The 225416-nt window shown below is 71.9% G+C and carries 211 protein-coding genes, 3 rRNA genes, 7 pseudogenes and 2 riboswitches (2 of these 223 cut by a window edge); of the genes and pseudogenes, 67 read left to right on the plus strand and 154 right to left on the minus strand.

Translation table 11 applies throughout. The features are described 5' to 3' along the window. The 4 genes from AB5J54_RS06710 to AB5J54_RS06725 form a co-directional block, all read right to left on the minus strand. Positions 1-342 carry the 5' portion of an SDR family oxidoreductase gene (locus tag AB5J54_RS06710; RefSeq protein WP_369142977.1) on the minus strand. It extends 426 nt beyond the left edge of the window, so the window shows 342 of its 768 coding nt (coding positions 1-342); its start codon is at positions 340-342; its stop codon lies off the left edge, out of view. A 28-nt stretch (positions 343-370) separates the two neighbouring features. Next, positions 371-1132, minus strand: a complete 762-nt coding sequence (gene fabG / locus AB5J54_RS06715) for a 3-oxoacyl-ACP reductase FabG (RefSeq protein ID WP_369142978.1) — start codon at positions 1130-1132, stop codon at positions 371-373. Positions 1133-1301: 169 nt separating this feature from the next. After that, the gene (locus tag AB5J54_RS06720) at positions 1302-1685 is read right to left on the minus strand and encodes a DUF3037 domain-containing protein (protein ID WP_369142979.1); all 384 of its coding nucleotides are present in this window, start codon (positions 1683-1685) and stop codon (positions 1302-1304) included. Then, on the minus strand, positions 1682-2527 hold the full coding sequence (locus AB5J54_RS06725; protein WP_369142980.1) for a HipA family kinase: 846 nt from the start codon (positions 2525-2527) through the stop codon (positions 1682-1684). Before AB5J54_RS06725 ends, AB5J54_RS06720 begins: the two co-directional genes overlap by 4 nt. Positions 2528-2923: 396 nt before the next feature. On the opposite strand from AB5J54_RS06725, the pseudogene AB5J54_RS06730 reads away from it, so the two are divergent. Further along, positions 2924-3354, plus strand: a pseudogene (locus AB5J54_RS06730) (IS5/IS1182 family transposase); the annotation flags it as partial. Here AB5J54_RS06730 and AB5J54_RS06735 read toward each other — a convergent pair. The 10 genes from AB5J54_RS06735 to AB5J54_RS06780 form a co-directional block, all read right to left on the minus strand. Continuing rightward, positions 3355-4005, minus strand: coding sequence for a class I SAM-dependent methyltransferase (locus AB5J54_RS06735; RefSeq protein WP_369142981.1), 651 nt, complete (start codon positions 4003-4005; stop codon positions 3355-3357). A 344-nt stretch (positions 4006-4349) separates the two neighbouring features. After that, on the minus strand, positions 4350-5087 hold the full coding sequence (locus AB5J54_RS06740; protein ID WP_369149240.1) for a VOC family protein: 738 nt from the start codon (positions 5085-5087) through the stop codon (positions 4350-4352). A gap of 230 nt (positions 5088-5317) precedes the next feature. Beyond that, a complete protein-coding gene (locus AB5J54_RS06745) occupies positions 5318-5737 on the minus strand; it encodes a gas vesicle protein K (RefSeq protein ID WP_369142982.1) in 420 nt (139 codons plus the stop codon). Further along, complete coding sequence (locus tag AB5J54_RS06750) at positions 5734-5949, minus strand: gas vesicle protein (protein ID WP_369142983.1); 216 nt, start codon at positions 5947-5949, stop codon at positions 5734-5736. Before AB5J54_RS06750 ends, AB5J54_RS06745 begins: the two co-directional genes overlap by 4 nt. Continuing rightward, the gene (locus AB5J54_RS06755) at positions 5946-6851 is read right to left on the minus strand and encodes a GvpL/GvpF family gas vesicle protein (protein WP_369142984.1); all 906 of its coding nucleotides are present in this window, start codon (positions 6849-6851) and stop codon (positions 5946-5948) included. The genes AB5J54_RS06750 and AB5J54_RS06755 overlap by 4 nt, the downstream gene beginning before the upstream one ends. Next, complete coding sequence (gvpJ, locus tag AB5J54_RS06760; protein ID WP_369142985.1) at positions 6848-7354, minus strand: gas vesicle protein GvpJ; 507 nt, start codon at positions 7352-7354, stop codon at positions 6848-6850. The genes AB5J54_RS06755 and gvpJ overlap by 4 nt, the downstream gene beginning before the upstream one ends. Positions 7355-7374: 20 nt before the next feature. Further along, positions 7375-7623, minus strand: coding sequence for a gas vesicle protein GvpG (locus AB5J54_RS06765; protein WP_369142986.1), 249 nt, complete (start codon positions 7621-7623; stop codon positions 7375-7377). A 30-nt stretch (positions 7624-7653) separates the two neighbouring features. After that, entirely contained in the window at positions 7654-8370 is a 717-nt protein-coding gene (locus AB5J54_RS06770) for a GvpL/GvpF family gas vesicle protein (RefSeq protein WP_369142987.1), read from the minus strand. Positions 8371-8373: 3 nt separating this feature from the next. Further along, positions 8374-8838, minus strand: coding sequence for a gas vesicle structural protein GvpA (locus AB5J54_RS06775; RefSeq protein ID WP_369142988.1), 465 nt, complete (start codon positions 8836-8838; stop codon positions 8374-8376). Positions 8839-8866: 28 nt separating this feature from the next. Continuing rightward, positions 8867-9232, minus strand: a complete 366-nt coding sequence (locus AB5J54_RS06780; protein WP_369142989.1) for a gas vesicle protein — start codon at positions 9230-9232, stop codon at positions 8867-8869. A 200-nt stretch (positions 9233-9432) separates the two neighbouring features. On the opposite strand from AB5J54_RS06780, the gene AB5J54_RS06785 reads away from it, so the two are divergent. Both AB5J54_RS06785 and AB5J54_RS06790 read left to right on the plus strand, forming a co-directional pair. Next, positions 9433-10452 carry a histone protein gene (locus tag AB5J54_RS06785; RefSeq protein WP_369142990.1) on the plus strand — a complete coding sequence of 340 codons (1020 nt, stop codon included), beginning with the start codon at positions 9433-9435 and terminating at the stop codon, positions 10450-10452. 3 nt (positions 10453-10455) lie between these two features. Then, on the plus strand, positions 10456-11550 hold the full coding sequence (locus AB5J54_RS06790) for an SRPBCC family protein (protein ID WP_369142991.1): 1095 nt from the start codon (positions 10456-10458) through the stop codon (positions 11548-11550). A 117-nt stretch (positions 11551-11667) separates the two neighbouring features. On the opposite strand, the gene AB5J54_RS06795 is transcribed toward AB5J54_RS06790, so the two are convergent. Both AB5J54_RS06795 and AB5J54_RS06800 read right to left on the minus strand, forming a co-directional pair. Beyond that, complete coding sequence (locus tag AB5J54_RS06795) at positions 11668-11841, minus strand: CsbD family protein (RefSeq protein WP_369142992.1); 174 nt, start codon at positions 11839-11841, stop codon at positions 11668-11670. An 87-nt stretch (positions 11842-11928) separates the two neighbouring features. Further along, positions 11929-12102: a hypothetical protein gene (locus tag AB5J54_RS06800; RefSeq protein ID WP_369142993.1), complete on the minus strand. Its 174-nt coding sequence runs from the start codon at positions 12100-12102 to the stop codon at positions 11929-11931. A 173-nt stretch (positions 12103-12275) separates the two neighbouring features. Between AB5J54_RS06800 and AB5J54_RS06805 the strand changes: the two are divergent. Then, positions 12276-12506, plus strand: a pseudogene (locus tag AB5J54_RS06805) (isochorismatase family protein); the annotation flags it as partial. A gap of 85 nt (positions 12507-12591) precedes the next feature. Here AB5J54_RS06805 and AB5J54_RS06810 read toward each other — a convergent pair. Then, positions 12592-12939, minus strand: a pseudogene (locus AB5J54_RS06810) (transposase); the annotation flags it as partial. Between AB5J54_RS06810 and AB5J54_RS06815 the strand changes: the two are divergent. Then, positions 12895-13449, plus strand: a complete 555-nt coding sequence (locus AB5J54_RS06815; RefSeq protein WP_369149627.1) for a phytoene desaturase family protein — start codon at positions 12895-12897, stop codon at positions 13447-13449. The pseudogene AB5J54_RS06810 and the gene AB5J54_RS06815 overlap by 45 nt on opposite strands. Positions 13450-13562: 113 nt before the next feature. Here AB5J54_RS06815 and AB5J54_RS06820 read toward each other — a convergent pair. After that, positions 13563-13784: pseudogene (locus tag AB5J54_RS06820) on the minus strand (NADPH-dependent oxidoreductase); the annotation flags it as partial. Positions 13785-14235: 451 nt separating this feature from the next. Between AB5J54_RS06820 and AB5J54_RS06825 the strand changes: the two are divergent. From AB5J54_RS06825 to AB5J54_RS06870, 10 genes and pseudogenes are all read left to right on the plus strand, one after another. Beyond that, complete coding sequence (locus tag AB5J54_RS06825; protein ID WP_369142994.1) at positions 14236-14427, plus strand: hypothetical protein; 192 nt, start codon at positions 14236-14238, stop codon at positions 14425-14427. A 36-nt stretch (positions 14428-14463) separates the two neighbouring features. Next, positions 14464-14634, plus strand: coding sequence for a hypothetical protein (locus tag AB5J54_RS06830; protein ID WP_369142995.1), 171 nt, complete (start codon positions 14464-14466; stop codon positions 14632-14634). 72 nt (positions 14635-14706) lie between these two features. Continuing rightward, positions 14707-14967 carry a GlsB/YeaQ/YmgE family stress response membrane protein gene (locus AB5J54_RS06835; RefSeq protein ID WP_369142996.1) on the plus strand — a complete coding sequence of 87 codons (261 nt, stop codon included), beginning with the start codon at positions 14707-14709 and terminating at the stop codon, positions 14965-14967. Between the two features lie 228 nt (positions 14968-15195). Beyond that, positions 15196-15780, plus strand: a pseudogene (locus AB5J54_RS06840) (transposase family protein); the annotation flags it as partial. Positions 15781-16045: 265 nt separating this feature from the next. Further along, positions 16046-16897, plus strand: coding sequence for an MBL fold metallo-hydrolase (locus AB5J54_RS06845; RefSeq protein ID WP_369142997.1), 852 nt, complete (start codon positions 16046-16048; stop codon positions 16895-16897). 124 nt (positions 16898-17021) lie between these two features. Continuing rightward, positions 17022-17369: an IS5 family transposase gene (locus AB5J54_RS06850; protein WP_369142998.1), complete on the plus strand. Its 348-nt coding sequence runs from the start codon at positions 17022-17024 to the stop codon at positions 17367-17369. A 48-nt stretch (positions 17370-17417) separates the two neighbouring features. After that, on the plus strand, positions 17418-17699 hold the full coding sequence (locus tag AB5J54_RS06855) for a transposase (protein ID WP_369149241.1): 282 nt from the start codon (positions 17418-17420) through the stop codon (positions 17697-17699). 20 nt (positions 17700-17719) lie between these two features. Next, positions 17720-18106 (plus strand): hypothetical protein, encoded by a 387-nt coding sequence (locus AB5J54_RS06860; protein WP_369149242.1) that lies wholly within the window; start codon positions 17720-17722, stop codon positions 18104-18106. A 454-nt stretch (positions 18107-18560) separates the two neighbouring features. Beyond that, a complete protein-coding gene (locus tag AB5J54_RS06865) occupies positions 18561-18845 on the plus strand; it encodes a hypothetical protein (RefSeq protein ID WP_369142999.1) in 285 nt (94 codons plus the stop codon). Continuing rightward, positions 18842-19240, plus strand: coding sequence for a PIN domain-containing protein (locus AB5J54_RS06870; RefSeq protein ID WP_369143000.1), 399 nt, complete (start codon positions 18842-18844; stop codon positions 19238-19240). Before AB5J54_RS06865 ends, AB5J54_RS06870 begins: the two co-directional genes overlap by 4 nt. 84 nt (positions 19241-19324) lie before the next feature. On the opposite strand, the gene AB5J54_RS06875 is transcribed toward AB5J54_RS06870, so the two are convergent. Genes AB5J54_RS06875 through AB5J54_RS06895 form a run of 5 tightly spaced genes read right to left on the minus strand, consistent with a single transcriptional unit; the run spans position 19325 to position 25378 of the window. Beyond that, positions 19325-19678, minus strand: a complete 354-nt coding sequence (locus tag AB5J54_RS06875) for a DoxX family protein (protein ID WP_369143001.1) — start codon at positions 19676-19678, stop codon at positions 19325-19327. Then, positions 19675-21642: an acetoacetate--CoA ligase gene (locus tag AB5J54_RS06880; protein WP_369143002.1), complete on the minus strand. Its 1968-nt coding sequence runs from the start codon at positions 21640-21642 to the stop codon at positions 19675-19677. The genes AB5J54_RS06875 and AB5J54_RS06880 overlap by 4 nt, the downstream gene beginning before the upstream one ends. Further along, on the minus strand, positions 21639-23216 hold the full coding sequence (locus AB5J54_RS06885) for a bifunctional 3-(3-hydroxy-phenyl)propionate/3-hydroxycinnamic acid hydroxylase (protein ID WP_369143003.1): 1578 nt from the start codon (positions 23214-23216) through the stop codon (positions 21639-21641). The genes AB5J54_RS06880 and AB5J54_RS06885 overlap by 4 nt, the downstream gene beginning before the upstream one ends. Before the next feature lie 9 nt (positions 23217-23225). Further along, positions 23226-24203 carry a fumarylacetoacetate hydrolase family protein gene (locus AB5J54_RS06890; RefSeq protein WP_369143004.1) on the minus strand — a complete coding sequence of 326 codons (978 nt, stop codon included), beginning with the start codon at positions 24201-24203 and terminating at the stop codon, positions 23226-23228. A 29-nt stretch (positions 24204-24232) separates the two neighbouring features. Next, on the minus strand, positions 24233-25378 hold the full coding sequence (locus tag AB5J54_RS06895) for a VOC family protein (RefSeq protein ID WP_369143005.1): 1146 nt from the start codon (positions 25376-25378) through the stop codon (positions 24233-24235). Positions 25379-25513: 135 nt separating this feature from the next. Between AB5J54_RS06895 and AB5J54_RS06900 the strand changes: the two genes are divergently transcribed. Beyond that, on the plus strand, positions 25514-26149 hold the full coding sequence (locus tag AB5J54_RS06900; protein ID WP_369143006.1) for a TetR/AcrR family transcriptional regulator: 636 nt from the start codon (positions 25514-25516) through the stop codon (positions 26147-26149). 11 nt (positions 26150-26160) lie between these two features. Here AB5J54_RS06900 and AB5J54_RS06905 read toward each other — a convergent pair whose 3' ends face one another. From AB5J54_RS06905 to AB5J54_RS06950, 10 genes are all read right to left on the minus strand, one after another. Beyond that, the gene (locus tag AB5J54_RS06905; protein ID WP_369143007.1) at positions 26161-27138 is read right to left on the minus strand and encodes a DUF2993 domain-containing protein; all 978 of its coding nucleotides are present in this window, start codon (positions 27136-27138) and stop codon (positions 26161-26163) included. Between the two features lie 130 nt (positions 27139-27268). After that, complete coding sequence (locus AB5J54_RS06910; protein ID WP_369143008.1) at positions 27269-28450, minus strand: HTTM domain-containing protein; 1182 nt, start codon at positions 28448-28450, stop codon at positions 27269-27271. A 1-nt stretch (position 28451) separates the two neighbouring features. Further along, complete coding sequence (locus tag AB5J54_RS06915) at positions 28452-29096, minus strand: DUF5819 family protein (protein ID WP_369143009.1); 645 nt, start codon at positions 29094-29096, stop codon at positions 28452-28454. A gap of 120 nt (positions 29097-29216) precedes the next feature. Beyond that, positions 29217-29939 carry a hypothetical protein gene (locus AB5J54_RS06920; protein WP_369143010.1) on the minus strand — a complete coding sequence of 241 codons (723 nt, stop codon included), beginning with the start codon at positions 29937-29939 and terminating at the stop codon, positions 29217-29219. A 206-nt stretch (positions 29940-30145) separates the two neighbouring features. Beyond that, positions 30146-30958: a DUF6230 family protein gene (locus AB5J54_RS06925; RefSeq protein WP_369143011.1), complete on the minus strand. Its 813-nt coding sequence runs from the start codon at positions 30956-30958 to the stop codon at positions 30146-30148. Next, on the minus strand, positions 30955-31566 hold the full coding sequence (locus AB5J54_RS06930) for a hypothetical protein (protein ID WP_369143013.1): 612 nt from the start codon (positions 31564-31566) through the stop codon (positions 30955-30957). The genes AB5J54_RS06925 and AB5J54_RS06930 overlap by 4 nt, the downstream gene beginning before the upstream one ends. 8 nt (positions 31567-31574) lie before the next feature. Further along, a complete protein-coding gene (locus AB5J54_RS06935; RefSeq protein WP_369143014.1) occupies positions 31575-31961 on the minus strand; it encodes a DUF6114 domain-containing protein in 387 nt (128 codons plus the stop codon). After that, positions 31955-32698: a DUF6230 family protein gene (locus tag AB5J54_RS06940; RefSeq protein WP_369143015.1), complete on the minus strand. Its 744-nt coding sequence runs from the start codon at positions 32696-32698 to the stop codon at positions 31955-31957. The genes AB5J54_RS06935 and AB5J54_RS06940 overlap by 7 nt, the downstream gene beginning before the upstream one ends. Further along, positions 32695-33171, minus strand: a complete 477-nt coding sequence (locus tag AB5J54_RS06945) for a DUF6114 domain-containing protein (RefSeq protein ID WP_369143016.1) — start codon at positions 33169-33171, stop codon at positions 32695-32697. The genes AB5J54_RS06940 and AB5J54_RS06945 overlap by 4 nt, the downstream gene beginning before the upstream one ends. Before the next feature lie 86 nt (positions 33172-33257). Beyond that, positions 33258-33944 carry a cholesterol esterase gene (locus AB5J54_RS06950; protein WP_369143017.1) on the minus strand — a complete coding sequence of 229 codons (687 nt, stop codon included), beginning with the start codon at positions 33942-33944 and terminating at the stop codon, positions 33258-33260. 135 nt (positions 33945-34079) lie between these two features. Between AB5J54_RS06950 and AB5J54_RS06955 the strand changes: the two genes are divergently transcribed. Continuing rightward, positions 34080-34682 carry a TetR family transcriptional regulator gene (locus AB5J54_RS06955; RefSeq protein WP_369143018.1) on the plus strand — a complete coding sequence of 201 codons (603 nt, stop codon included), beginning with the start codon at positions 34080-34082 and terminating at the stop codon, positions 34680-34682. Between the two features lie 3 nt (positions 34683-34685). Here AB5J54_RS06955 and lepB read toward each other — a convergent pair whose 3' ends face one another. Both lepB and AB5J54_RS06965 read right to left on the minus strand, forming a co-directional pair. Next, a complete protein-coding gene (lepB, locus tag AB5J54_RS06960; protein ID WP_369143019.1) occupies positions 34686-35294 on the minus strand; it encodes a signal peptidase I in 609 nt (202 codons plus the stop codon). Positions 35295-35397: 103 nt separating this feature from the next. Next, positions 35398-36432 carry an AraC family transcriptional regulator gene (locus AB5J54_RS06965; RefSeq protein ID WP_369143020.1) on the minus strand — a complete coding sequence of 345 codons (1035 nt, stop codon included), beginning with the start codon at positions 36430-36432 and terminating at the stop codon, positions 35398-35400. A gap of 152 nt (positions 36433-36584) precedes the next feature. Here AB5J54_RS06965 and AB5J54_RS06970 point away from each other — a divergent pair, with 152 nt between their 5' ends. Then, positions 36585-36983: a Rieske (2Fe-2S) protein gene (locus tag AB5J54_RS06970; protein WP_369143021.1), complete on the plus strand. Its 399-nt coding sequence runs from the start codon at positions 36585-36587 to the stop codon at positions 36981-36983. On the opposite strand, the gene AB5J54_RS06975 is transcribed toward AB5J54_RS06970, so the two are convergent. After that, on the minus strand, positions 36970-37677 hold the full coding sequence (locus AB5J54_RS06975; protein ID WP_369143022.1) for a cysteine hydrolase: 708 nt from the start codon (positions 37675-37677) through the stop codon (positions 36970-36972). The two genes, AB5J54_RS06970 and AB5J54_RS06975, sit on opposite strands and share 14 nt — an antisense overlap. A gap of 76 nt (positions 37678-37753) precedes the next feature. On the opposite strand from AB5J54_RS06975, the gene AB5J54_RS06980 reads away from it, so the two are divergent. Next, on the plus strand, positions 37754-38221 hold the full coding sequence (locus tag AB5J54_RS06980; protein ID WP_369143023.1) for a pyridoxamine 5'-phosphate oxidase family protein: 468 nt from the start codon (positions 37754-37756) through the stop codon (positions 38219-38221). A gap of 9 nt (positions 38222-38230) precedes the next feature. On the opposite strand, the gene AB5J54_RS06985 is transcribed toward AB5J54_RS06980, so the two are convergent. Beyond that, positions 38231-39133: a LysR family transcriptional regulator gene (locus AB5J54_RS06985; RefSeq protein WP_369143024.1), complete on the minus strand. Its 903-nt coding sequence runs from the start codon at positions 39131-39133 to the stop codon at positions 38231-38233. A gap of 113 nt (positions 39134-39246) precedes the next feature. Between AB5J54_RS06985 and AB5J54_RS06990 the strand changes: the two genes are divergently transcribed. Both AB5J54_RS06990 and AB5J54_RS06995 read left to right on the plus strand, forming a co-directional pair. After that, the gene (locus AB5J54_RS06990) at positions 39247-40263 is read left to right on the plus strand and encodes a DMT family transporter (protein ID WP_369143026.1); all 1017 of its coding nucleotides are present in this window, start codon (positions 39247-39249) and stop codon (positions 40261-40263) included. After that, positions 40260-40448 (plus strand): hypothetical protein, encoded by a 189-nt coding sequence (locus tag AB5J54_RS06995; protein ID WP_369143027.1) that lies wholly within the window; start codon positions 40260-40262, stop codon positions 40446-40448. The genes AB5J54_RS06990 and AB5J54_RS06995 overlap by 4 nt, the downstream gene beginning before the upstream one ends. Positions 40449-40524: 76 nt before the next feature. Here AB5J54_RS06995 and AB5J54_RS07000 read toward each other — a convergent pair whose 3' ends face one another. The 3 genes from AB5J54_RS07000 to AB5J54_RS07010 all read right to left on the minus strand — a co-directional run bounded on the left by AB5J54_RS07000 (position 40525) and on the right by AB5J54_RS07010 (position 43208). After that, entirely contained in the window at positions 40525-40809 is a 285-nt protein-coding gene (locus AB5J54_RS07000; RefSeq protein ID WP_369143028.1) for a hypothetical protein, read from the minus strand. Continuing rightward, positions 40806-41669 (minus strand): oxaloacetate decarboxylase, encoded by an 864-nt coding sequence (locus AB5J54_RS07005; RefSeq protein ID WP_369143029.1) that lies wholly within the window; start codon positions 41667-41669, stop codon positions 40806-40808. Before AB5J54_RS07005 ends, AB5J54_RS07000 begins: the two co-directional genes overlap by 4 nt. A 204-nt stretch (positions 41670-41873) precedes the next feature. Beyond that, positions 41874-43208 (minus strand): aminotransferase class I/II-fold pyridoxal phosphate-dependent enzyme, encoded by a 1335-nt coding sequence (locus AB5J54_RS07010; RefSeq protein ID WP_369143030.1) that lies wholly within the window; start codon positions 43206-43208, stop codon positions 41874-41876. A gap of 35 nt (positions 43209-43243) precedes the next feature. Here AB5J54_RS07010 and AB5J54_RS07015 point away from each other — a divergent pair, with 35 nt between their 5' ends. Then, positions 43244-43951, plus strand: coding sequence for a pyridoxamine 5'-phosphate oxidase family protein (locus AB5J54_RS07015; protein WP_369143031.1), 708 nt, complete (start codon positions 43244-43246; stop codon positions 43949-43951). Between the two features lie 33 nt (positions 43952-43984). After that, complete coding sequence (locus AB5J54_RS07020; protein WP_369143032.1) at positions 43985-44629, plus strand: FMN-binding negative transcriptional regulator; 645 nt, start codon at positions 43985-43987, stop codon at positions 44627-44629. 48 nt (positions 44630-44677) lie between these two features. Here the strand turns inward: AB5J54_RS07020 and AB5J54_RS07025 are convergent, their stop codons facing one another. The 3 genes from AB5J54_RS07025 to AB5J54_RS07035 form a co-directional block, all read right to left on the minus strand. Further along, entirely contained in the window at positions 44678-45643 is a 966-nt protein-coding gene (locus AB5J54_RS07025; protein ID WP_369143033.1) for a DMT family transporter, read from the minus strand. Positions 45644-45818: 175 nt separating this feature from the next. Then, positions 45819-46826: a DMT family transporter gene (locus AB5J54_RS07030; RefSeq protein WP_369143034.1), complete on the minus strand. Its 1008-nt coding sequence runs from the start codon at positions 46824-46826 to the stop codon at positions 45819-45821. A 41-nt stretch (positions 46827-46867) separates the two neighbouring features. Next, positions 46868-47452 (minus strand): Clp protease N-terminal domain-containing protein, encoded by a 585-nt coding sequence (locus AB5J54_RS07035; protein ID WP_369143035.1) that lies wholly within the window; start codon positions 47450-47452, stop codon positions 46868-46870. Between the two features lie 196 nt (positions 47453-47648). Between AB5J54_RS07035 and AB5J54_RS07040 the strand changes: the two genes are divergently transcribed. Then, positions 47649-47873 carry a hypothetical protein gene (locus AB5J54_RS07040; protein ID WP_369143036.1) on the plus strand — a complete coding sequence of 75 codons (225 nt, stop codon included), beginning with the start codon at positions 47649-47651 and terminating at the stop codon, positions 47871-47873. A 69-nt stretch (positions 47874-47942) separates the two neighbouring features. Continuing rightward, on the plus strand, positions 47943-48371 hold the full coding sequence (locus tag AB5J54_RS07045) for an SRPBCC family protein (RefSeq protein ID WP_369143037.1): 429 nt from the start codon (positions 47943-47945) through the stop codon (positions 48369-48371). A 63-nt stretch (positions 48372-48434) separates the two neighbouring features. Here the strand turns inward: AB5J54_RS07045 and AB5J54_RS07050 are convergent, their stop codons facing one another. Continuing rightward, complete coding sequence (locus AB5J54_RS07050) at positions 48435-49058, minus strand: PadR family transcriptional regulator (RefSeq protein WP_369143038.1); 624 nt, start codon at positions 49056-49058, stop codon at positions 48435-48437. A 109-nt stretch (positions 49059-49167) separates the two neighbouring features. Continuing rightward, positions 49168-50373: an erythromycin esterase family protein gene (locus AB5J54_RS07055; protein ID WP_369143039.1), complete on the minus strand. Its 1206-nt coding sequence runs from the start codon at positions 50371-50373 to the stop codon at positions 49168-49170. A gap of 69 nt (positions 50374-50442) precedes the next feature. Between AB5J54_RS07055 and AB5J54_RS07060 the strand changes: the two genes are divergently transcribed. From AB5J54_RS07060 to AB5J54_RS07070, 3 genes are all read left to right on the plus strand, one after another. After that, the gene (locus AB5J54_RS07060) at positions 50443-51177 is read left to right on the plus strand and encodes a TioE family transcriptional regulator (protein ID WP_369143040.1); all 735 of its coding nucleotides are present in this window, start codon (positions 50443-50445) and stop codon (positions 51175-51177) included. Positions 51178-51190: 13 nt separating this feature from the next. Beyond that, positions 51191-51910, plus strand: coding sequence for a GNAT family N-acetyltransferase (locus AB5J54_RS07065; RefSeq protein ID WP_369143042.1), 720 nt, complete (start codon positions 51191-51193; stop codon positions 51908-51910). Positions 51911-52001: 91 nt separating this feature from the next. Further along, positions 52002-52496 carry an N-acetyltransferase family protein gene (locus tag AB5J54_RS07070; RefSeq protein ID WP_369149243.1) on the plus strand — a complete coding sequence of 165 codons (495 nt, stop codon included), beginning with the start codon at positions 52002-52004 and terminating at the stop codon, positions 52494-52496. On the opposite strand, the gene AB5J54_RS07075 is transcribed toward AB5J54_RS07070, so the two are convergent. Then, positions 52474-52830 carry a hypothetical protein gene (locus AB5J54_RS07075; protein WP_369143043.1) on the minus strand — a complete coding sequence of 119 codons (357 nt, stop codon included), beginning with the start codon at positions 52828-52830 and terminating at the stop codon, positions 52474-52476. The genes AB5J54_RS07070 and AB5J54_RS07075 overlap by 23 nt on opposite strands. 120 nt (positions 52831-52950) lie before the next feature. Between AB5J54_RS07075 and AB5J54_RS07080 the strand changes: the two genes are divergently transcribed. Further along, positions 52951-53760, plus strand: a complete 810-nt coding sequence (locus AB5J54_RS07080) for a PhzF family phenazine biosynthesis protein (protein WP_369143044.1) — start codon at positions 52951-52953, stop codon at positions 53758-53760. A gap of 88 nt (positions 53761-53848) precedes the next feature. Here AB5J54_RS07080 and AB5J54_RS07085 read toward each other — a convergent pair whose 3' ends face one another. Beyond that, on the minus strand, positions 53849-54640 hold the full coding sequence (locus tag AB5J54_RS07085; RefSeq protein WP_369149244.1) for a CPBP family intramembrane glutamic endopeptidase: 792 nt from the start codon (positions 54638-54640) through the stop codon (positions 53849-53851). Between the two features lie 118 nt (positions 54641-54758). Continuing rightward, a complete protein-coding gene (locus tag AB5J54_RS07090; protein ID WP_369143045.1) occupies positions 54759-56258 on the minus strand; it encodes a glutamate--cysteine ligase in 1500 nt (499 codons plus the stop codon). Between the two features lie 480 nt (positions 56259-56738). On the opposite strand from AB5J54_RS07090, the gene AB5J54_RS07095 reads away from it, so the two are divergent. Together AB5J54_RS07095 and AB5J54_RS07100 are read left to right on the plus strand one after the other, a co-directional pair. After that, positions 56739-57329 carry a hypothetical protein gene (locus AB5J54_RS07095; RefSeq protein WP_369143046.1) on the plus strand — a complete coding sequence of 197 codons (591 nt, stop codon included), beginning with the start codon at positions 56739-56741 and terminating at the stop codon, positions 57327-57329. Between the two features lie 331 nt (positions 57330-57660). Next, the gene (locus tag AB5J54_RS07100; RefSeq protein ID WP_017238438.1) at positions 57661-57867 is read left to right on the plus strand and encodes a DUF5999 family protein; all 207 of its coding nucleotides are present in this window, start codon (positions 57661-57663) and stop codon (positions 57865-57867) included. A gap of 82 nt (positions 57868-57949) precedes the next feature. On the opposite strand, the gene gcvP is transcribed toward AB5J54_RS07100, so the two are convergent. Then, the gene (gcvP, locus tag AB5J54_RS07105; RefSeq protein ID WP_369143047.1) at positions 57950-60835 is read right to left on the minus strand and encodes an aminomethyl-transferring glycine dehydrogenase; all 2886 of its coding nucleotides are present in this window, start codon (positions 60833-60835) and stop codon (positions 57950-57952) included. A 180-nt stretch (positions 60836-61015) separates the two neighbouring features. Continuing rightward, positions 61016-61115: riboswitch (glycine riboswitch) on the minus strand. Positions 61116-61228: 113 nt separating this feature from the next. Here gcvP and AB5J54_RS07110 point away from each other — a divergent pair. Further along, complete coding sequence (locus AB5J54_RS07110; protein WP_369143048.1) at positions 61229-61603, plus strand: PRC-barrel domain-containing protein; 375 nt, start codon at positions 61229-61231, stop codon at positions 61601-61603. A 55-nt stretch (positions 61604-61658) separates the two neighbouring features. Here AB5J54_RS07110 and AB5J54_RS07115 read toward each other — a convergent pair whose 3' ends face one another. From AB5J54_RS07115 to AB5J54_RS07175, 13 genes are all read right to left on the minus strand, one after another. Then, positions 61659-63017, minus strand: coding sequence for a DNA polymerase IV (locus AB5J54_RS07115; protein ID WP_369143049.1), 1359 nt, complete (start codon positions 63015-63017; stop codon positions 61659-61661). 94 nt (positions 63018-63111) lie between these two features. After that, the gene (locus AB5J54_RS07120; protein ID WP_369143050.1) at positions 63112-63729 is read right to left on the minus strand and encodes a MerR family transcriptional regulator; all 618 of its coding nucleotides are present in this window, start codon (positions 63727-63729) and stop codon (positions 63112-63114) included. Between the two features lie 192 nt (positions 63730-63921). Continuing rightward, positions 63922-64395 (minus strand): bifunctional nuclease family protein, encoded by a 474-nt coding sequence (locus AB5J54_RS07125; protein WP_030686418.1) that lies wholly within the window; start codon positions 64393-64395, stop codon positions 63922-63924. 125 nt (positions 64396-64520) lie between these two features. Then, on the minus strand, positions 64521-65264 hold the full coding sequence (locus AB5J54_RS07130) for a MerR family transcriptional regulator (protein WP_369143051.1): 744 nt from the start codon (positions 65262-65264) through the stop codon (positions 64521-64523). A gap of 31 nt (positions 65265-65295) precedes the next feature. After that, complete coding sequence (locus AB5J54_RS07135) at positions 65296-66237, minus strand: FHA domain-containing protein (protein WP_369149245.1); 942 nt, start codon at positions 66235-66237, stop codon at positions 65296-65298. A gap of 81 nt (positions 66238-66318) precedes the next feature. Further along, positions 66319-67308: a DUF881 domain-containing protein gene (locus AB5J54_RS07140; protein WP_369143052.1), complete on the minus strand. Its 990-nt coding sequence runs from the start codon at positions 67306-67308 to the stop codon at positions 66319-66321. Continuing rightward, positions 67305-67637 (minus strand): small basic family protein, encoded by a 333-nt coding sequence (locus AB5J54_RS07145; RefSeq protein WP_015032176.1) that lies wholly within the window; start codon positions 67635-67637, stop codon positions 67305-67307. Before AB5J54_RS07145 ends, AB5J54_RS07140 begins: the two co-directional genes overlap by 4 nt. Continuing rightward, positions 67634-68563 (minus strand): DUF881 domain-containing protein, encoded by a 930-nt coding sequence (locus AB5J54_RS07150; protein WP_369143053.1) that lies wholly within the window; start codon positions 68561-68563, stop codon positions 67634-67636. The genes AB5J54_RS07145 and AB5J54_RS07150 overlap by 4 nt, the downstream gene beginning before the upstream one ends. Before the next feature lie 100 nt (positions 68564-68663). After that, a complete protein-coding gene (locus tag AB5J54_RS07155; RefSeq protein WP_369143054.1) occupies positions 68664-71159 on the minus strand; it encodes a sugar phosphate nucleotidyltransferase in 2496 nt (831 codons plus the stop codon). A gap of 116 nt (positions 71160-71275) precedes the next feature. Beyond that, complete coding sequence (locus AB5J54_RS07160; RefSeq protein ID WP_116162104.1) at positions 71276-71884, minus strand: CDP-alcohol phosphatidyltransferase family protein; 609 nt, start codon at positions 71882-71884, stop codon at positions 71276-71278. Positions 71885-72033: 149 nt separating this feature from the next. Beyond that, positions 72034-72150 (minus strand): 5S ribosomal RNA (gene rrf, locus AB5J54_RS07165). Between the two features lie 82 nt (positions 72151-72232). Continuing rightward, positions 72233-75351 (minus strand): 23S ribosomal RNA (locus AB5J54_RS07170). Between the two features lie 284 nt (positions 75352-75635). After that, positions 75636-77161 (minus strand): 16S ribosomal RNA (locus AB5J54_RS07175). Together the 16S, 23S and 5S rRNA genes form the textbook arrangement of a ribosomal RNA operon. A gap of 662 nt (positions 77162-77823) precedes the next feature. Between AB5J54_RS07175 and AB5J54_RS07180 the strand changes: the two genes are divergently transcribed. Both AB5J54_RS07180 and ptsP read left to right on the plus strand, forming a co-directional pair. Beyond that, positions 77824-78273, plus strand: coding sequence for a PTS glucose transporter subunit IIA (locus tag AB5J54_RS07180; protein WP_369143055.1), 450 nt, complete (start codon positions 77824-77826; stop codon positions 78271-78273). Between the two features lie 81 nt (positions 78274-78354). Continuing rightward, positions 78355-80025, plus strand: a complete 1671-nt coding sequence (ptsP, locus tag AB5J54_RS07185; RefSeq protein ID WP_369143057.1) for a phosphoenolpyruvate--protein phosphotransferase — start codon at positions 78355-78357, stop codon at positions 80023-80025. Positions 80026-80095: 70 nt separating this feature from the next. Here the strand turns inward: ptsP and AB5J54_RS07190 are convergent, their stop codons facing one another. Together AB5J54_RS07190 and AB5J54_RS07195 are read right to left on the minus strand one after the other, a co-directional pair. Continuing rightward, positions 80096-80986, minus strand: coding sequence for a hypothetical protein (locus AB5J54_RS07190; RefSeq protein WP_369143058.1), 891 nt, complete (start codon positions 80984-80986; stop codon positions 80096-80098). A gap of 23 nt (positions 80987-81009) precedes the next feature. Then, positions 81010-82296 carry an MFS transporter gene (locus AB5J54_RS07195; RefSeq protein ID WP_369143059.1) on the minus strand — a complete coding sequence of 429 codons (1287 nt, stop codon included), beginning with the start codon at positions 82294-82296 and terminating at the stop codon, positions 81010-81012. A 45-nt stretch (positions 82297-82341) separates the two neighbouring features. Between AB5J54_RS07195 and AB5J54_RS07200 the strand changes: the two genes are divergently transcribed. Further along, positions 82342-83661, plus strand: a complete 1320-nt coding sequence (locus AB5J54_RS07200) for an aminotransferase class I/II-fold pyridoxal phosphate-dependent enzyme (RefSeq protein ID WP_369143060.1) — start codon at positions 82342-82344, stop codon at positions 83659-83661. A 153-nt stretch (positions 83662-83814) separates the two neighbouring features. On the opposite strand, the gene AB5J54_RS07205 is transcribed toward AB5J54_RS07200, so the two are convergent. Further along, the gene (locus AB5J54_RS07205) at positions 83815-85455 is read right to left on the minus strand and encodes a serine protease (RefSeq protein WP_369143061.1); all 1641 of its coding nucleotides are present in this window, start codon (positions 85453-85455) and stop codon (positions 83815-83817) included. 123 nt (positions 85456-85578) lie between these two features. Here AB5J54_RS07205 and AB5J54_RS07210 point away from each other — a divergent pair, with 123 nt between their 5' ends. Together AB5J54_RS07210 and AB5J54_RS07215 are read left to right on the plus strand one after the other, a co-directional pair. Continuing rightward, complete coding sequence (locus tag AB5J54_RS07210; RefSeq protein WP_369143062.1) at positions 85579-86397, plus strand: RNA polymerase sigma factor; 819 nt, start codon at positions 85579-85581, stop codon at positions 86395-86397. Further along, the gene (locus AB5J54_RS07215) at positions 86394-87461 is read left to right on the plus strand and encodes a CU044_5270 family protein (RefSeq protein WP_369143063.1); all 1068 of its coding nucleotides are present in this window, start codon (positions 86394-86396) and stop codon (positions 87459-87461) included. The genes AB5J54_RS07210 and AB5J54_RS07215 overlap by 4 nt, the downstream gene beginning before the upstream one ends. 74 nt (positions 87462-87535) lie before the next feature. Here AB5J54_RS07215 and AB5J54_RS07220 read toward each other — a convergent pair whose 3' ends face one another. Next, the gene (locus AB5J54_RS07220; protein WP_369143064.1) at positions 87536-89509 is read right to left on the minus strand and encodes an acetoacetate--CoA ligase; all 1974 of its coding nucleotides are present in this window, start codon (positions 89507-89509) and stop codon (positions 87536-87538) included. A 215-nt stretch (positions 89510-89724) separates the two neighbouring features. On the opposite strand from AB5J54_RS07220, the gene AB5J54_RS07225 reads away from it, so the two are divergent. Then, positions 89725-92109, plus strand: a complete 2385-nt coding sequence (locus tag AB5J54_RS07225; protein WP_369143065.1) for a glycoside hydrolase family 31 protein — start codon at positions 89725-89727, stop codon at positions 92107-92109. A gap of 18 nt (positions 92110-92127) precedes the next feature. Here AB5J54_RS07225 and AB5J54_RS07230 read toward each other — a convergent pair whose 3' ends face one another. Continuing rightward, complete coding sequence (locus AB5J54_RS07230) at positions 92128-92628, minus strand: NUDIX domain-containing protein (protein WP_369143066.1); 501 nt, start codon at positions 92626-92628, stop codon at positions 92128-92130. A gap of 58 nt (positions 92629-92686) precedes the next feature. Here AB5J54_RS07230 and AB5J54_RS07235 point away from each other — a divergent pair, with 58 nt between their 5' ends. The 3 genes from AB5J54_RS07235 to AB5J54_RS07245 all read left to right on the plus strand — a co-directional run bounded on the left by AB5J54_RS07235 (position 92687) and on the right by AB5J54_RS07245 (position 95237). After that, entirely contained in the window at positions 92687-93508 is an 822-nt protein-coding gene (locus AB5J54_RS07235) for a M15 family metallopeptidase (protein WP_369143067.1), read from the plus strand. A 68-nt stretch (positions 93509-93576) separates the two neighbouring features. Further along, positions 93577-94053, plus strand: coding sequence for a Zn-ribbon domain-containing OB-fold protein (locus AB5J54_RS07240; protein WP_369143068.1), 477 nt, complete (start codon positions 93577-93579; stop codon positions 94051-94053). 26 nt (positions 94054-94079) lie between these two features. Beyond that, a complete protein-coding gene (locus AB5J54_RS07245; protein ID WP_369149246.1) occupies positions 94080-95237 on the plus strand; it encodes a lipid-transfer protein in 1158 nt (385 codons plus the stop codon). A gap of 12 nt (positions 95238-95249) precedes the next feature. Here AB5J54_RS07245 and AB5J54_RS07250 read toward each other — a convergent pair whose 3' ends face one another. From AB5J54_RS07250 to AB5J54_RS07265, 4 genes are read right to left on the minus strand one after another with little or no spacing between them, the layout of a single operon-like run. Further along, a complete protein-coding gene (locus AB5J54_RS07250; RefSeq protein WP_369143069.1) occupies positions 95250-95849 on the minus strand; it encodes an ATP/GTP-binding protein in 600 nt (199 codons plus the stop codon). Beyond that, positions 95830-96255: a DUF742 domain-containing protein gene (locus tag AB5J54_RS07255; RefSeq protein ID WP_369143070.1), complete on the minus strand. Its 426-nt coding sequence runs from the start codon at positions 96253-96255 to the stop codon at positions 95830-95832. Before AB5J54_RS07255 ends, AB5J54_RS07250 begins: the two co-directional genes overlap by 20 nt. 10 nt (positions 96256-96265) lie before the next feature. Next, entirely contained in the window at positions 96266-96712 is a 447-nt protein-coding gene (locus AB5J54_RS07260; protein WP_369143071.1) for a roadblock/LC7 domain-containing protein, read from the minus strand. Further along, complete coding sequence (locus AB5J54_RS07265) at positions 96709-99504, minus strand: nitrate- and nitrite sensing domain-containing protein (RefSeq protein WP_369149247.1); 2796 nt, start codon at positions 99502-99504, stop codon at positions 96709-96711. Before AB5J54_RS07265 ends, AB5J54_RS07260 begins: the two co-directional genes overlap by 4 nt. A gap of 435 nt (positions 99505-99939) precedes the next feature. Between AB5J54_RS07265 and AB5J54_RS07270 the strand changes: the two genes are divergently transcribed. Beyond that, entirely contained in the window at positions 99940-100308 is a 369-nt protein-coding gene (locus AB5J54_RS07270) for a hypothetical protein (protein WP_369143072.1), read from the plus strand. Positions 100309-100393: 85 nt separating this feature from the next. Here AB5J54_RS07270 and AB5J54_RS07275 read toward each other — a convergent pair whose 3' ends face one another. The 5 genes from AB5J54_RS07275 to AB5J54_RS07295 all read right to left on the minus strand — a co-directional run bounded on the left by AB5J54_RS07275 (position 100394) and on the right by AB5J54_RS07295 (position 109074). Next, positions 100394-105061, minus strand: a complete 4668-nt coding sequence (locus AB5J54_RS07275; protein WP_369143073.1) for a hypothetical protein — start codon at positions 105059-105061, stop codon at positions 100394-100396. A 39-nt stretch (positions 105062-105100) separates the two neighbouring features. Beyond that, positions 105101-106003 carry a hypothetical protein gene (locus tag AB5J54_RS07280; RefSeq protein WP_369143074.1) on the minus strand — a complete coding sequence of 301 codons (903 nt, stop codon included), beginning with the start codon at positions 106001-106003 and terminating at the stop codon, positions 105101-105103. Beyond that, a complete protein-coding gene (locus AB5J54_RS07285) occupies positions 106000-106734 on the minus strand; it encodes a hypothetical protein (protein ID WP_369143075.1) in 735 nt (244 codons plus the stop codon). Before AB5J54_RS07285 ends, AB5J54_RS07280 begins: the two co-directional genes overlap by 4 nt. After that, positions 106731-108275 carry a hypothetical protein gene (locus AB5J54_RS07290; RefSeq protein WP_369143076.1) on the minus strand — a complete coding sequence of 515 codons (1545 nt, stop codon included), beginning with the start codon at positions 108273-108275 and terminating at the stop codon, positions 106731-106733. Before AB5J54_RS07290 ends, AB5J54_RS07285 begins: the two co-directional genes overlap by 4 nt. Before the next feature lie 88 nt (positions 108276-108363). Then, positions 108364-109074, minus strand: coding sequence for a GntR family transcriptional regulator (locus AB5J54_RS07295; protein ID WP_369143077.1), 711 nt, complete (start codon positions 109072-109074; stop codon positions 108364-108366). Positions 109075-109235: 161 nt separating this feature from the next. Here AB5J54_RS07295 and AB5J54_RS07300 point away from each other — a divergent pair, with 161 nt between their 5' ends. From AB5J54_RS07300 to AB5J54_RS07320, 5 genes and pseudogenes are all read left to right on the plus strand, one after another. After that, positions 109236-110516 carry an MFS transporter gene (locus AB5J54_RS07300; protein WP_369143078.1) on the plus strand — a complete coding sequence of 427 codons (1281 nt, stop codon included), beginning with the start codon at positions 109236-109238 and terminating at the stop codon, positions 110514-110516. Continuing rightward, positions 110513-110785: pseudogene (locus AB5J54_RS07305) on the plus strand (hypothetical protein); the annotation flags it as partial. The gene AB5J54_RS07300 and the pseudogene AB5J54_RS07305, both read left to right, overlap by 4 nt. Before the next feature lie 138 nt (positions 110786-110923). Beyond that, positions 110924-111688 (plus strand): LamB/YcsF family protein, encoded by a 765-nt coding sequence (locus AB5J54_RS07310; protein WP_369143079.1) that lies wholly within the window; start codon positions 110924-110926, stop codon positions 111686-111688. Next, positions 111685-112305, plus strand: coding sequence for an allophanate hydrolase subunit 1 (locus AB5J54_RS07315; RefSeq protein WP_369143080.1), 621 nt, complete (start codon positions 111685-111687; stop codon positions 112303-112305). Before AB5J54_RS07310 ends, AB5J54_RS07315 begins: the two co-directional genes overlap by 4 nt. Continuing rightward, positions 112302-113165 carry a biotin-dependent carboxyltransferase family protein gene (locus AB5J54_RS07320; RefSeq protein ID WP_369143081.1) on the plus strand — a complete coding sequence of 288 codons (864 nt, stop codon included), beginning with the start codon at positions 112302-112304 and terminating at the stop codon, positions 113163-113165. The genes AB5J54_RS07315 and AB5J54_RS07320 overlap by 4 nt, the downstream gene beginning before the upstream one ends. Positions 113166-113193: 28 nt before the next feature. Here AB5J54_RS07320 and AB5J54_RS07325 read toward each other — a convergent pair whose 3' ends face one another. The 6 genes from AB5J54_RS07325 to AB5J54_RS07350 form a co-directional block, all read right to left on the minus strand. Then, the gene (locus tag AB5J54_RS07325; protein WP_369143082.1) at positions 113194-116787 is read right to left on the minus strand and encodes a hydantoinase B/oxoprolinase family protein; all 3594 of its coding nucleotides are present in this window, start codon (positions 116785-116787) and stop codon (positions 113194-113196) included. Further along, positions 116784-117749, minus strand: a complete 966-nt coding sequence (locus AB5J54_RS07330) for an SGNH/GDSL hydrolase family protein (protein WP_369149248.1) — start codon at positions 117747-117749, stop codon at positions 116784-116786. Before AB5J54_RS07330 ends, AB5J54_RS07325 begins: the two co-directional genes overlap by 4 nt. Positions 117750-117946: 197 nt before the next feature. After that, entirely contained in the window at positions 117947-119176 is a 1230-nt protein-coding gene (locus AB5J54_RS07335; RefSeq protein WP_369143083.1) for a glycosyltransferase, read from the minus strand. Further along, a complete protein-coding gene (locus AB5J54_RS07340) occupies positions 119173-120294 on the minus strand; it encodes a glycosyltransferase family 4 protein (protein WP_369143084.1) in 1122 nt (373 codons plus the stop codon). Before AB5J54_RS07340 ends, AB5J54_RS07335 begins: the two co-directional genes overlap by 4 nt. 246 nt (positions 120295-120540) lie before the next feature. Then, on the minus strand, positions 120541-121956 hold the full coding sequence (locus tag AB5J54_RS07345) for a HEAT repeat domain-containing protein (protein WP_369143085.1): 1416 nt from the start codon (positions 121954-121956) through the stop codon (positions 120541-120543). 259 nt (positions 121957-122215) lie between these two features. Further along, positions 122216-122608, minus strand: coding sequence for an ankyrin repeat domain-containing protein (locus AB5J54_RS07350; protein ID WP_369143086.1), 393 nt, complete (start codon positions 122606-122608; stop codon positions 122216-122218). A gap of 307 nt (positions 122609-122915) precedes the next feature. Between AB5J54_RS07350 and AB5J54_RS07355 the strand changes: the two genes are divergently transcribed. Further along, on the plus strand, positions 122916-123110 hold the full coding sequence (locus AB5J54_RS07355) for a hypothetical protein (protein ID WP_030691317.1): 195 nt from the start codon (positions 122916-122918) through the stop codon (positions 123108-123110). Positions 123111-123147: 37 nt separating this feature from the next. Further along, positions 123148-124881 (plus strand): hypothetical protein, encoded by a 1734-nt coding sequence (locus tag AB5J54_RS07360; protein WP_369143088.1) that lies wholly within the window; start codon positions 123148-123150, stop codon positions 124879-124881. A gap of 72 nt (positions 124882-124953) precedes the next feature. Here AB5J54_RS07360 and AB5J54_RS07365 read toward each other — a convergent pair whose 3' ends face one another. Beyond that, positions 124954-126453: a PLP-dependent aminotransferase family protein gene (locus AB5J54_RS07365; RefSeq protein ID WP_369143089.1), complete on the minus strand. Its 1500-nt coding sequence runs from the start codon at positions 126451-126453 to the stop codon at positions 124954-124956. A gap of 103 nt (positions 126454-126556) precedes the next feature. Between AB5J54_RS07365 and AB5J54_RS07370 the strand changes: the two genes are divergently transcribed. The 4 genes from AB5J54_RS07370 to AB5J54_RS07385 all read left to right on the plus strand — a co-directional run bounded on the left by AB5J54_RS07370 (position 126557) and on the right by AB5J54_RS07385 (position 130060). Next, positions 126557-127258, plus strand: a complete 702-nt coding sequence (locus AB5J54_RS07370; protein WP_369143090.1) for a YitT family protein — start codon at positions 126557-126559, stop codon at positions 127256-127258. Next, the gene (locus tag AB5J54_RS07375) at positions 127255-128019 is read left to right on the plus strand and encodes a glycerophosphodiester phosphodiesterase (RefSeq protein ID WP_369143091.1); all 765 of its coding nucleotides are present in this window, start codon (positions 127255-127257) and stop codon (positions 128017-128019) included. The genes AB5J54_RS07370 and AB5J54_RS07375 overlap by 4 nt, the downstream gene beginning before the upstream one ends. Before the next feature lie 40 nt (positions 128020-128059). After that, a complete protein-coding gene (locus tag AB5J54_RS07380) occupies positions 128060-129430 on the plus strand; it encodes an MFS transporter (protein WP_369143092.1) in 1371 nt (456 codons plus the stop codon). A 255-nt stretch (positions 129431-129685) separates the two neighbouring features. After that, positions 129686-130060 (plus strand): RNA polymerase-binding protein RbpA, encoded by a 375-nt coding sequence (locus AB5J54_RS07385; RefSeq protein WP_015032218.1) that lies wholly within the window; start codon positions 129686-129688, stop codon positions 130058-130060. 132 nt (positions 130061-130192) lie between these two features. Here AB5J54_RS07385 and fxsA read toward each other — a convergent pair whose 3' ends face one another. The 4 genes from fxsA to AB5J54_RS07405 form a co-directional block, all read right to left on the minus strand. Next, complete coding sequence (fxsA, locus tag AB5J54_RS07390; RefSeq protein WP_369143093.1) at positions 130193-130786, minus strand: FxsA family membrane protein; 594 nt, start codon at positions 130784-130786, stop codon at positions 130193-130195. Positions 130787-130859: 73 nt separating this feature from the next. Further along, the gene (locus AB5J54_RS07395) at positions 130860-131636 is read right to left on the minus strand and encodes a polyprenol monophosphomannose synthase (RefSeq protein WP_369143094.1); all 777 of its coding nucleotides are present in this window, start codon (positions 131634-131636) and stop codon (positions 130860-130862) included. A gap of 468 nt (positions 131637-132104) precedes the next feature. Next, positions 132105-133742: an amidohydrolase gene (locus AB5J54_RS07400; protein WP_369143095.1), complete on the minus strand. Its 1638-nt coding sequence runs from the start codon at positions 133740-133742 to the stop codon at positions 132105-132107. A 234-nt stretch (positions 133743-133976) separates the two neighbouring features. Further along, positions 133977-134417: an Lrp/AsnC family transcriptional regulator gene (locus AB5J54_RS07405; RefSeq protein WP_369143096.1), complete on the minus strand. Its 441-nt coding sequence runs from the start codon at positions 134415-134417 to the stop codon at positions 133977-133979. Between the two features lie 225 nt (positions 134418-134642). Between AB5J54_RS07405 and AB5J54_RS07410 the strand changes: the two genes are divergently transcribed. Then, a complete protein-coding gene (locus tag AB5J54_RS07410; RefSeq protein WP_369143097.1) occupies positions 134643-135011 on the plus strand; it encodes a hypothetical protein in 369 nt (122 codons plus the stop codon). A gap of 9 nt (positions 135012-135020) precedes the next feature. Here the strand turns inward: AB5J54_RS07410 and AB5J54_RS07415 are convergent, their stop codons facing one another. Both AB5J54_RS07415 and AB5J54_RS07420 read right to left on the minus strand, forming a co-directional pair. Then, positions 135021-136112, minus strand: coding sequence for a phosphotransferase family protein (locus AB5J54_RS07415; protein WP_369143098.1), 1092 nt, complete (start codon positions 136110-136112; stop codon positions 135021-135023). Between the two features lie 10 nt (positions 136113-136122). Continuing rightward, positions 136123-137184: a hypothetical protein gene (locus tag AB5J54_RS07420; protein WP_369149249.1), complete on the minus strand. Its 1062-nt coding sequence runs from the start codon at positions 137182-137184 to the stop codon at positions 136123-136125. Positions 137185-137583: 399 nt separating this feature from the next. Between AB5J54_RS07420 and AB5J54_RS07425 the strand changes: the two genes are divergently transcribed. Next, entirely contained in the window at positions 137584-137871 is a 288-nt protein-coding gene (locus tag AB5J54_RS07425) for a hypothetical protein (protein WP_369143099.1), read from the plus strand. On the opposite strand, the gene AB5J54_RS07430 is transcribed toward AB5J54_RS07425, so the two are convergent. The 14 genes and pseudogenes from AB5J54_RS07430 to AB5J54_RS07495 all read right to left on the minus strand — a co-directional run bounded on the left by AB5J54_RS07430 (position 137834) and on the right by AB5J54_RS07495 (position 157472). Continuing rightward, on the minus strand, positions 137834-139006 hold the full coding sequence (locus AB5J54_RS07430; protein ID WP_369143100.1) for an acyl-CoA dehydrogenase family protein: 1173 nt from the start codon (positions 139004-139006) through the stop codon (positions 137834-137836). The genes AB5J54_RS07425 and AB5J54_RS07430 overlap by 38 nt on opposite strands. A gap of 123 nt (positions 139007-139129) precedes the next feature. Next, a complete protein-coding gene (locus AB5J54_RS07435; RefSeq protein WP_369143101.1) occupies positions 139130-139276 on the minus strand; it encodes an SCO1431 family membrane protein in 147 nt (48 codons plus the stop codon). Positions 139277-139537: 261 nt separating this feature from the next. Further along, complete coding sequence (locus tag AB5J54_RS07440; protein WP_369143102.1) at positions 139538-142702, minus strand: DEAD/DEAH box helicase; 3165 nt, start codon at positions 142700-142702, stop codon at positions 139538-139540. A 109-nt stretch (positions 142703-142811) separates the two neighbouring features. Continuing rightward, positions 142812-143474 (minus strand): methionine ABC transporter permease, encoded by a 663-nt coding sequence (locus tag AB5J54_RS07445; RefSeq protein ID WP_369143103.1) that lies wholly within the window; start codon positions 143472-143474, stop codon positions 142812-142814. Continuing rightward, positions 143471-144493, minus strand: a complete 1023-nt coding sequence (locus AB5J54_RS07450; RefSeq protein ID WP_369143104.1) for a methionine ABC transporter ATP-binding protein — start codon at positions 144491-144493, stop codon at positions 143471-143473. Before AB5J54_RS07450 ends, AB5J54_RS07445 begins: the two co-directional genes overlap by 4 nt. Positions 144494-144568: 75 nt before the next feature. Further along, positions 144569-145537 (minus strand): MetQ/NlpA family ABC transporter substrate-binding protein, encoded by a 969-nt coding sequence (locus AB5J54_RS07455; RefSeq protein WP_369143105.1) that lies wholly within the window; start codon positions 145535-145537, stop codon positions 144569-144571. Between the two features lie 122 nt (positions 145538-145659). Further along, complete coding sequence (locus tag AB5J54_RS07460) at positions 145660-147501, minus strand: dipeptide ABC transporter ATP-binding protein (RefSeq protein ID WP_369143106.1); 1842 nt, start codon at positions 147499-147501, stop codon at positions 145660-145662. Then, positions 147498-148490, minus strand: coding sequence for an ABC transporter permease (locus AB5J54_RS07465; RefSeq protein ID WP_369143107.1), 993 nt, complete (start codon positions 148488-148490; stop codon positions 147498-147500). The genes AB5J54_RS07460 and AB5J54_RS07465 overlap by 4 nt, the downstream gene beginning before the upstream one ends. A 35-nt stretch (positions 148491-148525) precedes the next feature. Beyond that, the gene (locus AB5J54_RS07470; protein ID WP_369143108.1) at positions 148526-150322 is read right to left on the minus strand and encodes an ABC transporter substrate-binding protein; all 1797 of its coding nucleotides are present in this window, start codon (positions 150320-150322) and stop codon (positions 148526-148528) included. A 60-nt stretch (positions 150323-150382) separates the two neighbouring features. Further along, positions 150383-151309: an ABC transporter permease gene (locus AB5J54_RS07475; protein ID WP_369143109.1), complete on the minus strand. Its 927-nt coding sequence runs from the start codon at positions 151307-151309 to the stop codon at positions 150383-150385. Positions 151310-151554: 245 nt separating this feature from the next. Continuing rightward, positions 151555-151695, minus strand: a pseudogene (locus AB5J54_RS07480) (peptidase C39 family protein); the annotation flags it as partial. A gap of 211 nt (positions 151696-151906) precedes the next feature. Then, positions 151907-152329 (minus strand): hypothetical protein, encoded by a 423-nt coding sequence (locus tag AB5J54_RS07485; protein ID WP_369143110.1) that lies wholly within the window; start codon positions 152327-152329, stop codon positions 151907-151909. Continuing rightward, the gene (locus tag AB5J54_RS07490) at positions 152322-156881 is read right to left on the minus strand and encodes a ricin-type beta-trefoil lectin domain protein (RefSeq protein WP_369143111.1); all 4560 of its coding nucleotides are present in this window, start codon (positions 156879-156881) and stop codon (positions 152322-152324) included. Before AB5J54_RS07490 ends, AB5J54_RS07485 begins: the two co-directional genes overlap by 8 nt. A gap of 411 nt (positions 156882-157292) precedes the next feature. Continuing rightward, the gene (locus AB5J54_RS07495; RefSeq protein ID WP_369143112.1) at positions 157293-157472 is read right to left on the minus strand and encodes a hypothetical protein; all 180 of its coding nucleotides are present in this window, start codon (positions 157470-157472) and stop codon (positions 157293-157295) included. Positions 157473-157525: 53 nt separating this feature from the next. Between AB5J54_RS07495 and AB5J54_RS07500 the strand changes: the two genes are divergently transcribed. Continuing rightward, on the plus strand, positions 157526-157714 hold the full coding sequence (locus AB5J54_RS07500) for a hypothetical protein (protein ID WP_369149250.1): 189 nt from the start codon (positions 157526-157528) through the stop codon (positions 157712-157714). Here the strand turns inward: AB5J54_RS07500 and AB5J54_RS07505 are convergent. Next, positions 157662-159065, minus strand: coding sequence for a peptidase C39 family protein (locus AB5J54_RS07505; RefSeq protein WP_369143113.1), 1404 nt, complete (start codon positions 159063-159065; stop codon positions 157662-157664). The genes AB5J54_RS07500 and AB5J54_RS07505 overlap by 53 nt on opposite strands. Positions 159066-159267: 202 nt before the next feature. Here AB5J54_RS07505 and AB5J54_RS07510 point away from each other — a divergent pair, with 202 nt between their 5' ends. Beyond that, positions 159268-159897, plus strand: coding sequence for a uridine kinase (locus AB5J54_RS07510; RefSeq protein ID WP_369143114.1), 630 nt, complete (start codon positions 159268-159270; stop codon positions 159895-159897). A 331-nt stretch (positions 159898-160228) separates the two neighbouring features. Then, the gene (locus AB5J54_RS07515; RefSeq protein WP_369143115.1) at positions 160229-162148 is read left to right on the plus strand and encodes an AAA family ATPase; all 1920 of its coding nucleotides are present in this window, start codon (positions 160229-160231) and stop codon (positions 162146-162148) included. 133 nt (positions 162149-162281) lie between these two features. On the opposite strand, the gene AB5J54_RS07520 is transcribed toward AB5J54_RS07515, so the two are convergent. The 11 genes from AB5J54_RS07520 to ribD all read right to left on the minus strand — a co-directional run bounded on the left by AB5J54_RS07520 (position 162282) and on the right by ribD (position 172196). Next, on the minus strand, positions 162282-163424 hold the full coding sequence (locus tag AB5J54_RS07520) for a CapA family protein (protein ID WP_369143116.1): 1143 nt from the start codon (positions 163422-163424) through the stop codon (positions 162282-162284). A gap of 87 nt (positions 163425-163511) precedes the next feature. Next, positions 163512-164576 carry a hemolysin family protein gene (locus AB5J54_RS07525; protein ID WP_369143117.1) on the minus strand — a complete coding sequence of 355 codons (1065 nt, stop codon included), beginning with the start codon at positions 164574-164576 and terminating at the stop codon, positions 163512-163514. Continuing rightward, entirely contained in the window at positions 164573-166045 is a 1473-nt protein-coding gene (locus AB5J54_RS07530; protein WP_369143118.1) for a hemolysin family protein, read from the minus strand. Before AB5J54_RS07530 ends, AB5J54_RS07525 begins: the two co-directional genes overlap by 4 nt. A gap of 274 nt (positions 166046-166319) precedes the next feature. Beyond that, positions 166320-166772 carry a PH domain-containing protein gene (locus AB5J54_RS07535; RefSeq protein ID WP_369143119.1) on the minus strand — a complete coding sequence of 151 codons (453 nt, stop codon included), beginning with the start codon at positions 166770-166772 and terminating at the stop codon, positions 166320-166322. Between the two features lie 75 nt (positions 166773-166847). Beyond that, complete coding sequence (gene hisG / locus AB5J54_RS07540) at positions 166848-167696, minus strand: ATP phosphoribosyltransferase (protein ID WP_369143120.1); 849 nt, start codon at positions 167694-167696, stop codon at positions 166848-166850. A 60-nt stretch (positions 167697-167756) separates the two neighbouring features. Next, a complete protein-coding gene (locus AB5J54_RS07545) occupies positions 167757-168029 on the minus strand; it encodes a phosphoribosyl-ATP diphosphatase (protein ID WP_369143121.1) in 273 nt (90 codons plus the stop codon). 35 nt (positions 168030-168064) lie between these two features. Beyond that, positions 168065-168550, minus strand: coding sequence for a 6,7-dimethyl-8-ribityllumazine synthase (gene ribH, locus AB5J54_RS07550; RefSeq protein WP_024760819.1), 486 nt, complete (start codon positions 168548-168550; stop codon positions 168065-168067). 46 nt (positions 168551-168596) lie between these two features. Further along, positions 168597-169877: a bifunctional 3,4-dihydroxy-2-butanone-4-phosphate synthase/GTP cyclohydrolase II gene (locus AB5J54_RS07555; RefSeq protein WP_369143122.1), complete on the minus strand. Its 1281-nt coding sequence runs from the start codon at positions 169875-169877 to the stop codon at positions 168597-168599. Beyond that, positions 169874-170467, minus strand: coding sequence for a nicotinamide riboside transporter PnuC (locus AB5J54_RS07560; RefSeq protein ID WP_369149251.1), 594 nt, complete (start codon positions 170465-170467; stop codon positions 169874-169876). Before AB5J54_RS07560 ends, AB5J54_RS07555 begins: the two co-directional genes overlap by 4 nt. Before the next feature lie 44 nt (positions 170468-170511). Further along, entirely contained in the window at positions 170512-171120 is a 609-nt protein-coding gene (locus AB5J54_RS07565) for a riboflavin synthase (protein ID WP_369143123.1), read from the minus strand. Positions 171121-171122: 2 nt separating this feature from the next. Beyond that, entirely contained in the window at positions 171123-172196 is a 1074-nt protein-coding gene (gene ribD / locus AB5J54_RS07570) for a bifunctional diaminohydroxyphosphoribosylaminopyrimidine deaminase/5-amino-6-(5-phosphoribosylamino)uracil reductase RibD (RefSeq protein WP_369143124.1), read from the minus strand. A 176-nt stretch (positions 172197-172372) separates the two neighbouring features. Further along, positions 172373-172503, minus strand: a riboswitch (FMN riboswitch). A gap of 243 nt (positions 172504-172746) precedes the next feature. Between ribD and AB5J54_RS07575 the strand changes: the two genes are divergently transcribed. Together AB5J54_RS07575 and AB5J54_RS07580 are read left to right on the plus strand one after the other, a co-directional pair. After that, entirely contained in the window at positions 172747-175116 is a 2370-nt protein-coding gene (locus tag AB5J54_RS07575; RefSeq protein WP_369143125.1) for a chitinase C-terminal domain-containing protein, read from the plus strand. A 25-nt stretch (positions 175117-175141) separates the two neighbouring features. Then, positions 175142-175438 (plus strand): DUF6193 family natural product biosynthesis protein, encoded by a 297-nt coding sequence (locus tag AB5J54_RS07580; protein WP_369149252.1) that lies wholly within the window; start codon positions 175142-175144, stop codon positions 175436-175438. Between the two features lie 54 nt (positions 175439-175492). Here the strand turns inward: AB5J54_RS07580 and AB5J54_RS07585 are convergent, their stop codons facing one another. After that, positions 175493-176617, minus strand: coding sequence for an ROK family transcriptional regulator (locus tag AB5J54_RS07585; RefSeq protein ID WP_369143126.1), 1125 nt, complete (start codon positions 176615-176617; stop codon positions 175493-175495). 178 nt (positions 176618-176795) lie between these two features. Here AB5J54_RS07585 and AB5J54_RS07590 point away from each other — a divergent pair, with 178 nt between their 5' ends. The 3 genes from AB5J54_RS07590 to AB5J54_RS07600 all read left to right on the plus strand — a co-directional run bounded on the left by AB5J54_RS07590 (position 176796) and on the right by AB5J54_RS07600 (position 180299). Further along, positions 176796-178010: an MFS transporter gene (locus tag AB5J54_RS07590; protein ID WP_369143127.1), complete on the plus strand. Its 1215-nt coding sequence runs from the start codon at positions 176796-176798 to the stop codon at positions 178008-178010. Between the two features lie 113 nt (positions 178011-178123). Next, entirely contained in the window at positions 178124-179518 is a 1395-nt protein-coding gene (locus AB5J54_RS07595; RefSeq protein ID WP_369143128.1) for a uracil-xanthine permease family protein, read from the plus strand. 73 nt (positions 179519-179591) lie between these two features. Next, a complete protein-coding gene (locus AB5J54_RS07600) occupies positions 179592-180299 on the plus strand; it encodes a DUF5995 family protein (protein ID WP_369143129.1) in 708 nt (235 codons plus the stop codon). Positions 180300-180305: 6 nt separating this feature from the next. Here AB5J54_RS07600 and AB5J54_RS07605 read toward each other — a convergent pair whose 3' ends face one another. Together AB5J54_RS07605 and AB5J54_RS07610 are read right to left on the minus strand one after the other, a co-directional pair. Further along, on the minus strand, positions 180306-182003 hold the full coding sequence (locus AB5J54_RS07605; protein ID WP_369143130.1) for a flavin monoamine oxidase family protein: 1698 nt from the start codon (positions 182001-182003) through the stop codon (positions 180306-180308). Between the two features lie 56 nt (positions 182004-182059). After that, positions 182060-182866: a carbon-nitrogen hydrolase family protein gene (locus AB5J54_RS07610; RefSeq protein ID WP_369143131.1), complete on the minus strand. Its 807-nt coding sequence runs from the start codon at positions 182864-182866 to the stop codon at positions 182060-182062. 287 nt (positions 182867-183153) lie between these two features. On the opposite strand from AB5J54_RS07610, the gene AB5J54_RS07615 reads away from it, so the two are divergent. Then, the gene (locus tag AB5J54_RS07615; RefSeq protein WP_369143132.1) at positions 183154-183708 is read left to right on the plus strand and encodes a Repetin; all 555 of its coding nucleotides are present in this window, start codon (positions 183154-183156) and stop codon (positions 183706-183708) included. Positions 183709-183771: 63 nt separating this feature from the next. Here the strand turns inward: AB5J54_RS07615 and AB5J54_RS07620 are convergent, their stop codons facing one another. After that, on the minus strand, positions 183772-184227 hold the full coding sequence (locus AB5J54_RS07620) for an Lrp/AsnC family transcriptional regulator (protein WP_015032260.1): 456 nt from the start codon (positions 184225-184227) through the stop codon (positions 183772-183774). A 10-nt stretch (positions 184228-184237) separates the two neighbouring features. After that, the gene (locus AB5J54_RS07625) at positions 184238-185701 is read right to left on the minus strand and encodes an amino acid permease (RefSeq protein ID WP_369143133.1); all 1464 of its coding nucleotides are present in this window, start codon (positions 185699-185701) and stop codon (positions 184238-184240) included. Positions 185702-186053: 352 nt separating this feature from the next. Between AB5J54_RS07625 and AB5J54_RS07630 the strand changes: the two genes are divergently transcribed. Next, complete coding sequence (locus tag AB5J54_RS07630; RefSeq protein WP_369149253.1) at positions 186054-187046, plus strand: GDSL-type esterase/lipase family protein; 993 nt, start codon at positions 186054-186056, stop codon at positions 187044-187046. 276 nt (positions 187047-187322) lie between these two features. On the opposite strand, the gene AB5J54_RS07635 is transcribed toward AB5J54_RS07630, so the two are convergent. From AB5J54_RS07635 to fmt, 7 genes are all read right to left on the minus strand, one after another. Beyond that, entirely contained in the window at positions 187323-188765 is a 1443-nt protein-coding gene (locus AB5J54_RS07635) for a GuaB1 family IMP dehydrogenase-related protein (RefSeq protein WP_369143134.1), read from the minus strand. A gap of 101 nt (positions 188766-188866) precedes the next feature. Then, positions 188867-189202: a barstar family protein gene (locus AB5J54_RS07640; protein ID WP_369143135.1), complete on the minus strand. Its 336-nt coding sequence runs from the start codon at positions 189200-189202 to the stop codon at positions 188867-188869. After that, positions 189192-189626, minus strand: coding sequence for a ribonuclease domain-containing protein (locus tag AB5J54_RS07645; RefSeq protein ID WP_369143136.1), 435 nt, complete (start codon positions 189624-189626; stop codon positions 189192-189194). Before AB5J54_RS07645 ends, AB5J54_RS07640 begins: the two co-directional genes overlap by 11 nt. 52 nt (positions 189627-189678) lie before the next feature. After that, on the minus strand, positions 189679-190728 hold the full coding sequence (locus AB5J54_RS07650) for a sugar-binding transcriptional regulator (RefSeq protein ID WP_369143137.1): 1050 nt from the start codon (positions 190726-190728) through the stop codon (positions 189679-189681). Positions 190729-190848: 120 nt separating this feature from the next. Next, complete coding sequence (rpe, locus tag AB5J54_RS07655; RefSeq protein WP_086830314.1) at positions 190849-191532, minus strand: ribulose-phosphate 3-epimerase; 684 nt, start codon at positions 191530-191532, stop codon at positions 190849-190851. 149 nt (positions 191533-191681) lie between these two features. Continuing rightward, positions 191682-193103, minus strand: coding sequence for an RsmB/NOP family class I SAM-dependent RNA methyltransferase (locus tag AB5J54_RS07660; RefSeq protein WP_369143138.1), 1422 nt, complete (start codon positions 193101-193103; stop codon positions 191682-191684). Between the two features lie 185 nt (positions 193104-193288). After that, on the minus strand, positions 193289-194221 hold the full coding sequence (gene fmt / locus AB5J54_RS07665) for a methionyl-tRNA formyltransferase (protein ID WP_369143139.1): 933 nt from the start codon (positions 194219-194221) through the stop codon (positions 193289-193291). Between the two features lie 260 nt (positions 194222-194481). Between fmt and AB5J54_RS07670 the strand changes: the two genes are divergently transcribed. Beyond that, positions 194482-195000 carry a hypothetical protein gene (locus AB5J54_RS07670; protein WP_369143140.1) on the plus strand — a complete coding sequence of 173 codons (519 nt, stop codon included), beginning with the start codon at positions 194482-194484 and terminating at the stop codon, positions 194998-195000. 55 nt (positions 195001-195055) lie between these two features. Here the strand turns inward: AB5J54_RS07670 and AB5J54_RS07675 are convergent, their stop codons facing one another. From AB5J54_RS07675 to pyrR, 14 genes are all read right to left on the minus strand, one after another. Next, entirely contained in the window at positions 195056-197185 is a 2130-nt protein-coding gene (locus AB5J54_RS07675; protein WP_369143141.1) for a primosomal protein N', read from the minus strand. Positions 197186-197278: 93 nt separating this feature from the next. Beyond that, positions 197279-198487: a methionine adenosyltransferase gene (metK, locus tag AB5J54_RS07680; protein WP_369143142.1), complete on the minus strand. Its 1209-nt coding sequence runs from the start codon at positions 198485-198487 to the stop codon at positions 197279-197281. Between the two features lie 277 nt (positions 198488-198764). Then, positions 198765-199976: a bifunctional phosphopantothenoylcysteine decarboxylase/phosphopantothenate--cysteine ligase CoaBC gene (coaBC, locus tag AB5J54_RS07685; RefSeq protein ID WP_369143143.1), complete on the minus strand. Its 1212-nt coding sequence runs from the start codon at positions 199974-199976 to the stop codon at positions 198765-198767. A gap of 111 nt (positions 199977-200087) precedes the next feature. Then, positions 200088-200360, minus strand: coding sequence for a DNA-directed RNA polymerase subunit omega (gene rpoZ / locus AB5J54_RS07690; RefSeq protein WP_046907460.1), 273 nt, complete (start codon positions 200358-200360; stop codon positions 200088-200090). Positions 200361-200388: 28 nt separating this feature from the next. Further along, entirely contained in the window at positions 200389-200952 is a 564-nt protein-coding gene (gmk, locus tag AB5J54_RS07695) for a guanylate kinase (RefSeq protein WP_369143144.1), read from the minus strand. A gap of 73 nt (positions 200953-201025) precedes the next feature. After that, complete coding sequence (locus AB5J54_RS07700; RefSeq protein ID WP_030204477.1) at positions 201026-201349, minus strand: integration host factor; 324 nt, start codon at positions 201347-201349, stop codon at positions 201026-201028. 297 nt (positions 201350-201646) lie between these two features. Next, positions 201647-202483 carry an orotidine-5'-phosphate decarboxylase gene (gene pyrF / locus AB5J54_RS07705; RefSeq protein ID WP_369143145.1) on the minus strand — a complete coding sequence of 279 codons (837 nt, stop codon included), beginning with the start codon at positions 202481-202483 and terminating at the stop codon, positions 201647-201649. Beyond that, positions 202480-203592: a quinone-dependent dihydroorotate dehydrogenase gene (locus AB5J54_RS07710; protein ID WP_369143146.1), complete on the minus strand. Its 1113-nt coding sequence runs from the start codon at positions 203590-203592 to the stop codon at positions 202480-202482. Before AB5J54_RS07710 ends, pyrF begins: the two co-directional genes overlap by 4 nt. A 76-nt stretch (positions 203593-203668) precedes the next feature. Beyond that, the gene (gene carB, locus AB5J54_RS07715; RefSeq protein ID WP_369143147.1) at positions 203669-206977 is read right to left on the minus strand and encodes a carbamoyl-phosphate synthase large subunit; all 3309 of its coding nucleotides are present in this window, start codon (positions 206975-206977) and stop codon (positions 203669-203671) included. Then, positions 206970-208112: a glutamine-hydrolyzing carbamoyl-phosphate synthase small subunit gene (gene carA / locus AB5J54_RS07720; RefSeq protein WP_369143149.1), complete on the minus strand. Its 1143-nt coding sequence runs from the start codon at positions 208110-208112 to the stop codon at positions 206970-206972. The genes carB and carA overlap by 8 nt, the downstream gene beginning before the upstream one ends. Next, the gene (locus AB5J54_RS07725; protein ID WP_369143150.1) at positions 208109-208690 is read right to left on the minus strand and encodes a hypothetical protein; all 582 of its coding nucleotides are present in this window, start codon (positions 208688-208690) and stop codon (positions 208109-208111) included. The genes carA and AB5J54_RS07725 overlap by 4 nt, the downstream gene beginning before the upstream one ends. Then, positions 208687-209973 carry a dihydroorotase gene (locus AB5J54_RS07730; RefSeq protein ID WP_369143151.1) on the minus strand — a complete coding sequence of 429 codons (1287 nt, stop codon included), beginning with the start codon at positions 209971-209973 and terminating at the stop codon, positions 208687-208689. Before AB5J54_RS07730 ends, AB5J54_RS07725 begins: the two co-directional genes overlap by 4 nt. Before the next feature lie 2 nt (positions 209974-209975). Then, positions 209976-210956 (minus strand): aspartate carbamoyltransferase catalytic subunit, encoded by a 981-nt coding sequence (locus tag AB5J54_RS07735; RefSeq protein WP_369143152.1) that lies wholly within the window; start codon positions 210954-210956, stop codon positions 209976-209978. A gap of 85 nt (positions 210957-211041) precedes the next feature. Continuing rightward, on the minus strand, positions 211042-211608 hold the full coding sequence (gene pyrR, locus AB5J54_RS07740) for a bifunctional pyr operon transcriptional regulator/uracil phosphoribosyltransferase PyrR (RefSeq protein ID WP_369143153.1): 567 nt from the start codon (positions 211606-211608) through the stop codon (positions 211042-211044). Between the two features lie 245 nt (positions 211609-211853). Here pyrR and bldD point away from each other — a divergent pair, with 245 nt between their 5' ends. Beyond that, complete coding sequence (gene bldD, locus AB5J54_RS07745; RefSeq protein ID WP_017242229.1) at positions 211854-212354, plus strand: transcriptional regulator BldD; 501 nt, start codon at positions 211854-211856, stop codon at positions 212352-212354. A 202-nt stretch (positions 212355-212556) separates the two neighbouring features. Here bldD and nusB read toward each other — a convergent pair whose 3' ends face one another. The 13 genes from nusB to alaS all read right to left on the minus strand — a co-directional run. Continuing rightward, complete coding sequence (nusB, locus tag AB5J54_RS07750; protein WP_116162016.1) at positions 212557-212994, minus strand: transcription antitermination factor NusB; 438 nt, start codon at positions 212992-212994, stop codon at positions 212557-212559. A 2-nt stretch (positions 212995-212996) separates the two neighbouring features. Next, on the minus strand, positions 212997-213563 hold the full coding sequence (gene efp / locus AB5J54_RS07755) for an elongation factor P (RefSeq protein WP_369143154.1): 567 nt from the start codon (positions 213561-213563) through the stop codon (positions 212997-212999). A gap of 48 nt (positions 213564-213611) precedes the next feature. Further along, entirely contained in the window at positions 213612-214724 is a 1113-nt protein-coding gene (locus AB5J54_RS07760; RefSeq protein WP_369143155.1) for an aminopeptidase P family protein, read from the minus strand. A 60-nt stretch (positions 214725-214784) separates the two neighbouring features. Continuing rightward, entirely contained in the window at positions 214785-215600 is an 816-nt protein-coding gene (locus AB5J54_RS07765) for an AAA family ATPase (RefSeq protein ID WP_369149254.1), read from the minus strand. A 383-nt stretch (positions 215601-215983) separates the two neighbouring features. Continuing rightward, the gene (gene aroQ, locus AB5J54_RS07770; RefSeq protein WP_369143156.1) at positions 215984-216430 is read right to left on the minus strand and encodes a type II 3-dehydroquinate dehydratase; all 447 of its coding nucleotides are present in this window, start codon (positions 216428-216430) and stop codon (positions 215984-215986) included. Then, a complete protein-coding gene (gene aroB / locus AB5J54_RS07775; protein WP_369143157.1) occupies positions 216427-217524 on the minus strand; it encodes a 3-dehydroquinate synthase in 1098 nt (365 codons plus the stop codon). Before aroB ends, aroQ begins: the two co-directional genes overlap by 4 nt. Next, positions 217521-218039: a shikimate kinase gene (locus tag AB5J54_RS07780; protein ID WP_369143158.1), complete on the minus strand. Its 519-nt coding sequence runs from the start codon at positions 218037-218039 to the stop codon at positions 217521-217523. Before AB5J54_RS07780 ends, aroB begins: the two co-directional genes overlap by 4 nt. Next, positions 218036-219220, minus strand: coding sequence for a chorismate synthase (gene aroC, locus AB5J54_RS07785; RefSeq protein WP_369143159.1), 1185 nt, complete (start codon positions 219218-219220; stop codon positions 218036-218038). Before aroC ends, AB5J54_RS07780 begins: the two co-directional genes overlap by 4 nt. Positions 219221-219333: 113 nt before the next feature. Continuing rightward, a complete protein-coding gene (locus tag AB5J54_RS07790) occupies positions 219334-219546 on the minus strand; it encodes a hypothetical protein (RefSeq protein ID WP_369143160.1) in 213 nt (70 codons plus the stop codon). 79 nt (positions 219547-219625) lie between these two features. After that, positions 219626-220453, minus strand: a complete 828-nt coding sequence (locus AB5J54_RS07795) for a shikimate dehydrogenase (protein WP_369143161.1) — start codon at positions 220451-220453, stop codon at positions 219626-219628. Further along, positions 220453-222216: an endolytic transglycosylase MltG gene (mltG, locus tag AB5J54_RS07800; RefSeq protein WP_369143162.1), complete on the minus strand. Its 1764-nt coding sequence runs from the start codon at positions 222214-222216 to the stop codon at positions 220453-220455. Before mltG ends, AB5J54_RS07795 begins: the two co-directional genes overlap by 1 nt. A 102-nt stretch (positions 222217-222318) precedes the next feature. Further along, entirely contained in the window at positions 222319-222783 is a 465-nt protein-coding gene (gene ruvX / locus AB5J54_RS07805; protein WP_369149255.1) for a Holliday junction resolvase RuvX, read from the minus strand. Positions 222784-222785: 2 nt separating this feature from the next. Further along, positions 222786-225416, minus strand: the 3' portion of a protein-coding gene (alaS, locus tag AB5J54_RS07810) for an alanine--tRNA ligase (RefSeq protein ID WP_369143163.1). Its footprint extends 39 nt past the window's final position; 2631 of the gene's 2670 nt are visible here — the last part of the coding sequence; its start codon lies off the right edge, out of view — the gene reads right to left on this strand; the stop codon is at positions 222786-222788.

Genomic DNA, 225416 nt, shown 5'->3' on the forward strand with positions numbered 1-225416 from the left:
GACCTTGCGGGCCACCCCGAGGTCCAGGTCCGCGATGGGCCCGAAGACGGGGTTCGTGCCGGCGTTGTTGATCAGGAAGTCCAGACGGCCGAAGCCGTCCATCGCCGCCTCGACCGCGGCGGCCTGGTGGACCTCGTCGTGCGCCTTGCCGGGGACGGCGATGACGCGGTCGGCCCCGAGCCGCTCGACGGCCTCCTTGAGGGCCTCCTCACCGCGCCCGGTGATGACGACCCGGTCGCCGCGGGCGACCAGGGCCTCGGCGATGCCGTAGCCGATGCCCCGGCTGGCGCCGGTGACGAGGGCGACCTTGCCGGACGGCTCCGGCCGTTCCTGAGCGCTCATGCGCGCCTCCTCCTCTCGCTGCCGGTCGTCAGTTGAGCGGGCCGCCGGCCACGTACATGACCTGGCCGGAGACAAAGCCGGCGTCGTCGCCCGTGAAGAAGGCGATCGCGTTGGCGACGTCCTCGGGGCGGCCGACCCGCTGCACGGGGATCATGGAGGCGGCGGCCGCCTGGAAGTCCTCGAAGCCCATGCCGACGCGCTCGGCGGTCTGCGCGGTCATCTCGGTGACGATGAAGCCGGGGGCGACGGCGTTGGCGGTGATGCCGAACTTGCCGAGCTCCTTGGCCAGGGTCTTGGTGAAGCCCTGCAGACCCGCCTTGACGGCCGAGTAGTTGGCCTGGCCTCGGTTGCCGAGCGCCGAGGAGGAGGAGAGCGAGACGATCCGGCCGAAGCCCGCGTCCACCATGTGCTTCTGGACGGCCTTCGCCATCAGGAAGGCGCCCTTGAGGTGGACGTTCATGACGAGGTCCCAGTCGGCCTCGGACATCTTGAAGAGCAGGTTGTCGCGGAGCACGCCCGCGTTGTTGACGAGGATCGTCGGCGCGCCGAGCTCGGCGGCGACCCGCGCGACGGCGGCCTCCACCTGAGCGCTGTCCGAGACGTCGCAGCCGACGGCGAGAGCGGTGCCGCCCGCGGCGGTGATCTTCTCGACGGTGTCCTTGCAGGCCGCCTCGTCGAGGTCGAGTACGGCGACGGCGCGGCCCTCGGCCGCCAGGCGGAGCGCGGTGGCCGCGCCGATGCCCCGTGCGGCACCCGTGACGACGGCTACGCGCTGCTCGGTGGTGGACATGCTTGGTTCTCCTCGCCCTTGGATCGTCCCTGGTCGCGGTCGAACCGGTGGCGCGCTCCTGCGTCCCGCACATGAGCGACCGCTTAGTATCGTCCGCAGACGAGACGCTAGAAGCCCTGGCACCCGGTGTCAACGGCCCACCGGGTGCACCAGGTCACTCCTCGGTCACCTACCGCACGAGAAGGTCGAGCAGCCGTTCCACCTCGGCCTCGGGGTCGGCGGTCAGACCCGTGTGGACGGGCCCCGGCTGCACGACCGTGGAGCGCGGCGCGATCAGCCAGCGGAAGCGGCGCCCGGCGTCGTCGCGTGCGGCCTGACCGGCCGCGTCGCCGCCCAGGCAGACCCCCTCGACGGCACGCAGCGCGGCCCGTACGCCGGTCACGTCGGCCGCCGGGTCGAGTGCGGTCAGCTTGGCCTCGTCCAGATGCGTACGGGCGGCCACGAAGGACCGGGCGCGGCAGTAGACGACCACTCCCGCGTTGAAGCACTCGCCGCGCTCCACCCGCGGGACGACGCGCAGCAGCGCGTACTCGAAGACATCGCGGTCGGTCACGTCGTGCTGTCCTTCTGGGTGGGGTGCGTCCGGGGCGCGAGGCGCTCGGCGAGCCAGCCGGGCGGCTGCTGCGGCCTGCTCTCGGTGCGGGGCCCGAGCGTGATCCGCTCGTGGATGGTGGCGGCACGGGGCAGCAGCGCCGCGACGTAGGCGGCGCGCACCTCGTCGGTGCTGTCGAAGCCGGGCTCGTCGACGAGCCACTCGTCGGGGACGTCGGCGGCGACCTCCTCCAGGAGCTCGCGGGTGACCAGCGGGGCGAGCTCGGCGGCCGCGGCGGCGACGTCCGGGCCGAAGGGGGCGAGCGCGTGGTCGGAGGCGTCGTACGGCTTCGCGGCGGAGGCCTGGGCGCCCGGCCAGTTGTGGTGCCAGATCATAGTGGCGCCGTGGTCGATGAGCCACAGGTCGCCGTGCCAGACGAGCATGTTCGGGTTGCGCCAGGACCGGTCGACATTGTTGATCACCGCGTCGAACCAGACGACCTTCCCGGCCTCGCGGGGGTCGACCTCGTACGCGAGCGGGTCGAAGCCCAGCGAGCCGGGCAGGAAGTCCATGCCCAGGTTGAGCCCGCCGCTGGCCTTGAGCAGCTCCTGCACCTCCTGGTCGGGCTCGGAGAGCCCGATGACCGGGTCGAGCTGGATGGTGACGAGCTCCGGCACCCGCAGCCCGAGCCTGCGGGCGAGCTGCCCGCAGATGACCTCGGCGACCAGGGTCTTGCGCCCCTGGCCGGCGCCGGTGAATTTCATGACATACGTGCCGAGGTCGTCGGCCTCGACGATCCCGGGGAGCGAGCCGCCCTCACGCAGGGGCGTGACATAGCGGGTCGCTACGACCTCTTCCAACACTTTCCCAGGCCACCCATCTCTTCAGCCTTACAATCCACGGACGACTTCTCCGGGGCGTAGAGGCAGGAATCAGCGGTCAACGACGCTGGGGAGAATCTGGGGAGTTTCGGCCAGCGGGCCGGTCTCCCCGCTCCCCAAGCAGACCGTCGATGGTGCCGCGCCCCTTGCTGCCAGCTTCCGGCATGAAGTGAGCATAGTAACCGAGGGTGATCGCCGGCGAGGAATGCCCGAGCCACCGCGCGGATCTTCTTCCCCTTCGGAAGGGCGAAGTACAGCCTCCCCTGGATGGCCTGCACTTGGCGCCGAACATGAAGCAGGCCGCGTTCATGGTCGATCTCCTCCGGGCTCAGCCCGAACACCTCGCCCTGGCGGTTCACCGAGCCCGACGACCACGGGCTCGGACGCTCACGCGGAGGACTGACCACCAAGATCCACCTGGCGGTCGAGCAGGCCCAGAAGCCGATGGCCGGGCAGCGCGGGGACTCCCCGCAGTTCCAGGTCGTCCCGGACCGCATCCGCGTGCCCAGGCTCGGCCCGGGACGCCCCCGCACCCGGCCGGACAAAGTCCGCGCGCACAAGGCGTGCGCCGACGCGATATCCGCTGCACCATCCCGGAGAAGCGCGACCAGATCGCCAACCGCAAGAAGCGCGGCTCCCACGGGGGCCGGCCGCCGAAGTTCGACAAGGACGACTACAAGGAGGGCCACGCGGTGGAGTGCGGGATCAACCGCCTGAAGCGGCACCGCGCGGTGGCCACGAGGTACGACAAACTCGCCGTCCGCTACGAGGCCACCGTGCTGATCGCGGCCATCAATGAGTGGCTGTGATCAGTACAGCTTGCGGGCCAGCAACTGCACCGCCTGCGACCGATGGCCGTTCATCGTGGCAACCTCGATCCGGCTCTCGTCCACCAGGTCGAAGCCCGACAGCAGAGCACGCAGCTCCGCGATGTCGTGATGCCGACACACCGCACCGTCGTCTGTAGCGAACACCCCGTACGGTGTGCCGAATTGCTGGGCATAGGCCGCGTAGCGGCTGTGGTTTCGTTCGTCGTCCTGCAGGACCACGTCGCTGACGTAGAGCAGCCCGCCGGGCACCAGGACGCGGTTCAGCTCGTCGACCAGTGCCCGCTGAGCATTGCCGTCGGGGACACACGTCAACACTGCGAACAACAGGACGACATCGAAGCTCGCCGACGTGTGAGTCAGGTCCGGCGGGGACTCCAGGACGGCGAAGCGCAGGTCAGGCCGCGACTGACGGCCCCGCTCGATCAGCGCGGGAGACAGGTCTACACCGGACACGTCAGAGAAGCCGTGCTCGCTCAACTCGGCCATCACCCGGCCGTATCCACACCCGTAATCCAGGACCCGAGCGCTCCGGCTCACCCCCGCCAGCCAGCTGAGATTCACCGGATGGGTGAACGTCTTCGTTGCGCCGACGCTGTCCCAGTATGCGATCTGACTACCAAGATCCACCATGCGAGTGCAGCATAGGGCCATCACCGACTCCGCACGTCACCGCTTGATCCACCTCTGAAACAGACCCTAGCCCGAAGGCGCACGAGGAGAAGCGAGGCGAGAGCGATGCCTGACACGGACATCTGGGGGGTACGCACAGGAAGTCGGACACCATCCGCCGCATCGACACCGCGGAGGGGTGGGTCTACGTTGACCGGACCAAGGACGAGATCAAGGACGCGCCCGAGTAGGACGACGCCCGACACGCGGGCGAGCCCACCTACCTCGAACGGTTCGCCCGCTGTTACGGCACGCCCCCTATGTAGTGCCCTGGCAAGACCGGGGAGATACCGGCGGAAACAGCTTCAGGACAAGGTGGCCTGAGGTGCGACCACGGTGAAGATCGCCCCGTCGGCGTCGGCAAGGTCGATCCACCTGCTCGTGGTGGACGTGTGCACGGGCGGAGAGGACGTGCCGCCCAAACTCGTCGTGGCCGCGATCGCCTCTTCCAGGTCCGGTACAGGGAAGTGGACGTGCCAGCGCGGGCGGATCCCGGGGTCCGGTGCCTCGTCGGTCGCACGACCGCTGATGCGCGCGACGGCGGCGTGGCCGTGCCGCAGGACGACGTCGTCGTGCTCGTAGGACGCGACACAGCATCCGGCCCGCTCCCCCGCCCAGCCGAGCACCTCCCCGTAGAAGATCGCGGCCTCGAAGGCATGGCGTGTGTGCAGCTCCAGCCAGGCCGGGGCGCCGCCACGACCCACTGACCAGTCCGGGACGACCGCTCCCTCCCAGAACCCGAAGACCGCTCCGGCGGGGTCGGCCGCCAGCCCCGCCCTGCCGGTACCGAAGGCGAGGGGCCCCACCGCCATGGTCGCTCCGCGCTCGGAGATTCTGGCGGCGGTGACATCGGCGTCGGAGACGGCGAAGTAAGGCGTCCACGCCACCGGCAGGTCGAGTCGTTCGGCCGGTGCACCGATACCCGCGACGGGCATGCCCTCCTGGAGAGCGACCGAGAAACTGTCCCCGAGGCCGCTGGAACGGAACTCCCAGCCGAGGACACCGGCATAGAAGCTCTGCGCGGCAACCAGGTCCCAGGACATCAGACTGACCCAGCACGGGGCGCCCGCGATCTCGTGGCTCGAAGTGGACACGGCCGTCACCCTCGCATCACCCAGGCGGGAAGGGACACCTTCAACCGTAGACCCGCCAAAGGCATCGGGCCGCGAGCGGGCCCCGTCCGACAGGGAGCGCCTCCATCCGGAGGGGGAGACCGGACGGCGGCGCCCGTTCGCGCATGCCCTCGGCGCGCCGCTTCATGCGCACGAAGGCGTCACTCCCCACGCGGCAACAGCGGGCCCAGCGGTCCGAGGTCCAGGTTCAGGTCGTCCAGCGTGTAGCCGTGCTCGACGCAGAGATCGGACAGCGCGTCGTGCAGTGCCATCAGGGTCGCGCCCAGCTCCTCTTCCTGGTCGTCTGTGAGGTCGCCGGCGTCGACGCGTCGCAGGGCCTGCCTCTCGATGAGCTGGCGCACGAGTTCCACGATCGTGAGGACGAGCTTGAGGAGGTCCTCCTCCACGGTCTCGCGGCCTGTCCGGATCCGGCGAGCGGGAGGCAGGGACTCTTCGGCGGGGGTGGACGGCGCCTGGAGGAGACGGAACGTGTCGCCCAGGTTGGCCGCGACATCGCGCAGGGCGGGCGAGGGGGCCGGGGAGCTCTTCCGTTCCCCGGGCGTCGGACCGGTCCCACTCACGTCGGCCCCCGGTCGGCCGGTGCCAGCGGGTCCGCCTCGGTACCGACGGACACGATCAGGGCGCGGAGCGAGATGCGCACGAGGTCGATGTCGGCGATCGACAACACGATGTCGCCGGACAGGACCACGCCCCCGCTGAGCAGCCTGTCGAGCAGGTCGACCAGGGCGACCTGGCGTCCGGGCAGTGCTTCGACGGGCCTGGCGCCGGTCACGGCACTCGCCCGTCCCGGTCTTCGTCCGGCGGGAGCGACGGAGGCGGCGGCGGCATGGCGAAGGAGTAGGGGGCCCAGGGGCCTGTGACGTCGATGCGTATGCCATCGATGTCCTCCGCCGCCGCGGTGACCGCCTCGCGGAACGCGTCGGCCTGATAGTCCGGGACCAGGTAGGCGTCGTTGAGGACGTTCTCGTCAGGCCCGGCCAGGGTCCCGCGCTGGGCGGGGTGGCGCACGCAGTGCGGGGTGAAGCGGGAGGCGAGGGCCTCGATCCGTTCGGCGGCCTGCTGGGCGTGCAGGTAGCGGCTCTCCTGGGCGCTGTGCTGTGCGCGGCGCCGGCGCAGGTATGCCTTGCCGGGGCTGAGTGCGGCGGTGTCCCCTGAGTCGGCGGCTGTGTCGTCGTGCGTCTCCTCCGAAGGCACTGCGGCGGTGACGTAGAGCTTGACCCCGAACTCGCTCTGGCCACGGAGCAGGTCGATCCGCTCGGCGAAGGCGTGCCGCTGGGCGACGAGCGCCCGGCGAGCCCGGTCGTCGTTCTGGTAGACGGTGGCCAGGCGCAGGGGCAGGACAGTGTCGTGGCGGGCGATCGTCTGGACGACCTCGTTGTGGGCCCTTGCGACGCCCTCCAGCCACTCCAGGTCCTCGAAGCGCTGCTTCAGTGCACGTTCGTCGAATTCGTGGGGTGCGACGCGGCTGATGACGAACGCGACGGCGTCCTCCGTGCCGCTCGTACGGAGGGTGCTGCCCGGCACGTCCTCGCTCTGGCTCTCGCTCTCCCCCGTAACGCCGAGGAGGGAGACGGGTGCCCCCGACACGCCGCGGACGCCGAGGAGCTCCGTCCGCAGCCGCCTTGTGTCGGGAGCCGCGGCGTAGACGTAGGTCAGTCCGTCGTGACCGTTCATGCTCTGCGCCTTCGGGGTGGTCGCTCAGCGGCGTCGTCCGACTCCTCGGCGGTACCCGGATCCGACTCCTCGGCGGTACCCGGCATCGTGGCCGCCTCACCGGACGCGTCCGTCTCGCGTCCCTGCGACCGGGATGTGGGCCTTCGCCGGGCGTCCCCAGGGGTCACGGCCTCGCGCCGCAGCTCTTCCAGTTCCGCGCGCAGCCGGCGGTTCTCCTCCGCCAGCGGATCACCGCTGTGTCTCGACGAGAGCGAGGGGTCGTGCTCCCACCAGTCGATGCCCATCTCCTTGGCCTTGTCCACGGAGGCGATCAGGATCCGCAGTTTGATGGTCAACAGCTCGATGTCGAGCAGGTTGATGCGGATGTCCCCGGCGATGACGATGCCCTTGTCCAGGACACGTTCGAGGATGTCCGCAAGGTTCGCGGAGGAACTCGGGCCGTACGGTATCGGCGCCGCTCGGGAAGGGACGTGCCCGAAGCGCTCGGGCAGGGGATCAGACACGACGCTGGCCTCGTCTCCGGTTATGGCGTCTGCTGCCGATGGGCCGTGATCTCGTCCAGCCGGTCGAGCAGCTCGTCCTCACGTTCGTCGAAGGTCTCCTGATCGATCTCACCTCGTACGAGCCGGCCCTCCAGGTCCGCGAGCTCCCGCCAGACGGGAGCGGGGTCGTAGTACTCCTCCTCCGCCTTCTCGGTCACCCTCTCGGCGACCCAGACGACGCCGCGCAGCGGGGCGAGCGGCAGCGTGAGCAGGTACGTCACCAGGCCCATCTTCGTGCCCTCCTTCCCGGGGGCGTTCAGTCACTGCACGAAGCTGTACGGCGGAAGCGGGCCGCTGAGCCGCAGCTCGACGTCGTCCTCGATCTCCTGGGCGAGGTTCGCCTGCGACGCGAGGAATTCCTGCTTCCGGTCCTCGGGGACCAACAACGAGAAGTTGAGGAAGTCATCGCCCGACGCCTCCCGGATGCTGTGTTCCCGGGAGAACGGCACCATCGCCTCGACGAGCCCGGACGCCAGGGCCTCCTGCCGTTCGCGCACCTGCGCGGCCACCAGCTGACCGAGGGCGAGCGGCAGCTGCGGATCCTCCTCCCCGGAGCGGATCCGCTCGTTCAGCTCCTGGGCCTCGGGCGTCTCCCGCAGGATCTGGCGCAGGAGCTGCTCCTCGTCCTGGGACGCGCGCACGTGGTACTCGGCGCAGCCGTCGAGCCGCTCCAGGTTGGCGAGGTAGCTGTCGGCGTCCCTGCGGAGCACCTCCTCGACCGTCGCCTCGTCGGGGGCGGTGTAGCCGAACTGCAGGGGCAGGACGGGGCCGCCCTGCATGAGACGTTCCTGCACTTCCTGGTGGATCAGCAGATCACGCCGCTTGGGCCGGATCTCCTCGGAGATGTCGCTGACCACGGCACGAAGCGGCCCGGAAGCGAGGACGCGTACGGGCGCCGATTCCGAGCCGACTCCGGACATCTCTTCGACGGAGGCGGGATGGTTCTCCGCGACGATCGCGTAGACGTAGAGGGCCATGGGTCACTCCCTCTCCCGGCGCGCCGTACGTCGGGCCGCGGGTCGCCGGCGCCGAGGAGCGGGCTCCTCCTCCGCTTCCTCCTCCTCGTCCGGTTCCTCGTCGTCGCGGGACTTTCCGGTCAGGGACTCCGTCACCGCTTCGACCGCCCCGCTGAGCGCCCCCTTGGACTTGCCGTGGGCCCCGTCCTCCACCATGTTCCCCACGACCTCGGGAAGCTGTGCCGGGGCCTTGCGGCCCGCCTCGAGATCGAGCCTGTTGCAGGCTTCGGCGAAGCGGAGGTACGTGTCCACGCTGGCCACGACGATCCGCGCGTCGATCTTGAGGATCTCTATGCCGACCAGGGAGACGCGGACGAAGACATCGATCACCAGTCCCCGGTCCAGTATCAGCTCCAGGACGTCGTAGAGACTGCCCGTGGAGCCGCCACCCCTGCTGACAGCACTGCCGCTCTGCGGCACCATGGTCATGGCGCCTCCTTTCACGGCCGACCCGACGTCAGAACGGCCGATCGATCATTCCGCGGTTGTAGCGGCGGGTTCGTTCGAACGAGATCAACGCCCCCTCCTCGTCGAGCTTCACCTTGTAGCTGGCCAGAACACTGGTCGTGTCGGGAATACGCTCCAGCTCCAGGACCTCCACCTGCGCCTCCCACCCCTCGTCGGTGGGCTTCAGCGAGGACACGGACTCCGGTGGTCTGCCCAGCAGTGTGGCGAGTTGGGCGGCAGCTGCTCGCATCGCTGAAGCCGCGTCGACGGATTTCGTCCGTCGTGACGCGGGCTTCCGCCGCTGGCGCTCCTGTCGTTTGTCGTCGTCGGCGTGCGCAGCTGCCCGGCGAGGGCGGTCCGGGTCCGATGAGGCCATATGGCGCTCCAAGAGGACGTACAGCCAACAAAGGCTAGAATTCCATGATATAGGGGCAAATGCCATGCCGGGAGAGCAGGCTCGTTCCTCACCGCCCGAACGGGGCGTCCTTTACGGGGGTAGGTGGCGCGCATCCCCACGCGAAAGTCCCGTACCGGGCGGCGGCACGGCCGCTGGCGCCCGGTGAAGGGACAGGGGTCATGGATGACACGACCAAGATCACCCTGGCGGCCGCGCTGGCCGGAGGCTACATCCTGGGACGCACGAAGAAGGCTCGCCTCGCGTTCACCCTGGCGACCTATATCGCGGGCCGGCGCTTCGGCCTGGAGCCGCGACAGCTCGTGACCCAGGGTCTGACCAAGCTCAAGGAGATTCCTCAGGTCGCCGACATAGGCGAGCAGCTCAGAGGCGAGGCTCTGGACGCCGGCCGCCAGGCACTGACTGCGGCAACCAACCGCAAGCTTGCCGAGCTCGCGGACTCGCTCCATGAACGGACGCTGGCGATCGGCAGCGGAGAGGGGAAGGGAGAGGAGGAGGACGAGGAAGGCCGCTACGACGACGAGGACGAGCCGTACGAGGACGAGGACGAGGACGAGAAGGAGGACGAGGGCTACGAGGAAGACGAGTTGGAGGCCGGGGAGGAACCTGAGGAGGAGGACGAGGACGAGGAGGAGGAGGAAGCCGAGGAGGAGACACCGGAGAGGCCACGCTCAAAGCGGTCCTCACCTCCGTCGTCCCGTACACGGGAGAGGGGAACGACCGAGTCTCGTCCACGTAGAGCCTCTGAGAGTCGAGCTACGACCTCGACTGGCAGGAAATCCGCCGCGCCGGCCAAGAGCACGGCCACCAAGCGGCCCCCGTCGAAGACCGCCGCGAAGAAGACCACGCCTCGGAGGCGGTCGACGTCCGAACGGGCGCCCGCGAAGAAGGCCGCGCCGGCGAAGCGAGCCGCCCCGGCGAAGAAGACCACCAGCGCCCGGCCGGCGAAGAAGACGACAGCGCGTAAGACGGCGGCGGAGAAGCCGGCGGCCGGGAAGGCCCCCGCAAAGAAGGCGCCCGCGAAAAAGGCCCCAGCCAAGAAGGCCCCCGCAAAGAAGGCGCCGGCGAAGAAGGCGCCCGCCAAGAAGACCGCAGCGAAGAAGACCGCGGCGCGCACGAGCCCGTCCCGCAAGCCGGCGGCGAAGAAGACGGCGGCGCGCAAGCCGTCGACGCGGAGGTAGGTCATGGCAACCGAAGACCGCAGAGACGACAAGAAGTCCGAATCCGGACTGGACCGGTTGCTTGGTGAGCTGGGTGGGTTCCTCACCGCCCAGGCCGGAGAATTGGCGGAGAAGGCCACGGACAAGCTCGGAGACGTCACCGACCAGCTGTACGACGTGGCCGAAAACGGCGGCAAGCTCACGGATATCGGCGGACGCATCTTCCAGGGCGACTCCCCTGTGAAAGCCATGGTGGGGAGTTCACTCGGCGGCCTCAAGGACAAAGTCACCGATGCCGCGTCGAACCTGTTCGGCGGAGGCAAAGGCAAGCGCAAGAGCGGAACCCAGAAGATCACCAGCATGGTCGAGACGGTCGACGTGGGCGCTCCCTTGCGCAGGGTCTACAACCATTGGACCCAGTACGAGGATTTCAGCGGATTCACCAAGGGCGTCCGCAACGTCTCGCAGGGCGACGAGACGAGCACCGACTGGAAGGTCAAGGTCGGCCCCTCGACCCGCAGTTGGAAGGCCACGGTCCAGGAGCAGGTGCCCGACGACCACATCATCTGGACCTCCGACGGTGCCAAGGGGTCGACTCGGGGCTGTGTGAGCTTCCATGAGCTCGCCCCGTCCCTCACCCGGATCCTGCTCACCGTCGAGTACTACCCCTCCGGCCTCTTCGAGAAGACGGGCAACCTGTGGCGCGCCCAGGGCCGTCGGCTCCGGCTCGACCTCAAGCACTTCCGCCGCCATGTCACCCTCACGGACGACGAGCCGGAGGGCTGGCGCGGCGAGATCCGCGACGGCGAAGTGGTCCGCTCTCACGAGGAAGCCCTCGAGGAGGAGGAACAGGAGAACGGCGAGACCGGCGAGGAAGAGGACGAGGAAGAGGACCAGGAAGGGCAAGAGCCCGAGGAGGAGTACGAGGACGACGAGGAGTACGAGGACGAGGAGGGGGACGGCGAGGAGTACGAGGACGCCGAGCCCGACGAGGACGACGAGGAGTACGCGGAGGCTGACGAGGAAGGCTACGCGGAGGGCGACAGGGACGAAGAGGCGGATGAGGACGAGGAAGACGACGAGTATGAGACCGCCGGTCGCCGACGGCGCAGACGGTGATCCCTGCGTCGGCCATCCGCCAGGACAGCAGGAGGAGCGGCCGTCCTGGCCGCTCCTCCTTCAGGTCGGGTAGCGTGCTCATCGGCCTCCGGGACCGGCCGGACCGTCGGTCATCGGTCAGTGCTTCAGCGTGTCCTTGGCTTTCCGCGCGGTCTGCTTGGCATCACCCGCGACCTGCTCGGCGCGGCCCTTCATCTCAAGGCTCGTGTTGCCGGTGGCCTTGCCCGTGGTCTCCTTCACCTTGCCCTTGGCAGTCTGGGCCATGTTCTTGGCCTTCTTCCCTCCGGCCATGACAGTCACCTTCCCGCACAGTTCTGGCCCCGCCCTCGTGGCCGGGTCATCGCGGCGACTACCCCAGATGCTCGCTCGCATGCGCGATCAGCGCTTGAAGACGTCCTTGCCCTTCTCCTTGGTCTGCCGGGCTCTGCCCCGAGCCTGCAGCGCGGCACCCTTGGCCGCCGTCGTGTCGTCGCCCGTCGCATGGGCGGTTCGCCTGACGGCCTTGCCCGTGATCTGCTCGATCTTGGCCTTGGCCTTCTCCTTGGCACTCATGTCGGTCGGTCCTTTCTCGGACAATCACGGAAGCGCCTACCCGCCACTCCGCCCCATACCCGCTCGCTTACCCTCGGTCCGCCGGCGACGACCCATTCGTGTGCGGGGCCGACGCGCGTCGTATGGCCGTGTCCACCCGGGCGCTTTGCTGCGGATCTGGAAGTTCGTCCGTCATGACGAAGAGCGCTCTTGTCATCATCGACATGCTCAACACGTACGACCACCAGGATGCCGAGCTGCTCGTCCCATCCGTCGAACGCGTGCTGCCGGCTGTGGTGGGCCTGCTGAGGCATGCCCGTGAGCTCGGACTTCCGGTCATCTACGCAAACGACAACTTCGGCAGATGGCGCTCGCACCACGGGGAGATCGTGGACGCGGCGCTCGCCGGCCGGTACGCAGGGCTAAGGGTTGTCCCGTAAGCAATCTCCGGGTCGCCTCGGGCACGGTTGATCATGGTGAGGCTCGTTGGTTGATCCGGTGAGAGCGAGGGTTGTGCATCCGGGCGATGCCGAGCATGGCGTGGTGGACGCCGTCGCCTTTGAGGCGGCAGTCGCGGAGGATCTTCCAGGTCTTCATCCGGGCGAAGACGTGCTCGACCCGTGCCCGCACCTGCTTGTGGGACCTGTTGTGATCCTCTTTCCAGGCTGGGAGTTCGGTCTGGCCACGCTGCCGGCGGTGCGGGATGACAAGTCCGGTGCCCGGGTAGCCGCCGTAGGCGATCGTGAGGGCCCTGCCGACGGCGGCCTTGGCGCCGGACTCCTCCCACGCCTTGCAGTCGTTGCGGTTCCCGGCGTGCGGCCGACCGACCACCACGATCAGGCGGGTGTCGGCATCAATGCCATGGGCCAGGTCACCGCCGAACCATTCGCCCGCCTCGCGCAGATGACGACGGCGGAACCCAGTCGCTCCCCGGCCGGCACCGAATCGGCATGGGCCCACACCCACGTGCCCCAGCGCATCACCTCCGACGCGGACCCCGACCACATCACAAGCCGGTGGGACGCCCGTGAGCAGGAAGCAATGGCCGACTGGATCGAAGCACAAGTGGAACAGTTCGCGCCCGGCTTCCGGGCTCTGATCGGCGCCCGCCGCATCCTGGCGCCCACCACCCTCCAGGCCATGGACGAGAACCTCCACAACGGCACCACCGCCCTCCATCGGCTGGCGATCTTCCGCCCCACCCCGGGCACCGGCCGCCCCGAGACCCCGGTGAAGGGGCTCTACCTCGCCTCCGCGGCCGCCCACCCGGGCGGAGGAGTCCACGGAGCACCCGGCGCCAACGCCGCGCGGGCAGCGCTCCGATCCCGCGGGCTGCAGAGCCTCCTCCACCGAGCCCAGCCCGTCTGACCCGGCGCCACGCACTCCGAACTCATCGCCTCGATCGCGTCCGGCGCCGTCACATTCAGCCCGGTCGGAAGCGTTCTTTCCCTCGCCTCCGACATGGCAGCCCCTCGCGACGGTCAGGAGGAGGGCGGGTAGGGGGCGGACTTGAGGCGGCGGGCGAGGTGGGCGGTGTTGGCGGCGAGCGTCGTGGTGGTGGCTGCGGTCTTCTCGGGGGTCATGTCGAGGTCCTGGTAATCGGTGCCCTGCATCGCTTCGCCGACCCAGTAGGTGACGGCGTTGGGGGCGAGGGAGAAGCCGACGTCGTTGAGGCCCTGGAAGAGGTCGGCGCTGACCTTGTGTACACCGCAAAAGTTGAGCCGGAGCCCTCTTCCGCGTGAACAGAGCTGCGCTGCCCGATAGTTCGATGTCGAATGCGGGACGCGCCAGCGCCATGGTCCGCTGCGGTGCTGCACCGCTTCGTTTCGGCGCGGGGGCGCCCGCGCCGGCGCTTCATCGGGGCGCGAACGGAGTCATCTGACGGGCGAGGGCCATTCGACCCTGCGTCCGGCCGCCGCCCTGGGCCGCTTGGTGATCTTTCACTCGACCGTCCCCTCCGTCTCCCTGCCCCCTGTGGGTGAACGCCTCGGCCCGCATCCACTGGAGCAGTCAGGTTGTGTCACATCGCATCGGTGCTGGCATGTTTAAAACCGAACTGACGGTGCACTCGCAGGTCAAGAAGACGAAGCCGGCAGCCGCTTCCGAGGTTTCTCGGGACAGCTGTCTGGCTCAGCGGAGCGTCAGGAGGGCCGAGTGCAACACCGAGTGGGCCACCACCACGGCAGACACCGCACGCTCTCCCGATGGAGACCACGCGCCGTCCTCCGCCGGAGCCTGGTGCGCATCACCAAGTGGGAGCTCCACCTCATGGCATGGAGCGTGCGGATGACGTTCCGGCGGGCCCTGCACGCCGTGGCGCCCTCGGCGGTCCGGCACAAATGGTAGCCCGAGGCGTGTACCGAGCCTGCGGAAGGACAAGAAATGAGCACCTGGGAGAAAACCAAGGGGCAGATGGAAGAGGTGGCCGGCAGCGCCATCAGGAGGACCGCCCACGCCATGGGAAACGAGAAGCTCGCGGCTAAGGGCGGCGCGCTGCAGATGCGCGGCAAGGCCCGGCGCCTGAAAGAGAAGGGGAAAGACACGCTTCCCTGAGGTCGGGGGTACGCGCAGACATGCCTACCGCCGCAGTACACCGGGACGTCACATCAGGAGACAGAACAAATCATGGGAATACTTGCTTGGATCCTGCTCGGGCTTCTCGCTGGCATCATCGCCAAGGTGCTGATGCCGGGAAAGGACCCGGGTGGCATCATCGTCACTACACTCATCGGCGTCGCGGGCGCCCTGCTCGGCGGCTGGCTGGGCAAGGTCATCTTCCACGTCGATTCCGTCGACGGCTTCTTCGAGGCCTCCACCTGGATCGCCGCCATCGTCGGCTCGCTCATCCTGCTCGCGGTGTTCCGCCTGTTCGCGCGGCGCAGATGACGCCGGAGCGGTGCCTGTCGGTGTACACGTGACGTCCCCACCTGCGTACGGATGAAAAGGGACAGTTCTTGATGCGTTGAGACCTGCTGCTCGGCACTCTGCTGCTTGTCGGTGAGAGGCGGCGGAAGGCGGTCGACGGTGGTCCTGGATCCGCATCACCGGGCTGGACCGAAAGACGGTCCGTAAATATCTGTCGGCACCGGGTCCGGCGACCCCGCCGCGCCGGTCAACCTCACCATGCGGCAGCTCGCGCCGCTGTTCGGCTGCTCGCCCGCGACGGTGTGCCGGGTGATCAAGCGGCTGCGGCCGCTGCTGGCGATCGAGCCGGCCACTCGCCCGGGCGACGCGATGGACCGGTCGTGGATCGTGGACGGCACGCTGATCCCGGTCCGTGACCGGAAGACCGGCGCGTCCTCGCGTAACTACAGGTTCTCGGCGAACGTGCAGGTCATCATCGATGCCGACACCAAGCTGGTGGTCGCCGCGGCCCGGCCGGTGCCGGGCAACACCGCTGACGCGAGGGCATGGCGGGACTCCGGCCTGGCCCAGAGCTGCGAAGGCATCACCGTGCTTGCCGACGGCGCCTACATCAACACCGGGCTCGTCCCGCACCGCCAACGCCCCGGACGAGCCCTCCTACCCGGTGAGGAAGAGGACAACGCCGAACACCGCCGAGTCCGGGCCCCCGTCGAGCACGCCTTCGCCCGGATGAAGCACTTCAAGATCCTCCGCGACTGCCGGCAGCGCGGCAACGGCCTCCACCACGCGGTCCAAGCGGTCGCCCACATGCACAACCTCGCCATGGCCGCGTGAGCAGGCCAGCCCCGAAACCCGCCCTGACCTGCCCGGACACACCCTCTGCAACCCCCTTTAGGGAGTATTTTGAAAGTTCCCGCACAGCATCCACGGGCGTCAACGCCAGCCGCCCAAGCAGTGAAGCGCGCCAGCGAAACCAGCCGTGCACCCCTCATCGCTCACCGTAGCCGACCGTCACGAGTTCCGCGTTTGACGACAGCCTGGCACGGGGTTGCACTGGATTCATGGACGCTGCGGTGACTCCGCCCTAGGGAGAGCAGCGATGACAACCATGGAAAGTTTCACCCTTCTGCAGCCGTACAAGATCGCCGAGGAGACGTTCGTCATCCCATGGGCCCTTGAGGCGCCGCCGGTCGGCCACTTTCCGATGAACTCGATGGTGATCCGGGGAGCAGAACCGATCCTCGTGGACACGGGGGCGCCCGCGGTGCGCGCCCAGTGGCTGGAGGCGGCCTGGTCCGTCGTGGATCCCCTGGACGTACGGTGGATCTTCCTCACCCACGACGACCGCGACCACGCCGGCAACCTCCTGGCGGTCCTCGCCGAATGCCCGAACGCGACCCTGCTGACGACATGGTTCTCCATCGGCCGCATGGCCGAGGAGTGGGAGACCCCCATCAACCGGTGCCGCTTCATGACCGACGGCGACACGATCGACGCGGGCGACCGCACCCTGGTCGCCAAGCGACCGCCTCTGTACGACAACCCCACAACCCGCGCTCTCTTCGACCCCAAGACCAAGGTCCTGTGGGCCGTCGACACCTTCGCCACGAACGTGGCGACCCCCATGCCCGAAACAGCAGCGATGTCGCCAGACGAATTCCGCGACGGCCAGTTCTTCGGCGGGCGCCTGGTCTCCCCCTGGGTCGCCCTGCTGGACGCCCAAAAGTTCGGGACGGTCGTCACCGACTTCCAACACCTGAACGCCGAGGTCATCGCCGGCTGCCATTGCCCAGTCCTCCGCGGCCCCCAGATCCCCGAGGCCTACGACCTCCTCCGCCAGCTCCCCGACATCCCACCGTGGACAGAGTTCACCCAGGCCGACCTGGACCAGTGGATGGCGGCTGCCGAGAGCTCGGTTCCGCCGGAGCAGCCGCGGCCGTCTGGGACGTGAGTGGTGCTGACCACGGCGTTCGGATCTGTTGCACTCCGGCGCCTACGACCAGGACCCGCCGCTCGGCTGGGTCGTGTTCTGGATCGGGGTTCCCTTCCACGCCTGACGCCGTGATGATCATGGTGTGGGGCGTGGGGATCTTTCTGATGAGCAGTGGTCGGTGCTGGAAGCGTTGTTGCCTGCGGTGGGTGTGAGTCGCAGGTCCGGGAACCGGCGGCGGCTGGTCGATGGTGTGCGTTGGCGGGTGCGGACCGATGTTCGGTGGCGCGATCTGCCGCGCGAGTACGGACCCTGGCAGACCGTCTATGGGCTGTTCCGGCGCTGGCAGCGCGAGGGCATATGGGCCCGGCTGCTGACCTTGTTGCAGGGGCGGGCGGATGCGGCCGGGCTGATCACGTGGGAGGTGAACGTCGACTCCACGGTCTGCCGGGCGCATCAGCATGCGGCTGGTGCCCGCCGGGACGGCCCCTGACAGAAGGAGCCGCCCGGTGGGCTCGGGGTCGAACCGGAGGATCACGGGCTGGGCCGGTCGCGGGGCGGGTTCACGACGAAGATTCATCTGGCCTGCGAGCAGGGCCACAAGCCGTTGTGGTTGCTGGTCACGGCGGGTCAGCGGGGTGACAGCCCGCAGTTCGAGCCGGTCCTGGAAGCGATCCGGGTGCCCAAGCCGGGTTGTGGTCGTCCCAGGAGCAAGCCGCTGCGGGTGCGTGGTGACAAGGCGTACTCCTCGCGCGCCAACCGTGCTTACCTGCGCAGACGGGGGATCCGGTGCACCATTGCGGAGCCGGCGACCCACCAGTGACTGTGAACCAGCGCCCGCCCATGCGGCCGTGCCATGCTGGCACCGGCGTCGGGCAGCACGCACATGGGGAGGATTCAGCGGCCGCCAGACACTACTGCACCGACAGTGAGAACGGCGGCCACGTCGACGACCCGTCCGAGGACGCGCTGTTCATGCTGATCAGCGACCTCAACGACTCCGACAACACCTTCCTCGTCATTCAGCCCGACCAGGACGACCCCACGTGGTTCGCCTCAGTCGCCGTTCTGGACGAGGGCGGATGCGAGATCGTCCGCCGCGATACCACCCGCAGGGAACACGACGTCTTCGTCGAGACCAGCACCGACCGCATCGCGGGCGACCTCACCAAATGGCTGGCCGCCCGCGCTTCCCAACCGTCCAGGTCGTCCGCATCGCGCAAGCGGTAGATGAGCGTGATCAGGCCGAGGGCTGGCACGGCCATGAGTCACGCGACCAGTGGGCGGTCATCCGCCGCCAGGCGGACTGCCAGCCAGCCGAAGGCGGCGCCGGACAGAGCGACGACGCCCACGACGACGGCTAGCTCGTGACCTGCCATCCCGCTGTCTCGGATGACCAGGCCCGTCCAGAAGACCAGGACCGCAAGTGCGACTCCGCCCGCGAGCCACGCTGGTCCTGGTCGGCCGTCGACGGCGAAGACGACCGCGAGCCAGGCCGGTCAAGAACAGGTTAAAGAAAACCGCAGGTCAGCAGCGCGTGATACACAAAACGGACGCGAGATCAATGTGCGTTACGTGCACGATGGGCGCTACGTGCGATCTCCGATGCATACCGCAGCGAGATCCTGGCCCTCCATGGGAGCAGGATCTCGCCGTATGGCATTTGAAATGCCATACTCGTGCCATGGCTGACGACGACACCGACTTTCCTCCCGGCGACGGCCCCACCAGCGGCATCTCCGTCTCCCTCACGGCTGGCACACTGCAAGCGATCCGTGAGCGGGTCGGCAAGCGGGGTGTGTCCGCGTTCCTGGAGAAGGCCGCGCAGCGGCAGATCGAGCGCGACAACCTGGACGAGCTGATCGCCGACTTCGACAAGACCCACGGCCCCGCCGATCCGGAGGCAGTGGCCGCCAAGCGCGCGAAGCTCACCGGTGGCACCTCCTCCGATGCCGGTGCGGCCGCGTGAGCGGCGCCCTGGTCCTGGACAGCGAGGGCCTGGCCAAAGCCGTGCGACGCGACCGCGAGGTCCACGAGTGGCTCACCGCCGCCCGCGACGCCGACCTTCCCGTGATCACCTCAGCCGCGGTCCTTGTCGAGGTGATCCACCCGCGGATCAACGACGCCGCCCTCAAATGGACGCTGTCCCGCTTGCGGGTCGAGCCGGTCACCCAGGCCCTCGCGCAGACCGCCGCCACCCTGCTGCGCGCGGCCGGACTGCACGGCCACAAGTACGCCATCGACGCCATGCTCTGCGCCACCGCCCTCACCCAGCCCGGCCGCGTCACGATCCTGACCTCCGACGTCGAGTACATCACCATGCTCACCGTCGATCACCCCCGCGTGACCGCCGAGAAAGTCTGATCCGCGCCGGTTCGCCGAGCGCGGCGTGACGCGTGCCCTCCGGATCGACCACCTCATGCGTCGCGACGGCGCACATTTCGGACGTCAGCCGGCTGCGACCGTCGCCCCGGCGTACGCCACCGCCGTCAGGGCAAGCACGGCAGCCGGTAGGGCCCGCACGGGCGGGTCGCCGTGGCGCAGGTGGACAACCGCGGCCGCGGCCATCAGAAGCGCGAGCCCGATGCCGGCGGCCACCCCGAGCGGGGCGGAGGCCGGTCCGAGCAGCAGTCCGACGGCTCCGGCCACCTCAAGTGCGCCGACGACGCGGTAGAGGCCCGGTGACATGCCGAGGTGCGCTGCCGCCCGCCGCATGAAGGGCACCGCGGCGATCTTCCCCAGCCCCAGCGGGAGGAAGACGAGGGACAGTGCGGCCGCGAGGGTGATCTCTGCGGTGGTCACGCCGGCCGCCTCCGGCGTTCGGTGCTCAGGCGGGCGAAGTGGTCGATGAGGTCGGGGGCGTCCACGGCTGCCGGGTTGACGACCTGCTCGGCGGGGGCGCCCTGGAGGAGGCGTTTGACGGGGACTTCGAGTTTCTTGCCGGTGCGGGTGTGCGGGATGCCCGGCACCTCGATGATCTCGTCGGGGACGTGGCGGGGTGAGGCGCCGGTACGGATCGCTTCCTTGATCTTCTCTCGGAGGGCGTCATCCAGGGTCACCCCGGCGGCGAGGACCACGAACAGGGGCATCCAGTAGCCGCCGTCGGGTTCCTCCGCTCCGATGACGAGGGCCTCGGTGATCTCGGGCAGGCGTTCGACGACGTCGTGGATGTCGGCGCTGCCCAGGCGTACGCCGTTGCGGTTCAGGGTGCTGTCGGAGCGCCCGTGGACGATCACCGAGCCGTGACCGGTGACCGTGATCCAGTCACCGTGCCGCCAGACGCCGGGGTAGGAGGAGAAGTAGGCGTCGCGATAGCGGGTGCCGTCGGGGTCGTTCCAGAAGTACAGCGGCATCGACGGCATCGGGCGGGTGACGACCAGCTCGCCCACCTGGTCCACCACCGGGAAGCCCTCGCCGTCGTACGCGGCCAGCGCCACCCCGAGATGAGGTGCGGACAGCTCCCCGGCCCAGACGGGAGTGTTGGGCGCGCTGCCCGCGAAGCCGGACACCACGTCCGTGCCGCCACTGATGGACGCGAGCAGGACGTGGTCGCCGACGTGGTCGCGGACCCAGGGGTAGGCGGAGGCCGGCAGGGCGGAGCCGGTGCAGCCGACCACACGGATCGACGACAGGTCGTGCCCGGACGGGTCGATGCCGTACTTGGCCATGCCCAGCAGGTACTGGGGGCTGGTGCCGAAGACGGTCACCCGGTGGCGTGCGACGAGCTCCCACAGGACGTCGAGCTGGGCGAAAGGTGCGGGGCTGCCGTCGTACGTGCAGGTCGTGGCGCCGGTCAGCAGGGTGGAAGCGACCAGGTTCCACATCATCCAGTGGGTCGTGGTGTACCAGAGCAGACGGTCGCCGGGTCCGAGGTCGGAGTGCAGGCCGAGGGTCTTCAGGTGCTCCAGCAGGACGCCGCCGTGACCGTGGACGATGCCCTTGGGCAGACCGGTGGTGCCGGAGGAGAACACGACCCACAGAGGGTGGTCGAACGGCACCGGCGTACACGTGAGTTCCTCGGCGCGAGTGGACGCGTCCTGCCACGGCACCACCAGCGACGGGAACGCTCGCGAAGGCCACGGCAGGCCCACGTGGTCCACCAGCAGCGTCGCCTTCAACGTCGGGAGGTGCGCGGCCAGCTCACCGGCGGCCTCGCGGCGGTCGTGGGTGGTGCCGTTGAAGAGGTAGCCGTCGGCGGCGATCAGGACGGCGGGTTCGAGCTGGGCGAAGCGGTCGGCGGCCGCCTTGGGGGCGTAGTCCTGCCCGCAGACCGACCACACGGCGCCGATACTCGAGGCGGCGAGGAACGCGACGATCGCGTGCGGGGTGTTGGGCAGATAGCCGACGACCCGGTCGCCCTGGCCCACACCCAGCTCGCGCAGGGTCGCGGCCACCGAGGCGACCTGGGCGCGCAGGCGGCCCCCGGTCACCTCGTAGCAGGAGCCGGTCTCGTCGAGGGCGATGATGGCCACGTCCTCGTCGGCCAGTTCGCGCAGGGCGTGGTGGGCGTAGTTGAGGGTCGATCCGGTGAACCAGCGGGCATCGGGCATCCGCTCCTCGGCCAGCACCTGCTCGTACGGGGTGTCGGAGTCGATGTCGAAGTACTCCCACACCGCGCCCCAGAAGCCTTCCAGGTCGGTGACCGACCAGCGGTGCAGGGCGGTGTAGTCGGTGCCGTCCCTTCCGGTGTGGCGGGCGAAGTCCATGATGCGGCTGTTCGCGACGGCCTTGGGGTCAGGGGTCGTGAAGGGGTCCGGCCCGGTCATCGTGTGACGCTCCTCAGCAGGCTTTTCTCGGCGGTCTGTTGAAGGGGGAGGGTGCTGCGCGTGGTGTGCAGGAGAGTCGCCCAGATGGCGGTGTCGGTGAAGTCGCTTCCCCCTGTCGGGACGACGTCCGCGACGACGCGGTCGGGGCGCAGCAGTACGGCATCCGCCCGGCCACCGCGCAGCCAGGCAGCGAGGGTGCCGTCGTCGCCGAGGCCGGTGACAGGGATAGTCCGGGCGCCGAGCGCATGGGCGAGGGCGTTCAGTGCGGGCCAGGGTTCGGTGGCGGTCAGGATGGTGAAGGAGTCGCCGAGCAGCTCGTCGAGGCGGGTCCGCCGTCCGCCGGTGGTCATCCATGGTTGCGGGCAGTGGGTGCCCGCGAGGCCCCTGCGGATGCGGCGTCGGACGAGGGGTCCGGCGGTCAGGGGCGGGCTGAGGTCGCGGCCGGCCAGCTCCGTCAGGCCGGGTATGCGGCAGGCCGCGGCCAGGAATCTGCGGCGCAGCGCGGCGGCGCCGTCCTGGCCGCCGGTCATGGCCCAGCCCATCGCGACCGCGAGCCGTATGACGTGGCGGGCGTGCGGCTTGCGTTCACTCTCGTACGTCTCCAGGAGCCGCTCGTCGCCGCCCTGCCCCAGGACGCGGGCGAGCTTCCAGGTGAGGTTGTAGGCGTCCCGCAGTCCCGCGCACAGCCCCTGTCCGATGAACGGAGGGGTGAGGTGGGCGGCGTCGCCGAGGAGGAAGACCCGTCCGCTGCGCCACCGGTCGGCGATGCGCGCCCGGAAGGTGTACTGGGTCTCGCGGACGACCTCGAAGTCCCCGTCGTAGGAGGGCGGCAGCCATGGGGCGACCAGCTCGCGGACCGGCTCGTCGCCGCCCTCGAGCCGGAACTCCCAGCGATAGCGGTCCTCGCCGACGCGCATGAAGGTTGCCGGACGGTGTGGGTCGCAGACCTGGTCGACGCCTTCCCAGCAGCGGACGTCGGCGTTCGTGCGGACGTCGACGACGGTCCAGCGTTCCTCGAAGCGCAGGTCCTCCCATACGGCGCCGATGGCGTCGCGGGTGAGGCTGTTCGCCCCGTCGCAGCCGAGGACCGCCTCGGCCCACAGTTCGTGCTCTCCGTCGTCGTCGCGGTAGGTCACGCGCACGGGGCCGGCGGTGTCCGGGGCGACACCGGTGACCTCCACGCCGCCGCGCAGTTCGCACTGCGGGTTCCGGGCGAGGGCGTCGCGTAGCAGTCGTTCCAGCTCGGGCTGGTCGAACATGCTGGTCTGCGGGTAACCGTGACGGCCGTGCTCGGTACGGCGGAACTCGGCCATCACCCGGTGCCGCGCGTCAAGGAGCCGCAGCCCGTTCGCCGGGCGGGCGATCGCGGCGAACTCCTCCCCCACGCCCGCGGCCTGGAGGATCCTGCGGACCTCGTCGTCGGTGGCGACGGCGCGCGGGAGCGGGTAGACGTCCCGGTGGCGTTCCAGGACGACGGTGCGCACTCCGCGCCGGGCGAGGAGGAGGGCGGCGGTCACGCCCACGGGTCCCGCGCCGATGATCACCACGGGTACCTGCTGTTCGGTGCGGCTCACCTCAGGTCCCTACTTCGCGTCCGTGACGGAGGTTCGCTGCTCGCCGAGGTCGATCCGGCCGTCCGGGGTCGCGATCGTCGCTGTGATCACGTCTCCCGCGTGCAGGTAGTGCGGGTTCTTCGCCTGGGACTTGAAGAACGCCTTCCACTTCATGGCGGGCGGCAGCAGCGCGCCGATCTTCTCGACCGGCTTCGGCGGGGCCTTGAGGGCCGTGCCGCCGGGCGTGCCGGTCAGCAGCAGGTCGCCAGGGTCGAGGGTCTGGAAACGGGCCAGCAGGGTGAGGGCCTGCGCCGGGCGGACGATCATGTCGGCGAGGGTGCGGTCCTGGCGCAGCTCACCGTTGACGGACAGCTTCAGCCTGAGGTCGAGGAGATGGGCGAAGTCCTCCGGCTCCAGCAGGGCGAGGTACGGGCCGGTCGGTGTGAAGGTCGGGTAGGACTTGCTCTCGTAGAACTGCGTCCTGGTCAGCTGGACGTCGCGCGCGCTGACGTCGTTGGTGACGACGAGCCCGGCGACGTACGACGGCAGGTCCCGCTCGTCGACCGTGGCGCCGATGGGCAGGGTGGCGCCCATGACGAGCCCGAGTTCGACCTCGTAGTCGAGGAACTTCACATGCGAGGGCCGTACGACGGTGTCGCCGGGTCCGCTGACCGAGCCGGACGCCTTGCGGAAGAAGGCGGGCGGGATGTCGCCCGTGAAGCCCGAATCGCGGGCGTGGCTCCGGTAGTTGACCATCTGGGCGACCACCCGGCAGGGGGTGGTGACCGGCGAGAGGGCGACCAGGTCGGCAACGGGCGTGCCCGCCTCGGTCGAGCGTGCCGCCTCTCGTACGGCGTCACGGTCGGCGATCAGCTCGGCGGTGGTGGTGGCCTTGGTGTCGACAGGGATGGCCCGGTGGATTGGGGTCTCCCCTGCTCGAGCGGAGTCGAGAGCTTGGGGACGGACGACCCACCATCCGTCGGCGGTGCGCAGGACGTTGGTGCTCATGTCAGTACCTTCGTGAGGGGATTGAGGGTTCAGGACTTGGCGGCTCTGAGCAGGCCCAGCAGGCGCGCCGGGTCCATCTCGTTGTCGCCGCGCAGGGCCTGGATGACGTCGCGGACCCGCTGCGGGGAGGGACTCGCGCCGAGGAAGTCACGCGTGGCCGGTGGACCCCACTGGGCAAGACCGCTGGTCGACATGGGCGCCCACCCGGGCTCGACGTCGCGGGAGAACAGGTCGCCGTCGGCGAAGTGCTCCAGCATGAAGCGGTCGGGGTCACGCCAGTAGTCGAAGAGCTGGCTGCCCTGGATGTGCCGGCCGACGCCCCAGCTGCGCTGGTATCCGCGCTCCTTGAGGTATTCGCCGCCGACGGCGATCGAGTCCAGGTCGGTGACCTGATAGGCGGAGTGGACATAGCCGGTCCCCGGCCCCAGGTGCATGGCCAGCGTGTGATGGTCGGCCGGCACGCTGCCGAGGTCGCAGCGGATGAACGCCATGGTCGGGCCGCGGTCGCGCTGCCCGTCCAGGAAGAGGAAGTCGGACACGATCATTCCCAGCGTGTCCAGGTACCAGTCCAGGGCCCGGCCGAACACACGGGTCTCCAGGACGACATGGCCCAGCCGCTGGATCCGGGACGGCTCGCGCGGCGGGCGCTGCGTGGCGTTGGTACGACGGTGATCCGTGCCGAAGTTGAGCAGCAGCGGCCGCTGCTCGGGCAGGGCCGGCAGCTGCTCGCCGCAGTGCACCACCCGCACCGGGAAGCCGGACGGATCGAGCAGGTCGACCGCCTTTCCGCCGCCGGGCACGTCCACGTCACGCACGTCGGACCCGGTGGCCCGCGCCAGCCGGTCCAGATCGGGCCGCTCCGCCGCACGGAACGCCGGGCCGATGAAGCGGGACGTACGCCCGCGCCGGATCACCATGCACGGCGAGCCGGCGAACGTGCCGCGCAGCCACAGCTCACTCTCGGTGCGCGCGGCGACCTGGAAGCCGAAGTCCCGGGCGAAGACCTCGGCCCGCCCCAGGTCGGGCTTCTCGAACTCCAGCCAGGCCAGGTCCGCGACCTTGATCACGGGATTCCGGGAGCGGCCGGGATGCTCGCCCCGCAGGGCTCCCTGTTCGCTGTGCAGGTCCTGGTGGGCCGTCTTGGCATCGGCCCCGTGAACGCGGGTTTCAGACATGGTGCCCTCCGAGCAACATTGCCGTAATGAGGAAATCATCAACTTTGACAGTTCCGTCGTCAAGGTGTTCCCGGCGGGAAATGATGGATTCATCAGAACTGCAGCCGTCATCGCCTGCGCGGTTAGACTTGGCGCATGCCTACGTCAGCCCCGCCCAGCAACCGATTCGAGCGACGTCGCGCCGAGACCCGTGGCGCGCTCGTTCGCGCCGCCCGGCAGATACTCGCCGACAGCGGGGACACCGGCATCAGCATCCAGGCGATCGCCGAGCGCGCCGACGTGGGCTTCGGCTCCTTCTACAACCACTTCGAGTCGAAGGCCGAGCTGTTCGAGGCGGCGGTGGTGGACGCCCTGGAGGAGTACGGCCGGAACTTCGACCAGCGCCTGGCGGAGATCGACGACCCTGCGGAGCTCGTCGCGGCGGGCTTCCGCCTCAGCGCACGCATGGCCGACTCCCACCCGGAACTGATGCAGGTCCTGCGCCGTCGGGGCCTCGGCCACATCCACTCGGACAACGGCCTGGCCCGGCGGGCGCTGCGTGACATCGAGGTCGGCACGGCCTCCGGCCGCTTCACCGTGGTCGACCCGACCGTGGCCCTGTCCGCACTGGGCGGCACCCTGCTGTCCCTGGTGGAGCTGAGGTTCGCGCGCCCCGACCTGGACGGTGACGAGGCCGCGGCGAACCTGGCCGAGATGGTCCTGCGCATGCTGGGCGTACCACCGGACGACGCCCACGAGGTCGCCCGGCGCCCCCTCCCCGGCCCCGCCTGAGACGACCACTCCTACCCGGCGGCGGACGAACCCTGCCGAAAGGCGACCGAACGGCCGGTGAAGGCGGCGTCGATTCCGTCCCGCGTGGTGGTGACGGACCGCAGGTGCAGCCCCTCGGGGACGTTCTCCAGCGGGATGGGATCTTCCAGGGCCCTGTCCAGCAGGGTTTTCAGCGGAGGAAGCAGCTCGCCCCGGACGGTGCGGACGTCCGTGAAGGCGATGCGGTTGCCCGTCGCCGCCGAGACGGCCGCACTCACGGTGACGTCGCCGGCGACCGGCAGAACGGCCGTCGCACTGATCCGCCCCGGCTCGCCACCCGGTGACACCCGCACGCCGAGCGCGCCCGACACGTCACCGTACGAGAGGAACGCGGTCGCCCCGACATGGTCGGCGTGAGCAATGTCGGCACTTCCGGAGGTCTTCAGGCCGTCAAGGCGTACGGTCAGCTTCGTCACCGGCAGGGGCCGAGTCGAGCCGTTCGCGGGTATGTCATGGGCGGTCAGGTCGACGTGCCGGAGACTGCCCTTCGCCAGCTGAGTGAGCACGGGGAAGCCGCTGACGCGTACCGACGGCCGATCCGCGGTTCCCATGCCGTCCTGGAACACCTCGGCCGTACGGCTCTCCGCACGGGCCGCCGCGATCCGGTCGACTGCGACGCCACCTGTCAGCAACGCCGCCATAGAAGCGGCGAGGACGGTCAGGCGCCGCCCCCTCGGGGCTGAGGAGCCCATGGACAAGGGATCGCCGCGGTAGCGCTCGCCGGCATGCCCGTCATCGGGCTGGGGTTGGTGCATGGGATCGTGTCGCGCGGGTTCATCCGGCGGATGTGGGAGCCGAGGGGGGGTCCGCAGACCGCGCAGATCGGCGGAGTAGTCGAAGTCGTTGATCCGGTTCGGATCCTCACCGATGGCCGGGTCGTCGCCCTCTCGGCAAAGCCGCAGGTCAGCGACCCTTTTCGGCGGGCTCAAGGATCGCGACGCACTCGACATGGTGGGTCATCGGAAAGACATCGGCTTCCCACGGCGGGCTGTCACCTCTGTAAGCATGCTCCGAGGCTGTCCATTCGTCCGGCCCCGGCCCAAAGCGCACGCCTCGGCCCGCCGCGCGGCGGACGGTGGGTCAGCCGGTCGAAGGGACGGGGCGCGCCTTCGCCGACGGGATGCTCCGGAGGCGTACGGCGAGCCGGGTGCAGCGCGCGCCGAGTGCGACGAGGAAGGCGGTGGGCAGGAACACCGCGTCGCAGACGACCATGGCCATCGACAGGAAGGGAATGCCGAGGACGACGGCGATGCCCAGGTGCTCCGCGATCATGACGGCGAGCAGGACGTTCTTGACCCGGCGGTTTGCCAGCGTGAAGGGGAAGGCGACCTGCACCATCACCGTGGCGTAGCTGAGGGCGAGGACCAGCACGGTGCTGCCGGCGAGGGCCGCCGAGAGGCCGGGCCAGGGGGTGAAGTAGTCCAGGTGCAGGGCGTAGTAGAGGGCGCTCCCCTCCTGCCACCGGGTGCCCTGGATCTTGTACCAGCCGGCGGTCGCGTAGACGAGGCAGACCTGCGCCATGATCACGGCCATCGCGACGTTGTGGAGCATGGCACCGGCCGCGTCGAGCACGGCCCGGGCCTCGTGCCGCGGGAACCACAGCTCGGCCGCGTACCAGAGGCCCTGGACGGCCCAGAGGGTCCAGAAGACCAGGGACCAGCCGCGGGTGGGGTACGAGGAGAGCGGGACGAGTGCCGCCACCGACGCGGCCCACAGCAGCAGTCCGGCCGGGTCGCAGGCCGGCCAGGCGGTGTCCCGGGTCCCGCGGTCCGCACGGCGCCGGGCGCGCCGGGCGTCCAGGGACCACACCGAGGCGCAGCGGGTGAAGACCAGGTAGATGACCATGATCCGGACGACGTTGTCGCCGCCGTCCCCGACGAGGGTGTTGCGGTTGACGATCGACAGGAGCCCGGCCATGAGCACCACGGTGGTGCCCCTGGTGCGCCAGCCGAGGAGGACGGCGAGGGCCGCGGCCATGGTGACGCCGTAGACGGCCTCGAACCAGAGGCCCCCGTCCCCCCAGGCCAGCACGGTGAAGGTGCGCTCCTCGCGGACCAGTACCTGGGCCAGTTCGAAGGAGAGCGGACTGCGGTTGCCGTACAGCACGTGCCGGTTCGGCCATTCCCGCAGGAGGAAGGCGAGGACGACGGCGGACAGGCCGATCCTGAGGACGGCGGCCTGGTGGGGTGCGCGGACGGTGGTGAGCGCGGCCAGGAGGCGGTCGAGGCGGGCCGCGGGCGGCGCGGCCTGGGGGGTGGTCATGTCACAGACTCCTGTGGTCCTGTTCGGTCACCGTCCACCAGGGCAGCAGCCGGTAGTCGGTGGTGTCGGACGGCGTCTCCGAGCTCCACTCCGGCGGGTCCACCAGGGTGAACCGGCCCGCGACCTGGACGGAGACGATCCGTCCGCCGTCCCAGGTGGTGCCGATGCGCTGGAGCACCACGCGTTCGAGGTAGTCGCGGGTCAGCGCGCCGCGCGCGCCCTTGGGGCGGTCGTCCTTCAGGCTGTGCGTGGCGACGTACGCGTCCCAGGCCCGGCGCAGCATGTTCTGGTCGACGTGGCTGGGCGCCGGGTTGCCGTGGATCGCCTCGATGTCCTGGGCCGTGAGGTTGATCCACCCGCTCTGGTGGTAGCGGCCGTCCGGGCCGAGCGTGTTGACCCGGACCCCGACCGCGTCGTTGCGCTGCATCGGGTTCGGGGCGAACAGTTTCCAGTCCTGCCCGAACTCCGGCTGGACGTAGGCGTCGATGGCGTCGCGGTGTCTGACGCTGAGGGCGTTGGCCGGGGCGATGCTCAGGAAGACGAACGCCAGATGGACCAGCAGGGCACCGGCCAGGGCCAGCGCGGTGGCCGCGAGCGTGACCCGGGCCCCTCGTGACCACGGGACGGGCGGGGGCGTGGCTCCCATCGTGCTCCTTGTCCGGGCTTGTACGGGGTGGTGCAGGCTTGTACGCGTGGCTGGGGCGGCGTCCCGCGACCGGCCGCCGGGGACCGGTCGCAGGACGCCGCCGTGGATCAGGGGCGGGTGCTACAGCGGGCAGTTGTCCACGCGGACGCCCTGGTAGTTGATGTCCGGGTGGTGGTCGCTCAGGTAGTCGGCCACGTTGTTGGCCGCCCCGCCGCCGTACCACTGCGGGTTCGACACCACCTCGAAGAGGGTCGGGTCGGTGGGAGCGTTGTTCATCACGCCGTTGTTGGAACGCGCCGGCGGAGCACCGAAGACGGCGCTGTACTTCGTGCTCGGGCTGATGCCGGTCGGTCCCCACGCGTCGGGGTGGTTCTTCCAGAAGCCGGGCGAGCACCACTCGGCGTCACCGGGCGGAGTGGTCGTTCCGTCGGTACCGGTCGTGCCCGTCGTACCGGTGGTGCCTGTCGTGCCGGTGGTACCCGTCGTACCGTCGGTGCCCGTCGTACCGGTGGTGCCCGTGGTGCCCGTCGTGCCCGTCTGCCCGGTCGTGCCGGTGAGGCCGATGAGACCGGTCGTGCCGATGAGAGAGACGTCGCCCAGGATCTTCGGGGCGAAGTTCGCGTTCTGCGTGCAGTACCCGAAGGTCCCGCCCTGACAGCTGTGGTGGAGGTTGTGCTTCGACTTGTCGACGACGACATGGGGGCCGCCCTTGTCGTGGTCCTCCCCGCCGCGTACGGAGGCCACCGTTTCGGCGCTGCTGCCGATGGCCTGGGACACGCCGACCAGACCGAGTGTCAGCGCGCCCGCCGAGACCGACACCAGCAGTCCGCGGAGATATCGCATGCAACGTCCCTTCTCGATGCCGGCGGGACGGCTCCCGCCGTGATTGCCCCACGTAACGGGGGCCCACGAGCAAGGTGACTGGCCGAAATCCACTAGGACCGCAATGGCGCAAAAAGTCCTATCTGCGGGGCCCCGAGTGGCGGCGGGCACACAACAGCTCCGGGGCGCACGACGCGCCCCGCGCTCCGGCCGTTCGTGCGACGCGGTCAGGGCGTGCCGGGAGTCCCCGTCGGGGCCGCCGGGGCGGGGCAGGCCACCGTGCCCGGCCGTACGGTGAGGGAGAGCTTCGGAGTCGTCAGGACGCCCGGGATCTGGAAGTCCTGGGCGGTGCCGGTGATCCGGTCGAACTTGGCGTAGCGCGCCTGGATGCCGAAGCGGTGCTGCGGGCTGTCGAGCGGATTCACGACGTACGCGCCGGTGGCGTCCTTCACGGTCTTCACGTCGGCGCCGTTCGTGTTGAGGTCGACGATGCCGTCCATGTCGAGGACCCCGGTGGCGCTGCGCAGGTCGAGGACGGTGTTCTGCGTCCTGATCTCCCAGGAGCCGGGGTTGTCGTCGCCGAGGGTGAGCAGCAGGGTGTACGTGGCTCCCGCGATCTGCTGCCGTTGGCTCAGACACAGGCCGTTGATGACGCCGTCCGCGAAGCCCATGCGGAGCACGCGTTCGGTCCCGGCGGTGCCGTCGGGCCGTACGACGCTCTGGTCGACGACGGCGGCGCCGTACTGCGTCCCGTACAGGCTGCTGGTGGTGAAGTCGACGGGCCGGTCCTGGATGCGGAGGCCGACGGCGAGCGCGCCGGTCGCCATGGCGGAGCCGAGGCCGACGGCGGCGAGGAGCGCGGGCGCGGCGACGAAGAGGGACCGGCGCCAGTGCGTACGGCCTTCTTCGCGGGTCCCGATGTCACGGGCCTTGATGTCTCCTGCCCTGATGTCACCGGCCTTGATGTCTCCTGCCCTGATGTCGCCTGCCCTGATGTCACGGGCCTTGATGTCACGGGCCCTGATGTCACGGGTGCTCATGGTGTGGTCACCGTGATCGTTCCGGGGAGGTGGACGGGGTTGTCGGTGGAGTCGAGGGCCGCGTGGTCGTCGACGGTCCGGATCGCGTAGATGTCGCCGGTGAAGTCCTCGGCGCCGGCGGTGAGCGGGATGAGGGAGCCGAAGAAGTCGAGCAGCCCCTGCACGCCGCAGATCTTGACGAGCACGCGGACGCAGACGTTGGTGATGTTTCCCCACATCGTCGTCGTCTCGGCCTTCCCGGCGCTGTCGTAACCGCCGAGCGAACCCTCCCCGGGCACATCGATGCTGACGGTGTGTCCGGCCGCCCGCTGGACCACGCTCATGTGCGAGCGGATCTTGAGCTTGGTGAAGGTGTACCGGGTGGTGGTGCGCGTCGAGCCGTCGGAGAGCCGGATGGTGACGTTCTTGTCGACGGTCATCGAGACCGCGACCATGCTGTCGATGGTGACGTGCAGCGGGTCCGGGGAGGGCAGGAACGGCACGCCCAGCGGCTCGACGGCGGCGGTCTCCCCCGAGGCGCTGCTCGGCTGCCCGGACCAGACGGCCGTGACGACGGCGAGGAGCAGGGCCGCCGCCACGGCGAGGCCCCGGTGGCGCGCACCGCGCACCCGGGCCGTCATCCTTTCACCGCCCGGCCGCGCGGGCGTTTGACTCCCCAGCCGACCATCATGGAGCCGCCGAGCACGCCGAGCGTCATGCCGAGCAGGAAGCCGCCCAGGTTGGAGACGACGAGCGAGACGACGGCGAGGACCGCGCCGATCAGCCCGAAGGTGTACCGCTGGGCGGGCAGCGCGAGCGGGACGAGCCCGCACAGGATCATCCCGCCGCCGACGAGATAGCCCGCCACTCCCCCGAAGCCGGTGCTCACGATCAACTGCAGGGAGCTGAGGGAGAACTTGAGGACGGTCCAGCCGCCGGCCACCAGCCAGACCCCGCCCCAGAACGGCCGGGTGCGGCGGAAGGCGCGGAACCAGACGTACGCCGCCCTCGCCCGGCTCAGCATGTGGTCGCCGTTCCCGCGACGACCCTGATCTTCAGGTCGGGCAGCACGAGCGCGCCGGCCATCTCGGCGTCGTACGCGGTGGCGTTCAGTCCGTGCAGCGCGATGGAACTGCCGCCCTCGCCGCCGGCCGAGCCGAGTCCGAAGCCGCCGGGCAGGGCGCCGGTGAGCGGCTTGCCGGCGACGCTGACCTGGTCGGCGGACTGGCCGAGCACCGCGTTTTGGAGGGTGGTGGGCCCGTACGCCTGGAGTTCGGTGGCCTGGATGTAGAGGTTCGAGGCGTCGATGTCGGTGGTGAAGGTGGCGGGCGGGGTCGCCGTGACCTTCTGGCCGCCCGTCAGGAGCAGCGAGTACGGGACGCCGGCGATCGTCTGGTGGACGATGCCGCAGAGTCCGGCGAGCCCCGCGCTGGCGAAGCCGACGCGCGCCATGGCGGTGTTGGTGGTCGTGGTGCCGTCGGGGCGTCCCACGGCGGGGGTGTTGACGATGGCGCCGAAGCCGCTGCCCTGCACGCCGTTGGAGGTCAGGGTGAAGGGCTGCCCGGTGACGCTGAAGTTGGCGGCGAGCGCGCCCTGCGCGAGCGCGGTGCCGAGGACGCCGACGGCGAGGGCCGAGGGGACGAAGGCGAACGCGCCGCGCCCCCAGCGGGTGCCGCGGCGGGTGCCGTCGGCGGCCTGGGCGAGCATCCGGGTGTTCCAGTCGGCGGCGGCGCGGCGGGCACCGGAGAGCAGGTCGTTCACGCGGATCCGCTCCCCAGGGACACGGGCGTCTCGGCGGACGGGGTGGTACGGCGCGGGCGGCGGCGCCTGGCGGGCTTCTCGGGCAGCCAGGCGAAGGCCATGGAACCCCCGAGGACCGAGAGGACCATGCCGACGAAGAGGCCGCCGAGGTTGGAGAGCGGGAAGGACGCGACTCCCGCGATCACCGCGATGACTCCGGCGGTGTGGCGCTGTCCGGGCAGCAGCAGGATGAGCAGCGCCATCGCCATCAGGAGGACGCCGCCGGCCATGCCCGCGATGCCTCCGAGGCCGACCTGGAGGATCTTGCCGAGCGGCGCCATCGGCAGGAAGAAGATGACGAAGCCGCCGAGTCCGGTCCAGACGGCCGCCCAGAACGGGCGGGTGCGGCGCCAGCGGCGGAAGGCGGTACGCGCGCGGTGGAGCCTGCCCGGAGTGGGCTCTCGGTTCGGCTCGGGCGGCGGATCGGTGGTCATGGGGGCCTCGCAGCGGTGGGTCGGGGTGGGAGGGCCGGGGCCCCGCGCCGTACGGAGCGCGCGGAGCCCCGGGGTGGTGCGTGCGATCAGGCTCCGCAGGTCTTGTCGCCGTGGGCGATCCCGATCGCGAGGTCCGGCAGGGTGATCGCGCCGGCGATCGTGGCGCCGTTGGCGTCGGCGTTGAGGTTCTTGATGTCGGTCCGGCCGCCGGTGGCGTCCAGGCCGAACTGGCCCGGGGTGCCGTCGTTGATGCCGGTGCCCTTGATCCCGGAGCCGTCGGCGGCCGCGCCGATGACGTTCGGGGTGGTGTCGCTCGCGTTGAGCGTGGCCGTGGCGGCCTTGAGGGCCTGCGCGTCGAGCACGAGCTTGTTCGCCTGGAGCCCGGCACCGGCGACGAGCTGGTCGCTGGTGAGCGGGGTCGCGGCGGCGGGCGAGGAGATGTTGAGGGACCAGGTGCCGAGGCTGCCGATCACCGGGAGGTTGACCGACTGCGTGGCGTGGACGCAGATCCCGTCGAGACCCGCCTTGGCGATGCCGACCTCGGCGGCGCCCTTGGCCCCGCCGGCGTCGATGGTGTGCATGACCGCGCCGATGCCCTGGGGCGCGGCGACCGTCTTGGAGCTGAGGGTGAAGGGGACGCTGGTGAGCGAGAGGTTCGCGGCGAGCGCGCCCTGGACCATGGCCGTGGCCATGGCGGCGATGGCGGCCGTCGCGGGAACGGCGAGGAACGCCGATCTGCGCCAGCGGGTGACGCCTCTGGTCTCGTGCTGCATGTGATCTCCAACCGTCGTGCCGCCGGCGTCGAATGACACTTTGCGGCTCCCTGTTCGAGAATTGGACACTCTAAGGAGAAGTGTCAACACTTCTGACAATCCTGCGGAGATTTCCCCCTGGTCTAGTCTTGGCCGATGCCACGGTTCAGGGAGACGGTCCGGACACTGCTGCGCGAGCGGCTGCTCGACGCCGCGTACGAGGCGGTCGCCGACCGCGGCTTCGACAAGCTGCGCATGGCGCACCTGGCAGGCGCGGTCGGCGTCAGCCGGCAGACGCTGTACTCGGAGTTCCCCTCCAAGGAGGCGGTCGGCGAGGCCCTCTTCCAGCGCGAGCTGGAGCGCTGCCTCGTCGGCATCCAGCAGGGCCTGGACGCGCACCGGGACGACCTGCGCGCGGCCGTCGAGGCCGCCGTCGGCTTCACCCTCACGCTGGCCGGCCGGAATCCGCTGGTCAAGGCCATGCTGACCAGCACCGGCGAGGACGGACTCCTCTCGTACCTCACGACCCGGTCCGCCGCCGCCTTCGACCTGGCGACCGCGATGGCCGACGCGTACGTCACGGAGGCCTGGCCCACCATCGATCCGGTGGCGCGCGAACTGGCCGTGGACGCGGCGGTCCGGCTGACCGCCAGTCATATCGTCCAGGCCGGCCCCTCGCCGGAGGAGTCGGCCCGGCGCATCGCGGACACCGTGGTCAGGGTCGCCCTGAGCACCGGCCGGGAGACCATCCCCGGATAACCGTCAGGGACCCGGCCCGCGGTACTCCTCCAGGACGGGCCGGTTGCCGATGTCGGGCGAGGCGGAGACGGGGAAGGCCCGCACGCCGACCCTGCCCTCGACCCGGTCGAGCGCCCCCCAGCCGTACGCCCGCGAGTCGTCCGACAGATCGGGGTTGTCCCCCAGGTAGAAGAACGCCCCCGCGGGCACGGTCCGCAGCTCGGACCGTGCCGACCGGGTGCCGTCGGGACCGCAGCAGGCGCCCGTACGGTGGGCCTGCGCCGCCCATTGGGGCGCCACCACCCGTCGTACGGGCCCCCGGCCGCCCTCCTGGAGGAGGACCTGGAAGGGCTCGTCCGGCGTGGAGACGATCGCGACCCGGTCGCCGGGCAGCGCGATCACCCGCTTGACCAGGAGGGTGTCCTTCCCGGTGGCCCGCAGCAGCACGACGTCGAACCGGTTCGCCCGGCCCGCCGAGCCCGGGGCGACGAGGATCCGGTCGCCCTGGTGGAGGGTCGGGGTCATGCTGGTGCCGTCGACCCGGACACCGAGGGCCGTGACGGCGACGCCGGCGAGCAGGCAGAGCAGGACACCGGTCCCGAGGACGGCGCCGGCCGCCCGGCGCGGGTTCATCGGCGTCGGGTGCGGTCCGGCGGCCGTACGGCGCCGGACCGGTCGATTTCGGTCATGGCGGGAAGGTAGGCCGGGTGGCGGGCGGCGGCTGTGACCGTACCGCTCAGGGTTGTTGACCGCGCGTCTGATAGGACCGGGGCGTCTCGCCGGTCCAGCGCCTGAACGCCCGGTGGAAGGCGCTGGGTTCGGAGAAGCCGAGCTGCCGGGAGAGCCGCTCGATCGACACCCGGCCGCCGGTCAGTTCGGCGATGGCGTGGTCGCGCCGCACCTGGTCACGGAGCCGCTGGTACGTCGTTCCCTCGGCGGCCAGTTGGCGCCGCAGGGTCTGCGGGCTGACCGACAGCCGGTCGGCCAGCTCCTCGGGCGTCGGCACCGGCCCGGCGGGCAGCGCCCGGCCGATCAGGTGCCGCACCCGGCCGGTCACCGTACTGCCGTGGTCGGCGCAGACCAGGACGTCGACCGGGGCGCGGCGGAGGAAGACCTTGAGCGCGGCCGCGTCCCGCAGGACGGGTTCGTCGAGGTCCGCCCGGTCGAAGACGGCCGCCGTCCGTTCCGCGCCGAAGACGCAGGGCGCACCGAACAGGAGGGCGTACTCGCGCGCGTGCCGGGGCTCGGGGTGGACGAACTCGACCCGCCGCAGGCCGATCCGGCGCCGGACGAGCCAGCCGGCGAAGCGGTGCGCCACCAGGACGGTGGACTCGGCGCCGAAGTGGAGGGGGTCGTCGTATCCGGAGACGTCGAACTCCATCCGCGCCTCGTCGAGCGCCCCCGCCCCGCCCGCACCGGGCTCCAGGAGCCGGAAGCGCGGCCCCGCGGGGAAGAGGGAGTAGAAGGTCTGCGCACGCCGGAGCGCCTCGCGCAGGTCCCGGCTGCCGTGGACCACGACATGGGCCATCATCGCGAAGGTCCCGACCTTGCTGGGCGCGCCGCCGAAGCCGATCAGCTCGTCGTCGAGGGTGGCCCAGAGCGTTCTGACGAGCTGTCCGAACTGTTCCGCGGGGACCCGGGCCCGGTGCTCCTCCTCCAGGAGCCCGGCGGGCAGTCCGGCGCGGGCGAGGAGCGGACCGGGAGCCACTCCGCGCCGCTCGGCGCCGAGCAGTACGGCCCGTACGTGATGCGTGCTGACCGACGAGTTCACCGAAGCTAGACACTTTCATCGAAGGATGTCCAGGTTCCGACACTCTACTCAGAACTGTAAGGCGCTCGAAGTACGCATCCTGTGAACGGGACACAGCTCACAGCCGTACCGTCACCCGTGCAGCAAGCACACCGAGGAAAGAGGGGCAGCAGATGAGCGGAGTGGCACGCCGGACGGTGGTCGCGGCGGCGGGCAGCGCGGGCCTGGCGGCGGCGCTCGCCGCCTGCGGGGGCGGCGCGGACGACAAGAACACCGCCGCGGAGGGCGGCACGCTCGCCCGGACCGGGGACATCCCGGTGGGCGGCGGGAAGATCCTCGCCGACAAGGGCCTGGTGATCACCCAGCCGAAGGCCGGCGAGTTCAAGGCCTTCTCCTCGAAGTGCACCCATCAGGGCTGCGCCGTGAGCAGCATCAAGGACGGCGTCATCGTCTGCCCGTGCCACCAGAGCCACTTCGACATCTCGGACGGCAGCGTGAAGTCCGGCCCGGCGCCCTCGCCGCTGCCGCCCGAGCCGATCCAGGTGGTGGGCGAGGAGATCAGCCCCGGCTGACGGCACCGCCCGAGGTCGCGGAGCCCCCGGGGCGCCCGGAACTCCCGGCGCCCCTGGGGGCCTTCCAGCAACCCAGCACCTCGTCGGTCGTGGTGATCGTGGCGACGAGTGCGAGCGTGTGGCGGATCATCGCGGGGGTGTAGTCGGCCGGCACCCCCGCGATGGCGTCGCCGGGCACGACGACCGTGTAGCCGAGGTTCACGGCGTCGAAGACCGCGTTGGGCACGGCCACGTTGGCGGAGACCCCCGTGACGATCAGCGTGCGGCAGCCGAGGTTGCGGAGCAGCGCGTCGACGTCGGTGCCGGCGAGCGGCGAGAGTCCGTGCAGCCGCCGGACGACCAGGTCCTCGTCGGCGACCTCGATCGGTTCGGCGATCCGGACGGCCCTGCTGCCGCTGTGCTGCTGCACGGGCAGCCGGGCGGCGGCCGTGAAGAGCCGGGCGTTGGTGTTGGCACCCCGCCCGTCGGGGCGCCGCTCGGCGACGGCGTGGATCACCTGGACGTCGGCCGCGTGCGCGGCGGCGACGAGCCGGGCGACGTTCCGCAGGGCGCCCGACGCGCGGGCGACGGCGGCCAGTTCGGGCAGGGCGCTGTCGGGTCCGACGACCCCCTGCTGGCATTCGACGGTGAGCAGGACGACGCCGCCGTCCGGGCGGATCCGCTCCCCGAGCCGTTCTCTCGGACTCTGACCCATGGCCTCCCCTTGCATGCGCGCGGTGGGACCCCCATGCTTTCTGACGTCTCATCAGAAATCCAGAAGGGTGCGGACGATGACCGTCGCACAGCGCCGCGGACGCCGGATCATGATGACCCCGGCCGAGCTCGACTCCTTCCTCGCCGAACAGCGCACCTGCCGGGTCGCGACGGTCTCCGCCGACGGCCGTCCGCACGTGAGCGCGCTCTGGTTCGTCTGGGACGGCTCCTCGCTGTGGCTGTACTCGATCACCCGCAGCCGGCGTTGGGCGGAGCTGCGCGCCGATCCCAGGATCGCGGTCGTGGTGGACGACGGCGAGGAGTACGGCGAGCTGCGCGGAGTCGAGCTGTCGGGGACGGCCGTCTTCGTCGGCGAGGCGCCGCGCACCGGGGAGCCGTGCCCCGAACTCGACGTGCCCGAGCAGCTCTTCGCCGCCAAGAACTTCGGCCTGGACGCCATGCCGCACGACGGCCGGCACGCCTGGCTCCGGCTGACCCCGGACGCCATCGCGTCCTGGGACTTCCGCAAGCTCGCGGGCCTCTGAACCAGGGCCTCAGCTCGCCAGCGGCTCCGCCGCCGCCCGCAGCGCCGCGACGACCGCCCGTACGGAGGGGCGGCGGCCCGCGTCGCCGCGCCAGGTGGCGTAGATGTGGCGCCGGACCTTCTGCCGTACGGGCACGAAGACGACCCCGTCCGGCACCGGACGGCCGAGCCGGGGCGTGACGCACACTCCGAGCCCGGCCGCGACCAGGGCCAGCTGGGTGTGGTGCTCCCCCGCGAAGTGCCCGATGCGCGGCTCGATGCCCTGCGAGCGCAGCGTGAACATCAGCCAGTCGTGGCAGAACTCGCCCTCGGGCCAGGAGACCCACTCCTCGTCGGCGAAGTCCTCCAGGTCCACCGCCTCGCGGCCGGCCAGCGGATGCCCGGCGGGCAGGGCGACGTCGGCGGAGTCGTCGAGGAGGTGGGCGCGCTCCAGGCCGCCGGGGACGGGCGCCCGCTTGTTGCTCCAGTCCAGGACGATCGCCAGGTCGGCGTCGCCGCGCAGGACCGCCCGCACGCCGGGCTCCGGCTCCAGCTCCGCCGTGCGGACGCGGAGTTCGGGGTGGCCGGCGCGCAGTGCGGCGAGCGCGGTGGGGAACAGTCCGCGCGCCGCCGTCGGGAAGGCCGCGAGCCGTACCTCGCCCACGACCCTCCCCCGCTGTGCCTCGATGTCGGCCTGGGCCATCTGGACCTGGGACAGGATCCGGGCCGCGTGCTCGGCGAGGAGCAGCCCGGCGTCGGTGAGCCGCACGCCCCGGCCGTTCTTGGCGAGGAGCTGCTGTCCGACCTCGCGCTCCAGCTTGGACAGCTGCTGGGAGACGGCCGAGGTGGTGACGTGCAGGCCGTCGGCAGCGCCGCTGACCGAGCCGTGCCGGGCGAGGGCGTCGAGGGTGCGGAGGCGCTCCAGGTTCAACATGTCCGCTCCAGGTTCACCATGCCCGCTCCAGGTTCGACATGTAAGCGATTCTAAGGGGAGGGGTCGAGGAATTCTCGCTTGTTCTAAGACATCGCTCCCGTCACCCTGAGTGCATGAGCCCCGCAGCCCCGCCCTCCCCGTCCCCCGCCCCCTCCTCCCGCCTGCTCGACTGGCGCGTCCGGTTCGGCGCCCTCGCCCTCATCTGGGGCTTCAGCTTCCTCTTCATCAAGGTCGGGACGGACGGCTTCGCCCCTCTCCAGGTCAGCTTCGGGCGGCTGCTGTTCGGTACGGCGGTGCTCGCCGTCGCGATCGTCGTGAAGCGGGACCGGCTGCCGCGCGGGGCCCGCGTCTGGGGCCATCTGGCGGTCGCGGCCTTCCTCCTGAACGCCCTGCCGTTCTCGCTCTTCGCGTACGCGGAGCTGACGATCCCCTCCACCCTGGCGGGCATCTGCAACGCCACGACCCCGCTCTGGGGCATGGTCCTCTCGCTCGTGGCGCTGTCCGAGGACCGCCCGACCCGGGTGCGCGCGGCCGGTCTGGGCATCGGCTTCATCGGCGTGCTCACCGTGCTCGGCGCCTGGCAGGGCTTCTCCGGCCTCGACGTGACCGGCACGGCCCTCGCCCTGCTCGCCTCGTTCAGCTACGCGGTCGGCTGGATCTACGTCCGCAGGACGCTGAGCGGCACGGGCGCCTCGAACCTCTCGCTCGCGGGATCCCAGGTGGGCCTGGCGACCCTGCAACTGGCCGTGGTCACCCCGCTGTTCACCTCGGTCCCGGAGTCGGTCGAACTGATGCCGCTCCTTGCGGTGATCGCGCTCGGCGCGCTCGGTACGGGGTACGCGATGCTGCTCCAGTACGGCGTCGTGGCGGAGGTCGGCCCGACGACGGCCGCCATGGTCACGTACTTCATCCCGGTCATCGCCACGGCGGCGGGCGTCGCGCTCCTGGACGAGCGCCTCACCTGGAACACCCCGGTCGGCGCGCTCGTGGTCCTGGCGGGCGCGGCGCTCACCCAGACCCGCGGCTCCACCCGAACGGCGGGCGTGCGCGCCTCGGGCGGCGGGCGCCTCTCCCTCTCCCGTGTCACTCTCCGTGACCCCCGCGCGGACAAGATCGTTCCCCGGGCATGAACCTCACCTCACTCCCCCGCACCCTCCTCGCCGCCCTGGCCGTGACCGGCGCCTTCCTCGGCTTCGCCGGCCCGGCGCAGGCGGCCCCCGCCACCGCCGGAGCCGTGGCGACCATCGCTCCCCTGGACGGCCCGGAGCCCGTCGAGCTCGACGAGCAGGGCCTCCCCGACCTGCTGGAGGACTGACCGCGCGGAGCGGCGGGGCACGGGAACGGCCGGACACCACGAGGGCGGTGTCCGGCCGTTCCGTGTGCGCCGGTCGTCAGTCGCCGCCCGATCGCGCCCCTCCGAAGAGGGTCTGGAGGGCGTCGACGGCGCTGCCGTCGTGATCGCTCCCCGCCGTGCCGCTGCTGCCGTACTGGACGTTGGCCGCCCGGTCGATCTCCACGACGGAGTCGGCGTGCGAGTTGTCGATGACGGTCAGCAGGCTGCCGCCGGCCGCCGCCGGCGCGGCGCCGGTGGCGAGGAGGGTCGCGGCCAGACCGAGCGCCTTCAAGGGCGCCCTGAGGCCGGGCCCCGTTCCCTGGCGCGGGATCACCGGGCTCATGCGCCCACCCGCTCGGGGGCCGTCTGGTGGCGGGCGATGTTCCGCTCCAGGAGCCGGGTCGAGGCGGCGACCCCGACACCGGTCTCGGGGTCGAAGGACGGCAGCCGGCCGTTGGCCCGCTTCAGTTCGACGAGCGCCGAGTCCATCGCCTCGTGCGCCGCGAAGAGGCAGGGCGTGCTGTAGATCGCCACGTCGACGCCGAGCTCGGAGAGTTCGTCGAGCGAGAGCCGCGGAGACTTCCCTCCGGCGATCTGGTTGAAGAGCAGGGGCTTGCCGCCGACCACCTCGCGGATCCGGTGGATCCACTCGACGCTGCGTACGCCGTCCACGAGGACGACATCGGCGTCGGTGGCGGCCAGGCACTCCGCCCGCCGCAGGATGTCGGCCTCGTCCGTGGCGTCCGTCCTGGCCACGACGACCATGTCCCGGCGGGTGGCGAGGACCATCTTCAGCTTGGCCAGGTACTCGTCGAGCGGCAGCACCTGCTTGCCATCCGCGTGGCCGCAGCGGCGCGGCCGCTTCTGGTCCTCCAGGATCACGCCCGAGGCGCCGATGCGCTCCAGGCCCTCCACGACGTGGCAGGCCACCTCGGGGTCGACGTAGCCGTCGTCGATGTCCACGAGCAGGTGGTGGCGGGGGAACGCGCCGCGCAGCCGCTGCACGAAGGCCACCATGTCCGGCCAGGCGATGAAGCCGATGTCCGGGAGCCCGTAGTACGAGGCGGCGAAGCCGAACCCCGAGACGAACATCCCGTCGTAGTGGTCGGCGGCGACGGACGCCGAGTACATGTCGTACACACCGATCAGCGGGGTCGTCCCGGGCGCCGCGACGGCCTCGCGCAGACTGCTTCCATAGCTCAAGGTATGACTCCTGGTCATTTCGGAAAAACACGGCATGAGTGAAGAACCGCCGCAACACGGCGGGGCTTTACCAAAACCTGATGATTTCCTGAACCAAGGACGAACATCGCTGTACGGGCGCTTTACTCACTCTCCCGGCGTAGCGCTTTCACCAGAGAAACGTCACTGGTGAGGAACGGACTTGCCCCCCAGGGCAGACGGGCTCTAGCCGTAGCTCCGCGCCGGCGCCGGCCCCACCGCCCCCGCCACCGCCTCGGCCAGGGCCTCGACCTCGGCGGCGGTGAGGCCCGAGACGGTGAGCCGGATCGCCGGCCCCGCGTCCATCCGGAAGCGGGCGCCCGGTGCGACCGCCCAGCCCGAGGCGAGCAGCCGGGCCACCGCGCCGGTCTCGTCGGATACCGGCACCCAGACGTTCATGCCGGCCCGCCCGTGCGCCTCGACGCCGCGCCGGGCCAGGGCCCGCACGAGCCCGTCGCGCCGCTTGCCGTACGCGCGGGCGACGACGGCCGGGTCCACCGCGCCCGTGGCCCAGAGGTGGGCGACGGTCCGCTGGAGCAGCCTGCTGACCCAGCCGGGGCCGAGCCGCTGCCGTCCGAGCACCCGGTCGACGGTCTCGGCGTCGCCGGTGAAGGCGGCGATCCGCAGGTCGGGCCCGTAGGCCTTGGCCACCGAACGGACGAGCACCCAGCGGTCGGTGACGCCGGCCAGCGGGTGGAGGGGCTGCGCGACGAAGCCGTGCCCGTGGTCGTCCTCGACGAGCAGCACGCCGGGGTGCGCGGCGAGGACGCGCCGCAGCTCCCGGGCCCGGTCCTCGGTGACACAGGCCCCCGTCGGGTTCTGCGCCCGGTCGGTGACGATCACGGCCCGCGCCCCGTCCTGTCGGATCGCCCGCTCGACCGCCTCGGGGAGCGGGCCCTCGTCGTCGACGGCGACCGGCACCGGGCGCAGCCCGAGCGCGGGCACGAGGTCGAGGAGGCTGCCCCAGCCCGGGTCCTCGACGGCGACGGCGTCACCGGGCCTGAGGTGGGCGGCGAGCACCCGCTCGACGGCGTCGAGGGAGCTGGAGGTGACGCCGATCGGCCCGGCGGGCACGCCGTCCGCGTCGAAGGCGGCGCGGGCGAGGCGGCCGAACTCCTCGTCGACGGGGGCCTCTCCGTACATCCCGGGCCGCTCGGCGTACCGCCGGGCGACCTCCGCGAAGGCCTCGCCGAGGGGTGGCAGCAGGGTGGGGTCGGGGTTGCCCTTGCCCACGTCCCGGACCCCGGCGGGGGCCTCCACGCGGATCGAGCCGCGCGCGGTCGTGGCGGGGCGCGGCCGCACCCGGCTGCCGCGCCGGCCGTCCGTCTCGATGACCCCGCGCTCGCGCAGGGTGCGGTAGGCGGCGGCGACGGTGTTCGGGTTCACACCGAGCGTGAGCGCCAATTCCCGCATGGGCGGCAGCAGTTGGCCGGGCTGCAGCGCGCCCGCGCCCACGCCCCGCTCGACGCTGGCGGCGATGTCCGATGCGCGACGACCTTCGATCCGATACTCTCCTAGCACAAACAAGATTATGCACTAGCGCAATGGAGTACGCAATGAGCGCCGCCGCCGACACGAGCACCACTCCCGACACGTCCGCGCCGAGCGACACCTACACGCCGACCGACCGCACGGTGCCCACGCGCTCCCGGCAGCGCGCCTCGTACGACAAGGACCTCGTCCACTCGATACTCGACGAGGCCTACGTCTGCCACCTCGGCTTCGTCCGCGACGGCGCGCCGGTCGTCCTGCCGACGCTGTTCGGCCGGGTCGGCGAGCGGCTCTACGTCCACGGCTCCACCGGCTCGCGGCCGCTGCGCGCGGCCGGCGACGGCGTGGCGGCCCCCGGTCTGCCCGTCTGCCTGACCGTGACGCACGTCGACGGCCTCGTGCTCGCCCGCTCCGCCTTCCACCACTCGCTCAACTACCGCTCGGTCGTCGTCCACGGCACCGCCCACCAGGTCACCGACCCGGACGAGCTGCGGACGGCCCTCGACGCCCTCGTGGACCACGTCGTCCCCGGCCGCTCCGCCGACTCGCGCCCCGGGAACGCCAAGGAGATCGCCGCCACCGCCGTGATCCGGCTCGACCTGGACGAGGTCTCGGCGAAGGTCCGCACCGGCGGCCCCAACGACGACCCCGAGGACCTCGGCCTCCCGTACTGGTCGGGTGTGATCCCCGTCCAGGGCGGCTACGGCACCCCGGTCCCGTCCGACGACCTCGACCCGTCCGTCGCCCTGCCCTCCTACCTCACCGCGCTCTGACCCGGCGCCCCGCACAGGAAGGACGGACCGACGATGCTGATCCACCCCTGGGACGCCGCACATGACGAGGGCGAGTGGCGCGACTGGCTCTCCCGGCACGACTTCGGCCAGCTCGCCGTCAACGGCCTGGCCGGCGAGCCGCCGTGGGTGCAGCCGCTGCACTTCCGGTACGAGCCCGAGCCCGGCCCGTACGGCCGCGCCCTGGCCCACCTGGCGCGCCCCAACCCGCTCTGGCGCGCCCTGGAGGCCGGCCCGACGGTGCTCCTGAGCGTGGTGGACGACTACGTCTACGTGCCGGGGCACTGGACGGCCCCCGAGGGCGCCCCGTCCGAGCACGGGACCCCGACCTCGTACTACGCGGCCGTCCAACTGCGCTGCACCGCGCGCGTGGTCGACGATCCGGCGGAGAAGGCCGCGCTGCTCAACCGCCAGGTGGCCCACTTCCAGCCGGAGGGCGGCACCGCGTCCGTCGCCCCGGGCGAGGCCCCGTTCGGCCGCATGCTGCCGGGCATCCGGGTGCTGAGCCTGGAGGTGACCGACGTACGGGCGAAGTTCAAGTACGCGGGCAACAAGCCCCAGGAGGTCCAGGACCGGATCTCGGAGCGGCTCGCCGAACGGGCGGGCCCCGGCGACCTGAACGCCCTGGCCCACCAGCGGCGCCGCCGTACGAACGGATGAGACCGGTGGGGGCGGGTTATGAGAACACCCGCCCCCACCGCGGATCTCCTACGCCGCCACCGGCTCCCGCCGGCGCGCCTCCATCGCCGTCCGCGCCTCCGCGAGGGCGAGGCCCGTCACGGCGGCGAGCAGCAGCAGCGTGCCGAGGACGATCGCCGCGGTGAGCCGCTCGCCGAGCAGCGAGACCGCGATCAGGGCCGCGCTCACCGGCTCCAGGAGCATGATCACGGAGACGGTGGCCGCCCGGACGACGGCCGCCCCGGCGAAGTACAGCGCATAGGCGAGTGCGGTCGGCACCGCCGCCACGTACACCAGCAGCAGCACCACGCTCACCGGCGCGTCGGTGTGCGGGACGAGCCCCTCCGCGAGCGCCGCCGGCAGCAGCCCGACCGCGCCGATGGCGAAGGCCCAGGTGGTCGTCGCCAGGGCGTCCGTACCGCCGCCGTCACGGCCGAGCCACCGGGTGAGCAGGGTGATCGCCGCGTATCCGGCCGCCGAGACCACCGCGAGGACGACGCCGAGGGGACGTACCTCCGCGGCCCCGCCGCCGAGGACGAGGACGAAGAGTCCGGCGAGCGCTCCGGCGACCGCGGCGATCCCGCCGCGGCCGAGCCGCTCCCCCATGGTGAGCCGGGCCCCGATCGCGATGAGGACGGGTCCCGCGCCCAGGGTGACGACGGTGCCGACCGCGAGGCCGGTGGCCTCGACGGCGGCGAAGTACGCGCTCTGGAAGACGGTGAGACCGATGCCCGTGCCGAGGATGCGGGCCGTCCGCCGGCCGCGCGCTTCCGGCTCGGTGCGGGCGGCCGCCCGCCGGGGCCGCAGCGCCAGCGCGCCGAGCAGCAGGGCGAGGCCGCCGACGCAGCGCCAGAAGGAGAGGGCGAGCGGGCCCATGTCGCTGACGCGGAAGATCAGCGAGGCGGCGGCGCCGGCCGTGCCCCAGGCGATGCCGGCGACGATCAGATAGAGGAGGCTCCGCCCGACGGACAGGGCGGATCCCGAGGAGTTCGACACGTGAGTTCTCCGTGGAAGACAGGAGTGAAAGGTGGTCGCTGGGCTCCGCGCGCGGGCAGCGACGAACCGCTCGGCGGCGAGGAATCGCCGGCCGAGCCCGGTCTTCGTCGAGGAGAGTCTCCGCGCGCGCTAGGCGACGGGAGGCGGAAGCACGGTGGAATGCATGGTCGGCACCCTACGAGGCGGTCCGACCGGCGGGCAACTGCGCGTCCCGCTCCGTGGACCCGTCCGCTCCGGTCGCCGGACCGGAGCCGGCCACCGGCTCGCTCGGGGGTGCCTTCGGTGTCGAGGACTGGGCGATGAAGGCCCCGACCAGGACCACGGCACCGCCGATGATCTGCGGCGCGTCCAGGTGCTCGCCGAGCAGGATCCAGGCCAGGACGGTCGCGACGACCGCCTCCAGACAGGCCACGACACCGGCCACCTGCGGGGAGAGCCGGCGCACCGAGATGACGCCGGTGACGTACGCGAGGACGGTGGCGATCAGCACGATCCAGCCGAGCAGCAGCCACGCGGGGACGCTGGTCCCGTCCATGTCGGCCCGTCCGCCGAGGACGCCCCAGTCCATGCCCCAGGGCCGGGCCACCAGCGTGAGGACGAGCGCGCCGATGAGGAGTCCGTACGCGATGACGCCCAGCGGATCCGCCTGCTCGGCCTCGTCGGCGCCCTGGTCGGAGAGGACGAAGTAGCCGACCTGGCAGCAGGCGGCGGCGAGGGCCAGGAGCAGGCCGACGAGGTCGAAGCTCAGCCCGGACCAGACCTGCACGACGCAGGCGAGGCCGCCGGCGGCGAGGACGACGCCGAGGGCGGCGGCGCGGGTGACGGGACGGCGCTGGACGAAGCGGACCCAGCCGAGGACGAGGGCGGGGGCGAGGTACTCGATGAGGAGGGCGACGCCGACGGGGATGCGGGAGATCGAGGCGAAGTAGAAGGCCTGGACTCCGGCGACGGCGAGCAGGCCGAAGCCCACGAGGAGGGCCGGTTTGCGGCGCAGCAGGTCGCGGTGGCGCCAGGCCACCGGCAGCATGACGAGCGCGGCGCCGGCGACCCGGAGCCACACCACGTGGAGCGGGTCGAGTCCCGCCTCGATGAGCGGCTTGGCCGCCACTCCTGAACCACCGAATGCGAAGGCCGAGGCCAGGGCGAGTCCCAGGCCGGCGCTTCTCCCCTGAGACGCGTGCATCGGGCCATCATGACAGGACGCCGTCAGGGGCGTAACCCCCGTTACACCTGTTGAGACGGCTCCTCGTCGCGGGCGGCCAGAAGGGCGGCGGCACGGGCGCCCAGCGCGGCCGGTTCGACCCCCGCGCGGCGCAGCACCTCGACGGCCCGGCTCTCGGGATCGGCGGCGACGGCGGCGAGCAGATCGAGGCCGCGGGCCTGGGGTTCGCCCCGCTCGGCGGCCCGCCGGAAGGCGGCTTCCAGGGCGGCGGCAGCGGCCGGCGACCAGGGGGAAGGCCGGGTGCCGGCGGGTTCGGCACCGCGCGCGGCGGGAAGCAGGCGCCGGACCGCCGACTCCTCCTCCGTACGCTGCCAGCGCAGGCCGTAGCCGATGGACCGCTGGACGAGGTAGCCGAGGACGCGGGCCGGCTGATGGCCGCCCTCGAAGGCGGCGCCGACCTCGGGGTCGGATTCGACGAGCGAGTGCAGGAGGTGGGCGGTGTCGATCTGACGGTCGCCGTCCCTGAGGGCTCTGCGGCGCGCACCCGAGACCACCGTCGCGAGCGACGGGGTCAGGAAGGGCGCGAGCTCCGCGCGCGGGGCGACGGAGGACGGGAGCGGCTGAGGGCGCGGGACGGGATGGTGCACCCTCCCACCTCATCAGGCCCGGACGGCCGGAACATCACCGGGGAGAAGCATGTCCGCATCCCACCGGAGTTGGGCACGCGCGCGCGGTTCCTCCTCCTTACGGATGAGATCGCGCGCATCGACCCCGAGAGGCGCGCGCCGCCTTGCTTTGCGCCCCTCTCGCAACCACAACCCCCTTCCTGGACGTCTTCCGAGCGTGTTCTGGATGGTGGCCCTGCCCTCACGCGACGGGCGGCAGTACGTGTACCGGGTGTACGCACCCCGGGACGCGCTGCCGGCCGATCTGTTCTGGGCGGCCTTCCACTGCCACGAGGAGGACGGGGCACCACGGGCCTCCGACAGCTTCGACGCGGCCGAGATCTGGTGGATCGGCGGCGGCGCGGGACCGGCGACAGCAGAACTGACGGTTCATCAGTATTGAATGTTCACGGCCGCCCCGCTACGTTCCGCGACACCGGAACCCAGTTGGCACGCGTGAAGGGGTGGTCTCATGGCCGAAGTCAGCGCGGAGGCACGGATCGAGGCGCCGGCCGGAAAGGTCTGGGCGCGGCTCACGGACTTCTCCTCGTACGGCGAGTGGAACGCCACCCACACCAGCTTCCCGAACGGCGGCCCGGCCGCCCTGGAGGCGGGTGCCACCTTCACGGAGAACATGAAGCTGATGGGCTTCCCCGCCGAGGTGCTGTGGGCGGTGGAGGAGCTGGAGGCCGAGCGGGCGTTCGCCATCAGGGGCAAGGGCCCGATGGGGGTCGTCGTCGGAACGCGCTACTCCCTGACGGCGGAGGGGGACGCGACGACGGTGCGGATCGACGGGGAGTTCACCGGTGCGGCGGTCTCCCTGATGGCGGGCAAGCTCAAGGACTCGGCGACGGCGGCACTGACCGAGTCCCTGCGCAAGCTCTCGGGCCTGGTGGCCTGACCCGTACCGCCGGAAAGACGGAAGGGCCCCGCGACGACGGTCGCGGGGCCCTTCCGGTGGATCTCAGTGCTCGTCGGCGAGGATCAGATACAGCTTCTTGCGGGCCTCGTTGATCACGGCGACCGCCTTCTGCCGCTGCTCGGGGGTGCCGGTCTTCCAGACCTGCCCGAACGCCTCCATCAGACCGAAGCCGGCCTGCCGGATCTCGTTCACGGCGTCCCAGTCGACCCCGCGCCCGGCTTCCTCCCACGGCGCCTCGGGGCCCTCGTCGGCCTCGGCGCGCCCGGTATCGGTGAGCGTGAACAGCTTCTTGCCACCCTCGGTCGCGCTGGTGATCAGCCCCTCGTCCTCCAGCAGCTGGAGGGTCGGGTAGACCGAGCCGGGGCTGGGCTTCCAGGCCCCTTCACTGCGCTCGCCGATCTCGCGGATCATCTCGTAGCCGTGCATCGGGCGGTCCTTCAGGAGCGCCAGGATCGAGGCGCGCACGTCACCGCGCCGCGCCCGCCCCCGGCCGCCGCCGCCGCGCCCGGGCCGGTCGAAGGGCCCGCCGAACGGCCCACCGCGGAACCCGGGCCCGAACGGCCCGAACGCCGCACGCCGCCCTTCGAAGTCCCCCCGAGGACCGGGGCCGCAGCCTCCACGACCGTGGCCGTGTCCGTTTCCGTACTCGTGTCCATGTGAACGCATCGCAACGCTCCTTCCATCGAGAATCATCGTCGAACTGTCGCGATGGCTCAACGATATATCGGAACTGTTCACCGAACAAGACCCGACCGATCGGTCACGCACGAAGGCGCTAGAGCCGCGGAAGAACGTCCCTCACGAACACGAGCCCGTCGCAGGCCCCGAGATGGGCCGGGTCGAACGAGGCGTAGCCGAACCAGGGGGACACGCGGGGCGCGGGCCGCGCATCGCCCAGGACGGCGGCAAGACGACGCACGTCGACGAGGCGGCTGTCCTCCGGGAGGGCGTACAGGAGCCCCTCGACGGTGTCCGGCGGCGGCGCGTCCACGCCCTGGTGCCGGATCGTGCCCAGGGCCATCGCCACGAAGGCGTACTCCTCGCCGAGCTGTGCGCTGACCAGCGCACCGGCGCTCCACCACTCCAGCGGCCGCCCGCCCATCCGCATCGAGCTCTTCTCCCGCTGGAGGTGGGCGTTCTGGGCGTAGGCGAAGGTCGGGCCGCGGTCGGCGAGCGCGAGCAGGTTGAGGGACATCATCCGGTCCCGTACGGCCACCAGCCGGGCGAGGCGGGCCGGCGAGGTGTCGGCCATCCAGTGGTGGTAGCGCAGCAGACCGAGCGCGGTGCGGCCGTGCAGGCGCGCCCGGTCCAGCTCCTCCGGCGGGCTCACCGCGCTCAGGTGCGGCCGCTGTTCGTCGAGGAGCGCCGCCAGGTCGTCGGCGAGCAGCCGCAGCCGGCCGGCCTCGGCGGACCGCCCCGCGGACCGGGCCGGGTCCATCATCGCGGCGGGCTCGGTCCACCGGCCGTCGCCGCCGAGCAGCTCGTCGAGCGTGTCCGGGGTACAGGGAAGCAGGTCCGCGTCCACGTGGGCGGCGAGGTATCCGTGGAGTGCGGTGAGGGCCTGCCGGGGGCTCTCGGCGCCGGTGATCTCCAGCGGGCCGTCGAATCCGGCGAAGCGAAGGTGCTCGGAGGCGGGCCGGCCCTCGTTGTGCGAGCGCATCCAGCGCACGAGTTCGCGGTTGGCCGCGGAGGCGCCCCAGCCATGGCTGAATCCGTGCTTCATGGCCTCGTCGAGAGTCCCGGTCCCGGTGGTGACGTACGCGTCCACGACCAGGCCCCTCAGGCAGTCGGTCTCGACCGCGATCGTCCGGTAGCCCGCCTGCTCGACGAGCTGCCGGAAGAGCTCGTTGCGCAGTTCGAGCAGGGTGTCCTCGCCGTGGGTGGGCTCGCCGAGGGCGAGCAGTCGGGGCCGGGACGGAAGCAGCCCCAGGACGGAGGCAGCGTCGACGGGATGGGTGGTGTCCTTGATGTCAGTCGCCATGCCTTCCACGCTATCGTTGAACATTCGGTGGAGACTTTTTCGCGAGCGACCCGCGATACTGTCGCTCTCATGGGGAAAAACCTTCAAAGCGAGGTGCGGCTCAGGCCGGTGGATCTGGCGCGCGAGCACGGTCTCTCGACGCAGGCGGTCAGGAACTACGAGGAGGCCGGCATCCTCCCGGCCGCCGCTCGCACGCCCCACGGCTACCGCACGTACACCCCGCTGCACGCCGGGGCCCTGCGCGCGTTCCTGGCCCTGCTGCCCGGCCATGGACACCCGACGGCGACGGCGATCATGCGGGCCGTGAACGACGGGACGGTCGACGAGGCGTTCCGACTGATCGACGAGAGCCACGCCCAGCTCCTCGACGACCGACGGACCCTCCGCGCCGTGGAGGACGCCCTCCGTGACCTGGACCGGGAGCCCACGACGCCGCCCGAGCGCGGCGGCACCTTCGTCGGCCCGCTGGCGAGGAGGCTCGGCATCCGCCCCGCGACCCTGCGCAAGTGGGAGGAGGCGGGCCTGGTCCACCCGCACCGAGACCCGAGGACCGGGTACCGCGTGTACGACGGAGCCGCCGTGCGGGACGCCCGGCTGGCCCACCAACTCAGGCGCGGCGGCTACCCGCTGGAGCGGATCGCACCACTGCTCGCCCATGTACGGACGGCGGGCGGCCTGGCACCCCTGGAGGCCACACTGACCGACTGGCAGGGCCGCCTGTCGGCCCGCGGCCGCGCGCTGCTGACGGGGGCCGCGGAGCTGGAGACGTACCTCCGCGAACGCGACGGAGACCGCCCCGCCTGACAGGATCAGCGCCATGCCGACACAAGACCTCGTACGCGAAGCCCGCGAGCTCTGGGAGGAACTGGCCGGGGCAGCACGGTCGTTCACACCCGGGGGCACTGTCAGCGTGATCGTTTCGCCCGAATCACGCCTGTGCCCGTCCGGATGGGTCGGCGTCGTCGCCCTCGCCGGATCGGCGATCGTGACCGTGCCGAGCGAGAAGACCGCCGCGACCGTGCGCACCGCCTTCTCGGGCCTTCCGGTGGAGGCGCTTGTGGACGCCGCCTCCGTCCGTGACGTCCTGCCCGTGGCCAGGACGCTCGGACCCGCGACCCTGGCGTACGCATCCCCGGAGGGCTTCCGCCCGGTCACCGGTCCCTCGCCGGTGGAACGGCTGCCCGCCGGCCATCCGGCCCTGCGCGCCCTCGAAGCGGCCGCCGGGCAGGAGGACTCCGCGGAGGCCTCCCTGGACGAGATCACCTCCCCCGCGTTCGTGGTCCGTGAGGGCGGCCGGGTCGTGGCCGCCGCCGGATACGAGGGCTGGCCGCGCCGGACCGCCCACATCAGCGTGCTGACGGCACCGCAGGCCCGGGGCCGCGGGCTCGCGCGGACGGCGGCCTCGGCCGCGGTCGCGCACGCCCTCGCCGCCGGACTCCTGCCGCAGTGGCGCGCGCGTCCCCCGGCCTCCCGGCGGGTCGCCGCAGCCCTGGGCTTCGAGGAGCTGGGCGCCCAACTCTCCCTGGAGCTCGCCTGAAAGAGCCGGCGCCACGAGCGTCTGCGACACTCCTGCGGTGATCACCAAGGACACCGCCCCGCTCTTCACCCAGTTCACCTCCCCCGAGGCGCTGCCCGCCGGGCTGGCGCCGGCCCTCGCCGACTGCTGGACCGAGGTGAGCGACGCGGGCGGAGCGGCCGGGTTCCCCTTCCCGCCGGTCGACCCGGCGGAGGTCGCCGCCGCGGTCGACCGCATCGTCACCGGACTCGACCCGGCCAGCAGCCGTCTCGTGGTCGCCACGGTCGACAGCGCCCTCGCGGGCTGGCTGTGCCTCCGCCGCGACCTCTTCCGCCTGGTCGCGCACTGGGGCACCCTGCACCACGTCCAGACCCGCCTCGCGGTACGAGGCCGGGGCATCGGCGCGGGCCTGGTCCGGCACGCCCGCACGATCGCCCGCGACGAGATGGGCCTGGAGCAGTTGCGCCTCGCGGCCCGCGGCGGCATCGGCCTGGAGGACTTCTACGGCCGGCTCGGCTGGCGGGAGATCGGCCGCTGGCCCGCAGCCCTCCGCCTGGCCGCCGACGACGACCGCGACGAGATCCTCATGGTCCTGACACCCCTGTGACCCCGGCGCCACGACGCGCCCGCACGGCACGCACGACCCGGGTGATCCCGTATCCGAGCACCCACGGCAGCACCGTGATCCCGAGGACGTACACGAGGAGGTAGCCGACGAGGTCCTCGGTCCGCGTCGGCTGGTCCCAGGGCAGGACCAGGGCGGTCGCGGACACCCCCACCGGCAGCAGCGGCAGCAGCACCGTCCACAGCCACGGCCACGGACCGTGCCTCCGGGCGCACCACACACCCGTCGCGGCCATGAGGAACGGCCCGAACGGCACCCACAGCAGCACCGGGTAGAACAGCAGCGCCCACCACTCGTCCCCGTACCCGAACATCATCGAAGCCCCCCGGCGCACTCGCCCCCGCACGACCCGCCAGGCCGACGCGGACAGGGACGGGTCCAGTTCTCCGCGATTGGCCTTGGCCCGCGGTTTTCCTCCCCCGGTACGGTCGGTCGCATGCGCATCCGAATCGTCGACGCCTTCACCGACCGGCCTTTCTCCGGCAACCCGGCCGGGGTCCTGCTCCTCGACTCCTTCCCCGAAGACGCCTGGCTCCAGAAGGTCGCCGCGGAGGTCAACCTCTCCGAGACGGCCTTCGCCCACCCGCTGCCCGCCGGTGGCGAGGCGGACTGGGCCCTGCGCTGGTTCACCCCGACCACCGAGGTCGACATGTGCGGCCACGCGACCCTGGCCACGGCCCACGTCCTGCACAGCACCGGCACCGCGAGCGGCACCGTCCGCTTCGCGGCCCGCTGCGGCCTCCTGATCACCACCGCCGAGGCCGACGGCACGATCACGATGGACTTCCCGACCTCCTCCCTCACCCCGGTCCCCGTCCCCGAGGGTCTGGAGAAGGCGCTCGGCGCGGAGATCGTCGCCGTCCACGACACGGCCGCCCACATCGGCGACCTCGTCGTCGAGCTGCGCGACGAGGCCGCGGTCCGCTCCCTCGCCCCGGACTTCGCCGCCCTGAAGGTCCTCTCCACGCGCGGCATCATCGCGACCGCCGCCGCCGAACACCCCGACAGTGGCTACGAGTTCGTCTCGCGCGGCTTCTTCCCCGCCGTCGGCATCGACGAGGACCCGGTGACGGGCAGCGCCCACACCGCGCTCGCCCCGTACTGGTCGGCCCGGTTCGGCCGCGAGGAGCTCACCGGCTTCCAGGGCGGCGCCCGTACGGGCCACGTCCGCACCCGCCTGCGGGGCGACCGCACCCTCCTGAACGGCCACGCCGTCACGGTCATCGAGGGCGACCTGCGCGTCTGACGCACGAAGAGAGCGACGTACGGAGACGTACGGGAAGGGGTGCGCGGCCCACCGGGCCGCGCACCCCGTCTCCCACGTCCCGCGTCCGTCACACGGTCGGCAGCCAGTCCACCTTCCCGGCCAGCAGCCCGTACCCGACGAAGGCCACGATGTCGAGCAGCGCGTGCGCCGCGACCAGCGGCCCGACCCGCCCCCAGCGGCGGTAGAGCAGCACGAAGACGACGCCCATCACCATGTTGCCGAGGAAGCCGCCGATCCCCTGGTAGAGGTGGTACGAGCCGCGCAGCACCGAGCTCGCCACCAGCGCGGCCATCGGCGACCACCCCAACTGGCCGAGGCGCCGCAGCAGATAGCCGACGACGATGACCTCCTCCAGGACGGCGTTCTGGATCGCCGAGAGGATGAGCACCGGGTACTTCCACCACACGTCGGGCAGCGCCTCGGGCACCACCGTCAGGTTGAACCCGGACGCCCTCGCCGCGAGGTAGAAGGCGAGGCCCGCGCTCCCGATCCCGGCCGCGACCAGCGCCCCGCGCCCGAGGTCGGACCACGGCCGGCTCCGGTCGAAGCCGATGGCCCGCAGCCCCCGCACACCCGGCCCTTCCCTCATCAGCAGGTGGGCGACGAGGACGACCGGCACGAGTGCGGTGGCGATGCCGAAGAGCTGCCAGGTCAGGTCGAGCCAGGGCCGCCCGGGAGCGTACGAGCCGTTGAGCGTCGCCGCCTGCTCCTTCAGCGCCCCCGGCTTGGTGAGCGAGCCGATGAAGCTGATGAGCGCCGACACCCCGCTCGCCCCGAGCGAGAGCGCGAGCACGATGAGCGTCTCGGAGCGCAGCACGCCGCGCGGCAGGCCGTCGGGGGGCAGGGAACCGTCCCTCAGTCGTTGCTCCGACACCACACCTGTCTCCGTCCCCGTCGCGGGCCCATGCCGTTCCGGCGGCCCCGGCCGACCGGGACCACCTGGACATGATCGCCCATGGAGGCGGACGGGGAGGAGGTCAGCCGATCCCCACCGGCCAGGTGTGCACCGGCTCGCCCGCGAGCATGAGCGTCCGGTACCGCCGGGTCGTCGCCGCGAGGGCCGCTTCCCGGTCGAGGCCCGAGTCCAGGGCCCGGTGGAAGGTGTCGGCCTGCCAGGAGGCGCCGTTCACCTTCCGCAGACAGCGCTGCTCGATCACCCCGAGGTAGAAGTCCCGGTCGGCGGGCTCGATGTGCCAGGCGTCGAGCCCGGCGGCGGCGAGCGGCAGCAGTTCGTCGAGGACGAGGCGTACGGCCGGCAGGGTCGCGATGCCGCCGGCCCGCCCCGAGCGGGGCCAGCGCAGCTCCGCCTCGATGCCGTGGCGGCAGGCGGTGTCGAAGTTGGCCTCGGCGTCCTGGAAGGTCATCCGCTTCCACACCGGCCGGGGGTCGTCGGCGAGCGAGCGGACGAGGCCGTAGTAGAAGGCCGCGTTCGCGATGACGTCGGTCACGGTCGGCCCCGCCGGCAGCACCCGGTTCTCGACCCGCAGGTGCGGGACCCCGTCGACCCAGCCGTACACCGGCCTGTTCCAGCGGTAGACGGTGCCGTTGTGCAGGACCAGCTCCTGGAGGCGCGGGACCTCGCCCCGGTCGAGGACGAGCAGCGGGTCCTCCTCGTCGCAGAGCGGCAGCAGGGCGGGGAAGTAGCGGACGTTCTCCTCGAAGAGGTCGTACACCGAGTCCACCCACCGCTCCCCGAACCAGGTGCGCGGCCGTACGCCCTGGGACTGCAGCTCGGGCGGCCGGGTGTCGGTGGCCTGCATGAAGAGCGGCGGCCGGGACTCGCGCCACAGCTCGCGGCCGAAGACGAAGGGCGCGTTGGCGCCGAGCGCGATCTGGACGCCGGACACGGCCTGCGCGGCGTTCCACACGGCGGCGAACCGGGCCGGTGTCACCTGGAGGTGCAGCTGCACCGAGGTGCAGGCCGCCTCGGGCACGATCGACTCGGAGGTGCACAGGAGGCGTTCGACGCCGTGGATGTCGAGGGTGAAGTCCTCGCCGCGGGCGGCGAGTATCTGGTCGTTGAGAAGCGTGTAGCGGTCGTTGTCCGAGAGGTTCTCGGGGACCAGGTCGCGCTGGGCGAGCGTGGGGAGTATGCCGATCATGACGACGCCCGCGTCGAGTTCCGCGGCCTTGCGGTCGGCATATCCGATGCCGGTTCCGATCTCTTCCGCGAGACGGTCGAATACGCGCCCGTGGAGCTGGTGGGGCGCGATGTTCACTTCGAGGTTGAACATTCCGAGTTCCGTCTGGAAATCGGCACTGGCGATCTTTTCGAGAACCGGCCCGTTCAGCATCCTGGGCAGCCCGTCGGTGCCGGCGAGATTGAGTTCGATCTCCACGCCCATGAGATTGCGGGGCCGGTCGAACCGCTTCTCCGCCAACAGCCTCGCGAGCCCCGCGAGACACTGCTGGAGTTTTCTGCGGTACTGCTGCCGGTCGGACGGGCCGAACCCGTCGGCCACGACCTTCTGCCCCATCGAAGCGTCCCTCCCCGAGTGGGCGGCCGCCGGGACGGCCGCGCGTCACGGACGATGATGCCCACCCCGCTGATCCACAACGCCTGCGGAACCGGCCTGTCGGAGGATAGGCTGGACGGAGCGCTCCACCGGCACATCCCGAAGGCATGGAACACGCGACATATACCAATGTCATATTGTCCTTGGATCCCGGGTCGGAATTCAGCCGTCCGCCTTCGCGGGGAATGCGCAGGTGAGAGCGGTATCGTCCTCGTGATTCCGCTTCAACTCCCCGCGATTAAGGCCTGATGACGCCTTGTCAGGAATATCCGCGAGGTCTAGCGGAAACACTGTGTGAACACGTGTCGTATAAACTCCGCGGACGAGGCAGAGTGTTGGCGCCCGGCCATGGCCTCATGGCCCCTCTCTGGCCCCGCCGCCGACAGCGCCGTCGTACCTGCCCACGCATCACCGTGTCTCCTGAGTGAGAGGCGACCCACCATGCTCCGACCCTCCCCGGCCCCTGCGCCGGCTCTCCGCAGTGTCCTCGCGGCTCTCGGCTCACCGACCGCCGTCAGCGCGCCGCGAACTCCCGCACTGCGGGCCGCACAGGGACCGCTGAGCCCCGAACACCCGCTGCCCGTGCACGTCCTCGGCGTCACCGGAGCACCGGGGCTCGCACCCCGCACCCGGCTCGCCGGCTGGCGCTTCCTGATCCGGAGCGGGGACCGGGCGATCGCCGCCGCGGACACCATGCTCACCCCCGACGGCTGGGCCTTCTCGCACTTCTTCGAAGGTCCGTACGTCTCCGCCACGGAACGGGCCCTGCTCCAGGCCGAGGCCCTGCCGGTCACCTACCGGCCACGGCTGCTGTCCGTACCGGAGCTCTACATGCTGACGCTCTGGCTGCAGGCCGGACCGGAGGCGGACGGCACCACCGTCGCCCCGGCCGCGGCCGATCTGATGGTGCCGCTGGCCCCCGCACCCCCGGGGATCGCGGCCCACCGCCCGTACCAGGTCGCCGATCTCCTGCCCGTGCTCAGTACGCGACTCGCGCCGCCGCCCCTCCTGGGCTCGCCGGCGCCCGCCTGATCGAACCCACGCGTCGCCGCCCCGTGACCCGCCCGGGTCATGGGGCGCACTCCTGTCCGAGCCGTGCGCCCGAACGCGCCTCCCGAACGCCCCTCCCGTACGGACTAGCCCGCTGGGACCACTCCGAACCACCCGAAGAGACGGTGCAGTTGACCTGAACCGCCCCTGCGGGTGATGCGTCTTCCCAGGAGAGGACGAGCTGCCGCGAAATACCTGCGGAAGACCGTCCGTGGGGCAAGACTGGGGACCGGAACCGAACCGACCGACGGGGGCGGCCATGAGCGCACAGAGCCGCAGGACATCCACCACGACGCAGCGAAAGAACCCACCCATGTGCCAGCATCAGCCTGCCTGTCCCACCGCCGACTCCGCCGACCGGGAGGCGGCCCGACTGATGGCACACCACCCGGAGCAGGGCTGGAGCCTGCTGTGCAACGGTGTCCTGCTCTTCGAGGACACCGGTGAACTGCTGCCGGACGGGCAGATCATCGCCCCGCACCGGCCGCTGACGGCGGGACAGGTGACGACCGCCGCCTGAACTCGGGCGGCAGGACACCGTACGAGGGAAACGCCGAGGGCCGGCCCGGAGGAGATCCTCCGAACCGGCCCTCGACGCGTGCTCAGTTGTCGTACTCGTCCAGCGGCGGGCAGGAGCAGACCAGGTTCCGGTCGCCGAAGGCACCGTCGATGCGGCGCACCGGCGGCCAGTACTTGTCGGCGGCCGAGACACCGGCCGGGAAGACCGCCTCGTCGCGGGTGTACGGGTGGTTCCACTCGCCGCCCAGCGCGGCCGCGGTGTGCGGGGCGTTGTGCAGCGGGTTGTCGTCGGCGGGCCACACGCCCGAGGCGACCTTCTCGATCTCGGCGCGGATCGCGATCATCGTGTCGCAGAAGCGGTCGAGCTCGGTCAGGTCCTCGGACTCGGTCGGCTCGATCATCAGCGTGCCGGCCACCGGGAAGGACATCGTCGGCGCGTGGAAGCCGTAGTCGATGAGGCGCTTCGCGATGTCGTCGACGCTGACGCCGGTGGCCTTGGCCAGCGGACGGATGTCCACGATGCACTCGTGCGCGACCAGCCCGTTCGGACCGGTGTAGAGCACCGGGAAGTGCGGCTCCAGGCGCTTGGCGATGTAGTTCGCCGCCAGCACGGCCACCTGGGTGGCGCGCTTGAGGCCCTCGCCGCCCATGAGGCGCACGTACGACCAGGAGATCGGCAGGATGCCGGCGGAGCCCCACGGGGCGGCCGAGATCGGACCGACACCGGTCTCCGGGCCCGCGGTGGGCTGGAGCGGGTGGTTCGGCAGGTACGGGGCGAGGTGGGCGCGGACGCCGACCGGGCCGACGCCGGGGCCGCCGCCGCCGTGCGGGATGCAGAAGGTCTTGTGCAGGTTCAGGTGCGAGACGTCGCCGCCGAAGTGACCCGGCTTGGCCAGACCGACCAGCGCGTTGAGGTTGGCACCGTCGACGTACACCTGGCCGCCGGCCTCGTGGACCTCGGCGCAGATGTCGGCGACGTGCTCCTCGAAGACGCCGTGCGTGGACGGGTAGGTGATCATCAGCACGGACAGCTCGTCGCGGTACTGGGCGATCTTGGCGCGCAGGTCCTCGACGTCGACCTCACCGTCGTCGGCGGTCTTGACGACGACGACCTTCATGCCGGCCATGACCGCGGAGGCGGCGTTGGTGCCGTGCGCGGAGGACGGGATGAGGCAGACCGTGCGCTGCTCGTCGCCGTTGGCGCGGTGGTAGGCGCGGACGGCGAGCAGACCGGCCAGCTCACCCTGCGAACCGGCGTTGGGCTGGATGGACACCTTGTCGTAGCCGGTGACCTCGGCGAGGCGCTCCTCGAGCTCGTCGATGAGCGTGACGTATCCGGCGGCCTGGTCGATCGGCGCGAAGGGGTGGATCTGGCCGAACTCGGGCCAGGTCACCGGCTCCATCTCGGTGGTCGCGTTCAGCTTCATGGTGCAGGAGCCGAGCGGGATCATGCCGCGGTCGAGCGCGTAGTCGCGGTCCGCGAGCTTGCGCAGGTAGCGCAGCATCGAGGTCTCGGAGCGGTGCGCGTGGAAGACCGGGTGGGTCAGGTACGCGTCGGAGCGCAGCAGACCGGCGGGCAGCGTGTCCTCGGTGGCGGCGTCGAGGGCCTCGACGTCGGCCGTGACACCGAAGGCACCCCAGACGGCGGCGAGCTGCTCGCGCCCGGTGGTCTCGTCGCAGGAGATCGACACGAGGTCGGCGTCGACGCGGTAGAGGTTCACCCCGGCCTCGCGGGCGGCGGCGACGACCTCGTCGGCCTTGCCGGGCACGCGGACGGTGAGGGTGTCGAAGTACGAGCCGTGCACGACCTCGACCCCACCGGCGGTGAGACCGGCCGCGAGGAGGGCGGCGTATCGGTGCGTGCGCTCGGCGATCTGCTTCAGGCCGTCCGGACCGTGGTAGACGGCGTACATGCCGGCCATGACGGCGAGCAGCACCTGAGCGGTACAGATGTTGCTGGTGGCCTTCTCGCGGCGGATGTGCTGCTCGCGGGTCTGCAGGGCCAGACGGTAGGCGCGGTTGCCGTCGGCGTCGACGGAGACGCCCACGAGGCGGCCGGGGAGGGAGCGGGCGTGCTTGTCCTGGACGGCCATGTAGCCGGCGTGCGGGCCACCGAAGCCCATGGGGACGCCGAAGCGCTGGGTGGTGCCGACGGCGATGTCGGCGCCGAGCTCGCCGGGCGAGGTGAGCAGGGTGAGCGCGAGCAGGTCGGCGGCGACGGTGACGATCGCGCCGAGCTCGTGGGCGGCGTCGATCAGCGGCTTGATGTCGCGGACGGCGCCGGAGGCACCGGGGTACTGGACGAGCACACCGAAGACACCGCGCTCGGCGACGTCGGCGGGAATGCCGTCGCTCAGATCGGCGACGACGACCTCGACACCGGTCGGCTCGGCACGGGTCTCGATGACGGCGATGGTCTGCGGCAGCGCGTCGGCGTCGACGAGGAAGACCCCGTTCTTGACCTTGCCGACTCGGCGGGAGAGGGCCATGGCCTCGGCGGCGGCGGTGCCCTCGTCGAGGAGGGAGGCGCCGGAGGTGGGCAGACCGGTGAGGTCGGCGACCATGGTCTGGAAGTTGAGCAGGGCCTCAAGGCGCCCCTGCGAGATCTCGGGCTGGTACGGCGTGTAGGCCGTGTACCAGGCCGGGTTCTCCATGACATTCCGGAGAATGACGGGCGGCGTGAAGGTCCCGTAGTAGCCGAGACCGATCATCGGGGCGAGGACCTGGTTGCGGTCGGCGAGCGTGCGCAGCTCGGCGAGCACCTCGGCCTCGGTGCGCGCGGCCGGCAGGCCCAGCGCCTCGGCGTTCTTGATGACGTCCGGCACCGCGGCGGCCGTGAGCTCGTCGAGCGAGCCGTAACCGACCTGGGCGAGCATCTTGGCCCGAGCCTCGGCGTCGGGCCCGATGTGCCGCTGCTCGAACGGGATGCCCTGTTCGAGCTCGGAGAGCGGAGTGCGGTTGGCGGTCATGTACGGAGGCCTCCTGGTCGTCACGACCTGCGAGGGGCACCACGGCGCGGGTACCCGGACGGCCTCCCCCTCTGTCATCTCAACCTGAGAGTTTCACCGGCACGCCTCGCGGCCCGCCGGCTTTCACCGTCGGTGAGAGCGGAATGCCGTCGGACATTCCGCTCTGCTTTCCAGAGTGACCTCGTCCGCGCGGTACAGGGGCCTGAGAGATTCCGGGGAGGATTTGCTCCTTCGGCGCCCACCGGAAGGTTTCTCCGGGGGACTCTCCCGCACAGGGTCGACAGCCACAACCAGCCTACCAGCGAGGTTGCGGCTTCCATCGCTCAAGTGGCCGACATCCCAGATGTGCACTTTCGTAGGGGTGTAGAGCAGTTGCGACCAGTTGGAGGGACCGTGCAGACCGATATCGATCCGCGCAGCCTGATCGGCCGCAAGGCGTTCGACCGGAACGGACACAAGATCGGAACCGTGGACGAGGTGTACCTGGACGACGCGACCGGCATCCCGGAGTGGGCCGCGGTCCGCACGGGCCTGTTCAGCAGGGACGCCTTCGTCCCCCTGGAGCCGAGCGCGCTGCTCGACGACGGCCTCCACATCCCGTACGAGAGGGCTCTCATCAAGGACGCCCCGGACTTCGGGGTGGGCCGCCACCTGTCGCCGGAGCAGGAGCTCCAGCTCTACCGCCACTACAGCCTGGCCCTCCCGCCCCCGCCCCCGGACGCCCCGGACAAGGACTTCGGCCGCCTGGCGGGCCAGGACGGCCCCTGAGGGCCCCACGCACGAGGCAGCCGCGGAAGGGCCCGCACCGCACGGCCGGTGCGGGTCACGCCGCCGCGTCCCCGCGCACCAGCGGCAACGGCTCCGAGGGCTCCAGCTCCGGATCGTCCACGGAGAACGTCCGCACCCGCCCGGGCCCGGACCACGGATCCTCGAACCGCACCGTGACCCGCCCCACCCCGCTGCCCTGGACCCACCCGGCCCCGTACACGGCGTGCCGTACGTCGTGCCCGGGCGCCCACACCCGCTCGACGCTCTCCGCCTCGGCGGAGGGCGCCGCCTCCACCTCTTCGGCCACCTCGGGCCCGGCTTCGTCCGCCGGCCGCTCGGAGGCCCCGGCCTGAGCGAACAGGTCCTCCTGCGTGTAGTCCGCGAGCCCGCTCACCCCGACCCCCAGCAACCGCACGCCCCCGGTCGTGTCCACCGCCTCCAGGAGCCGCCCCGCGGCCTCCCGTACGACGCCCGGGTCGTCCGTCGGCCCCCGCAGCGTCTCGGACCGGGTGAGCGTCGAGAAGTCGTAGCGCCGCACCTTCAGGACGATGGTCCGCCCCGAGTGCCCGGAGGCCCGCAGCCGCCCCACGCACCGCTCCGCGAGCCGTTCGACCTCGATCCGGATCCGTACGCGGTCGTGGAGGTCCACGTCGAAGGTGTCCTCGACCGACACCGACTTGGCGTCCCGCTCGGCCACCACGGCCCGATCGTCGTACCCCTGGGCCATCCGGTACAGGGACGCCCCGTGCGCCCGTCCCAGGAGCCGTACGAGCTCGTCCTCGCCCGCCTCCGCGAGATCGGAGACGGTGGTCATCCCGGCGCGCCGCAGGTGCTCCCCGGTGGCCGGCCCGACCCCGGGCAGGATCCGCACCGATCGCGGCCCGAGCAGCTCCCGCTCGGTGCCGGGCTCGATGAGGACCAGCCCGTCCGGTTTGGCCTCCTCGGAGGCGATCTTCGCGATCATCTTGGACCCGGCCAGCCCCACGGACCCGGTGAGCCCGGTCGTCGCGAGGATGTCGGCCCGCAGCCGCTCCCCCACGGCCCGCGCGCTCGCGCTGTCGTCGGCGACACCGCCGGCTTCGAGGTCGACGAAGGCCTCGTCGAGGCTGAGGGGCTCGACGAGCGGCGAGAGCCGCCCGAGCAGCTCCATGACCTGCTCGCTGATGGAGCGGTAGAAGGCGAAGCGCGGCACGAGATACGCGGCGTTCGGCGCGAGCCGTCGCGCCTGCCCCATCGGCATGGCCGAGTGCACCCCGAAGCGACGGGCCTCGTAGGAGGCGGTGGCGACCACGCCCCGGGGCCCGAGGCCGCCGACGACCACGGGCTTTCCGCGCAGACTGGGCTTCGACGCCTGCTCGGCGGCGGCGAAGAAGGCATCCATGTCGAGATGCAGGATGGTGGGCGCGGCTCTCACACGTCCGATGCTGCCCTACGCCACTGACAACGCCCCCGAGGCCCACCAGGCGCCTCCGGAACGGGCAGCCCCGCACCTCGACACAATCCGGCCGTCAGACCGCCTTGTCGCGCCGCCGCCGCGCCAGCTCGTCGCCCGGGTTGTGCCCGACCAGCGTCTCGCCGGTGTCGACCCGCTCCCCGTGGAGCTGCGAGAGCGCGGCCTCGACGTCGCGCCAGACGACCCCGACGGCGATGCCGAAGACGCCCTGCCCGCCCTGGAGGAGGTCGACGACCTCGTCGGGCGAGGAGCACTCGTACACGGTCGCCCCGTCGCTCATGAGCGTCATCCGCTCCAGGTCCCGGAAGCCCCGGGCGCGCAGGTGCTGCACCGCGGCCCGGATGTTCTGGAGGGCGACCCCGGTGTCGAGGAACCGCTTGACGATCTTCAGTACGACGACGTCGCGGAAGCTGTACAGCCGCTGCGTCCCCGACCCGTACGCGGGCCGCACGCTCGGCTCCACGAGTCCGGTGCGCGCCCAGTAGTCCAGCTGGCGATAGGTGATCCCGGCGGCCGCGCAGGCCGTCGGTCCGCGGTAGCCGATCGCCGCGTCGGCGACGCCGGCACCGGTGTCCGTCCCGAAGTCGCCCACACTGCCGTGAAGCGGATACGGACCGCTCTCCCCGGACACGCGTCCGGGCGAGCTCCCTGCCGTACCGTCCGCGCTGCTCATCACGCCGACCCTCCGTCCTTGACCTGCCCACACGAAGGTAGGCAGTCACTCGGGGTGCGTCAACGATCGCCACACTCGGCACGCCGAGTGATAATCACCCTGAGAGTGGTTTCGCGTGTCCCTCTCCGGGGAAAGGCTACTCGAATGCTCTGACGGCACCCCGCGAACGGCCTCCGGCCGCACCGCTCCGCCTCACTGGCTGCTGCTCCCGAAGTCCTCCGGTGAGATCTGGTCGAGGAACTCGCGGAACTTCTCCACCTCGTCCTCCTGCTCGTCCGGAATCGCGATGCCGGCGTCGTCCAGGACACCGTCACTGCCGAAGATCGGCGTTCCGGTCCGGAGGGCCAGGGCTATCGCGTCGGACGGTCGCGCGCTCACCTCGACGCCGCTGGCGAAGACCAGCTCGGCGTAGAAGACCCCGTCACGCAGATCCGTGATGCGGACCTCGGTGAGCTCCTGCCCCACCGCCTCCAGCACGTCCTTGAACAGGTCGTGCGTCAGCGGCCGCGGCGGAGCCATCCCCTGCTGGGCGAAGGCGATCGCGGTCGCCTCACCCGGTCCGATCCAGATGGGGAGGTACCGATCGCCTCCCACTTCACGCAGGAGCACGATCGGCTGGTTGGAGGGCATTTCCACCCGGACACCCACAACGTCGAGCTCGTTCACACAGCAACCCTAGGACGTGCCCGACCGGTTTGGATAGTCGGGCCCCTCCGGGCCCCCTCCCCGAACGCCCTCCGAGGCCTCCCGGAGCACCCCCGGACGGCAGGAACCGGGTCCCCGGAACCGCGTCACTGCAGCCGGATCCCGAGGGCCGTCTGGACGAGCGCCGCGTGCAACCGCACCGACTGCGCGGCGAGCTCCTTCGCGGTGGCCTCCGCATGGGCCCTGGTCTGCGGGTTGCGGTGCCGGCGCAGCGGCGCTACCACCTGCTCGATCAGCCCGGCCTCGCGGTCGGCGGCCGCCTTGACGGCCCGCAGGTGCCGGGGTTCCAGACCGAATCTCCCCAGGTCCGCGACGAGCCTGGCGACGGTGACGGCCTCGGCGTCGTAGCCGCCGCCCTCCGTCTCGGCGATCAGGCCGTACGACTCCCACTCGACGAGCTCGGTCTCGGTCACCTCGGCGGCGGCGATCAGCTCGTCCCGCCCGAGCCGCGCGACGGTCGGCGACTCCGCCTCGTCCTGCTCCCAGGCCCCCTCCAGGAGGTCCCGCCGCCCGGGCGCGGGGAGCTTGATCTGCTCGCCCCGTTCGAGGGCGTCGAGGTGCTCGCGGATGACCTTCAGCGGAAGGTAGTGGTCCCGCTGCATCCGCAGGATGCGGGCGAGCCGCTCCACGTCCTGCGGGCTGAACTTCCGGTATCCGGAGGCCGTCCGACGGGGCTCGACCAGCCCCTCGGCCTCCAGGAACCGGATCTTGGAGATCGTCACTTCGGGAAATTCATCGCGCAGCTGGTTCAGCACCGTGCCGATGCTCACCAGCCGGTCGCCCGCGGTGGCGGTGCCGGATCCGGCACCGCCCGTCGGTGTTCGCAGCATGGACCTTCCCTGAAGGGGCTTCCCCGAGGCGTCACACGCCTCGCTGGCTCGAGTAGAAGACCAGCCGGTACTTGCCGATCTGCACCTCGTCGCCGTTGGACAGGACGACCGAGTCGATCGGCTCACGGTTGACGTAGGTGCCGTTGAGGCTGCCGACGTCGGCGACGGTGAAGCTGCCGTCCTGGGCCCGGCGGAACTCGACATGCCGCCGGGAGACGGTGAAGTCGTCCAGGAAGATGTCGCTCTGCGGGTGACGGCCGGCGGTCGTCAGCTCGCCGTCGAGCAGGAACCGGCTGCCCGAGTTCGGACCCCGGCGCACCACGAGCAGCGCGGATCCCGAGGGCAGCGCCTCCACGGCGGCGAGCGCCTCGGGAGACAGCGACGGAAGGGCGGTCTGACCGGTGACCTCCGCGTCGTACGCCTCAAGGCCCGAGATGGAGATCGTCGACGTCGTCTCCGACGCGCGCTCGGGGGCGACGCCGCCCCGCAGCGGCGTGCCGCAGTGGGAGCAGAAGCGGCTGTCGGCCGTGTTGCGGTGACCGCACCTCGTGCACACCGGCATGGACGCATCCTCCTGCCGCGGCTGCCCCGCGGAGGTCTGTGTCGCGTACGGGTCGGACGTAAACCCTCCACCCGTACTTGAGGTTGATGGTTCTCCGAAACCTATGCGGGCGGCACCGGCGGGGTCAACAGAAGACGCGCCCTGTGTGCCCGGAATGTCACCACCCCGACCGTCGACCTCGTCGCGGAAGAGCGGACGCTCGGCGCCCTGCTCCTCACCCTGGGCGTGGCGCGGCGCGGCGTGCCTGGCGTTGCCGCCGTCCTCGCGTGCGCTCTTGCCGAACAACTTCGCAAACAACTTCACGGGCGATTCCCCTTGACCGAAACAGACCCGCCCGTGGGGCAGGACGAACCGAAATCCTTCACACCTGCCGACCCGGACACTTTCACAACGTCCGTATCCTCCGGACAGTTTCCACCACGCACCACCGTTGTGGTGCGCCGACCCCCCGCAACGTCATGCCCTTGTCGCGGGACCCCCTCCGTCCCCCTCTCACTGGGAGGACGACTGAGCGTAGTCAGGCCGCTTCGCGGGTCGCAAGGCGTCGACGACGATCTTCGCCGACCGCTCCACCGTGGCTGTGGCCTGCTCCTTCTCCAGGGTCTGCACGACACCGCCGGGGATGTTGAGCGCGGGCTCGAGATCCTCCGGCTTGCCGATGACCTTGAAGACGTACGGAGCGGCCACCTTCGTTCCATCGATCCGCATGTCATCACCGCTGCCGGTGAAATAACTGTCCGCGACCACCCGGACACCGTTGACCTGGATCGCCTCGGCGCCCGCCGCACGCAGCTCCTGGATGGCGTCGAGCAGCATGTCCGACTCGACCGCCCCGGTGGGATCACCCACGGTGAGGGTGATGCCGGGCCCCTCGGCGGCGACGCTGCCGGCGAGGATGCCGAGCTGCTGCTCCTTCTCCTGGGTCTGCTTGCGCGCCTCCTCGGCCTGGTCCGAGCTGGACTCCAGCTCGGAGCGCTGCTTCTCCAGACGGGCCTTCTCGTCCTCCAGGCGCTGCGTGCGGTCGTCGAGTTCGTCGAGGATGCGCACGAGGTCCTCCTGACGGGCCCCGCGCAGCGCGCTGTTCTCGCTCGTCGAGGAGACCTGGATGGCCAGGCCGAGGCCGAGGACGAACAGCAGCAGCGCGACGACGAGTTGGGCCCGGGTCACCCGCGGCGGCCACAGGGCGGAGGCGAGCCTCCGCCGCCCACTCGGCTCGGCCGCGACAGGCGCGGCAGCGGCCGGCGGCCCGGCCGTGAGGGGCACACGCGCCTCGGAACGCACGGCCTCGGGCTTCACCGGCCCGGGCTTCGCGGCATCGGGCGTCTCGGACGTCCCAGGCTGCTCGGACTTCTCGGACGGCTCGGGGCTCCGAGGCAGCTCGGGGCTTCGAGGCAGCTCGGGCCGCTGCTCCGGCCGCTCGGGCTGCCGCTCCGGCTGCTCGGGGTTCTGAGGGTTCTCAGGGTTCTCGCTCATCGGCCTCACGCCCGGAAGACGTGACGCCGGATGGCGGCCGCGTTGGAGAAGATGCGGATGCCGAGCACGACGACCACACCGGTCGACAGCTGCGCGCCGACGCCCAGCTTGTCGCCGAGGAAGACGATCAGCGCGGCCACGACCACGTTGGACAGGAACGAGACCACGAAGACCTTGTCGACGAAGATCCCGTCGAGCATGGCCCGCAGGCCGCCGAAGACCGCGTCGAGGGCGGCGACCACGGCGATCGGGAGATAGGGCTCGACCACCGCCGGAACCTCGGGGCGGACCAACAGTCCGACCACGACTCCGACGATCAGGCCCAGTACGGCGATCACGATGTGCCCTTCCCTGTGTCGGCCGTGGCCCGACCGGAGGGCGTCGCCACCCCGGCCCCCCTCGGCTCTGCGGTACGTACGGTCAGGCTCGGCGCGGCCGGCAGGCGTACGTCGCCCTCGGCCGAGATGCTGCTCCTGATCCCGAAGTTCTCCACCAGCGCGTGCAGATACTGCCCGTCGGCGCTGTCCTGGAACGCGGTGCTCAGCCGCTGTCCGTCCCCGATCGCGAGGACGGTGTACGGCGGCACCAGCGGCTTGTTGTCGACCAGTATGGCGTCACCGGCGGCCCGGATCGCCGACAGCGATGTCAGCCGCTGACCGTTGATCGCGACGGCCTCGGCACCCGACTCCCACAGCCCGTTGATCACCCGCTGCATGTCCCGGTCGCGGACCCGGCCCGTATCGGAGAAGCCGCTGCTCTCCCTCGGTCCGCCGCCACCGGTGTCGGTGCCCTTGGCGTCGTCGACGACGAGCTTCACACCGGGGCCGTGCACGGGCGTCGCCCCGGAGAGGAGCGCCACGAGCTCGGCCTGGTCGCCGCCCTGCTGCTGGAGAGCCTGCCGCTGACGGCCCCCGACCTCGGTCCGGATCCGCTCGACGTCCTCCTCCAGCTGGTCGGCGGTCGACGTCTCCCTCTCGATGCGGTCGATCAGGTCCTGCCGCTCCTTGGCGACGACCGGCGCGGAGATCCGCGCCTCGGCCGCCCCGACGGTCACGACGGCGGCGGCGAGCAGGAGCCCCGCGGCGACACCCAGCTTGGCCCGCAGGTTACGGGGCAGCCCACCGCCCTCGGCCGCGCGCCGGGCGGTCGCCTCGGCGTAGCCGTCGTCGAGCGCGTGGTCGATCACGTTGTTCAGCAGCGACATGGACGCGTCCGGACGCGGCGGCGGTGATCCGGTGCTCCGAACGGGGGGCTGCTGCGACATGCCGCACATCGTCGCACGTCGCACGGCCTACCGCCGAATGGCCCCTCCGTACGGCCGGGAGGCACCCCGCGGGCACCTCCCGGCCGAACCGCCCCGTACGTCAGCGACCTGCGCTGTCGACCACCTCGGCCCACTCGTCGAGCAGGGCCTGCGCGGAGGCGTCGTCGGGGCCCTCCGCCCACAGATGGGTGACGGCCTCGGCGGGGTCGGGCAGCACCATCACCCACCGCCCGTCGGCCTCGACCACCCGGACTCCGTCGGTGGTGTCCACGGACCGGCTGCCCGCCGCCTCCACCACCCGGCGCATCACCAGACCCTTCACGGCCCACGGGGTCGCGATGTCCTTCTTCAGGACGTGCGCCCGCGGGATCCGGGCATCGATCTGGCTCAGCGTGAGCTGCGTCCGCGCCACCAGGCCGATCAGCCGCACGAAGGCGGCGGCCCCGTCGAAGACACTGCTGAACTCGGGCACGATGAACCCGCCGCGCCCGTCGCCGCCGAAGATCGTCGACTCCTCGCGGCCGACCCGCGTGAGGTCGTCGGGCGAGGTGGTCGTCCACTCGACCTGAGTGCCGTGGTACGCGGCGACCTGCTCGGCGATACGGGTCGTGGTGACCGGCAGCGCGACCCGCCCGGACCGCCGCTCGGCCGCCACGAGGTCGAGCATCACCAGGAGCGCCCGGTCGTCCTCGATGATCCGCCCCCGCTCGTCCACGAGCGAGAGCCGCTCGCCGACGGGGTCGAACCGCACGCCGAACGCCGCCCGCGCCGAGGCCACGATCTCCCCGAGCCGTACGAGACCGGCCCGCCGGCTCTCCGCCGACTCGGTGGGGCGGGACTCGTCGAGACCGGGGTTGATGGTCAGCGAGTCGACCTGGAGCCGCCCGAGCAGACTGGGCAGGACGAGCCCGGCGCTGCCGTTGGAGGCGTCCACGACGACTTTCAGTCCGGCTTCCGCGATCCCGGTGGTGTCGACGTTCCGCAGCAGCGAGCCGGTGTACGAGTCGAAGACGCTCGCCGGGAAGGAGAGGTCGCCGATCTCACCGGGGAACGCCCGCCGGTACTCCTGGCGCGCGAAGACCCGGTCGAGCTTCCGCTGCCCGCCCTGTGAGAGGTCGGCTCCCCGTTCGTCGAAGAACATGATGTCCACGGAGTCGGGCACGCCGGGCGAGGTCCGCACCATGATCCCGCCGGCGCTTCCCCGCGCGGTCTGCTGCCGCGCCACCGGGAGCGGTACGTTCTCCAGGTCCCGTACGTCGATGGCGCTGGCCTGCAGCGCCGAGATCACCGCCCGCTTCAGCGCCCGGGCTCCCCGGGAGTGATCGCGCGCGGTCGTGACGGTCGACCCCTTCTTCAGGGTCGTCGCGTACGCCCCCGCCAGCCGTACGGCCAGCTCGGGGGTGATCTCCACGTTCAGGATGCCGGAGACGCCACGCGCCCCGAAGAGATGGGCCTGCCCGCGGGACTCCCAGATGACGGAGGTGTTGACGAAGGCGCCGGCCTCGATCGTCTTGAAGGGGTAGACGCGCACGTTGCCCTGCACGATCGATTCTTCCCCAACGAGGCACTCGTCCCCGATGACGGCTCCGTCCTCGATCCGGGCGGCCCGCATGATGTCGGTGTTCTTCCCGATCACACAGCCGCGCAGATTGCTCTGCTGCCCGATGTAGACGTTGTCGTGGACGACCGCCTTGTGCAGGAAGGCGCCGCTCTTGACGACCACGTTCGAGCCGATGACGGTGTGCTCACGGATCTCGGCGCCGGCCTCGACCTTGGCGTAGTCACCGATGTAGAGCGGCCCGCGCAACTCCGCCTCGGGGTGAACCTCGGCTCCTTCCGCGACCCACACGCCGGGCGAGATCTCGAAGCCGTCGATGTCGACCTGGACCTTGCCCTCCAGGACGTCCGCCTGGGCCTTCACGTAGCTCTCGTGCGTGCCGACGTCCTCCCAGTAGCCCTCGGCGACATAGCCGAAGATCGGCTTGCCCTCCTTCATGAGCTGCGGGAAGACATCACCCGACCAGTCGACCGGAACATCTGCTTCGACGTAGTCGAAGACCTCGGGCTCCATCACGTAGATGCCCGTGTTCACGGTGTCGGAGAAGACCTGGCCCCAGGTGGGTTTCTCCAGGAAGCGCTCGACCTTTCCCTCTTCGTCGACGATCGTGATCCCGAATTCCAGCGGATTGGGCACCCGGGTCAGACAGACCGTGACGAGGGCGCCCTTCTCCTTGTGGAAGGCGATGAGATCGGAGAGGTCGAAATCGGTGAGCGCGTCCCCCGAGATGACGAGAAAAGCGTCGTCCTTCAACGCTTCCTCGGCGTTCTTCACACTTCCCGCTGTACCGAGTGGCTTTTCCTCGTTGGCATACGTGAGCTCCATCCCGAGCTCTTCTCCGTCGCCGAAGTAGTTCCTGACGAGAGAGGCGAGAAACTGCACGGTGACGACGGTCTCGTTGAGACCGTGCCTCTTGAGCAGTCGTAGGACGTGCTCCATGATCGGCCGGTTCACCACCGGCAGCAGAGGCTTGGGCATGCTCGAGGTCATGGGGCGAAGGCGGGTTCCTTCGCCACCGGCCATCACGACGGCCTTCATGTCGGAAGCGTCCTCCTTGAAGAGACGACGGTCCTGCCGACTTCACCTGTCTGCTCAGGGGCCCTCTGACGTCCTCGTTGTTGCCGGCGACGCTGCTCGACACAGGACAGACGGGCTCAATCGGCCGCGGTATCCGCCTTCACGAGTCGACGGACCTGGACCACGTAGAGGATCCCTGCCCACCAATACAGAGTTGTACCCCATCCTGCGAAGGCCCACCCGAAAACTTCAGCGAGTGACGAAAGCCAGCCCGTTCCGTCACTGAGAAGCAGCAGCGGGAAGGCGTACATCAAGTTGAAAGTGGCAGCTTTCCCGAGGAAGTTCACCTGCGGCGGCGGATACCCGTGCCGGCGGAGGATTCCCACCATCACGAGCAGCATCAGCTCGCGGGCGAAAAGCGCGGCGGTCAGCCAGAGCGGCAGGATCTCGCGCCAGGTCAGCCCGATGAGCGTGGAGACGATGTACAGCCGGTCGGCGGCCGGGTCGAGGAGCCGGCCCAGGTTGCTGATCTGGTTCCAGCGCCGGGCGAGCTTCCCGTCGAGATAGTCGCTGACGCCGCTGAGCATCAGCACGAGCAGGGCCCAGCCATCGCTGTTGGGACCGCCGAACACAGGTCGGAGAATCAGCCACAGGAAGAGTGGCACACCCACGAGCCGAGCCATGCTCAGGATATTGGGGATGGTGAGGACCCGGTCGGTCTGAACGCGAGTCTCCTGGACCTCCACCCGGGGGCCTCCTGCTGGGAACGTACGGACGATGCCCCACGACCTTACCCTCAGCCACAACACCGCCGCGCACAGGGGGCACCGCCCGGCAGCAGAACGCAAAAAAGCCTCAACCCCCGGACGATGTCCAGGGGTTGAGGCTAATGATTGTTCGGCGGCGTCCTACTCTCCCACAGGGTCCCCCCTGCAGTACCATCGGCGCTGAAAGGCTTAGCTTCCGGGTTCGGAATGTAACCGGGCGTTTCCCTAACGCTATGACCACCGAAACTCTATGAAGTTTACGAACCGCCGCACCCCGCAGGGGGCGTGTTCGTTGCTTCAGAACTAACACAGTGGACGCGAGCAACTGAGGACAAGCCCTCGGCCTATTAGTACCGGTCAGCTCCACCCATTACTGGGCTTCCACATCCGGCCTATCAACCCAGTCGTCTACTGGGAGCCTTACCCTCTCAAGGAGGTGGGAATACTCATCTCGAAGCAGGCTTCCCGCTTAGATGCTTTCAGCGGTTATCCCTCCCGAACGTAGCCAACCAGCCATGCCCTTGGCAGGACAACTGGCACACCAGAGGTTCGTCCGTCCCGGTCCTCTCGTACTAGGGACAGCCCTTCTCAATATTCCTACGCGCACAGCGGATAGGGACCGAACTGTCTCACGACGTTCTAAACCCAGCTCGCGTACCGCTTTAATGGGCGAACAGCCCAACCCTTGGGACCGACTCCAGCCCCAGGATGCGACGAGCCGACATCGAGGTGCCAAACCATCCCGTCGATATGGACTCTTGGGGAAGATCAGCCTGTTATCCCCGGGGTACCTTTTATCCGTTGAGCGACGGCGCTTCCACAAGCCACCGCCGGATCACTAGTCCCGACTTTCGTCCCTGCTCGACCCGTCGGTCTCACAGTCAAGCTCCCTTGTGCACTTACACTCAACACCTGATTGCCAACCAGGCTGAGGGAACCTTTGGGCGCCTCCGTTACCCTTTGGGAGGCAACCGCCCCAGTTAAACTACCCATCAGACACTGTCCCTGATCCGGATCACGGACCGAGGTTAGACATCCAGCACGACCAGAGTGGTATTTCAACGGCGACTCCACCATGACTGGCGTCACGGCTTCAAAGTCTCCCACCTATCCTACACAAGCCGAACCGAACACCAATATCAAACTGTAGTAAAGGTCCCGGGGTCTTTCCGTCCTGCTGCGCGAAACGAGCATCTTTACTCGTAGTGCAATTTCACCGGGCCTATGGTTGAGACAGTCGAGAAGTCGTTACGCCATTCGTGCAGGTCGGAACTTACCCGACAAGGAATTTCGCTACCTTAGGATGGTTATAGTTACCACCGCCGTTTACTGGCGCTTAAGTTCTCAGCTTCGCCCTGTCGAAACAGAGCTAACCGGTCCCCTTAACGTTCCAGCACCGGGCAGGCGTCAGTCCGTATACATCGCCTTACGGCTTCGCACGGACCTGTGTTTTTAGTAAACAGTCGCTTCTCGCTGGTCTCTGCGGCCACCCCCAGCTCACGGAGTAAATCCGATCACCAGGCGTGGCCCCCCTTCTCCCGAAGTTACGGGGGCATTTTGCCGAGTTCCTTAACCATAGTTCACCCGAACGCCTCGGTATTCTCTACCTGACCACCTGAGTCGGTTTAGGGTACGGGCCGCCATGAAACTCGCTAGAGGCTTTTCTCGACAGCATAGGATCATCCACTTCACCACAATCGGCTCGGCATCAGGTCTCAGGCTTAATGTGTGACGGATTTGCCTATCACACGCCCTACACCCTTACCCCGGGACAACCACCGCCCGGGCTGGACTACCTTCCTGCGTCACCCCATCGCTTACCTACTACCACCTTGGGTCGACGGCTCCACCACTTTCCTTTCCCCGAAGGGTCCGGAACGGCTTCACGGCCTTAGCATTAATGGGCTCGATATTGGGCGTTTCAAAGCGGGTACCGGAATATCAACCGGTTGTCCATCGACTACGCCTGTCGGCCTCGCCTTAGGTCCCGACTTACCCTGGGCAGATCAGCTTGACCCAGGAACCCTTAGTCAATCGGCGCACACGTTTCTCACGTGTGTATCGCTACTCATGCCTGCATTCTCACTCGTGAACCGTCCACAACTCGCTTCCGCGGCTGCTTCACCCGGCACACGACGCTCCCCTACCCATCACAGCGGGCGTTGGCCCTCATGCTGCAATGACACGACTTCGGCGGTACGCTTGAGCCCCGCTACATTGTCGGCGCGGAATCACTTGACCAGTGAGCTATTACGCACTCTTTCAAGGGTGGCTGCTTCTAAGCCAACCTCCTGGTTGTCTCTGCGACTCCACATCCTTTCCCACTTAGCGTACGCTTAGGGGCCTTAGTCGATGCTCTGGGCTGTTTCCCTCTCGACCATGGAGCTTATCCCCCACAGTCTCACTGCCGCGCTCTCACTTACCGGCATTCGGAGTTTGGCTAAGGTCAGTAACCCGGTAGGGCCCATCGCCTATCCAGTGCTCTACCTCCGGCAAGAAACACACGACGCTGCACCTAAATGCATTTCGGGGAGAACCAGCTATCACGGAGTTTGATTGGCCTTTCACCCCTAACCACAGGTCATCCCCCAGGTTTTCAACCCTGGTGGGTTCGGTCCTCCACGAAGTCTTACCTCCGCTTCAACCTGCCCATGGCTAGATCACTCCGCTTCGGGTCTTGAGCGTGCTACTGAATCGCCCTATTCGGACTCGCTTTCGCTACGGCTTCCCCACACGGGTTAACCTCGCAACACACCGCAAACTCGCAGGCTCATTCTTCAAAAGGCACGCAGTCACGAGATACAGCAAGCTGTATCCGACGCTCCCACGGCTTGTAGGCACACGGTTTCAGGTACTATTTCACTCCGCTCCCGCGGTACTTTTCACCATTCCCTCACGGTACTATCCGCTATCGGTCACCAGGGAATATTTAGGCTTAGCGGGTGGTCCCGCCAGATTCACACGGGATTTCTCGGGCCCCGTGCTACTTGGGTGTCTCTCAAACGAGCCGTACAGATTTCAGCTACGGGGGTCTTACCCTCTACGCCGGACCTTTCGCATGTCCTTCGCCTATCCATACGGTTTCTGACTCGTCTCACAGCCGGCAGACTGTGAAAGAGAGATCCCACAACCCCGCATGCGCAACCCCTGCCGGGTATCACACGCATACGGTTTGGCCTCATCCGGTTTCGCTCGCCACTACTCCCGGAATCACGGTTGTTTTCTCTTCCTGAGGGTACTGAGATGTTTCACTTCCCCTCGTTCCCTCCACATGCCCTATGTGTTCAGGCATGGGTGACAGCCCATGACGACTGCCGGGTTTCCCCATTCGGAAACCCCCGGATCAAAGCCTGGTTGACGGCTCCCCGGGGACTATCGTGGCCTCCCACGTCCTTCATCGGTTCCTGGTGCCAAGGCATCCACCGTGCGCCCTTAAAAACTTGGCCACAGATGCTCGCGTCCACTGTGTAGTTCTCAAACAACGACCAGCCACCCGTCACACACCACCTAAGCGGTGCTTTACCGGGGCCGGCATCCTCGAAGGCATGACCTTACGGCCGTACCCTCAGACACCCAACAACGTGCCAAGCACACTCTTCAGAACTCTCGTCACGTTCCACGCCGAAGCAGTACTTGTGAAGGAGACATCCGAGTGTGCCAACTAATCAACGTTCCACCCATGAGCTGACCGTGCAGAACGTTTGCCTGCAATCGGTACTGTGCTCCTTAGAAAGGAGGTGATCCAGCCGCACCTTCCGGTACGGCTACCTTGTTACGACTTCGTCCCAATCGCCAGTCCCACCTTCGACAGCTCCCTCCCACAAGGGGTTGGGCCACCGGCTTCGGGTGTTACCGACTTTCGTGACGTGACGGGCGGTGTGTACAAGGCCCGGGAACGTATTCACCGCAGCAATGCTGATCTGCGATTACTAGCAACTCCGACTTCATGGGGTCGAGTTGCAGACCCCAATCCGAACTGAGACCGGCTTTTTGAGATTCGCTCCGCCTCACGGCATCGCAGCTCTTTGTACCGGCCATTGTAGCACGTGTGCAGCCCAAGACATAAGGGGCATGATGACTTGACGTCGTCCCCACCTTCCTCCGAGTTGACCCCGGCGGTCTCCTGTGAGTCCCCATCACCCCGAAGGGCATGCTGGCAACACAGGACAAGGGTTGCGCTCGTTGCGGGACTTAACCCAACATCTCACGACACGAGCTGACGACAGCCATGCACCACCTGTATACCGACCACAAGGGGGGCACTATCTCTAATGCTTTCCGGTATATGTCAAGCCTTGGTAAGGTTCTTCGCGTTGCGTCGAATTAAGCCACATGCTCCGCTGCTTGTGCGGGCCCCCGTCAATTCCTTTGAGTTTTAGCCTTGCGGCCGTACTCCCCAGGCGGGGAACTTAATGCGTTAGCTGCGGCACCGACGACGTGGAATGTCGCCAACACCTAGTTCCCAACGTTTACGGCGTGGACTACCAGGGTATCTAATCCTGTTCGCTCCCCACGCTTTCGCTCCTCAGCGTCAGTAATGGCCCAGAGATCCGCCTTCGCCACCGGTGTTCCTCCTGATATCTGCGCATTTCACCGCTACACCAGGAATTCCGATCTCCCCTACCACACTCTAGCCTGCCCGTATCGGATGCAGACCCGGGGTTAAGCCCCGGGCTTTCACACCCGACGTGACAAGCCGCCTACGAGCTCTTTACGCCCAATAATTCCGGACAACGCTTGCGCCCTACGTATTACCGCGGCTGCTGGCACGTAGTTAGCCGGCGCTTCTTCTGCAGGTACCGTCACTTTCGCTTCTTCCCTGCTGAAAGAGGTTTACAACCCGAAGGCCGTCATCCCTCACGCGGCGTCGCTGCATCAGGCTTTCGCCCATTGTGCAATATTCCCCACTGCTGCCTCCCGTAGGAGTCTGGGCCGTGTCTCAGTCCCAGTGTGGCCGGTCGCCCTCTCAGGCCGGCTACCCGTCGTCGCCTTGGTAGGCCATTACCCCACCAACAAGCTGATAGGCCGCGGGCTCATCCTTCACCGCCGGAGCTTTCCACCGCAGGAGATGCCTCCCGCAGTCGTATCCGGTATTAGACCCCGTTTCCAGGGCTTGTCCCAGAGTGAAGGGCAGATTGCCCACGTGTTACTCACCCGTTCGCCACTAATCCACCCCGAAGGGCTTCATCGTTCGACTTGCATGTGTTAAGCACGCCGCCAGCGTTCGTCCTGAGCCAGGATCAAACTCTCCGTGAATGTTTACCCGTAATCGGGTCAGACACTCGCGTTGAGCGGGACAGTCATGCCGGAATATGGCCGACCGTCCACAGCGTCCTCGCTGTAGTGCGCCACCCCGAGGGGTGGACTTTTTCAAAGGAACCTCGACCATCCGAAGATGGACGGGGTATCAACTAATCTGGCGTTGATTTTTGGCACGCTGTTGAGTTCTCAAGGTGCGGACGCTTCCTTCGTTCCTGTTTCCAGGCCCTCCGGGCGCTTCCTTCGTTTTCCAGCTTAGCAGATCCGATTTCCGTTTCTGCCACCCGCTGGAGCGGGGTGCTGGGATTGGAATTCGCTTTTCGCGTTTTCCGTTCCCGGCGGGGTTGAACATTACCAGGCTTTCTCGGTCCCCCTGACCACATCCCCTGCGAGCATGCAGAGGTGTAGACCACTGGGGTTAGGATCTGGCTTGATAGGTGCTGCCGACCCGCGACTCAAGGCCGCGTTGGGGTCAGGCAGGAGTACGACAGTACATCCCACCGTCAGTAGAGGCAAATCGTTCCGGTAGTACCTGGCTCCGCACAACGGGTACGTCTCGTGCGGAACCGGGACTTCCTATGACATACGCTTCAGAACAGTACGCCGTCCAGGACAGGTAGTGACGGCGCAACACAATCTCCGCCCCTGGGAGGCTTCCCATGACAACCGTGACGTCGCCGCTTGCTGGACGCGCCATCGGTCTCGCCGCAGTTCCCGACCCGGTCTTCTCCGGTGCGATGGTCGGTCCCGGTACCGCCATCGATCCCGTACGTGAGGTCTCGGAGGCCGTCTCCCCTCTCGACGGGGTCATCGTCTCCATGCACCCGCACGCCTTCGTCGTCGTGGACGACGAGGGACACGGTGTGCTGACCCATCTCGGCATCGACACCGTTCAGCTCAACGGGCAGGGCTTCGAGCTGCTCGTCAACAAGGGTGACCGGGTGGCGCGCGGGCAGGCCGTCGTCCGTTGGAACCCCGCCGAGGTCGAGGCCGCCGGCAAGTCCCCCATCTGTCCCGTCGTGGCCCTTGAGGCCACCGCGGACTCGCTCTCCGATGTCGTCGAGGACGGCGATGTGAAGGCCGACGACGTGCTCTTCGGCTGGAGCTGAACCGGTCCGTCCTTCGTGACGACCGCGAGTTCGACATTCAACGCGACGGCCGGGGCCGTCGCTCAATCGGAGACGGGTGAGATGGAGACAACGCTGCGAGGCGTCGGCGTCAGCCACGGAGTGGCGATCGGCGAGGTCCGGCACATGGGTACCGCGGTCCTGGAGCCGCCGGCCAAGCAGATCCCCGCGGACGAGGCGGAGCGCGAACAGGGGCGCGCCCGTCAGGCCGTGGAGGCTGTGGCCGCGGACCTGATTGCCCGGGGCAATCTGGCCGGCGGTGAGGCCCAGGCGGTGCTGGAGGCCCAGGCGATGATCGCCCAGGACCCGGAGCTCATCGCCGACGTCGACCGCCGGATCGCGGTCGGCAGCACGGCCGAGCGCGGTATCTACGACGCGTTCTCGCACTACCGCGAGCTGCTCGCCGGTGCCGGCGAGTACATGGCGGGCCGGGTCGCGGACCTGGACGACGTGCGGAACCGGATCGTCGCTCGGCTGCTCGGTGTGCCCATGCCCGGCGTGCCGGACAGTGACGAGCCGTACGTGCTGATCGCGCGGGATCTGGCGCCCGCCGACACGGCGCTGCTCGACCCGGCGCTCGTGCTGGGGTTCGTGACGGAGGAGGGCGGTCCGACCAGTCACAGCGCGATCCTCGCGCGGGCGCTGGGTGTGCCGGCCATCGTGGCGCTGCCGGGCGCGGGTGAGCTGGCCGAGGGCACGCTCATCGCGGTCGACGGTTCGACCGGTGAGCTCTTCGTGGATCCGAGCGAGGAGAAGAAGGCCTCGCTGACGAAGGCGGCCGCGGAGCGCAAGGCGGCGCTGGCGACGTCCAGCGGTCCGGGTGCGACCTCCGACGGTCACAAGGTGCCGCTGCTCGCGAACGTCGGTGGTCCGGCGGACGTGCCGGCGGCGGTGGAGGCCGGTGCCGAGGGTGTCGGTCTGTTCCGTACGGAGTTCCTCTTCCTGGACGACAGCAAGAAGGCGCCGTCGGAGGAGAAGCAGGTCGAGGCGTACCGCAAGGTGCTGGAGGCGTTCCCCGAGGGCCGTGTGGTCGTGCGGGTGCTCGACGCGGGTGCCGACAAGCCGCTGGACTTCCTGACGCCGGTGGACGAGCCGAACCCGGCGCTCGGTGTGCGGGGTCTGCGGTCGCTGCTCGACCACCCGGAGGTGCTGCGGACGCAGCTGACCGCGCTGGCGAAGGCGGCCGAGGGGCTGCCGGTGTACCTCGAGGTCATGGCTCCGATGGTGGCCGACCGTACGGATGCGAAGGCGTTCGCCGACGCGTGCCGTGAGGCGGGTCTGCGGGCGAAGTTCGGTGCGATGGTCGAGATTCCCTCGGCGGCGCTGCGGGCGCGCTCGATCCTTCAGGAGGTCGAGTTCCTGTCGCTGGGCACCAACGACCTGGCGCAGTACACCTTCGCGGCCGACCGTCAGGTCGGTGCGGTGTCGCGGCTCCAGGATCCGTGGCAGCCGGCGCTGCTCGACCTGGTGGCGCTGTCCGCCGAGGCGGCCAAGGCCGAGGGCAAGAGCTGTGGTGTCTGTGGCGAGGCCGCTTCGGATCCGCTGCTCGCGTGTGTGCTGACGGGTCTGGGTGTCACCTCCCTTTCCATGGGTGCGGCATCGATTCCGTACGTGCGGGCGACGCTCGCGAAGTACACGCTGGCGCAGTGCGAGCGGGCCGCGGCCGCGGCGCGTGCCGCGGACACGGCGCACGAGGCGCGGATCGCCGCGCAGGCGGTGCTGTCCGGGGAGTGATCCCCTGAGGTGGTCGATGGAGGGGCTTCCCGTCACTTGGTGGCGGGGAGCCCCTCCGTCGTGTGCGGGGTCAGTGGTGGGTGGTCCAGTCGTCGTCGGGGTCGGGGGCGAGGGGGTGGCCGGCGCGGTAGTCGACGCCCGGCTCGGGTGGCAGGGGTTCGCCGGTGCGGGCGTCGGTGCAGTAGGCGGCGAAGACCTCGGCCTCGGTGAGGGGGACCAGGGTGCTGTGCGCGAGGCGCCAGCCGTGCAGTCGGTCGGGGGCGCCGGGGGTGGTGGTGCGCAGGACGACGCCGCCGGGTGCCGCGAGGGCGATGCCGGCGGCGAGTACGGCGGTGAACTCGGGTCCTGTGGCGTCGTCGGTGGGTGTGGTGCCGTGGGTGTGGAGGACGGCGAGGAGCTGGTCGTCGGCGGCCTGGACGCTGCAGACGAGGTGGTGGGTGCCCGGTCCGGCGGCTTCGAGGAGTCGTACGAGAAGTCGGCCCGCCCGCGTGTAGGCGGCTTTGCCGATGTCCTGGCCGCAGTCGGCGCAGTCTCCGGCGGTGGCGAGGACGGTGGTGGCGTACTCCCAGGTGGCCTGTCGGACGGCGGTGTCGACGAGCTCGGGGAGGAGGGTGGTGAGGGGCTGGCCGGTGTAGGTGACGCGGGCGCCGGTGGTGGCCAGGTGGGCGGTGAAGCGGCTGCGGCTCGTGGGGTGGTCGGGGTCGGTGCCGGTCCCGGCGCACCAGGCCGCGTACTCCTCGGGGTCGAAGAGGGTGACGGTGGTGTGCCCGCCCTGGCCGGCGAGGGTCCTGAGGAGGGCCTCGATCTGCCGCAGGTAGGTGGCGTGGTCGTCGAAGGCGAAGGTCTCGTACTGGCGCATGGCGGCGAAGTCCTGCTCGTCGGCGAGGAGTCCGACGGTGCTGGGGACTTCGCGGCGCAGGGCGCGGCGAAGCTGTGCTGTGGTGGTGCCGGTGCGGTTCATGTGTCCCCCTGGTGACGCTCCGATCAGTGCTCACTCACCGTAACCTTCGGCACTGACAGTGACGGTTCGGTGAGGTGTCGGCGGACGAGGCGGTTCTGGGCGGCGGCGGTGGCGACCAGTGCGGCGCCGAGGAAGGGCCAGGCGACGGGGCCCGCGGAGACGAGGCCGGTCATGAGGAGGGGGCCGGCGAAGCGCTGGGTGGACTGGGCGAGGCCGTGGACTCCGAGGTAGGCGCCCTGGGCGTCGTCGGGGGCGAGGGCGACGGAGATCTCCCAGGAGGCGAGGGTGTGGATCATCTCGGCGAAGGTGAGGACGACGGCGGCGGTGATCAGCGAGGTGATCGCGAGGGTGCGGCCGCCGAGGGCGGAGACGGCGAGGGCGAGCGTGCCGGCGGCGAAGAGTCCGGCCAGCGGGCCGAGGAGGCGGCGGGCTGCGTCGGTGGTGGCGCCGAAGCGGGAGAGCGGGACCTGGAAGAGCACGACGAGGGCGCTGTTGATCACCATCAGGAGCGGTGCGAGGCCGACGGGGGCGTCGGTGGCGTGGACGATCCAGAGCGGCAGGGCGACCTGGATGATCGAGTCGTGGAGGAAGAAGACGGCCTCGCCGGCGGTGAAGGCGAGGAAGCCGCGGTCGCGCCAGGGGTTGGAGGGCGCGGCCGTGGGGGCCGGGTCGGTGGAGGCGGCGGCGATGCGGGTGGCGGGGGCGGGTGGTTCGGCGCAGCGGAGGGTGAGGGCGGCCATCACGAGGTAGGACAGGGCGTCGCCGATGAGCAGGATCCGGAAGGCCGTGTCGGAGCCGATGGCGAGTGCGGCGGCGGCGCCGAGTCCGCCGAGGGTCCAGCCGAGGTTGGAGGTGGTGCGGTTGATGGCCTGGTAGCGGACGCGGTCGGGGCCGGCGACGCGGGCCGCGTAGAGCTTGGTGAGGACGTTGGTGGCGCGGTCGGGGAGGGCGCCGGCGGCGGAGAAGAGGACGAGCAGCAGGTAGTCGTCGGTGGTGAGGAGGGCGAGGAGGGCGGCGGCGCGCAGGAGTTGGGTGCAGATGATGACGCGGACGAGGGGGAAGCGGTCGGCGAGGCGCCCGCCGAGCGGGGCGCCGGCGATGCCCGCGGCGCCGGAGAGGGCGATGAGGAGTCCGACCTGGCCGAGGCCGAGGCCGGTGACGTAGGTGAAGTAGAGGGCCATGGCCGTGGACCAGAGTCCGGTGCCGCACTTGTCGATGAAGCCGACGAGGAGCATGCGGCGGCCGTCGGTGCCGCCGGGGATGCGGTCCTTGAGGGGCGGGCGGGCGGGTCGGGTGGTGCTGCGGCTCATGGGTCCCCCTTGCCAACTTCTTTGTATTGGTACATAATTGATTACGTGGCAGCACAATATGCGATCGAAGGGGCGACGGCCAAGGGGATTGCCGCGTCCGTGGAGCGGGGCGTGTCCGAGGGCGGGCTCGCCCCGGGCGACGCCCTCCCCCCGGTGCGGCGGCTCGCCGACCAGTTGGGGGTGAGTCCGGGGACCGTGGCGACGGCCTACAAGGAGTTGCGGCAGCGGGGGCTGATCGTCACCCGGGGCCGGGGCGGGACGGTGGTGGCGGAGGTGCCCTCGGCGGCTTCGCGGCGTCCCCCGCGCGTGCCGGCCGGCCTGGTCGACCTGTCCGCCGGGTTTCCGGACCCGGCCTTCCTCCCCGTACTGCGGCCCCCGGCGGCCGTCGACCCGGTGTACGGCTCCCATCGCGCCGCGCCCCGGCTCGCGCACCTGGAGGCGCTGACCCGGGGGTGGTTCGAGCGGGACGGGGTGTCGGCGGAGCACGTGACCTTCGCGCACGGCGCCCTCGACTGCATCGCGCGGCTCCTTTCGACGGAGCTGCGGCCCGGCGACGCCGTGGCGGTGGAGGACCCCGGGTTCCACCATGTGCTGGACCTGGTGCCCGCGTTGGGGCTGCGGGCGGTCCCGGTAGCGGTGGACGGCGAGGGGCTCGTACCGGAGTCGCTGCGGGCCGCGCTGCGGGGCGGGGTGCGCGCGGTGGTGTGCAGCCCGCGGGGACAGTGCCCGACCGGGGCGTTCTTCACGCGCGCGCGGAGGGACGAACTGGTCGCGGTGCTCAGGGAGTTCCCCGAGGTGCTCGTCGTCGAGGACGATCACAACGCGGAGGTCGGCGGCGCCGCGGCGTACACGCTCGCGGCGGCGGGGCTCGACCGGTGGGCGCAGGTGCGGACCGTGTCGAAGCACCTCGGCATCGACCTGCGCTGGGCCGGGGTCGCGTGCGACGCGGTGACGCTGGCGCGGCACGACCGGCGGATGGTGATGACCTCGGGCTGGGTCAGTCACGTCCTGCAGGAGACGGTGGCCGGTCTGTTCGCCGACGGGGCCGTACGGGACCTGGTGGCGGCGGGCGAGGAGGCGTACGCGGAGCGGCGCACGGCGCTGATCGGCGCGCTGGGCGCGTACGGGATCCGTGCGGTCGGCGCGAGCGGTCTGAACGTGTGGGTGCCCGTGCGCGACGAGTCGGCGGTGGTCAACGGGCTGCGGACCCAGGGCTGGTGGGTCGCGGCCGGGGCGCGGTTCCGTGTGGCGGCCCCGCCGGCGGTACGGATCACCACGGCGAGGCTCGCGCCCCTGGACGCGACACGGTTCGCGGCGGACTTCGCCGAGGTCCTGGGGGACGCGCAGGCGACGTACGGCGCGTGACGGCCGGAAGGTGCCCTGCCGTGGACGGGGTGGGGTCGGCCCTGCTGAGGGCGCCTGGGCGGGGAGTCGCCTCGCCGGTGCGGCGCTCGGCTCGTGACGCGCGGACGCTCCGGGCAGGCTGGGCCTGTCCCGGAGCGTCCGGTCCGTGGTGGTTCAGCGGGTGCGGAAGGCGTTGCGCTGGGTCTGGGTGAGGGTGTTGCCCTGGGTGTCGGTGAGTTCGGCGCGGAGGGAGACGGTCCGGCCGGGGGCCGGGGTGCGCAGGGCCACCTGGCCGTCGACGACGGGGAGGCGGGTCCAGGTGGTGCCGTTGTCGAGGGACATCGACACGGTCAGGGACCGGACGCCGGCCTCGGCGGCCGCGCCCTGGACGGTGACCGGCACGCGGAGCGGCGCGCCCGCCGGGGCGGTGCCGTCGAGGGCGAGGTCCGGCGTGAAGCGGACGGTGCTGAGGGGAAGGGCCGCCGGGCGGGCGGCGGCGGCCGAGGTGAAGGTCCAGGAGGCGGTGACGCGCCCGCTCGACGCCGCGCCGTCGCCCCGGGTCGCCGAGGCGGTCAGCCGGTACGAGGCCGCTCCGGGGATGGTGGTGAACTCGGCGCGTCCGGGCTCGCCCCGACGGGTGCCGATCAGGACGCCGTCGCGGTGGAGCGTGGTGGTCGCGCTGTGGAAGCGCGGTGCGCCGGGGGCGTGGCCGTCGCCGTCGGCGAGGAGCGGGATGTCGAGCGCGATCCTGTCCCCGTCGCGGACGCCGGCCGGACGGGCGCCTGGCGAGGTGTCGAGTGCGGGGCCGAAGACGGCGTTGTCGAAGGTGTGCGTGGTGGTCGCGCCCGCGTGGACCGCGATTCCGTTGGCGACGTAGCGGTTGGGCGGCGTCTCGGGGGCGGCCGGGCCGGTGTATTCGACGTCCCAGCGGCCGCGCTCCGGATTGACCACGACGGTCGCGGTGGCGGGGAGCTGGAGGGACCGGGCGAGACCGACGGTGGGGCCCTTGCTGGGCTGGATGGAGACGAACCCGGTTCCGGTCGCGCCCTCGGGGGCGGCTCCGCGGATATTGAGGGTGGCCAGCCGGTCGGCCGCCGGATGCCGGACGAGGCCGGTCAGGGCGCGGTCCGAGGTGAAGAGGTAGCCGAGCCCGTAGTCGGCGCGCGCGCCGGACCAGTAGGTGTCGAACCACTCCTTCACCGAGCCCGCTTCGGAGGCCGGGCCGAGGTGCGCGACGCGCAGGCCCTCGCGGGCCGTCAGGATGTTCGCGGAGCGGGTGGTCCCCTCATGGGTGACCTCGACGAACCCGATGCTGTTCAGGTGGCGCGCGCCCGACTCCGGCGGTCGGACGTCCACCGGGGCGGTCGTACGGGCGTCGACGGTGACGGTCGTGTCGCCGTTCAGGTCCAGGCGGGGCTGGACGACCCAGTCGGTGCCGGTCGCCGGGTCGGGGCCGTTCAGCGTGGAGTCGAGCAGGTAGCGGCCCTTGGGCAGGCGGACGGTGACCGTGCCGGACGCGTCGTACGGCGTGGCCTCCTCCTGCGCGCCGGGGCCCGAGATGCCGGTGACGTGGGTGCTGTAGCCACCGGTGGCGGCGCCCGCGCGGTCGAGGTGCCGGATGGTCAGGGTGTACGTCTCGGGGGCGCCGGACGCCGCCACGGCGGTCGGGGGAAGGGCGGAGAAGGTCGTGCCGGCGAGGACTCCGGCAAGGGCCAGGGTGCGCAGGACGGTGCGGCGGCCGGGGGTGCTGCGGCCCGCGCTCCGGGAGTCGGTGGCCTGGGAGTCGGTGCTCCGGGGTGCTGAGGAATCGTTCATGCCCAGCACTGCTCGCGGCGGGCAGGGCGTTCCCGTGACCTGGGCCACATCGGCGGGGGGGGTGTGGTCCAGGTCACGGGAACCCGGGCGAACCGGCGCCCAGTGCCAGATGTGGAATCACCTATGAGAGATCGTTTCCGCGCCGGGGACCCCGCGGCGCTCGGAGAGGCGTACGACGAGCACGCCCGCGTGCTGTACCACTACGCCTACCGGGTGTGCGGGGACCGGGCGGCCGCGGAGGACGTCGTGTCCGCCGCGTTCCTCGAGGCCTGGCGCTGTCGCGGGAAGGTGCACGCCGACGGCGGCAGCCTTCGCCCGTGGCTGCTGGGCATCGCGACCAACATCCTGCGCGGCGCGGCCCGCGAGGCGCGCCGGCGGGACGCGGCGCTCGCCAGGATCCCCGAGCGCGGCGTCCTGCCGGACTTCGCCGACGACGTCCTCGCCCGCATGACGGACAGCGAGCAGATCCGGGCCGCGCGCGTGGCGCTCGGCAAGCTCAGGCGGCGTGAGCGCGAGGTCTTCACGCTCGTCGTGTGGGCGGGCCTGGACTACGCGGCGGCCGGGGAGGCGCTCGGCATCCCGGTCGGCACCGTCCGCTCCCGGCTGTCCCGGGCCCGTGAACGCCTCCGCAAGCTCGCCGAGGCCGAACTGCGCGCGGCGCGGCGCCGGGAGCGCTCCGCCGCCGCGTTCCGCTCGAACGGGCGGCCGGGGGCCGGCGGCGCCGCGCCGGCGGCGGGTGAGCCGCTCGCCGGCGAGGGGGGTGGCGCGTCCGGACCCCTCGCGGTGACCGAAGGGGCGGGCCCCTTCGGAGCTCCCGAAGACGCACCCGAACCCCTCGTGATGCCTGATGCCACGAGCCCGGCCCGTGCCGTGCCCGTCGCCGTTCGCTCGTCCGTCCGCCCGGCCCTCGCGCCCCGACCCACCCCGGAGAACCAGGCATGAACACCTTCGCCCCCCGCCCGCCCGCCGACGCGGACGAGCTTCTGCGTGCCGAGCTCGCCGAGCTGCTGCCCCCGCCTCCGGTGCCCGATCTGACGGCGGAGCGGAACCAGCACCTCAGGCACACCGTCCTGCGGACCGCTCTGGCCGCCGAGAGCGACACGACCGCCCGGCCGGTGCGTGCGCGTCGGCCTCGGCAGGGGCTCCGGCTCGGCTGGATCGCCGCTCCGATGGCCGCCTGCGCGATCGTCGCCGGTGTCGCCGTTCTCGCGCCCCGGGAGGGCGGCACCTCGGTGGCACAGCCCGCCTCGCCCGAGGCCGTGCGGATCCTGTCCGGTGCCGCGCTCGCCGCGGCCGCCGCTCCCGCGCCGGACGCCCGGCCCGGTGGGTACGTCTACGTGAAGAGCCTCGTCGCCCACGCGGGGCGCCGCGCCGACGGCGGTACCGCCACGCTGCCGCCCGCGCATCAGCGCGAGGTGTGGCTCTCCGTCGACGGCAGCCGTCCGGGCCTGCTGCGCGAGCCCGGCGCCGCCGACACGGAACTCGGCTCCGAGGCCCCCGTGTACGAGCTGGACGGCCCCGGGGCCACGCCCCGGAAGACCACCCTGGAGACGGCGGCGCCCTCCGTCACGAACCCGACCCACGCGTACGTGGCGGCCCTCCCCACGGATCCGGAGGCGCTGCTGCGCCTGATCCGGGAGCAGACGCGCGCGGGCGGGGGCGACGGCGATCAGCGGGCGTTCACCGCGATCGGGACGCTGCTCGCCGAGACGTGGGCTCCGCCGGAGGTGACCGCCGCGCTGTACGAGGCGGCGGCGCGGATCCCCGGGGTGACCGTCCTGCCGTCCGCGAAGGACGCGGCGGGCCGCGAGGGCGTCGCCGTGGCCCGTACCGCGCACGGCGAGCAGACCCAGTGGATCTTCGACCGTACGACGTCGGCGTTCCTCGGTGAGCGCACCGTCCTCACCGAGACCACCTCGGCCGGCCGGGCCGGGACGGTCCTCGGGGTCTCGGCGGTGCTCGCCAAGGCGGCGGCCCCGGCGGCCGGCGAGCTGCCGAAGGGCTGAGCAAAGGGCTGACCCGAAGCGACAGGGGCCCCGTCGATCCGGTCGGATCGGCGGGGCCCCTGCCCTGACGAGGTCTAGCCGCGGCGGTTGGCCGCCAGGGTCTCGTAGAAGTGGAGCAGCCCGAGGTCGTCGACCGAGCCGGCGTTGACGGCCTTGGCCAGGGGGGTGCCCTGGAGGAGACGCTTGACCGGGACCTCGATGCGCTTGCCCGTGAGGGTGTGCGGGACGCCCGGGACCTCGATGATCTCGTCGGGGACGTGGCGCGGGGAGAGCTCGCTGCGGATCGTCCGCTTGATGCGGTCGATCAGCTCGTCGTCCAGGGTGACGCCCTCCACGAGGTGCACGAAGAGCGGCATCCAGTAGCCGCCGTCCGGCTCCTCAAGGCCGATGACCAGGGACTCGCGGATCTCGGGGAGCCGCTCGACGGCCTCATAGATATCGGCGCTCCCCATCCGGACGCCCTGACGGTTCAGGGTGGAGTCGGAGCGGCCGTGGATCACGACCGAGCCGTGGTCCGTGATCGTGATCCAGTCGCCGTGGCGCCAGACGCCCGGGAACATCTCGAAGTAGCTGTCGCGGTAGCGGCTGCCGTCGGGGTCGTTCCAGAAGTGGATCGGCATGGACGGCATGGGGTTGGTGACGACGAGCTCGCCGACCTCGCCGATCAGGGGCTTCCCGGAGGGGTCCCAGGACTGGAGGTCGGTGCCGAGGCCCGCCGCCTGGAGCTCGCCGATGTGGACGGGGAGCGTGGGGACGGCGCCCGCGAAGCAGGAGCAGACGTCCGTGCCGCCGCTGACGGAGGCGATCCACAGGTTCTCGCGGACCTCGTCGTGGAGCCAGCGGAAGCCGTCGGGAGGCAGCGGGGAGCCGGTGGTGGCGACGCACTTCACGGCGGAGAGGTCGAAGTCCCGGCCGGGGTGGACGTCCGCCTTGGCGCAGGCCATCACGTACGCGGCGGAGGTGCCGTACAGGGTGGCGCCGGTGCGTTCGGCGACCCGCCACTGGGCGGCGGTGTCCGGGTAGCCGGGGCTGCCGTCGTACAGGACGACGGTCGTGCCGGTGAGGAGGCCGGAGACGAGGAAGTTCCACATCATCCAGCCGGTGGAGGTGTACCAGAAGAACACGTCCTCGGGGCCGAGGTCGCAGTGCAGGCCCAGCTGCTTGACGTGCTCGACGAGGATGCCGCCCTGGGACTGGACGATCGCCTTCGGCAGGCCGGTCGTGCCGGAGGAGTACAGGACCCACAGCGGGTGCGCGAACGGCACCTGCTCGTAGACCGGCTCGACGTCGCCGGCGACCAGGTCGGACCAGGCGAGGGTGCCTTCGGGCGCCGGGGTGCCGAGGAGCGGGATGTGGACGACGGCGCGGAGGGTGGGGAGCTCGGCGCGCAGTTCGGCGACGGTGTCGCGGCGGTCGTGCTCCTTGCCGCCGTAGCGGTAGCCGTCGACGGTGAAGAGGACGACCGGCTCGACCTGCTGGAAGCGATCGAGGACGCTGCGGGCGCCGAAGTCCGGGGCGCAGGAGGTCCACACAGCGCCGACCGCGGCGGTGGCGAGGAGCGCGACGACGGACTGCGGGACATTGGGCAGGTAGCCGCTGACGCGGTCGCCCGGGTTCACGCCGAGGGCTCGCAGCTCGGCGGCGAGGGAGCCGACCTGGCGGCGGAGCTCGCCCCAGGTGATCGGCGTGGGCTCATGTGTCTCGTCCACATGGAGCAGGGCCGTGTCGTGGGGGCGCTCGTCGGCGGCGCGCAGGGCGTGCTCGGCGTAGTTGAGGGTGGCGCCGGGGAACCAGTCGGCGCCGGGCATGGAGCGGTCGCCGAGGACCCGCTCGTACGGGGTCGAGAAGCGGAGGTCGAACCATTCGACGACGGCCTGCCAGAAGGCTTCGAGTTCCTCGACCGACCAGCGGTGGAGCGCCGGGTACCCGCCCTCGGCGGGGGCGCCGTGGTGCTCGGCGGCCCAGGCCTGGAAGCGGGTGACGGCGGCCGTGGCGATGCGTTCCTCGTCCGGCTGCCAGAGGGGCTCGATCGGCGCTGGAGATGTCATTTGGGGCTGCTCCCTGGCTGTACGCGGGTCTGCGTGTGTCGCGCGCACGTGCTGGGGTGTGCGCGTGACGCGGCTGACAGGACGATGCCATGTGATCGTCATTCGCACCAGGTCTGCCCGCCCATGGTCGGGCAGTTGAACATGTGCTCCCACCACGGGTGAACGGCAGCTGAACGGAGCTGGTTCGGCCTCCGGCGGGTGGCAGGGTGAGCTGCATGGACGGTCGGGAACTGCTGCGTTCGATGAAGGTGTTCGGTTCGGTGCAGGGCTTGCGGGTGGTGCGGTCGGCGTGGCGGCAGCGTCGTACGGACGCGTGGGGGCTGCCGCCCCGGGGTGCGGAGCGGGCCAGGGTGCCCGGACTCGCGGTGGAGGCGGAGGCGGCGCCGGGCGGGGGGACCGTCCGGTTCGCCCGGTCCTCGCTCCGGATCCGGGTGTCGTCGGGCGGCACGGTGTTCTGGGGGTGGGACGGGGCGGAGCCGCTCCCCTCGTACGCGCTGGCGGGCGAGGCGCCCGACGCGGACCCCCGGGCCTCCCTCGAACCGGACACCGGCGGCGGCTGGCGGATCGTGTCGGAGCGGGTGACGGTGACGGTCTCCCGGCACGGGGCGGTGGAGCTGCGGACGCCGGGCGGGGTGCTGCTGCGCCGGGACCTGCCGCCGCGCTGGTGGGAGCCGGTGACGGACCTGCGCGCGGTCAATGGTTCCGGCCGTCCGGCGGCGGGTTCCGCGCGCTGGGTGCAGCGCAGTGAGGTGCCGGCCGACGCGCGGTTCTTCGGGCTCGGCGGGCGGTCGGCGGGGCCGCGCCTGCGGGACGGCGCGTACCGGCTGTGGAACACCGACGCCAAGGGCGGTTTCGTCCCGGGGGACGATCCGCTCTACATCACCATGCCCGTGCAGTTCGTGGTCTCGGACGCGGGTACGCACCTGGCGTTCCACGACAACTCCTGGGACGGCCGGGTCGTCCTCGCCGAGGGCGAGGAGGGGGCCGGGTCCGGGCACGACCGTCCCGGCACCAGCGAGCTGCGGATGTCGGGCGGGCCGCTGCGCTGCTGGGTGGTGGTCGGCACCCCCGCGCGCGTACTGCACGGCTGGGCGGCGCTGACGGGCGCGCCCGCGCTGCCGCCGGCCTGGGCGCTCGGTCCGCAGCACGCGCGCTGGGGCTTCGGCAGCGCGCGGGAGGTGCGGCGGGTGGTGGCCGGGTACCGGGAGCGGGGGCTGCCGCTGTCCGCCGTGCACCTGGACATCGACCACTACGACGGGCACCGGGTGTTCACGGTCGACCGGGAGCGGTTCCCCGATCTGCCGGGGCTCGCGGAGGAACTGCGGGAGCAGGGCGTGCGCCTGGTGTCGATCGTGGACCCGGCGGTGAAGGCGGAGCCGGGCGACCCGGTGTACGACGGCGGGTCGGCGGCGGACGTCTTCGTGAAGGACGCGCGGGGGGAGGAGGTGCGCGGGGTGGTGTGGCCCGGTGAGTGCGCCTACCCGGACTTCACCGATCCGGCGGTACGGGAGTGGTGGGGCGGGCTGTACGAGGAGCGGCTGCGGCAGGGCTTCGCCGGGGTGTGGCACGACATGAACGAGCCGGTGTCCTTCGTCCCCTTCGGCGACCCGACGCTGCCCCGGTCGGCGCGGCACGCGTTGGAGGGGCGGGGCGGCGACCACCGGGAGGCGCACAACGTGTACGCGCTCGCGATGGCCCGCGCCGGGTACGAGGGGCTGCGCCGGCTGCGCCCCGACGAGCGGCCGTTCCTGTTCTCCCGCTCGGGCTGGGCGGGCATGCAGCGGTACGGGGGCACCTGGTCCGGCGACGTGTCGACGGGGTGGCCGGGGCTGCGGGCCTCGCTCGCCCTCGTGCTGGGCCTGGGGCTGTGCGGCGTGCCCTACTCGGGTCCTGACGTGGGCGGTTTCGACGGGAGTCCGTCGCCTGAGCTGTTCCTGCGCTGGTACCAGCTGGGCGCGTGGCTGCCCCTCTTCCGTACGCACGCGGCGATCGACGCGGGGCGGCGCGAGCCGTGGGAGTTCGGGCCCGAGGTCCTGGAGCACGCGCGCGTGGCGCTGGCCGAGCGGGAGCGGCTGCGGCCGTACTTCACGACCCTGGCCCGTCTCGCCCGGATGACGGGAGCGCCGTACGTCCGCCCGGTGTGGTGGGGGACGCCCGAGGACCGGGTGCTGCGGGACTGCGAGGACGCCTTCCTCCTGGGTGACGCGCTGCTCGTGGCGCCGGTCCTGACGCGGGGCGCGGACCGGCGGGCGGTGCGGCTGCCGCGCGGCCGGTGGTACGACACGGCGACGGGGCGGGCGTACGAGGGCCCCGGGCAGGTCCTGCTCGACGCGCCGCTCTCCCGGGTGCCGGTCCTGGCGCGGGCGGGGGCGGTGCTCCCCGTGCGGGGCGAGGGGGACGAGCTCGTCCTGGAGGTGTGGGCGCCGGCCGCGGGGCGGACCGGTGGCGGGCTGGTCGTGCGGGACACCGGGGACGGCTGGGAGCCGGCCGCGATCGAGCGGTACCAGTCGCGGCTCGTGGACGGCCGGGTGGTGGTGGAGCGCGTCACGGACGACGGGGTGGCGGAGGCGGGGCTGCCGGTGGTGGTGCGGGGCCTGTGACCGTGCCACCCCGCGCTCTCAGCCGTACTCCCCCGCGAACCACTTCCGTACCGCCTCCGTGTGGAGCGGGAACGCCAGTTCCGCCGGTGCCCGGAGGACGTGGTGGCCGCTGGTCTCGTCCGTCGGGGTGGACGGCGGGAGTTCCGCGGCCGGGCGGGGCGGGAGGAGGCCGAAGAGGAGGAGGTGGCCGGCCGGGGAGCTGAGGGCGTCGGCGAGGCGGACCTCCTCGGCCGAGGCCGGGATGCCGGTCTCCTCGCGGAGTTCGCGGGCGACGGCGGCGCGCCAGTCCTCGCCGTGGTCGATGAAGCCGCCGGGCAGCGCGATCCCGCCCCGCGCGGGTTCGATGGTGCGGGTGATGACGACGAGGCCCGTCCCCGTCGCGTCGGTGACGGGCAGGAGGGCGACCGCGACGGGCAGCGGGTTGCGGTAGGCGGTGTGACCGCAGGCCGGGCAGGTGCGGGGCCAGCCGGCGTCGGGCAGGTGGGCGGCGCCGCACGCAGAGCAGTGGGAGTCCTTCACGGCCCGACCGTATGCGATCACCCTTTCCCGGCGCTGCCGTTACTGATAGACGGTGCGCATGACAGGACTCGCAACCGCTCTCCGTACCCTCGCCGTCACGGCCGCGGCCGGGCTGCTCGCCGTCGCCGGCACCGTCGCCGCGCCCGCTCCCCCTGCCTCGGCCGCCCCGGAGCCCAAGGCCCCGCGGGAGTTCGTGGCGCTGAGCTCCGTGGACCCGACGATCCTCCAGGAGATGCGCTACACGACCGAGCACGACTTCGTCGGCGAGCCGGTGGACGGCTACCGGCAGCCGCTGTGCATCCTGACCCGCCCGGCGGCCGAGGCGCTGCACCGGGCGCAGCTCCGGCTGCTCGCGCGGGGGTACACGCTGAAGGTGTACGACTGCTACCGGCCGCAGCGGGCCGTGGACCACTTCGTGCGCTGGGCGAAGGACCTGGAGGACGAGCGGATGAAGAAGGAGTTCTATCCGCTCGTCGACAAGTCGAGGCTGTTCGCGGACGGTTACATCGCGGAGAAGTCCGGGCACAGCCGGGGTTCGACGGTGGATCTGACGATCGTGCGGCTGCCGGCGGCGCCCACGCGCGCGTACGTGCCGGGCGAGGAGCTCTTGGAGTGCTCCGCGCCGCAGGAGGAGCGTTTTCCGGACAACTCCGTGGACATGGGCACCGGCTTCGACTGCTTCGACACCCTCTCGCACACCGATGATCCGCGGATCGGGGGCGAGCAGCGGGCCAACCGGGATCTGCTGAGGGGGGCGCTGGCCGAGCAGGGCTTCGTGAACCTGCCGGAGGAGTGGTGGCACTTCACGTTCAAGCCGGAGCCGTTCCCGTCGACCTTCTTCGACTTCCCGGTGGCGCGGAGGTCGGTGGCGGGCCACTGAGCCCTTCTCAGCTCCGGCCGGCCGTGGCACACTTCTGACGCTTCGTCAGATCACGGGAGGCCGGAGAGATGACACGGACGCGCAGACCAGTGGTGCCGGGGTGGTTCACCGACGACACCGTGCCGGAGTTCCGGCTGCTCGGCACCCGCTGCACGGCCTGCGCGTCGGTCTTCTTCCCGCGCGAGGACGACTGGTGCCGCAACCCTGGCTGTCCGGGCGGCGGCGCGCTGGCCGAGGTCCCGCTCTCGCCGCGCGGCCGGGTCTGGTCGTACACCGACGGCCGGTACCGTCCGCCCGCCCCGTACGTCTCCGACCCGGACGCGCCCTGGGAGCCGTACACCCTGGTCGCGGTGGAACTCGCGGCCGAGGCGATGGTGGTGCTCGGGCAGGCGGCGCCCGGCGTGACGACCGCCGACCTCGCCGTCGGAACGGAGGTCGAGGTGGTGCCCGGCGTCCTGAACGAGGACGACGAGCACCTCTGGACCACCTGGAACTGGCGCCCGGTCGCACAGGAGCGGCGCACGGAGCGGGAGGAGCGGTCGTGAACGACATCGCCGTGCTCGGGGCCGGGATGCACCCCTGGGGCAAATGGGGGCGCAGCTTCGTCTCGTACGGGACGGCCGCGGCCCGCGCCGCGCTCGCCGACGCCGGTCTGGACTGGTCCGACATCGGCTCGGTCGTCGGCGCGGACACCATGCGGTGCGGATACCCGGGGTACGTGGCGGGGGCGACCTTCGCGCAGGCCCTCGGCTGGCAGGGGGCGCGGGTCACCAGCGTGTACGCCGCCTGTGCCTCGGGCGCCCAGGCCATCGGCACCGCCCGGGCCCAGATCCTCGCGGGTCTCGCCGACGTGGTCCTGGTCGTCGGCGCGGACTCGACGCCGAAGGGCTTCCTCGCCCCCGCCGGCGGCGAGCGGCCCGGCGACCCGGACTGGCTCCGGTTCCGGGTGCTGGGGGCGACCAACCCGGCGTACTTCGCGCTCTACGCCCGCCGCAGGATGGCGCTGTACGGCGACACGGCCGAGGACTTCGCCCAGGTGAAGGTGAAGAACGCGGCCGCCGGCGCCCTCAATCCGCTGGCCCGCTACCGCGCGCGCGTGACGGCCGAGGAGGTCGCGGCCTCCGCGGTCGTCGCCGATCCGCTGCGCCTCCTCGACATCTGCGCCACCTCGGACGGCGGCGCCGCGCTGGTGCTGTCCAGCATGGAGTTCGCGCGCCGGCACGGGCGCCCCGACCCGGTCCGGGTCCGGGCCGTCTCCACCGTCTCCCCCACGTATCCCAAGGCGGTGCTCGACCTCCCCGACATCGCGACCGACTCGGCGGCGGCCGTCTCCCCCGCCCCGCACACCTTCCGCGCCTCGATCGCCCGCGCCGCCTACGAGGAGGCGGGGCTCGGGCCCGAGGACCTGTCCCTGGCGGAGGTGTACGACCTGTCCACCGCCCTGGAGCTGGAGTGGTACGAGGACATCGGGCTCTGCGCGCCGGGCGAGGGCGCCAAGCTGCTGCGGGACGGCGCCACGGCCCTCGGCGGGCGCCTGCCCGTCAACACCAGCGGAGGCCTGGGCTCCTTCGGGGAGGCGGTGCCCGCCCAGGCGATCGCCCAGGTCTGCGAGCTGACCTGGCAGCTGCGCGGCACGGCGGGCGACCGGCAGGTGCCGGGGGCACGGGTGGGGATCACCGCGAACCAGGGCCTGTTCGGGCACGGTTCGGCGGTGGTGGCGGTGCGCTGACCGCCCGTACCGTCACGTGGTGACCGGACTCCTGTCCGCGAGCACGAGGGCGTGCTGGACGACCGCCACGAGGACGTTCTTCACGGACTCGCGGTCCCGGGCGTCGCACATCAGCAGCTCCACCTCGGGGTCCAGGTCGAGCGCGCCGCGCACGCTCTCCGCCGGGAACCGCGTTGCGCCCTCGAAGCAGTTGACCGCCACCGTGAACGGGATGCCGCGCCGCTCGAAGTAGTCGATGGCGGCGAAGCTGTCCTCCAGGCGGCGGGTGTCCGCGAGGACGATCGCGCCCAGGGCGCCCTGGGCCAGCTCGTCCCACAGGAACCAGAAGCGGTCCTGTCCCGGGGTGCCGAAGAGGTAGAGGACGAGGTCCTCGCGGAGCGTGATCCGGCCGAAGTCCATCGCGACCGTGGTGGTCGTCTTGGTCTCCACGCCGTGCAGGTCGTCGACGGGCCGCCCCGCCTCGCTGAGGATCTCCTCGGTCCGCAGCGGCCTGATCTCGCTGACCGCGCCCACCAGCGTCGTCTTGCCGACCCCGAACCCGCCCGCGACGAGGATCTTCAGGGTCACCGGCTCGACGAAGGGCTTCTTGCGGCTAGAGCGCCCGAAGGCCATTGATCACCTCGCGAAGGATGCTCACGTCCGGCAGCTCGGCCGGCGGAACGGGGCGGGTCACATGGACGAGTTCGTCCTCGACGAGGTCGCCGACGAGGACCCGGACCACCCCGACGGGGAGGTCGAGTCCGGCGGCGAGCTCGGCGATCGACTGGGGCTGCTCGGAGCAGCGTTCGACGATCTCCACGTGTTCCGGGGAGAGCGTCTGGTCCCGGCCGGGGTCGTCGGCGGCGGGCTCGGGTACGACCACCGCGATCAGGTCGAGCCGGTGGCGGGTGGCGGCGCTCGTCCGGCCGCGGGTCATCGCGTACGGACGGACCACCGGCCCGGCCTCGTCGTCGAACCAGTGGTGGTGACCGGGGGTCAGGTCGCGCTTCCGCTGGATCCGCTCGGGTTCGTCACTCATGCCGTCCCACTCACCCTCCCGAGGGCAGGCCGGTCCGGGGGGCCGTCGTGAGGTGGGCCCCGACCCGCTTCACCATCAGCGTCATCTCGTAGGCGACCTGGCCGACGTCCGAGTCGGCGTCCGCGAGCACCGCGAGGCAGCTTCCGTCGCCGGCGGCCGTGACGAACAGGAAGGCGTCCTCCAGCTCGACGACCGTCTGGCGGACCTTGCCCGCCTCGAAGTGGCGGCCGACGCCCTTGGCGAGGCTGTGGAAGCCGGAGGCCACGGCGGCGAGGTGCTCGCCGTCCTCCCGGGTCAGCTCCTGGGAGGCGCCGGTGGGGAGTCCGTCGCTGGAGAGCACCAGGGCCTTCCGGATGGACGCGACGCGCTGGACGAGCTCGTCGAGGAGCCAGTTCAGCTCGCCGTTTCCGTGTCCGTGTCCGGACGTGCTGGGTGCTGCGGCGTTCGGTGCGGTCATCGACCGTCCCCCTCGGGTGTCGTTCCTGGTGCTGTCGTGTCGTCCGGCTCTGTGCTGTCCCGCCGGCCGCGCTGCCAGCCACGCTGCATGGCGGCCATGCGCGCGCGTACCTCCTCGGCGTCGCGCTCGAAGGAGTCGGGTCCGTCGGCCGGCGTCCCGGTGCCCGTACGAGCGTCGGAGCGTGCTCCCGCACGGCCGGCCCGGCCCTCGGTCTCGCGCAGCTGGGGCGCGAGGCTGGCCTGGCGGACGCGGCGGGGCAGACCGCCGAACGGGTCCGGCATCTCCGGCGACGGCGCCTCGGGACCCTGATCCTCCGGCCGCAAGGAGCCGCCGGGGCGTCCGGGACTCTCCGGGCGTACGGGGACCAGCGTCGGGCCCATGGCCGGCGAGAGGTCCCGGCGGTCTCCCCACGGGTCGTCCTGCGGGTGCGCGCGGTCCGGCTGCGCGTGGGCGCCGTCCGGCTCGTCGAGGCGGCGGCCGTGGTCCACGACGAGCGTCGGGGTGCGGCGGCGCGGCAGCGGCACGGGACCGGGGCGCGTCCCGTCGGCGGGGGCGTCCTGGCCGGCGGTGCGGTCCTGGGCCTGCTCGTGCTGCTCGCCGGCCGGCGCGAGGCCGGTGCGGCGCCGGTCGCGGGGCCGGAAGAGGCCACCGCGCTCGCTGTCGCTGTCGAGGAGGTCCGCCGAGCGGTCGAGGAGGACGTCGAAGTCCTCGGTGCCGAGCGGCGCCTCCAGCTCCACGGGGCCGTCCAGCGGTCCCGGAACCTCGGTCACGTCGGGGACCTTCGTGAGGGCCGGCCTGCGGGTGGGCAGGGCGCCGGCGTCGGCGGAGGGGTCGTCGGGCCGCCCGGGGCGCTCCAGGGTCGTGCGGTCGAGCCGGAATCCGGCGCCCTGGGTCTCGGGCGCGTCGGTGAGCAGCGCGGCCGGGATGAAGACGACCGCGGTGGTCCCTCCGTACGGGGAGGTCTGGAGCGAGACGCGGACGTTCTGGCGCTGGGCGAGCCGGCTGACCACGAAGAGGCCGAGGCGGTCGGTGTCCGAGAGCTCGAACTCGGGGGTCTCGGCGAGCCGGAGGTTGGCGTCGAGCAGGGCGTCGGGGTTCATGCCGAGGCCGCGGTCGTGGATCTCCAGGGTGAAGCCGTTGGCCACCCGCTCGCCGAGCACCTGGACGGCGGTGTGCGGGGGCGAGTACACCGTGGCGTTCTCGAGGAGTTCGGCGATGAGGTGGGTGAGGTCCGCGACGGCGGGGCCGCCCACGCCGAGGCGGGGCAGTCGGCGCACCTCGATCCGCTCGTAGTCCTCGACCTCGGCGACGGCGGCGCGGACCACGTCCATGAGCTGGACGGGCTTGCGCCACTGGCGGGAGGGGGCGGCGCCGGACAGGATGACGAGGCCCTCGGCGTGCCGGCGCATACGGGTGGTGAGGTGGTCGAGGCGGAAGAGGTCGGCCAGCTCGTCGGTGTCCTCCGTGCGCCGCTCCATGGTGTCGAGGAGGGTCAGCTGACGGTGGAGCAGGACCTGGTTGCGGCGGGCGAGGTTGACGAACACCTCGGAGACGCCTCGGCGCAGTTCCGCCTGCTTGACGGCGGCCTCGACGGCGGCGCGCTGCAGGGTGTTGAGGGCCTGGCCGACCTGGCCGACCTCGTCCTCGCCGTACTTCAGGTGGGGCACCTCGGTGCCGACGTCGACCTGCTCGCCGGCGGCGAGGCGGCGCATGACGCTGGGCAGCCGGACGCCGGAGACCTCCTGGGCCTCCTTCTGCAGGCGGCGCAGGTCGCGGATGAGCGCGCGGCCGATGCGGAGGGAGATGACGATCGAGGCGATGAGGGCGAGGAAGCCCAGGACACCGGCGATGCCGACCTTGAGGAGGACGCTGTACGCGGCGGGCTTGACGCGTTCCTGGTAGCGGTCGCCGGCGGCGGTGTTCTCGCGGGCCAGGTCGTCGAGGACGGGGCTCGCCTGGTCCTGCCAGCGCTCGGCGGTGATGGCGCGCGGGCTGCCGGTGGCGCCCGCTTCGATGATCGCGTTCTCGGCGGTGCGCAGCGGCAGGGTCTTGGGGCTGCGCCAGTACTTCTCGAAGTGCTCGCGCTCGGCGGCGGGCAGGAGTTCGAGGTTGACCTCGTAGAACGCCACGCGGTTGGCGACGAGGTCGGATATCGCGCGGATCTCCTCGGCGGTGACGCGGTCCGCGACGAGCGCGGAGAGGACGAGGGCGTCCTCGCGGGAGAGCAGCTCACGCGCGCGGGTGATGCCGACGAGGGCGCGGCCCTGCTTGTCCATCTCCACGTTCTCGAGGGCGTGGAGGGTGATGAGGAAGCTGTAGCAGGGGTCGACGAGCCGGTTGTAGAACTCGAGGGCCTGCATGCGGCCGATGCCGCGGTTCTCGACGGAGCGGCGCAGCGAGGCGAGGCCGTCGAGCGCGTCGAGGAGGGAGTTGAGCCGCTGGGCGGTGACGGGCCGCATCTCGTCGCGCACGCCGGGGTCGGCGGCGTTGGCGCGGATGCGGGCGATCTGCCGGTCGGTGGCGCGGCGCGTCTCGCGCAGGGAGGCGAGGGCGTCGGATCCCCGGGGGTCGGCGAGGTAGATGAGCGACTGGCGGCGTTCGATCTGGATGACCCGGGCGGTGTCCTCCAGGGGGTAGCCGACCTTCTCGACGATGTAGCCGACGTCGAGGAGCTGATCGGCCTCCCGGCCCGTCAGGACCGTGGCGAAACCCCACAGTCCGGTGAGGGAGACGAGCGGTACGAGCAGCAACGCCACGATCTTCCTGCGGATGGACTTCCCGCGAAAGCGCATGGCCTCCCCCAGCTCGGCCCCCGTGCGCACGGGGGTCCTTCACGTTCGTGACGTCCCGCGTCAACACGCGGCGTCAACCTCGAATTTCAACAAACGGCGGCGCGAGCCTACTACTGCATCACGGCCATCCCGAAGGCGTGTCCGAGCTATTTTCAGCCTGTCGAGTGAGTGTTGATCATGAGATGTCCTGGTATTACGGGAGTTGGGATCGGCCACTGTGGCGTAGGACACCTGATGGTGTGCCATTTCTCCGGCTCACACAGATGGCTGGAACTGTTCGTTCCGCAAGGACATGGAGCACCTTCGTCCCCACCCGGACGAAACCTTTTCCCTCTCTCGTGCGTCAATACGTACGGGGAGGGTTCTGTCCGCGTAAAGGGGCTCAAGACGGGCAGCCACTCCTGAAGTCGTTCAGTGGTGGGGAGTGACAGGACAATGGAACACGAGGCGCGGTCGGCGCGGCAGTTGTGGGTGGACGAGGAGCGGGGCCGACGACGGATGCCCGATCCGGTGCGCAACGCCGCCGTGCGAGCCGTGATGATCACGTCGGTGACACTCATCCAGGCCGTGGTGGCCTTCTTCTGTTCGGTCGCGGGCGCGTGGCTGGCGTTTCCGATGACCGTCACCGCGGTGGCCTCGACCGTCGTGGCCACCTGGAGTGTCCTCGACGTGTGGATCACCCGTCAGGTGTGGCGTCAGCGCAACGGCGTGGTGTCGGAGCCGAGCAGCACGGCGCGTCCGTCGATCCGGACGCGGCGCGAGGAGGGCCGGGCGGAGGCGACACCGCTCTCCGAGGCGGCCTGAGCGAAGACGGCGAGCGGCCCGGTCCCCGAAAGGGGCCGGGCCGCTCGCCGTTGTACGACCGGGAGGCCGCGTCCGTACCGCCGGACTACGCGTCGCCCGCCGGGGCCGGGTCGTCCGACTGGTGGCGGCGGAACATCCGCGTCGCCGTGATCTCGCCGTGGATCGTCTCCCCCTCCGCGCCGGGCTGCGGCAGCCCGGGGCGCAGGTGCTCCTCCACGCTGATGTACTTCAGCCCCGCCCGCAGGTCCGCGTCGTTGCGCAGCCGGATCACCAGCGGGAACTCGGCGAGCGCGGTCGTGTCGAACAGGCCCGTCGTGTAGAGGAGCTGGACGCCCAGCGCGTCCGACACGGCCCGCTGGAGCTCCAGGAGGTACGTGGCGTTGGCGCGGCCGATCGGGTTGTCGAGGAACAGCGTGCCCGCGTGCCGGTGCTTGTCGCGGCCCCGGTCGTTGGAGCGGAGCGCCGCCATCGTGCAGTACAGGGCGATGGCCGCGGTGAGCAGCTGACCGCCGGAGAAGACGTCGCCCATCTGCCCGACGGGGACCCGCTCGGCGCGCAGCACGGCGTCCGGCTTGAGGATCTCGACCGAGACGCCCTTGGGTTCGAGCGCGGCCTGGACGCCGCGCAGGAGCAGGGACATGCCGTCGCGCCGCAGGTCGGAGTTCTTCTTGACGGCGGCCCGGGTCGCCTCGTCGACGACCTCGCCGAGCCGCTCGGCGAGCGTGGCCTGGTCGGGCTCCTCGAAGCGGATGCGCAGGAACTCCTGGCCCGACCACTCGCCGAGGCCCTCGGGGAGCCGGGAGAGGCGCTGGGCGGAGCGGAGCGTCGCGAGCGAGGACTCCACGAGGCCGCGCAGCCGGTCGACGATCGAGTCCCGGTTGCGCTCCAGCTGCTCCAGCTCGTCGGTGAGGACGCGCAGCCGGGGCGCGAAGGCCTCGGCCCACTTGGCGGCGTGCTCGGGCAGGGCGGACGCCGGCAGTTCGCGGATCTGCTGGCGGGCGGGGGTGCGGACCTGCTCGTAGCGGGTGGAGTTGGCGTGGCGGACGAGGATGTCGCTCGCCTCGCGCACGGACGCGTCGGCGGCGGACAGCTCGGCGGTGCAGCCGCGCAGCGCCCGCCGCGCCTCGGCGGCCGTCGTGCGGGCCTCCTCCAGGGTGCCGGGGTACGGCTCGGTCTCCTCCCGCTCCTCGTCCGCGTGGTCGCGGAGCAGGTCCCGCAGCAGCGCCGCCGTCTCGTCGAAGCCGCCGGCCGCGTCCTCGGCGGCCCGGTGGTCCCGGAGGAGTCCGGCATGGGCGGCGCGGGCCGCGTCCAGGGCGTCGGTGCGGGTGGCCAGTTCGGTGGTGGCGGTACGGAGCAGGGCCTGGGCCCGCTCGGCGTCGGCGGGCACCAGCTCCTCGGGGAGCTCGGTGTGCGCCTCGCCGTCCTCGGGGGCGAGGCGCTCGGCCTCGCCGCGGAGCCGGCCGAGCTTCTCGCTCGCCTCGGAGGCGCGGGTCTCCAGCATCTGGACGAGGGCCTCGGCGCGGGCGGCGGCGGCCTGCCGGGACGGGCCGTCGGCGCCGTCGGTGGACTCCAGGAGCTGTTCGGCGCGGGTGCGGACCTTGTTGGTGAGGCGGTCGAGCTCGGCGAGGGCGGCGGACTCGTCGCTCTCGGCGCGGGCCTGCTCGGCGCGCAGGTCGGCGCCGACGCCGACCTTCTCGTACACCTGGGAGGCGGCCCGGTAGGCCTCGCGGAGGGTGGGGAGCGCGGCGCGGGGCGCGTCCGGGTCCTCCTCCGGGAGGGTGTCGGGGGCGCCGGCGATCTCGGCGCGCTCGGCGCGCAGGGCGCGGGCGGTGCGGTGGGCGTCGTCGGCGGCGCGCTGGGCCGCGCGGCGGTCCTCGTCGGCGGCGCGGGCGCGCTCCAGGCAGGTCTGGGCGCGGGCCTCGGACTCGGTGGCGTCGTCGGCGAGTTCGCGGAGCTTGGACTGCCAGGCGGACCGCTCGCGCAGCCGGAACGCCAGGCCCGCGAGGGCGTCGGCGACCCGGCGGGCGCGCTGGGCGGCCTCCTGGCGCTCGTCCCGGAGCCGGGCGGCCTCGGTCGCGGCCTCGTCGGCCTCCGTACGGGCCGTGCGGGCCACCTCCAGGGTGGCGGCGGCGGCTTCGGCGGTCTCGCGGGCGGTGGTGGCGACGGACGCGAGCTCGGCGAGCATCCCGAACGGACAGTCGGCGCGCCAGGCGCCGATCCGGGACGCGAGGGCGCGGTCGCCGGCGAGGCGGGCGGCGAGGGTGCGGATCTCCTCGTCGCGGGCGGTCGCGCGGGCGCGCAGCGCGTGCCGCTCCTCGTCGGCGGCGTGCTCGTCGTGCATGGCCGGGTTCGGCGGGACGAGGAAGACCCCCGTGTCCTCGGCCGTCTCCTGGGCGGGTACGGGGGCGAGCAGGGCGGCGGCGGTGCCCACGGCGACGGCGGAGCGCGGCAGCAGGGCGGCGCTGCCGAGGACCTCGCGGGCGCGTCCGTACGAGATGGGGTCGGTGATCACCACGCCGTCGACGAGCTCGGGGCGGGCGGCGAGGACCCGGGCGTGGTCGGCGGGGTCCACGGCCTGGGCGAGGTAGCGCCAGCCGGGGAGCGCGGGGATGCCGTGCTCGCCGAGGTACTCGACGGTGGCGAGGACGTCGGGGCCGGGCGGCAGCAGGCCGCCGTCGCCGAGGGCGCCGAGGATGCGGGAGTCGTCGGCGGCGGCGGTGCGCAGTTCGAAGAGCTGGCGTTCGGCGGAGCCGACGGCCTGGTCGAGCAGGCCGCGCAGCTCGTCGGCGTACCGGTCGAACTCGGTGACGGTGAGCGGGCCCTGGGGCTCCGAGCCGGGTCCCGTCCCCTCCTCGGGCTCGGCGTCGGAGGCGGTGGCGGCGCGCTGGCCCGGGAGCGGGGAGCCGGAGGACGGCAGGCTCAGGAGTTCCGCGAGGCGCTCCTCCGAGGCGAGGGACTCGGCGGCGCGGCGCTCCGCGTCGTAGGCGTTCCCCGCGGCCTCGGCGGCGTCGGCGGCGCGGGCGGCCGCGAGTTCGGCGCGGGACTCGGCGCCGGCGGCCTCACGCGCGCGTTCGGCCGCGGTGCGGGCGGCCTCGCGGGCCGTGTCCCAGGCGGCGACCGTGGTCTTCTCGGCGTCGCTCGCGGCGAGCGCGGCGCGGGCCGGGTCGGCGTCGGGGGCGGTGTCGTCGAGCCAGCCGGCCCGTACGGCCTCGGCGGTCTCCTGCTCGACCTCGGCGAGCCGCTGGCGCAGGTGACCGGCCTCGCTGCGGGCCCGCTGGGCCTCGGTGGCGGCGGCGGTGGCGTCGCGGTGCGCGGTCTCGCTCGCGTCCTGGAGGGCGGTCGAGCGTTCCTCCTCCTCCGCGGCGTGGCGCTCGCCCTCCTCGGCGGCGGCGGCGAGGGCCCGTACGAGATCGGCGGCGGCCTTGGCGCGGGCGGCGAGGGCGGGGGCGGCGTCGCGCTCGGCCTCGCGGATGGCGGCGGCCACGCGCGCGGAGCGGTCACCGGCGGCCCGGTGGCGCAGCACCGCCTCGGCGGCCTGCCAGGCGGAGTGCAGGGTGCGGGCGTCGGTGAGTTCGCGGCGCTGGGCGGCGGCGCCCTTCTCGGCGGCGGTCAGTGCCAGGGAGGCGTGCCGGTAGGCGAGTTCCGCGGCGATGAGGGAGCTGCGGCTGCGGGCGGTCTCGGCCTCGGCGACGGCGTGTCCGGCCGAGGTGACCTGCTGGGCGAGTTCGGCCGCGCGACCGCGCTCCTCGGCGGCGCGGGCGGAGAGCCGGCGGGCGAGCGTACGGGTGCGGCGCTCGGCGCCCGAGTGGATCTCGCGCGCGTGGGCACGGGTTCCGGCGGCTTCGACGATCCGGCCGAGGAGGTCCACGGAGCCGGCGGTGAAGTCGCGTTCGGCGGTCAGTTCGGCGCGGCGGCCGAGCTTGTTGCCGAAGCCGCCGACGAGGTCGGCGAGGCCGTCGGTGTCGCGGGTGTCGGTGACGGCGCGCAGCAGCAGGTCGGTGAAGTCGGAGTCCTTCTTGACCGCGAAGAGGCCGGCGGCCTCGCCCTCGTCGGCGTTCATCTCGCGCTGGTAGCGGAAGAGTTCGGGGTCGAGGCCGAGGTCGCCGAGGTGCTCGTTCCAGCGGTCGTGGATCTCCTCCCAGACCACCTCCAGGTGCGGATAGGCCTTCCCGGCCTCGGTGAGCGCGTCGCGGAAGCCCTTCATGGTGCGGCGGCGGCCGGTCGCGCCGGAGGCGCCCTCGACGGGCGGGCGGACGGACGTCGCCTCGGCGACGGGCAGGTTGTCCAGGCTGAGTCCGGGGCCGGGGCGGAAGGAGTACCAGGCCTCGGCGAACTTCCGCGGGTCGTTGGAGACCTGGCGGCCGCGCCACTCGCTGGCCTTGCCGACGACGACGAGTTCACCGGTGAGGGTGTGCTGCCACTCCAGGGCCACGTGGCCGCAGTCGTCGGCGAGGAGGAACTTGCGGAGCACGCCGGAGCTGGCGCCGCCGAGGGTGTTGCGGTGGCCGGGGAGCATGACCGAGAAGATCAGCTTGAGGAGGACGGACTTGCCGCCGCCGTTCTCCAGGAAGAGCACGCCCGCGGGGGCCGGGCGGCGCGGCGGGCCGACCGGGTCCTCCTCGAAGAACTCCGCCTGGGTGGGGGCGGGGTGGGGCACGGGCGCGCCGACTCCGCGCAGGTCCAGGACGGTGTCGGCGTAGCGCGCACCGGCGGGACCGATGGAGTAGAGGCGGACCCGGGACAGCTCGTACATGGGGCGGACTCTCGTCGTCTCGTTCGTGATCAGGCGTGATCAGGCGTGGAAGGGCAGGCCCGCGTCGGCGGCGAGTTCCAGGTCGTCGCCCTCGGGCGGCGGGAGGAGGGTCGCGGAGCCGTCGCTGACGGGGACGACGCCGAGTTCGAGGAGCTCGGCCATGGCGGCGGAGCCGGCCATGTCGCGGACCTGGAGCTGGTAGCGGGCGGTGGTGCGGTAGGAGCCGCCGCCCTCGTCGCCGGTGCGCTGGAGGAAACCGGAGTCGGTGAGGAACGCGGCCGCCTTGCCGACGATGCCGGTGGTGGAACCGGCGAGGCGGCGGGCGTCCTTGGTGGCTCCGGTGGCGCTGCGGCGCGCGTAGATCCGCCAGGCGGCCTCCAGGCCGGGGGCGTCGGAGGCCGGGTCGGTGTTCTCGCCCTGCTCCTCGGCGCGCTGTTCGAGGCGCAGACAGGCCTGGCGTACGAAGGCGTCGACGCCGTTGACCGTGAGGCGGCCGATGTACGCGTCGTCGGCGAGGTCCTCGGGGCGGGGGAAGGCCATGGCGGCGACCGCGAGGTGGGCCAGGCCGTGCAGGAACCGGTCGGCGGAGTCCGTGTTGGCGCGGCGGGCGTAGTCGCCCATGCGGACCGCGAAGACGGAGTCCTCGCCCGCGGTGACGGCCATCCCCGCGCGCGGGGACACCTCCAGGACGACGAGTCCGAGGCCGGTGGCGACGGCGTCGGCGAGGCGCGCGAAGGCGGAGTCCTCGCGGTAGCGGCGCAGCAGCTCGGTGTACTCGGCGTCGCGGGCCGGGAGCAGCTTGGGCTGGAGCCCGAACGAGACGAGCCGGGCCGCGTCGGCGGCGTCCGCGGGGGTGACGGCGGAGGAGGTGGTGGCGGCCGGGGGCTGCGGGGGCTCCTGCTCGCTCCACGCGTCGGCGTACTCGGCGTGGGTTTCGCTCACGGCTGGGGCTCCTCGGTACGGCTCTCGGTCGGTACGGCGCGGGGTAGGGGCAGCGGGACGGGGGTGACGGCGGCGGATCCGGCCGTGCCGGGCCGGGCCACGGGCGTGGGCGGCTCGTCGGTGAGCCGCACGGCCCGCACGGCCGGGAGGTCGCGTCGCCGCGCGGGCGGGGTACGGACCGGCTCGGGCACGGACACGGTCCCGAACCGCGGCCGGCCGGCGGTCGGAGCGTCCCCCTCGGGCCGGGGCAGGCTCTCGTCGCCGGCCCGGGCCCCGGTGGGCGGTTCCACGGGCACGGCCCGCTGCGGCGGGAGGTCGGCCGGGGCGCCCTGGACGGCCCCGGGTGCGACGTCCTGCTCGGGAAGAAGCGCGGCGTCGGCCTCCCGTACGGTCTCGGCCCGCGACTCCGGGACGGACTCGGCGGCCTGCTCCGGTACGGGGACGGTGGCCTGCTCCGGTACGGGGGCAGTGGCCTGCTCCGGTACGGGGGCAGTGGCCTGCGGCTCCGGGACGGACTCGGTGGTCCGCGGCTCCGGGACGGACTCGGTGGTCCGCTCCGGTACGGGCACCGGTTCCGTCACGGGCTCGCGCTCCGGTACGGCGGTGTCCGCCGGCTCGGCGGGGGACGGGACGGGCGCGACGGCAGGCGCCTGCTCGGCGGTGGCCGGCACGGGTGCGGCGGGGAGGGCGGCGTCGGAGGCGCCCGCCCGGGCCTCGGGGACGAGGGTCACGTGGCCTCCGTGCGGTCCGCGGCCATGCCCGCCGCGTCGAGCAGGGCCGTACCGACGATCAGGTCGGCGCCGCCGAACTCGGGGTCGTCGAGCGGGGTGCCGTCGTCGACGGCGAAGAGGAGCCGCTCCTCGCCCTGGCGGTAGGCGGTGCCGACCGGCGGGCTCGCCGCGTGGACGGCGAGGAGGGCGACGAGGTACGGAAGGTCGGCATCGAGGCGCCGGGCCTCTGCGAGCAGCCCGGAGAGGCGGCGCGGGGCGTCGTGCTCCAGGTCCAGCAGGCGCATGGCGCTCGCGAGCTGCTCCTCGCTGAAGCGGGAGTCGTCGGGGGTGGCGATGAGGTCGGGCTCGGGCATCTCCGCGCCGAGGTGCTCGCGCTCGACGGGCGGGGTGAGGAGCAGGTCGACGAGGTCGCCGAGGCGGACGGAGGCGGGGGTGCGCAGTCCGGTGCCGTGGGCGAAGAAGGCGTCGGTGACGCGGGTGGCCTGCTCGACGGGGAGCGGCAGGACGGGGGCGACCAGCTGCCCGTACAGGTCGAGTCCGGTGTACGTCGTGGGGGCAGCGAAGGCCTGCCGGTCCTGCTCGGCGCGGAAGAGCGGCCCGGCCTCCAGGAGGCGGGACTGGAGCTGGGTGTGGCGCCGGATGCAGTCCTTGACTATGTCGACGAGCTCGGCGGCGCGCCGCTTGTGCTCCGCGGTCTTGGCGTCGGACGTGGCCTCGGCCTCGTCGCGGGCCTTGCGGATGTTGGTGAGGATCGCGTTCTCGTGGCGGTAGCGGTCGGCCACGTGGTCGAGCGCCTCGGCGATCATGTCGGGGACCGTGTGGAGCCAGTCGACGGCGCGGACGTTGCGCCGGGTGGCCTCCAGGGTCTTGCGGAGGGTCTCGGCGTACTGCACGGTCCGGTAGCGCGCCTGCTCGGCGGCGAGCTGGGCGTCGGCGAGGCGGCCCCGGTTGATGAGGACCTCCAGCTTCACCTCGGCGGCGATCTGGGCGCTGGTGACGTCGGTGTCGAGGGCTCCGACGAGCACGTTGACCGCTTCGTCGGTGGTGCGGAGGTAGACGCCGCCGCCGTATCCGGGGACCTCTTCGATGAGCTTGAAGTCGTAGTCGCGGCGGACGTAGACCCCGTCGGTGCCGAAGGTGCCGTAGACGGCGCGGAAGCCGCGGTCGACGCTGCCGACGTTGATCAGGTTCTCCAGGACCCAGCGGGCCACGCGCTCGTGCTCGGCGGCGGGGCGGCCGGGGGCCTGGGCGGCGACGCGGGGCAGGAGGCGGGCGACGATCTGCTCGTGGTCGGCGCCGGTGTCGAAGTCCATGTTCAGCGTGATGAGGTCGATCGCGGCGAGGGCCACCTCGGCCATCGCGTAGACCGTGTACTCGCCGGCCAGGTTCGCCTTGCGCGCGTCGAGGTCGTGCAGCGGGGCGGTGCACGCGAGCGCGCGGAGGCGCCGCGCGAGCCCTTCGTCGGCGGCCGGGCCCTGCGCGGGGCGCGGCCCCGCGCTGAGCTGGGGCGGAGCGAGGTCCGTCGAGGCAGGCGAAGTCACGGTGCACAGATTAGGTCCTCACCCTGACAACGGTCGAAACGGCGCAGATGCGACCGCCCCTCTCGGTAGCCTCGTACGGGCTGTGCCGTCAGCCGGCGGGGGCCGTCGGATCGTCGACGGCCTGGGCGTAGGCGGCGGCCACGCGGGTCCGGGAGTCGTCGAGGTAGCGGGCGAGGAGCCGCTCCGCCGAGGCCCGCTCGCCGGCGCGCAGGGCGTCCAGAATCTCCCGGTTTCGCCGGAGGTAGGGCTCGTGGAGCGCGCGCGGGTCGTCGACGACGTGGAAGGCGAGGCGGAGTTCGGCGAGGACACCGCGCATCAGTTCGTCGGTGCGGGCGCTGCCGGCGAGGGCGACGAGTTCGCGGTGGAAGTGGATGTTGGCCGTGGAGACGCCCGTCCAGTCGTCGGCGCGGGCGGCGGCCTCGCCCTCGGCGACGGCGGCGGCGAGGCCGTCGACGGCGAACGGCGGCTGCCCCAGGCCCCGTACGACGGCGCATTCGACGAGTCGGCGGGTGCGGTAGATGTCGTCCACGTCACCGACGGCGAGGACGCGGACGAAGACGCCCCGGTTGAGCTCGTGGACGAGCAGGCGCTCGTGGGTGAGGAGCCGGAAGGCCTCGCGGAGTGTGTTGCGGGACACACCGAGGGCGCCGCCGATGCTCTCCTCGGAGAGCCGCGAGCCGGGCGGGAAGTAGCCCTCGGCGATCCGGGTGCGCAGGATGTCCGCGACCCGCTCCGCCGTGCTCGTGCGCCCCAGGAGCACGCGGTCGTCCGTCAGCCCTCCGGCCCCACTCAGGTCCACAGCACCTCGCCCCTTCCGTCGTCAGCGGCCGAGTCAACCGCAGAAACGGGCGACCGACAACACGCCTCTTGTCGGATCGTTGAACAATCCTCTACCTTGACGGCACCGCACGGTTCCTCAGTACGTCTCTCAGGCACGCCTCCCACTCCTGCGAGGTGCAGATGAGCACGACACAGATCCGGCAGCACTCCCAGGGCGAACGGCCCGACGACACGGGCGCGTTCGCCTGGCTGCGCGGCCTCGGGCCGCGCGGTCGGCGCGCCTTCGGCGGCGCTTTCGGCGGATACGCCCTGGATTCCTACGACTTCTTCACCCTGCCCCTGTCGATGGTGGCGATCGCCGCCCACTTCGGCCTCGACAAGGGCCAGACCGGCCTCCTGACCACCGTCACCCTCGTCGTCTCGGCGATCGGCGGCGCGCTCGCCGGAGTCCTCGCCGACCGCGTCGGCCGGGTGAAGGCCCTGATGATCACGGTCGTCACGTACGCGCTCTTCACCGTCCTCTGCGGCTTCGCGCCGAACTACGAGACGCTGCTGGTCTTCCGGGCGCTCCAGGGCCTCGGCTTCGGCGGCGAGTGGGCCGTCGGTGCGATCCTGGTCGCCGAGTACGCCTCCGCGAAGCACCGGGGCCGTACCCTCGGCGCCGTCCAGAGCGCCTGGGCGGCCGGATGGGCGCTCGCGGTGCTCGTGTACACCCTGGTGTTCCAGTGGGCCGACGCGGACCTGGCCTGGCGGATCCTCTTCTGGACGGGCGCCCTGCCCGCCCTCCTGATCGTCTACGTACGGCGGAACGTCGAGGACGCCCCGCAGGCCACCGAGGCCCGCCGGTCCGGTGCCGGGCGCGGCTCGTTCCGGGCCGTGTTCCGCCCCGGCCTGCTGCGCACCACGCTCTTCGCGACCCTGCTCTCGACCGGCGTCCAGGGCGGCTACTACACGCTCGCCACCTGGGTCCCGACCTTCCTGAAGACCGAGCGCGGCCTGACCGTGGTCGGCACCGGCGGGTATCTGACCCTGCTGATCTCCGGGGCCTTCACCGGCTACCTGACCGGCGGATACCTCACCGACCGGCTCGGCAGGAAGAAGAACATCGCCCTCTTCGCCGTGCTCTCCGCGGTGTCCGTCCTCGCCTACACCCACATCCCCGCCGGGGCGAACACCCTCCTCCTGCTGCTCGGTTTCCCGCTCGGCTTCTGCATGTCGGCCATCTTCAGCGGCTTCGGCTCCTTCCTCGCGGAGCTGTACCCGACGGCGGTACGCGGCACCGGGCAGGGGCTCACCTACAACACGGGGCGCGCGGTGGGCGCCGTCTTCCCGACCCTGGTCGGCTTCCTCGCCGAGAGCTGGGGCGTGGGCGGAGCCCTCGTCTTCGGCGCCGTCGGCTACGGCCTGGCCGTCCTGGCCCTGTTCGGGCTGCCCGAGACGCGCGGGAGGGAACTCGTATGAGCGGGACGGCGGTTCTCGATCCGCGTGAGGCACGCGCGCGTGCCGGGGCCGGGACGGTGGGGCCGACGGCCGGCTGGGCGCCGGGCCACGCGCAGGCCGATCTGATCGCGGTGCCCGCGGACTGGGCGTACGACGTGCTGCTCTTCTGCACCCGCAACCCACGGCCGTGTCCCGTGCTCGACGTCACCGACGCGGGCGCGTGGACGACCTCGCTCGCCCCGGACGCCGACCTGCGCACGGACGTCCCGCGCCACCGGGTGTGGGACGGCCTCGCGCCCGTCGTTCGCGATCACCCACGCCCCCGGCCGGATGTTCGTCGCCGACGTCCGGGACGAGCGCTACCGCATCTCCGTCCGAACGACGCCGACACGTACCACCGCACCACCAGGTGAGAGAGGAAGCACCACATGACCTGGGTCCCGATCGATCTCAACGCCGACCTCGGCGAGGGCTTCGGCCGCTGGACGCTGACCGACGACGAACAGCTCCTGTCCGTCGTCACCAGCGCCAACGTGGCCTGCGGCTTCCATGCCGGGGACGCGGCCACCATGCGGCGGGTCTGCGAGCTCGCGGCGGTGCGCGGGGTACGGATCGGGGCCCAGGTGTCCTACCGCGACCTGGCCGGCTTCGGACGGCGCGCGATGGACGTCCCGGCGGCCGAGCTGGCCGCCGAGGTGGCGTACCAGATCGGCGCCCTGGAGGTCTTCGCCCGGGCCGCGGGCTCCCGGGTCTCGTACGTGAAGCCGCACGGGGCGCTCTACAACCGGGTGGTCCGGGACGCGGAGCAGGCGGCGGCGGTCGTCGACGGCGTGCTGCTCGCGGACCGCACCCTGCCGGTCCTCGGGCTGCCCGGGTCCCGGCTGCACGAGGCCGCCGCGGCGGCCGGACTCCCGGTCGTCGCCGAGGCCTTCGGCGACCGGGCCTACCGGGCGGACGGCTCCCTGCTGCCACGGGGGCAGGAGGGGGCCGTCGTCACGGACCCGGACGAGGTCGTCGAACGGTCCGTTTCCATGGCCCGCTTCGGGGTCGTCACGGCGCACTGCGGGAGCTCCGTCGCCGTCCGGGCCCGGTCCCTCTGCCTGCACGGGGACACCCCGGGCGCGGTGGGCCTCGCGCGGAAGGTGCGGGAGCAGCTGGAGGCCTCGGGCGTGCGCGTGGAGGCCTTCGCGTGAGGGTGCTGAGGGTGGGCGACCGGGCCCTCCTGGTGGAACTGGACGACGGCGGGGCGACCGAGGCCCTCCACGCCGAGCTGCTGCGGCGGCGGGCGGCCGGTGCGCTGCCCGCCGTACGGGAGATCGTGCCGGCGGCGCGGACCGTGCTCCTCGACGGGGTGGCCGACCCGGAGCGCCTCGCGGCCGAGCTGGCCGGCTGGGAGCCGGCGCCGCTCCACGCGCGCGTGGGCGAGGCCGTCGAGGTGCCGGTCCGCTACGACGGACCCGACCTGGCGGAGGTCGCCGCCCTCTGGGGGGTGTCCGTGGAGGCGGCCGTACGGATCCACACGGCGGCCGAGTTCCGGGTGGCGTTCTGCGGGTTCGCGCCCGGCTTCGGCTATCTGACGGGCCTCGGCGAGCGGTACGAGGTGCCGCGCCGGGCCACGCCGCGCACCGCCGTCCCGGCCGGCTCGGTCGCCCTGGCGGGGCCGTACACGGGCGTCTACCCGCGCTCCTCGCCCGGCGGCTGGCAGCTGATCGGCACCACGGACGCGGTGCTGTGGGACGCCGAGCGGGAACCGGCCGCGCTGCTCACGCCCGGCACCCGGGTCCGGTTCACGGCGGGGGGCGGGCGATGAGCGACCGGGCCTTCGCCGTCGTCCGGGCCGGGGCGCTGACCACCGTGCAGGACCTGGGGCGCACGGGGTACGCGCACCTCGGCGTGCCCCGCTCGGGCGCCCTCGACCCGGCCGCCGGGCGTCTCGTCAACCGGCTCGTCGGCAACGCGGAGGGCGCGGCGGTCCTGGAGACCACCGTCGACGGGTGCGCCCTGCGGCCCCGGTGCGCGGTGACCGTGGCGGTGGGCGGCGCGCCGTGCCCGGTCCGGGTGGACGGCCGCCCGGCCGCCTGGGGGACGGCGCTCCGGGTCGGGGCCGGATCCGTCCTGGAGGTCGGCGCGGCCGTGCGCGGGCTGCGTTCGTACGTGGCGTTCGGCGGCGGTGTCGCCGTCCCGCCGGTGCTCGGCAGCCGCTCCACCGACCTGCTGTCGGGCCTCGGCCCGGCGCCGCTGACGGAGGGGGCGGTGCTGCCGCTGGGAGCGGCCACGGCCGTACGGGGGTCGGTCGACGCTCCCCCCTGGCCGGGCCCGCCGGACGAACTCGTCCTGCGGGTCCGGCCGGGGCCCCGGGACGACTGGTTCACCGCCGAGGCCCTGCGCGCCTTCACCACGCGGGCGTACCGGGTGTCGCCGGCGAGCAACCGGATCGGGCTGCGCCTGGACGGCCCGGCTCTGGAGCGGGCCGTGCCGGGCGAGCTGGCGAGCGAGGGCATGGTCCTGGGCGCGGTGCAGGTGCCGCCTGACGGGCGCCCGGTGGTGTTCCTGGCGGACCATCCGACGACCGGGGGCTACCCGGTGGTCGCGGTGGTGCGGGAGGTCGACCTGGGGGCGGCGGCGCAGGCGGTCCCGGGGACGCCGGTGCGGTTCGTGCCGGTGCGCTGACGGCTCGGAGGGGCGGCGGGCGGACGGCTCAGAGGGGTGGCGGGGCGTAGCCTCCGCCGCCGGGGGTGCGCAGGACGAGGACGTCGCCGGGGCCCACGTCGGTGGTGGCGGCGCCTTCGAGGTGTTCGACGGTGCCGTCGGCGCGTTCCACGAGGTTCTCGCCGAGGGCGCCCGGTTCGCCGCCCGCCATTCCGTACGGCGGGACCCTGCGGTGTCCGGTGAGGAGGGCCACCGTCATCGGCTCCAGGAAGCGCAGCCGCCGCTCCACGCCGTGGCCGCCGCGCCACCGGCCGCGCCCGCCGCTGTCCTCCCGTACCGCGAAGGCGTCGACCCGGACCGGGTGGCGCCACTCCAGGATCTCGGGGTCGGTGAGCCGGGAGTTGGTCATGTGGGTCTGGACGGCGTCGGCGCCGTCGAAGCCGTCGCCCGCGCCCGAGCCGCTCGCGACGGTCTCGTAGTACTGCACGCGCGCGTTGCCGAAGGTGACGTTGTTCATGGTGCCGGAGCCCTCGGCCTGGACGCCGAGGGCCGCGTAGAGCGCGCCCGTGACGGCCTGGGAGGTCTCGACGTTCCCGGCGACGGTGGCCGCCGGGTGGACGGGGGCGAGCATGGAGCCGGGCGGGACGCGGACCTCCAGCGGCTCCAGGCAGCCGCTGTTGAGCGGGATGTCCTCGTCGACGAGGGTGCGGAAGACGTACAGGACGGCGGCCATGACGACGGCGGTGGGGGCGTTGGCGTTCCCGGGCAGCTGGGCGGAGGTGCCGGTGAAGTCGAGGACGGCGGAGCGCCGTTCGCGGTCGACCCGGACGGCCACCTGGATCACCGCTCCCCCGTCGGTCTCGTAGCGGTACGCGCCGTCGTCGAGGCGCGCCACGATCCGCCGCACGGACTCCTCGGCGTTGGCACGGACGTGCCGCATGTAGGCCTGGACCACGTCGAGCCCGAACTCCTCGACCGTGCGGCGCAGTTCCTCGATGCCCTTCTCGTTGGCGGCGATCTGGGCGCGCAGGTCGGCGAGGTTGGTGTCCGGGTCGCGGGAGGGGTGGCGGGCGCCCGTGAGCAGGGCGCGGGTCTCGGTCTCGCGCAGCCGCCCGTCGCGTACGAGCAGCCAGTTGTCGAAGAGGACGCCCTCCTCCTCGACGGTCCGGCTGAAGGCGGGCATGGAGCCGGGGGTGATGCCGCCGATCTCTGCGTGGTGGCCTCGCGAGGCGACCAGGAAGCGGAGTTCGTCTCCGGCGTCGCCGAACACCGGGGTGACGACGGTGACGTCGGGGAGGTGCGTGCCGCCGTGGTACGGGTCGTTGATCGCGTACACGTCGCCCGGGCGCAGGTCGTCCGCGCGCCGGCGCAGCACCTCCTTGATGGACTCCCCCATGGAACCGAGGTGGACGGGGATGTGGGGGGCGTTGGCGATCAGGTTGCCCTCGGCGTCGAAGAGGGCGCAGGAGAAGTCGAGGCGCTCCTTGATGTTGACGGACTGGGCGGTGTTCTCCAGGCGGACGCCCATCTGCTCGGCGATGGACATGAAGAGGTTGTTGAAGACCTCCAGGAGGACGGGGTCCACGTCCGTGCCGGCGGCCACGCGCGCGGGGCGGGGGACGACGCGGTGCAGCAGGAGGTGGCCCTCGTCGCTCGCGGTGGCCCGCCAGCCGGTGTCGACGACGGTCGTGGCGTCGGCCTCGGCGAGGATCGCGGGCCCGTCCACGCGGTCGCCGGGCCGCAGGTCCTCGCGCCGGTGGAGCGGGGCGTCGTGGGGTGTGCCGGCGCTGTGCATCCGGACGGTGGCCGCGGGGGCGGGGGCGCCGGTGCGCTCCGCGGTGTCGACGAGGACGGGGCCGTGCGGTCCGGCGATGCCGACGGCCTCGACGGTGACGGCTTCGACGACGAGCGGCCGGTCCAGGGTGAAGGCGTACCGCGCGCGGTGAACGTCCGTGAACGCGGTTCTCAGCTCGTCGGCCGGTGCGAGGTCGACGGGCAGGCTCGCGTCCGTCCCCGCGTACCGCAGGAGCACGCGCGCGTGCGTGGAGACGGCCTCGTCGGGCAGTCCGTCGGCGCGCAGCTCCTCGCGGGTGCGGTCGGCGAGTTCGGCGCAGAGGGCCGTCACGCGGTCGTGGGTGCCGGGGGCGTCGAGTTCGGCCTCGACGGACTTCTCCCGGATGGCGGTGGCGTCGGCGAGCCCGATCCCGTACGCCGAGAGCACCCCGGCGAGTGGGGGGACGAGGACGGTGTCGACGCCCAGGGCGTCGGCGACCGCGCAGGCGTGCTGGCCGCCGGCGCCGCCGAAGCTGGTGAGGGCGTAGCGGGTGATGTCGTGGCCGCGCTCCACGGAGATCTTCTTGACGGCGTTCGCCATGTTGAGGACGGCGATCTCCAGGAAGCCCGCGGCGACCTCCTCGGGCGTGCGGCCGCCGCCGACCTCCCGGGCGAGGGCCTCGAACTTCTCCCGCACGACCTCGGCGTCGAGGGGGAGGTCGCCGTTCTCGCCGAAGACGGCGGGGAAGTGGCCGGGCTGGACGCGCCCCAGCATGACGTTGGCGTCGGTGACGGTCAGGGGGCCGCCGCGGCGGTAGCAGGCGGGGCCGGGGACGGCGCCGGCCGAGTCGGGGCCGACGCGGTAGCGGCGCCCGTCGTAGTGGAGGACGGAGCCGCCGCCCGCCGCGACGGTGTGGATGCTCATCATGGGCGCCCGCATCCGCACGCCCGCGACCTGTGTACCGAGTTCACGCTCGAAGGTGCCCGCGTAGTGCGACACATCGGTGGAGGTGCCGCCCATGTCGAAGCCGATGACACGGTCGTGTCCCGCCTGCGCCGAGGTGCGGGCCATGCCGACGACGCCGCCGGCGGGTCCCGACAGGACGGCGTCCTTGCCGCGGAAGTGGGCCGCCTCGCGCAGGCCTCCGTTGGACTGCATGAACATGAGGCGGATTCCGGCGAGTTCGGCGGCGACCTCGTCGACGTACCGGCGCAGGATCGGCGAGAGGTAGGCGTCGACGACGGTGGTGTCCCCGCGCGGGACCAGCTTGATGAGCGGGCTGACCTCGTGCGAGCAGCTCACCTGCGTGAAGCCCGCCTCCCGGGCCGCGGCCGCGACCAGGGCCTCGTGCCCGGGGTGCCGGTAGCCGTGCAGGAGGACGACGGCGGCCGAGCGGAAGCCGTCGCGGTGCGCCGCGGCGAGCGCTTCGGCGACGGCGGACTCGTCCAGCGGCCGGACGACACCGCCGTGGGCGTCGACCCGCTCGGGCACCTCGATCACGCGCGCGTACACCGCCTCGGGCAGCACGATGTGGCGGTCGAAGAGCTTCGGCCGGTTCTGGTAGGCGATGCGGAGCGCGTCGCGGAAGCCCTCGGTGATCAGGAGCACGGTCGGCTCGCCGCGCCGCTCCAGGAGGGCGTTGGTGGCGACGGTGGTGCCCATCTTGACGACGGCGATCCGGTCGGCGGGGACGACTTCGCCGGGGTCCAGGCCGAGGAGGAGACGGATGCCGACGACGGCCGCGTCCTGGCGGCGGGCGGGGTCGTGGGAGAGCACCTTGCGGGTGACGAGCCGGCCGTCGGGCCGTCGCCCCACGACGTCGGTGAAGGTGCCGCCGCGGTCGATCCAGAACTCCCAGCGCCCGGTCATCTCCCCATTGTGGCCGCGAGCGCCGCCGCGAGGGCGTCGTCCGCGCGCGCGTCGAGCGGCGCCGTGCCGGTGCCGTCGGCCCAGTGGCGCAGTTCGGCGCCGGCGAGCAGGAGGAGCTGCGGGAGCAGGTCGCGGCTGCGGCGCAGCACCCAGCCGGTGCCGGCGGTGGCGAGCCAGAGGAGGGCCTCGGTACGGCTCGGCGGCGGCTGGGCGGGCTCCGTCGAGGGCGGTGCGCCGTGGACGAGTCCCCGGGCGGCGAGGAGCCCGTGGAAGCCGGCGGCGACGGCCCGGTGGCCGCGCTCGCCGGGGTGCAGCCGGTCGGCGCTCCACAGAGTGCGGTCCTCGGTCCAGGCGGGGTCGGCCAGGTGCAGATGGACGGCCCCGTACCGGGCGGAGAGCGCGTGCACGACCGCGTTGACGGAGCGCTGGCGGCGGGCGAGCGGGCGTGCCAGGGGCGGCGGCAGGCCGAGCATCCGGCCCGGATCGGGAAGACAGGCCGTCAGGAGTACGGCTCCGAGGGCGTCGAGGTCGGCGCAGACCCGGTCCAGGCGGCGGGCGAGGAGTGCGATGTCGAAGGTCCGGCGGAGGGTGTCGTTCACGCCGACGACGACGGAGGCGAGGTGGGGGCGGAACGCGAGGGCGCGGGGAGCCTGTTGTTCGGCGACGTCCGCGCTGAGCGCCCCGCTGACGGCGAGGTTGAGCAAGGCGGTCCCCCGCGGCGGCGTCCCCGGCCTGTCCGACCTCGGCGGCTCCGACCTCGGCGGCTCAGTCACGCGCTTCTGGGCCCCGTGCTCTGCGGCCCCTCGCTCCCCGGCCCCGAGCCCTTCGGTCACGAGCCCTTCGGTCACGAGCCCCCCGGCCGCGAGGCCCTCCGCGAGCAGCGCCGCCCATCCGCGCCAGGCCCCGCCGACCCGGTCCCCGACGCCCTCGCTGAACGAGTCCCCGAGGACGGCGAACCGCAGGGGCCCGGTGCCGGCGGCCCCCGCGGGGTCGCCGAGGCGGGCGGCCGGGAGCCCCGGCACGGCGCCCGAGGCCCCGGGCCCGGCGAGCGCCGCCTCGGGCGGGGCGGGCAGCCTGACCCCCGGGACGGGAGCCGGTGCCGCCGGCGCGGCGGACGAGGCTCCCGGCGCTGCCGTACCCACCCCCGCCGCCTCCCGTCTCATCGGCGGGCCTCCTCGGGGACGCGCGGCCGGGGCGACGGGAGGGCGTCGTGGGCCTGGAGGAAGGCGGTGACGGCACGGTCCCAGGTGAAGACCTCCGCACGCGCGCGTGCGGCCCGGCGACGGGCGCTCTCCGGGGCCGCGAGGAGACCCCGTACCCCGTCGGCGAAGGCGCCGGGTGTGTCGGCGGCGGACGCCCCCGCCGTGCCCACGACCTCCGGCAGGGCCGAGGAGGCGCTGACCACGACGGGGGTCCCGCAGGCGAGGGCCTCCAGGGCGGAGAGGCCGAAGGTCTCCGCGGGCCCCGGGGCCAGGCACACGTCGGCCGCCGCCTGGAGGTCCGCCAGGGTCTCCCGGTCGGCCACGTGGCCGAGGAACCGCACCGGGAGGCGCCGCTCGCGCGCCCGCCGCTCCAGGGAGCCCCTCAGCGGCCCGTCCCCCGCGACGACGAGCGCCGCCGCGATCCCCAGGCCCCGCAGCTCCTCCAGGGCGTCCAGGGCCGTGCCGGGCCGCTTCTCGACCGAGAGCCGGGAGCACAGCAGGAGCAGCACCCGCTCCCCGCCCGCGTGGCGAGCCCGCAGCGCGGTGCTGCGGCGGCCGGGCCGGCAGCGCTCCAGGTCCACGCCGAGCGGGGCCCGTACGACGTTGCGCGCCCCGATCCGTACGAACTCGCGCTCCGCCCACTCCGTCGTGCACACGATCCTTGCGAAGGCCCACGCCGTGCGCCGGTTGAGCCGGTCCGCCGCGCGTGCGGCGAGCGCGGCAGGCACGCCCCAGGTGCGCAGCACGCCGTCGGCGGTCTCGTGGGAGACCATGACCGACGGTACGCGGGCGCGTCGCGACCATTCCCCCGTCCACCGCAGGGTGGTGCGGTCGGAGACCTCGATCCGGTCGGGGGCGAGTTCGTCGAGGAGGCGGCGGACCCGGCCCTTGTCGGCCAGGACCCGGTAGCCGCCGGTGCCGGGCAGGACGGGGCCGGGGAGGGTGACGACCCGGCCCTGCGCGGTGTGGTGGTCGCTCGCGACGTCGCCGGGGACGATGAGGACGGGTTCGTGTCCGGCGGCCAGGTAGCCGCGGCCGAGCTGGTCGAGGGCGGTGCGGAGGCCGCCCGAGGTGGGGGTCACGAAGTTCGCGAGCCGCACGATCCGGAGCCCGGATCCGCTCCCCGTGCGGGCCTCGGTACGGATCTCGCCCGTGCCGGATCCGCTCCCCGTTCTGGCGCCGCTCATGCCGCCACCGCCGTCCGCTCGCGCAGCACCTCCAGGTAGTGGCCGATCAGCTCGTCGCCGAGCGCCTCCCAGGTGCGCCCCTCGACGGCGGCGCGCCCGGCCAGGCCGTACTCGGCGCGCGTCCCGGGCGCGGCGGCGAGCGCGGCGACGGCCTCGCGCAGCGCGTCCGCGTCCCCCGGGGGTACGAGGAGCCCGGTGCGGCCGTGGTCGACGAGGTCGAGGGGTCCGCCGGCGGCCGGGGCGACGACCGGGACCCCGCTCGCCATGGCCTCCTGGACGGTCTGGCAGAAGGTCTCGTACGGGCCGGTGTGGGCGAAGACGTCGAGCGAGGCGAAGATCCGGGCGAGGTCGGCGCCGGTGCGGCGGCCCAGGAACCGGGCGTCCGGCAGGGCGGCCCGGAGGGCGGGCCCGCTCGGCCCGTCCCCGACGATCACGACCCGGACGCCGGGGAGCGCACAGACCTCGGTGAGCAGGTCCACCCGCTTCTCGGGGGCGAGCCGGCCCACGTAGCCGACGAGGAGCTCCCCGTCGGGGGCGAGCTCCCGGCGCAGGGCGGTGTCGCGCAGTTCGGGGCGGAAGCGGGCGGTGTCGACGCCGCGCCCCCAGAGCCGGATGCGGCCGATGCCGTGGGCCTCCAGGTCGCGGGCGGCGGCGGAGGACGGGGCGAGGGTGCGGTCGGCGGCGCCGTGCACGGCGCGGAGGCGGCGCCAGGCGGCGCCCTCGCCGGTCCCGACGTACGTGCGCGCGTAGCCGGCGAGGTCGGTCTGGTAGACGGCGACGGCGGGTATCCCGAGCCGGGCGGCGACGGTCATGCCGCGGACGCCGAGGACGAACGGTCCGGCGAGGTGGACGAGGTCGGCGTGGTGGGCGGCGATGGCGGCGGCGACCCGACGGCTGGGCAGGGCGACCCGTACCTGCGGATAGCCGGGCAGGGGGAGGGAGGGCACCCGGACGACGGCGCAGGGGGCGTCGGCGTCCGCGGCCGGGTCGGCGACGGCGGGGGCGATGACGAGCGGGGTGTGGCCCCGCCGGACGAGGTGGCGCGCGGTCTGCAGGGCGCAGTGCGCCACACCGTTGACGTCGGGAGGGAAGGATTCGGTGACGATGACGACACGCATACGGGTGTTGTCGTCGGGCCCGGCGTGTCCCTGCCAACGTGGATCTTGACGGGGAGGGAACGTCCCATGAGCGTTTCCCCCGGAGGGCCGGAGGCGCGAGAACACCTCGGCCCCCGGGGCGGGGCCACGGTCGGCGGGTGGTCCGCCGCAGGCCGCGCCGCCCCGGGGGCCGGGTGGCGGGTGGCTCGGGGCGGCAGGTCGGGCCGGGAGGGGGTGGTCGGACCTGTCGCTGCCCCGGAGCCGGGGTCAGACCTGGAGGTCCGGCCCTATCCGGTTGCGTACCGCCGTCTGGACCTCGACCTCTTCGGCGGGATCCGCGGCGAGCCGGCGCAATCGTTCGGCGACGCGCACGTCACCGGTCTCGGCGTGCTGGGCCGCGACCTCGCGGGTGGTCTCCTCGCAGTCCCACAGGCATTCGACGGCGAAGCCGGTCGCGAAGGTGGTGTCGGTGGCGGCGAGGGCGCGGGCCACACGGCCGCGCAGCTGGGAGGAGGTCGTCTCGCGGTAGACGTGGCGCAGCACGGGCGCCGCGCAGGCGATGCCGAGGCGTCCTGCGCCGTCGACGAGGCAGCCGAGCTCGGGGGCGTCGGGGCCCGCGGAGCGCACGGTGCCGCGCAGGGCGCCGAGGACGAGGGGGGTGTCCTGGGCGATGCCGCGGCAGGCGAGGACCTCGGCGGCGGCGGTCCCGAGGGCGTCGGTGCGCCGGACCCACGCGCGGGCGCGGGCGACGGCGTCGTCGCCGCACATCCGCCGGTAGGCGGCGACGGCGGCGTCGGCGATCTCGCGGGAGTCGCCGTCGGCCGCGGCCTCGACGAGGTCGAGGACGGCGGGGTCCCGTGACTCGGCGAGGTGGTGGAGGGCGGCGCCGCGGGCTCCGGGCGCCCCGTGGCGGGCGGCGGCGAGCAGCTCGGGCCGGTCCTCGGGTCCGGCGACGGCGGTCAGGCAGCGGGCGGCGGGGCCGTGCAGCACGGCACCGCGCTCGTACCCCTCCTGCGCCCAGTCGAGGACGGCCTTGACGCTCCAGCCGGGGCGGGGCCCGGCGGGGCGCATCTGGCGCTGCCAGCGGTCGAAGGAGCCCTGGTCCCGGGCGGCCCTGATACGGGCGCCGACGGACTCGCGCGGGTCCTCGGCCCACAGCCGCCAGGGCCGGGGCTCGAAGGCGTCGCGGACGACGGCGGCCAGCTCGGCCTCGCCTTCCGCGTCGGCCGGGAAGCGGGCGAGGACGGGCAGGGCGAGCGCGCGGAGTCCGGCGTCGTCGTCGCGGAGCGCGAGCTCGTCGAGGGCCCAGGCCCAGTTGGCGCCGGTCGCCGCGTACCGCCGGAGCAGCAGCAGGGCGTCCTGGCGTCCGTAGGACGCGAGGTGCCCGAGGACGGCGAGCGCGAGCCCGGTCCGGGACTCCTCGGTGTCGAGGTGGTCCTCGGCATCGAAGAGGTGCGCCTCGATCTCGTCCAGGCCTCCGTGGAGGTCCAGGTAGAGACGGGCGTAGTACAGGGAGCGGTTCTCGACCTGCCAGTCGTGGCGGGGGTCGTCGAGAACGCAGTGGTTGAGGGCCGCGAGGGCCTCGGCGCGTGGCGCGGCGAGCGCGTGCAGGGTGCCGTCGCCGCGGCCCCGCTGCAGCAGGCCGAGCAGGGTGCCGCTCGGCGCTATGACTGGATCGAACATGGGAAGACGCCTCACATCAAGCTGTCGACACGACCGGGGGATACCGGGGGCAACCCGGTCGGGCGGTACATCGCCCGTACGCCTAGGCCGTGCGGCAACATTCGGGGCCGCCCGTCGTCGTCATTCGCCTGCCAGTGACCATCTTCCTCAGCCTCTCGTCGGTGGCCCGTTTTGCCGGGCCCGACGTCATGATGACCCACCCATTTCGCCACCGCGACCACATTTACGACGCCGCTCCCACCTGGGGTTCAGCCGCCGTTCACCTGGCTCCGAAGAGCTCCAGGAGTTCGGTCTTGCCGAACATGCGGGCGGTGTCGAGCGCGGACGGAGTCCCGGCCTCCGGATCTGCGCCGCCGGCGAGGAGGGCGCGGACGACGGCGTCCTCGCCCTTGAAGACGGCGCCGGCGAGCGGGGTCTGGCCGCGGTCGTTGGCGCGGTCGGCCTCGGCGCCGCGCTCCAGGAGGGCGGTGACCGCGGCGGCGTGGCCGTGGTAGGCGGCGAGCATGACGAGGGTGTCGCCCCTGTCGTTGGTGAGGTTCGCGGGGACGCCCGCGTCGAGGTAGCCGGCGAGGGCGTCGGTGTCACCCGTGCGTGCGAGGTCGAAGACCTTGGACGCCAGCTCGATGACCTCGGGGTCCGGAGTCTCGCTCATCGGGTGGACCGCCTCTCTCCTGCGTTGTTGGCCTGTGCACGGCAAGCGCGGCCGTACGAGTGAATCGACAGGGTACTGCCCGTCCGGCGACATGACCGCGCCCGACCGAGGCAAAGATCACGTCATCCCGCCCCGGGACCCGCCTCTAGCGCACGCCGGGCATTTCGCCACCCGGCGAGGCGTCCGGCGTCCGCCGGTCAAGTGAAATCGACGATTTTTCACCCTAATGCACCTTTAGTCACATAGATACTTGCTGTGAACCTGGAAGGACTCATGGTGACTGTCCCCTCAACCAGGAGAACAACCAATGATCCTGTCCATTTCAGGCGTGGTCCTGCTCGGCATCATCTGCTTCCTGTTCTTCAAGAAGGACGGGATGAAGGCCTCGCACGCCCTCGTCAGCTCGCTGTTCGGCTTCTACCTCGCGGGCACCGCCATCGCCCCGAGCATCACGGCGGGCGGCCAGAGCCTCGCCGGCCTCCTGGGCGGGATCAAGTTCTGACGCCCTCCAGTCCCTTCCAGCGATTCAGGAGTACTTAGTGGCCCGGCGACCACTCCCCCGCATTCTGAGCAGCGGCAGCGCACAGATCGCTCGTAGTCGAGAGATCGCGCGCTCGGCCGCCGACAGCGCCACCGACGTGCTCCATCCGCTGATCACGGTCTCCCGTGGTCTGCGGAAGCTGGCCGCGACCGCGCGCGCCAAGTGGGCCGCGACGCCGAAGGAGCGGCGTGGTCCCACGCTGCTCCTGGTCGCGGCCTGCGTCCTGGTCGTCGCCCTCATGCCGTACGGGCCGCTCCTCGCGCTCGTCCTGCTCATGGGCGCGGCCGCCTGGAAGGGCCGTGAACGCCCGGTCGTGAAGACCGGGCCCGACGACACGGAGATCGCCCGCCTCAAGGGCCTGTACGAGGCCCTCGTGCCGTACTTCTCCGTCCCCGAGGACCCCTCGCCGCTCTTCGCCCACGGCGGGGAGTGGAGCGGAGCCTTCGGCGAGTACGCCTTCGACGAGGACGGGCGGCTCACCCGGCTGCGCATCGCCTACCCCCCGTACTTCACGGACGGCGAGCCGGCCGCCCGCGCCCGCATCGAGCAGCTGCTGCACGCCAAGTCGGGGCGCGGCCGCGAGTACCTCTTCGACTGGGACGAGGAGGGCAACCGGCTCGTCATGAGCGTGCTGCCCGCCCTGCCCACCACCATCGCCGCCCAGCGCTTCGTCACGGTGCCGGGCGAGACGGTCCTCGGCTTCACCGACGCCGACGCCGTGCAGCGGACCGTGCCCGTCGTCGCGGCGGACGGCACGGAGGACGCGCCCGCGGTCGTCTGGCGCACCGGCCCCCGCTCCACCGAGCCGCACCTGCTCGCCGTCGGCCAGCCCGGCAGCGGCACCACCTCCCTGCTGCGCTCGATCGCCCTCCAGGCCCTCCCCCACGGCGACGTGCTGATCGTCGAGGGCGGCGGCACCGGCGAGTACGCGTGCCTGACCGGCCGCGACGGCGTCCTCGCGGTCGAGTGCGGGCTCTCCGGGGCGCTCGCCACCCTGGAGTGGGCGGCACACGAGACGGAGCGGCGGCTCATCGCCGCGAACCGCGCCCGGCAGGCCGGGCAGCCGGCGCCCGAGGACACCCGCCGGCCGCTGTGGATCCTGCTCGACCGGCCGAGCATCCTCGGCCACCTGGCCGCCGCCGACGGCCGCCCCGACCCGCAGGAGCTGCTCCAGGTGCCGCTGCGGCACGGGCGGGCGGCGCAGGTCACGGTCGTGGTCGCCGAGCAGTTCGACTCCGTCGACACGCTGAGCGATTCGGTACGGACCCACACCAGGGCCCGGGTCGTCCTCGGGCCCGCCACGCCGGAGCAGATCGCCGCCGTGCTCGGCGCCCGGCCGCACACCACGCCGACGCCGGAGGTCCCGGCGGGCCGTGGCTACGCGCGCCTGGGCACCGGCCCGGTCCTGCGGCTCCAGGTGCCGGCGACGCCCGACCCGTACGACGACGCGACGAGCGAGACGCACCGCCAGGCGGTCCTGGAGCTCCTCCCGGAGCGCCGCGCGATCGCGGCCCCGGCCGCCCCGGCCGTCCTGGTCAAGGCTCCGCCCGCACCCACCGCCCCGCCCGCGCCCGTCTCCCCGCCGGCCGTCACCGCCTCGGACACGGTCTCGATCGCGGCCGCCGCGGTCGAGACGGTCCCCGGCTCGGCTCCCGAACCGGCCCCGGCGCCCCGCGCCGAACAGGACTCGGGCCCCGCCCCGTTCCACACCCCCGTCCCCGCGGAGGGCTGAGACCGGCTGGACACGCAGGAAGGGTCCCCACGCACGCGCGTGGGGACCCTTCCTGCGTGTCCGCGTGACCGGTCAGGCCACGAACGACCGCGGCGGTTCCGCTCCCCCGCCCGCGCCCGACTCGACCAGGCGGGCCGCGGCGGCGAGCCGGACGGCCGCCTCGTCGGCGACCGGGCCGCCGACCGTGAACGGCAGCCGGACGAAGCCCTCGAAGGCGCCGTCGACACCGAAGCGGGGACCGGAGGGCACGCGGACGCCCACCCGCTCGCCCACCTCCGCGAGCCGGGAGCCGGAGAGGCCGCCGGTGCGGACCCAGAGGGTCAGACCGCCGCGCGGGACCGAGAACTCCCACTCCGGGAGCTCCCGGCGGACGGCGGCGACCAGCGCGTCCCGGTTCTCCCTGGCCTGGTCGCGGCGGAGGCTCACGGCCTCCTCCCAGCCGCCCGTCCGCATCAGCCAGTTCACACCGAGCTGCTCCAGGACGGGGGTGCCCAGGTCGGCGTACGCGCGCGCGGCCACCAGGGAACGGATGACGTCGGGAGCGGCCCGGACCCAGCCGATCCGCATGCCCGCCCAGAAGGCCTTGCTGGCCGAGCCGACCGTGAGGACGGTGGCGCCCGCCGGGTCGAAGGCGCAGACCGGCCGGGGCATCTCCAGGTCCTCGTCCAGGTGCAGCTCGGCCATGGTCTCGTCGACGACGAGGACCGTGCCGGCCGAGCGGGCCGCCTCGACCAGCTGGCGCCGCTGGTCCTCGTCGGCGAGCGCGCCGGTCGGGTTGTGGAAGTCGGCGACGACGTACGCGAGGCGGGGCGCCGCGTCCCGCAGCACCTGCCGCCAGCGGGGCAGGTCCCAGCTGCCGAGGCCCTCGGCCATGGCGACGGGCACGAGGCGGGCGCCGGCCGAGCGCATCAGCTGGAGGATGTTGGCGTACGAGGGCGACTCGACGGCGATCCGCTCGCCGCGCCCCGCGAAGAGGTGGCAGATCGCGTCGATGGCGCCCATGGCGCCGGTCGTGACCATGATCTGCTCGGGCATCGTGGGGATCCCGCGCGCGGTGTACCGGTCGGCGAGCATCTGCCGCAGCGCGGGCAGCCCGGCCGGGTAGTCCCCGTGCGTGTGGGCGTAGGGCGGCAGCTCCTCCAGGGCGCCCTGGACGCCCCGGGTGAGCCAGGGCTCGGGGGCGGGCAGCGCCGCGCAGCCGAGGTCGATCATCGAGCCGAGGGACTCGGGCGGCAGCGGTTCGAGGCCGCGCGCGGGCAGCGGGTTCCCCGCGGGCACGGCGGTCCAGCTGCCGGCGCCGCGCCGCGACTCCAGGAAGCCCTCGGTGCGCAGCGCCTCGTAGGCCGCGGCGACGGTGGTGCGGCTGACGGTGAGCGCGAGGGCGAGCTCCCGCTCGGCGGGCAGGCGGGCGGCGACCGGGACGCGGCCCTCCAGGACGAGCAGCCGGATGCCGTCGGCCAGGGCGCGGTAGGCGGGCGGCTTGCGGGCGCCGGGTCCGGCGGGCCGGGGCTGCTGCGCCTGGAGCTGCCGGGCGAGCTGAGCCGGTCCCACCGCCGAAGTCCACTGAGCCATGGAAATCAGTCCACCTTCCTCGAATTGGCCATGGGCGACACCCGATCCCCCGCCACAGAGTGTCATGAGTCAGTCCACTACCACCACCTTGGGGGGCAGTTCCTTGTCCATCGCCTCCGGTCTCCACGGCCGGCACCTCACCCGCCGGCTCGTCCAGCTGTACGTCGGACTGGCGCTGTACGGGGTCAGCTCGGCGCTGCTCGTGCGCAGCGGGCTCGGTCTGGAGCCCTGGGGCGTCCTCCACCAGGGTCTCGCCGAGAAGACGGGGCTGACCATCGGCGTGGTGTCGATCGTCGTCGGTGCGGCGGTGCTGCTCCTGTGGGTCCCGATCCGGCAGCGGCCCGGGCTGGGCACGGTCTCCAACGTGTTCGTGATCGGTCTGGCGATGGACGGCACCCTGGCGCTCGTCCCGGACGTCGACGGTCTGGTCGAGCAGGTGCCGCTGCTTCTGCTCGGCATCGTCCTCAACGGGGTGGCCACCGGTCTGTACATCGCGGCGCGGTTCGGGCCCGGCCCGCGCGACGGCCTGATGACCGGTCTGCACCGGCTCACCGGCCGGTCCATCCGGCTGGTGCGGACGGCGATCGAGGTGGTGGTGGTCGCCACCGGCTTCCTGCTCGGCGGCTCGGTCGGCGTCGGCACGGTCCTCTACGCGCTCGCGATCGGCCCGCTCGCCCAGTTCTTCCTGCGCTGGTTCGCGGTCCCGGAGCAGGGCTCCGGCAGCCCCGTGGTCGCCCAGGGGCCCGACTCCGGAAGCACCGCGGTCGCCACCGGGACACCGGAAGGCGCCATACTGCGGCCGTGACTCGCGTACGCCACCCCTACCTCGACCACCCCTCCCCGATCGCGTTCGCCCATCGCGGCGGCACGGCGAACGGCCTGGAGAACACCGCGGCCGCCTTCCGCCGGGCCGCCGCGGCGGGCTACCGCTACTTCGAGACCGATGTGCACACGACGTCCGACGGGGTGCTCGTCGCGTTCCACGACGCGACCCTCGACCGGGTGACGGACACCTCGGGCCGGATCCGCGACCTGCCGTGGGCGGCGGTCCGGGAGGCCCGGGTGGCCGGCGAGGAGCCCCTGCCGCTCTTCGAGGACCTCCTGGAGGAGTTCCCCGAGGCCCGCTGGAACGTGGACCTCAAGACCGAGTCGGCCCTCGCCCCGCTGGTCGACCTGATCCGCAGGACCGGCGCCTGGGACCGGGTCTGCGTGGGCTCCTTCACCGAGTCCCGGGTGGCGCGGGCACAACGCCTTGCCGGTCCGCGACTCGCCACCTCGTACGGGGTGCGCGGCGTGGCCGGGCTGCGGTTGCGCTCCTGGGGGATCCCGGCGGCGCTGCGGGCCGGAGCCGTGGCGGCGCAGGTCCCGGAGCGCCAGGCGGGGATCCCGGTGGTCGACCGCCGGTTCGTGCGGGAGGCGCACGCGCGCGGGCTCCAGGTCCACGTGTGGACCGTGAACGATCCGGCCCGGATGAACTCTCTCCTCGACCTGGGGGTCGATGGCATCATGACCGATCATCTGGAGACGCTGCGCGGCGTGCTCACCGACCGGGGAGCGTGGGTCTGAGCCGCGTCCCGGCCACGGGGACGAACGAGGGGGCGCGGCCTTGACCACAGACACCACCGAGCCGGAGGAGTACACCGCCGGTCCCGCCGAGCGGCGGCGCGAGCAGCGCGGCTGGTACTTCTACGACTTCGCGTGCTCCGTGTACTCGACGAGCGTGATCACCGTGTTCCTGGGGCCGTACCTGACCTCGGTGGCGCGGGCCGCGGCCGACGCCGACGGGTTCGTGCACCCGCTGGGGATCCCGGTGAAGGCGGGCTCGCTGTTCGCGTACGCCGTGTCCGCCTCGCTGGTCGTGGCGATCCTGGCCATGCCCCTGGTGGGCGCGGCGGCCGACCGCACGGGCCGGAAGAAGCCGCTGCTCGCGGCGGCGGCGTACGTGGGGGCGGCGGCCACGACGGGGATGTTCTTCCTCGCGGGCGACCGCTATCTCCTCGGCACCTTCCTGCTGATCGTGGCGAACGCCTCGCTGTCGGTCTCGATGGTGCTCTACAACGCCTATCTGCCGCAGATCGCGGAGCCCGACGAGCGGGACGCGGTGTCCTCGCGCGGCTGGGCCTTCGGCTACACCTCCGGCGCGCTGGTCCTCGTCCTGAACCTGGTCCTGTACTCGGGCCACGACTCCTTCGGCCTCACGGAGGGCGAGGCGGTCCGGATCTGTCTGGCCTCGGCCGGTGTGTGGTGGGGCGCCTTCACGCTCGTGCCGCTGCGCCGGCTGCGCGACCGGCAGGTCCGCACGGAAGGCGGCGGGCGGGCCGGCGAGGGGGCGGTCGGCAGCGGCTGGCGCCAGCTGCGGGCGACGCTGAAGAACATGCGCCGGCACCCGCTGACGCTCTCCTTCCTCCTCGCGTACCTGGTCTACAACGACGGCGTGCAGACGGTGATCTCGCAGGCCTCCGTGTACGGCTCCGAGGAGCTGGACCTCGATCAGACGACGCTCATCACGGCCGTCCTGCTCGTCCAGGTGCTCGCGGTGGCGGGGGCCCTCGGGATGGGGCGACTCGCCCGGGTGTACGGCGCCAAGCGGACGATTCTGGGCTCGCTGGCGGTCTGGACGCTGATCCTGGTGGCGGGCTACTTCCTGCCGGCCGGCTCGCCGGTGTTCTTCTACTGCCTGGCGGCCGCGATCGGTCTGGTCCTGGGCGGCAGCCAGGCCCTGTCGCGCTCGCTGTTCTCGCATCTGGTGCCGCGCGGCAAGGAGGCGGAGTACTTCTCGGCGTACGAGATGAGCGACCGGGGGCTCAGCTGGCTGGGTCCGCTGGTGTTCGGTCTCGCGTATCAGCTGACCGGAAGCTACCGGGATGCCATCATCTCCCTGGTGATCTTCTTCGCCGTCGGTTTCACGCTGCTCGCCCGGGTCCCGGTCCGGCGTGCGGTGGAGGCCGCGGGGAACCCGATACCCGACCGTATTTAGACGTGGCGGTGAAAGGGCGGTAGTGTACGCGTTTGGCCTGCCAGGCGGACCGTTACTGCGTGCTGCTTTGGTGAAGACACCGGGTCACATCTGCCGTCAGATGTGACAAAACGGGCACTGGTGGGTACAACAAGGGGCGGCACGACGGGCGACGCATGACCCGGCACGGGAATCTTTACCGCCGACCGGACGTTGACCGGATAACGACGACAGCGACACCTGTCCTGTGGGCGACAAGCCCGGGAGGCACGATTCATGAGTGAGCGAGCTCTTCGCGGCACGCGCCTCGTGGTGACGAGCTACGAGACCGACCGCGGCATCGATCTGGCCCCGCGCCAGGCGGTGGAGTACGCATGCGAGAAGGGACATCGTTTTGAGATGCCCTTCTCGGTCGAGGCGGAGATTCCGCCGGAGTGGGAGTGCAAGGTCTGCGGAATCCAGGCACTCCTGGTGGACGGGGACGGACCTGAGGAGAAGAAGGGCAAGCCTGCGCGTACGCACTGGGACATGCTCATGGAGCGGCGCACCCGCGAGGAGCTGGAGGAGGTCCTCGCCGAGAGGCTGGCCGTCCTGCGCTCCGGTGCCATGAACATCGCCGTGCATCCGCGCGACAGCCGCAAGTCCGCCTAGCGGATCGCCGCACAAGCACAACGCCGCGGGGCCCGGTACACACATCGTGTACCGGGCCCCGCGGCGTTCCCGTGCCCCGCTCCCCCGAAGCTGCTCCGGGAGCCTCTCCGGGGGAGCGGGGCACGGCTCGGGTCAGGGCATCAGGGGCGGGCGGGGCTCGTCGGCCCGGCGCGGGCCCTGGGGCGCGTCCTCGCGGATGACCTCGCCCTGGACCACCTTCCCGTCCGGCCGGTGGATACGGGCCTGCTGGAAGGCGTCCTGGAGGCTGCCGGGAGGTGCGGCGCTCATCCGACGCTCGACGGCCTTCTCCGCGTACCGGCCGAGGAACGAACGGACCTGCGGGATCAGCAGGAGCAGACCGGCCGCGTCCGAGAGGAGGCCGGGGATCATCAGGAGCAGGCCGCCGAGCATCAGGAAGCCGTTGCGGTCGTCCGCGCCGGCCCGGTCGGCGGGCGAGGGCGCCACGCCGCTCTGCGCGGCCGCCTGGGCCTGCTGGAACGTCGAGGTGAGGTTGCGGAAGGCACGGCGGCCCGCCCGCTTCATGACGGCGGCGCCGAGCACGGCCCCCCCGACGAGCAGGGCGAGGACGGTCAGTCCGCCCGCCGCGTTCGCCACCACCGTGAGCAGCCAGATCTCCAGGACCAGCCAGGCGGCGACGCCGAGCGGAAGGAACGTACGCGCGCGTGAGCGCTTCGGGGCGAGGGGAGGCGGTGCGCCGGTCGTCATGGCCCCCAGTGTGCCTGGCGCCCCGCCGGAACGTCGTAAAGGAGGGATCAGTACGGAGCCCGCGCGACGCGGGTCAGGAGGACTTGCGGCCGAGCAGCTTGCCGACCTTCTCCGCGCGCGCAGACAGGCCCCAGCCGGTGACCCGCCACAGCGCCTCGACGACGATGTTGCGGCTCATCTTCGAGTCGCCGATCTCGCGCTCGACGAAGGTGATCGGGACCTCGACGACGTGGAAGCCGGCGGCGACCGCCCGGCGCGCCAGGTCGACCTGGAAGCAGTAGCCGGCCGAGGCCACGTCCTCCAGGCCCAGGCCCTCCAGGGTCTCCTTGCGGAAGGCCCGGTAGCCGCCGGTGACGTCGCGGATCGGCACGTCGAGCATCACGCGCGAGTAGAGGCTGCCGCCACGGGAGATGAACTCGCGGGACTTCGGCCAGTTCACGATCCGGCCGCCGGGCACCCAGCGGGAGCCGAGGACCAGGTCCGCGCCCTTGAGGGCGGTGAGCAGCCGCGGGAGCTCCTCGGGCTGGTGGGAGCCGTCGGCGTCCATCTCGACGAGGACGCCGTAGCCCTGCTCGATGCCCCACCGGAAGCCGGCGAGGTAGGCGGCGCCGAGCCCCTCCTTGCCCTTGCGGTGCAGGACGTGCACATGGTCGTCCTCGGACGCGATCTCGTCCGCGAACTTGCCCGTGTCGTCGGGGCTGTTGTCGTCGGCGACGAGAACGTGCGCCTCGGGTACGGCTTCCCGCACCCGCGCGACGATCGGCTTGATGTTCTCCGCCTCGTTGTAGGTCGGAATGATCACCAAGGCCTTGCCGAGCGGGCCGTAACGCCTCTGGCCACCGTCGTTCACTACTGCCCCTTCGGATACATACGCAGGCCCCCACCATAGCGAGGTCCCCGGAGTGGTCCGGCGCGGCGGGTCGGGTGGGACGGGTGACGTGGGGGTCTCACGGAGCGTGTTCCAGGGGTGACGTGCGGTGCGGGGCCCGGCGTCCTTCGGTCCGACCTGGGAACCGCTGGCTGCGGGTCGACCGAGAGCCGTTGTCTACTGAACGTCCGGGCCCCACCCGGGTCGCACCTTCCGCCGGAGAAACCTTCCCGCGCGGCCGAGGCGCGGGCGGCGTTCGGCTACGGCGTGGGGGTGCGGTCCGGTCGGACGTCCTGTGGTGGACGCCGTGAACCTACCCGTCCCCGACCGGCGACTGTCAACACCCGCTTGACCTGCGGAGACTTCCCGAAAGCGCAGGCCGGAGGGGAAGATCCGCAGGTCGGGGACAAGCGTCCGAGATCATGGTCCGGGGTGCGAAATGTCCCCACATCACTCGTTCGGCCGTACGAACACCGTCTGCCCGTACACCACCGTGCGCAGACAGACCGGGAGTTCGAGCCCGGGCGACAGATCGGGCAGACCGGGCGTTCCGGACCGGGGGTCGGTCGACCAGCGGGCGACCCGGTCGTCGGGCGCCTGGACGACGAGCTCCTCGGTGCGCCAGACCGCGTAGTCGGCGGGGGCGCCGGGGACCAGCGTCCCCGCGTCGTCCCGGCCCACGGCCCGCCAGCCGCCCCGGGTGTGGGCGGTGAAGGCGGCGCGGGCGGAGATCCGGTGCTCGGGGGTCCGGTGGAAGGCCGCGGCCCGGACGGTGCCCCACGGGTCGAGCGGGGTGACCGGGCTGTCGGAGCCGAAGGCCAGCGGCACACCGGCGCGCAGGAGGGCCGCGTACGGGTTGAGGGTGCGGGCCCGCTCGGCGCCGAGCCGGTCGGCGTACATGCCCTCCTCGCCGCCCCAGAGGGCGTCGAAGGCGGGCTGGACGGAGGCGGTGAGGCCGAGTTCGGCGAAGGCGGCGATGGTCTCGGGGGTGAGCATCTCGACGTGCTCGACGCGGTGCCGCGCGGCGCGGATGCGGGCCAGGCCGAGCTTGTCGGCGGCGGCCCTGACGCCCTCGACGACGGCGGACACGGCGGCGTCCCCGATGGCGTGGAAACCGGCCTGGAGGCCCGCCTCGGTGCAGGCGACGACGTGCAGGGCGATGGTGGCCGCGTCCAGGTGGGCCGAGCCGCGGTGCCCGCTGTGGTCGGTGTACGGCTCGTGGAGGCAGGCCGTGTGGGAGCCGAGGGAGCCGTCGGCGAAGAGGTCGCCGGCCGCGCCGAGGGCGCCCAGGGCCCGCGCCCGCTCGACGTCGAGGTCGGCCCAGTAGCCGACGACCCGGGGCCCGGCCTCCTCGCGCGCGAGGTCCAGGAGGCCGGTGAAGTCCTCCTCGGAGGAGATCTGCGGTCCGCCGCACTCGTGGAGGGTGCCGATGCCGAGGGAGGCGGCCTTGAGCCGGGCGGCGCGCTGGGCCTCGGTGCGCTGCTGCGGCGACACGGCGCCGAAGGCGGCCGCGCGCACGGCGTGGTGGGCGTCACCGGTGAGCGGCCGCTGCCCGTCGTGGAAGCCGTCCAGGTCGCGGATGCCGGGCACGAGGTCGAGGAGGGCGGTGGTGACGACGGCCGAGTGCACGTCGATCCGGGTCAGGTAGAGCGGGCGGCCGCCGGTGAGCCCGTCGAGCTCGGCGCGGGTGAGCGGGCGGCGCTCGGGCCAGCGGGAGGCGTCCCAGCCGTGGCCGATGAGGATGCGGTCCTCCGGGCGGGCGGCCGCATGGGCCCTGATCAGCTCGGCGGCCTCGGCGAGCGAGGCGGCGGCGGACAGGTCGAGCCCGGTGAGGGCGAAGCCGGTGGCCGTGGTGTGCACGTGCGCGTCGACGAACGCCGGGGTGACGAGCGCGCCCTCCAGGTCGACGACCTCGTCCACACCGGACGCGAAGGCGTCGGCCGCGCCCTCCGAGCCCACCCAGGCGACGTGACCGCGCTCCACCACCATGGCGGTGGCGAAGGGATCGGTGGGGCTGTGGACTTCTCCACCGCGCAGCAGCACGGTGCGGTGTTCGCCGGAAGACGCAAGCGGCATGGACTCACTCATGCCCACCAGGCTAGGGCCTGGCCGGCGGGTCAGGGTCGGGTGGGTCGCGGCGTCTGGTGCGGTGCATCGCAAGGCGCCGGGGCGTCCTCGTAGCGGAGCTACCAGGACGTTTCGGCAACGCGGCGAGGCGCCGTGCCAGGCGCCGCGACCCCGGCCCTGACCCGCCGGCCAGGCCCTAGGACCTGCCCGGAGCCGGTTTGTCCGGCAGGTCCCCCCTGTGGCGGGCGGGTCGCGTCAGATGCGCGGCGGTCTGGCCTCGTACGGCGTGGACAGGACGACGGTCGTGCGGCTGGAGACGCCGGCCTGGGAGCGGATGCGGCTCAGCAGGTGCTCCAGCTCCAGCGGGGTGGCGACGCGGACCTTGAGGATGTAGTTCTCGTCACCCGCGACGCTGTGGCAGGCCTCGATCTCCGGGATGTCGGAGAGCCGGTCGGGGGTGTCGTCCGGGGCGCTGGGGTCGAAGGGTTTGACCGAGATGAACGCGGTGAGCGGCAGCCCCACGGCCTCCGGGTCGACGACGGCGGCATAGCCGCGGATGACACCGCGCTGCTCCAGGCGGCGGACGCGCTGATGCACCGCCGACGTGGACAGGCCGGTGGCCTTGCCCAGGTCGGTGTAGCTCATGCGCCCGTCCTTGACGAGCAACTCCACGATCTGACGATCCAGCTCCTCCATGCGGTGACCCTATGACCCCGGAGGGAATCGGGCACAGCCGGGGGCGGCCCGTATAGGGCGCTATGGGCTGTCACGGGGCACCTGCGACAGGCATGTGACGAACGCCACAGGTTTGCACCTGCTCCGAAGTCTCGCCTCACGGTTATGCGGAGTTCCGCATGGGAAGTGCTTGCTGTGGTCGAGGCCGCACAGATCCGGCCGACCCACCCGAGGGGGAGAATCCCAATGCAGGAGCCTGTTGAATCGGTCGACACGTCCGACGAGCTCGACGCGTACGACACCTTTGAGATGTTCCGGGTCGTCTGCCCGGAGTGCGTGCAGCCCATCGCGCTGCTCGCGGACGAGGACGCGCTGCCGGAGCACGCCCTCTGCCCGACGCCGTGGAACCCCTTCGTGCTGACGGTCTGCGCGGGCACGGGCCTCGCGGCCTCCGAGGCCCGCCCCGCCGACGACGTTCTGGGCGTCCAGGAGCAGGACACCGCGCTCCTCCTGACGCTCCCCCAGGGCCTCGACTGGCGCACGCAGCCCTTCTCGCACGTCGGCGGTCCGGGCTCGCGTCCGATCCGGGTGCCGCAGATGCGGCGCGCGGCCTGAGCCGTCCGGCTACCAGTAGCTTCCCCGCACCATCGCCGCGAGCGTGGCGTGGTGCAGGATCAGGCCGTCCGGGTCACCGGGCACCTCTACCTCGCCGAAGTGAGCCTGGCGGTACGCGATCCTGAGCATCACGATCGCGTGCCGCAGCGCCGCGTAGAGCGTGTGGAACTCCATGTCGCGCGGGGTGTGCCCGGTCAGTTCCGCGTACCGCCCCTCGACCGCGTCGCGCCGCAGGAAGTCCGGGAGGCCGGGCTGGCCGAAGCCGACGGTCAGGTCCTGGAAGAAGCGGTGCAGATACACCGCCCAGCCGAGGTCGACCTCGCGGGGGACGTACGACGCCATCTCCCAGTCGAGGACGGCGGCGGGAGTGAACCCGTCGTAGACGATGTTCCCGATGCGGGCGTCGCCCCAGCCGAGGACGGCCGGGCCCTCGTCGGCGGGCCAGTGCTCCTCCAGCCAGCCGAAGGCCGACTCGATGAGCGGCGAGGGCGCGAGTCCCTCCACCACCCAGGCGTAGTAGGCGCGTTGGGCGTCGACATGACGGCGCAGCGGGCTTCCGGTGCCTTCGGGCAGCAGGAACTCGGCCTCCTTCGCCGGGAACTGGTCGTGCAGCCGGGCCAGTACGGAGACGGACTCGGCCTCCAGCCGGGCGCGTTCGGCGTCGGTGGCGGCGTGCAGCCAGTTCCCCTCGTACGTGTAGGGCATGACGTCCGGCGGGACGCGGCCCTCGGCGCGGGCCATCACGAAGAAGGGCGCGCCGAGCGGTTCCGGGTCCTCCTCCAGCCAGAGCACGCGCGGCACGGGCACGTCGGTGTGCTCGCCGACGAGGCGCATCACCCGGTGCTGGCGGGCCATGTCGTAGACGGGGAAGACGGTGTACGCGGCGGGGTCGGCGGCCAGCCGCAGGGCGCAGCCGCGTACGGGGGCGTCCGGGTGGTCGAGGTCGAAGAGCAGGGTCTCGCTGGACATGCCGTTGGAGCCGGGGACGGCGAGGCCGTCGACCCTCGCGCCGGGCAGGTGCCGGTCCAGCCAGGCGGTGAGCCGCCGGCCGAGCTCCTCGGGGTCACGGGTGGTGGTGCGGGGGCGGGGGGCGGTGGCCAAGGGACGCTCCTCAGGGGGCTGTTGACGTGTGGTCGGCGAAGCCGCTGGGGTCGTGGCGGCCGAAGGAGCCGTGCTCGAAGATGCCGTGGCCGGTGCGGCCGTCGAGGGTGAAGCGGGCGGCGTGGTCGGTGACGCCGTAGGCGGCCATGGGGTGGGCGGCCGGGTCGGAGAGGTCGTAGACGCGGCGGTCGGTCCAGCCGCGGCCCTGCCAGGTGCCGTGCTGCCAGTCGGTGGCGGGCGGGTAGCCGGCACCGACGGCGAGCGGGGAGGAGGCGAGGATCTCGACGCCGATCTCCAGGGGCTTTCCGGCCGGGTCGGCGAGATGGACCGTGGCCCGTTCGGGGTCGCGGGTGCCGGGCCGGTACGTGATCTCGGTGCGGGGCCAGCCGAGTTGGGTGTCGCGGCGGCCGTTCCGTACGAGCAGCGCCTCGTTGAGGGTGCGGTAGCCGTCGGCGTCCTCCTGGGCGATGACCATGAGGAAGCGGTCCTCGAAGCGCATCGGGATCCAGAGCCAGTGGAAGCCCTCGGGGCGGAACTCCGCGGCGCGGCCGGGTTCCTCGCCGGGGATCGGGCGGACGCCCCAGCTGCGGTCGCGGGTGCCGGTCCACTCCCCCGCCGTGACGGCGAACTCCTCGCCGCCGGCCCTGATGGTGCCCGTGCAGTGCCCGGCCTGGACGAAGCGGCGGCCCTCCAGGGTGAGCCTGCCCCCGTGGCGCTGGGTGTGGTGGGGCTCCCAGACGGCGGGGAAGTCGCCGCTCCAGGCGAGGTCGAAGGAGAGCCCCTCGGAGTCGTCGGGATCGGCCGCGCAGTGCAGGGAGAGGCGCTTGAGCGGTTCGTCGACGGTGATGGTCAGCGGGCCGACGGAGAGCCGCATCCGGTCGTCGCCGAGGGCGTCGGAGGCACGGACGGCGTGCAGCCGGTCGCCGATGCGCAGGGTGGCGTAGGCGTCGACGACCCCGGTGTTGGGATAGACCCCGAGACCGGCGATGAGCAGGGCCCGTCCGGTGTGGTCGAAGACGTGGAAGATGCAGCGGTCGTAGGCGTTGCGGTCGCCGCTGACGTGGTGCTTCATCGAGAGCGGTGCCTGGTGCACGGGGTATTCGTCGAGCGCGACGGGCCGGTCGTCGTCCACGGCTGACCTCCTGAGCGGCGAATGGGATCTGACGGTACGTCAGCTCTCGGTCGGGGGGCCAGAGTCGTGCACCGGGTACCGGGCGAACTGCCGCTCGAATCCGCTCGGCGGTGACCCCGGCAGCCGGGGCGCGTTGGTCCGGGCATGACCACGCTGTACACCACTCCCAGCGGTTACGGTCGGCACCGGCAGGCCGAACCGCGCGGTGAAGAATCGGTTCATCAGCCGATGGCGCCGTCGACCGCGCCATCGACGGCGACGTCGACGGCGCAGGAGCAGGCACCGGTGCCGATGCCGGTGCCATTGCCGATGCCGTCGCCCGCACAGGGACAGGCACAAGTGCAGGGACAGGCACCCGCGCCGGCCCCGGCCCCGGTCCCCGTGTCCGTGCCCGTGCCCGTCCCGGTCCCCGTACCGGCGCAGGGGCACGCGCAGGCGCAGGTGAAGCCCCCCGTCCCCGCCGACCCGCCCATCTACCGCGACGTGCTCTCCCTCTGGGCGAGCCAGGGCCGCACCCTGCCCGGCCACCGCGACCAGGAGTGGGCGCGGCTCGCCGCCGGACCCGTCTGGGCGGACCGCACGGTGCGCGTCAGCGGGACTCTGGTCCGACCAGGTGACGGGCGATGACGATGCGCTGGATCTGATTGGTCCCCTCGACGATCTGGAGCATCTTCGCCTCGCGCAGATACCGCTCCACGGGGAAGTCCGCCGTGTAGCCGTAGCCGCCGAGCACCTGCACCGCGTCCGTCGTGACCTGCATGGCGGCGTCCGTACAGAAGAGCTTGGCCATCGCCGCGCACCGGCCGAAGGCCCGCCCCTCGTCCCGGAGCCGCGCCGCCTCCAGGTACAGCGCCCGGCCGGCCTCGATCCGGGTCGCCATGTCGGCGAGCAGGAAGCGGAGCCCCTGGAAGTCGGCGATCGGCCGGCCGAACTGGCGCCGCTCCCTCGCGTACGCGACGGCCTCGTCCAGGGCCGCCTGGGCCAGGCCCACGGCGCAGGCGGCGATGCCGAGCCGCCCCGAGTCCAGGGCGTCGAGCGCGATCGCGAAGCCCTGCCCCTCCGCGCCCAGACGCCGGTCGTCGCCGACCCGCACCCCGTCGAAGTGGAGCTGCGCGGTGGGCGAGCCCTTCATGCCCATCTTCCGCTCGGGAGGGGCGGCGCTCAGCCCCGGCGCGTCCCCCGGCACGAGGAAGGCGGTGATGCCGCGCGCGCCCGGCCCGCCGGTGCGGGCCATGACCGTGCAGAAGTCCGCGATCCCGCCGTGGGTGATCCAGGCCTTGGTGCCGTCGACGACCCATCCGTCGCCGTCCCGGACGGCCCGGGTCCGCAGGGCCGCCGCGTCGGATCCGGCGGAGGGCTCGGAGAGGCAGTACGCGCCGAGGAGCCCGCCGCCGAGCATCGCGGGCAGGTGCGCGGCCCGCTGCTCCGGGGTGCCGAAGCCGGCGAGCGCGTGGCAGGACAGCGTGTGGACGCTCACGCCGAGCCCGACGGTGAGCCGGGCGGCGGCGAGCTCCTCCAGGACCTGGAGGTAGACCTCGTACGGCTGGCCGCCCCCGCCGTACTCGGGGTCGTACGGCAGTCCGAGCAGACCGGAGCGGGAGAGCAGCGCGAACAGCTCGCGGGGGAAGCGGCCGGCGGCCTCCTCCTCCGCGGCGTGCGGGGCGATCTCCCGGCGGGCGATGTCACGCACCAGGGAGAGCAGTTCCCGGGCCTCGTCGGTGGGCAGCCGGCGTTCCACGCCGTCCGCGGTGCTGTCGGCCATGGCCGGACGCTCCTCCCTGCCGGGCGCGCGGGGCGCGACGATCGGGGGGAGTATGCCCGTTCCGTGCCGACGGATCACGTGGCCGCCGGGGATCCACACGGTTGCCGGTCGACCGGCGTCGGGTCACATGAGCCCGGCCCGGGTGACGAGGACGGCGAGCAGGACGACCAGGGTCCAGCCGAGGACGTGCTCCAGGATCTTGGGGCCGTCGTCACGGGGGCCGCCCGTCCGTGCGCGGGTGAGGAGACGGGAGTGGGTGGTGGAGGTCATGCCGACCACCTTGCGCCACGGGGGCGGGCCTGGGGTAGGACGCGGGTCACGTCCCCCTGGGGCCGGCGCGGCGCGGTCCGGGGCCTCCGCGGCGCGGTCCGGGGCCGCCGCGGTCCTGGGCCGCCGCGGCGCGGTCCGGGACCGCCACGCCGCGGTCCGGCGCCGGCGCGCCGTGGTCCCAGGCCGCCCCGGCACGGTCCGCGGTCGTCGGCAGGTGTCGTGGCAGAGGGGGCCGGGGCCCCCTCCCCCACGTCCACCGGATCAGTCACGCACCGCCGCGTACGCTTCGAGCCAGCCGGTCGCCAGTCGGTCGCCGCGGGTGAAGACGGCCGCGCCGCGGCGCCCCGCCGAGGGGTCGGCCGGGGCGGCGGGGGGCAGGAGCAGCGTGGTCTCCTCGGCGTCGGCGGGGTGCAGGGTGGTGGTCGCACCGTTCCAGAGCCGGATCACGGCTCCCGGCGGGGCCCACACGCGGACCGCGTCGTCCTGGAGGGTGAGGCGCGCGCCGGTGGCGCGTTCCGCGAGGAGGGCGCGGTAGCGGTCCGGGGGCAGGGCGCAGTCGCCCGGGGGCGTCGTGCCGTTCCAGTCGGGCGCCTCCACACCGCGGGCCCGGGCCGCGCTCCACATGCGCGGGACGAGGCCGGGCGCGAGTGGGGCGGTGGCCATGCGCTCGCACATCCACAGCAGGCGTCCGGCTCCCCGGTGGGGCCCGAGGGCGCGCCAGCGGATGCGCAGCGCGAGGTCGGCGGCGACGACGGCCACCCAGGGGTGGACGGTGCCGAGGGGGCCCTGCGCGCCGAGCCAGGCCAGATAGCGCTGGGCCTCCTCCAGGATGCCGGTCATGGAGTCCACGGGGATGCCGAGGACGTAGGTGGGGCGGCCGCGGAAGAGCTGCGGCCGGGTCGCCGCGAGGAGCAGGACCGCGCGGGCCAGGTCTCCGGCCTGGGGCCGCTGCTCGTCGTCGCCCTGGGCCGGTTCCCGCGCCGGGCCCAGCCCCCAGGGGTCTTCCGGGTCCGCGTCCGTGGGCTCGAACTCGCGCAGGACCCTGCGCAGCGCCGCGCGCGCCCGGTCGGTGAACGGTGCCTGTTCGAGTACGGGGAGCCGGGTGCTGAGCAGGGAGGCGAGCAACTGCTCGGCGGCGAGCGGGTCTTCGGGTGCCGGAGCCTGCCGCAGCGCCGTCGTCAGGTCGTCGGCGAGCGTGGCGTCGACCATGAAGCGGCTGGTCAGCCGGCCCAGCGGGCTGGGTTCCAGGCGGTCCTCGTCGTCGGTGGGACGCAGGCAGCCCACCGTGGCGAGGAACTGCGCCGCCTCGTGCAGGGGTTCGACGCTGTCGTGTCCCTGGTAGGCGGCGAACGTGCCGGCCCACCAGCGCTCCGCCTCCTCCAGGGTCGAGAGCCGCTCCTGCACGGCCTCGGCGAGGAGATGGTCGGCGAGGCGGTCGTCGAGGCGCGACCGCACGGTGTATCCGGCGGCCAACCGGGCCTGCCAGTGCGCCCGTTCCGCCGGGTCGGTGAGCAGGAAGGCCCAGCCCTCGCGCTCTCCGGCGCCGATGCGCCCGGCGCGTCCGAACATCTGCTGGACCATCGACACCTCGACGCGGTCCATGCCGAGGGTGGTGTCGCAGACGATCACCGCCCGGGCGGGGAGGTTGACGCCGGCCGCCACCGTGGAGGTGGCGACCAGGATCTCCGCCTCGCGGTCGCGGAAGGCCTGCTCGGCCTCCCGTTTGTACGGCCAGTCCCGGTAGTGGAGCCGTACCCCCGCCTTGGTGCACAGCCGCTCCACGGCCTCGGCGTCGTCGGCGTCCACGCCGGCGGTGGGCACGCCCCGGTCGGCGGCCAGCGCGAGCGCCGTGGTCCTGACGCGGCGCTTGCTGCCGCAGAAGGCGAGGACGCTGCCGCCGTCCCCGGTGACCTGGCGGGCGATGCGCACGGCGGCCTCGGTGCGGACGGCGGCCCGCGCCGCCCAGTCCGTCTCGTCGACCGGGGGCAGCAGGGGGAGCTGCCAGGTGAGTCGGGTGGGCCGCCAGGTGGTGCGGACCAGGCGGGCGCCCAGCCATCGGGCGACCTCGTCCGCGTTGGCGACCGTCGCGGAGAGACCGACGATCCTGGTGGCCGCGCTGTCGTCCCGTACCCGGGCGAGCAGGGCCTCCAATACGGCTCCACGCGTCGGGTCGCCGAGCAGATGGATCTCGTCGACGACGAGGCAGCCGACCTCCGTGAGCGCGTCCCGCAGCGAGCCCGCGCGGCAGATGGCCTCGAACTTCTCGGTGGTGGCCACCCATACGTCGGCCGACCGGATCAGCTCCGTGTCCACCGCGGCCTCACCGGTCAGGCGCACCACGCGCAGCCCGTGGCGGCGCCACAGCTGGAGCTCCCGGTCGAGTTCGTCGGTGAGCGAGCGCTGCGGCACCAGCCAGGCCGCCTTGCGCCCGCGGGCGTGCGCCTCAAGGGCGGCGACCATCCCGATCGGGGTCTTTCCCGCACCCGTGGGGGCCACCACGACGAGGTGCCCGGTCTCTTCGAGGACCACCGGGACGGCGGCGGCCTGCACCGGGTTGAACGTCGGGTGCGGTAGGAGCTCCGCCCATTCGGCCGGGACCAGTTCGCCGACGGGCACGTACGCGTCGCCGTCCCCCTCCGGCAGCTCCTCCAGGGAGTCCCACTGGGCGGCGAACGCGTCCCGGGCCGCCACCGCCCAGGGCCCGGCGGCGGGCGCCGCGCCGTCCGGACCGACCGCGACCAGATCCGTACGGCCACCGGTGTCGGAGACCGTGCCGACCTGCCCGGCCTCCTCCCAGTAGCGGCTGACGCGGTACGGGACCTCCCGCTCCGTCAGCCACGCCTTCAGCTCCTCGTACTCCGGGCCCTCGGGGAGGATCACCCGCACGTCCTCGGCCGCCGCGAGCGCCGCGCCGGCCGGGCGCCACGCGGGATCGGCGGCCTTGCACCACAACAGGGCGCGCGGTTCGGTCCCGTCGGGCACGGCGAGGTCGTCCGGCCACGCCGGGCCCCGGCCGGCTCGTGCCCCCGGACGCGGCTGCGCCGGGATCCTGACGATCGCGGTCACCTTGGGCGCCGGCGCGTCCGCGTGCTTCGGAGGGGTCCGGGTCGCGCGCCCGGCCTGGCGGGGCACGGCGTCGGTCAGCTCGTCGTACCGCTTCACGCCGAGATCGGCGAGGGTGAAGGCGGTGGGACAGGCGGGGCAGACGAGGGCCGTGTACTGGTAGGTGCGGCCCTGGGACTCGTACGGTCTGCGCAGGGCGTGCAGTTCACCGCCGCACGCCGGGCAGCGGCGGTCGACGGTCTCCTCGTAGCTCCATCCGGGCTCCGCGAACCGCGCCGGATGCTCTCCGCCCGGCGTCACTCCCCACCGCTGCCGCGCCAGGTCGGTGACGGATCCCTGCGCATCGGCCTCGTCACTGCTCATGACCCGACTGTGGCACTCATGATCATCACGCGCAGGCGGTTCGCACGGTTTCCCCCGTGCCGACCCGATGTCGGGTTCACCGGGCAGGCGCTGTCCGGCCGTCACGGCGTCACTGCCGCAGTGTCCTGCGCGCCAGCCAGTTGCCCAGGAACTGCGCCGCCTGGACGAGGAGCACGATGACGAGCACGGCGATCCAGGTGACCGTCCAGTTGAAACGCTGGTAGCCGTAGGCGATGGCGAAGTTGCCGAGTCCGCCGCCGCCGACCGCGCCGGCGATGGCCGTCGCGTCGACCACGGAGATGAAGACGAAGGTGTAGCCGAGGATGAGCGGGCCCAGCGCCTCGGGGATGAGGAGGGTGGTGATGATGCGTACGGGACCGGCGCCCATGGACCGGGCCGCCTCGATCACACCGTTGTCGATCGTGACCAGGTTCTGCTCGACGATGCGGGAGATGCCGAAGGTGGAGGCGACGATCAGGGGGAACGTCGCGGCGGCGGTGCCAATGGTGGTACCCACGACCCGCAGGGTCAGCGGGCCTATGGCGGTGATGAAGACGATGAACGGGATGGGCCTGACGAAGTTGACCAGAAGGTTCAGGGCCGTGTGGACGAGTCTGTTCTCCAGCAGCCCGCCGCGGCGGGTCGTGTAGAGCAGAATGCCCAGCAGCAGACCGAGGAAGCCTCCGGCGAGCATCGTGACGGCCACCATCCACAGGGTCTGTCCGATGGACTCCGTGAACACCGGCCAGAGGATGTTCCAGTCCGTGTTCATGCGAGTACCTCCACCTCGGCCACCGCGCGAAGGCGGGCGACTGCCTTTTCGATGTCCTCCGGATCTCCGGAGAGCGCGAGGGTGACGGTTCCGAAGGAGCGGCCCTGAAGGGCGTCGATCCCCCCGTGCACGAGCTCGAACCGGAGATCGTGCCGGCGCACGGCATCCGTCAGGACCTGGCCCATCGGGGCGTCGCCGTCGATCGTCACGGACACCAGGACACCTTCGTGCCGCGCCCGGAGCCGTGCGACATCACCGGCGCCGGGGCGGTTCCTCAGTACCGTCCCCACGAAACGGCGGGTGGTGTCGGTCCGGGGCGCGGAGAAGACGTCGAAGACGCTGCCGACCTCGATGAGCCTCCCCGAGTCCAGCACGGCGACCCGGTCGGCGATGCTCCGTACCACGTCCATCTCGTGGGTGACGACGACAACGGTCACGCCCAGTTCGGAGTTGACGCGCTGGAGCAGGCGCAGGACGTCCTGGGTGGTCTCGGGGTCCAGCGCGCTGGTCGACTCGTCCGCCAGCAGGATCGTGGGGTTGTCGGCCAGCGCCCGCGCGATGCCGACCCGCTGCTTCTGTCCCCCGCTGAGCTGGTCGGGATACGCCCAGGCCTTGTCGGTCAGGCCGACGAACGCCAGCAGTTCGGCCACCCGTGCCCGTTGTCTCTCCTTGGACCAGCCCGCGAGCTTCAGGGGGTAGGCCACGTTGCCGAACACCGTCCGGGAACGGAACAGGTTGAACTGCTGGAAGATCATGCCGATCCGCGAGCGGATCCTCCGGATCTCCTTCTCGCTCTGCTCGCTGATCACGACACCGTCGACGGTGACCGTGCCCGAGGTGACGCCCTCGAGCGCGTTGATCATCCGCACCAGGGTGCTCTTCCCCGCACCGGAGTACCCGATGATCGCGAAGATCTCTCCCGCGTTGATCTCCAGGTCGATCGAGTCGAGAGCGGAGACAGTGGTCGAGCCGGAGGTGAAGGTCTTGCTGACGTCGCGGAATTCTATGAGGGGTGCCATGGGTCCTTGCTTCGAGTCGAGCGTGGTGGCGCGGGAGAGGGGCGTCCGCGAGGGGACGCCCCCGGGGCGCTGATGTCACTGCGCCGCGCGTACCGCCTTCTCCAGGGAGGCGGTGATGCGCTCCAGGTCGGCCTTCGGACGGTCCACGATCACCGCGGTTCCCTTGGACTCGGCACGCTCCGCCTTGATCACCGACGCGTCGTGGTAGAGCTTGGCGATCTTCAGGTAGGTGGGGTTGTTCCTGTCGGCCGCGCGGGAGACGAAGACGTTGATGTACGGCTCGGCCGCGGGCTTCGACGGGTCGTCGCCGTAGAGGGCCTTCGACGGGTCCAGCTTGGCGTCGAGGGCGAAGTTGTTGTTGATCACTGCGCCGTCGACGGAGGGCAGAGAGGCCACGGTCTGGGAGGCGTCGACGGGGGTCACCTCGACCTTCGACGCCGCGGTGTCCACCTCGGCCGGCGTCGACAGCGCCGTCCCGCCGCCCTTCAGCTTCAGCAGGCCGGCCTGCTGAAGCACCAGCAGCGCCCGGGCCTGGTTGACCGCGTCGTTGGGGATCGCGATCCGCCCGCCCTCCGGGATCTCCCCGAGCGACGTGTGCTTCTTGGAGTAGAGGCTCAGCGGCACGACCACCGTCGACCCGATGGGAGTCAGGGTGTCGTGGTTCGCCACGTTGTAGTTCGCCAGGTAGAACAGGTGCTGGAACAGGTTCAGATCGGTCTGCTTCTGCGACAGTGCCGGGTTGGGCTGTGTGTAGTCGGTGAAGTTGACCGGCTGGATGTCGATGCCCTCCTTGGCGGCGAGCTCCTTCAGGACGGGCCACGTGTCCGAACTCGCGTCGGTCGTACCGATCTTCACGGTGACCCGCCCGGACGCACCCGCGTCCGGTGTACCGCCCGCGACGTGGGAGATCAGCACGGCCGCCGCCGCGACCACGGCCACGGCGCCGAGGGCGATTCCGGTGATGAGCCCGGTTCTCCTGCCCGTCGGCTTGTCGGGGAGTTCGGGGGCGGGGGCGGAACCGGGCTCGGTCGGTGCGTTCGTCATGAGAGTCGCTCTTCTTCTCGGGATCGGATTCTTCGTGGGCTGGGGTGCTGCTTGGGAGGGTTCTGCTTGGGATCGGGCTCGGGCTCTGCGTGGGATCGGGCTCTGCGTGGGATCGGGTTCGGTCACGGGTGGGACGGGACGCGCTGTGCGGCCCTGCCGCCGGTGAGCAGGCGGTTCTGCGGGAACGCGGCCAGCAGTTCCTTGGTGTAGGGGGCGGTCGGCGCCTCGAAGACGGCGTCTCTCGGACCCACCTCCACCAGTTCGCCCTTCTTCAGGACCGCGATCCGGTCGCAGAAGTGCCGTACCACCGCGAGGTCGTGGGAGATGAAGAGCAGCGAGAGGCCGAGTTCCTCGCGCAGGTCCATGAGCAGGTTCAGGACCTGCGCCTGGATGGAGACGTCCAGCGCGGAGACCGGTTCGTCGGCGACGATCAGGCGCGGCCGGACGGCCAGAGCGCGGGCGATTCCGATGCGCTGGCGCTGGCCGCCGGAGAACTCGTGCGGGTGGCGGGAGAGGTGGGACGCCGACAGGCCCACCTGTTCCAGCAGTTCCGCCGCCCGTTCCTTCCGCCGGGCTCGGTCCAGGTCGGTGTGGATGCGCAGCGGCGTCGCGAGGATCTGTTCCACCGTGCGGCGCGGGTTCAGCGACGCGTACGGATCCTGGAAGACCAGCTGGACGTCCCGGCTCAGCTCGCGGCGCAGTCGCGCGTCGGTCGCGGCCTTCGAGATGTCCCTTCCCTCGAAGCGGACCTCTCCGCCGGTGGGGCGGCGCAGTCCGGCCAGGACTCTGGCGATCGTGGACTTGCCGGAGCCGGACTCGCCGACGAGACCGAGGGTCTCGCCGTGCGCCACGTGCAGGCTCACGCCCTTCACCGCGGGATGGGTGTGGCCTCGGCGGCGGCCCGGGTAGTCCACGCGCAGCTCGTGCAGTTCGGCCAGGACTCCGGAGCCGGTAGCGGTACGGAGTCCGGCCTTCACCGGCGGCTCCGGATCCGACTTCGAGTCGCGGTCCGGGTTCGTCGGCGGTTTCGGTTCCGGGTTCGACCGTGGTTTCGGTTCCGGGTTCGACCGTGGTTCCGGTTCCGGGTTCGACCGTGGTTTCGGTTCCGGGTTCGACCGTGGTTTCGGTTCCGGGTCGTCGACCGTGGCAAGGCGTGTGCCGGGAGTGGTGTGCAGGGTGGGGGCCGCGCCGATCAGGGCCCGCGTGTAGGGGTGGGCGGGTGCGGTCAGGAGGTGTTCCGTGGTGCCCTCCTCCACGGTCTCCCCGCCGCGCAGGACGAGCATGCGGTGGCAGGTCTCCGCGACCACGCCCACGTCGTGGGTGATGAGGACCATGGCCGTTCCGGTCTCCGCCTGGAGTCGGCGGATCAGGTCGAGGACCTGGCGCTGGACCCTGGCGTCCAGTGCCGTGGTCGGTTCGTCGGCGATCAGGACGGCCGGGTCGTTGATCAGCGCCATGGCGATGACGACCCGTTGACGCATGCCGCCCGACAGGTGGTGGGGGTGGTCCGATGCCCTGGCGGCGGGGATGCCGACCCGTTCCAGTACGGCCGCCGCCCGTTCCCGGGCTTCCTTGCGGCCGGCCTTCGGGTGGTGGACGCGGTAGGCCTCGGCGATCTGCGCGCCGATCGTGTGGTACGGCGACAACGCGTCCAAGGCGTCCTGGAAGACCATCGCGACCTGGTCGCCCCGGATCCGGGTGAGGACGGACTCGGGTGCGCCGACCAGTTCGGCCGGGTGGCCGGCGAGGCGGATGCTCCCTTCGACGCGGGTGCGGGCCGGGTCGTGCAGGCCGAGGGCGGCGAGGCCGACGGTGGACTTTCCGGAGCCCGACTCCCCGACCAGGCCGAGGACTTCGCCCGGGTCCAGGTCGAAGGAGATGTTCCGGACGGCCGGCACGGGGCCGCGCGGGGTGGTGAAGGTGACGGCCAGGTCCTGGACGCGCAGGGCGGGCTGGTCGCTCATGCGAGCCTCACTCGGGGATCCAGCCAGGCGACGACGAGGTCGGCCAGGGCGACGAACACGACGACGAAGAATGCGGCGAGGAGCACCGTGCCGACGACGGTGGGCAGGTCGTTGTCGTTGACCGCGTCGACGGCCAGCTTGCCGATGCCGCCGAGTCCGAACACGGTCTCGGTGATGAACGCGCCGCCGAACAGGGCCCCGACCTCCAGGCCGAGCAGTTGCACCAGCGGGCCGGCCGCTCCGCGCGCGGTGTACTTCAGGTGGACGCGCACGGTGCCCAGGCCCTTCGCGCGGGCCGTGCGGACGTACCCGTGGTGCATCGTCTCCAGCATCTGCGAGCGGGTCAGGCGGGCGAAGACGGCCGCGTTGACGAAGCCCAGGACCAGCCACGGCAGGATCAGGCCCAGGGCCCACCGGGCGGGCCGGTCGGTGAAGGGGACGTAGGCCGGGGGTTCGAACAGGCCCGTGGAGTAGACGAGCAGGAGCAGCAGCATGTAGCCGAGGAAGTAGATCTGGACGCTGGCGCCCAGCAGGTTGAAGCCGGACAGGAGTCGGTCGGTCGCCGTGCCCCGGCGCAGCGCCGCCACCAGGCCCGAGCCGACGCCGAGGACGAGGATGACCGCGAGGGCGCCGACCGCGAGGGAGACGGTCACCGGGAGGTGGTCCTGGAGGGCGGCCAGGACCGGCTGGTGCAGGGTGTAGGAGTAGCCGAGGCAGGGGGCGGGGCAGGGGATCGGGGTGCCGTCGACGTCCGCGATGGTGCGGCCGGTGACGATGCCGCCGACGTAGTCGGTGAACTGGGAGACGACCGGCTGGTCGAGTCCCATGCTCGTACGGACGGCCGCGAGCTGTGCGCTGTCGCACTGGGGACCGCAGGCGATCCGGGCCGGGTCGGAGGGGGCGGCGTAGAAGAGCCCGAAGGTCGTGGCGGTGATCGCGAGGAGCACCGCCACGGCCTGCGCGACCCTCTTGAGGAGGTATCGGGTCATGATCGCGGGAGGTCGGGGGTTCGTGTCGCCGGAGGTCAGGACTTGTCGACGTACACGTCGGCCAGGGCCGTGACGCCGTAGATCGGGTGGGTGGCGGCGCCGCCGATGTCCTTGCCGCGGAACTGGGAGGTGCTCTTGTAGAGGAAGGGCACCAGGGGGACGTCCTTCATGACCGTCTCCTCCAGGCTGATCAGCTCCTCGGCCTTCTGCTGCGCGTCACCGATCTTCGCGATGCGGGCCAGTTCCTTGTCCACCTGCGGGTTGCCGTAGCGGATGGGGTTGGACACCGCGTCCAGGTGGCTCTCGTAGCCGAGGGGAAGCAGGGTCGACGGGGTGGGCCAGTCCACGGAGTTGGTGGACAGGAACAGGTCGTACGGGCTGTCGTCGCCGCCGAAGACCTGGTCGTTGAACGCGCCGGGCTGAAGGCCCTTCAGGACGAGTTCGATGCCGGCCTTGGCGAAGGCGTCGGCGAGGACCTGGGCGACCTGGTCGTCCGCCGGGCTCTCGGTGGGGTACGCGTACGTCAGCTTGGTGACCTTCGTCTCCGCCTTGGCCAGGTGTTCCTTGGCCTTGGCGATGTCACCGGCGGGGGCGACGGGGTAGAGGTCGTACTTCTTCCAGCCGACGACGGCCGGCGAGGAGAGGGTGGTCGCGAAGTCGCCGGCGTAGCGGCCGCCGAGGACCTGGCGGGCCTGCTCGCGCGGGAAGAGGTAGTGGATGGCCTTGCGGACCTCGGGATCGGTGACCCGGTCGTTCCTGATGTACAGGTCCTGGGTGTAGGCGCCCTTGCTGCCGGAGACGACGAGCTTGCGCTTGGCGGGGTCGCGTTCGACCGTCGAGATCAGCTCCGGGGGCAGTTGGTCCTTGGTGGTGAGCGTGGTCGCGCCGGTGCCCTGGCCGTTGAACACCTCCTGCGCGGTGTTGAGGGCGGCCTTGCCGAAGGTGAACTCGAAGCGGTCCGGGTAGGCGTGCCGGATCGAGTCCGTCTCCGGCTTCCAGTACGGGTTGCGCTCCAGGGTGAGGCTCTGGTTCTGCTTGTGCTCGACGATCCTGTACGGCCCGGTGGCGAAGGGCTTCACGTCGTAGCCGGTGCCCGTGTCCTTGTCCTCGCGGACCGGCGAGGAGGAGGACTGGGCGGCCATGTACGGCACGTCGGACTGCGGCTGGGGGAAGTGGAAGACGATGGTCTTGTCGTCGGGCGTCTCGATGGCCTTGAGATCGCCGTCCTTCTTGGGGCCGCCGTACTTCTTCACCGCCGCGGTGAGGTCCTTGGTGCCGGTGAGCCACGGCTGCCAGTAGGTGGGGCCGACCTCGAAGCCGGGGGCGAAGGTGCGCTCGATGCCGTACTTGACCTGCTGCGCGGTGACGGGCTTGCCGTCCTCCCAGGCGATGCCGTCCTTCAGGTGGTACGTCCAGGTGCGGCCGCCGTCGGAGGAGGTCCCGGTGTCGGTGGCGAGGTCACCGACCAGCCTGGGCCTGCCGTCGACGACCTGGTACTGCGTGAGCTGCCGGCCCCACAGCAGCGAGGTGCTGTACCTCTCGCCGGCGTAGATCTTCTGCGGGTCGAGGTGGGAGAAGTCGTCCTCGTTGGCGACGGTGACGGTGCCGCCCTTGCGGGCGCCGGGGAGCTCGGGGGCGGGGCCCCGGCTGTCCTCGGCGGTGCCGAGGGTGGCGGTCAGCCGCTGCCCGCTCTTGGCCGCGGTGCTGTTCCTGCTCTTGCCCGCGCCCGTGCCGGCTTCCGTGCCCGCGCCCGCGGAGCAGGAGCACAGCAGAAGGGCGGCGGCGGTGGCGAGGGCCGGGACTATTGCGACACGTGGGGTGAATGCGGGCATGACTGACTCCGTTGTCGTGTACGGGTGTTGCTCGGGGAGGTGGAAGGAAGTCGCGGAGGTTCAGCGAACGGTGTGCGGGTCGATCGCGTCCCGTACGGCGTCGCCGAGGAGGTTGACGGCGAGGACGAAGAGGAGGAGCGAGACGCCGGGGAACACCATGTAGGTGGGGTCGTCGTAGAAGACCTCGGAGCCCCGCGAGATCATGCGGCCCCAGTCGGGAATGGGTTCGCTGATGCCGACGCCCAGGAAGGACAGCGCGGCCTCGGTGGTGACGATCGCGGGCAGGGCGAGGGTGACGTGGACGAGTACCGGCGCCCATACGTTCGGCAGCAGTTCCCGGAAGACGACGTGCCGCCGGCTCGCACCGAGGGCCCGGGCCGCCTCGACGAACTCCCGCTCGCGCAGGGCGCGTACGAGGGTGCGCAGCACCATCGCGAGCGGTACCCAGCCGAAGGCGGAGAAGACGAGGACGAGAACGGTGAACTGCATCCAGGCGGGTTCGTTCTCGTCGGGTCCGACGAAGCGGGTCTGGATGACCGGGCCCAGCGTGAGCAGGAGCAGCAGGGCGGGGAAGGCGAGCAGGACGTTGCAGACGAAGGTGAACGCCCTGTCGGCGAGGCCGCTGAGATAGCCCGCGGTCACGCCGACGACCACTCCGACGGCGGCGACCACGGCGACCGAGGCGAAGGCGATCAGCAGGGAGGTGCGGATGCCGTAGAGGAGCTGGGTGAGGACGTCCCGGCCGAGGCCCGGCTCGATGCCGAACCAGTACTGGGCGGAGATGCCGCCGTTGGGCAGCAGGGGAAGACCTTCAGGGCTCAGCAGGCCGGCCTCGTTCTGGCCGTAGCGCTCGGTGGGGTTCTTGCCGTAGAGGAGGGCGATGAGGGGCGCCGTGACGGCGAGGAGCACGAAGAACGCCACGACGCAGAGCGAGAGGATCCCGACTCGATCACGCCGGAACGCGTCCACCACCGATACCGCTGCCACGCTGCCGTACTCCCGACTTGCCTGGGGCGCACCGACTGTGGTGGAGCGCCCTGGATCGCACCGGAGCGGGGTTACCGCTCCGAACGTCGGACATTAGATCGAAAGATCCACACGGCTGCAACGCATCAGATTTCAAGGTGAATCGGCGATATTGCCTGCGATTACTGGAATGTTTCTCCGTTCATGCCGTCGCAACAGAGATGCTCACCAATCACCACGAATCACCCCATCGCGGGAGACGAGCATCACACCAGACCCAGCGACTCCAGCACGCGCCGCTGACTCGCCGAGGGCTTGGCCGGCCAGTAGAGGTAGCAGACACCACCCGTCCCGCTTCTGACCTTGCCGTTCGCGTCGTAGCGCTTGGTGCGGAGCCAGATGTTCTCCAAATGGGAGGGCGCCACCCACCACGCGACGCCCTCCCGCACAAACATGCAGGTCAGAGGCACGGACCGCGCGAGGCAAATCGAGCGCAGCTGACTCCGGGCCCCTCGCGGGAGCCTGGACCGTCGAGCGAGGACGACGAAGAAACCCCCGCTGGGGTCGCCCGGCGGGGGTTTCCGTTGCTTCAGGCCGTCGGGCCCGACGCGCAGTGGATCAGGGTCGGAAACCCTTCACGTACACCGCACTTCCGTGCGTGAAAGGGTCCGATTCCTCGACCTGGAATCCGGCCGAGTCGAGGATTTCCAACAGGGCTTTCTGCATGGACTTCTGAACGTTCTCGAAGTGGCGCACGACCGGAGGCGGATCCGCGTAGTCGATCCCCTTCGCGAAAAGGTCCGCGGCGGTGGTCCGCAACTCCGTATCCGCCCTCCAGTCCACGTACACCCCGCCTTCGACAAGCAGGTCCACGTGGACGTCCGCACCGGGCTCGCGCAACGGGCCTCCGCTGACGTCACCCCGGTGGACGGGAAGTCCGGCTTCGGCCAGTGCACGGCAGACCTCGTCGGCCACAGCATTCCGTTCGGCGATGACTTCCCGCGGGGCTTTGGGGGGCAGGTCGAACTCGGTGTCATTCATGTGCTTCTCGTTCCTCATCCTGGTGACCGTTGGCCGCCGAGCGCGCCACGCGGTTCCCTCCGGCCCTCTGAATGTATCCGGCAAGGATTTCCTTCGCCGAACTCGCGTAGGAAGGGTGGTAGGGGACGGACCAAGTGACAGGTGTGCCCTTCTCGAGGGCTCCCAACAAGGCAGAGGCACAGTCCGGGCAGGGCTGCCGCTCGGTGTACAGGGCCTTGATCTGGCTGGCCTCGAATCCCTTCGTCTTCAGCTTGTCCAGGAGTTCCGTCTCCGCGTGTCCACTGAACTTGCTGTTGGCTATGACGAAATCACCGGTCTTGGGGTCGTTCCATCCTGGTACCTTCGCGACGGCAACATTGTGAGCCGCGTCGTAGTATCCGGACTCCACCCTGAACTGGTACGCCAGTCGGCTCATCTCGTCACCGTTGTAGCGGACCAGCCCCGTGGGGCACCCCTCGACCGCGGCCGCGGTGGACGCCCGTGCGGCCAGAGGTGCGCGGACCTTGGTGCAGGTCCTGATGTACTCGTCGAGGCCCTTTACCCCGATACGGAGGACAACCTCTTCGCTCAGGCCGAGGGCACGCAGGGCCTTGAAGGCGTCGGCGAAGGCGATGCCCGTCCTCGCCGCGGCGTCCACCGCCATGACCGCGTCCGCGATGGGCCTGAGGGCTTTGCCCGCGAACAGGGTCACGACGTCCAGGGCGGCCCAGCCGCAGCCGCCCCAGCTTCCGTCCTCACCGCCGGGGGCGATCTTCTGGGCGCACCTGATCCAGCCCCCGAAGAGGATGTCCACCGGGTCGATGTTCGCCTGGTACTCGGCGATCGTGATGTTGTGCGTGACCTCCTGGGACAGTTCCTTGGTGGGGTACTCGCCCAGGTACACCGTCGCGTCGGCGGGGCACGTGGCCTTCGACGGGTTCAGCTCCGGCGTCGAGCACAGGTAGAGGTCGAGGACTGCCTTGAACCGGATCTTCACCGTGATCGTGCAGTTGCCCGTATAGGCGAGCTTGTCGATCCAGCCGTCGCAGCCCTCCGTCTTCCGCACGGTCTGCGGGTCGCCGATGTTCTCGATGTGGTCGACGACATAGAACATGTTGCCGATGGAGCCGCCCTGCTCGTCGACGACGGTTCCCGTGCCGATCTGCTTCGTCTTCGCGGCCTTCTCGGCCCTGTCGGCCGCTTCCTGGGCCTCCTTGGCGTATGCGGCGGCGTCCTTGGCGGCCTGTTCGGCTTCGGTGGCGGCGGCGTCGGCACGGTCGGCAGCCGCCCGCGCGTCCTTGGCGGACTGCTCGGCCGCGGTGGCGGCCTCGCGGGCGGCCTGGGCGTCGAGGGCGGCCTGGTCGGCGGAGTCGCGGGCCTGCCCGGCGTAGCCTTCGGCGCGGCCGGCGGCCTTGTCGGCGGCCGCAGCGTCCTCGGCGGCCTTGCGGTCGTACTCGACGGTGCGGGCCAGCGACGCCGCGGCCTTCGCTGCGGCCGCGGCGGCGTCGGCCGCGTACCCGAGGGCCTCCTTGGAGTAGGTGCGGGCGGTCGCCGCGTGTCCGGCGGCGTTGGCCGCGTACTGGTAGGCGAGCTTCGCGTCGCCGGACGCCTGGTCGGCGATGTTCTTGGCGGCCGCGGCCTCCGCCTGCGCGTTCTGGGCGTGGGCGTCGGCGACGGCCTTCTGCTGGTCGGCGATCGTCTTGGATGCCTGCCCGGTCAGCACGACGAGGCCGGCGGCCGAGTCGGTGGTGACGTACGGCGAGCCGAGCTGGATCGCGTCGTTGGCGGGCTTGGCGACCTGTACGGCGGCGTTGCCCGCGTCCACGGCGGCCTGCGCGGTGACGTGCGCGAAGCCGGCCGCCTTCGCGGCGGCGGCGATGGCCTTGACAGCCTCCTTGTTGGCCTCGTTCGCCTGGGTCTTGGCGGTCTTGGCCAGCTTCTCCGCCTCATCCGCCAGCCTGACGGCGGTCCGAGCCTCCTCGGCGGCGGACTGGGAGGCCTTGATGGCGTCCGCGGCGGCGCTGGTCGCGGTCTTCACCGCGGCATCGGCCTTCAGCTTGGCGGCCTGGGCGGCGTCCGCGTCAGCGCGGGACCGCTTGGCGGCCGCTTCGGCGCGGGTGGCCGCGGCGTCCGCCTCAGCCGCCGCCCGGGTCGCCGCGTCCGCAGCGGTACGGGCCCGGCCCGCGGCGGCCTCGGCGTCGTTCGCGTGCCGGTTCGCCGCGTCCGCGGCGGCACGGGCGGCGTCGGCGTCCGCGCCGGCGTCCAGGGAGCGCGCGTAGGCTTCCTTCGCGTCGGCCTTGGCGCGGGCGGCTTCGGCCTTCTGCTCGGCGTCCCAGGCGTCGTCCCGCTTGGCCTTGGCGTCTTCGCGCGCCTTGACCGCGTCGCTCCTGCGCGCGACCGCGGTCTTCTCGGCTGCCTCGGCCTTCCCCCTGGCTTCCTCGGCGTTCGCTGCTTCGGTCTGGGCCGTCTTCTTGTGCTGGGCGGCCTCGTTCTGCTTGACGGCGGCGGTGTCCTTCTCCGACTTCGCCTTGGCCTCCTCGGACTCGGCCGCAAGACGCTTCGCGTGTGCGTCGGCGGCGGCCGCCTTGGCGTCGCCCTCGGCCTTGAGGGCGACGGTGAGCTTCGCCTCCGCCGTCTCCTTTTCCTTCTTGGCGTTGTCACGGTGCAGCTTGGCCGCGTCGGCCGCCGCCTTCGCCTGCAGTTCGGCGGTGTGCGCGGCTTCCTTGCGGAACTCGGCGTTGACCTGCGCGGCCTGCGCGAGAGCGCGCTGTGTGATGGTCGCGCTGTCGCCCGCGGCGGCCCTGGTGGCGGCCTCGGCGGTCTCGCCGGCCTTCACCATCGCCGTCAGAGCGGCGACGGCACCCTTGGTGATCTGGGCCTTCTGCTGGCCGACCAGAAGACCGCGGCCACGCGGGGCGCCGGTGGCGTCCGCGATGCCGTACGCGGCCTGCACAGCCGCGTCGGAGGACGTGGCCGACTTCTTGACACTCTCCAACTGGGCCTTGACCGTGGCCAAGTGAGTCTTCGCGGCGGCCTGGGCGTCGGCGAGGCCCTTCTTCGCCGCGTCGAACTGCGCCTTGACCGGGTAGGGAGTGCTGCCGGCTCCCTTCTCCCCGGTCGGCTTGATCAAGTACTTCTGCGCGCTGGTGCCCTTGCAGTCCCACAGCCGCGTGTCCGTGCCGACGGTGAACGCGCTCAGGTCCAGGCACTTACCCGTGGTCAGGCTCTTCAGGGGCGAGGCGGCACGGACGTCGCCCTTCCATGACTGGCCCTTGGTGCTGTAGCAGTCCGTGATCTGGATCTTCGTACCGTTGGCCGACGCGTTCCCGGCCACGTCCAGGCACTTGAACGAGTTGACGTTGCGGAGGTGCAGATCCTCCTCGCCACCTTCGAGCTGCCACTTCTGCGCGGCGGTGTTGTTGCAGGTGTGGATCTGGACCGGCGTTCCGTTGGTCTTGCCGCCGCCCTGGACGTCCAGGCACTTGCCCGGCGCGCCAGGCACCTCGATCACCGTGTAGCCGTTGCCGATCCAGCCCACACCACCGGAGGTCCAGTGGTCCTGCCAGCGGGTGTAGTAGTCGGCGAGCCACGACTGCCCGAGGAGCAGACTGAGGGCGTACGTGCCGTCCTGCAGCGCCTTCGTGGCGTCCTTGCCGGCGGTGAGGATCTGCTGCCGCTGCGTGGCCTGGCCGGCGATCTCCTGCTGCCACTCGGCGGCGGCCTGCGCCACCTGCTTGCCGAGGACCTTGTTCGGGTCGATCGGGTCGTGCCAGCCACAGGCCCCGAAGCGGGCCTTCAGGTCCTCGACCGCGATCCGGAACTCCGGGCTGTCCGGCTCCGGAGCCGTACGGGGGAAACCTCCGGAGCCGAGGAAGATGCGCGCGTCATCGGCGAACACCCGAGGCACGAAGTACTGGTTGGGCTCGACCTTCCCCGAGTTCTTCTTCCACAGCGCCCATGCCTCCTTCTCCTGCGGCGTCCCGCCACTGGTGTAGAGGGCGTCGCCGATCGTGAGAGCGGAGGCCTTCGTCCTGTCGTCGGCGGTGGGCGAGGAGTCGTAGAAGGGGTTGAACACCGTCATCGGGTCCCAGTACGACTGGTACAGCCACGGGCGCAGCCCGGTCTTCTCGAAGATCTTGTCCGGGTCCCGCGGTGCGTTGGGGTAGGAGTCCAGACTGGCGGCGCTCGACCACGCGTAGCCCTGCTTCTGGACCTTGTCGAGCCACTGCTCCGTGAGGGCTTGGTCCGCGTTCGCGGCCTCGCGCAGCGGAGTCATATTGCCGCTGAAGATGTCCCGCTCAAGCTTCTTGTGAAGCTGATCGGGCGGCAGTACGAGGGAACTCTGCGCGAGGGCGAAGACGTTGGGCCCACCCATGCGCAGGGCCTCGGTGCCCAGGCACTGGTCCTCACGCAGCTGCTGAGCCGCCTTGGCGTCGTAGCCGTCGTACGAGTCGGCCACCGCGGCCATGTCCGGTTCGGCGCCCGGCACGGCCAGGTCGGGCCGGACGGCCACACCACCGAGGACGGCCAGGGCGGCGACGGACGTGATGGCGGTGGTGAGCGTGGTGGACAAGCGTGATCTAGAGGTGAACAACCCCGGTTTGAACCGCAAGAAGAGCATCCTTCACAGCGAACGAGGGCAGGCAGGGGTGACCCGGGTGACGTTCACAGTGAGCCGACATCGCGACACGACGATGCCGTTCGTCCCCGTGGCGGCACAGTCCCCCCGACCGCCGATGACGTGCGCATCACGATGGGATGGTCAGTCCCCGATGCGCGCACGACGCTACTCAACCCCGAGTAACCAGCACTCGGCAAGGGGCGACCGTGGAGTGCGGAACACGGAACGGAAACCGATTGCCGGAGACCTCGCGGTGTGTCGCACGCAATCGTCAAGCTCACAAGCAGTGTTGCCTGTGTGAAGCCTGTGAAAAAGAGATGCGAACGGCGCCGACTACTGGGCATAGATCGGCCGGAAGTCGCCCTAGATCCAGGCGGGCGTAGGTCCTGGATGCCCGACATACGAACGGTTGTCGACGTGGTCCAGGCCGTAGCCGAGGCGTTCGGAGAGCTCCCGGTAGCCCGTACACCGGGCGTCGAGGACGGCAACGTCGTACGTCGAGGGGAACTGGACGAGGAGGCGGAAGCCTGGGTCCGGGTCCACACAACCCTCACGACCTGCGGCACAAATGGACCACCGTGGCCCTGACCAACGGAGTGTCCATTCACGAGGTGTCTCGCTGGCTCGGACATCGTTCGATCAAGGTCACGGTGGACCGGTACGGCCACCTCACTCAGGACGGCCAGGAGCGCTGCCGTCAGGTCGTCGAGACGACCGTCGGACCGCACATGCTCACACCAGGCCGAGTGCCTGCAGTGCGCGGTGCTGACTTGGTGCTGACTTGACCGGCCAGAAGATGTAGCAGACACCCCCCGTACCGCCTCTGACCTTGCCGTTTGCGTCATAGCGCTTGGTCCGCAGCCAGATGTTCTCCCACTCGCGCCGTCGGTAGACCCTGCGGACAGCCTCGTTGCTGGGTGAGGCGGGGTCGTTGGCGATGATGTCGCCGTCGGGCGTGAAGCCGATGACGGTCATCAGGTGGCCCGAGGTGCCGTAGCCGGCGCCCGTCAGTTCCTCCTTGCGGAAGGACTGGGACGTTATGGCCGGGATGCCGGCCGAGACCAGCGATTCGAGTTCCGTGAGCGAGCGGAGCCGGGTGACCACGGCGTTCATGTCGGGATAGGAGGCCGCGTAGGCGGCGTTGAAGGGCCAGTTGCCGCAGCCCTGGTACTGGTGGTCGTAGGTGAAGCGGGCCGCGTGGCAGACCTGCGGGTCGGCGAAGGCCGGGTTCACCCAGGCCAGCTGCTCGGCCGTGGGCGTGCGTCCCCAGTACTCGACGATCATCTGGGAGGAGGTCGGGCTGCACCAGGCCTCGCCGCCGTTGTCGTACTCGGGGTACTGGCCGACGTGGGTGTTCTGGGAGTAGCGCGGGACGGTCAGCTCGTGGTCCGGGCCCGGCTCGGAGGCCGGGACGGTGAAGCGGTCCGGGATGTCCGAGGCCATCGCGCCCAGCCGCCACACCGTGGGGGTGAGGTCGCTGCCCGGGGTGCGGTACAGCGTCAGACGGAGGCGGTACGAGCTCAGCCGCAGGCCGCTCGCCGCGTCGTCGATGGCGAAGGTGTCGGTCCAGACGGTGCTCCTGCCGTCGGTCTGGTCGTCGACCGAGGTGCGGCGGATGTCGTCGTCGCCGGAGGCCCAGCGGCCGAGCACGTACCAGGGGGTGGTGCCGGCGTCCGAGTAGGTGCCGGACAGTTCGACCTGGAGCCAGGTGCCGGCGGGCGTCTCGGCGTTCCAGGAGGCGATGACCTCGGTGGCGGGCACGGCCGGGGTGTGGACGGGCGAGGTCCAGCTCGCGTACTCCCAGGCGGAGGTGCGGCCGGTGTGCGGGTCGGTGTAGTCGAGGCGGCCGGCGGGGGTGGCGAGGACCAGGCCGGGGCGACGTCCGGCGACCGCCTTCGTACCGGCCGCCGTGCCGCACCTCCAGTCGGTGTACGAGGACCAGAAGCGGTTGTCGACAAGACCGGCGGCGGGCGCGTGGCCCCGCTCGCCGCCGTCGGCCGCGCAGTCGGAGACGGCGCAGTCGGGGCCGGTGGCTGCGGTGGGGACGGCCGCGGAGGCGGAGCCGGCGGCGGCCGTCCCCGCGGCGGCCGCGAGCGCCGCGGCCAGGACGCTTCTGCGCGGGGTGGAGCTGGTCATGGGCGGTGACCCCCAGTCGAGAACGGTGGGCGTACGGAACTACGGAGCTCTGCCGGCGGGACTGCGCGGGCCCACTATCCCGGCTCCCACGGGCCCTCCGCCAGCACTTCGACCCGCGTCGCCGCACCAATATTGGTCTTCACCACTGGCGGCGGTACCTCGCTGACCTGCGGCGGTCCTCCCCTCCCCTACCCTGGGCCCCATGAACGACCTCGACCGCGCCGCCCACGCGCTGCTCCGGCTGCCGCCTTCCTGCGGGCCGGTCCGGCTGATCGCGGTCGACGGCCACGCGGGCTCCGGCAAGTCCACCCTCGCGGCCCGTCTCGCCGCCGCCCTCGGCGACGCACCCGTCCTCCACCTCGACGACCTCGCCACCCACGAGGAGCTCTTCGCGTGGACCGGCCGGCTGCGGGAGCAGGTCCTGGAGCCGCTGTCGCGCGGCGAGACCGCCTCGTACCGCCCGTACGACTGGCGGCTGCGGCGCTTCGGGGAGGCGCGGGCGCTGCCCCCGGCGCCGGTGGTCCTCGTCGAGGGCGTGGGCGCCGGCCGGCGGTTGCTGAGGCCGTTCCTGGCGTGGCTGCTGTGGATGGAGCGCGGTGCCGAGGAGTCCTGGGAGCGGGGGCGCCGGCGGGACGGTCATGAGCAGGCCTCCTTCTGGGACGGCTGGACCGTGGCGGAGACTCGCCATTTCGCGGAGGACCCCTCCCGGCCCTTCGCCCACACCCTGGTACGGGAGTGCCCGGAGGGGTACGACTGGCTTCCCGGGCCGTCCGTGACAGCGGGCGCGGACCAGATCATCACACACGGTGATGGCTTCCTGTCCGTGAACTGAGGGGGCGGAAGTCCGCTTCCGCAAGTGCCTCAACTTCGCTTGACCCAAGGGGCGGACAGGTCTTACGTTCTGAATGTGCGGCTTTTCGGAGCTGCCGCAGACACGAAGCCCCCGGTTGTTCCCCCGTGATCGGGGGCTTCGTTCTGCCCTCGGAAGCCCCTTCCGGACCCCCTCCGGACCCTCTTCCACCCCCTCCCCGACCCCTGATGCTCACCCAGGGTCACCGCTTCCGGATCATGTGCTTCTCCTTAAGCACCCACCCCCTGCGCAGGTACGATGCCCCCAGGTGCGGTCAAATCCCGTCCATGCGAAGACGGTTGTGGGGGACCCGATGGACATCGGCACGCAGGGCTCGCAGGCCCCGGCCGAGCTCGCCTGGCTCCGCGGAGTCGACGCCTACACGATGGGCGCGTATCCGCAGGCGGAGGACGAGTTCCGGACGGCGGTACGGATCGATCCCGGGATGGCGGACGCCTGGCTCGGGCTGCACGCGCTCCGGGTCGACACCACGACCGCGCTGCTGCGCATGTACCGCAACCGCGACCGCTTCGGCGAGCAGCGGACCCGGCACCGGCGCACCCTGAACTCCTGGTACTGGCTGGGCTGGTGGGTCCAGCCGGTCCTGGAGAGCCCGCGCGACCTGCTGCTCGCGCACGCCTCCCACTGGCTCGACGGCCGCCATGTGCCCGAGCTCGACCGCGCGCTCGCGGGCCTCCTCCCGGTCGACACCGACCCGCAGGTCCGCTTCCTGCACGCCTGCCGCGCCTATCTCGTCAAGGACTGGGACCAGCTCGTCCGGCACACCGAGAGCCTCGTCGACGATCCGCTGCTCGGCATCGAGGCCGGGCTCTTCGGCGGCATGGCCCGGGTGCGCCTGGAGATGTACAGCCAGGCCGAGCCGCTCCTCTCCGCCTCCCTGATGCGGTGCCGCAGCGAGCAGCCACAGCGCAAGGAACTGCGCTACTGGCTCGCCCGCGCCCACGAGGGCACCGGGCGCAGCGCCGCCGCCCTGCCGCTCTACCGGGCGGTGCACCGGATCGACCCGGCGTTCATGGACACCGCCGCCCGGCTCGCCGCGATCGCCGAGTACGACGGTTTCGAGGGCTACGACGGCATCGACGACCCGGCCGGTCTCGCGACGGTGGCGATGGGCACCCTCGGCGGCGGCCTCGGCCAGGACGCGGTGGACACCGTGCCGGGCGCCGAGCCCGACCCCGGCGGACTCGGCGACGGGCTGCGGCTCGCACCCGAACCGGTGCCACCGGCCGCGCCCGTCGCGTCCCCGGAGACCGTACGGCAGAAGGCGCCGCTGCCCGGTCAGCCGATGCCGCCGCGCTTCCCGGCCGGACCCACCGACCCCGTCCTCCTCGCGGAGGCACTCGCCGAGCTGGAGGGCATGGTCGGGCTCGAACCGGTGAAGCGCCAGGTCAAGGCGCTCTCGGCGCAGCTGGAGATGGCGCGGCTCCGCGCCGGCCAGGGCCTTCCGGTCCAGCCGCCCAAACGCCACTTCGTCTTCTCCGGGCCCTCGGGCACCGGGAAGACCACGGTCGCCCGGATCCTGGGACGGGTCTTCTACGCCCTCGGCCTGCTCGGCGGCGACCACCTCGTGGAGGCCCAACGGGCCGATCTGGTCGGCGAGTTCCTGGGCCAGACGGCGGTCAAGGCCAATGAGCTGATCGACTCGGCGGTCGGCGGCGTACTGTTCGTGGACGAGGCGTACGCGCTCTCCAACACCGGCTACAGCAAGGGCGACGCGTACGGCGACGAGGCCCTCCAGGTGCTCCTGAAGCGGGCCGAGGACAACCGGGACCACCTCGTCGTCATCCTCGCCGGCTATCCCGAGGGCATGGACCGGCTGCTCAGCACCAACCCCGGTCTGTCCTCCCGGTTCACCACCCGGGTCGACTTCCCCTCGTACCGGCCGCTCGAACTCACCGCCATCGGCGAGGTCCTGGCCTCGGCCAACGGGGACGGCTGGGACGAGGAGGCCCTCGACGAGCTCCGTTCGATCAGTGGGCACGTCGTCGAGCAGGGCTGGATCGACGAGCTCGGCAACGGGCGCTTCCTGCGCACCCTGTACGAGAAGTCCTGCGCCTACCGGGACCTGCGGCTCTCCGGATACCCGGGGACCCCGAGCCGGGAGGACCTCGCCACCCTCCGGCTCGCCGACCTCATGCAGGCGTACGGCGAGGTCCTGTCGGGCCGCGGCCCGGTCGACCGCGGCCCCCAGCAGGAGCCCCCGGGGTACTAGGCCGTCTCTTCCGGATCTTGCCTGACCCGCGACGCCTGGCACCGCACCTCGCCGCGTTGTCGGGCCTGCCCAGGTACGTCCAGTAATCGGGCAACCCTCCGCCTTGCGATGCACGGCACCAGACGCCGCGGGCTTAACCGGCAAGATCCGAAAGAGACGGCCTAGGCCGGGCCGTGAAGGTGTCTCCCCCGGGCGTGGAGTCGACCCGCATGCCGAAGGGGCGGCTGATCCGGGCGAGCACGTCATGGAGCCATCGCGCGTCCTGCCGCGGGGCCCGTTCCAGCCGCAGCCGTCGGCTGCGCAGCGGCACGAGCCTGACCTCCGCCAGGGTGCCGTCCTCGTCGTGGACGGTGACGAAGTACAGCAGGCGCAGGTCGTCGCGGTACTGCTCCTGGCCGGAGATCCCTTCGTAGTCGTTGACGAGGTCGCCGCACCCGTGCAGGACGAGCCTGCCGCCGTACGCCTCCAGGGGCCGCGGGTGGTGCGAGGAGTGCCCGTGCACGATGTCGGCGCCTGCGTCGACGAGGGCGTGTCCCAGGGCGACCTGGGCGCGGTCCGGGGCGTAGCCCCAGTTGGAACCCCAGTGGACCGAGACGAGGACCAGGTCGCCGGGGCGCCGGTCCGCGCGCAGCCGGCCGGCCAGCCGAGTCGCGGCTTCGTCGTACGGCCCCTCGGCGTAGTGCACCCCTCCCCCGCGCTCGGTGGCCGCCCATGCGCGGGGCACCCCGCTGGACGCCAGGCCGAGCGCGTGGACGAGCAGCCGGCGTCCGCCCGGCAGCGGCACCACCGCGGGCCGCGTCGCCTCCTCCGCGTCCCGCCCGGCGCCCGCGGTGCGCAGCCCGGCGCCGGCGAGGGCGTCGAGGGTGTCGTCGAGGCCGCGCCGCCCGTAGTCGAGGACATGGTTGTTGGCGAGGACGACCACGTCGGGGCGGACTGCTCTGAGCGCGGGCAGGTCGGCCGGCGACATGCGGTAGTGGACGGCCTTGCCGGGCGCCGGCACGTCGTGGTGGGTGACGGAGGTCTCCAGATTGACCACGCGGGCGTCCGGCCCGGCCTCGTCGATCAGCGGGAGCGCCTCGCCCCAGGGGTAGGTGGGGGCCACCGGCCGCGGGACGGGCCCGGAGCGCGCCTCGGCGAGGGCCACGTAGTCGCGGGCGTCCCGTACGTACCGCTCGGGCAGGGCGGGATCCAGCGGATGGGGAAGGATCTGGTCGATTCCCCGGCCGAGCATCACGTCTCCGCAGAGGAACAGCCCGGTCAGACCGCCGCCGCCCATGCTCCCAGGCTAGTCGCGGGCCACTCCGGCGCTGCACGGACCCGTGACGTCCTGCCCCGAGGGCGGACGTCACGGGCCTGCCGGATACTAGCCCCGCGCCGGGACCGGAGCCGGGCCGGACTGCGGCTGGACGCGGTGCGCGGGGTCGCGGACCTCGCCCACCAGCATCTCCAGGACGTCCTCCAGGGCGACGAGGCCGAGGACCCGGCCCGAGCCGTCCGCGACCTGCGCCAGATGGGTGGCGGCGCGGCGCATCACGGTGAGGGCGTCGTCGAGCGGCAGCTCCGCGCGGAGCGTCGCCATCGGGCGCCACAGCCGCTGCGGCACCGCCCGCTCCCGCTCGTCCAGGTCCAGGACGTCCTTCACGTGCACGAAGCCCATGAAGGTGGCCCGGCCCTCGGCGCGGACCGGGAAGCGGGAGAACCCGGTCCGCACGGTCAGCTCCTCGATCTCGCGCGGGGTGACCGACGGCGGGACCGTGACGAGCGAGGCCGGGGCGATCAGGACGTCCGTCACCGGGCGGCTGCCCAGTTCGAGGGCGTCCTCCAGGCGCTCCTGCTCGACCGGGTCGAGCAGGCCCGCCTGACCCGCGTCCTCCACGAGCCGGCCGAGCTGGGCGCTGGTGAAGACGGCCTCCACCTCGTCCTTCGGCTCGACCTTGAACGCCTTCAGGACGAGCCGGGCGCAGGCGCCGAGGGCGGCCGTGACCGGCCGGCAGAGCCGGGCGAAGCCGACGAGGCCGGGGGCGAGCCAGAGGGCGGTGCGCTCGGGGTCGGCCATCGCCAGGTTCTTCGGGACCATCTCGCCGATGACGAGGTGGAGGAAGACGACCGCGGCGAGGGCGATGACGTAGCCGAGCGGATGGATCAGTCCCTCCGGGACACCGACCGTGTGGAAGACCGGTTCGAGGAGGTGGGCGACGGTCGGCTCGGCCACGGCGCCGAGCGTCAGGGAGCAGACGGTGATGCCGAACTGGGCGGCGGCCATCATCTGCGGCAGGTTCTCCAGGCCGTGCAGGACCTGCTTGGCCCTGGCGCCTCCGAGCGGCTCGATCTGGCTGCGCCGGACGGAGACGAGGGCGAACTCGGCTCCGACGAAGAAGCCGTTGGCGAGGACCAGGAGGACGGCGAAGAGGAGTTGCAGGGTGCTCATCGGACCGCCTCCACCGCGACGGGCGCGGAGGCGGCGGCCGCCGCGACCGGGTCAGGGCCGGAGGCCGGGTCGGCCGCGACCGGATCCGGGCCGAGGGCCGGGGCCGACGCGGCCGGGTCCGGGCCGGGGCCCGATGTCGCCGTGGCCTGGTCCGCGTCCGGGGCCGTACGGACGATCCGTACCCGCTCCGCGCGGTAGCGGTCCACCTGGCGCACCGAGAGCCGCCAGCCGGGGAGCTCGGCACGGTCCCCGGGGGCCGGGATGCGCCCGAGGAGGTCGGCGACGAGCCCGGCGACGGTTTCGTACGGCCCGTCGGGCACGTCGAGGCCTATCCGGCGCAGGGTGTGGACGCGGCAGGAACCGTCGGCCTCCCAGGCGGGGCGGCCGTCCTCGGCGGGCGCGGCGGCCAGCTCGGGCCGCCCGTCGGCGGCGGTGTCGTGCTCGTCGCGGACCTCGCCGACGAGCTCCTCCACGATGTCCTCCAGGGTGACCACACCGGCCGTGCCGCCGTACTCGTCGACGACCACCGCGATCGGCTGTTCCCGGCGCAGCCGCTCCAGGAGCGTCTGGGCGGGCAGCGTCTCGGGGACGAGGAGCGGCGGGACCGCGATCCGTCCGACGGGGGTGCGCAGGCGGGCGTGCGGGGCGACGGCGAGCGCGTCCTTGAGGTGGACCATGCCGACGATCTCGTCGATGCGGTCGCGGTAGACCGGGAAGCGCGAGAGGCCGGTGGCCCGGGTGAGGTTGAGGACGTCGGCCGCGGTGGCGTCCCACTGGAGGGCGCTGACCTTCACGCGCGGGGTCATGACCTGCTCGGCGGTGAGGCCGCCGAGGGACAGGGTCCGTACGAAGAGGTCGGCGGTGTCCTGTTCGAGCGCGCCGGCCTCGGCCGAGTGCCGGGCGAGCGAGACGAGCTCGCCGGGGGTGCGGACCGAGTCCAGCTCCTCGGTGGGCTCGACGCCCAGGAGCCGTACGAGGCTGTTCGCGACCCGGTTGAGCAGGGAGATCACCGGCCGGAACAGTGCCGAGAAGCGGCGCTGCGGGGTGGCGACGAAGCGGGCGACCTGGAGCGGCCGGGAGACCGCCCAGTTCTTCGGCACCAGCTCGCCGACGACCATCTGGACGGCGGAGGCGAGCAGCATGCCGATCACCACGGAGACCCCGGAGACGGCCCCTTCGGGCAGTCCGGTCGCGGTCAGCGGCGCGTGGAGGAGTCCGGCGAGCGCGGGCTCGGCGAGCATGCCGACGACCAGCGAGGTGATGGTGATGCCCAGCTGGGTGCCGGAGAGCTGGAAGGAGAGCTCGCGCAGCGCGGTGACGACGGTGCGGGCGCGCCGGTCGCCGGCGTCAGCGGCCCGCTGGGCCTCGGCGCGCTCGACGGTCACGAGACCGAACTCGGCGGCCACGAAGAAGCCGTTGGCGAGGATCAGGAGGAAGGCCGCGAAGAGCAGCAGAAGGGAGACGATCATGCCGCCGCCTCCGGGGAGGGGGCGGCGCAGGTACTACCGGACGATCCGTCCATTGCTGGAGGGAGTCACTCCTCGGGTCGAAGGGTGGTCTCGCGGGCCGCGGCTGCGGCCCTGCACACGCGAGACGGTGGTGCCGCTCGGCACCACCGTCTCCAGAGTAGTCACGGGAACGCCCCGAAGGGCAGGGGGTCGGCCCCGGATGGGGGACGGATCGGGGTTTCCCCCAGCCCGCCCCGGGCCCGGATCGGGGATTCCCCCAAGCCGGATCGGGGTCTCAGCGGGTTTCCGCGCTCGTTCCGCGGCTGTCCGCGAGGGCCCGCAGGGCGCGGGCGTCGCGGATCGCCGATTCCTTGGCGATCCCGGGCTGGATGCCGAGGGCGGGCAGGCTCGTGCCGTCGCTCAGGTCGAGGAAGACCCAGGGGTCGCCGGGGCGGAGGTTGACCTTGAGGATCTCCGCCCAGGCGAGGCGCCGGCTCCTGGTGATGTTGACGACCGTCACGCCGTCCTCGTCGGCCACGACCTTGGGGCGGCTCAGCAGGACCAGGACCCCGGAGAGCAGCACGGCGGTGAGGACGAAGCTCGCGCGCTCCCCCGGTCCGAGGCGCTCCAGCATCATCGCCACGGCCGTGACGACGACGAACATCGTGACGCCCAGGGTCAGCAGGATCGCCCGGGTGCGACCGGGACGGAAGGTGACCGGGAGGGAGGGCGTCGGGGACTGCGACATCGGAGGTTCCTCAGTGCCTGGTGAGACAGCGCCCGCTGGGACGGTGCCTGGTGGGACGGTGCGGGCCGGCCGCCGTCAGAGGCGGCAGGCGTGGATGGCGGTGGTGAGGATGGCGCGGGCGCCGATCTCGTACAGGTCGTCCATGATCCGCTGCGCCTCCTTGGCGGGGACCATCGCACGGACGGCGACCCAGCCCTCGTTGTGCAGCGGGGAGACGGTCGGCGACTCCAGGCCCGGGGTGAGGGCGACGGCCTGCTCCAGGTGCTCGGCGCGGCAGTCGTAGTCCATCATCACGTACGAGCGGGCGACGAGGACGCCCTGGAGGCGGCGCATGAACTGCTGCACCTGCGGGTGGTCGTCCGAGGCGCCGTGACGGCGGATGACGACCGCCTCGGAGGTCAGGATCGGCTCGCCGATGACCTCCAGGCCGGCGTTGCGCAGGCTGGTGCCGGTCTCCACGACGTCCGCGATGATCTGGGCGACGCCCAGCTGGATCGCGGTCTCGACCGCGCCGTCCAGGTGGACGACGGAGGCGTCGATGCCCTGGTCGGCGAGGTGCTTGGCGACGATGCCCTCGTAGGAGGTGGCGATCGTCATGCCGCCGAAGTCCTCGGGACCGTTCGCGGTGCCCGGGCGGGTGGCGTAGCGGAAGGTGGAGCGGCCGAAGTTCAGCGGGAGGATCTCCTCGGCGCTGGCTCCGGAGTCCAGGAGCAGGTCACGGCCGGTGATGCCGATGTCCAGCTTCCCGGAGGCGACGTAGATCGCGATGTCCTTCGGCCGCAGGTAGAAGAACTCGACCTCGTTGTCGGGGTCGACGACCACCAGCTCCTTGGACTCCTTGCGCTGGCGGTAGCCGGCCTCATGGAGCATTGCCGACGCAGGTCCGGAGAGGGAACCCTTGTTGGGGACGGCGATGCGCAGCATGGGGTGAGCTTCCTTTGCCTGGGAGTTCTGGGGAGGGTGTGGAACTTTTCTCGGTGGTGCTCAGAGGTGGGCGTAGACGTCGTCGAGCGAGATCCCGCGGGCGACCATCATCACCTGGACGTGGTACAGCAGCTGCGAGATCTCCTCGGCGGCGGCTTCCTTGCCCTCGTACTCGGCGGCCATCCAGACCTCGGCGGCCTCCTCGACGACCTTCTTGCCGATGGCATGGACGCCCTTGCCCACCAGCTCCGCCGTGCGGGAGGTGGCCGGGTCGCCGGTCTCTGCCTTGAGCTTGAGCTCGGAGAAGAGCTCTTCGAAGCTTTTGTTCGCCATGATGGTCCTAAGAGTACGGGGTAAGGGGCGCGGGCCTAGCGCCAGGGCTCACTGACCGTGCGCAGGGTGGTGGCGGTGGCGACGGCGGCGGTGACGGCCTCGTGGCCCTTGTCCTCGGAGGATCCCTCGAGGCCGGCGCGGTCGAGCGCCTGTTCCTCGTTGTCGACGGTGAGGACACCGAATCCGACGGGTACGCCGGTGTCGATCGAGACCTGGGTGAGGCCGTGGGTGACGCCCTGGCACACGTACTCGAAGTGCGGCGTTCCGCCGCGGATGACGACGCCGAGCGCCACGATGGCATCGTAGCCGCGCCCGGCGAGCACCTTCGCCACGACCGGGAGCTCGAAGCTGCCGGGCACGCGCAGGAGCGTCGGCTCGTCGATGCCCAGCTCGCTGAGGGCGCGCAGGGCGCCGTCGACGAGACCGTCCATGATCTTCTCGTGCCACTGCGCCGCGATGACCGCGACCCGCAGGTCGCCGCAGTTCTTCACGCTGAGGACGGGTGCGCCCTTGCCGCTCATGTCTCTCCTAGCCGATTAGCCGTGTAACAGGTTCGTACGTACGTGATCACTGGTTGTTGCAGGTGGAGGCCGGGGAGCCGTCCAGCCAGGGCAGGTCGTGCCCCATCCGGTCCCGCTTGGTGCGCAGGTAGCGGAGGTTGTGCTCGCCGGCCTGGACCGGCATGGGCTCGCGGCCCTCGACCCGCAGACCGTGCCGGGTGAGGGCGTCGATCTTGTCGGGGTTGTTGGTCATCAGGCGCAGGGTGCGGACGCCGAGGTCGCCGAGGATCTGCGCGCCGGCCGCGTAGTCGCGGGCGTCGGCGGGCAGCCCGAGCTCCAGGTTGGCGTCGAGGGTGTCGCGGCCCTGCTCCTGGAGCTCGTACGCGCGCAGCTTGGACAGCAGGCCGATGCCGCGGCCCTCGTGGCCGCGCAGGTAGACGACGACTCCGCGCCCGGCCTCGGTGATGCGGTCCATGGAGGCCTGCAGCTGGGGGCCGCAGTCGCAGCGCAGGGAGTGGAAGATGTCGCCGGTGAGGCACTCGGAGTGGACCCGGACGAGGACGTCCTCGCCGTCGCCGATCTCGCCGTGGACGAGGGCGACGTGCTCGACGCCGTCGACGGTGGAGCGGTAGCCGTACGCGGTGAACTCGCCGTGCGCGGTGGGGAGGTGGACCTCGGCCTCGCGGCGGACGGTGGGCTCGGCGGAGCGCCGGTAGGCGATCAGGTCCTCGATGGAGATGATCGTCAGGCCGTGCTTGCGGGCGAAGGGGACCAGCTCGGGCAGCCGCAGCATCACGCCGTCCTCGCCGGCGATCTCGACGATGGCGCCGGCCGGGCGGAGGCCCGCGAGGCGGGCCAGGTCGACGGCGGCCTCGGTGTGACCGTTGCGGACGAGGACGCCGCCGGGCTTGGCGCGCAGCGGGAAGATGTGGCCGGGGCGGACGAAGTCGGAGGGCTCGTGGGTGCCGGAGGCCAGCATCCGCAGGGTGGTGGCGCGGTCGGCGGCGGAGATGCCGGTGGTGACGCCGTGGGCGGGGGACGCGTCGACGGAGACGGTGAAGGCCGTGCGCATCGACTCGGTGTTGTGCTCGACCATCTGCGGGAGTTCGAGGCGCTGCAGCTCCTCGTCCTCCATGGGGGCGCAGATCAGGCCGCGGCACTCGCTCATCATGAAGGCGACGATCTCGGGGGTGGCCTTCTCGGCGGCGATGACGAGGTCGCCCTCGTTCTCGCGGTCCTCGTCGTCGACCACGACGACGGGCCGGCCGGCGGCGATGTCGCGGATGGCCTGCTCGACGGGGTCGAGGGCGAGGTCGGTGGCGTCCCAGAGGGGAAGGGCGGCACTCATGCGTGGACTCCTTCCAGAGCGGCGGGGGCGGTGCGCGTCCGGAGCCACCAGTCGCGCATGCCCCAGATGACGAGGGCGAAGTAGATGACGTAGACGAGGCCGGAGAAGGCGAGGCCGCTGTTGAAGGCGAGGGGGACGCCGACGAGGTCGACGAGGAGCCAGGCGAACCAGAACTCGACGAGGCCGCGGGCCTGGGCGATCATCGCGACGAGGGTGCCGACGAAGATGTACGCGTCGGCCCAGGGGCTCCAGGACAGCGACGGGTAGAGGGTGAAGAGGCCGCCGACGGCGAGGGTGCCGAGGGCCGCGCCGGCGAGGAGCAGACCGCGCTCCTTCCAGGTGGCGAAGCGGACGGCGATGGAGCCGTCCTGGGCCTGCTGCTTGCCGCGGTTCCACTGCCACCAGCCCCAGGCGGCGACGCCGATGACGAGGAGCTGCTTGCCGACGCCGCCGGAGAGGTGGGCGGAGGCGTAGGCGCCGACGAGGATGACGCCGGAGAGCAGCTGGGCGGGCCAGGTGAGGATGGAGCGGCGCCAGCCGAGCGCGAGCGCGATGAGTCCGATCGTGTTGCCGATCATGTCGGACCACATGATGTGCTGGCCGAAGACGGTGAACGCCTCGGAGTTGAGCCAGTTCACTTCTCGTTCTCCTTGGCGTCGGTGCCGAGCAGCCGCTCGACGTACTTGGCGATGACGTCCACTTCGAGGTTGACCGGGTCGCCGGACTGCTTGATGCCGAGCGTGGTCAGGTCGAGGGTGGTCGGGATGAGGCTGATGGTGAACCAGTCGTCGGACACCTCGACGACGGTGAGGCTGACGCCGTCGACCGTGATCGAGCCCTTCTCGACGACGTACCGGGAGAGGTGGGCGGGCAGGCCGACCTTGACGAGCTCCCAGTGCTCGGACGGGGTCCGCTCCAGGATGGTGCCGGTGCCGTCGACGTGGCCCTGGACGATGTGACCGCCGAGGCGGCCGCCGACGGCCATGGGCCGCTCCAGGTTGACGCGGGAGCCGACTCCGAGGGCGCCGAGGCTGGACCGCTTGAGGGTCTCGGCCATGACGTCGGCGGTGAACTCGCCGTCGCCGTGCTCGACGACCGTGAGACAGACACCGTTGACGGCGATGGAGTCGCCGTGCTGGGCGCCTTCCGTGACCAGGGGGCCGCGCAGCCGGAAGCGGGAGGCGTCCTCCAGCTGCTCGACGGCGACGACCTCGCCCAGTTCTTCGACGATTCCGGTGAACACGGTCAGGCTCCCTTGAGGGTGGCGGTGATGCGGAGGTCGGTTCCGACGCGCGCGGTCTCGGTGATGTCGAGCCGCAACGCTTCGGTGATGGTGGTGATTCCGGCGTCGGCGAGGGCGGCGGGGCCCGCGCCGAGGAGGACCGGGGCGAGGTAGCCGACGACCTGGTCGACGGCGCCCGCGGCGATGAAGGCGCCCGCGAGGGTGGGGCCGCCTTCGAGGAGGATCGAGCGGACACCGCGCGCGTGGAGGGCGTCCAGAAGGGCGGGGACGGAGAGACCGCGCTCGGCCCTGGGGAGCCGTACGACGTCCGGGAGGGTGGTCCCGGCGTCCTCGGCGACGGCGATCAGGGTGGGGGCGGCCTCGTCGAGGACCCGGGCGCCGGGCTTGACTGCCGTCGCCTCGGTGTCGACGACGACCCGCAGCGGCTGTACGGCGCCCTCGATGCCGCGCACGGCCAGGTGGGGGTCGTCGGTACGGGCGGTGCCGGAGCCGACGACGACGGCGTCGGCCTCGGCGCGCAGCCGGTGGACGTCGGCGCGGGACTCGGCGGAGCTGATCCAGCGGGAGGTGCCGTCGGCGGCGGCGATCCGGCCGTCGAGGGTGGCGGCGTACTTCCAGCGGACGAAGGGGCGGCCGCGGCGCACGGAGGTGAGCCAGGCGAGGTTGCCGGCCTCGGCCTCGTCCTCCAGGAGGCCCTGCCCGACCTCGATCCCGGCGGCGCGGAGGGTGTCGGCACCGCCCGTGGCCTGCGGGTTCGGGTCGGCGACGGCGTACACGACCCGGCTGATCCCGGCCTCGATCAGGGCCTGGGCGCAGGGGCCGGTGCGGCCGGTGTGGTTGCAGGGTTCGAGGGTGACGTAGGCCGTGCCGCCGCGGGCCAGGACGCCGGCCGCGCGCAGGGCGTGGACCTCGGCGTGGGGGCCGCCGGCGCGCTGGTGGAAGCCTTCGCCCACCTGGTGTCCGGAGGCGTCGGTGATGACGCACCCGACGACCGGGTTGGGGCTGGTGGCGCCGAGTCCGCGTGCGGCGAGCTCGACGGCGCGTCGCATGGCGGTGATGTCGGCCTGCTGGGCCACCGGGTCCTCCTGCCTCTTCGGGCACGGACTCCGGGGCCTGTCGATGACGACAGAGAGCGGGATGGACGCCTCGCGCAGGGTGCGCCGGAAGGCCGCGTCCTCCGGGTGCGCCGGTCGGAAGACGACACGGCGACCAGCGGACGTACGGCCGGCACACCCCTGGAAGGGGTCACCCGCCGCGCACTGCCTCCCATCCGGACTTTCACCGTCGGTCCAGGAATTTCACCTGGTCAACCGGCCGCTGGCTTGCGGACGGGTCGCGGACTATACCGCCGGTTCGGAATTACACCGACCCCGGAGTGCGCTGCTGCTGATACAGGGCCAGTGTGCCACGCCCCGCGTGAGGCGATAGCCCCGAACCCTGTGGGCTGGCTCACAGACTCCCACAGGATTCTTCTTTGGTCCAGACCTATTGACGCACTGGTCTAGTCCTCTTAATCTCCGTGTCACCTCCGAGGTAACGGCCCGTCGGCGTGCGCACTCCACGGGCCCAACACGACCCACCCCCTTGTTCGTTGTGTTCCGCAGACCTCCCTTGGAGGAACCGATCGTGCTGTCCCCCACGGCAAAGAGAGCCTCGCTGCTCGCGTCCGGCGCGGCCGTCGCCGGGCTCCTGCTCAGCTCGCTCTCCGGCGGCGTCTCGTACGCCGCCGACAACGAGTCCTGTCGCCCCGACGGGCTCTACAAGACCCCCGGCGTCGACGTCCCGTACTGCTCGGTCTACGACACCGAGGGCCGCGAGAAGATGGGCGCGGACCACCAGCGCCGGGTCATCGGCTACTTCACCGGCTGGCGCACCGGCAAGAACGGCCAGCCCGCGTACCTGGCCAAGGACATCCCGTGGGACAAGATCACCCACATCAACTACGCCTTCGGTCACATCGGCGGCGACAACAAGCTCTCCGTGGGCACGGACGGCCCCGACAACGCCGCCACCGGGATGACCTGGCCCGGTGTCGCGGGCGCCGAGATGGACCCCGCGTACGCGTACAAGGGCCACTTCAACCTGCTCAACAAGTTCAAGAAGCAGCACCCGAACGTCAAGACGCTGATCTCGGTCGGCGGCTGGGCGGAGACCGGCGGCTACTTCGCGGACAACGGCGACCGGGTGAACTCCGGCGGCTTCTACGCGATGGCCACCAACGCCGACGGTTCGGTCAACCAGGCCGGGATCGACACCTTCGCGAACTCGGCCGTCGACTTCATCCGCACGTACGGGTTCAACGGCGTCGACATCGACTACGAGTACCCGACCACGATGAAGGACGCGGGCAACCCGCTCGACTGGCAGCTCGCCAACGCGCGCCGCGCCGGACTCGTACAGGGCTACGCGGCCCTCATGAAGTCCCTGCGCGAGAAGCTGGACACGGCCGGCGCCGCCGACGGCAGGCACTACCTGCTGACCGTCGCCGCCCCCTCCTCCGGCTACCTGCTGCGCGGCATGGAGACCTTCCAGATGCAGAAGTATCTGGACTACGTCAACATCATGTCCTACGACCTGCACGGCGCCTGGAACGAGTACGTCGGCCCCAACGCCTCCCTCTTCGACGACGGCAAGGACGGCGAGCTCGCCGCGGCCAACGTCTACGGCTCCTCGCAGTACGGCTCCATCGGCTACCTCAACACCGACTGGGCGTACCACTACTTCCGCGGCTCCATGCCGGCCGGCCGCATCAACATCGGCCTGCCCTACTACACCCGCGGCCACAAGAACGTGCAGGGCGGCACCGACGGCCTGTGGGGCAAGGCCTCCGCGACCACCTGCCCGGCCGGGGCCGGCCTGACCAAGTGCGGCGACGGCGCCACCGGCATCGACAACCTGTGGCACGACAAGGACACCAACGGCGTCGAGTCGCCCGCGGGCTCCAACCCGATGTGGCACGCCAAGAACCTCGAGAAGGGGATCGTCGGCGACTACGTCACCCAGTACGGCTTCCCGGCGAACACCACGCTGACCGGCACGTACGCCCGCAAGTACGACGCGACCCTGGTCGCGCCGTGGCTGTGGAACGCGCAGAAGAAGGTCTTCCTCTCCACCGAGGACGAGCAGTCCGTGGCCGCGAAGGCGGACTACGTGGTCGACCGCGGCATCGGCGGCACCATGGTCTGGGAGATGGCCGGCGACTACGCCTGGAACGCCACGAAGAACCAGTACGAGATGGGCTCCACGCTCACCTCGCTGATGTACGACAAGTTCAAGGCGGCCACCCCGTACGGCGCGAAGAAGTCCAACAAGGCGCTGCCGACCCAGGCCGTGAAGATCGACACCCAGTTCACCGAGTTCAAGCTGGGCGACTCGAACTACCCGATCACCCCGAAGATCAAGATCACCAACAACACGACGACGACGCTGCCCGGCGGCACGGAGTTCCAGTTCGACTACGGGACTTCGGCTCCCGCCAACGCCTCCGACCAGTCCGGCTTCGGCACCAAGGTCGTCAGCAGCGACCACACGGGCTCCAACGTGGGCGGCCTGAAGGGCGACTTCCACCGCGTCTCGCTGAAGCTCCCGGCCTGGCAGTCGCTGGCCCCGGGCGCCACGATCGACCTGGCCTTCAACTACTACCTGCCGGTGTCCACCCCCTCCAACTGGACGGTGAACATCAACGGCACGACGTACGCCCTCGCCGGCGACCTGGCGCGCGGCACGACGGTCGTGGAGCCGGGCACCACCACCCCGCCGACCACGCCCCCGACCACGCCGCCCACCACCCCGCCGACGACTCCCCCGACCACGCCTCCGACGACGCCGCCCACCACGGGCTGCACCGCCCCGGCGTACGTGGCCGGCACGATCTACAACGCCGGCAACGAGGTCTCCCACAAGGGCCACAAGTGGAAGGCCCAGTGGTGGACCCAGAACGAGGAGCCGGGCACGACCGGCGACTGGGGCGTCTGGAAGGACCTCGGCGCCTGCTGACCCGCTCCCTTCCGACGACCCCCCGCTGAACCCCCGGCGGCGGTCACACACGGCCCTTGCCGCCGCCGGGCCCACCGCGCCGCGCCCCCCTGTCCGGGGCGCGGCGCGTTCGCTTTCGCGTTCGGATTCGGGTTCGAGTTCACCAAGAGCGGCTACGGACAACGGGAGAATCGAAGTGCCCAAGCCCGAGATCCCTGAGATCCCCGAGATCGTCGACCCCGCGACGGAGGCCTTCGCCCTGGTGGTGAGCAGTCTCCCGGAAGGATGCGGGCCGGCCGTGCTCGGGGACGCGAACGAGGTCCGGCGCCGGCAGGACGGCTGAGCCCGGCGCGGACGCGCTTCCCGGTCGGGTGGGTACTGATCCCCCGCGCGGGTCCTAGGGGAACAGCTCGTCCTGGGCCGCGTCGCGCGCCCGGAGCAGGGCGCCGCGGAGGACCGCCGCGTCGCCGAGGGCGGTGGCGCGGACCTCCGTGCGCAGGGGCGAGAGGGCCGTGAGTTCGGCCTCCACGCGCGCGGCGAGGGCGGCCCCGCCCTGGTGGCCGGTCTCCCCGGCGAGGACCACGCAGCCGGGGTCCAGGACGGAGACGACGGCGGCGGCGCCGACGGCGAGGCGGCGGGCGAGGGCGTCGAGGAAGGGGCCGTGGCCCGCCGCGAGCGCGTCGGCCGGGTCGAGGCCGTGGGCGGCGGCGAGGGCGTCGACGGCCGCCGCGCAGGCCAGTTCGTGGAAGCCGCCGTCGCAGCCGGTGGCCGAGGGCAGCCCGGAGGTGCCCGGGACCGGCAGGAAGCCGATCTCCCCCGCGCCGCCGGAGGCGCCCCGGCGCAGGCGGCCGTCGAGGACGACGGCGGCGCCGACGCCCTGGCCGAGCCAGAGCAGGACGAAGTCCTCGCGGTCGCGGGCGGCGCCCTCGCGGAGTTCGGCGACGGCGGCGAGGTTGGTCTCGTTCTCGACGAGGACGTGGGCGGGCAGCCGTTCCTGGAGGACGCCGACGAGCCGCCGGTGCCAGGCGGGCAGCCCGGAGGAGTCGCGCAGCTCGCCGGTGGCGGGGTCGATGAGCCCGGGGGCGCCGACGGCGACGCTGTGCAGCCGGTCGGCGCCCGCCTCCTTCACGGTGCGCTCCAGGAGCGCGACCGCCTTCTCGACGGCCGGCCCCGTGCCGTGGTCGTCGCCGACGGGGACGGAGGCCTCGGCGAGCCTGGTGCCGAGGAGGTCGGCGACGGTGACGGAGACCGAGCGGGTCCGGACGTCGAGGGCGGCGAGGTGGGCGCGGTCGGCGACGATCCCGTACAGCTTGGCGTTGGGCCCGCGGCGCTCGGCTCCGGCCTCGCCGACGACATGGACGAGACCCGAGCCCTGGAGCCGCTCGACGAGGTCGGCGACGGTCGGGCGGGAGAGTCCGGTGAGCGTCTTGAGCTGAGTGGCCGTCAACGGGCCTTCGTCCTGGAGCAGTCGCAGGGCGAACCGGTCGTTGATGGCTCGTGCGGTGCTCGGGGATGCGGCCATGCGGCGATCCTCTCAGACGCGTCGGGAGACGGCTCCGGCCGCCGGGTCTATTTATCAGGCAGGGTTCCTGATAGTTTACGCGACACGCCTCGGGACACCTCGGCACACCCCGGCACCCCGGCACCCCGGCACCCCGGCACCCCGGCACCCCACGACACCATGACCACAGGGAGGGCCCATGGCGGCGGAGACCGTCACCAGCACCGATCGCCTCCGGCGGGCGCGCTTCGCCGTCGCCGCCGTCTTCTGCGTGCACGGCTCGGTCACCGGAAGCTTCGCGACCCGGATCCCCTGGATCCAGGAGCACGCGGGCGTCAGCGCCGGTCAGCTCGGGCTCGCCCTCGCCTTCCCCGCGCTCGGCGCCTCCCTCGCGATGCCGCTCGCCGGCGCCGTGTCCCACCGCTTCGGCGCCCGCACGGCGCTGCGCGGCCTGCTCGCCCTGTGGACGCTCGCCCTCACGCTGCCCTCGCTCGCCCCGAACGTCTGGGGGCTGTGCGGCGCGCTCTTCGTGTACGGGGCGACCGCGGGCATGTCCGACGTGGCGATGAACGCCCTGGGCGTCGAGACCGAGGACCGGCTCGGCAAGTCCATCATGTCGAGCCTGCACGGCATGTGGAGCGTAGGTGCCCTGCTCGGCTCCGCCGCCGGCACGGTCGCCGCCCACCTCGGCGGCGACGCCCGGCTGCACCACCTGGTCGCGGCCCTCGTGCTGACCGCGCTCGGCCTGGTCTTCTGCCAGGGCGTGCTCGACGTCCGCAGCACCCCGGAGGAGGAGCCGCCGCCGCGCTTCTCGCTGCCGCCGAAGTCGGCGCTGATCATCGGCGCCATCGGTTTCTGCGGGGTGTTCGCGGAGGGCGCCAGCCTCGACTGGTCGGCCGTCTACCTCCGGGACGAGCTGGGCAGCTCGGCGGGGCTGGCGGCCGCCTCCACGACCGCCTTCGCGCTGACGATGGCGGTGGCGCGGCTGGTCGGCGACCGGGTGGTGGACCGCTTCGGCGCGGTGCGTACGGTACGGGTCGGGGGTGCCGTCGCCACCCTCGGCGGGGTCCTGGTGGTCCTCGCCCCGCACGCCGCCGTCGCGATGGCCGGTTTCGGTCTGATCGGGCTCGGGATCGCGGTCGTCGTCCCGCTGGCCTTCGCCGCGGCCGGGCGCAGCGGCCCGAACCCGAGTCAGGCCATCGCGGGCGTCGCCACCATCACGTACACCTCGGGTCTGATCGCCCCCTCGGCGATCGGCGGCATCGCCGACGCGACCTCGCTCGTCTTCTCCTTCGGCCTGGTCACCCTGCTCGCCCTGGGTCTCGTGCTCGGCGCGGGCGTGCTCAGGACCGGCGGCCGGGAGGCGGCTTCGTCGGCGCCCGCGCCCGCGAAGAGCGCCGGCCCGGTGGGATAGGCCGCTCGTCCGGAACCTCCGGTCCGGCAGTGGTGCAGACCAGGCGCATACCATGTGGCTGATCTTTTGCGGTCGCGACACGGCCGCCGGAACCGGAGAACGGGAGCGACCTCATGAACCTCGGCGTGCGCTGGACCCTGCACGGCGACGGGAGAACACCCGCTCCGGGAGCGGTCGTCCGCCCGGACGAGCGGCTCTCCTGGCCCCGTACGGTCGGCCTCGGGGCCCAGCACGTCGTCGCGATGTTCGGCGCGTCCTTCGTCGCCCCGGTCCTCATGGGTCTTGACCCGAACCTCGCGATCATGATGTCCGGTGTCGCGACGGCGATCTTCCTGCTCGCGACCCGTGGCACCGTCCCGTCCTACCTGGGCTGCTCGCTCTCCTTCGTCGGCGTCGCCGCCGCCATCCGGGCCTCCGGTGGCACGAGCGCCACCGTGACCGGCGCGGTCCTCGTCGTCGGCGCGGTGCTCTTCCTGGCCGGTCTCGCCGTCCGGAAGTTCGGCGCCCGGATCATCCACGCGGCGATGCCGCCGATCGTGACCGGCGCCGTCGTCATGCTGATCGGCTTCAACCTGGCGCCGGTCACCGCCTCGACGTACTGGCCGCAGGACCAGTGGACGGCCCTGCTGGTGATGCTGTTCACCGGTCTGGCCGTGGTCTGTCTGCGCGGCTTCTGGTCTCGGATCGCGATCTTCCTGGGCCTGGTCTTCGGCTACGCCATCTCGTGGATCTTCGACCTCGTCTTCGGAAAGATCCACTCGATGTCCCCGGGCGGCCAGGTCACCGACCACTGGCGGCTCGACCTCTCCGGCGTCTCCAAGGCCGACTGGATCGGCCTGCCGACCCTCCACGGCCCGAGCTTCGAGTGGTCCGCGATCCTCGTCGCGCTGCCCGTCGTCATCGCCCTGATCGCCGAGAACGCCGGACACGTCAAGGCCGTCGGCGAGATGACCGGCGACAACCTCGACGACCAGCTCGGCACCGCGATCGCCGCCGACGGCGCCGCCTCGATGCTGTCGACCGCCGTGGGCGGCCCGCCGAACACCACGTACTCCGAGAACATCGGCGTCATGGCCGCCACCCGCGTCTACTCGACCGCCGCCTACTGGGCCGCCGCAGGCTTCGCGCTGCTCTTCGGCCTCTGCCCCAAGTTCGGCGCGATCGTCGCCGCGATCCCCGGCGGTGTCCTCGGCGGCATCACCGTGATCCTGTACGGCATGATCGGCCTGCTCGGCGCCCAGATCTGGATCAACGCCAAGGTCGACCTGCGCAATCCGCTCAACCTGGTCCCGGCCGCCGCCGGCATCATCATCGGCGTCGGCGGCGTGAAGCTGACCTTCACCGACACCTTCGAGCTGGGCGGCATCGCCCTCGGCACGATCGTCGTCATCACCGGCTACCACGTGCTGCGGGCCTTCGCCCCGGCCCACCTCAAGGCGCAGGAACCCCTCCTGGACGCCGGCACCAGCTCGTACGAGACGCACCCGGACGGCGTGTCGAAGAACTGAGTGATTCGCCCGTTCTGGGTAAGCCGGGCCCGAGGAGTTCCCTCCCGGGCCCGGCGGCTGGGAGCCTGCCCCCATGGCGCAGACCCAGTGGACCGAAGAACGGATCGGCCCGTTCGTCGCGGTCGACCCCGTGGTGGACCGGATGCGGGCGCTCCGCTCGGCCTGGCATCCGGCCGACGGGGTCGCCGTCTTCAACCGGGTGTACCTCACGGTCACCGAGGAGATCGGCCACGCCATCGACGCGGGCACCTTCGCCGACCGGCGGGCCGCCGCCACCCTCGACGTACGGTTCGCCGAGCGCTATCTCGCCGCGGTCGACGCCGCCACCACCGGCCGCCCCGCGCCCGCCTGCTGGCGGCCCCTGTTCCACTACCGCCGCCATCCCGGCGTACGGCCGCTGCAGTTCGCGCTCGCCGGGATCAACGCCCACATCGGCCACGACCTGGCGCTCGCGGTGGTGGACGCCTGCCGGCTCCTGGAGTGTGCGCCGGCGGCCCTGGAGGACGAGTTCGACCGGGTCGGCGACATCCTCGTCCTCCTGGAGGAGCGCATCCGGGAGGAACTGATGCCGGGCCCGGACCTCCTGGAGGTCGCGGACCCGCTGACACATCTGCTCGGCTGCTGGAGCCTGGACCGGGCCCGCGACGGGGCCTGGCTCGCCGCCCGCTCGCTGTGGCAGCTGCGGCGGCTGCCCGACCTGGCCGAGGAGTTCACCGAACGCCTCGACCGGTCGGTGGGCCTGGTGGGGCGGATGCTGCTCACGCCCCTCACCAGGCCCTGACGGGGATCAGTCCTCCGGCAGCTCGACCGGGGCGATCTCGTCGTACACGTCGCCCGGGCCCGGGTTGGTGCCGTCGGTCGCGCCGCCGAAGTGGTGCATCACGCCCCAGACCGCGTTGAGCGCCGTCTGCACCGCGCCCTCGGCCCAGCCGGCCGTCCAGGAGATGTCGTCGCCGGCGAGGAAGATGCCCCGCTTGTCCTCGGGCAGCCGGTCCTGCATGAAGTGCGTGAACAGGCGGCGCTGGTAGCGGTAGTGACCCGGCAGGTTCGCCTTGAAGGCGCCCATGAAGAAGGGCTCGTTCTCCCAGGAGACCGTCACCGGGTTGCCGATGATGTGCTTCCGGATGTCGACCTTCGGGTAGATCTCGCCGAGCGACTTCAGCATGACCTCCATGCGCTCGTTCGCCGAGAGCGGCAGCCACTTCAGGCTGTCGTCGCACCAGGTGTACGAGAGGCAGATGACGGCCGGCTTGTCCGGGCCCTCGTCCAGGAGATAGGTGCCGCGGGTCATGCGGTCGGTCAGCGTCATCGACATGACGTCCCGGCCGGTCTCCTCATCCTTGTCCAGCCAGAACGGCCGGTCGACCGGGACGAAGAGCTTGGAGGACTCCATGTAGTGGGTGCGCTCGATCGCCGTCCAGTGGTCGATCGGGAAGAGCGAGTCGTCACAGGCGATCTTGGAGAGCAGCATCCAGGACTGGGCGGTGAAGATCGCCGCCTGGTACGTGCGGATGTCGCCGGAGGCGTCGGTGACCGTGATCCGGTTGCCCGCGGTCCTGTTAAGCCGGGTCACGGCCGGCTTCGGGGTGCCCCCGTGCAGGGAGCTGAGCGAGGTGCCCTGCGCCCAGTGGACGATCTTCTCCGGCTCGCGCTCCCACAGGCGCAGCGGCAGCTGCTGCGAGCCGCCCACGATGCCGCGGTGGTGGTCGTCGGCCTCGGTGTAGACGACGCGGAGGATCTCCAGGATGGAGTTGGGGAAGTCGGTGTCCCAGCCGCCGGTGCCGAAGCCGACCTGGCCGAAGATCTCGCGGTGCCGGAAGGACTTGAAGGCCTCGGACTCGCAGAGGAAGCCGTAGAAGGTCTGGTTGTCGAGCTTCTCGACGAGCTTCGACCAGATCTCGCGGATGCGCGGGACGTCGCGCTCGCGCATGGCCTGGTTCATGTCGGAGAAGTCGGCGCCCTCGTCCAGGCAGGCGTTCCACGCGTTCATCACGTCGCGGTAGACCTGCGGGAGGTCGTCGACGGTGGTGGCGTAGTGCGACTCGCCCTTGAGGTCGACGACGGTCGACGGGGTCGACTCGGCGAGCGGGTTCGGGAAGGGCTTGGTCTCCAGGCCGACCAGGTCGATGTAGTGCTGGAGCGCGGTCGAGGAGGGCGGGAAGCGCATGGCGCCCATCTCGGCGGTGAGGCCCTCGGTGCCGGTGCCCTCGAAGCCGACCGTGCGCAGCCGGCCGCCGATCTCGTCGGCCTCGTAGACGACGGGCTTGAGGCCCATCTTCATGAGCTCGTAGGCGGCGATGATGCCGGAGAGCCCGCCGCCGATGACCGCGACCTCGGTGCCGTGCTCGGTGGCCGGTATCTGGCCGAGCCCGGCCGGGTGGGCCAGGAAGTCGTCGTAGGCGTAGGGGAAGTCCGGACCGAACATGGTGATCGGCGGCTGGCCGTCGCTGTGCGGGACGGCGGTCGTGGGCACCGTGGACGTCATGGGGTACGGACTCCTTGCACGGAAAAAGGGTGAGGCGGGTCAGGAGGACTGAGGGCTCAGACGAGGGAGCCGTAGAGGCCGGGGCGCCGGTCGCGGAGGTAGGGGTTCTCCTCGCGGGAGGCCGCGAGGAAGGCCGGGTCGACGTCGCCGAGGACCAGGTCCTCGCCGCGCCCGGCGCGGGCCCGGGGGGTGCCGTCGGGGCCGGCCAGCGTGGAGAGGCCGACGAACTCGAATTCGCCCTCGGGGCCGGTCCGGTTGGCGTACGCGATGTAGAGCTGGTTCTCGAAGGCGCGGACCGGCACCACGGACAGGGGCACGACCTCGGCGGGGTGCATGAGCGCGGTCGGTACGAGGAGGAGGTCCGTACCGGCCAGCGCGTGCGCCCGCACGTTCTCGGGGAACTCGACGTCGTAGCAGATCATCATGCCGACGGTGAGCCCGTCGAGCTCCGCCTGGACGACGGCCCGGTCGCCGGGGGTGAACCACTGGAGCTCGAAGTCCCCGAAGAGGTGGGTCTTGCGGTACCGCGCGAGGGAGGCGCCGTCGGCGCCGATGAGCTGCGCGGAGTTGTACAGGACGCCGTGCCGCTCGGTGTCCCGCTCCGGGTAGCCGTAGCCGACGGCCAGGCCGTGGCGCACGGCGATCGCGGCGACCGCGCGGGCGGAGGGGCCGTCGGACGGCTCGGCCAGGCGCGCGATGTCGGCGCCGATGGCGTAGCCGGTGAGGAAGAGCTCGGGGGCGAGCAGCACGCTCGCGCCGGCGGCCGCGGCGCGGGCGGCGGCCTCGTCGAGGACCTTGAGGTTGGCGGCCACGTCACCGAGCTCGCCGGAGCTCTGGAGCAGGGCGGTGCGCAGCGCGGGCATCGGCGATCCTCGGGGGTCGAAAGTTGAGGGGGAAGACGTCAAAAACGGTACGGTTTCGCACTCTCCCGGGACAAGGCGGCAGCGTTGCGGACCGACCGTCGAACCGTTGCGCGATGGGCGGCCGGGGCGTCGATTCGTTGCGTACGGCTCCGACGGGGGTCGTACGGCTCCCCCGCCGCGCGGCGGAGACGAGGACCGTTCTGGGGCGCGACGCCCGGGCGGGTCCCGCGCGGAAGAGTGGTGCTCGTCCGGAAGACCTGCCGGACGACCTGCCGAAAGGGACCACGATGAACCGTCGTACGAAGACCCTCGCCGTCGCCGCCGCGATCCTGCTCACGCTGGGGGCCGGGGGTATCGCCGTCGCCTCGGGAGGGGACGGCGGGCACGGGCACGCCACGGTCCGGGAGGCCGCCGCGCTGACCGGGACGGCCAAGCTGTACCGCCCGGCCGGCGACGACATCACGTTCAGCTTCGACGCGCATCTGGCGGCGAAGGACACCATGGATCCCCAGGCGGCGACCGGCACCTTCCGGTTCAGCCACTACAAGGACGGGAAGGGCGGCTACGCGGTGGCGAAGGTCGACTGCCTCACCACGGGCGGCAAGGTGGCCGTGGTGACGGGCGTGGTGACCGAGACCGACGTGGACGCCTTCAGGAACAAGCGCGTCGGGATCTCGGTCCACGACGACGGGAAGCACGACCGGCTGGGGTACAGCTGGGTCGGGCGTGACACGAACCTGGAGGTCCCGCCGTGCCTGAGCTCCGCGCCCTTCGAGAAGGTGCAGGCCGGCAGCGGCGACTTCAAGGTGCTGCCCTGGCAGGTCGAGTACCCGACCGAGTGACCGGGGGAACGACCGAGGGGCGGCGCGGGAACCACGGCCCGCACCGCCCCTCCTCCCGCAGGACTACGCGGGCGAGCCCGAGGAGAAGCGCCGCAGGAGCGGCGAGAGCACCAGGACGGACTTGGTGCGCTCCACGAAGGGCTCGCCGGCGATGCGCTCCAGGACGCGCTCGAAGTGGCGCATGTCCGAGGCGAAGACCTGGACGACGGCGTCCGCGTCACCGGTGACGGTGGACGCGGACACCACCTCGGGGTACCGCTCCAGACCTCGCCGGATGTCGTCCGGCGAGGTGTTGTGGCGGCAGTAGATCTCGACGAAGCCCTCGGTCTCCCAGCCGAGCGCCGCCGGGTCCACCCGTACGGTGAATCCGGTGATGGCGCCCTCGGCCCGGAGCCGGTCCACGCGCCGCTTCACGGCGGGGGCGGAGAGTCCCACGAGCGAGCCGATGTCGGCGTAGCTGCGGCGGGCGTCTTCCGCGAGGGCGTGGACGATGCGTTCGTCGAGGTCGTTGAGTCGCACTACGGGTGGATCACTTCTGTTCGGATGCCAGTCGGGAGCGGCGAATGCCGTACAGGAAGTAGAACACGAGCCCGGCGGCCATCCAGCAACCGAAGACCGCCCAGGTGACGGCGTCGAGGTTGAACATGTTGTACGCGCAGAGGAGGAAGCCGAGGATCGGGAAGACCGGTCCGAGCGCCACCTTGAAGGTGCGCGGCATGTCGGGGCGCGTGTAGCGGAGCACGATGACCGCGATGTTGACCAGGCCGAAGGCGAAGAGCGTGCCGATGCTGGTGGCGTCGACGAGCTTGCCCAGCGGGATGACCGAGGCGAGCAGGCCGCAGAAGAGCGAGACGATGACCGTGTTGACGCGCGGGGTGCCGGTCTTGCCGCTGACCTTGCCGAAGGCCTTCGGGACGAGACCGTCGCGGGACATCGCGAACAGGATGCGGGTCTGGCCGTAGAGCACGGTGAGGACGACGCTGGCGATGGAGATGACGGCGCCGGCGGCGAGCATGGTGCCCCAGAAGGTCTGCCCGGTGACGTCGTTCATGATCGCCGCGAGCGTGGCCTCGGAGCCCTCGAAGGCCTTCCAGTCCCAGGCCCCGACCGCGACGGCGGCGACGAGGACGTACAGGACGGTGACGATGAGCAGCGAGAGCATGATCGCGCGGGGCAGGTCACGCTTGGGGTTCTTCGCCTCCTCGCCGGCCGTGGAGGCGGCGTCGAAACCGATGTAGGAGAAGAAGAGGCTGGCTCCGGCGGCGCCGACGCCGGTCATGCCGAGCGGCATGAAGTCCTTGTAGTTGCCGGACTTGAAGCCCATGAAGCCGATCGCGCAGAACAGCACGAGGGCGACGATCTTCACGACGACCATGATCGTGTTGACGACGGCCGACTCCTTGGCGCCGCCGAGCAGGAACACCATCGCGAGCAGCACGACGATCAGACCGGGCAGGTTGATGACGCCGCCCTCGCCCGGGGCCGAGGAGAGCACGTCGGGGATGGTGACGCCGATCGTCCCGTCGAGCAGTTCGTTGAGGTACTCGCCCCAGCCGACCGCCACGGCGGCGACGGACACGCCGTACTCCAGGACCAGGCACCAGCCGCAGACCCAGGCGACGAGTTCACCCATCGTTGCGTACGCGTACGAGTAGGAGGACCCGGCGACCGGTATGGAGCCGGCCAGCTCGGCGTACGAGAGGGCCGAGAACAGCGCCGTGACACCGGCGATGACGAAGGCGATCGTGACGGCGGGGCCGGCCTTCGGGACGGCGTCGCCGAGGACGACGAAGATGCCGGTGCCGAGCGTGGCACCGATGCTGATCATGGTCAGCTGCCACATCGAGAGCGTGCGGCGGAGGCTGCCGCCCTCACCCTTGCCACCCTCTTCGACCAGGCGTTCCACCGGCTTGCGTCGCACCAGTGCGCCGAGAGCGGAGGTCTTCGGGGTGGTCGTGTCGACGACCGGCGGGGCTGCGCCTTGATCCAGCACTGCGGAGGCTCCTTATCGCTGCCTGTGGGGTACGGAGGCGACCGCGGCGGTACGAGGGCATGACAAGACAAACCCACGGGGGGACGGAACCGCCGAGCAGGCGGTCGCCGCCACTCCTGGTACGGGGCACGAGCCTAAGGGGAACTGGTTCGCAGTCGTAATGCAGGGTTGTTGCGCAGTGCCGGATGATCATTGCGCGCTTCGGGCACAGACGGGCAAACATTGCGCGCCCCCGCATGAATCGACACATCGGGGTGTGAACCGGCACGCGCACGCGTATGGACTCCTCGTGCGGAATGACCGACGCTGCGAGCCCCTGACGACCGCTCCCGACGCCACGATCGGAGGCCCCGTGCACTGGCTCGACCCGGCACCGTTCCTGCGCGGCACGGCCTGGCTGGACGAGGGCCGGCCCGTACGCGCCGACCCCGACGACCTCGAACGGCTGCCGTGGGACATCGCCGAGCGGGCGGCGCTGCCCATCGGGGTACGGATCGAGTTCACGGCCACGCCCGGTACGCGCGCGGTGGAGCTGCGCTACCGGGCGGCCGTCCCGGCGCCGGACGACCCGCTGCGGGCGCTGCGGCACTGCTTCGCGGTCTGGCAGGGCACGCGGCTCGTCGGCGAGACGTGCGCCGTCCCGGCGCCGGAGGCCGTCGTGAGGCTCCCCCTGCCCTCGCACGGCGGCGCCTTCACCGTCCACCTCCCGGAGGGCCAGGCGCCCGTGCCGCTCGGCCTGCGGGCCCTCGGGGGCACCCTCTCCCCCGCCCCGGCGCGGCCCCGCTGGCTCGTCCACGGCGACTCGATCACCGAGGGCTGGTGGGCGACCCGCCCGGCCCACTCCTGGCCGGCCACGGCGGGGCGGCTCCTGGGCCTTGACACGGTGAATCTGGGGTACGCGGGCGGGGCGAGGGGCGAGCTGCCGCTGGCGGAGCACCTGGCCCGGTTGCCGGGCGATCTGATCACCCTGGCCTTCGGCACGAACTGCTGGTCCCGGGTGCCGGCCACGGCGGACTGGCTCTACGCGACGGTCCGCGCCTTCGTGGGCCTGGTCCGCCGGGGCCATCCGGACGCGCCGCTCCTGATCGTCTCGCCGGTCCTGCGCCCGGAGGCGGAGCACACGCGCAACGCCCTGGGGGCGACCCTGACGGAACTGCGCCGGGCGATGGAACGCGCGGCCCGGGACCTCTCCGCGGAGGGCGACCGCCACCTCCTGCTCCTCCCGGGGCGCCCACTCCTGGGCCCGGAACACCTGGCGGACGGGCTGCACCCGAACGACGGGGGGCATGCGCGGCTGGCGCACGCGGTGACGCAGGCGCTACGGGACGCACTGAAGCCCCGGTGACCGGGCCCACCGCCGTGTGCTCACCCGTCCCGCAGGGCGGGACGGGTGGGCACACGGGACGGCGCCCTCTCGCGACGCCTCCGCGTTCCGAGCCTGGACCCGCACCCCGAGCGGCGGCGCACACGTGGTGCGGGTCCATGCGCGGGAGCCTCTGGCGCCGGCAAGGGGCGCCGTTCCGTTGTGCCCACCCGTTCCGCCCCTTGCGGAACGCCTGCCCACAACGGGGGCGGGGCCCCCGGGAAGGTGTTCCCGGGGGCCCCGCACCAAGCGCAGGTACTAGCTCCAGCTCGCGTGCAGCGGCTTGCCCTCCGCGTAGCCCGCCGCCGACTGAAGACCGACGACCGCCTTCTCCTCGAACTCGGCGAGCGAGGCCGCACCGGCGTAGGTGCAGGAGGACCGCACACCGGCGATGATCGAGTCGATCAGGTCCTCGACGCCCGGACGCTGCGGGTCGAGGAACATCCGCGACGTGGAGATGCCCTCCTCGAACAGCGCCTTGCGGGCGCGGTCGTACGCGGACTCGTCCGAGGTCCGGTTGCGGACGGCGCGGGCCGAGGCCATGCCGAAGGACTCCTTGTACGCACGCCCCTTGGCGTCGTGCTGGAGGTCGCCCGGGGACTCGTACGTGCCGGCGAACCAGGAGCCGATCATCACGTTGGACGCACCGGCGGCGAGCGCCATGGCGACGTCGCGCGGGTGACGGACACCGCCGTCGGCCCAGACGTGCTTGCCGTACTTCTTCGCCTCGGCGGCGCACTCCAGGACGGCCGAGAACTGCGGCCGGCCGACGCCGGTCATCATGCGGGTGGTGCACATGGCGCCGGGGCCCACACCGACCTTGATGATGTCGGCGCCCGCCTCGATGAGGTCCTTGACGCCCTCGGCGGCGACGATGTTGCCCGCGACGATCGGGACCTGCGGGTCGAGCGCCCGCACGGTCCGGATGGCGGAGATCATCGACTCCTGGTGGCCGTGCGCGGTGTCGATGACGAGCGTGTCGACGCCCGCGTCGAGCAGCTGCTTGGCCTTGCCGGCGACGTCGCCGTTGATGCCGACGGCGGCGGCGATGCGGAGCCGTCCCTGGGCGTCGACGGCCGGGGAGTACAGGGTCGCGCGCAGGGCGCCCTTGCGGGTGAGGATGCCGACGAGCTTGCCGTCCGCGTCCACGGCCGGGGCGTAGCGGCGGTTGTGGGCGTCGAGGGTGTTGAAGGCCTCGCGCGGGTCGATGTCGGCGTCCAGGAGCAGCAGGTCCCTGGACATGACCTCGGACAGCTGCGTGAAGCGGTCGACGCCGGAGAGGTCGGCGTCGGTGACGACGCCCACCGGGCGGCGGTTCTCGTCGACGACGACACCGGCGTCGTGGGCGCGCTTCGGCAGCAGCGACAGCGCGTCGGCGACGGTCTGGTGCGGCTCCAGGACGATCGGGGTGTCGAGGACGTGGTGGCGGCTCTTCACCCACGAGATGACGTCGGTGACGACCTCGATCGGGATGTCCTGCGGGATGACGACCAGGCCGCCGCGGCGGGCGACCGTCTCGGCCATCCGGCGGCCGGCGATGGCGGTCATGTTGGCGACGACGAGCGGGATGGTCGTCCCGGTCCCGTCGGGCGAGGAGAGGTCCACGGCCTGGCGGGAACCCACGGCCGAGCGGCTCGGCACCATGAACACATCGTCGTACGTCAGGTCGTAGGGCGGCTTGACGTCATTGAGGAAACGCACGTGCTGACATCCCAGTCGTTCGGATCGGCCCCTAGGCATTTCAGCCAGGGGAAAAAGCACGTAGTTCATTGTCCCACGCCGGTACGAATACCAGCCCCGGGCTAATCATCCGAGGCTTGCGGCAGGTGCTCTGTGGGATCCTCCGAAGGCTCGCCCAGAAGGAGGAGGACGGAGAGGCGCGTGGGGCGTTCTTCGACGGCCGTGGCGAAGACCTCCTGGGCGGTGTCCCACTCCCGCGGGCGCGTCCTGGCGTAGGCCTGCCAGCCGGTGACGACGAGGGTGACCGGCTCGGGCAGGTCGGTGAGGGAGTCGGCGAGGGCGTCCCAGTTGCGGCCGAACCAGTCGGGCAGGGAGAGCACCTCGGCGCACCGGTCCATGAGGGCGGCCTTGTCCGTGACTCCGCCCAGGTCGAGGACGACGGGGTCGTCAAGCCTCATCCGTGACCACCTCCCGGAAGGTCTCGTAGTGGTCGTCGGTGTAGTAGGTCTCGCCGTTCCGCCCGGTGACGATCCGGCGGGCTCCCCGGTCGCGTTCGCCGGGGGTCCTCACGGTGTACTCGTGGTAGTAGCCGCGCTCCTTGCGGGGCAGGATCCGCTCGAAGTTCGAGAAGACCGTGCCGTCCTTGGCGTACGGGAAGGGCCCGCCGCGCGCGATGAGGGCGAGGGTCTTCCGCGCCTCGGGAGGCAGGTCCGCCGCCCGTACGGTGGGCAGCCCGGAGGTCCCGGTCGGTGCGGCGGTCGCGGTGGTACGGGTGGGCGCCGGGGCGGCCGTACCGGTCCCGCCGCCGCCCGCCGAGGAGCACCCGGCCAGGAGGACGGCGAGGACGAGCGCGAGGAGAACGCGCAGGGGCCGGAGCAACATGTCCCGAACATACCGTTACGGGACGGCTCCGACCCCCGAGGACCGTGCGCGTTCAGCTGCCGTCGGGGTCCTTCCGGTCGAGCGCCGGGTGCGTGCCCGGGCTGGACTCGGTGAGGAGGTAGTCCGCCGCGGCGCGGTCGGTGACCAGGCTGGTGACGAGACCGGAGCGGAGGACCGCGCCGATCGCCGCCGCCTTGCGCTGGCCGCCGGCGATCGCCACGACCTCGGGGATGCGGCGCAGCCGGTCCGCCTCGACGGTGATGCAGCGCTCGCCCAGGTCGCGGCCGACCCGGCGTCCTTCGGCGTCGAAGAGGTGCGCGGACATCTCGGCGGCGACGCCGAGCGAGGCGTAGTGGGCGCGCTCGTCGTCGGAGAGCATGTCGTGGACGGTCGAGATGCCCGGCTCCCAGGAGCCGATGGAGACGCAGGCGACGGTGACCTTGTCGAAGTACTCGAAGGCCCGCGCGATGCCGGTCTGGCTGCGCAGCGCGGCGGCGGTCGCCGGGTCGGGCAGCAGCATGGGCGCGTAGATGGGGTGGGCCTCGCCGCCGGAGACCTGGGCGGCGCGGCGCACGGCCTCGACGGAGCCGCGCTCGGCGGTCCCGGCGTCGTACACGCCGGTGAGCTGGACGACCGTGCAGGGCGGCAGCCGGTCGAGGGCGGCCGCCATGTGGATGGTGGAGCGGCCCCAGGCCAGGCCGAGGACATCGCCCTCGGTGACGAGCTCGCCGAGCAGGTCGGCCGCGACCTCGCCGAGGTTCTCCGGGTCGGGCGACTCGTCGTCGCCCTCCGCCGGGGACTCGACGACGACGGCGTGGCGGAGCCCGTAGCGGGCGCGGAGCGCATCGGAGCGCTCGGCGTCCAGCTCGGCAGGTACGCGGATCTCGATCCGTACGAGGTCGCGCTCCAGGGCGGTCTCCAGGACCCGGGCCACCTTGAAGCGGCTCACGCCGAACTCCTCGGCGATCTGGATCTTGGACTTGCCCTCGAGGTAGAAGCGGCGGGCCATGGCCGCCGCCTGCACCAGCTCCGCGGGGCCCATCCGCAGGGCTGACCGTCCCGCCGACATACCGGCCACCGCGATCTCCTCACTGCTGTTCACATACCGCTGTTCACGTACGGCTGTCGTTCACACTCTGGCTCGCCGTTCATCCTGTCAGAAACGACGAGCCCTGATCAGTCCTGTCGGCGGCCCGACGGACCGCGTTCATCCGCCGGAGGCTCAGTGGCCACACGCCCACGCGGCGGAGGCGGTCGCGGCCTCCGCGCGGGCCCGGAGCGAGGCGACGGCCGCGGCCGGATCGGCCGCTCCGTACACCGCGGAACCGGCGACGAAGACGTCCGCGCCGGCTTCGGCGCACCGCTCGATCGTGGACTCGGCGACCCCGCCGTCGACCTGGAGCCAGAGCTCGAGTCCGTGCTTGGAGATCAGCTCACGGGTGCGGCGGATCTTGGGCAGCATGATGTCGAGGAAGGCCTGGCCTCCGAAGCCTGGCTCGACGGTCATGATGAGCAGCATGTCGAGCTCGGGGAGCAGGTCCTCGAAGGGCTCGATGGGTGTGGCCGGCTTGAGCGCCATGGAGGCCCTGGCGCCCTTGGCCCGGATCTCGCGCGCGAGCCGGACCGGCGCGGCGGCCGCCTCGACGTGGAAGGTCACCGAACCGGCGCCCGCCTCCACGTACTGCGGGGCCCAGCGGTCCGGGTCCTCGATCATGAGATGGCAGTCGAGCGGGGTGTCGGTGGCACGGGCCAGCGACTCCACGATCGGCACGCCCAGCGTCAGGTTGGGCACGAAGTGGTTGTCCATCACGTCGACGTGCAGCCAGTCGGCACCGCCGACGGCCTTCGCCTCATCGGCGAGCCGGGCGAAGTCCGCGGACAGGATGCTGGGGTTGATCTGCGCCATGTGCCAAGCCTCCCACGTTCTTGGGTACTTCTTTGCCGCTCAGCGGTTTCGCATACGGTCCAGACCAATTTCGGTACGAAGCGACGAGTCCAGGACCTGGACGGACCGGGCGATTACGGTCAGATGATCGAGGGGTCGGGCCCCGTCGGTCAGGCGGTCCGGCGCAGCAGCGCCAGATACATGGCGTCCGTACCGTGCAGATGCGGCCACAGCTGGACGTCGGGACCGTCGCCGATCGCCGGGACGCCGGGCAGCAGCGGACGGGCGTCGATCAGCTCGGCGCCGCCCACCTTCTTGAGGACGTCGTCGACGACCACGCGGGTCTCGGCGAGGTGCGGCGAGCAGGTCGCGTACCCCACCACTCCCCCGACGCGCACGGCGCTCAGCGCCTCGGTGAGCAGGGCGCGCTGGAGCGGGGCGAAGCCGTCCAGGTCCTCGGGGCGCCGGCGCCAGCGGGCCTCGGGGCGGCGGCGCAGGGCGCCGAGGCCCGAGCAGGGCACGTCCACGAGGACCCGGTCGAAGGAGCCGGGGCGCCACGGCGGGCGGGTGCCGTCGGCGGCGATCACCTGGTACGGGCCGGGGTTGCCGGCCAGGGCGCGCTCGACCAGGCGGGCGCGGTGCGGCTGCTTCTCGGAGGCGAGCAGGAAGGCGCCGCGCTCGGCCGCGAGGGCGCCGAGCAGGGCGGCCTTGCCCCCGGGGCCGGCGCAGCCGTCGAGCCAGCGGGAGTCGCTGCCCTCCAGGGGCGCGTTCGCGAGGGCGATCGCGACGAGCTGGCTGCCCTCGTCCTGGACGCCGGCCCGGCCCTCCTTGACGGCCTCGATGGCTCCGGGCTCGCCGCCCTCGGCCATCCGCAGGGCGTAGGGCGACCAGCGGCCCGGCAGGGTCTCGGTGGCGGCGGCGAGCTCCTCTGTGGTGGAGCGGCCGGGGCGGGCGACGAGGGTGACCTCGGGGCGCTCGTTGTCCGCCTCCAGGAGGTCCTCGATGCCGGCGCGGCCGCCGCCGAGGGAGTCCCAGAGCGCCGAGACGACCCAGCGGGGGTGGGAGTGGACGACGGCGAGGTGGTCCTCGGCGTCCTGGTCGTACGGCGGGGCGACCTGCTCGACCCAGGCGTCGAGGTCCTGCTGCGAGATCTTCCGCAGCACGGCGTTCACGAACTTGGCGCGCCCGTCGCCGAGCACCACGCGGGCCAGCTCGACGCTGGCGGAGACGGCGGCGTGGGTGGGGATCCGGGTCCCGAGGAGCTGGTGGGCGCCGAGTGACAGCACGTCGAGGACGGGCGGGTCGACCTCGCGCAGCGGCCGGTCGATGCAGGCCGCGATGATCGCGTCGTACGTGCCCTGTCGGCGCAGCGTCCCGTACACGAGCTCGGTCGCGAGCGCCGCGTCCCGCCCGTCGAACTTCTCGGGCCCCTCCTTCTCCCGCGCCTTCTTCAGCAGCGGCGGCAGCACCAGGTTCGCGTAGGCGTCCCGCTCGTCCACCGCCCTCAGCGCCTCGAACGCCAGCATGCGGACGGGGTCCTTCTGGGGCCTCCGGTAGGGCTTGTGGGGACGGCGACGTGCCTGCTCGCTCAAAGGTGCTCCGCGTGACGAAATGAAGAGGGTCGAACCCTCTCAGCCTACGTCCGCCCGCCTCCCCCGCGGAAAACAGGCCTCCCGCACGGTCCACGCCTCGCCTGCGATCGGGCGGACGGCCGGCTCGCTCCCGCCGCCGTCCGCCTCGAAGGCGACGCGCACGGGCGGCCACCACGCACCGGCGGCTACGCCCCCAGTCGTTCGCCCGGGGCGATGCGGACGCCGCGGGCCCAGTCGGCGGCCTTCATCGGCTTCTTGCCCTGGGGCTGGACCCAGAGGAGTTCGACGGCGTACGAGCCGGTGCCCGCGTACACGTTGTTCTTGCCGGCCGCGAGCTCGCCCGGGGCGAGGTCGGTGCGGTCCGGGAGCGGGGTGACCTGGATCAGCTTGAGGCGTTCGCCGCGAAAGACCGTCCAGGCGCCCGGGGCCGGGGTGCAGCCGCGGACCACCCGGTCGACCCGGAGCGCGGGGGCGGCGAAGTCGACCTGGGCGTCCTCGACCTGGATCTTCGGGGCGAGCGTGATGCCCTCGATCGGCTGCGGGACGGCCTTGAGCGTGCCGTCCTCGATGCCGTCCATGGTCGCGGCGAGCAGTCCGGCGCCCGCGAAGGCGAGCCGGGTGAGCAGGTCGCCGCTGGTGTCGGTGGGGCGGATGTCCTCGGTGACGACGCCGTAGACCGGGCCGGCGTCGAGGCCCTCCTCGATGAGGAAGGTCGACGCGCCCGTCACCTGGTCGCCGGCCATCAGGGAGTGCTGCACGGGCGCCGCGCCGCGCCAGGCGGGCAGCAGCGAGAAGTGCAGGTTGACCCAGCCGCGGGCGGGGATGTCGAGGGCGACCTTGGGCAGCAGCGCGCCGTAGGCGACGACCGGGCAGCAGTCCGGGGCGATCTCCCGCAGGCGGGCGAGGAACTCCTCGTCGCGGGGCCTGTTCGGCTTCAGGACCTCGATCCCGGCCTCCTCCGCCCGCTGGGCCACCGGACTGGCGACGAGCCGCCGGCCGCGCCCCGCGGGGGCGTCCGGCCGGGTGACCACGGCGGCCACCTCGTGCCGCCCGGAGGCGAGCAGGGCGTCCAGGGCGGGAACGGCGACCTCGGGGGTGCCTGCGAAGACGAGCTTCATGGGTGGCGACTGCCTGTCTCTCCGGGGGCGTTGCGGGCAGCGCACCAGTCTAGGCGGCCGGGAAGGAACGGGCGCACGGAGGACGTGGGCCCCCCGCCAGGGGGGCTCACGGCAGGAAGAGCGCCCCGCGCATATGCGTGTACGCCCCCGCAGCGTGACCCCAGCCCCGGTGACGCGTTGGTCAAGAGAGATTGACCGAATCGGGCCGCTGTTCCCCCATGCGGCCCGCCCCCTTAAACGCCGGTTCGAGAGGCTTTCACATGGCCGACCACGCAACCCACGACGCCCAAGCCCGGGCAAGTCTGCATCTGTTGGTGCGGGACATCGAGCGGGTCCGGCGGCAGGTGGACGCACTGCGCACGCTCACGGCCCAGCTGGGCAATGTCTACCGCCCTCGCCGCTCCGGCCCGTCGACGGGCTTCGTCGTCTACGGGCGCGCGCCCGCCCCGACCGTACGTCTCGCCCAGGAGCTGCGGGACAGTGTCGAGACCCTGGTGACCGCGGCGGTCGACTTCGACCGCTCGCTCGGGTTCTCCTGGGACGCGGTGGGTTCCGCGCTCGGGGTCACCAAGCAGGCCGTCCACCGCCGCTACGGCGCCCGCCGCGCGCCCCAGCAGGGCGTGGCCGTGGAGCAGGAGCACGCGGTGGAGCCGGGTGTCACCCGGACGCTCCCCGCGGTCCCCGCCGCCCGTTCGATGCCGCCGCAGCCCACTTCGGGCAGCGCCGCCCTCCGCGAGGACCCGCGCCCGCCGGCCTTCCCCGGCCCGCGCAACGGCTGACCCCGGAGCTCCTGACGGCCGCCCGCCCCGCAAGGGGTGGGCGGCCGTTGCCGTGTCAGCCGATGTCCGGCGGGTCCACCCGGATCCGCACCGGATCCCCGCCGCCGCGCGCGAGCCGCCCCGCGCGGGCCTGCTTGAGGGAGGCCGCGAGGGCCGCGCCGCTGCCGGGCGGGACCCGGACCAGGGCCCGCTCCCACTGCTCGCCCGGCGGCGGGTCGCCCGGTCTGCGGGGGCCGCCGGGGCGGACGACGGGCAGCGGCACGGGTCCGAGGACCTCGGCGTCGGCGGGGAGCCCGGCCGCCGCGAGGAAGCCCTCGACGGCCTCCGGCGGCCCGGTGACGGCGGCCATCCGGGAGACCGGCGGGAAGCCCAGCTCGGCCCGCTCGGCCAGCTCCCGCCGGGCGTGCCCGACGGGGTCCCAGCGGACGAGCGCCTGGACGGGCCGCAGGGTCGGTTCGGCGACCACGACGACGGTGCCGCCCTCGGCCTGGCCGCGGACCAGCGAGGCCGCGTCGATCCAGCGCCGCAGCGCCTCCTCGCCCGCGCGCAGGTCGGGCCGGCCGAGCATGGCCCAGCCGTCGAGGAGCAGCGCGGCCGCGTAGCCGCCCTCGGCGACGGGTTCGGCGCCGGGGGTGGAGACGACGAGCGCCGGGCGGCCGGGCACGCTGTCCAGGACGTGATCGCGTCCGGAGGTCCGTACCGGAACGGCGGGAAACGCCCGGCCGAGCTCCTCCGCGGTCCGCCGGGCGCCGACCACCTGGGCCCGCAGCCGGGTCGAGCCGCACTCCACGCAGTGCCAGTCGGGGGCGCCGCGCCCGCACCAGCCGCACCGCAGCTCCTGCTGCTCGGGGGCCTCCAGGGGTCCGGCGCAGTGCCGGCAGCGGGCGGGCGTGCGGCAGCGCTCGCAGGCCAGCCTCGGCACGTATCCGCGGCGGGGGACCTGCACGAGCACGGGCCCGGTCTTCAGGCCCTCCCGGACGGTCTGCCAGGCGAGCGAGGGCAGCCGGGCTGCGCGCGCGGCCTCGTCGCGGGCGAGCTCGCCGTCGCCGACGGTACGGATCAGGGGCGCGGCCCGGCGGACCTGCTCGCGTCCGGCGTCCAGCGCCTGGGCCCAGCCGGACTCGACGAGCTGGGCGGCCTCGACGGTGCAGCTGGTGGAGCCGAGGAGGAAGGCGCACCGGTCGTGGGCGGCGCGCAGCAGCAGCACGTCGCGCGCGTGGGGCTGGGGGGCGTGCGGTTCGCTGTGGCTGCCGTCGCCGTCGTCCCAGATGAGGACGAGGCCGAGATCGCGTACGGGGGCGAACATCGCGGCCCGGGTGCCGACGACGGCCCGCACGGCGCCGCGCCGCACGGCGAGCCACTGCGCGTACCGCTTCTCGGGGCCGGCCTCGGCGGTGAGCAGCGCGTGCCGGCCCTCCCCCAGGATCTCGGTCAGGGCCGCGTCGACCCGGCCGGCCGCCCGCCCGTCGGGGACGACGACGAGCGCGCCACGCCCGGAGGCGAGGGTCGCGGCCACGGCGCGGGCGATCTCCTGCGCCCAGTACGGCCCGGGCAGCGCGTTCCACACGGCCCGGGGCGCCCCGCCGCGCGCGAGGGAGTCCAGGAACGCCGGCCCCCGCTCGTACCGCGTCCAGCTGCCCGGCTCCGGCGGCCGGGGCGGCGGCAGCGGCTCGGGCGAGGGCTTGCGCTCGGCGGTCGCGTTGCGCGGCGGGACGGCCAGCTGGAGGACGTCGGCGAGGCTGCCCGCGTACCGGTCGGCGACGGCCCGGGCGAGCCCGAGCAGCTCGGGACCGAGGACCGGCTCGGGCGAGACGACGTCGGCGAGCGCGGCGAGCGGCCCCGAGTAGTCCGACTCGGCGCGCCGCTCCACCAGGAAGCCGTCGATGAGCCGACCGCCCTCGCGCCGCCCGCCCCGCACCTGGTGGGCGCCCGCCCCGAACCGCACCCGCACCCGCACCCCGGGCCGGGCGACCTCGTCCAGCTCCTCGGGGACCGCGTAGTCGAAGAACTGGTCCAGGTGGAGCGCCCCCTTGTTCACGACGACCCGCGCGACCGGCAGCTCCTTGGCCAGCGCGGCCCCCCGCCAGGTCCGCGGCTTGGCCCGCGGCACCTTCGCCTTCCGGACGGTCTCCCGGATGAGCGCGAGCTGCTCGGGCTCGTCGGACTTCTCGTTCTCGCTGCTCACAGCCCCATACCTACCAGACGCCACCGACAGCCGGACATGACCGAAGCCCGGCACCCCCTCGGGGGTACCGGGCTTCTTCGCCTGAGGCCTGGATTACAGGCCGGCGGCCTTCTTCAGGGCGTCCACGCGGTCCGTGCGCTCCCAGGTGAAGTCCGGCAGCTCACGGCCGAAGTGGCCGTAGGCGGCGGTCTGGGAGTAGATCGGGCGGAGCAGGTCGAGGTCGCGGATGATCGCGGCCGGGCGGAGGTCGAAGACCTCGGCGATGGCGTGCTCGATCTTGTCCGTCTCGACGGTGTTGGTGCCGAAGGTCTCGACGAAGAGACCGACGGGCTCGGCCTTGCCGATCGCGTAGGCGACCTGGACCTCGCAGCGCGAGGCGAGGCCCGCGGCGACGACGTTCTTGGCGACCCAGCGCATGGCGTAGGCGGCCGAGCGGTCGACCTTGGACGGGTCCTTGCCGGAGAAGGCGCCGCCACCGTGGCGGGCCATGCCGCCGTAGGTGTCGATGATGATCTTGCGGCCGGTGAGGCCGGCGTCGCCCATCGGGCCGCCGATCTCGAAGCGGCCGGTCGGGTTCACGAGCAGGCGGTAGCCGTCGGTGTCGAGCTTGATGCCGTCCTCGACGAGCTGCTTGAGGACGTGCTCGACGACGAACTCGCGGATGTCGGGCGCGAGCAGCGACTCGAGGTCGATGTCCGAGGCGTGCTGCGAGGAGACGACGACCGTGTCGAGGCGGACGGCCTTGTCGCCGTCGTACTCGATGGTGACCTGGGTCTTGCCGTCGGGACGCAGGTACGGGATGGTCCCGTTCTTGCGGACCTCGGTGAGGCGGCGGGAGAGCCGGTGCGCGAGGTAGATCGGGAGCGGCATCAGCTCGGGGGTCTCGTCCGACGCGTAGCCGAACATCAGGCCCTGGTCGCCGGCGCCCTGCTTGTCCAGCTCGTCCTCGTCGCCCTCGACACGCTTCTCGTAGGCGGTGTCGACACCCTGGGCGATGTCCGGGGACTGGGATCCGATGGACACCGACACGCCGCAGGAGGCGCCGTCGAAGCCCTTCTTCGAGGAGTCGTAACCGATCTCGAGGATCTTGTTCCGGACGAGGGTCGGGATGTCCGCCCACGCCTTGGTGGTCACCTCACCGGCGACGTGCACCAGGCCGGTGGTGATCAGCGTCTCGACGGCGACGCGCGAGGTGGGGTCCTCGCGCAGCAGAGCGTCGAGAATGGTGTCGCTGATCTGGTCAGCGATCTTGTCGGGGTGGCCCTCGGTGACGGACTCCGAGGTGAACAGACGACGGGACACAACGCTCCCTGGGGTTGCAGCGGCTGCTGGCTACTCGTGACGCGGACCGGCAGGGGGCTGCGCCCCGCGACGTTCCACGAACAGTCTATCGGTCGTGGTCGTGCAATGGACCAGGTGTCTCGCCTGGCGAATACCAGTGAGCGGGTGGAACCGGTCTCCGGCAAGGCAGACGTGCCCACCCGGGTGGGGCGCAAATCACTCCTGGGGCGGCGTTTCGCGCCTCCGGGCGTGTCTTTCGCGCCGACCTCACCACCCGCCGCGGCGGCGGGCGGATACGTCAGGTCGTGGGGCGCAGCCGCGGCAGGGCCAGGTCCCAGACCGTCTCGGCGAGCGCTTCCTTCGGCCCGTACGGCACGGGGGTCTCGGCACCGTCCGAGGCGAGGACGACGGCCTCGTTCTGCTCGGAGCCGAACGTCTTGCGCTCCCCCACCTCGTTGACGACGAGCAGGTCGCAGCCCTTCCGGCGGAGCTTCGCGCGCCCGTTGGCGAGGACGTCGTCGGTCTCGGCGGCGAATCCGACGACCACCTGGCCGGGGAGGGCGCGGTCGGCGGCCAGCTCGGCGAGGATGTCGGGGTTGCGGACGAGTTCGATCGTGGGCGCGCCGCCGTCGTCCGTCTTCTTGATCTTGCCCGGGGCGTAGACGGCCGGGCGGAAGTCGGCGACGGCGGCGGCCATCACGACCGCGTCGGCGTCGGCGGCGGCCTTGAGGACGGCCTCGCGGAGCTGGACGGCGGTGCCGACGTGGACGACGTCGACGCCGGCCGGGTCGGCGATTCCGGTGTTCGCCTCGACGAGGGTGACCCGGGCGCCGCGGGCCGCGGCGGCCTTCGCGAGGGCGTAGCCCTGCTTCCCGGAGGAGCGGTTGCCGAGGTAGCGGACGGGGTCGAGGGGTTCGCGGGTGCCGCCGGCGCTGACGACGACGTGGCGTCCCGCGAGGTCGGGGGTGGTCACGCCGCGCGCCAGGATCCTCTTGCAGATCTCGAAGATCTCCCCCGGGTCCGGGAGCCGGCCCTTGCCGGTGTCGACGCCGGTGAGGCGGCCGACGGCGGGCTCGATGACGACGGCGCCGCGGCGGCGCAGGGTGGCCACGTTCTCCTGGGTCGCCGGGTGCTCCCACATCTCGGTGTGCATGGCGGGGGCGAAGACGACCGGACAGCGCGCGGTGAGCAGCGTGTTGGTGAGCAGGTCGTCGGCGAGGCCGTGGGCGGCCTTGGCGAGCATGTCGGCGGTGGCGGGGGCGACGACGACGAGGTCGGCGGCCTGGCCGATCCGCACGTGCGGGACCTCGTGGACGGACTCCCACACCTCGGTGGAGACCGGGTTGCCGGAGAGCGCGGACCAGGTGGCGGCGCCGACGAAGTGGAGGGCGGAGTCGGTGGGCACGACGCGCACGTCGTGGCCCGACTCGGTCAGCCGGCGCAGCAGCTCGCACGCCTTGTAGGCGGCGATGCCGCCGCTCACGCCCAGGACGACCTTCGGCTTGGCCACCACGCTCACTGTTGCTCCCCGCACTCGGATGCGTACGACTCCATGAGACACCACAGGCCCGGCGGATGTTCCGCCGGGCCTGTGGTGACAAGCGTTACAACGTGGGTTGCTCTACTGAGCGGGGTCCGCGATCTTCTCCGAGGTCAGCAGGCCCGCGTTGATCTCGCGCAGCGCGATCGAGAGCGGCTTCTCGTGGACGTGGGTGTCGACCAGCGGACCCACGTACTCCAGCAGGCCCTCGCCGAGCTGGGAGTAGTACGCGTTGATCTGACGCGCGCGCTTGGCCGCGTAGATCACGAGGCTGTACTTCGAGTCCGTGGCCTCGAGCAGCTCGTCGATCGGCGGGTTGATGATGCCCTCGGGCGCGGTGATGGAAGAGGACACGCTCTACCTTCCGAAGATGGAAAAAAGATCAGACAACGTGCATCAACGTTAGCAGCTCGCGTGCGACGTCCTCGACGGAGGTGTTGACGAGGGTGGTGTCGAACTCCGATTCGGCGGCCAGTTCGACCTTCGCGGCCTCGAGACGGCGCTCGATGACCTCCGGCGACTCGGTGCCGCGGCCGGTGAGCCGGCGGACCAGCTCCTCCCAGCTCGGAGGGGCGAGGAAGACCAGCTGGGACTCCGCCATGGAGTCCTTCACCTGACGGGCGCCCTGGAGGTCGATCTCCAGGAGTACGGGCTCGCCGGAGTCGAGACGCTCCAGGACGGCGCCGCGCGGGGTGCCGTAGCGGTTGCCCGCGAACTCGGCCCACTCGAGGAGCTCACCGTTGGCGATCAGCTTGTCGAACTCGTCGTCCGAGACGAAGAAGTAGTGGACGCCGTGCTTCTCGCCGGGGCGGGGCTTCCGTGTCGTCGCCGACACCGAGAGCCAGACCTCGGAGTGGACCTTGCGCATATGAGCGACGACCGTGCTCTTGCCGACCCCTGAGGGGCCGGAGAGCACGGTCAGCCGCGGACGTACCTCTGCTGCCATGCAGCGATTATTCCAGCTTTACCGGCGTGCCCGGGACGCGTGTCCCGGATCCGAAGCCGGACCGGTCACCCGGTCAGGCGCCGGTGCTGCCGAACTCGCGCTCCAGGGAGGCGATCTGGTTGGAGCCGAGACCACGGACGCGGCGGCTCTCGGAGATGCCGAGGCGCTCCATGATCTGCTTGGCGCGGACCTTGCCGACGCCCGGCAGGGACTCGAGCAGCGCGGAGACCTTCATCTTGCCGATGACGTCGTTCTCCTGGCCGGTCTTGATGACCTCGTGGAGGGAGGCGCCGGAGTGCTTGAGTCGATTCTTGACCTCGGCCCGCTCCCGGCGAGCCGCGGCGGCCTTTTCGAGCGCGGCTGCGCGCTGTTCAGGGGTAAGGGGCGGAAGAGCCACGCCTACGTCACCTCGGATGTCGATCTGTCGGATACGGACCGGTGAGGAACCTAGTCGCCCCACACCAGTGGAGCAACGATCAACGGTGTGGTCGTTGAACGCCTGCTCTGCTCCGGAGACTAGCGGCCGATGCCGCTCCAGTCAGCGAGAACGACGGAAAAGTCCTGGTCAGCATCGACCGACCAGGACTTTTCCGGCATAACGACCCGGTTTTGAGCCAAGATTTCGTCAAGTAGTGAGACGGCTCACCGCCGGGCGCCCCGTCCGCTCCGACCTGCGGATTGTCCGGGAGACCGGTCAGCCGGCGACGGCCGCGCGGATCTCGTCCGCGTAGCGGTGCGCCGAGTCCCGCAGGGCGGTCACGTCCGGTCCGTTCCTGAGGACCCCGCGGCTGACGTTCGGGACGACGTTGCGGACCGCCGCGCCGAAGACGGCCGGGAGGTCGGCGGGGGTCGCGCCCTGGGCGCCGATGCCGGGGGCGAGGAGCGGCCCGTTGATGTCCAGGTCGAAGGAGGACAGGTCGCCGAGGGTGGCGCCGACGACCGCGCCGAAGGAGCCCATCGGGGTCTCCCCCGCGTTCTCCTCGGCGAGGTGGGCGAGCATGGTCGCGCCGATCGTCCGGCCGTCCTCGCGGACGGCTCGCTGGACCTCCGCGCCCTCCGGGTTGGAGGTGAGGGCCAGCACGAAGAGTCCGGCGCCGGACTCCCGGGCCAGGTCGACGGCCGGCTTCAGGGCGCCGTAGCCGAGGTACGGGGAGACCGTCAGGGCGTCGGAGAAGAGCGGGGAGTCCTTGCGCAGGAAGGTCTCGGCGTAGGCGGCCATCGTGGAGCCGATGTCGCCGCGCTTGGCGTCCATGACGACCAGGCCGCCGGCGGCCCGCAGATCGGCGGTGGCGCGCTCCAGGACGGCGATGCCGCGCGAGCCGAAGCGCTCGAAGAAGGCGGACTGCGGCTTGAAGACGGCCACGGTCTCGGCGAGGGCCTCGACGACGGTGAAGGTGAAGCGCTCGAGTCCGGCGATGTCGTCGCTCAGGCCCCAGGAGTCGAGCAGGGCGGCGTGCGGGTCGATGCCGACGCAGAGCGGACCGCGCTCGTCCATGGCGGTACGCAGGCGGGTGCCGAAGGAGAGAGTCACTTGGTGGTGGCCTTTCGGTTGTCGGCGCCGACGGCCTCGGCGAGGGTGGCGTACGGGGAGGCCGCGAGGCGCGCGGCGAGGCCCTTGTGGATCGCGCGGGCGTAGAACGGGCCCTCGTAGATGAAGGCGCTGTAGCCCTGGACGAGGGTGGCGCCGGCGAGGATGCGCTGCCAGGCGTCCTCGGCGTTCTCGATGCCGCCGACGCCGACCAGGACGAGACGGTCGCCCACGCGCGCGTGGAGGCGGCGCAGGACGGCCAGGGAGCGCTCCTTGACGGGCGCGCCGGACAGTCCGCCGGTCTCCTTGATCAGCGCCGGGTCGGACTTCAGGCCGAGGCCCTCGCGCGCGATGGTGGTGTTGGTGGCGATGATGCCGTCGAGGCCGAGCTCCAGGGCGAGGTCGGCGACCGCGTCGACGTCCTCGTCGGCCAGGTCGGGGGCGATCTTGACCAGGAGCGGGACGCGCCGGTCGGTGACCGTGCGGTCGGCGGCCTCGCGGACGGCCGTGAGGAGCGGGCGCAGGGACTCGGTGGCCTGGAGGTTGCGGAGGCCGGGGGTGTTCGGCGAGGACACGTTGACGACGAGGTAGTCGGCGTGCGCGGCGAGGCGCTCGGTGGACTTCACGTAGTCGGCGGCGGCCTCGGCCTCGGGGACGACCTTGGTCTTGCCGATGTTGACGCCGACGACGGTCCTGAAGACCGCCTTGCGGGCGCCCAGGCGCTCGGCGACCGCGGCGGAGCCCTCGTTGTTGAAGCCCATGCGGTTGATCAGGGCGCGGTCCGGGACGAGCCGGAAGAGGCGCTTCTTGGGGTTGCCGGGCTGGGCCTCGCCGGTGACGGTGCCGATCTCGACGTGGTCGAAGCCGAGCATCGACATGCCGTCGATGGCGACGGCGTTCTTGTCGAAGCCGGCGGCGAGCCCGAAGGGGCCGTGCATCCGCAGGCCGAGGGCCTCGGTGCGCAGCTCCTTGTAGCGGGGCGCGAGGACGGCGGCGACGAAGGTGCGGAGCACGGGGATGCGGGCGGCGAGGCGGATCCACCGGAAGGCCATGTAGTGGGCCTGCTCGGGGTCCATCCGCTTGAAGACCAGGTTGAAGAAGAACTTGTACATGTGTCTGTCGTCCAGGTGTGCTCATGACGAGGGGGACACCGCAGTCCTGCCGGTGTCCCCCTCCTCGTACGGGCTGCTAGTCGCGGGCCGCGGTCAGGTGCTCCGCGTGCTCCTGGAGCGAGCGGACGCCCACGTCGCCGTGGTTGAGCGCGTCGATGCCCTGGACGGCCGCGGCGAGCGCCTGGACCGTGGTGAGGCAGGGCACGCTGCGCGCCACCGCGGCCGTACGGATCTCGTAGCCGTCGAGGCGGCCGCCGGTGCCGTACGGGGTGTTGACGATCAGGTCGACCTGGCCGTCGTGGATGAGCTGGACGATGGTCTTCTCGCCGTTCGGGCCTTCGCCCTCGCTGAGCTTGCGGACGACCGTGGCGTTGATGCCGTTGCGCTTGAGGACCTCGGCGGTGCCGGAGGTGGCGAGCAGCTCGAAGCCGTGGGCGACGAGCTCGCGGGCCGGGAAGATCATCGAGCGCTTGTCGCGGTTGGCGACCGAGATGAACGCGCGGCCCTTGGTGGGCAGCGGGCCGTACGCGCCGGCCTGCGACTTGGCGTAGGCCGTGCCGAAGACCGCGTCGATGCCCATGACCTCGCCGGTGGAGCGCATCTCCGGGCCGAGGACGGTGTCGACGCCGCGGCCGTGCACGTCGCGGAAGCGCGACCACGGCATCACGGCCTCCTTGACGGAGATCGGCGCGTCGAGCGGCAGGGTGCCGCCGTCGCCGTTCTTCGGCAGCAGGCCCTCGGCGCGCAGCTCGGCGATGGTGGCGCCGAGCGAGATGCGGGCGGCGGCCTTCGCGAGCGGCACGGCGGTCGCCTTCGAGGTGAAGGGGACCGTCCGGGAGGCACGCGGGTTGGCCTCGAGGACGTACAGGATGTCGCCGGCCATGGCGAACTGGATGTTGATCAGGCCGCGGACGCCGACGCCCTTGGCGATGGCCTCGGTGGAGGCGCGCAGGCGCTTGATGTCGAAGCCGCCGAGGGTGATCGGGGGCAGCGCGCAGGCCGAGTCGCCGGAGTGGATGCCGGCCTCCTCGATGTGCTCCATGACGCCGCCGAGGTAGAGCTCCTCGCCGTCGTAGAGCGCGTCGACGTCGATCTCGATGGCGTCGTCGAGGAAGCGGTCGACCAGGACCGGCCGGGTGGGGCTGATCTCGGTGGACTCGGCGATGTACGACTCCAGGCGGGCCTCGTCGTACACGATCTCCATGCCGCGGCCGCCGAGCACGTACGAGGGGCGTACGAGGACGGGGTAGCCGATCTCGTCGGCGATGGCCTTGGCGCCGGCGAAGGTGGTCGCGGTGCCGTGCTTCGGCGCGGGGAGCCCGGCCTCGGCGAGGACGCGGCCGAAGGCGCCGCGGTCCTCGGCGGCGTGGATGGCCTCCGGGGAGGTGCCGACGACCGGCACGCCGTTGTCCTTGAGCGCCTGCGACAGACCCAGCGGGGTCTGGCCGCCGAGCTGGACGACGACACCGGCGACGGGGCCGGCGAGGGTCTCGGCGTGGACGATCTCCAGCACGTCCTCGAGCGTCAGCGGCTCGAAGTACAGGCGGTCGGAGGTGTCGTAGTCCGTCGAGACGGTCTCCGGGTTGCAGTTGACCATCACGGTCTCGTAGCCGGCGTCGCTCAGGGCGAAGGAGGCGTGGACGCAGGAGTAGTCGAACTCGATGCCCTGGCCGATGCGGTTCGGGCCGGAGCCCAGGATGATCACGGCGGGCTTCTCGCGCGGGGCGACCTCGCTCTCCTCGTCGTACGAGGAGTAGAAGTACGGGGTCTTGGCGGCGAACTCGGCGGCGCAGGTGTCGACCGTCTTGTAGACCGGGCGGACGCCGAGGGCGTGCCGGACCTCGCGGACGACGTCCTCGCGCAGGCCGCGGATCTCGGCGATCTGGACGTCGGAGAAGCCGTGGCGCTTGGCCTCGGCGAGGAGCTCGGGCTCCAGCTTCTCGGCGGCGGCCAGCTCGTCGGCGATCTCCTTGATCAGGAAGAGCTGGTCGACGAACCACGGGTCGATCTTCGTGGCGTCGAAGACCTCCTGCGGGGTGGCGCCGGCGCGGATGGCCTGCATGACGGTGTTGATGCGGCCGTCGGTCGGGCGGACCGCCTCGCGCAGCAGCTCCGCCTTGTCGCCGGGCTCGCCGACGAAGGTGAACTGCGAGCCCTTCTTCTCCAGGGAGCGCAGGGCCTTCTGGAGCGCCTCGGTGAAGTTGCGGCCGATGGCCATGGCCTCGCCGACCGACTTCATCGTGGTGGTGAGGGTGGAGTCGGCCTGCGGGAACTTCTCGAAGGCGAAGCGCGGGGCCTTGACGACGACGTAGTCGAGCGTGGGCTCGAAGGACGCCGGGGTCTTCTCCGTGATGTCGTTCGGGATCTCGTCGAGCGTGTAGCCGACGGCGAGACGGGCCGCGATCTTGGCGATCGGGAAGCCGGTCGCCTTGGAGGCGAGCGCCGAGGAGCGGGAGACGCGCGGGTTCATCTCGATGACGATGACCCGGCCGTCGTCGGGGTTGATCGCGAACTGGATGTTGCAGCCGCCGGTGTCGACGCCGACCTCGCGGATGATCGCGATGCCGATGTCGCGGAGGCGCTGGTACTCGCGGTCCGTGAGCGTCATCGCCGGGGCGACGGTGATCGAGTCACCGGTGTGGACGCCCATCGGGTCGAAGTTCTCGATGGAGCAGACGACCACGACGTTGTCGTGCTTGTCGCGCATGAGCTCCAGCTCGTACTCCTTCCAGCCGAGGATGGACTCCTCCAGGAGCACCTCGGTGGTCGGGGAGAGCGTGAGGCCCTGGCCGGCGATGCGGCGCAGCTCTTCCTCGTCGTGGGCGAAGCCGGAGCCGGCGCCGCCCATCGTGAAGGAGGGGCGGACGACGACGGGGTAGCCGCCGAGCGTCTCGACGCCCTTGAGGACGTCGTCCATGGAGTGGCAGATGACGGAGCGGGCGGACTCGCCGTATCCGATCTTGGCCTTGACGGCCTCGACGACGCCCTTGAAGAGGTCGCGGTCCTCGCCCTTGTTGATGGCCTCGACGTTGGCGCCGATGAGCTCGACGCCGTACTTCTCGAGGACACCCTGCTCGTGCATGGAGATCGCGGTGTTGAGCGCGGTCTGGCCACCGAGGGTGGGCAGGAGCGCGTCGGGGCGCTCCTTGGCGATGATCTTCTCGACGAACTCGGGGGTGATCGGCTCGACGTAGGTGGCGTCGGCGATCTCCGGGTCGGTCATGATCGTGGCCGGGTTGGAGTTGACCAGGATCACCCGCAGGCCCTCGGCCTTGAGGATGCGGCAGGCCTGGGTGCCGGAGTAGTCGAACTCGGCGGCCTGGCCGATGACGATCGGGCCGGAGCCGATGACCAGGACGGACTGGATATCGGTGCGCTTAGGCACGCTCGGCCTCCATCAGGGATACGAAGCGGTCGAAGAGGTACGCGGCGTCGTGCGGGCCCGCGGCCGCCTCGGGGTGGTACTGGACGGAGAAGGCCGGCTGGTCGAGCAGCTGGAGGCCTTCGACGACCTGGTCGTTCAGGCAGACGTGGGAGACCTCGGCACGCCCGTAGGGGGTGTCGGAGACCTTGTCGAGGGGCGCGTCGACGGCGAAGCCGTGGTTGTGCGCGGTGACCTCGACCTTGCCGGTGGTGCGGTCCTGCACGGGCTGGTTGATGCCCCGGTGGCCGTACTTCAGCTTGTAGGTGCCGAAGCCGAGCGCGCGGCCGAGGATCTGGTTGCCGAAGCAGATGCCGAAGAGCGGCGTCCTGCGCTCCAGCACGGCCTGCATGACGGCGACGGGGCCGTCCGCGGTGGCCGGGTCGCCGGGGCCGTTGGAGAAGAACACACCGTCGGGGTTGACGGCGTAGATGTCCTCGGCGGTGGCGGTGGCGGGCAGCACGTGGACCTCGATGCCGCGCTCGGCCATCCGGTGCGGGGTCATGCCCTTGATGCCGAGGTCGACGGCGGCGACGGTGAACTTCTTCTCGCCGATCGCGGGGACGACGTACGTCTCCTTGGTGGCGACCTCGGCGGAGAGGTTCGCGCCCTTCATCTGGGGCTGCGCCTGGACCTTGGCGAGCAGCGTGGCCTCGTCGGCGACCGCGTCGCCGGAGAAGATGCCGACGCGCATGGCGCCGCGCTCGCGCAGGTGGCGGGTGAGGGCGCGGGTGTCGATGCCGGAGATGCCGACGACGCCCTGGCGCTCCAGCTCCTCGTCCAGCGAGCGCTGGGAGCGCCAGTTGGAGGAGACGCGGGCGGGGTCGCGGACGACGTAGCCGGAGACCCAGATGCGGCCGGACTCGGGGTCCTCGTCGTTGACGCCGGTGTTGCCGACGTGCGGGGCGGTCATGACCACGACCTGGCGGTGGTACGACGGGTCGGTGAGGGTCTCCTGGTAGCCGGTCATGCCGGTGGAGAACACGGCCTCGCCGAAGGTCTCCCCCACGGCCCCGTAGGCGCGGCCGCGGAAGGCGCGGCCGTCCTCCAGGACGAGTACGGCGGGAGCCTTGGCGGCTCCCCTGGTGGAGGTCGTCATCGTGCGATGCCTTCCGTCGTGGTGGTTACGGCGTTCATGGAGTTGATGGCCTCGACCCAGGCCGTGTGCTCGGCCGCGCGGTCGGAGCGGAAGCCGGAGTCGAGCAGCTTGCCGCCGTGCTCCCAGGTGACGATCAGGAGCCCGCCCTCGGCGAGGACCTTGCCGGCGATGCCCTTGTCGAGGCGGGCCTCGCGCAGGGCGGCGGCCGGCAGGAAGAAGTCGTTCGCCCCGGGGCGTACGACCTCGATCCCGGCGTCGGTGAGCGTGAGCTCGACGCGGCTGCGGGTGCCGAGGCCGTGGGCGACGATCCGGTCGAGCCACTGCCCGGCGGTCGTGGACCCGTGGTAGCGCCCGCTGAGAGTCAGTCTCGCCTCACCGGTCGTGTCCGGCGCGGTGGGGAGCTCGGGCAGGTCCGACTGGAGGCTGCCGCGCCACTTCCAGCCCTGGCGCATGAGCCAGTACACGAAGACGACGAACAGCAGCAGTCCGGCGACCCAGCCGAGCCGTCCGGCCCAGTCGGTCACCTCCGCCGATTTCTGCTCGGCAGCCTCTGCGGCGATTGCGATGAGTGGTGTCACGCCAGCTTCCCGTCCACGACCGTTGCCCGGCCCCGCAGGAAGGTGTGGGTGACGCGTCCCGGCAGCTCGCGGCCCTCGTAGGGGGTGTTGCGGCTGCGGGAGGCGAAGTCCGCGGGGTCCACGACACCACGGTAAGCCGGATCGACCAGCGTCAGGTTCGCGGGCTCACCAGCCGAGACGGGGCGTCCGTGGCCCTTGGCCCGTCCGATGCGGGCGGGGGCGAAGGACATGCGCTCGGCGACGCCGGCCCAGTCGAGGAGGCCGGTCTCGACCATCGTCTGCTGGACGACGGAGAGGGCGGTCTCCAGGCCGACCATGCCCATGGCGGCCGCGGCCCACTCGCAGTCCTTGTCCTCGTGGGGGTGCGGGGCGTGGTCGGTGGCGACGATGTCGATCGTGCCGTCGGCCAGCGCCTCGCGGAGGGCGAGGACGTCCTTCTCGGTGCGCAGCGGCGGGTTGACCTTGTAGACGGGGTTGTACGAGCGGACCAGCTCGTCCGTGAGGAGGAGGTGGTGCGGGGTGACCTCGGCGGTGACGTCGATGCCGCGGGACTTGGCCCAGCGGACGATCTCGACGGAGCCGGCGGTGGAGAGGTGGCAGATGTGGACGCGGGAGCCGACGTGCTCGGCGAGGAGGACGTCGCGGGCGATGATCGACTCCTCGGCGACGGCGGGCCAGCCGCCGAGGCCGAGCTCGGCGGAGACGATGCCCTCGTTCATCTGGGCGCCCTCGGTGAGGCGGGGCTCCTGGGCGTGCTGGGCGACGACGCCGCCGAAGGCCTTCACGTACTCCAGGGCGCGGCGCATGATCACGGCGTCGTCGACGCACTTGCCGTCGTCGGAGAAGACGGTGACGCCGGCGGCGGAGTCGTGCATGGCGCCGAGCTCGGCGAGCTTCTTGCCCTCCAGGCCGACGGTGACGGCGCCGATGGGCTGGACGTCGCAGTAGCCGGCCTCCTGGCCGAGGCGGTAGACCTGCTCGACGACGCCGGCGGTGTCGGCGACCGGGTGGGTGTTGGCCATGGCGAAGACGGCCGTGTAGCCGCCGGAGGCGGCGGCGCGGGTGCCGGTGAGGACGGTCTCGGAGTCCTCGCGGCCGGGCTCGCGGAGGTGGGTGTGGAGGTCGACGAGGCCGGGCAGCAGGATCTGGCCGTCGGCCTCGATCACGGTCGCGCCCTCGGCGGCGAGCCCGGTGCCGACCTCGGCGATGGTCTCGCCGTTGATGAGGACGTCCTGGACGTCGCCGCCGAGGACCTGGGCACCGCGGATAAGGATCTTGCTCATGGTTACTTGTTCTCCTCGGTGCGGGTGTGGCTGACGGCGGACTCGTTGCCGCCCAGAAGCAGGTAGAGGACGGCCATCCGGACGGAGACGCCGTTGGCGACCTGCTCGACGACCGTGCAGCGGTCGGAGTCGGCGACCTCGGCGGTGATCTCCATGCCGCGGACCATCGGGCCGGGGTGCATGACGATGGCGTGCTCGGGCATCTTCGCCATCCGCTCGCCGTCGAGCCCGTAGCGGCGCGAGTACTCGCGCTCGGTCGGGAAGAAGGCGGCGTTCATCCGCTCGCGCTGCACACGCAGCATCATCACCGCGTCGGACTTCGGCAGCACGCTGTCGAGGTCGTACGAGATGTCGCAGGGCCAGGTCTCGACGCCGACGGGGACCAGGGTCGGCGGGGCCACCAGGGTGACCTCGGCGCCGAGGGTGTGGAGCAGGTCGACGTTGGAGCGGGCGACCCGGCTGTGCAGGACGTCGCCCACGAGGGTGATGCGCTTGCCGGCGAGGTCCTGGCCGAGGCCGGCGTCGCGGCCGACGAGGCGGCGGCGCATGGTGAAGGCGTCGAGGAGGGCCTGGGTGGGGTGCTGGTGGGTGCCGTCGCCGGCGTTGATGACGGGGGCGTCGATCCAGCCGGAGGTGGCGAGCCGGTAGGGGGCGCCGGAGGCGCCGTGCCGGATGACGACCGCGTCGACGCCCATGGCCTCCAGGGTCTGTGCGGTGTCCTTGAGGGACTCGCCCTTGGAGACGCTGGAGCCCTTGGCCGCGAAGTTGATCACGTCGGCGGAGAGGCGCTTCTCGGCGGCCTCGAAGGAGATGCGGGTCCGGGTGGAGTCCTCGAAGAAGAGGTTGCAGATGGTCCGACCGCGCAGGGTCGGGAGCTTCTTGATGGGCCGGTCGGCCACCCGGGCCATCTCCTCGGCGGTGTCGAGGATCTGGACGGCGTCGTCGCGGGTGAGGTCGGCGGCCGAGATGAGGTGACGCATCATCGGGGTTTCTCTCCGTGGTGGGGAGGTGTGCGGGCATGCGGGGGCGCAGGGGTGTGCCCCGGCCCCGGCGGGGAAGCCGGTCCGGCTAGGAGGCGGGCTTGGAACCGAGCAGGACGGTGTCGCGACCGTCTTCCTCGGCGAGCTGCACCTTGACCGTCTCCCGCAGCGACGTGGGGAGGTTCTTGCCGACGTAGTCGGCGCGGATCGGAAGTTCGCGGTGGCCGCGGTCGACGAGGACCGCGAGCTGGACGGCGCGCGGGCGGCCGATGTCGCCGAGGGCGTCGAGGGCGGCGCGGATGGTGCGTCCGGAGAAGAGGACGTCGTCGACGAGGACGACGAGGCGGCCGTCGATGCCGTCACCGGGGATCTCGGTGCGGCCGATGGCGCGGGCCGGCTTCAGCCGCAGGTCGTCCCGGTACATGGTGATGTCGAGGGAGCCGACCGGGATCTTGGTGCCGGTGATCGATTCGAGCTTCTCGGCGAGCCGGCGGGCGAGGAAGACGCCGCGGGTGGGGATGCCGAGGAGGACCACGTCGTCGGCGCCCTTGGCGCGCTCGACGATCTCGTGGGCGATGCGGGTCAGGACCCGCGCGATGTCGGGGCCCTCGAGAACGGGGCGGGCGTCATCGCCGTGCTGCTGCTGAGTGTCCATGAAAAACGGACCTCCTTCTCCGCCTCACGGGACGGCTCTTAAAGGACGTCGGATTTGCGCCGTTCACTCTACCAGGGGTGGGAGCGGCTTTCTCGTGCACCCCTGCCGCCCCTCCGGGCGCCGTCCCCCGGGAGGGGGCGGTACGGACCATTCGGCTTGACGGGTAGGTGTAACGCTGCGTAACCTCACAGTGAGTTACCAGCCGCGCGGCGCAGCCGCATGTCGTCACAGCGTCCGGGAGCGTTATGTCCAGCGAATACGCAAAGCAGCTCGGGGCCAAACTCCGTGCCATCCGCACCCAGCAGGGTCTGTCCCTCCACGGGGTGGAGGAGAAGTCCCAGGGCCGCTGGAAGGCGGTCGTGGTCGGCTCGTACGAGCGCGGAGACCGCGCGGTGACCGTGCAGCGTCTTGCCGAGCTGGCCGACTTCTACGGGGTGCCGGTGCAGGAGCTCCTGCCGGGCACGACTCCGGGCGGGGCCGCCGAGCCGCCGCCGAAGCTGGTCCTGGACCTGGAGCGCCTGGCCCACGTCCCGCAGGAGAAGGCCGGCCCCCTCCAGCGCTACGCCGCGACGATCCAGTCGCAGCGCGGCGACTACAACGGCAAGGTACTGTCGATCCGCCAGGACGACCTGCGCACGCTCGCCGTCATCTACGACCAGTCCCCCTCGGTCCTCACCGAGCAGCTGATCAGCTGGGGCGTCCTGGACGCGGACGCGCGCCGCGCGGTCGCCCACGAGGACAACTGACCCCCTGCGAGGTCACAGCAGAAACGTACCGCCGGGCCCGTGGACGTCATCCGACGTCCACGGGCCGCTGCTTTCCCCGGAGACCCGGAGCCCCGGAGAGCAGGAGAGCAGGAGGGCGGGCGGGCGGGCCCGTGGGGACGCGGGTACGCGAAGGGGCCCGCAGCACTCGGTGCTGCGGGCCCCTTCGCGTACCGTACGGGGACTAGACGTCCGCGTCCCGGCGCAGGCGCGGCTTCAGGTCCTTGAAGCGCCCCAGCAGGCCGTTGACGAAGGCCGGGGACTCGTCCGTGGAGAACTCCTTGGCGAGCTGCACCGACTCGTCGATCGCGACCGCGTCCGGCGTGCCGTCCTCCCAGATCAGCTCGTACGCACCGAGGCGCACGATGTTCCGGTCGGCGACGGGCATCCGGTCGAGGGTCCAGTCCACCGAGTAGGTCTCGATGAGCTCGTCGATCCGCGCCACGTGGGCCGCGTATCCCTCGACCAGCTGCATGGTGAAGTCGTTGACCGGCGGCTGACGGTCGTCCGACCGCGCGAGCCGGACCTGGTCCGCGAGAACCTCCTGGACGGAGGCGCCACGCTGGTCGGCCTCGAAGAGGATCTGGAAGGCGCGCTTGCGTGCCTTGCTCCGAGCGGCCACGGTTACTTGTTCACCCGGCCGAGGTAGCTGCTGTCGCGGGTGTCGACCTTGACCTTCTCACCGGTGGTGATGAAGAGCGGGACCTGGATCTGGTGACCGGTCTCCAGGATGGCGGGCTTGGTGCCACCGGTGGAGCGGTCGCCCTGGACGCCCGGCTCGGTCTCCTGGATGACCAGCTCGACGGCGGCCGGGAGCTCGACGTAGAGCACCTCGCCCTCGTGCTGCGCGACGGAGGCCGTGAAGCCCTCGATGAGGAAGTTGGCGGCGTCGCCGACGTTCTTCCTGTCGATGTGCAGCTGGTCGTAGGTCTCCATGTCCATGAAGACGAAGTACTCGCCGTCCATGTAGGAGAACTGCATGTCACGACGGTCGATGGTGGCCGTGTCGACCTTCGTGCCGGCGTTGAAGGTCTTGTCGACGACCTTGCCGGAGAGCACGTGCTTGAGCTTCGTGCGCACGAAGGCCGGGCCCTTGCCGGGCTTGACGTGCTGGAACTCGACGACGGACCAGAGCTGGCCCCCGTCGAGCTTGAGCACCATGCCGTTCTTGAGGTCGTTCGTGGAAGCCACGGTTGCGGAATCTCCTGGACTGACGTGGACCTGGGAGGCGTACGCGCCTTACAGCGCGAGCAGCTCCTTGGTCGTGATGGTGAGTAGCTCGGGTCCGCCGTCCGCCTCCTGGCGTACGACGAGCGTGTCATCGATCCGGACTCCGCCCCGGCCCGGGAGGTGGACCCCCGGTTCGACGGTGACCGGCACACAAGCGTCCAGTTTACCCATGGCCGAGGGTGAGAGCTGCGGGTCCTCGTCGATTTCGAGCCCGACACCGTGCCCGGTGAGGGGCACGGCGGCCTCCGCGTGCCCTGCGGCGTCCAGGATCTGGCGGGCCGCCCGGTCCACGTCCCGGTACTCGGCGCCCGGTGCCAGGGACTCGCGTCCGGCCCGCTGAGCGGCGAAGACGAGCTCGTACAGCTCGATCTGCCAGTCGGCGGGGGTGGTGCCGATGACGAAGGTGCGGCCGATCTCGCACCGGTAGCCGCGGTAGTCCGCGCCGAGGCAGACGGAGAGGAAATCGCCCTCCTCGACCCGCCGGTCGGTGGGCCGGTGCCCGCGGCGCCCGGAGTGCGGGCCGGTGCCCACCGAGGTGGGGAAGGCGGCCCCGTCGGCGCCGTGGTCGACGAGCCGCCGCTCCAGCTCCAGGGCGAGGTGGCGCTCGGTCCGGCCCACCAGGATCGACTCCAGGAGCTCGCCGAGGGCCTGGTCGGCGATCTCCGCCGCGATCCGCAGACAGGCGATCTCGTCCTCGTCCTTGACGATCCTGAGCTGTTCCACGGCGCAGGCGAGGTCGGCGAGGCGCAGTCCGGGGCCGACGGAGCCCATGGCCCGGTGCCGGGCGACCGTCAGGTGGTGCTCCTCGACGGCGAGCGCGTCGGCGCCGGCCCGGCGGGCGAGGTCGACGGCCGCGACCGCCGGATCGCCTCCTCCGGTGGGCAGGACCTGCTGCCGGAGCAGTTCGTCGAGCCGCCCGTCGGCCGGTTCGCCACCGGGCGCGACGGGGCAGAGCAGGACGTCCGTCTCCGGCTCCGGCCCGACGAGCAGGACGGCGCCGGGCGGCGAACCACCCGCGAGATAGCGGACGTTGGCGGGACGGGAGACCAGGGCCGCCGGGCTGCCCGCGGCCGCGCACCGGTCGCGCAGCCGCACACGGCGGTCCGCATACACCTCTGACATGCTCCGAGCCTACGAGCCGGGCGCCGGGCCGTCCTGTTCAGAACGGCCGTCCGGGCGCGGTCACCAGGTGGGCGGGCTCGCGATCGCGCGGGCGAGGACGTCGTCGAGGACCCGCGCGGTGGTCTCGACGTCGTACGTGGAGTTGTCGATGATCGGCAGGCCGGAGCCGTACCAGCCGGCCATCCGGCCGTGGATGGCGGCGACCTCCTCGTCGGAGAGGCGCCGGTTGCCGCTGCGCTCGGCGTTGCGCTCCAGGACGATCTCCAGGCCGGGCAGGAGGACGACGGGCAGCAGGCCGGGCCCCACGTGGCGCTTCCAGCCGCCGAGGCCGACGACGGGCCGGTCCGGGAAGACGGCGTCGTCGACGATGCAGGAGATGCCGTTGGCGAGGAAGTTGCGCGCGGCGAAGCCGCAGGTGCGGCGGGCGAGCCGGTACTGCGCCTCGGAGTGCTCGTTCCAGCCGGACTGCGGGTCGGCGAAGCCGGAGCAGACCCACTCGCGGACGTCGTCGAGGCTGATGTGCGCCGTGGGCACGCGGCGGCGCTGGGCCCAGTGCCGGGCGACGGTCGTCTTGCCGGCGCCCGCGGGGCCGATGAGGAGTACGGCGAGGGTCGCCGCGCCCGTCCCGGCTCCGTGCTCCACGGACGGCGCGAGGGGCGCGCTCACGGGCGGCAGCGGAACGTGCCCGGTGAGGTCGCCGCGCGGCGGGACGGCGGAGGGATGCTGCGGCCCGGCGCCGGGGTGCTGAGGAGCGGCGGGGTGCGGCCCGGAACCCGGGTGCTGCGGGGCGCCCGGGTGCGGTCCGGCGACAGGTGCTTGCGGGGCGCCCGGGTGCGGCGCACTCCCCGGGTGGGGGGCCGCCGGATGCTGCGGTATGCCCCCGGGAGCACCCCAGCCCGGCGCCGCGTGCGGGGGCCTCGGGGTGCCGGCCTGGACCGTCGGATGCACACCGAGCCGGGGCTCGGGCGCCGCCCCCGGGTACGGGGCACCCGGCGGGACCGGCGGAGGAACGGGCGGCTGCCCGCCGAGGTCCCCGCCGCCCGCCGGCCCCCCCACTGCGTGCTGCATCCGGTGCCACTCCGTCTCGTACGCCTGTCGGATCCCCGGACCGGTGTCCGTGGACGGCGGAACGTTACCGCCCCCGGCCCCCACGGGGGGAACGGCCGGGGACGCCCCCTGGTGCCCTGCCAGGCCCTGTCCGGCCGTGTCGGGCCGTGTGTCGGGCCGCATCAGGCCGCGTCAGGCCGTGTCAGGCCGCGTCAGTCGGCGAGTTCCTCGGCGAGCGCCCGCAGCGCCAGCCGGTAGGAACCGATCCCGAACCCGGCGACCGTCCCGGTCGCCACGGCCGCGACGACCGAGGTGTGCCGGAACTCCTCGCGGGCGTACGGGTTCGAGATGTGGACCTCGATCAGCGGGGCGGTCCGCTGGGCGGCGGCGTCCCTCATCCCGTACGAGTAGTGCGTGAACGCGCCGGGGTTGATCACCACCGGGATCGAGCCGTCCGCGGCCTCGTGGAGCCAGCGGATCATCTCGCCCTCGTCGTTGGTCTCCCGCACCTCGACGTCGAAGCCGAGCTCCGCGCCGAGGGTCCGGCAGGACTCGACGAGCCCCTTGTACGAGGTGGCGCCGTAGATGTCGGGCTCGCGGGAGCCGAGACGGCCCAGGTTGGGGCCGTTGAGCACCAGAACCGGACGCGTCCCGCTCACGCGGACACCTCGCCGTACGCCGCGACCAGGACGGCCGGGTCCGGGCCCTCCAGGACCGTCGGCTTGCCGATGCCGTCGAGCACGATGAAGCGCAGCAGGTCGCCGCGGGACTTCTTGTCGACCCGCATGGTCTCCAGGAGCTTCGGCCACTGGTCGCCGCGGTAGGTGAGCGGCAGGCCGACGGACTCCAGGATGGCCCTGTGCCGGTCGGCGGTGGCGTCGTCGAGCCGCCCGGCGAGGCGGCCGAGCTCGGCGGCGAAGACCATGCCGACGGAGACGGCGGCGCCGTGGCGCCACTTGTACCGCTCGTTCTTCTCGATGGCGTGGGCGAGGGTGTGGCCGTAGTTGAGGATCTCGCGGCGGCCGGACTCCTTGAGGTCGCCGGAGACGACCTCGGCCTTGACCTTGATCGAGCGGACGAGCAGCTCGGCGGTGTGCGGACCGGCCGGGGTGCGGGCGGCCTGCGGGTCCTCCTCGATGAGGTCGAGGATGACCGGGTCGACGATGAAGCCGGCCTTGATGATCTCCGCGAGCCCGCTGACGTAGTCGTGGACCGGCAGCGAGTCGAGCGCCGCGAGGTCGCAGAGGACCCCGGCGGGCGGGTGGAAGGCGCCGACGAGGTTCTTGCCCTCGGCGGTGTTGATGCCGGTCTTGCCGCCGACGGCCGCGTCGACCATGGCGAGGACGGTGGTCGGCACGGCGATCCAGCGGACGCCCCGCAGCCAGGTCGCGGCCACGAAGCCGGCCAGGTCGGTGGTGGCGCCGCCGCCGACGCCGACGACGACGTCGCTGCGGGTGAAGCCGGTCTGGCCCAGCGCCTTCCAGCAGTAGGCGGCGACCTCGGCGGTCTTGGCCTCCTCGGCGTTCGGCACCTGGATGGCGACCGCCTCGTAGCCCTGCTCGGCGAGGTCGGCGCGGAGCGCCTCGCCGGTGTCGGCGAGCGCCTCCGGGTGGATCACGGCGACCCGCTTGGCCTGGGTGCCGATCAGGCCGGGAAGCTCACCGAGGAGCTGCCGCCCGACCAGTACCTCGTACGGGTCGGTGCCCGCGGAACCGCCGACCTGGATACGGGTCACCTGGTCCTGGTCCGTCATACGTCCTTCAACTCCAGTGCGTCGAGGACCGCCTGGGCGACCTCTTCGGGGGTGCGCTCGTCCGTGCTGACGACGACCCGGGCGACTTCGGTGTACAGATGGCGGCGCGCCTCCATCAGCTCGCGCCACTGGCGGCGCGGGTTGATGGCGAGGAGCGGCCGGGCGGTGTTGAGGCCGACCCGGCGCACGGCCTCCTCGACGTCCATGGAGAGGTACGCGACGGGCAGCCCGGCGAGCAGGGCGCGGGTCCCGGCGTCCAGGATCGCGCCGCCGCCGAGGGCGAGGACGCCCTCGTGCTCGGCGACGGCCGTGGCGACGGCGGCCCGTTCCAGGGCGCGGAAGTGCTCCTCGCCGTCCTCGACGAAGATGTCGGAGATCTCGCGTCCTTCGGCGGCGACGATGTCGGCGTCGGTGTCCCGGTAGGGCGCGCCGAGCCGTTCGGCCAGGAGCGCGCCCACCGTGGACTTGCCGGAGCCCATGGGCCCGACGAGGACGACCAGGGGTCCGGCGGTCACCGGATGTTCAGGTTGTCGAGGTACGACCGGACGTTGCGACGGGTCTCGGGGACCGAGTCGCCGCCGAACTTCTCGACGACCGCGTCCGCGAGGACGAGCGCGACCATGGCCTCGGCGACGATGCCGGCGGCGGGGACGGCGCAGACGTCGGAGCGCTGGTGGTGGGCGGCCGCGGCCTCGCCGGTGGCGACGTCGATCGTGGCCAGGGCGCGCGGGACGGTCGCGATGGGCTTCATCGCGGCGCGGACGCGCAGCAGCTCGCCGGTGGTCAGGCCGCCCTCGGTGCCGCCGGAGCGGCCGGAGGTGCGCTTGATGCCGTCCTCGGTGCGCACGATCTCGTCGTGGGCCTGCGAGCCGGGCACCCGGGCGAGGTCGAAGCCGTCGCCGACCTCGACGCCCTTGATGGCCTGGATGCCCATGAGGGCGGCGGCGAGCCGGGCGTCGAGACGACGGTCCCAGTGGACGTGCGAGCCGAGCCCGACGGGCACGCCGTAGGCGAGGACCTCGACGACGCCGCCGAGGGTGTCGCCGTCCTTGTGGGCCTGGTCGATCTCCGCGACCATCGCCTTCGACGCGTCGGCGTCGAGGCAGCGGACCGGGTCGGCGTCGAGCTTCTCGACGTCGGCGGGGGTCGGGTAGAGGCCGTAGGGGGCCTTGGCGGCCGCGAGCTCCACGACGTGGCTCACGATCTCGATGCCGGCGGCCTCCTTGATGAAGGACCGGGCGACGGCGCCGAGGGCGACACGGGCGGCGGTCTCGCGGGCGCTGGCGCGCTCCAGGATCGGCCGGGCCTCGTCGAAGCCGTACTTCTGCATGCCGGCGAGGTCGGCGTGGCCGGGCCGGGGCCGGGTCAGGGGCGCGTTGCGGCCCGTCTCCTTGAGCTCCGAGGGGTCGACCGGGTCGGCCGACATGACCTTCTCCCACTTGGGCCACTCGGTGTTGCCGACCATGACGGCGATCGGGGATCCGAGGGAGAGTCCGTGCCGGACGCCGCCGAGGAAGGTGACCTCGTCCTGCTCGAACTTCATGCGGGCGCCACGCCCATAGCCGAGGCGTCGCCGCGCGAGGTGGTCCGCCACCAGCTCAGTGGTGACCGGGACGCCGGCGGGAAGACCCTCCAGCGTCGCGACCAGCGCGGGTCCGTGGGATTCCCCAGCGGTCAGCCAACGCAACCTGCTCAACGATGCTCCTCATGCTCGCGCCTGGGCACTGCAACGACGCGGCCGGGTGCGCGGCCCTGGCCCGCCACCCCGATCCTCCCACGTCCGGGGGACGAACCGGCCCTCCGGTCCAGCTATCGGACGTCGGCCTCGCTCTCCTGGACCGCCTCGCCGCTCCCGTGGTCGGCCCCGCTGCGCTCCAGGGGCGCGCCGAACCGCTCGCGCAGCCAGCCGAGGCCGTGGTGGACGAGCAGGGTGCAGCCCAGCGCGAGCAGGGGATACCTCACCCATTCGGGCAAGTCGTGGCGGAACCCCATGACGACCGCGCGCACGATGTCCCAGGACACGCTCCACCGCGACGCCAGGACGAATTCCCCACCCGTGTCCACTACCGCTCCCCCGTGATCGACTCGGTACGGGTGGAGCCTACCGAGCCGCCAGCGCCTGCTCCCCCGCCGCCCGCATGGCCGCCAGCGGGGCCTTCGGGACGCCGGTCATCTGCTCGACCTGGAGGACGGCCTGGTGGACGAGGAGGTCGAGGCCGCCGACGACCTTGCCGCCACGGTCGGACCAGGCGGCCGCGAGGGCCGTCGGCCAGGGGTCGTACAGGACGTCGAAGAGGGTGCCGACCCGGTCGGGGACGTCGTTCGCCAGGGCGTTGGTGGTGCCGGCCGGGGTGGTCGCGATGACCAGCGGCTCGTCGAAGGCCTCCGCCGCGCGCTCCCAGTCGGCGGTACGGACGTCCACGTCGAGCCGCTCGCCCCAGCCGCGCATCTCCTCGGCCCGCGCCTCGCTCCGTACGTACGCGGTGACGGGGCCGGCGCAGATCCGGGCGAGGGCGGCGAGCGCGGAGGAGGCGGTGGCACCGGCGCCGAGGACGGCAGCCGACTCCACCTTCTCGACGCCCCGCTCGCGCAGGGCGGCGATCATGCCGGGGATGTCGGTGTTGTCACCGAACCGGCGCCCGTCCTCGCGGAAGACGACGGTGTTGACGGCCTCCACGGAGGCGGCCGTGTCGCTGATCTCGTCGAGCAGCGGGATGATCGCCCGCTTGAGCGGCATGGTCAGCGAGAGCCCGGCCCAGCTGTCGTCCAGCTCCCCGACGAAGCCGGGCAGCCCGGCCTCGTCGACCTCGAACCGGTCGTACGCCCAGTCGTCGAGCCCGAGCGCGGCGTACGCGGCGCGGTGCAGGACCGGGGAGAGCGAGTGGGCGATGGGGGATCCCAGTACCGCCGCTCGGCGTGCTGCCGCCATCAGTTCTTCCTTGACTCGTTGAACTTTTCGACCAGCTTCTGGTGCTCGGCGTTGGTCTTCGTGAACTGCGAGGTCTTGCCGTCGATCGAGATGAAGTAGTACCAGCCGTCGTTCGTCGGGCTGACCGCGCCGGTCATCGCCTCGACGCCGGGGTTGCTGATCGGACCGGGCGGCAGGCCCTTCACGAAGTACGTGTTGTACGGGTTGTCGTACTTCCGCAGCTCTTCGAGGGTGAGGTCGATCTCGCTCTGGTTCTTGATGTAGTTGTACGTCGAGTCGAACTCGAGGCCGCCGTAGGTCTGCGGGTTCGACGGCTTGAGCCGGTTGTAGACGACCTCGGCCATCTTGCGGAAGTCGTCGTGCGACGTTCCCTCCGCCTGGACGAGGCTTCCGATCGTGAGGAGCTGCCAGGGGCCCTCGACGCCGAGCTCCTTCGCCTTGGCCTCCAGGTCCAGCTTCGTGTACTCCTGGTTCGCGCGGCTGACCATCTTACGCAGGACGTCCTCGGGCTTGTTTCCCTTGGCCACCGGGTAGCTCGCCGGGAAGAGGAAGCCCTCCAGCGGGTCCTTCACGTTCTTGTGGTTCTTCGCCCAGTCGGGCAGGCCGAGGCTGTCCGCCTTCGCCTTTGCGATGCCCTGAGTGGTGCCCGGCTTGAGGTCCAGACGCTCGTCGAGCTTCTCGTAGACCCAGGCGTTCCGCTTGCCCTCGGGGATGATCAGGTTGGCCTGGCTGGCCGGGTTCAGCATCAGCGTCACCGCGGCCTCGGCGGACATCTCCTTCTTCAGCGTGTAGGCACCCGCCTGGATCGAGAGACCCCGGGGGTTCTTCTGCTGCGCCGAGACGAAGGCGTCGACGCTCTTCACGACGCCGGCCTTCTTGAGGATGTTGCCGATCTCGTAGCCGCCCGCGGACTTCGGGATCTCGACCTGGACCTCGCCGCTGCCGGCGCCCGCGTAGTCGGGGGCCGCACCGAACTCGCCCTGCCAGAACTGGTAGCCGAAGTAGCCGATGCCGCCGACGCCGCCCACCAGGACGAGCGCGACGACCAGGCAGGCCACGCCGTTCTTGCCTTTGCGTTTCTTCGCTTTGCTCCGGCGCTCGCGGTCCTCGTCACGGGAGCCTCGGCCACGCCCCGGCTCGTCGTCGTGGTCGTCGTCGGGGTCGTCCTGGGAGCCGCCGGTGAAGAAGGGGTGCTTCTCCTCCTCCGGCTCGGGGTGGGCCTCTTCCTCCGGCGCCCAGTCGACGACCGGCTCCGGCGGGTTCTGCCGGCGGCCGGGCGGCTGGGGCGGCGGGTACGCCTCGGGCGTGCCGTAGAGGTCGGGGTTCTGGCCGCCGTACGGGTCGGCCGGGGGCGCGCCGTACGCCATCGCCGCCTGGCCGGTCTCCCAGTTGCCGTCGTACTGCTGTCCGGGATGCCCGGGCGTGTCGTACCCGCCCGGGTACCCCGTTCCGTACTGCTGCTGCTCCTGGTACTGCTGGTGCTGCTGCTGGTACTGGGGATCGACGTACTGCTGCTGGTACTGCTGCTGCGGCTGCTGCTGATACTGCTGCTGCGCCTGCTGCTGGTACGGGTCGCCCCCGTAGCCCTGCCCGGCGTGACCGCCCTGGGCGTACGGGTCCGCGTAGCCCTGGCCGCCGTGGCCGTACTGGTTCGGCTGCTCCGGGTGCGGGTACTGCTGCTGGCCCTCCCACCCCTGGTCCCCGTAGAGCGGGTCCCCGGGGTGCCACGGTTCGGAGCCAGAGCCCCGGCCATACTCAGTCATCGATCCCCAAAACAGCCGCGAGGCTTCCGGACGATCCGCCTCTACGTAGTGCGGCAGCTGTTCGAACACCGCCGCATCGCGCGGAACGTTACCGTATCGCGATCAGATGACCACTTCGACGCCCTCACCGGGCGGATTACCTGATACCCGTTCGGACTCAAGAGCGTTCTGAAGGATGATCACAGCGGCGGCCTGGTCGATCACGGACCGCCCCTTCTTCGCCTTCACGCCCGAGGCCCGCAGGCCCTGGGTCGCGGTGACCGTGGTCATCCGCTCGTCGACGAGCCGGACCGGCACCGGGGCGATGCCCTTGGCCATCTCCCGGGCGAAGGCGCGCACCTTGGTCGCGGCCGGGCCCTCCCGCCCGCTGAGCGAGCGGGGCAGACCCACGACGACCTCGATGGGCTCGTACTCCTCGACGATCTGGCGGAGCCGCCGGTGGGCGGCCGGGACGTCACGTCCCGGCACGGTCTCCACCGGCGTCGCGAGGACCCCGTCGGGGTCGCTCGAGGCGACCCCGATCCGGGCGTCCCCGACGTCGACCGCGAGACGGCGGCCGCGGCGCATCGTCACGCCGTCTCCACCACGAGGCGCTCGACCGCGGCGATGGCCTCGCCGACGGCCTCCGGGTTCTGGCCGCCGCCCTGGGCGACGTCCGGCTTGCCGCCGCCACCGCCACCGAGGGTCTTGGCGGCCGTACGGACCAGCTCGCCGGCCTTGAGGCCGCGCTCGCGGGCGGCCTCGTTGGTGGCGATGACCGTCAGCGGCTTGCCGTTGACCGTGGTGAACAGGGCCACGACGGCCGGGCGGTCGGACGAGATGCGGCCGCGGACGTCGAGGACCAGCTTGCGCAGGTCGTCGGCGCCGGTGCCGTCCGGGACCTGCCCGGTGACGAGGGCGACGCCGCGGATGTCGCGGGCGGAGTCCACGAGACCGGCGGCGGCCTGGAGGACCTTCTCCGCGCGGAACTTCTCGATCTCCTTCTCGGCGTCCTTCAGCTTGCCGAGCATGGAGGAGATCTTCTCCGGCAGCTCCTCCGGGCGGCCCTTGACGAGCTCCTGGAGCTGGGCGACAACCGTGTGCTCGCGGGCGAGGAAGTTGTACGCGTCGACGCCGACGAGGGCCTCGATGCGGCGCACGCCGGAGCCGATGGACGACTCGCCGAGCAGCTTCACCAGGCCCAGCTGGGCGGTGTTGCCGACGTGCGTGCCGCCGCACAGCTCCTTGGAGAAGTCGCCGATGGTGACGACGCGGACCTGCTCGCCGTACTTCTCGCCGAACTCGGCGATGGCGCCCTGGCGCTTGGCCTCGTTGATCGGCATGACCTCGGCGTGGACCTCCAGCTCGCGCGAGAGGACCTCGTTGATCTTCTGCTCGACGTCGGTGAGGACCTGGCCGGGCACGGCGTTCGGCGAGCCGAAGTCGAAGCGGAAGCGGCCGGGCTGGTTCTCGGAACCGGCCTGGGCGGCCGTCGGGCCGAGGGCGTCGCGCAGCGCCTGGTGCGTCAGGTGCGTGGCGGAGTGGGCGCGGGCGATGGCCCGGCGGCGCTTGACGTCGATGGCGGCGTAGGCGGTGGCGCCCACGGTCACCTCACCGACCTGCACCGAGCCCTTGTGGACCGAGACGCCCGGGACCGGCTGCTGGACGTCGCGGACCTCGATGACGGCACCGCTGTGCAGCTTGATGCGGCCCTGGTCGGCGATCTGGCCGCCGCCCTCGGCGTAGAACGGGGTGCGGTCGAGGACGACCTCGACCTCGTCGCCCTCGGAGGCGGCCGGCGAGGGGACGCCGTTCACGAGGAGGCCGACGACCGTGGTCTCGCCCTCGGTGTTGGTGTAGCCCACGAACTGGGTGGCGCCGTTGGAGTCGGCGATCTCCCGGTAGGCCGTCATGTCGGCGTGGCCGGTCTTCTTCGCCTTGGCGTCGGCCTTGGCGCGGTCCCGCTGCTCCTTCATCAGGCGGCGGAAGCCGTCCTCGTCCACGGAGAGGCCCTGCTCGGCGGCCATCTCCAGGGTGAGGTCGATCGGGAAGCCCCAGGTGTCGTGGAGCAGGAAGGCCTTCTCGCCGGCGAGGACCGTGCCGCCGGCGGCCTTGGTCTCGGTGACGGCGGTGTCGAGGATGTTGGTGCCGCCCTTGAGGGCCTTCAGGAAGGCGGCCTCTTCGGCGAGGGCGACGGTCTCGATGCGCTTGCGGTCGGTGACCAGCTCCGGGTACTGCTCGCCCATCGTGTTGATCACGGTGTCGACGAGGTCCTGGACGACCGGGCCGGTGGCGCCGAGCAGGCGCATGTTGCGGACGGCGCGGCGCATGATGCGGCGCAGCACGTAGCCGCGGCCCTCGTTGCCGGGGGTGACGCCGTCGCCGATGAGCATCACGGAGGTGCGCATGTGGTCGGCGACCACGCGGAGCGAGACGTCGCTGTCGTGGGCCTTGCCGTAGTCGACGCCGGTCAGCTCGGTGGCCTTGTCGATGACGACCTTGAGGGTGTCCGTCTCGTACATGTTCTGGACGCCCTGGAGGATCATCGCCAGGCGCTCCAGGCCGAGGCCCGTGTCGATGTTCTTCGACGGGAGCTCGCCGAGGATCGGGAAGTCGTCCTTGCCGGAGCCCTCACCGCGCTCGTACTGCATGAAGACCAGGTTCCAGATCTCCACGTACCGCTCGTCGTTGACGGCCGGGCCGCCCTCGACGCCGAAGTCGGGGCCGCGGTCGTAGTTGATCTCGGAGCACGGGCCGCAGGGGCCGGGGACGCCCATCGACCAGTAGTTGTCCTTCTTGCCGAGGCGCTGGATGCGCTCGGCCGGGACGCCGACGACGTCGCGCCAGATGCGCTCGGCCTCGTCGTCCTCCAGGTAGACGGTGATCCAGAGCTTCTCCGGCTCCAGCCCGTAGCCGCCGTGCTCCACCGGGGTGGTCAGCAGCTCCCAGGCGAGCTTGATGGCGCCTTCCTTGAAGTAGTCGCCGAAGGAGAAGTTGCCGCACATCTGGAAGAACGTGCCGTGGCGGGTGGTCTTGCCGACCTCTTCGATGTCCGGCGTGCGCACGCACTTCTGCACGCTGGAGGCGCGCGTGAAGGGCGGCTTGACCTCGCCCAGGAAGTAGGGCTTGAACGGCACCATGCCGGCCGGGACGAGCAGCAGAGTCGGGTCGTCCGCGATGAGCGACGCCGAAGGGACGACGGTGTGCCCGCGCTCCTCGAA

The sequence above is a fragment of the Streptomyces sp. R44 genome, assembly GCF_041053105.1.
GTDB lineage: Bacteria > Actinomycetota > Actinomycetes > Streptomycetales > Streptomycetaceae > Streptomyces.

Coding starts and splice junctions, on each gene's coding strand:
- fabG (WP_369142978.1), bottom strand. CDS start 1,132: ATGTCCACCACCGAGCAGCGCGTAGCCGTCGTCACGGGTGCCGCACGG.
- AB5J54_RS06735 (WP_369142981.1), bottom strand. CDS start 4,005: ATGGTGGATCTTGGTAGTCAGATCGCATACTGGGACAGCGTCGGCGCA.
- AB5J54_RS06740 (WP_369149240.1), bottom strand. CDS start 5,087: ATGTCCTGGGACCTGGTTGCCGCGCAGAGCTTCTATGCCGGTGTCCTC.
- AB5J54_RS06755 (WP_369142984.1), bottom strand. CDS start 6,851: ATGAACGGTCACGACGGACTGACCTACGTCTACGCCGCGGCTCCCGAC.
- AB5J54_RS06765 (WP_369142986.1), bottom strand. CDS start 7,623: ATGGGCCTGGTGACGTACCTGCTCACGCTGCCGCTCGCCCCGCTGCGC.
- AB5J54_RS06770 (WP_369142987.1), bottom strand. CDS start 8,370: ATGGCCCTCTACGTCTACGCGATCGTCGCGGAGAACCATCCCGCCTCC.
- AB5J54_RS06775 (WP_369142988.1), bottom strand. CDS start 8,838: ATGACCATGGTGCCGCAGAGCGGCAGTGCTGTCAGCAGGGGTGGCGGC.
- AB5J54_RS06780 (WP_369142989.1), bottom strand. CDS start 9,232: ATGGCCTCATCGGACCCGGACCGCCCTCGCCGGGCAGCTGCGCACGCC.
- AB5J54_RS06785 (WP_369142990.1), top strand. CDS start 9,433: ATGGATGACACGACCAAGATCACCCTGGCGGCCGCGCTGGCCGGAGGC.
- AB5J54_RS06790 (WP_369142991.1), top strand. CDS start 10,456: ATGGCAACCGAAGACCGCAGAGACGACAAGAAGTCCGAATCCGGACTG.
- AB5J54_RS06795 (WP_369142992.1), bottom strand. CDS start 11,841: ATGGCCGGAGGGAAGAAGGCCAAGAACATGGCCCAGACTGCCAAGGGC.
- AB5J54_RS06800 (WP_369142993.1), bottom strand. CDS start 12,102: ATGAGTGCCAAGGAGAAGGCCAAGGCCAAGATCGAGCAGATCACGGGC.
- AB5J54_RS06830 (WP_369142995.1), top strand. CDS start 14,464: ATGAGCACCTGGGAGAAAACCAAGGGGCAGATGGAAGAGGTGGCCGGC.
- AB5J54_RS06835 (WP_369142996.1), top strand. CDS start 14,707: ATGGGAATACTTGCTTGGATCCTGCTCGGGCTTCTCGCTGGCATCATC.
- AB5J54_RS06845 (WP_369142997.1), top strand. CDS start 16,046: ATGACAACCATGGAAAGTTTCACCCTTCTGCAGCCGTACAAGATCGCC.
- AB5J54_RS06860 (WP_369149242.1), top strand. CDS start 17,720: ATGCGGCCGTGCCATGCTGGCACCGGCGTCGGGCAGCACGCACATGGG.
- AB5J54_RS06865 (WP_369142999.1), top strand. CDS start 18,561: ATGGCTGACGACGACACCGACTTTCCTCCCGGCGACGGCCCCACCAGC.
- AB5J54_RS06880 (WP_369143002.1), bottom strand. CDS start 21,642: ATGACCGGGCCGGACCCCTTCACGACCCCTGACCCCAAGGCCGTCGCG.
- AB5J54_RS06890 (WP_369143004.1), bottom strand. CDS start 24,203: ATGAGCACCAACGTCCTGCGCACCGCCGACGGATGGTGGGTCGTCCGT.
- AB5J54_RS06895 (WP_369143005.1), bottom strand. CDS start 25,378: ATGTCTGAAACCCGCGTTCACGGGGCCGATGCCAAGACGGCCCACCAG.
- AB5J54_RS06900 (WP_369143006.1), top strand. CDS start 25,514: ATGCCTACGTCAGCCCCGCCCAGCAACCGATTCGAGCGACGTCGCGCC.
- AB5J54_RS06905 (WP_369143007.1), bottom strand. CDS start 27,138: ATGTCGAGTGCGTCGCGATCCTTGAGCCCGCCGAAAAGGGTCGCTGAC.
- AB5J54_RS06910 (WP_369143008.1), bottom strand. CDS start 28,450: ATGACCACCCCCCAGGCCGCGCCGCCCGCGGCCCGCCTCGACCGCCTC.
- AB5J54_RS06915 (WP_369143009.1), bottom strand. CDS start 29,096: ATGGGAGCCACGCCCCCGCCCGTCCCGTGGTCACGAGGGGCCCGGGTC.
- AB5J54_RS06920 (WP_369143010.1), bottom strand. CDS start 29,939: ATGCGATATCTCCGCGGACTGCTGGTGTCGGTCTCGGCGGGCGCGCTG.
- AB5J54_RS06925 (WP_369143011.1), bottom strand. CDS start 30,958: ATGAGCACCCGTGACATCAGGGCCCGTGACATCAAGGCCCGTGACATC.
- AB5J54_RS06935 (WP_369143014.1), bottom strand. CDS start 31,961: ATGCTGAGCCGGGCGAGGGCGGCGTACGTCTGGTTCCGCGCCTTCCGC.
- AB5J54_RS06945 (WP_369143016.1), bottom strand. CDS start 33,171: ATGACCACCGATCCGCCGCCCGAGCCGAACCGAGAGCCCACTCCGGGC.
- AB5J54_RS06950 (WP_369143017.1), bottom strand. CDS start 33,944: ATGCAGCACGAGACCAGAGGCGTCACCCGCTGGCGCAGATCGGCGTTC.
- AB5J54_RS06955 (WP_369143018.1), top strand. CDS start 34,080: ATGCCACGGTTCAGGGAGACGGTCCGGACACTGCTGCGCGAGCGGCTG.
- lepB (WP_369143019.1), bottom strand. CDS start 35,294: ATGAACCCGCGCCGGGCGGCCGGCGCCGTCCTCGGGACCGGTGTCCTG.
- AB5J54_RS06970 (WP_369143021.1), top strand. CDS start 36,585: ATGAGCGGAGTGGCACGCCGGACGGTGGTCGCGGCGGCGGGCAGCGCG.
- AB5J54_RS06975 (WP_369143022.1), bottom strand. CDS start 37,677: ATGGGTCAGAGTCCGAGAGAACGGCTCGGGGAGCGGATCCGCCCGGAC.
- AB5J54_RS06980 (WP_369143023.1), top strand. CDS start 37,754: ATGACCGTCGCACAGCGCCGCGGACGCCGGATCATGATGACCCCGGCC.
- AB5J54_RS06985 (WP_369143024.1), bottom strand. CDS start 39,133: ATGTTGAACCTGGAGCGCCTCCGCACCCTCGACGCCCTCGCCCGGCAC.
- AB5J54_RS06990 (WP_369143026.1), top strand. CDS start 39,247: ATGAGCCCCGCAGCCCCGCCCTCCCCGTCCCCCGCCCCCTCCTCCCGC.
- AB5J54_RS06995 (WP_369143027.1), top strand. CDS start 40,260: ATGAACCTCACCTCACTCCCCCGCACCCTCCTCGCCGCCCTGGCCGTG.
- AB5J54_RS07000 (WP_369143028.1), bottom strand. CDS start 40,809: ATGAGCCCGGTGATCCCGCGCCAGGGAACGGGGCCCGGCCTCAGGGCG.
- AB5J54_RS07015 (WP_369143031.1), top strand. CDS start 43,244: ATGAGCGCCGCCGCCGACACGAGCACCACTCCCGACACGTCCGCGCCG.
- AB5J54_RS07020 (WP_369143032.1), top strand. CDS start 43,985: ATGCTGATCCACCCCTGGGACGCCGCACATGACGAGGGCGAGTGGCGC.
- AB5J54_RS07030 (WP_369143034.1), bottom strand. CDS start 46,826: ATGCACGCGTCTCAGGGGAGAAGCGCCGGCCTGGGACTCGCCCTGGCC.
- AB5J54_RS07045 (WP_369143037.1), top strand. CDS start 47,943: ATGGCCGAAGTCAGCGCGGAGGCACGGATCGAGGCGCCGGCCGGAAAG.
- AB5J54_RS07050 (WP_369143038.1), bottom strand. CDS start 49,058: ATGCGTTCACATGGACACGAGTACGGAAACGGACACGGCCACGGTCGT.
- AB5J54_RS07055 (WP_369143039.1), bottom strand. CDS start 50,373: ATGGCGACTGACATCAAGGACACCACCCATCCCGTCGACGCTGCCTCC.
- AB5J54_RS07060 (WP_369143040.1), top strand. CDS start 50,443: ATGGGGAAAAACCTTCAAAGCGAGGTGCGGCTCAGGCCGGTGGATCTG.
- AB5J54_RS07065 (WP_369143042.1), top strand. CDS start 51,191: ATGCCGACACAAGACCTCGTACGCGAAGCCCGCGAGCTCTGGGAGGAA.
- AB5J54_RS07075 (WP_369143043.1), bottom strand. CDS start 52,830: ATGATGTTCGGGTACGGGGACGAGTGGTGGGCGCTGCTGTTCTACCCG.
- AB5J54_RS07080 (WP_369143044.1), top strand. CDS start 52,951: ATGCGCATCCGAATCGTCGACGCCTTCACCGACCGGCCTTTCTCCGGC.
- AB5J54_RS07090 (WP_369143045.1), bottom strand. CDS start 56,258: ATGGGGCAGAAGGTCGTGGCCGACGGGTTCGGCCCGTCCGACCGGCAG.
- AB5J54_RS07095 (WP_369143046.1), top strand. CDS start 56,739: ATGCTCCGACCCTCCCCGGCCCCTGCGCCGGCTCTCCGCAGTGTCCTC.
- AB5J54_RS07100 (WP_017238438.1), top strand. CDS start 57,661: ATGTGCCAGCATCAGCCTGCCTGTCCCACCGCCGACTCCGCCGACCGG.
- gcvP (WP_369143047.1), bottom strand. CDS start 60,835: ATGACCGCCAACCGCACTCCGCTCTCCGAGCTCGAACAGGGCATCCCG.
- AB5J54_RS07120 (WP_369143050.1), bottom strand. CDS start 63,729: ATGAGCAGCGCGGACGGTACGGCAGGGAGCTCGCCCGGACGCGTGTCC.
- AB5J54_RS07130 (WP_369143051.1), bottom strand. CDS start 65,264: ATGCTGCGAACACCGACGGGCGGTGCCGGATCCGGCACCGCCACCGCG.
- AB5J54_RS07150 (WP_369143053.1), bottom strand. CDS start 68,563: ATGTCGCAGCAGCCCCCCGTTCGGAGCACCGGATCACCGCCGCCGCGT.
- AB5J54_RS07155 (WP_369143054.1), bottom strand. CDS start 71,159: ATGAAGGCCGTCGTGATGGCCGGTGGCGAAGGAACCCGCCTTCGCCCC.
- AB5J54_RS07180 (WP_369143055.1), top strand. CDS start 77,824: ATGACAACCGTGACGTCGCCGCTTGCTGGACGCGCCATCGGTCTCGCC.
- ptsP (WP_369143057.1), top strand. CDS start 78,355: ATGGAGACAACGCTGCGAGGCGTCGGCGTCAGCCACGGAGTGGCGATC.
- AB5J54_RS07190 (WP_369143058.1), bottom strand. CDS start 80,986: ATGAACCGCACCGGCACCACCACAGCACAGCTTCGCCGCGCCCTGCGC.
- AB5J54_RS07195 (WP_369143059.1), bottom strand. CDS start 82,296: ATGAGCCGCAGCACCACCCGACCCGCCCGCCCGCCCCTCAAGGACCGC.
- AB5J54_RS07205 (WP_369143061.1), bottom strand. CDS start 85,455: ATGAACGATTCCTCAGCACCCCGGAGCACCGACTCCCAGGCCACCGAC.
- AB5J54_RS07210 (WP_369143062.1), top strand. CDS start 85,579: ATGAGAGATCGTTTCCGCGCCGGGGACCCCGCGGCGCTCGGAGAGGCG.
- AB5J54_RS07215 (WP_369143063.1), top strand. CDS start 86,394: ATGAACACCTTCGCCCCCCGCCCGCCCGCCGACGCGGACGAGCTTCTG.
- AB5J54_RS07220 (WP_369143064.1), bottom strand. CDS start 89,509: ATGACATCTCCAGCGCCGATCGAGCCCCTCTGGCAGCCGGACGAGGAA.
- AB5J54_RS07225 (WP_369143065.1), top strand. CDS start 89,725: ATGGACGGTCGGGAACTGCTGCGTTCGATGAAGGTGTTCGGTTCGGTG.
- AB5J54_RS07235 (WP_369143067.1), top strand. CDS start 92,687: ATGACAGGACTCGCAACCGCTCTCCGTACCCTCGCCGTCACGGCCGCG.
- AB5J54_RS07240 (WP_369143068.1), top strand. CDS start 93,577: ATGACACGGACGCGCAGACCAGTGGTGCCGGGGTGGTTCACCGACGAC.
- AB5J54_RS07245 (WP_369149246.1), top strand. CDS start 94,080: ATGCACCCCTGGGGCAAATGGGGGCGCAGCTTCGTCTCGTACGGGACG.
- AB5J54_RS07250 (WP_369143069.1), bottom strand. CDS start 95,849: ATGGCCTTCGGGCGCTCTAGCCGCAAGAAGCCCTTCGTCGAGCCGGTG.
- AB5J54_RS07255 (WP_369143070.1), bottom strand. CDS start 96,255: ATGAGTGACGAACCCGAGCGGATCCAGCGGAAGCGCGACCTGACCCCC.
- AB5J54_RS07260 (WP_369143071.1), bottom strand. CDS start 96,712: ATGACCGCACCGAACGCCGCAGCACCCAGCACGTCCGGACACGGACAC.
- AB5J54_RS07265 (WP_369149247.1), bottom strand. CDS start 99,504: ATGCGCTTTCGCGGGAAGTCCATCCGCAGGAAGATCGTGGCGTTGCTG.
- AB5J54_RS07270 (WP_369143072.1), top strand. CDS start 99,940: ATGGAACACGAGGCGCGGTCGGCGCGGCAGTTGTGGGTGGACGAGGAG.
- AB5J54_RS07275 (WP_369143073.1), bottom strand. CDS start 105,061: ATGTACGAGCTGTCCCGGGTCCGCCTCTACTCCATCGGTCCCGCCGGT.
- AB5J54_RS07300 (WP_369143078.1), top strand. CDS start 109,236: ATGAGCACGACACAGATCCGGCAGCACTCCCAGGGCGAACGGCCCGAC.
- AB5J54_RS07310 (WP_369143079.1), top strand. CDS start 110,924: ATGACCTGGGTCCCGATCGATCTCAACGCCGACCTCGGCGAGGGCTTC.
- AB5J54_RS07320 (WP_369143081.1), top strand. CDS start 112,302: ATGAGCGACCGGGCCTTCGCCGTCGTCCGGGCCGGGGCGCTGACCACC.
- AB5J54_RS07325 (WP_369143082.1), bottom strand. CDS start 116,787: ATGACCGGGCGCTGGGAGTTCTGGATCGACCGCGGCGGCACCTTCACC.
- AB5J54_RS07335 (WP_369143083.1), bottom strand. CDS start 119,176: ATGAGCGGCGCCAGAACGGGGAGCGGATCCGGCACGGGCGAGATCCGT.
- AB5J54_RS07340 (WP_369143084.1), bottom strand. CDS start 120,294: ATGCGTGTCGTCATCGTCACCGAATCCTTCCCTCCCGACGTCAACGGT.
- AB5J54_RS07345 (WP_369143085.1), bottom strand. CDS start 121,956: ATGTTCGATCCAGTCATAGCGCCGAGCGGCACCCTGCTCGGCCTGCTG.
- AB5J54_RS07350 (WP_369143086.1), bottom strand. CDS start 122,608: ATGAGCGAGACTCCGGACCCCGAGGTCATCGAGCTGGCGTCCAAGGTC.
- AB5J54_RS07355 (WP_030691317.1), top strand. CDS start 122,916: ATGATCCTGTCCATTTCAGGCGTGGTCCTGCTCGGCATCATCTGCTTC.
- AB5J54_RS07365 (WP_369143089.1), bottom strand. CDS start 126,453: ATGGCTCAGTGGACTTCGGCGGTGGGACCGGCTCAGCTCGCCCGGCAG.
- AB5J54_RS07385 (WP_015032218.1), top strand. CDS start 129,686: ATGAGTGAGCGAGCTCTTCGCGGCACGCGCCTCGTGGTGACGAGCTAC.
- fxsA (WP_369143093.1), bottom strand. CDS start 130,786: ATGACGACCGGCGCACCGCCTCCCCTCGCCCCGAAGCGCTCACGCGCG.
- AB5J54_RS07400 (WP_369143095.1), bottom strand. CDS start 133,742: ATGAGTGAGTCCATGCCGCTTGCGTCTTCCGGCGAACACCGCACCGTG.
- AB5J54_RS07405 (WP_369143096.1), bottom strand. CDS start 134,417: ATGGAGGAGCTGGATCGTCAGATCGTGGAGTTGCTCGTCAAGGACGGG.
- AB5J54_RS07410 (WP_369143097.1), top strand. CDS start 134,643: ATGCAGGAGCCTGTTGAATCGGTCGACACGTCCGACGAGCTCGACGCG.
- AB5J54_RS07420 (WP_369149249.1), bottom strand. CDS start 137,184: ATGAAGCACCACGTCAGCGGCGACCGCAACGCCTACGACCGCTGCATC.
- AB5J54_RS07430 (WP_369143100.1), bottom strand. CDS start 139,006: ATGGCCGACAGCACCGCGGACGGCGTGGAACGCCGGCTGCCCACCGAC.
- AB5J54_RS07435 (WP_369143101.1), bottom strand. CDS start 139,276: ATGACCTCCACCACCCACTCCCGTCTCCTCACCCGCGCACGGACGGGC.
- AB5J54_RS07440 (WP_369143102.1), bottom strand. CDS start 142,702: ATGAGCAGTGACGAGGCCGATGCGCAGGGATCCGTCACCGACCTGGCG.
- AB5J54_RS07445 (WP_369143103.1), bottom strand. CDS start 143,474: ATGAACACGGACTGGAACATCCTCTGGCCGGTGTTCACGGAGTCCATC.
- AB5J54_RS07450 (WP_369143104.1), bottom strand. CDS start 144,493: ATGGCACCCCTCATAGAATTCCGCGACGTCAGCAAGACCTTCACCTCC.
- AB5J54_RS07455 (WP_369143105.1), bottom strand. CDS start 145,537: ATGACGAACGCACCGACCGAGCCCGGTTCCGCCCCCGCCCCCGAACTC.
- AB5J54_RS07460 (WP_369143106.1), bottom strand. CDS start 147,501: ATGAGCGACCAGCCCGCCCTGCGCGTCCAGGACCTGGCCGTCACCTTC.
- AB5J54_RS07465 (WP_369143107.1), bottom strand. CDS start 148,490: ATGACCCGATACCTCCTCAAGAGGGTCGCGCAGGCCGTGGCGGTGCTC.
- AB5J54_RS07470 (WP_369143108.1), bottom strand. CDS start 150,322: ATGCCCGCATTCACCCCACGTGTCGCAATAGTCCCGGCCCTCGCCACC.
- AB5J54_RS07485 (WP_369143110.1), bottom strand. CDS start 152,329: ATGAATGACACCGAGTTCGACCTGCCCCCCAAAGCCCCGCGGGAAGTC.
- AB5J54_RS07505 (WP_369143113.1), bottom strand. CDS start 159,065: ATGACCAGCTCCACCCCGCGCAGAAGCGTCCTGGCCGCGGCGCTCGCG.
- AB5J54_RS07510 (WP_369143114.1), top strand. CDS start 159,268: ATGAACGACCTCGACCGCGCCGCCCACGCGCTGCTCCGGCTGCCGCCT.
- AB5J54_RS07515 (WP_369143115.1), top strand. CDS start 160,229: ATGGACATCGGCACGCAGGGCTCGCAGGCCCCGGCCGAGCTCGCCTGG.
- AB5J54_RS07520 (WP_369143116.1), bottom strand. CDS start 163,424: ATGGGCGGCGGCGGTCTGACCGGGCTGTTCCTCTGCGGAGACGTGATG.
- AB5J54_RS07525 (WP_369143117.1), bottom strand. CDS start 164,576: ATGAGCACCCTGCAACTCCTCTTCGCCGTCCTCCTGGTCCTCGCCAAC.
- AB5J54_RS07530 (WP_369143118.1), bottom strand. CDS start 166,045: ATGATCGTCTCCCTTCTGCTGCTCTTCGCGGCCTTCCTCCTGATCCTC.
- AB5J54_RS07535 (WP_369143119.1), bottom strand. CDS start 166,772: ATGTCGCAGTCCCCGACGCCCTCCCTCCCGGTCACCTTCCGTCCCGGT.
- hisG (WP_369143120.1), bottom strand. CDS start 167,696: ATGCTGCGCATCGCCGTCCCCAACAAGGGTTCCCTCTCCGGACCTGCG.
- AB5J54_RS07545 (WP_369143121.1), bottom strand. CDS start 168,029: ATGGCGAACAAAAGCTTCGAAGAGCTCTTCTCCGAGCTCAAGCTCAAG.
- ribH (WP_024760819.1), bottom strand. CDS start 168,550: ATGAGCGGCAAGGGCGCACCCGTCCTCAGCGTGAAGAACTGCGGCGAC.
- AB5J54_RS07555 (WP_369143122.1), bottom strand. CDS start 169,877: ATGAGTGCCGCCCTTCCCCTCTGGGACGCCACCGACCTCGCCCTCGAC.
- AB5J54_RS07560 (WP_369149251.1), bottom strand. CDS start 170,467: ATGTGGTCCGACATGATCGGCAACACGATCGGACTCATCGCGCTCGCG.
- AB5J54_RS07585 (WP_369143126.1), bottom strand. CDS start 176,617: ATGGCCGCATCCCCGAGCACCGCACGAGCCATCAACGACCGGTTCGCC.
- AB5J54_RS07590 (WP_369143127.1), top strand. CDS start 176,796: ATGGCGGCGGAGACCGTCACCAGCACCGATCGCCTCCGGCGGGCGCGC.
- AB5J54_RS07595 (WP_369143128.1), top strand. CDS start 178,124: ATGAACCTCGGCGTGCGCTGGACCCTGCACGGCGACGGGAGAACACCC.
- AB5J54_RS07600 (WP_369143129.1), top strand. CDS start 179,592: ATGGCGCAGACCCAGTGGACCGAAGAACGGATCGGCCCGTTCGTCGCG.
- AB5J54_RS07605 (WP_369143130.1), bottom strand. CDS start 182,003: ATGACGTCCACGGTGCCCACGACCGCCGTCCCGCACAGCGACGGCCAG.
- AB5J54_RS07610 (WP_369143131.1), bottom strand. CDS start 182,866: ATGCCCGCGCTGCGCACCGCCCTGCTCCAGAGCTCCGGCGAGCTCGGT.
- AB5J54_RS07615 (WP_369143132.1), top strand. CDS start 183,154: ATGAACCGTCGTACGAAGACCCTCGCCGTCGCCGCCGCGATCCTGCTC.
- AB5J54_RS07640 (WP_369143135.1), bottom strand. CDS start 189,202: ATGAGGCTTGACGACCCCGTCGTCCTCGACCTGGGCGGAGTCACGGAC.
- AB5J54_RS07645 (WP_369143136.1), bottom strand. CDS start 189,626: ATGTTGCTCCGGCCCCTGCGCGTTCTCCTCGCGCTCGTCCTCGCCGTC.
- rpe (WP_086830314.1), bottom strand. CDS start 191,532: ATGGCGCAGATCAACCCCAGCATCCTGTCCGCGGACTTCGCCCGGCTC.
- fmt (WP_369143139.1), bottom strand. CDS start 194,221: ATGAAGCTCGTCTTCGCAGGCACCCCCGAGGTCGCCGTTCCCGCCCTG.
- AB5J54_RS07670 (WP_369143140.1), top strand. CDS start 194,482: ATGGCCGACCACGCAACCCACGACGCCCAAGCCCGGGCAAGTCTGCAT.
- gmk (WP_369143144.1), bottom strand. CDS start 200,952: ATGGCAGCAGAGGTACGTCCGCGGCTGACCGTGCTCTCCGGCCCCTCA.
- AB5J54_RS07710 (WP_369143146.1), bottom strand. CDS start 203,592: ATGTACAAGTTCTTCTTCAACCTGGTCTTCAAGCGGATGGACCCCGAG.
- carA (WP_369143149.1), bottom strand. CDS start 208,112: ATGACGACCTCCACCAGGGGAGCCGCCAAGGCTCCCGCCGTACTCGTC.
- AB5J54_RS07730 (WP_369143151.1), bottom strand. CDS start 209,973: ATGAGCAAGATCCTTATCCGCGGTGCCCAGGTCCTCGGCGGCGACGTC.
- AB5J54_RS07735 (WP_369143152.1), bottom strand. CDS start 210,956: ATGATGCGTCACCTCATCTCGGCCGCCGACCTCACCCGCGACGACGCC.
- pyrR (WP_369143153.1), bottom strand. CDS start 211,608: ATGGACACTCAGCAGCAGCACGGCGATGACGCCCGCCCCGTTCTCGAG.
- bldD (WP_017242229.1), top strand. CDS start 211,854: ATGTCCAGCGAATACGCAAAGCAGCTCGGGGCCAAACTCCGTGCCATC.
- AB5J54_RS07760 (WP_369143155.1), bottom strand. CDS start 214,724: ATGTCAGAGGTGTATGCGGACCGCCGTGTGCGGCTGCGCGACCGGTGC.
- aroB (WP_369143157.1), bottom strand. CDS start 217,524: ATGACGGACCAGGACCAGGTGACCCGTATCCAGGTCGGCGGTTCCGCG.
- AB5J54_RS07795 (WP_369143161.1), bottom strand. CDS start 220,453: ATGGCGGCAGCACGCCGAGCGGCGGTACTGGGATCCCCCATCGCCCAC.
- mltG (WP_369143162.1), bottom strand. CDS start 222,216: ATGACTGAGTATGGCCGGGGCTCTGGCTCCGAACCGTGGCACCCCGGG.
- ruvX (WP_369149255.1), bottom strand. CDS start 222,783: ATGCGCCGCGGCCGCCGTCTCGCGGTCGACGTCGGGGACGCCCGGATC.